Source organism: Wolbachia endosymbiont of Howardula sp. (genome assembly GCF_025021925.1).
Lineage (GTDB): Bacteria > Pseudomonadota > Alphaproteobacteria > Rickettsiales > Anaplasmataceae > Wolbachia.
In genome coordinates, this window is the sequence record NZ_CP092368.1 from 288,358 (window position 1) to 519,043 (window position 230,686).

The 230,686-nt window shown below is 29.6% G+C and carries 184 protein-coding genes, 16 tRNA genes, 1 rRNA gene and 1 pseudogene (2 of these 202 running past the window's edge); 102 read left to right on the plus strand and 100 right to left on the minus strand.

The window, feature by feature from the left end; genetic code table 11:
• On the plus strand, positions 1 to 86 hold the end of the coding sequence (gene trpS / locus MC061_RS01385; protein WP_259536248.1) for a tryptophan--tRNA ligase. 922 nt of this gene lie to the left of the window's left edge; the window shows 86 of its 1,008 coding nt (coding positions 923–1,008); its start codon lies off the left edge, out of view; it ends in the stop codon at positions 84 to 86.
• Positions 87 to 181: 95 nt separating this feature from the next.
• On the opposite strand, the gene MC061_RS01390 is transcribed toward trpS, so the two are convergent.
• From MC061_RS01390 to nusA, 4 genes are read right to left on the minus strand one after another with little or no spacing between them, the layout of a single operon-like run.
• A complete protein-coding gene (locus tag MC061_RS01390; RefSeq protein ID WP_259535410.1) occupies positions 182 to 1,054 on the minus strand; it encodes a 4-hydroxybenzoate octaprenyltransferase in 873 nt (290 codons plus the stop codon).
• A gap of 21 nt (positions 1,055 to 1,075) precedes the next feature.
• Positions 1,076 to 1,432 (minus strand): ribosome-binding factor A, encoded by a 357-nt coding sequence (locus MC061_RS01395; protein ID WP_259535412.1) that lies wholly within the window; start codon positions 1,430 to 1,432, stop codon positions 1,076 to 1,078.
• Positions 1,433 to 1,434: 2 nt separating this feature from the next.
• Positions 1,435 to 3,789 (minus strand): translation initiation factor IF-2, encoded by a 2,355-nt coding sequence (infB, locus tag MC061_RS01400; protein WP_259535414.1) that lies wholly within the window; start codon positions 3,787 to 3,789, stop codon positions 1,435 to 1,437.
• A 12-nt stretch (positions 3,790 to 3,801) separates the two neighbouring features.
• Entirely contained in the window at positions 3,802 to 5,382 is a 1,581-nt protein-coding gene (gene nusA, locus MC061_RS01405; protein WP_259535416.1) for a transcription termination factor NusA, read from the minus strand.
• Between the two features lie 722 nt (positions 5,383 to 6,104).
• Here nusA and MC061_RS01410 point away from each other — a divergent pair.
• From MC061_RS01410 to MC061_RS01420, 3 genes are all read left to right on the plus strand, one after another.
• A tRNA-Leu gene (locus MC061_RS01410) sits at positions 6,105 to 6,194 on the plus strand.
• Positions 6,195 to 6,706: 512 nt separating this feature from the next.
• Positions 6,707 to 7,507 (plus strand): TrbG/VirB9 family P-type conjugative transfer protein, encoded by an 801-nt coding sequence (locus tag MC061_RS01415; RefSeq protein ID WP_259535418.1) that lies wholly within the window; start codon positions 6,707 to 6,709, stop codon positions 7,505 to 7,507.
• Positions 7,508 to 7,695: 188 nt separating this feature from the next.
• Positions 7,696 to 8,817, plus strand: coding sequence for a TraB/TrbI/VirB10 family type IV secretion system protein (locus tag MC061_RS01420; RefSeq protein WP_259535420.1), 1,122 nt, complete (start codon positions 7,696 to 7,698; stop codon positions 8,815 to 8,817).
• Positions 8,818 to 8,843: 26 nt separating this feature from the next.
• On the opposite strand, the gene prmC is transcribed toward MC061_RS01420, so the two are convergent.
• Entirely contained in the window at positions 8,844 to 9,686 is an 843-nt protein-coding gene (gene prmC, locus MC061_RS01425; protein ID WP_259535422.1) for a peptide chain release factor N(5)-glutamine methyltransferase, read from the minus strand.
• Between the two features lie 387 nt (positions 9,687 to 10,073).
• On the opposite strand from prmC, the gene MC061_RS01430 reads away from it, so the two are divergent.
• The 6 genes from MC061_RS01430 (at position 10,074) to MC061_RS01455 (ending at position 16,423) form a co-directional block, all read left to right on the plus strand.
• Entirely contained in the window at positions 10,074 to 12,062 is a 1,989-nt protein-coding gene (locus tag MC061_RS01430; protein WP_259535424.1) for a heme lyase CcmF/NrfE family subunit, read from the plus strand.
• A 64-nt stretch (positions 12,063 to 12,126) separates the two neighbouring features.
• Positions 12,127 to 12,990, plus strand: coding sequence for a protein translocase subunit SecF (gene secF / locus MC061_RS01435; protein ID WP_259535426.1), 864 nt, complete (start codon positions 12,127 to 12,129; stop codon positions 12,988 to 12,990).
• A 158-nt stretch (positions 12,991 to 13,148) separates the two neighbouring features.
• Complete coding sequence (gene yidC, locus MC061_RS01440) at positions 13,149 to 14,882, plus strand: membrane protein insertase YidC (RefSeq protein ID WP_259535428.1); 1,734 nt, start codon at positions 13,149 to 13,151, stop codon at positions 14,880 to 14,882.
• 125 nt (positions 14,883 to 15,007) lie between these two features.
• Positions 15,008 to 15,418 (plus strand): transcription antitermination factor NusB, encoded by a 411-nt coding sequence (gene nusB, locus MC061_RS01445; RefSeq protein ID WP_259535430.1) that lies wholly within the window; start codon positions 15,008 to 15,010, stop codon positions 15,416 to 15,418.
• A 146-nt stretch (positions 15,419 to 15,564) separates the two neighbouring features.
• Positions 15,565 to 15,828, plus strand: a complete 264-nt coding sequence (gene infA, locus MC061_RS01450) for a translation initiation factor IF-1 (RefSeq protein ID WP_259536250.1) — start codon at positions 15,565 to 15,567, stop codon at positions 15,826 to 15,828.
• Positions 15,764 to 16,423 carry a Maf family protein gene (locus MC061_RS01455; protein ID WP_410543425.1) on the plus strand — a complete coding sequence of 220 codons (660 nt, stop codon included), beginning with the start codon at positions 15,764 to 15,766 and terminating at the stop codon, positions 16,421 to 16,423. Before infA ends, MC061_RS01455 begins: the two co-directional genes overlap by 65 nt.
• 110 nt (positions 16,424 to 16,533) lie before the next feature.
• Here MC061_RS01455 and MC061_RS01460 read toward each other — a convergent pair whose 3' ends face one another.
• The 3 genes from MC061_RS01460 to MC061_RS01470 form a co-directional block, all read right to left on the minus strand.
• Positions 16,534 to 17,871, minus strand: coding sequence for an alanine:cation symporter family protein (locus MC061_RS01460; RefSeq protein ID WP_259535432.1), 1,338 nt, complete (start codon positions 17,869 to 17,871; stop codon positions 16,534 to 16,536).
• A 334-nt stretch (positions 17,872 to 18,205) separates the two neighbouring features.
• On the minus strand, positions 18,206 to 19,861 hold the full coding sequence (groL, locus tag MC061_RS01465) for a chaperonin GroEL (protein WP_259535434.1): 1,656 nt from the start codon (positions 19,859 to 19,861) through the stop codon (positions 18,206 to 18,208).
• 96 nt (positions 19,862 to 19,957) lie between these two features.
• Positions 19,958 to 20,239, minus strand: coding sequence for a co-chaperone GroES (locus MC061_RS01470; RefSeq protein ID WP_259536254.1), 282 nt, complete (start codon positions 20,237 to 20,239; stop codon positions 19,958 to 19,960).
• 185 nt (positions 20,240 to 20,424) lie between these two features.
• On the opposite strand from MC061_RS01470, the gene ygfZ reads away from it, so the two are divergent.
• The 3 genes from ygfZ (at position 20,425) to MC061_RS01485 (ending at position 25,092) form a co-directional block, all read left to right on the plus strand.
• The gene (gene ygfZ / locus MC061_RS01475) at positions 20,425 to 21,255 is read left to right on the plus strand and encodes a CAF17-like 4Fe-4S cluster assembly/insertion protein YgfZ (protein ID WP_259535436.1); all 831 of its coding nucleotides are present in this window, start codon (positions 20,425 to 20,427) and stop codon (positions 21,253 to 21,255) included.
• 509 nt (positions 21,256 to 21,764) lie between these two features.
• Entirely contained in the window at positions 21,765 to 23,564 is a 1,800-nt protein-coding gene (gene sdhA, locus MC061_RS01480) for a succinate dehydrogenase flavoprotein subunit (protein WP_259535438.1), read from the plus strand.
• Positions 23,565 to 23,748: 184 nt separating this feature from the next.
• Positions 23,749 to 25,092, plus strand: a complete 1,344-nt coding sequence (locus tag MC061_RS01485; protein WP_259535440.1) for a dihydroorotase — start codon at positions 23,749 to 23,751, stop codon at positions 25,090 to 25,092.
• A 37-nt stretch (positions 25,093 to 25,129) separates the two neighbouring features.
• Here the strand turns inward: MC061_RS01485 and MC061_RS01490 are convergent, their stop codons facing one another.
• Positions 25,130 to 26,530 carry an NAD(P)H-dependent flavin oxidoreductase gene (locus tag MC061_RS01490; RefSeq protein WP_259535442.1) on the minus strand — a complete coding sequence of 467 codons (1,401 nt, stop codon included), beginning with the start codon at positions 26,528 to 26,530 and terminating at the stop codon, positions 25,130 to 25,132.
• A gap of 160 nt (positions 26,531 to 26,690) precedes the next feature.
• On the opposite strand from MC061_RS01490, the gene coaE reads away from it, so the two are divergent.
• On the plus strand, positions 26,691 to 27,308 hold the full coding sequence (gene coaE, locus MC061_RS01495) for a dephospho-CoA kinase (RefSeq protein WP_346268843.1): 618 nt from the start codon (positions 26,691 to 26,693) through the stop codon (positions 27,306 to 27,308).
• A gap of 8 nt (positions 27,309 to 27,316) precedes the next feature.
• On the opposite strand, the gene MC061_RS01500 is transcribed toward coaE, so the two are convergent.
• Complete coding sequence (locus tag MC061_RS01500) at positions 27,317 to 28,486, minus strand: ribonuclease D (protein ID WP_259535446.1); 1,170 nt, start codon at positions 28,484 to 28,486, stop codon at positions 27,317 to 27,319.
• Between the two features lie 318 nt (positions 28,487 to 28,804).
• Between MC061_RS01500 and gltX (MC061_RS01505) the strand changes: the two genes are divergently transcribed.
• From gltX (MC061_RS01505) to MC061_RS01565, 13 genes are all read left to right on the plus strand, one after another.
• Entirely contained in the window at positions 28,805 to 30,130 is a 1,326-nt protein-coding gene (gene gltX, locus MC061_RS01505) for a glutamate--tRNA ligase (RefSeq protein WP_259535448.1), read from the plus strand.
• Positions 30,131 to 30,408: 278 nt separating this feature from the next.
• Entirely contained in the window at positions 30,409 to 30,783 is a 375-nt protein-coding gene (rpsL, locus tag MC061_RS01510; RefSeq protein WP_259535450.1) for a 30S ribosomal protein S12, read from the plus strand.
• A 6-nt stretch (positions 30,784 to 30,789) separates the two neighbouring features.
• Complete coding sequence (gene rpsG, locus MC061_RS01515) at positions 30,790 to 31,272, plus strand: 30S ribosomal protein S7 (protein WP_259535452.1); 483 nt, start codon at positions 30,790 to 30,792, stop codon at positions 31,270 to 31,272.
• A 23-nt stretch (positions 31,273 to 31,295) separates the two neighbouring features.
• Complete coding sequence (fusA, locus tag MC061_RS01520) at positions 31,296 to 33,368, plus strand: elongation factor G (protein ID WP_259535454.1); 2,073 nt, start codon at positions 31,296 to 31,298, stop codon at positions 33,366 to 33,368.
• Positions 33,369 to 33,386: 18 nt separating this feature from the next.
• Positions 33,387 to 34,559, plus strand: coding sequence for an elongation factor Tu (gene tuf, locus MC061_RS01525; protein ID WP_259535456.1), 1,173 nt, complete (start codon positions 33,387 to 33,389; stop codon positions 34,557 to 34,559).
• A 21-nt stretch (positions 34,560 to 34,580) separates the two neighbouring features.
• A tRNA-Trp gene (locus MC061_RS01530) sits at positions 34,581 to 34,653 on the plus strand.
• 65 nt (positions 34,654 to 34,718) lie between these two features.
• Positions 34,719 to 34,874 (plus strand): preprotein translocase subunit SecE, encoded by a 156-nt coding sequence (gene secE, locus MC061_RS01535; RefSeq protein ID WP_259536256.1) that lies wholly within the window; start codon positions 34,719 to 34,721, stop codon positions 34,872 to 34,874.
• A complete protein-coding gene (gene nusG / locus MC061_RS01540; RefSeq protein WP_259535458.1) occupies positions 34,864 to 35,676 on the plus strand; it encodes a transcription termination/antitermination protein NusG in 813 nt (270 codons plus the stop codon). Before secE ends, nusG begins: the two co-directional genes overlap by 11 nt.
• Before the next feature lie 4 nt (positions 35,677 to 35,680).
• The gene (locus MC061_RS01545) at positions 35,681 to 36,121 is read left to right on the plus strand and encodes an uL11 family ribosomal protein (protein WP_259535461.1); all 441 of its coding nucleotides are present in this window, start codon (positions 35,681 to 35,683) and stop codon (positions 36,119 to 36,121) included.
• A gap of 4 nt (positions 36,122 to 36,125) precedes the next feature.
• A complete protein-coding gene (rplA, locus tag MC061_RS01550) occupies positions 36,126 to 36,776 on the plus strand; it encodes a 50S ribosomal protein L1 (protein WP_259535463.1) in 651 nt (216 codons plus the stop codon).
• Positions 36,777 to 36,792: 16 nt separating this feature from the next.
• Complete coding sequence (gene rplJ, locus MC061_RS01555) at positions 36,793 to 37,323, plus strand: 50S ribosomal protein L10 (protein WP_259535465.1); 531 nt, start codon at positions 36,793 to 36,795, stop codon at positions 37,321 to 37,323.
• A 30-nt stretch (positions 37,324 to 37,353) separates the two neighbouring features.
• Entirely contained in the window at positions 37,354 to 37,755 is a 402-nt protein-coding gene (gene rplL / locus MC061_RS01560) for a 50S ribosomal protein L7/L12 (protein ID WP_259535466.1), read from the plus strand.
• A gap of 69 nt (positions 37,756 to 37,824) precedes the next feature.
• Entirely contained in the window at positions 37,825 to 46,272 is an 8,448-nt protein-coding gene (locus tag MC061_RS01565; protein WP_259535468.1) for a DNA-directed RNA polymerase subunit beta/beta', read from the plus strand.
• A gap of 57 nt (positions 46,273 to 46,329) precedes the next feature.
• On the opposite strand, the gene rsmH is transcribed toward MC061_RS01565, so the two are convergent.
• Both rsmH and map read right to left on the minus strand, forming a co-directional pair.
• Positions 46,330 to 47,226, minus strand: coding sequence for a 16S rRNA (cytosine(1402)-N(4))-methyltransferase RsmH (rsmH, locus tag MC061_RS01570; RefSeq protein ID WP_259535470.1), 897 nt, complete (start codon positions 47,224 to 47,226; stop codon positions 46,330 to 46,332).
• A 95-nt stretch (positions 47,227 to 47,321) separates the two neighbouring features.
• Positions 47,322 to 48,101: a type I methionyl aminopeptidase gene (gene map, locus MC061_RS01575; protein ID WP_259535472.1), complete on the minus strand. Its 780-nt coding sequence runs from the start codon at positions 48,099 to 48,101 to the stop codon at positions 47,322 to 47,324.
• 840 nt (positions 48,102 to 48,941) lie between these two features.
• On the opposite strand from map, the gene def reads away from it, so the two are divergent.
• The 6 genes from def to MC061_RS01605 all read left to right on the plus strand — a co-directional run bounded on the left by def (position 48,942) and on the right by MC061_RS01605 (position 55,067).
• A complete protein-coding gene (def, locus tag MC061_RS01580; RefSeq protein ID WP_259535475.1) occupies positions 48,942 to 49,484 on the plus strand; it encodes a peptide deformylase in 543 nt (180 codons plus the stop codon).
• A 160-nt stretch (positions 49,485 to 49,644) separates the two neighbouring features.
• Complete coding sequence (locus MC061_RS01585) at positions 49,645 to 50,322, plus strand: uracil-DNA glycosylase (protein ID WP_259535477.1); 678 nt, start codon at positions 49,645 to 49,647, stop codon at positions 50,320 to 50,322.
• A gap of 104 nt (positions 50,323 to 50,426) precedes the next feature.
• Complete coding sequence (locus tag MC061_RS01590) at positions 50,427 to 51,893, plus strand: leucyl aminopeptidase (RefSeq protein ID WP_259535479.1); 1,467 nt, start codon at positions 50,427 to 50,429, stop codon at positions 51,891 to 51,893.
• A gap of 197 nt (positions 51,894 to 52,090) precedes the next feature.
• On the plus strand, positions 52,091 to 53,377 hold the full coding sequence (locus MC061_RS01595) for an HlyC/CorC family transporter (protein ID WP_259535481.1): 1,287 nt from the start codon (positions 52,091 to 52,093) through the stop codon (positions 53,375 to 53,377).
• A gap of 194 nt (positions 53,378 to 53,571) precedes the next feature.
• Positions 53,572 to 54,171 (plus strand): UbiX family flavin prenyltransferase, encoded by a 600-nt coding sequence (locus MC061_RS01600; protein ID WP_259535483.1) that lies wholly within the window; start codon positions 53,572 to 53,574, stop codon positions 54,169 to 54,171.
• Positions 54,172 to 54,179: 8 nt separating this feature from the next.
• Positions 54,180 to 55,067: a bifunctional 5,10-methylenetetrahydrofolate dehydrogenase/5,10-methenyltetrahydrofolate cyclohydrolase gene (locus MC061_RS01605; RefSeq protein WP_259535485.1), complete on the plus strand. Its 888-nt coding sequence runs from the start codon at positions 54,180 to 54,182 to the stop codon at positions 55,065 to 55,067.
• A 72-nt stretch (positions 55,068 to 55,139) separates the two neighbouring features.
• On the opposite strand, the gene leuS is transcribed toward MC061_RS01605, so the two are convergent.
• The 3 genes from leuS to mnmE form a co-directional block, all read right to left on the minus strand.
• Positions 55,140 to 57,725 (minus strand): leucine--tRNA ligase, encoded by a 2,586-nt coding sequence (leuS, locus tag MC061_RS01610; RefSeq protein ID WP_259535487.1) that lies wholly within the window; start codon positions 57,723 to 57,725, stop codon positions 55,140 to 55,142.
• A gap of 417 nt (positions 57,726 to 58,142) precedes the next feature.
• Positions 58,143 to 58,230, minus strand: a tRNA-Ser gene (locus MC061_RS01615).
• Positions 58,231 to 58,277: 47 nt separating this feature from the next.
• The gene (gene mnmE / locus MC061_RS01620; protein WP_259535489.1) at positions 58,278 to 59,612 is read right to left on the minus strand and encodes a tRNA uridine-5-carboxymethylaminomethyl(34) synthesis GTPase MnmE; all 1,335 of its coding nucleotides are present in this window, start codon (positions 59,610 to 59,612) and stop codon (positions 58,278 to 58,280) included.
• A gap of 257 nt (positions 59,613 to 59,869) precedes the next feature.
• Here mnmE and MC061_RS01625 point away from each other — a divergent pair, with 257 nt between their 5' ends.
• The 4 genes from MC061_RS01625 (at position 59,870) to rnc (ending at position 62,927) form a co-directional block, all read left to right on the plus strand.
• On the plus strand, positions 59,870 to 60,784 hold the full coding sequence (locus MC061_RS01625; protein ID WP_259535491.1) for a class I fructose-bisphosphate aldolase: 915 nt from the start codon (positions 59,870 to 59,872) through the stop codon (positions 60,782 to 60,784).
• Between the two features lie 25 nt (positions 60,785 to 60,809).
• Positions 60,810 to 60,881 (plus strand) — tRNA-Cys (locus MC061_RS01630).
• Positions 60,882 to 61,070: 189 nt separating this feature from the next.
• Positions 61,071 to 62,138: a quinone-dependent dihydroorotate dehydrogenase gene (locus MC061_RS01635; protein ID WP_259535493.1), complete on the plus strand. Its 1,068-nt coding sequence runs from the start codon at positions 61,071 to 61,073 to the stop codon at positions 62,136 to 62,138.
• Positions 62,139 to 62,222: 84 nt separating this feature from the next.
• The gene (gene rnc / locus MC061_RS01640; RefSeq protein WP_259535495.1) at positions 62,223 to 62,927 is read left to right on the plus strand and encodes a ribonuclease III; all 705 of its coding nucleotides are present in this window, start codon (positions 62,223 to 62,225) and stop codon (positions 62,925 to 62,927) included.
• A 55-nt stretch (positions 62,928 to 62,982) separates the two neighbouring features.
• Here the strand turns inward: rnc and rpoD are convergent, their stop codons facing one another.
• The 7 genes and pseudogenes from rpoD to rpoZ form a co-directional block, all read right to left on the minus strand.
• Positions 62,983 to 64,917, minus strand: a complete 1,935-nt coding sequence (gene rpoD, locus MC061_RS01645; protein WP_259536258.1) for an RNA polymerase sigma factor RpoD — start codon at positions 64,915 to 64,917, stop codon at positions 62,983 to 62,985.
• Between the two features lie 100 nt (positions 64,918 to 65,017).
• The gene (locus MC061_RS01650) at positions 65,018 to 65,344 is read right to left on the minus strand and encodes a cation:proton antiporter subunit C (RefSeq protein ID WP_259535497.1); all 327 of its coding nucleotides are present in this window, start codon (positions 65,342 to 65,344) and stop codon (positions 65,018 to 65,020) included.
• Positions 65,344 to 65,760, minus strand: a complete 417-nt coding sequence (locus MC061_RS01655; RefSeq protein WP_259535499.1) for a Na(+)/H(+) antiporter subunit B — start codon at positions 65,758 to 65,760, stop codon at positions 65,344 to 65,346. Before MC061_RS01655 ends, MC061_RS01650 begins: the two co-directional genes overlap by 1 nt.
• Positions 65,753 to 66,286, minus strand: coding sequence for a DUF4040 domain-containing protein (locus MC061_RS01660; protein ID WP_259535501.1), 534 nt, complete (start codon positions 66,284 to 66,286; stop codon positions 65,753 to 65,755). The genes MC061_RS01655 and MC061_RS01660 overlap by 8 nt, the downstream gene beginning before the upstream one ends.
• A complete protein-coding gene (locus tag MC061_RS01665; protein ID WP_259535503.1) occupies positions 66,271 to 66,579 on the minus strand; it encodes a monovalent cation/H(+) antiporter subunit G in 309 nt (102 codons plus the stop codon). Before MC061_RS01665 ends, MC061_RS01660 begins: the two co-directional genes overlap by 16 nt.
• Positions 66,576 to 66,830: a monovalent cation/H+ antiporter complex subunit F gene (locus tag MC061_RS01670; protein ID WP_346268834.1), complete on the minus strand. Its 255-nt coding sequence runs from the start codon at positions 66,828 to 66,830 to the stop codon at positions 66,576 to 66,578. Before MC061_RS01670 ends, MC061_RS01665 begins: the two co-directional genes overlap by 4 nt.
• Before the next feature lie 84 nt (positions 66,831 to 66,914).
• Positions 66,915 to 67,199, minus strand: a pseudogene (gene rpoZ, locus MC061_RS01675) (DNA-directed RNA polymerase subunit omega); the annotation flags it as partial.
• 456 nt (positions 67,200 to 67,655) lie between these two features.
• On the opposite strand from rpoZ, the gene purE reads away from it, so the two are divergent.
• From purE to MC061_RS01695, 4 genes are all read left to right on the plus strand, one after another.
• Positions 67,656 to 68,147: a 5-(carboxyamino)imidazole ribonucleotide mutase gene (gene purE / locus MC061_RS01680; RefSeq protein WP_259535505.1), complete on the plus strand. Its 492-nt coding sequence runs from the start codon at positions 67,656 to 67,658 to the stop codon at positions 68,145 to 68,147.
• Positions 68,148 to 68,321: 174 nt separating this feature from the next.
• Complete coding sequence (gene odhB / locus MC061_RS01685; protein WP_259535507.1) at positions 68,322 to 69,506, plus strand: 2-oxoglutarate dehydrogenase complex dihydrolipoyllysine-residue succinyltransferase; 1,185 nt, start codon at positions 68,322 to 68,324, stop codon at positions 69,504 to 69,506.
• Positions 69,507 to 69,879: 373 nt separating this feature from the next.
• Complete coding sequence (secA, locus tag MC061_RS01690) at positions 69,880 to 72,510, plus strand: preprotein translocase subunit SecA (protein WP_259535509.1); 2,631 nt, start codon at positions 69,880 to 69,882, stop codon at positions 72,508 to 72,510.
• Positions 72,511 to 72,688: 178 nt separating this feature from the next.
• Entirely contained in the window at positions 72,689 to 73,987 is a 1,299-nt protein-coding gene (locus MC061_RS01695; RefSeq protein ID WP_410543427.1) for a DNA recombination protein RmuC, read from the plus strand.
• Positions 73,988 to 74,053: 66 nt separating this feature from the next.
• On the opposite strand, the gene pyrF is transcribed toward MC061_RS01695, so the two are convergent.
• Entirely contained in the window at positions 74,054 to 74,743 is a 690-nt protein-coding gene (pyrF, locus tag MC061_RS01700; RefSeq protein ID WP_259536262.1) for an orotidine-5'-phosphate decarboxylase, read from the minus strand.
• 162 nt (positions 74,744 to 74,905) lie between these two features.
• Positions 74,906 to 77,371, minus strand: coding sequence for a valine--tRNA ligase (locus MC061_RS01705; RefSeq protein ID WP_259535513.1), 2,466 nt, complete (start codon positions 77,369 to 77,371; stop codon positions 74,906 to 74,908).
• 222 nt (positions 77,372 to 77,593) lie between these two features.
• Between MC061_RS01705 and MC061_RS01710 the strand changes: the two genes are divergently transcribed.
• Positions 77,594 to 78,733, plus strand: coding sequence for a COX15/CtaA family protein (locus MC061_RS01710; protein WP_259535515.1), 1,140 nt, complete (start codon positions 77,594 to 77,596; stop codon positions 78,731 to 78,733).
• Positions 78,734 to 78,737: 4 nt separating this feature from the next.
• Here the strand turns inward: MC061_RS01710 and MC061_RS01715 are convergent, their stop codons facing one another.
• Positions 78,738 to 80,801 (minus strand): ATP-binding protein, encoded by a 2,064-nt coding sequence (locus tag MC061_RS01715; protein ID WP_259536264.1) that lies wholly within the window; start codon positions 80,799 to 80,801, stop codon positions 78,738 to 78,740.
• Positions 80,802 to 81,085: 284 nt separating this feature from the next.
• Here MC061_RS01715 and gltX (MC061_RS01720) point away from each other — a divergent pair, with 284 nt between their 5' ends.
• Positions 81,086 to 82,462: a glutamate--tRNA ligase gene (gene gltX, locus MC061_RS01720; RefSeq protein ID WP_259535516.1), complete on the plus strand. Its 1,377-nt coding sequence runs from the start codon at positions 81,086 to 81,088 to the stop codon at positions 82,460 to 82,462.
• An 85-nt stretch (positions 82,463 to 82,547) separates the two neighbouring features.
• Here gltX (MC061_RS01720) and MC061_RS01725 read toward each other — a convergent pair whose 3' ends face one another.
• From MC061_RS01725 to rho, 3 genes are all read right to left on the minus strand, one after another.
• Positions 82,548 to 83,690: a class I SAM-dependent methyltransferase gene (locus tag MC061_RS01725; protein ID WP_259535518.1), complete on the minus strand. Its 1,143-nt coding sequence runs from the start codon at positions 83,688 to 83,690 to the stop codon at positions 82,548 to 82,550.
• A gap of 141 nt (positions 83,691 to 83,831) precedes the next feature.
• A complete protein-coding gene (alaS, locus tag MC061_RS01730) occupies positions 83,832 to 86,474 on the minus strand; it encodes an alanine--tRNA ligase (RefSeq protein WP_259535520.1) in 2,643 nt (880 codons plus the stop codon).
• 150 nt (positions 86,475 to 86,624) lie between these two features.
• Entirely contained in the window at positions 86,625 to 88,001 is a 1,377-nt protein-coding gene (rho, locus tag MC061_RS01735; protein ID WP_410543428.1) for a transcription termination factor Rho, read from the minus strand.
• A 570-nt stretch (positions 88,002 to 88,571) separates the two neighbouring features.
• Between rho and MC061_RS01740 the strand changes: the two genes are divergently transcribed.
• Complete coding sequence (locus tag MC061_RS01740) at positions 88,572 to 90,092, plus strand: proton-conducting transporter transmembrane domain-containing protein (RefSeq protein ID WP_259535522.1); 1,521 nt, start codon at positions 88,572 to 88,574, stop codon at positions 90,090 to 90,092.
• Positions 90,093 to 90,152: 60 nt separating this feature from the next.
• Here MC061_RS01740 and MC061_RS01745 read toward each other — a convergent pair whose 3' ends face one another.
• Positions 90,153 to 91,091, minus strand: coding sequence for a DNA polymerase III subunit delta' (locus tag MC061_RS01745; protein ID WP_410543441.1), 939 nt, complete (start codon positions 91,089 to 91,091; stop codon positions 90,153 to 90,155).
• The gene (locus tag MC061_RS01750; RefSeq protein ID WP_259535527.1) at positions 91,084 to 91,689 is read right to left on the minus strand and encodes an L-threonylcarbamoyladenylate synthase; all 606 of its coding nucleotides are present in this window, start codon (positions 91,687 to 91,689) and stop codon (positions 91,084 to 91,086) included. Before MC061_RS01750 ends, MC061_RS01745 begins: the two co-directional genes overlap by 8 nt.
• 130 nt (positions 91,690 to 91,819) lie before the next feature.
• On the opposite strand from MC061_RS01750, the gene miaA reads away from it, so the two are divergent.
• From miaA to lepA, 3 genes are all read left to right on the plus strand, one after another.
• Entirely contained in the window at positions 91,820 to 92,734 is a 915-nt protein-coding gene (miaA, locus tag MC061_RS01755) for a tRNA (adenosine(37)-N6)-dimethylallyltransferase MiaA (protein ID WP_259535530.1), read from the plus strand.
• A 920-nt stretch (positions 92,735 to 93,654) separates the two neighbouring features.
• Entirely contained in the window at positions 93,655 to 93,777 is a 123-nt protein-coding gene (locus MC061_RS02655; protein ID WP_410543429.1) for a hypothetical protein, read from the plus strand.
• Positions 93,778 to 94,195: 418 nt separating this feature from the next.
• Positions 94,196 to 95,992: a translation elongation factor 4 gene (gene lepA, locus MC061_RS01760; RefSeq protein ID WP_410543430.1), complete on the plus strand. Its 1,797-nt coding sequence runs from the start codon at positions 94,196 to 94,198 to the stop codon at positions 95,990 to 95,992.
• Between the two features lie 201 nt (positions 95,993 to 96,193).
• On the opposite strand, the gene MC061_RS01765 is transcribed toward lepA, so the two are convergent.
• From MC061_RS01765 to MC061_RS01775, 3 genes are all read right to left on the minus strand, one after another.
• Positions 96,194 to 97,261: a phosphohexomutase domain-containing protein gene (locus MC061_RS01765; RefSeq protein WP_259535534.1), complete on the minus strand. Its 1,068-nt coding sequence runs from the start codon at positions 97,259 to 97,261 to the stop codon at positions 96,194 to 96,196.
• 181 nt (positions 97,262 to 97,442) lie between these two features.
• Positions 97,443 to 98,216 (minus strand): cytochrome c1, encoded by a 774-nt coding sequence (locus MC061_RS01770; protein ID WP_259535536.1) that lies wholly within the window; start codon positions 98,214 to 98,216, stop codon positions 97,443 to 97,445.
• A 9-nt stretch (positions 98,217 to 98,225) separates the two neighbouring features.
• A complete protein-coding gene (locus MC061_RS01775; RefSeq protein ID WP_259535538.1) occupies positions 98,226 to 99,458 on the minus strand; it encodes a cytochrome b in 1,233 nt (410 codons plus the stop codon).
• Positions 99,459 to 99,820: 362 nt separating this feature from the next.
• Between MC061_RS01775 and MC061_RS01780 the strand changes: the two genes are divergently transcribed.
• Both MC061_RS01780 and hisS read left to right on the plus strand, forming a co-directional pair.
• A complete protein-coding gene (locus MC061_RS01780; RefSeq protein WP_259535540.1) occupies positions 99,821 to 100,393 on the plus strand; it encodes a NifU family protein in 573 nt (190 codons plus the stop codon).
• Entirely contained in the window at positions 100,390 to 101,655 is a 1,266-nt protein-coding gene (hisS, locus tag MC061_RS01785) for a histidine--tRNA ligase (protein WP_259535542.1), read from the plus strand. The genes MC061_RS01780 and hisS overlap by 4 nt, the downstream gene beginning before the upstream one ends.
• On the opposite strand, the gene MC061_RS01790 is transcribed toward hisS, so the two are convergent.
• A complete protein-coding gene (locus MC061_RS01790; protein WP_259535544.1) occupies positions 101,612 to 102,520 on the minus strand; it encodes a metal ABC transporter solute-binding protein, Zn/Mn family in 909 nt (302 codons plus the stop codon). The two genes, hisS and MC061_RS01790, sit on opposite strands and share 44 nt — an antisense overlap.
• On the opposite strand from MC061_RS01790, the gene MC061_RS01795 reads away from it, so the two are divergent.
• Positions 102,512 to 103,255 carry a metal ABC transporter ATP-binding protein gene (locus MC061_RS01795; protein WP_259535546.1) on the plus strand — a complete coding sequence of 248 codons (744 nt, stop codon included), beginning with the start codon at positions 102,512 to 102,514 and terminating at the stop codon, positions 103,253 to 103,255. The genes MC061_RS01790 and MC061_RS01795 overlap by 9 nt on opposite strands.
• Positions 103,252 to 104,688 (plus strand): 2-polyprenylphenol 6-hydroxylase, encoded by a 1,437-nt coding sequence (gene ubiB, locus MC061_RS01800; protein WP_259535548.1) that lies wholly within the window; start codon positions 103,252 to 103,254, stop codon positions 104,686 to 104,688. The genes MC061_RS01795 and ubiB overlap by 4 nt, the downstream gene beginning before the upstream one ends.
• 9 nt (positions 104,689 to 104,697) lie before the next feature.
• On the opposite strand, the gene MC061_RS01805 is transcribed toward ubiB, so the two are convergent.
• Complete coding sequence (locus tag MC061_RS01805) at positions 104,698 to 105,975, minus strand: adenylosuccinate synthase (protein ID WP_259535550.1); 1,278 nt, start codon at positions 105,973 to 105,975, stop codon at positions 104,698 to 104,700.
• Between the two features lie 196 nt (positions 105,976 to 106,171).
• Between MC061_RS01805 and atpG the strand changes: the two genes are divergently transcribed.
• From atpG to MC061_RS01825, 4 genes are all read left to right on the plus strand, one after another.
• A complete protein-coding gene (gene atpG, locus MC061_RS01810; RefSeq protein WP_259535552.1) occupies positions 106,172 to 107,047 on the plus strand; it encodes an ATP synthase F1 subunit gamma in 876 nt (291 codons plus the stop codon).
• A gap of 35 nt (positions 107,048 to 107,082) precedes the next feature.
• Positions 107,083 to 108,417, plus strand: a complete 1,335-nt coding sequence (locus MC061_RS01815; protein ID WP_259535554.1) for a TldD/PmbA family protein — start codon at positions 107,083 to 107,085, stop codon at positions 108,415 to 108,417.
• A gap of 167 nt (positions 108,418 to 108,584) precedes the next feature.
• Positions 108,585 to 108,836: a cold-shock protein gene (locus MC061_RS01820; protein WP_259535556.1), complete on the plus strand. Its 252-nt coding sequence runs from the start codon at positions 108,585 to 108,587 to the stop codon at positions 108,834 to 108,836.
• Positions 108,837 to 108,875: 39 nt separating this feature from the next.
• Positions 108,876 to 110,099 (plus strand): DEAD/DEAH box helicase, encoded by a 1,224-nt coding sequence (locus MC061_RS01825; RefSeq protein WP_259535559.1) that lies wholly within the window; start codon positions 108,876 to 108,878, stop codon positions 110,097 to 110,099.
• 38 nt (positions 110,100 to 110,137) lie between these two features.
• On the opposite strand, the gene ligA is transcribed toward MC061_RS01825, so the two are convergent.
• From ligA to der, 8 genes are all read right to left on the minus strand, one after another.
• On the minus strand, positions 110,138 to 112,198 hold the full coding sequence (ligA, locus tag MC061_RS01830) for an NAD-dependent DNA ligase LigA (protein WP_259535561.1): 2,061 nt from the start codon (positions 112,196 to 112,198) through the stop codon (positions 110,138 to 110,140).
• Positions 112,199 to 112,267: 69 nt separating this feature from the next.
• Complete coding sequence (gene sucD / locus MC061_RS01835) at positions 112,268 to 113,146, minus strand: succinate--CoA ligase subunit alpha (RefSeq protein ID WP_259535563.1); 879 nt, start codon at positions 113,144 to 113,146, stop codon at positions 112,268 to 112,270.
• Positions 113,134 to 114,309, minus strand: coding sequence for an ADP-forming succinate--CoA ligase subunit beta (gene sucC / locus MC061_RS01840; protein ID WP_259535565.1), 1,176 nt, complete (start codon positions 114,307 to 114,309; stop codon positions 113,134 to 113,136). Before sucC ends, sucD begins: the two co-directional genes overlap by 13 nt.
• Positions 114,310 to 114,338: 29 nt before the next feature.
• On the minus strand, positions 114,339 to 114,539 hold the full coding sequence (gene rpsU, locus MC061_RS01845; RefSeq protein ID WP_259535567.1) for a 30S ribosomal protein S21: 201 nt from the start codon (positions 114,537 to 114,539) through the stop codon (positions 114,339 to 114,341).
• Between the two features lie 115 nt (positions 114,540 to 114,654).
• Positions 114,655 to 114,728, minus strand: a tRNA-Pro gene (locus MC061_RS01850).
• Between the two features lie 138 nt (positions 114,729 to 114,866).
• Entirely contained in the window at positions 114,867 to 115,412 is a 546-nt protein-coding gene (locus MC061_RS01855; protein ID WP_259535569.1) for a demethoxyubiquinone hydroxylase family protein, read from the minus strand.
• On the minus strand, positions 115,390 to 115,848 hold the full coding sequence (locus tag MC061_RS01860) for a disulfide bond formation protein B (RefSeq protein WP_259535571.1): 459 nt from the start codon (positions 115,846 to 115,848) through the stop codon (positions 115,390 to 115,392). Before MC061_RS01860 ends, MC061_RS01855 begins: the two co-directional genes overlap by 23 nt.
• 64 nt (positions 115,849 to 115,912) lie before the next feature.
• Complete coding sequence (gene der / locus MC061_RS01865) at positions 115,913 to 117,247, minus strand: ribosome biogenesis GTPase Der (RefSeq protein ID WP_259535573.1); 1,335 nt, start codon at positions 117,245 to 117,247, stop codon at positions 115,913 to 115,915.
• 236 nt (positions 117,248 to 117,483) lie between these two features.
• Between der and MC061_RS01870 the strand changes: the two genes are divergently transcribed.
• A complete protein-coding gene (locus tag MC061_RS01870; RefSeq protein ID WP_259536266.1) occupies positions 117,484 to 119,013 on the plus strand; it encodes an acyl-CoA carboxylase subunit beta in 1,530 nt (509 codons plus the stop codon).
• A gap of 43 nt (positions 119,014 to 119,056) precedes the next feature.
• Here MC061_RS01870 and MC061_RS01875 read toward each other — a convergent pair.
• A tRNA-Thr gene (locus MC061_RS01875) sits at positions 119,057 to 119,129 on the minus strand.
• 23 nt (positions 119,130 to 119,152) lie between these two features.
• Between MC061_RS01875 and MC061_RS01880 the strand changes: the two genes are divergently transcribed.
• Together MC061_RS01880 and MC061_RS01885 are read left to right on the plus strand one after the other, a co-directional pair.
• Entirely contained in the window at positions 119,153 to 119,281 is a 129-nt protein-coding gene (locus MC061_RS01880; protein WP_259535575.1) for a hypothetical protein, read from the plus strand.
• 336 nt (positions 119,282 to 119,617) lie between these two features.
• Positions 119,618 to 119,706: transfer RNA gene (locus tag MC061_RS01885), tRNA-Ser, on the plus strand.
• Between the two features lie 113 nt (positions 119,707 to 119,819).
• Here MC061_RS01885 and MC061_RS01890 read toward each other — a convergent pair.
• Positions 119,820 to 121,082 carry an MFS transporter gene (locus MC061_RS01890; RefSeq protein WP_259535577.1) on the minus strand — a complete coding sequence of 421 codons (1,263 nt, stop codon included), beginning with the start codon at positions 121,080 to 121,082 and terminating at the stop codon, positions 119,820 to 119,822.
• 51 nt (positions 121,083 to 121,133) lie between these two features.
• A complete protein-coding gene (gene aspS / locus MC061_RS01895) occupies positions 121,134 to 122,927 on the minus strand; it encodes an aspartate--tRNA ligase (RefSeq protein WP_259535579.1) in 1,794 nt (597 codons plus the stop codon).
• Between the two features lie 407 nt (positions 122,928 to 123,334).
• On the opposite strand from aspS, the gene ccmA reads away from it, so the two are divergent.
• Positions 123,335 to 123,940 (plus strand): heme ABC exporter ATP-binding protein CcmA, encoded by a 606-nt coding sequence (ccmA, locus tag MC061_RS01900; RefSeq protein WP_346268835.1) that lies wholly within the window; start codon positions 123,335 to 123,337, stop codon positions 123,938 to 123,940.
• A 316-nt stretch (positions 123,941 to 124,256) separates the two neighbouring features.
• Here ccmA and MC061_RS01905 read toward each other — a convergent pair whose 3' ends face one another.
• Positions 124,257 to 125,720, minus strand: a complete 1,464-nt coding sequence (locus tag MC061_RS01905) for a proton-conducting transporter transmembrane domain-containing protein (RefSeq protein WP_259535581.1) — start codon at positions 125,718 to 125,720, stop codon at positions 124,257 to 124,259.
• Between the two features lie 70 nt (positions 125,721 to 125,790).
• Between MC061_RS01905 and MC061_RS01910 the strand changes: the two genes are divergently transcribed.
• The gene (locus tag MC061_RS01910; RefSeq protein ID WP_259535583.1) at positions 125,791 to 126,129 is read left to right on the plus strand and encodes an NADH-ubiquinone oxidoreductase subunit NDUFA12 family protein; all 339 of its coding nucleotides are present in this window, start codon (positions 125,791 to 125,793) and stop codon (positions 126,127 to 126,129) included.
• A gap of 118 nt (positions 126,130 to 126,247) precedes the next feature.
• Here MC061_RS01910 and ccmC read toward each other — a convergent pair whose 3' ends face one another.
• Positions 126,248 to 126,958 carry a heme ABC transporter permease CcmC gene (ccmC, locus tag MC061_RS01915; RefSeq protein WP_259535585.1) on the minus strand — a complete coding sequence of 237 codons (711 nt, stop codon included), beginning with the start codon at positions 126,956 to 126,958 and terminating at the stop codon, positions 126,248 to 126,250.
• Between the two features lie 136 nt (positions 126,959 to 127,094).
• Between ccmC and MC061_RS01920 the strand changes: the two genes are divergently transcribed.
• Both MC061_RS01920 and MC061_RS01925 read left to right on the plus strand, forming a co-directional pair.
• A complete protein-coding gene (locus MC061_RS01920; RefSeq protein ID WP_259535587.1) occupies positions 127,095 to 127,913 on the plus strand; it encodes a pyruvate, water dikinase regulatory protein in 819 nt (272 codons plus the stop codon).
• Between the two features lie 69 nt (positions 127,914 to 127,982).
• Positions 127,983 to 128,111, plus strand: coding sequence for a ribosomal protein bL36 (locus MC061_RS01925; protein ID WP_259535589.1), 129 nt, complete (start codon positions 127,983 to 127,985; stop codon positions 128,109 to 128,111).
• A 79-nt stretch (positions 128,112 to 128,190) separates the two neighbouring features.
• On the opposite strand, the gene MC061_RS01930 is transcribed toward MC061_RS01925, so the two are convergent.
• On the minus strand, positions 128,191 to 129,195 hold the full coding sequence (locus MC061_RS01930) for an NAD(P)/FAD-dependent oxidoreductase (protein ID WP_259535591.1): 1,005 nt from the start codon (positions 129,193 to 129,195) through the stop codon (positions 128,191 to 128,193).
• A 703-nt stretch (positions 129,196 to 129,898) separates the two neighbouring features.
• Between MC061_RS01930 and MC061_RS01935 the strand changes: the two genes are divergently transcribed.
• From MC061_RS01935 to ileS, 11 genes are all read left to right on the plus strand, one after another.
• Positions 129,899 to 131,383: a UbiD family decarboxylase gene (locus MC061_RS01935; protein ID WP_259535593.1), complete on the plus strand. Its 1,485-nt coding sequence runs from the start codon at positions 129,899 to 129,901 to the stop codon at positions 131,381 to 131,383.
• Positions 131,384 to 131,541: 158 nt separating this feature from the next.
• Positions 131,542 to 132,291, plus strand: a complete 750-nt coding sequence (locus MC061_RS01940) for a phosphatidylglycerophosphatase (protein ID WP_259535595.1) — start codon at positions 131,542 to 131,544, stop codon at positions 132,289 to 132,291.
• A 60-nt stretch (positions 132,292 to 132,351) separates the two neighbouring features.
• Positions 132,352 to 133,185, plus strand: coding sequence for a glycine--tRNA ligase subunit alpha (locus MC061_RS01945; protein ID WP_259535597.1), 834 nt, complete (start codon positions 132,352 to 132,354; stop codon positions 133,183 to 133,185).
• 3 nt (positions 133,186 to 133,188) lie between these two features.
• On the plus strand, positions 133,189 to 135,297 hold the full coding sequence (gene glyS / locus MC061_RS01950; RefSeq protein WP_259535599.1) for a glycine--tRNA ligase subunit beta: 2,109 nt from the start codon (positions 133,189 to 133,191) through the stop codon (positions 135,295 to 135,297).
• Between the two features lie 181 nt (positions 135,298 to 135,478).
• Positions 135,479 to 135,691 (plus strand): hypothetical protein, encoded by a 213-nt coding sequence (locus tag MC061_RS01955; protein WP_259535602.1) that lies wholly within the window; start codon positions 135,479 to 135,481, stop codon positions 135,689 to 135,691.
• 13 nt (positions 135,692 to 135,704) lie between these two features.
• The gene (gene nuoG, locus MC061_RS01960; protein WP_259536267.1) at positions 135,705 to 137,741 is read left to right on the plus strand and encodes an NADH-quinone oxidoreductase subunit NuoG; all 2,037 of its coding nucleotides are present in this window, start codon (positions 135,705 to 135,707) and stop codon (positions 137,739 to 137,741) included.
• On the plus strand, positions 137,738 to 138,763 hold the full coding sequence (nuoH, locus tag MC061_RS01965) for an NADH-quinone oxidoreductase subunit NuoH (protein ID WP_259535604.1): 1,026 nt from the start codon (positions 137,738 to 137,740) through the stop codon (positions 138,761 to 138,763). Before nuoG ends, nuoH begins: the two co-directional genes overlap by 4 nt.
• Positions 138,764 to 139,762, plus strand: coding sequence for a porphobilinogen synthase (hemB, locus tag MC061_RS01970; protein ID WP_259535606.1), 999 nt, complete (start codon positions 138,764 to 138,766; stop codon positions 139,760 to 139,762).
• 66 nt (positions 139,763 to 139,828) lie between these two features.
• Positions 139,829 to 140,485, plus strand: a complete 657-nt coding sequence (gene nth, locus MC061_RS01975; protein WP_259535608.1) for an endonuclease III — start codon at positions 139,829 to 139,831, stop codon at positions 140,483 to 140,485.
• Positions 140,482 to 141,828: a tRNA (N6-isopentenyl adenosine(37)-C2)-methylthiotransferase MiaB gene (gene miaB / locus MC061_RS01980; RefSeq protein ID WP_259535610.1), complete on the plus strand. Its 1,347-nt coding sequence runs from the start codon at positions 140,482 to 140,484 to the stop codon at positions 141,826 to 141,828. The genes nth and miaB overlap by 4 nt, the downstream gene beginning before the upstream one ends.
• 88 nt (positions 141,829 to 141,916) lie before the next feature.
• The gene (ileS, locus tag MC061_RS01985) at positions 141,917 to 145,150 is read left to right on the plus strand and encodes an isoleucine--tRNA ligase (RefSeq protein ID WP_259535612.1); all 3,234 of its coding nucleotides are present in this window, start codon (positions 141,917 to 141,919) and stop codon (positions 145,148 to 145,150) included.
• Between the two features lie 233 nt (positions 145,151 to 145,383).
• Here ileS and tsaB read toward each other — a convergent pair whose 3' ends face one another.
• From tsaB to rpsD, 8 genes are all read right to left on the minus strand, one after another.
• On the minus strand, positions 145,384 to 145,989 hold the full coding sequence (tsaB, locus tag MC061_RS01990; protein WP_259535614.1) for a tRNA (adenosine(37)-N6)-threonylcarbamoyltransferase complex dimerization subunit type 1 TsaB: 606 nt from the start codon (positions 145,987 to 145,989) through the stop codon (positions 145,384 to 145,386).
• 1 nt (position 145,990) lies between these two features.
• Positions 145,991 to 147,130 carry a dicarboxylate/amino acid:cation symporter gene (locus tag MC061_RS01995; RefSeq protein WP_259535616.1) on the minus strand — a complete coding sequence of 380 codons (1,140 nt, stop codon included), beginning with the start codon at positions 147,128 to 147,130 and terminating at the stop codon, positions 145,991 to 145,993.
• A 107-nt stretch (positions 147,131 to 147,237) separates the two neighbouring features.
• Complete coding sequence (gene lipA, locus MC061_RS02000) at positions 147,238 to 148,101, minus strand: lipoyl synthase (RefSeq protein ID WP_259535618.1); 864 nt, start codon at positions 148,099 to 148,101, stop codon at positions 147,238 to 147,240.
• 14 nt (positions 148,102 to 148,115) lie between these two features.
• A complete protein-coding gene (gene rpmB / locus MC061_RS02005) occupies positions 148,116 to 148,412 on the minus strand; it encodes a 50S ribosomal protein L28 (RefSeq protein ID WP_259535620.1) in 297 nt (98 codons plus the stop codon).
• A gap of 56 nt (positions 148,413 to 148,468) precedes the next feature.
• A complete protein-coding gene (locus MC061_RS02010) occupies positions 148,469 to 148,732 on the minus strand; it encodes a DUF721 domain-containing protein (RefSeq protein WP_259535622.1) in 264 nt (87 codons plus the stop codon).
• A gap of 98 nt (positions 148,733 to 148,830) precedes the next feature.
• Complete coding sequence (gene iscX / locus MC061_RS02015) at positions 148,831 to 149,046, minus strand: Fe-S cluster assembly protein IscX (protein WP_259535625.1); 216 nt, start codon at positions 149,044 to 149,046, stop codon at positions 148,831 to 148,833.
• A 32-nt stretch (positions 149,047 to 149,078) separates the two neighbouring features.
• Positions 149,079 to 149,164: transfer RNA gene (locus MC061_RS02020), tRNA-Leu, on the minus strand.
• Positions 149,165 to 149,183: 19 nt separating this feature from the next.
• Positions 149,184 to 149,798, minus strand: coding sequence for a 30S ribosomal protein S4 (gene rpsD / locus MC061_RS02025; protein WP_259535627.1), 615 nt, complete (start codon positions 149,796 to 149,798; stop codon positions 149,184 to 149,186).
• Between the two features lie 107 nt (positions 149,799 to 149,905).
• Here rpsD and tkt point away from each other — a divergent pair, with 107 nt between their 5' ends.
• Positions 149,906 to 151,897 carry a transketolase gene (tkt, locus tag MC061_RS02030; RefSeq protein WP_259535629.1) on the plus strand — a complete coding sequence of 664 codons (1,992 nt, stop codon included), beginning with the start codon at positions 149,906 to 149,908 and terminating at the stop codon, positions 151,895 to 151,897.
• A gap of 188 nt (positions 151,898 to 152,085) precedes the next feature.
• Here tkt and recO read toward each other — a convergent pair whose 3' ends face one another.
• Complete coding sequence (gene recO / locus MC061_RS02035) at positions 152,086 to 152,808, minus strand: DNA repair protein RecO (RefSeq protein ID WP_259535631.1); 723 nt, start codon at positions 152,806 to 152,808, stop codon at positions 152,086 to 152,088.
• 273 nt (positions 152,809 to 153,081) lie between these two features.
• Positions 153,082 to 153,510 carry a protoporphyrinogen oxidase HemJ gene (gene hemJ / locus MC061_RS02040; protein ID WP_259535633.1) on the minus strand — a complete coding sequence of 143 codons (429 nt, stop codon included), beginning with the start codon at positions 153,508 to 153,510 and terminating at the stop codon, positions 153,082 to 153,084.
• Positions 153,511 to 153,575: 65 nt separating this feature from the next.
• Here hemJ and pdhA point away from each other — a divergent pair, with 65 nt between their 5' ends.
• Positions 153,576 to 154,559: a pyruvate dehydrogenase (acetyl-transferring) E1 component subunit alpha gene (pdhA, locus tag MC061_RS02045; RefSeq protein WP_259535635.1), complete on the plus strand. Its 984-nt coding sequence runs from the start codon at positions 153,576 to 153,578 to the stop codon at positions 154,557 to 154,559.
• Here pdhA and MC061_RS02050 read toward each other — a convergent pair.
• The 4 genes from MC061_RS02050 to ubiE form a co-directional block, all read right to left on the minus strand.
• Complete coding sequence (locus MC061_RS02050; RefSeq protein WP_259535637.1) at positions 154,545 to 155,465, minus strand: RluA family pseudouridine synthase; 921 nt, start codon at positions 155,463 to 155,465, stop codon at positions 154,545 to 154,547. The two genes, pdhA and MC061_RS02050, sit on opposite strands and share 15 nt — an antisense overlap.
• Before the next feature lie 106 nt (positions 155,466 to 155,571).
• Complete coding sequence (gene argS, locus MC061_RS02055; RefSeq protein ID WP_259535639.1) at positions 155,572 to 157,278, minus strand: arginine--tRNA ligase; 1,707 nt, start codon at positions 157,276 to 157,278, stop codon at positions 155,572 to 155,574.
• Between the two features lie 114 nt (positions 157,279 to 157,392).
• Positions 157,393 to 159,099: an ABC transporter ATP-binding protein gene (locus MC061_RS02060; protein ID WP_259535641.1), complete on the minus strand. Its 1,707-nt coding sequence runs from the start codon at positions 159,097 to 159,099 to the stop codon at positions 157,393 to 157,395.
• A 122-nt stretch (positions 159,100 to 159,221) separates the two neighbouring features.
• The gene (ubiE, locus tag MC061_RS02065; RefSeq protein ID WP_259535643.1) at positions 159,222 to 159,920 is read right to left on the minus strand and encodes a bifunctional demethylmenaquinone methyltransferase/2-methoxy-6-polyprenyl-1,4-benzoquinol methylase UbiE; all 699 of its coding nucleotides are present in this window, start codon (positions 159,918 to 159,920) and stop codon (positions 159,222 to 159,224) included.
• Positions 159,921 to 160,146: 226 nt separating this feature from the next.
• Here ubiE and MC061_RS02070 point away from each other — a divergent pair, with 226 nt between their 5' ends.
• Complete coding sequence (locus MC061_RS02070; RefSeq protein WP_259535645.1) at positions 160,147 to 161,325, plus strand: multidrug effflux MFS transporter; 1,179 nt, start codon at positions 160,147 to 160,149, stop codon at positions 161,323 to 161,325.
• Between the two features lie 122 nt (positions 161,326 to 161,447).
• Here MC061_RS02070 and tatB read toward each other — a convergent pair whose 3' ends face one another.
• Genes tatB through MC061_RS02085 form a run of 3 tightly spaced genes read right to left on the minus strand, consistent with a single transcriptional unit; the run spans position 161,448 to position 169,040 of the window.
• Positions 161,448 to 161,759 carry a Sec-independent protein translocase subunit TatB gene (tatB, locus tag MC061_RS02075; protein ID WP_259535648.1) on the minus strand — a complete coding sequence of 104 codons (312 nt, stop codon included), beginning with the start codon at positions 161,757 to 161,759 and terminating at the stop codon, positions 161,448 to 161,450.
• A gap of 5 nt (positions 161,760 to 161,764) precedes the next feature.
• Positions 161,765 to 166,447 carry an NAD-glutamate dehydrogenase gene (locus MC061_RS02080; RefSeq protein WP_259535650.1) on the minus strand — a complete coding sequence of 1,561 codons (4,683 nt, stop codon included), beginning with the start codon at positions 166,445 to 166,447 and terminating at the stop codon, positions 161,765 to 161,767.
• 28 nt (positions 166,448 to 166,475) lie between these two features.
• The gene (locus MC061_RS02085; protein ID WP_259535652.1) at positions 166,476 to 169,040 is read right to left on the minus strand and encodes an ATP-dependent Clp protease ATP-binding subunit; all 2,565 of its coding nucleotides are present in this window, start codon (positions 169,038 to 169,040) and stop codon (positions 166,476 to 166,478) included.
• A gap of 533 nt (positions 169,041 to 169,573) precedes the next feature.
• Between MC061_RS02085 and dxr the strand changes: the two genes are divergently transcribed.
• Positions 169,574 to 170,749 carry a 1-deoxy-D-xylulose-5-phosphate reductoisomerase gene (gene dxr, locus MC061_RS02090; RefSeq protein ID WP_259535654.1) on the plus strand — a complete coding sequence of 392 codons (1,176 nt, stop codon included), beginning with the start codon at positions 169,574 to 169,576 and terminating at the stop codon, positions 170,747 to 170,749.
• A 54-nt stretch (positions 170,750 to 170,803) separates the two neighbouring features.
• Here the strand turns inward: dxr and MC061_RS02095 are convergent, their stop codons facing one another.
• The 5 genes from MC061_RS02095 to rpsB form a co-directional block, all read right to left on the minus strand.
• A complete protein-coding gene (locus MC061_RS02095; RefSeq protein WP_259535656.1) occupies positions 170,804 to 171,451 on the minus strand; it encodes a phosphatidate cytidylyltransferase in 648 nt (215 codons plus the stop codon).
• Between the two features lie 265 nt (positions 171,452 to 171,716).
• Positions 171,717 to 172,274: a ribosome recycling factor gene (gene frr / locus MC061_RS02100; RefSeq protein ID WP_259535658.1), complete on the minus strand. Its 558-nt coding sequence runs from the start codon at positions 172,272 to 172,274 to the stop codon at positions 171,717 to 171,719.
• Positions 172,275 to 172,283: 9 nt separating this feature from the next.
• A complete protein-coding gene (gene pyrH, locus MC061_RS02105) occupies positions 172,284 to 173,027 on the minus strand; it encodes a UMP kinase (protein ID WP_259535660.1) in 744 nt (247 codons plus the stop codon).
• 16 nt (positions 173,028 to 173,043) lie between these two features.
• Complete coding sequence (gene tsf, locus MC061_RS02110) at positions 173,044 to 173,904, minus strand: translation elongation factor Ts (RefSeq protein ID WP_259535663.1); 861 nt, start codon at positions 173,902 to 173,904, stop codon at positions 173,044 to 173,046.
• Entirely contained in the window at positions 173,885 to 174,760 is an 876-nt protein-coding gene (gene rpsB, locus MC061_RS02115) for a 30S ribosomal protein S2 (RefSeq protein ID WP_259535665.1), read from the minus strand. The genes tsf and rpsB overlap by 20 nt, the downstream gene beginning before the upstream one ends.
• A gap of 181 nt (positions 174,761 to 174,941) precedes the next feature.
• On the opposite strand from rpsB, the gene MC061_RS02120 reads away from it, so the two are divergent.
• Positions 174,942 to 175,018 (plus strand) — tRNA-Asp (locus MC061_RS02120).
• A gap of 147 nt (positions 175,019 to 175,165) precedes the next feature.
• Positions 175,166 to 177,703 carry a DNA polymerase I gene (gene polA / locus MC061_RS02125; RefSeq protein ID WP_259535667.1) on the plus strand — a complete coding sequence of 846 codons (2,538 nt, stop codon included), beginning with the start codon at positions 175,166 to 175,168 and terminating at the stop codon, positions 177,701 to 177,703.
• Positions 177,704 to 177,750: 47 nt separating this feature from the next.
• Here polA and MC061_RS02130 read toward each other — a convergent pair whose 3' ends face one another.
• From MC061_RS02130 to MC061_RS02140, 3 genes are read right to left on the minus strand one after another with little or no spacing between them, the layout of a single operon-like run.
• Positions 177,751 to 178,359 (minus strand): SCO family protein, encoded by a 609-nt coding sequence (locus tag MC061_RS02130; RefSeq protein WP_346268844.1) that lies wholly within the window; start codon positions 178,357 to 178,359, stop codon positions 177,751 to 177,753.
• A gap of 54 nt (positions 178,360 to 178,413) precedes the next feature.
• Positions 178,414 to 179,112: a DNA polymerase III subunit epsilon gene (gene dnaQ, locus MC061_RS02135; protein WP_259535671.1), complete on the minus strand. Its 699-nt coding sequence runs from the start codon at positions 179,110 to 179,112 to the stop codon at positions 178,414 to 178,416.
• Positions 179,113 to 179,118: 6 nt separating this feature from the next.
• Positions 179,119 to 179,784 carry a Tim44/TimA family putative adaptor protein gene (locus tag MC061_RS02140; RefSeq protein ID WP_259535674.1) on the minus strand — a complete coding sequence of 222 codons (666 nt, stop codon included), beginning with the start codon at positions 179,782 to 179,784 and terminating at the stop codon, positions 179,119 to 179,121.
• 107 nt (positions 179,785 to 179,891) lie between these two features.
• Here MC061_RS02140 and secB point away from each other — a divergent pair, with 107 nt between their 5' ends.
• Both secB and putA read left to right on the plus strand, forming a co-directional pair.
• Positions 179,892 to 180,362: a protein-export chaperone SecB gene (gene secB, locus MC061_RS02145; protein WP_259535676.1), complete on the plus strand. Its 471-nt coding sequence runs from the start codon at positions 179,892 to 179,894 to the stop codon at positions 180,360 to 180,362.
• A gap of 437 nt (positions 180,363 to 180,799) precedes the next feature.
• Positions 180,800 to 183,943, plus strand: a complete 3,144-nt coding sequence (gene putA, locus MC061_RS02150) for a bifunctional proline dehydrogenase/L-glutamate gamma-semialdehyde dehydrogenase PutA (protein ID WP_259535678.1) — start codon at positions 180,800 to 180,802, stop codon at positions 183,941 to 183,943.
• Between the two features lie 41 nt (positions 183,944 to 183,984).
• Here the strand turns inward: putA and MC061_RS02155 are convergent, their stop codons facing one another.
• From MC061_RS02155 to MC061_RS02170, 4 genes are all read right to left on the minus strand, one after another.
• Positions 183,985 to 184,374 (minus strand): holo-[acyl-carrier-protein] synthase, encoded by a 390-nt coding sequence (locus tag MC061_RS02155; RefSeq protein ID WP_259535680.1) that lies wholly within the window; start codon positions 184,372 to 184,374, stop codon positions 183,985 to 183,987.
• Entirely contained in the window at positions 184,371 to 185,654 is a 1,284-nt protein-coding gene (gene proS, locus MC061_RS02160) for a proline--tRNA ligase (protein WP_259535682.1), read from the minus strand. The genes MC061_RS02155 and proS overlap by 4 nt, the downstream gene beginning before the upstream one ends.
• 216 nt (positions 185,655 to 185,870) lie before the next feature.
• A complete protein-coding gene (gene nuoF, locus MC061_RS02165) occupies positions 185,871 to 187,121 on the minus strand; it encodes an NADH-quinone oxidoreductase subunit NuoF (RefSeq protein ID WP_259535684.1) in 1,251 nt (416 codons plus the stop codon).
• A 170-nt stretch (positions 187,122 to 187,291) separates the two neighbouring features.
• Positions 187,292 to 187,364, minus strand: a tRNA-Lys gene (locus MC061_RS02170).
• 244 nt (positions 187,365 to 187,608) lie between these two features.
• Here MC061_RS02170 and MC061_RS02175 point away from each other — a divergent pair.
• The 4 genes from MC061_RS02175 to petA all read left to right on the plus strand — a co-directional run bounded on the left by MC061_RS02175 (position 187,609) and on the right by petA (position 191,689).
• Positions 187,609 to 187,684 (plus strand) — tRNA-Ala (locus tag MC061_RS02175).
• A gap of 500 nt (positions 187,685 to 188,184) precedes the next feature.
• Positions 188,185 to 188,257: transfer RNA gene (locus tag MC061_RS02180), tRNA-Val, on the plus strand.
• Positions 188,258 to 188,297: 40 nt separating this feature from the next.
• Entirely contained in the window at positions 188,298 to 191,009 is a 2,712-nt protein-coding gene (gyrA, locus tag MC061_RS02185) for a DNA topoisomerase (ATP-hydrolyzing) subunit A (protein ID WP_259535686.1), read from the plus strand.
• An 89-nt stretch (positions 191,010 to 191,098) separates the two neighbouring features.
• On the plus strand, positions 191,099 to 191,689 hold the full coding sequence (gene petA, locus MC061_RS02190; protein WP_259535688.1) for a ubiquinol-cytochrome c reductase iron-sulfur subunit: 591 nt from the start codon (positions 191,099 to 191,101) through the stop codon (positions 191,687 to 191,689).
• Between the two features lie 157 nt (positions 191,690 to 191,846).
• Here petA and MC061_RS02195 read toward each other — a convergent pair whose 3' ends face one another.
• The 6 genes from MC061_RS02195 to MC061_RS02220 all read right to left on the minus strand — a co-directional run bounded on the left by MC061_RS02195 (position 191,847) and on the right by MC061_RS02220 (position 198,262).
• Positions 191,847 to 192,752, minus strand: a complete 906-nt coding sequence (locus MC061_RS02195; protein ID WP_259535690.1) for an aspartate carbamoyltransferase catalytic subunit — start codon at positions 192,750 to 192,752, stop codon at positions 191,847 to 191,849.
• Positions 192,753 to 192,893: 141 nt separating this feature from the next.
• Positions 192,894 to 194,066 carry a 2-octaprenyl-6-methoxyphenyl hydroxylase gene (ubiH, locus tag MC061_RS02200; RefSeq protein WP_346268845.1) on the minus strand — a complete coding sequence of 391 codons (1,173 nt, stop codon included), beginning with the start codon at positions 194,064 to 194,066 and terminating at the stop codon, positions 192,894 to 192,896.
• 32 nt (positions 194,067 to 194,098) lie between these two features.
• Entirely contained in the window at positions 194,099 to 195,109 is a 1,011-nt protein-coding gene (locus tag MC061_RS02205; protein WP_259535694.1) for an Mrp/NBP35 family ATP-binding protein, read from the minus strand.
• A gap of 88 nt (positions 195,110 to 195,197) precedes the next feature.
• Positions 195,198 to 197,033 (minus strand): translational GTPase TypA, encoded by a 1,836-nt coding sequence (gene typA / locus MC061_RS02210; RefSeq protein WP_259535696.1) that lies wholly within the window; start codon positions 197,031 to 197,033, stop codon positions 195,198 to 195,200.
• Between the two features lie 131 nt (positions 197,034 to 197,164).
• Positions 197,165 to 198,043, minus strand: coding sequence for a hypothetical protein (locus MC061_RS02215; protein WP_259535698.1), 879 nt, complete (start codon positions 198,041 to 198,043; stop codon positions 197,165 to 197,167).
• A 146-nt stretch (positions 198,044 to 198,189) separates the two neighbouring features.
• A tRNA-Phe gene (locus MC061_RS02220) sits at positions 198,190 to 198,262 on the minus strand.
• Positions 198,263 to 198,333: 71 nt separating this feature from the next.
• On the opposite strand from MC061_RS02220, the gene coaD reads away from it, so the two are divergent.
• Together coaD and MC061_RS02230 are read left to right on the plus strand one after the other, a co-directional pair.
• Entirely contained in the window at positions 198,334 to 198,834 is a 501-nt protein-coding gene (gene coaD / locus MC061_RS02225; protein ID WP_259535700.1) for a pantetheine-phosphate adenylyltransferase, read from the plus strand.
• Positions 198,835 to 198,920: 86 nt separating this feature from the next.
• The gene (locus tag MC061_RS02230) at positions 198,921 to 199,112 is read left to right on the plus strand and encodes a zinc-finger domain-containing protein (RefSeq protein WP_259535702.1); all 192 of its coding nucleotides are present in this window, start codon (positions 198,921 to 198,923) and stop codon (positions 199,110 to 199,112) included.
• 94 nt (positions 199,113 to 199,206) lie between these two features.
• Here MC061_RS02230 and pyrE read toward each other — a convergent pair whose 3' ends face one another.
• The 3 genes from pyrE to secD form a co-directional block, all read right to left on the minus strand.
• Positions 199,207 to 199,815, minus strand: a complete 609-nt coding sequence (pyrE, locus tag MC061_RS02235) for an orotate phosphoribosyltransferase (RefSeq protein ID WP_259535704.1) — start codon at positions 199,813 to 199,815, stop codon at positions 199,207 to 199,209.
• Positions 199,812 to 201,005, minus strand: coding sequence for a dicarboxylate/amino acid:cation symporter (locus tag MC061_RS02240; protein ID WP_259535706.1), 1,194 nt, complete (start codon positions 201,003 to 201,005; stop codon positions 199,812 to 199,814). Before MC061_RS02240 ends, pyrE begins: the two co-directional genes overlap by 4 nt.
• Before the next feature lie 146 nt (positions 201,006 to 201,151).
• Positions 201,152 to 202,669: a protein translocase subunit SecD gene (gene secD / locus MC061_RS02245; protein ID WP_259535708.1), complete on the minus strand. Its 1,518-nt coding sequence runs from the start codon at positions 202,667 to 202,669 to the stop codon at positions 201,152 to 201,154.
• Positions 202,670 to 202,750: 81 nt separating this feature from the next.
• Between secD and hemC the strand changes: the two genes are divergently transcribed.
• The 3 genes from hemC to ispG all read left to right on the plus strand — a co-directional run bounded on the left by hemC (position 202,751) and on the right by ispG (position 205,600).
• Positions 202,751 to 203,626, plus strand: a complete 876-nt coding sequence (hemC, locus tag MC061_RS02250; protein ID WP_259535710.1) for a hydroxymethylbilane synthase — start codon at positions 202,751 to 202,753, stop codon at positions 203,624 to 203,626.
• Between the two features lie 307 nt (positions 203,627 to 203,933).
• Positions 203,934 to 204,257, plus strand: a complete 324-nt coding sequence (locus MC061_RS02255; RefSeq protein ID WP_259535712.1) for a hypothetical protein — start codon at positions 203,934 to 203,936, stop codon at positions 204,255 to 204,257.
• Between the two features lie 71 nt (positions 204,258 to 204,328).
• Positions 204,329 to 205,600, plus strand: coding sequence for a flavodoxin-dependent (E)-4-hydroxy-3-methylbut-2-enyl-diphosphate synthase (gene ispG / locus MC061_RS02260; protein WP_259535713.1), 1,272 nt, complete (start codon positions 204,329 to 204,331; stop codon positions 205,598 to 205,600).
• A 35-nt stretch (positions 205,601 to 205,635) separates the two neighbouring features.
• On the opposite strand, the gene dnaJ is transcribed toward ispG, so the two are convergent.
• Together dnaJ and MC061_RS02270 are read right to left on the minus strand one after the other, a co-directional pair.
• Entirely contained in the window at positions 205,636 to 206,757 is a 1,122-nt protein-coding gene (gene dnaJ / locus MC061_RS02265; RefSeq protein WP_259535715.1) for a molecular chaperone DnaJ, read from the minus strand.
• Between the two features lie 114 nt (positions 206,758 to 206,871).
• A tRNA-Arg gene (locus MC061_RS02270) sits at positions 206,872 to 206,945 on the minus strand.
• A gap of 263 nt (positions 206,946 to 207,208) precedes the next feature.
• Here MC061_RS02270 and guaB point away from each other — a divergent pair.
• Positions 207,209 to 208,696 carry an IMP dehydrogenase gene (guaB, locus tag MC061_RS02275; protein ID WP_259535717.1) on the plus strand — a complete coding sequence of 496 codons (1,488 nt, stop codon included), beginning with the start codon at positions 207,209 to 207,211 and terminating at the stop codon, positions 208,694 to 208,696.
• A 51-nt stretch (positions 208,697 to 208,747) separates the two neighbouring features.
• Here guaB and ispH read toward each other — a convergent pair whose 3' ends face one another.
• The 7 genes from ispH to hflK all read right to left on the minus strand — a co-directional run bounded on the left by ispH (position 208,748) and on the right by hflK (position 215,120).
• Positions 208,748 to 209,680 carry a 4-hydroxy-3-methylbut-2-enyl diphosphate reductase gene (gene ispH / locus MC061_RS02280; protein WP_259535719.1) on the minus strand — a complete coding sequence of 311 codons (933 nt, stop codon included), beginning with the start codon at positions 209,678 to 209,680 and terminating at the stop codon, positions 208,748 to 208,750.
• Positions 209,681 to 209,729: 49 nt separating this feature from the next.
• A complete protein-coding gene (locus MC061_RS02285) occupies positions 209,730 to 210,038 on the minus strand; it encodes a hypothetical protein (protein ID WP_259535721.1) in 309 nt (102 codons plus the stop codon).
• A 140-nt stretch (positions 210,039 to 210,178) separates the two neighbouring features.
• On the minus strand, positions 210,179 to 210,871 hold the full coding sequence (gene elbB / locus MC061_RS02290) for an isoprenoid biosynthesis glyoxalase ElbB (RefSeq protein ID WP_259535723.1): 693 nt from the start codon (positions 210,869 to 210,871) through the stop codon (positions 210,179 to 210,181).
• 266 nt (positions 210,872 to 211,137) lie between these two features.
• The gene (locus MC061_RS02295; protein WP_259535725.1) at positions 211,138 to 211,668 is read right to left on the minus strand and encodes a pyrimidine dimer DNA glycosylase/endonuclease V; all 531 of its coding nucleotides are present in this window, start codon (positions 211,666 to 211,668) and stop codon (positions 211,138 to 211,140) included.
• Positions 211,669 to 211,679: 11 nt separating this feature from the next.
• On the minus strand, positions 211,680 to 213,194 hold the full coding sequence (locus MC061_RS02300; protein ID WP_259535727.1) for a Do family serine endopeptidase: 1,515 nt from the start codon (positions 213,192 to 213,194) through the stop codon (positions 211,680 to 211,682).
• Between the two features lie 2 nt (positions 213,195 to 213,196).
• Complete coding sequence (hflC, locus tag MC061_RS02305) at positions 213,197 to 214,069, minus strand: protease modulator HflC (protein ID WP_259535729.1); 873 nt, start codon at positions 214,067 to 214,069, stop codon at positions 213,197 to 213,199.
• A gap of 4 nt (positions 214,070 to 214,073) precedes the next feature.
• Entirely contained in the window at positions 214,074 to 215,120 is a 1,047-nt protein-coding gene (gene hflK, locus MC061_RS02310) for an FtsH protease activity modulator HflK (RefSeq protein WP_259535732.1), read from the minus strand.
• A gap of 455 nt (positions 215,121 to 215,575) precedes the next feature.
• Here hflK and MC061_RS02315 point away from each other — a divergent pair.
• The 7 genes from MC061_RS02315 to MC061_RS02345 all read left to right on the plus strand — a co-directional run bounded on the left by MC061_RS02315 (position 215,576) and on the right by MC061_RS02345 (position 222,477).
• Positions 215,576 to 215,647: transfer RNA gene (locus MC061_RS02315), tRNA-Gln, on the plus strand.
• Positions 215,648 to 216,076: 429 nt separating this feature from the next.
• A complete protein-coding gene (dnaE, locus tag MC061_RS02320) occupies positions 216,077 to 219,415 on the plus strand; it encodes a DNA polymerase III subunit alpha (RefSeq protein ID WP_259535734.1) in 3,339 nt (1,112 codons plus the stop codon).
• A gap of 48 nt (positions 219,416 to 219,463) precedes the next feature.
• The gene (gene rpsF, locus MC061_RS02325; protein ID WP_259535736.1) at positions 219,464 to 220,255 is read left to right on the plus strand and encodes a 30S ribosomal protein S6; all 792 of its coding nucleotides are present in this window, start codon (positions 219,464 to 219,466) and stop codon (positions 220,253 to 220,255) included.
• Between the two features lie 8 nt (positions 220,256 to 220,263).
• Complete coding sequence (gene rpsR, locus MC061_RS02330) at positions 220,264 to 220,539, plus strand: 30S ribosomal protein S18 (RefSeq protein ID WP_259535738.1); 276 nt, start codon at positions 220,264 to 220,266, stop codon at positions 220,537 to 220,539.
• A gap of 10 nt (positions 220,540 to 220,549) precedes the next feature.
• Entirely contained in the window at positions 220,550 to 221,059 is a 510-nt protein-coding gene (gene rplI / locus MC061_RS02335) for a 50S ribosomal protein L9 (RefSeq protein ID WP_259535740.1), read from the plus strand.
• A gap of 53 nt (positions 221,060 to 221,112) precedes the next feature.
• Positions 221,113 to 222,405, plus strand: coding sequence for an adenylosuccinate lyase (purB, locus tag MC061_RS02340; RefSeq protein WP_259535742.1), 1,293 nt, complete (start codon positions 221,113 to 221,115; stop codon positions 222,403 to 222,405).
• Positions 222,405 to 222,477: transfer RNA gene (locus MC061_RS02345), tRNA-Met, on the plus strand. Before purB ends, MC061_RS02345 begins: the two co-directional genes overlap by 1 nt.
• Positions 222,478 to 222,605: 128 nt before the next feature.
• Here the strand turns inward: MC061_RS02345 and rpmG are convergent.
• On the minus strand, positions 222,606 to 222,806 hold the full coding sequence (rpmG, locus tag MC061_RS02350; protein ID WP_259535744.1) for a 50S ribosomal protein L33: 201 nt from the start codon (positions 222,804 to 222,806) through the stop codon (positions 222,606 to 222,608).
• Between the two features lie 153 nt (positions 222,807 to 222,959).
• Here rpmG and MC061_RS02355 point away from each other — a divergent pair, with 153 nt between their 5' ends.
• The 3 genes from MC061_RS02355 (at position 222,960) to MC061_RS02365 (ending at position 227,181) form a co-directional block, all read left to right on the plus strand.
• The gene (locus tag MC061_RS02355; protein ID WP_259535746.1) at positions 222,960 to 224,705 is read left to right on the plus strand and encodes an Rne/Rng family ribonuclease; all 1,746 of its coding nucleotides are present in this window, start codon (positions 222,960 to 222,962) and stop codon (positions 224,703 to 224,705) included.
• Between the two features lie 103 nt (positions 224,706 to 224,808).
• Positions 224,809 to 226,740: a molecular chaperone DnaK gene (gene dnaK, locus MC061_RS02360; RefSeq protein WP_410543442.1), complete on the plus strand. Its 1,932-nt coding sequence runs from the start codon at positions 224,809 to 224,811 to the stop codon at positions 226,738 to 226,740.
• A 102-nt stretch (positions 226,741 to 226,842) separates the two neighbouring features.
• Complete coding sequence (locus tag MC061_RS02365; RefSeq protein ID WP_259535750.1) at positions 226,843 to 227,181, plus strand: BolA family protein; 339 nt, start codon at positions 226,843 to 226,845, stop codon at positions 227,179 to 227,181.
• A 102-nt stretch (positions 227,182 to 227,283) separates the two neighbouring features.
• On the opposite strand, the gene MC061_RS02370 is transcribed toward MC061_RS02365, so the two are convergent.
• The 3 genes from MC061_RS02370 to rlmB form a co-directional block, all read right to left on the minus strand.
• Positions 227,284 to 227,757, minus strand: coding sequence for a cytochrome c oxidase assembly protein (locus MC061_RS02370; protein ID WP_259536268.1), 474 nt, complete (start codon positions 227,755 to 227,757; stop codon positions 227,284 to 227,286).
• 86 nt (positions 227,758 to 227,843) lie between these two features.
• Positions 227,844 to 228,566, minus strand: coding sequence for a Bax inhibitor-1/YccA family protein (locus MC061_RS02375; protein WP_259535752.1), 723 nt, complete (start codon positions 228,564 to 228,566; stop codon positions 227,844 to 227,846).
• Between the two features lie 147 nt (positions 228,567 to 228,713).
• Positions 228,714 to 229,460, minus strand: coding sequence for a 23S rRNA (guanosine(2251)-2'-O)-methyltransferase RlmB (rlmB, locus tag MC061_RS02380; RefSeq protein WP_259535754.1), 747 nt, complete (start codon positions 229,458 to 229,460; stop codon positions 228,714 to 228,716).
• 609 nt (positions 229,461 to 230,069) lie between these two features.
• Between rlmB and MC061_RS02385 the strand changes: the two genes are divergently transcribed.
• Positions 230,070 to 230,686: ribosomal RNA gene (locus MC061_RS02385) — 16S ribosomal RNA — on the plus strand (it continues 880 nt past the right edge of the window).

A 230,686-nucleotide genomic window follows, 5' to 3' on the forward strand; every position in this document is an offset into this window, starting at 1 on the left:
AAATATTAAAAATAGGTCAGAAAAAAGCAGAAAAAATTGCACAACAAAATATGAAATTTATTAGAGAGACAATCGGATTTATTTGATAATATTGTGTCATATCATCAGGTTATTTTTTATGAAATAACTAGATTGAATTTGACTGTATGGTTTCTCATAATAAGTGAAATAGAGAAAATGATTATGATAAATCAAATAGTAGATTTCCTATTAATCTATCTAATAGCATACCACATACAAGTAATAATCCAACATAAAATTGATTTTTAAATATATTCATATATCTTGCTACATCAACGTGTAAATTAGTATTTTGGCGATATAAAATAAGTGCTATGATACATAGTACAAAATAAAAAATATTATTTAGCGATGATGCGATAGCAGAATACATCCAAAATATCAAGGACAACAAATAACAAATATTTAACCAGATATTGTTTTTTTTACCAAAGCAGAATGCAGTAGAGTATAATCCTAGTTTTTTATCTTCTTCCATATCTTGATAGGAATATATAGTATCATAACTCAGTGTCCATGTTACGCATCCAAGATAAAATAGTATAGCCTCTATAGTAATTTCGCTTTTAATTGCTGTTGCTCCCATAAGACTTCCCATATTAAAGGTAAAGCCTAAAAATAATTGTGGACACCAAATATATCGTTTACATAAAGGATAGACGATGATCATACACATTGATATTACACCAAGAATAATTGTACATCTATTTGTATACAGTAAAAGGATCAATGAGAAAGATAGTAAAAATAATAGGATAATGAAGGCATGATATATTTTGAGTGTACCAATTGCTAATGGTCTATATTTTGTACGATGCACACATCTGTCTATATCTTTATCTAATATATCGTTAATTATGCATCCTGCAGGGCGCATTAAGCATGATCCTATAGTAAATAGGATTAATAATAAACAAGTATCATAAGAAATAGTATGCGAAGCTAATAAAATACCACTTAAACTTGAAAATAATAAAAGCCATAAACCAGTTATATTATCTAATCTCATTAACGAGATATAAAGTGTGATCATAAAAAGTGTTAAGAACTTTTTTTACATAAAATGCAAAAGTGCATTGAACTGTACATCAGACTTAAAGATGAATTTAGGAATAAATCTCATTTCAACATAATCGAATATCTCCCTTCGGATTGAATATGAATAATCATTAAGATTGTTAACAACATTAGTGATATCAAGACTTTTATTTTGTATCTCATTATCTTGAGTCATAGTATTACATAATAATGCAGATAACAGTACATATATATATGCTATTTTTAAATCTTTACTTAGTTTTACATGAGAGATGACAATATTTTTATTCAATATTTTATCTTGTAGTGATATGCGTGAGAGCGCTCTATGTAATACTGATGCTATTTTTTGTTGTCTAATTTCTTTTTGCATATCTATAATTCTCTTACTTCTTCTATTAATTGAAATGCTTCTATTATATCTCCCACTCTTACATCAATATTACTATCTAACAATACTCCACATTCAAAATTTAGACCTACTTCTTTAACATCATCTTTAAATCTGCGTAGCGCTTTTAGTCTACCATTATGTAATAACTGGCTATTACGTTTCACTTTAATAATCGCATCTTTTTTTATTACTCCATCACTTACATAGCATCCTATGATATTACCAGATTTAGACATATTAAATATTTGTCTCACACATGCAGAGCCTATTCTTACTTCTCGTATAATAGGTTTGAGAATAGTAGTTAAAAAAGCTCTGATATTATCAATAAGTTTATATATGATATTATCAGTATATAGGATGATACCTTTCTGTTGTGCTAGGTGTCTAATTTTAGTCTCTACTTTGAGATTAAATGCTAAAATTATGGCATGTGAAGCTTCTGCTAATAAAATATCTGATTCTGTAACACTGCCAACCCCTTTATATAATATATTGAATTTGATAGATTTTTTACTTAATTGATCAATGACATGAGACATTGCTTCAAGAGATCCCATCACATCGCATTTTAATACTACAGATAGTTCTTCTATTTTATTATTATCACTATTAATGATATCCAAAGTATCATGAATGATATTTTCATTTGTTTGTGCATGTAATTCTAATCTATACTTTATAATTTCACGTGCTTTTTTTTCAGAAGAAACCACAACAAATGTATCTCCTGTTTTAGGTAATTCATGTAATCCAGTAATCTCAACTGGAGTAGAAGGTAATGCTTTTTTCTCTTTATTGCCCAAATGATTGAACATACTACGTACTTTACCATACGTTGTTCCTACTACTAATAAATTGCCAATTTTTAATGTACCTTCTTGCACAATTAATGTCGCTGATATACCTTGATGCTTATCAATTCTTGATTCTATTACGTATCCAAGTGCTCTACAATCCTCTATTGCTTCTAAGTTCATTAATTCAGAGATAAATAAGATTGACTCTTCTAATTTATCTAGATTGATTTTCTTTTTTGCTGATACTGGTATGACCATTATATCACCACCTAGAGATTCTGGTATAAGATTATATTTCGGCAAACCATTAATTATTTTTTCTATATTATCACGATGAACTTGATCAATTTTATTAATAGCAACTATGATAGCAACATTTGATTTTCTTGCATGATTGATTGCTTCAATTGTTTGTGGCATCACGCCATCACCAGCAGCAATAACAATAACGATAATATTAGTTATATGCGCACCACATGCACGCATTGCAGTAAATGCTTCATGTCCTGGAGTATCAATAAAAGTTATTTTTTGATTATTATGATTACTAATTTGATAGGCACTTATATGCTGCGTGATACCACCTAATTCTGTATCTGCGACATTTGCAGTCCGCAATGCATCTAATAATGATGTTTTACCATGATCAACATGACCCATAAAAGTAACAATAGGTGGTTTAGGTTTTTTAGATAAAAACTCCTTATTCTCTATCAATAAAATATCTTGTTCTTTATTTGCATGACTGATACGTTTAACAGTGTGATGAAATTTTTTTACTATTCTACATGCTATCTCTGAATCGATAATATCATTCAATGTATGAGATGATTGATTACTTTCTTCTTTAAATATTTTTAGAACACTTCGACTATCTTCTGCCATACGAATAGCTAATTCTCTCACTGTAATATAATCTGGAATTACTACTAATCTTGAGATGTTTGCACCTTTAATCGATTTTGACTTGCGATTTTTTAGAATCACTCTTGGCTGTAAGAGAGAGTGATCGGATTTTTCATCTTTTTCATCTATTGCTTGCGTAATCACTAATTTGGAATGTTTAGAATATATATCTTTACTGATTTTTGGCTTTTTATTTATAGTTTTGTTGTCACTATCATCTTCTTCTTTTAAGTTAGATAAATGAGAATCATCCAAGAATTTTTTATTTATTTTGTCAGATACTGTATTAATATGCGTTTCTTCTTTTTTATTTTGTATCTCAAAAGACGAATTACTGAATTTTGTTTGCACTAATTCATCTTCTGATGCTCTTTGTTGTTTTTCTTGCAAGCACACTGCATTTTGTACAGCAGTGATACGAAAAATTTTCTCTTGTTCTGTGAGAGACACTAAATTAGAATCATTATCACTATTTACTGTATTATCAGTATGAGTATTATTTCTTCTTCTTTTTTTGACTATTGTCGCACAGGTATTACGACTAGCTAAAGCGTTAAACTCAAGATTGAGTTTTAACTTACTGAATCCTTGTAGGGTTAATTTTTTGCTGCTAGTATCTGCATCTTCCATATATATTATATTTTATATTACTCCAAGTTTTTTACGAGCTTCTATGATGATTGATTCTGCAGTATATTTTAAATACTCTGTATTGCAATTATTATCAGATATAGAAGATAATATATTACACAGTTCATAACTTGATAAATCTGCTAAATCTTTTAATTTGCACACACCATTCTTACTAAGAACAATTTTTTCATCTATCGATAGAGATAAATTCATGATTTCATCTTCCATTCCTAAATTCTTTAATTCTGATATTTTTTTATTATTTTCTTCTTGTAGATACTTATTTGCTCTATGTAGTAATTCATGTGCAATATCCTCATTAAAGCCTTCAATTGTAGATATTTCTTTAAATGTAGCATGTGCAATATCTTCTATGCTTAAAAAGCCTTCTGTCACTAATAATTGACCCATCATCTCTTCTAAATTTAATGCTTCAGTAAATAATTTTGAACATTGTTTGAGCTCTATAACACGTCTTTCTGATTCCTGTTGAGTGCTTAAAATTTCAATTTTCCATCCTACAAGTTCTGAAGTCAATCTAACATTTTGGCCCTTTTTACCTATTGCTAAACTTAATTGATCATCACGTACTATTAACTCTATGCAGTTTGTGTTCTCATCAATAATTACTCTTGAAACTTCTGCAGGAGTAATCGCTTTAATCACAAATTGTCCTAAATCTGGAGAGAAGTGAATAATATCAATTTTTTCACCATTTAATTCATGTATAATGGCCTTTATTCTATCTCCTTTAATTCCGACACATGCCCCAACTGGATCAATATTTCTATCAGGAGAGAAAACTGCAACCTTAGATCTAGAGCCAGCATCTCTTGAGATTCCTTTGATAACGACTAATCCGTCAGATATTTCTGGTATTTCTTGCTTGAGTAATGATTCTAAAAATCCCTTATGTACTCTAGAGAGAATAATTTGTCGTCCATCATCAGATTTTTTAACAGAATGTATATAAGCTTTAATCTTATCACCTTCTCGAAATGCTTCACCAGTAATTAAATTCCGAAAAGGAAGATATGCTCTAGTGCCATTAATATTAATATCTACAATAAGATCTGAATATTCTACTTGTTTAACAATACCATACCTAATCTCTCCTAACTTATCTTTAAATTCTTCGTATTGCTTCTTTAATTCTTCATCTTTTATAATTTGACTAATCCGTTGTTGTGCAATTCTTGCAGAAGCAAGATCAGTATTCAGAGCAAGTAATTCATGTATTGAGTCTCCAATCTTTGCATCTGCTTTTATTAATTTAGCGTGTGTAAGAGAAATATATGCAAAATCAATACTTTCTACTTTATCACATTGTTTATCATCGATAACCTTAAGTTGTCTATATGCAGTGACTTTACCTGTACTTCTATCTATATTCACTAAAATTTTACTTTTACTACCATATTTTTGATGCGCTACTGCTTCTATTGCACTTTCTAGTGCTTTGATTATGACTTCAAAATCTAAACCCTTATGCAGTGATAGTTCACCTGCGGTTTTTATTATATCAATACTGCCTACTATATTGTTTTTATTACTTTTTTGTTTTACAGGACTTTTACGAGAAACGATCATATCAATGTATCCAAGTATATAGTATATTACAGTTGTAGCGAGATATAGTCACGTTAAATACTAAATAATTATTACTTTAAGTCAAGATGTTTCATGTGTACAGCATGAACTAGTATTTCTATTGAAAATAGTAGTCTCTCAATAAGATATTTGTAGTAATACAAGATATAAAATGTATAGAGGTTATGATGTTACTGAAATTATATTTTATATACTCATTTTAAAATAACATTTCATAACAATTATAGTATTATTTAAATAATCTCATATCCTTCAGAGATAAAATATTACTCAAATATTACTCAAATGAATTACAGTCATGATTTTTTGCAAATCTCTTAATGATATATGTAGATAAAGTATCAGAGAAATTTTCTACTTGACTATGAATGAGTTTACAGATAACTCTATTAAAAATATTACATCATTATTAATAATGACAATTATTGATCATTATCTTTATATAAACATCTTTCAATATTCAAAATATTTACTTTAAATAGTATAATATACTCGCTTCAAGAAATTACTAGATGAGTATAGAATTGTATCTCGTTATTTAGAAAATCATTTGATGATCCATTATAATAAAATATCATTACTTATCATTGTATATATTATAGATCTTAATGTATGCTCATAAGAGATTTCTTCTTTTTAAAGTATCAAGTTGACATATATACAGACATATTCTAAAATTATCCATAAGATTAAGAATATACGCGGCCGTGGTGGAATTTGGTAGACACGCAGCGTTGAGGTCGCTGTGGCTCTTTAATCGTGCCTTGGAAGTTCAAGTCTTCTCGGCCGCATATACCCTCCCTGCACTTCTCCAAATTTTTCTATATAATCTACATATAATTAATAGTATTGAATGTAAAGATAGTAAACATTTTGATATCTTGGATAAGTTTTTTATTAATATATGAAATATTAGAACATAATCACAACATATTATTTTTTAATTTTTACATTACAATATCATAAATCATTTAACATGAATGCATAATTCTATATTCACACAATCGAGTAAATATCGCGATCAATATTTAAAAAGGCCATTGAGATATCCAGACAATATAGTGACTATTATTAATAAATTCGCATTATTCAAATAAATCTCTACAAAATGTGTATGATCTGAATCAAAGATTTATGAATCCTATAATTAGGTATAGTCAGTACTACATGATAGTTTTATGATTATATTGTGCAATGTGTAATATTGTATAGCAATACTAATATCTAGACATTGATAAAAAAATATGCTAAGATATTTTGCTCTTTAAAAAGATACAGAAATTTTGACCTATCACATGATGCAATGAGCAAATATAGAACATTACTATTGTTTGCTTTATTAATAAGTAGTAATCTTAGTGCATGTATTGATTGCAATAATATTGCATATTATGTGGATCATAGAATAAAAACATTATTATATACTTCTGATCAAGTATTTACAGTGAATCTTAGTTACGGATTTTGTTCTTATATTGAATTTGCAGAAGGAGAAAAAATATTGACTATATCTGTAGGTGATGAATCAAGTTGGAACTTGATGCCATATGATAATAAGTTGCTCATTATACCATTTGAGTATACTGCACAGACTAATATGATGATTACTACTACAAAAAAGAGGAGTTATGTATTTGATTTAGTATCAAGACCATATTGTAAGCATAATTTTGATGAGATCAAGAATGATGCTTGTTTTGCAGAAGAGAGTATAACTTATATAATACGTTTTTGCTATCCTAAAGAGAGTGAACAAAATGCTCTAGATAGATTTGAAAGCTTAAAAGTACAAAGCTCTGTGTATCAGACAGAAGAGATAATACAAGAAAATAATACAATAAATCATTATCAATATACAGATGAAGAAAATAACAATAGACTCATACCATTCAAAATATTTGATGATGGATTATTAACATATTTGAAGTTGAGTGATCTAAATATAATACCTCAAATTTTAGTTGTAGATGAGAATAACGCTCAAATGCGATGCTACTGTAGAAGATTATTTTTTGATGGTTATATCGTAATTAAGGGAGTATATAAAAAATTATTTATATATTATCAAAATAATGAATTAAAAGTAGTAAATACTGTACTATAAATTGCACTGAAAAGATGGCTTTAATATTAGATAGTAATTTAAGAATCTCTTATTTAGTAAGTAAGATATTGACAATATTCTCACGTTACTCTTATAAGAGATTAATGATGATAATTACATCATGTGCTCTAGTTTTAAGTATCACAATTTACTATTGTTATATTAAACAGTCTTACCAAAAAGCGAGTATGCAATATACTACACGCACAAATATCTCTATATCTCCAAAAACAAGTCTTCCTATTACAAGTACGAAGAATCATGCTTCTTCCTTATTATATTCTAATAATAAGAGTATCAGTGTGTATCCTAAATCACGTCGTAATGCAAATATGCTTGTTGTATCATCTATTAATGATAAACACATACTTGATCATGTAGAATCCTATTCTTCTACTCCGATTAATGATGTAATCACAAGATCAAAAGTAAATCAGTTGCCCAAATTAAATTATATGATTATTCAGGGTAAGATTATTGATGCAGTGCTTGAAACTGCAATAGATTCTGATCTCAATGGTATGTTACGTGCTATTGTGAGTAGAGATGTATATTCGGAAACAGGCAATGAAATTTTAATACCTAAAGGATCAAAATTGATAGGTAGTTATTCATGTGTATTGAATACTGATAGACCATTAATAAATATTAATTGGAATAGAATTATTTTACCTCAAGGTATAGATATTACTATATCGTCACCTAGTACTGATTTGCTAGGAAGAGTAGGAATCAGTGGAGTAGTAGAAAATAAATTATCCAAATTATCTTCAATGATACTAGCTAGTATTGCAACTGGTTCTATTTTAGCAGAAAAGATTTTTCATTTTCAGATGATGAGCACTTCAAGTGACATAACAAAAAACAATCCTGTAATAGACACTGGTACATTAAAAACAATGATTCTTAATACTATATCATCAGACGATTCTGCGAAAAATCATTTGCAGAATCTAGAAGAAAGAAAATGGCAATTATCATGTGAGGCTATTAAAAATATTTCTCATTCTAATAATGATCAAGATCGTATCAGAATCTTTAAAAAAGAAATAGCATCATTATTAGACATTCAAGAAAATGTATTAAATAGTATCAATATAGAGCAAATTAATCAATTAATAAATCAATCTCAGAAAAATCAACAAACCCTTGACAAGGATATCATTAATACATCAATGAGTAATATTTTGAAAAATTTTCGTAATTCATTCAAAAACTCTACAGAAAAAAGATCAACCATTTATCTTAGTCATGGTACTGCACTGAAAGTATTGATTAATCAAGATATAATATTTAATACAATATATTAAGTATATAAATTTATGAAAAAAAATATTTATTCTGGATTATATATAACAATACATCTTTTTCTTCCTCCTAAATCATATACATATTCCTGAAATAATAGTTTATACAATGGAATGAGACTTTCAATATCATATTGATCTTCTCCTATCTCTAGGATAGCAAGCCCATTTTTTTTGAGACATACTTTTATTATTGGGAAAATACTGAAGTAACAACTTAATCCATCAATACCACCATCAAGCGCACTCTTAGGTTCCTTTTGTACTTCTGATTGTAGATTTTGCAATTTACTACTTTTTATGTATGGAGGATTACTAATGATCAGATCAAACAACCCGTGACATTCTGTCCAAGATATAGGTAAGACTTTGCATCTCTTGAGCAGATTATGTTGTAATATATTCTGATAGGCTATTCTATATGCATGTAAATTTGTTTCAAAACCAATACCATAAGCATTATGATACTCACTCAACAAAGAGATTAACAAACATCCAGTACCTGTACCGAAATCAGCAATTTTGAATATCTGATCTCTATATAAATAGTATCTTAATACTGTTGTGATAATAGTTTCACTATCTGGTCTTGGATCAAACACATACTCATTGACTATAAAATTTTTACTCCAGAATTCACGTTGTCCTATCAGTTGAGATATTGGATATCTCTCTGATCTTTTTTTTATTAATTTCCAAAATAGCAATTCTTGTTTTTGTGTTACTAAACTAGTATGATATAAAATAAGAAATGAGCGACTTTCTTTTAATACATGCGTCATAATGATTTCAGAGTCTAAATAAGGTGATGCGATTTGATAGGATTGTAATAATCTTGCTCCTTCTTGTACTAAATGATTAATTGTTTTCATAATGTGATGTTCTATACATTAAAATGTCACTTAATGACAATACATGTCATATAAAATCTTCTGATATATTACTTTTCTAAAAAAACACTCATGTCAGTAAAAAGTTATCAAAAAAATATTTCACATTACATCTACTACTTTATTGTAATATGTTATAGCTACAATATATTTGAATACAATCTACTACTATTAGCTATTCTATCGAATATTTGCATCAAGCATGATATACTAATATGAGAATAAAGACTAATATTTTATTCTTTAAAAAGACTAATATTTTATTCTTTAACTATAAATTGTGATGTAGAGATGAAAATAATATATTGAAAATTGCACTTTTATTTTTAGCGATATATAAGTAATATAAAGCTATACTAATATAGCATCATGTCTTATCTTGGCAATATCTTCTTATCATCAGCATGTATGTTATGTTTAACATATTCTTTTGTACAACCTATTTATTATCGAAGTATTACTAATACCATATTCGCTTGTTTATTAGGTGCAATGACAGTTTTAATGTATTGTCATATTACAAATGATTTTTTACTTGAAAATGTCTATTCTTATTCTCATACAACTAAGCCTTTAATCTATAAAATATGCGGCGTTTGGGGCAATAAAGAAGGTTCTATGTTGCTATGGGTGTTTATTCTTACTTTATATCTTCTGCTTATAGATATCGTGCTTCCTTCTTGTATAGATATATCACAAATATCTAGACAGAGTAATGGTATAATATACGAATACATACAAAATTTATCTTTTAAAACACTATCATTAATAACTCATGGCATGATTTGCTTCTATTTTTTAATATTTGTGTTATTGATTTCTAATCCATTTATGAAAACAATTCATATATACAAAGATGGATTGGGCTTGAATCCGATATTACAAGATTTCGGGCTTGCAATTCATCCTCCAATATTATATCTAGGTTATTTAGGATTTAGCGTGCCCTTTTCACTATCTATAGCGGGATTAATTAAGAATATTGAAGGAAAAATATGGGCAAAAATAGTTATGCCTTGGATGACTCTTTCTTGTGCATTACTGACATTAGGTATTGGATTGGGAAGTTGGTGGGCATATCGTGAACTTGGTTGGGGTGGATTTTGGTTTTGGGATCCAGTAGAAAATATCTCCTTGATGCCATGGCTGATTGCAGTCGCTACAACACATTTATTACTTATAGTACAAAAATTTAATCTTTTTAAGAATCTTGCCATTTTTCTTACTATTATCATTTTTCTTTTAAGTGTCATGGGAACATTTCTTGTACGCTCAGGAATATTACTCTCAGTACATACATTTGCACATGATGCAAAGTATGGATTATATATTCTACTCTTACTCATTATCATTACGATCAGTAGCATCATAATATTTTTAGTTTTTACTAGATGTTATATCACTGATTGTACAGGATATAAAACCAAAAAAATTAAAGTACTTTTTTCTAAAATGACTTTAATTATAATGAATAATCTATTATTTATTACTGTATTTTTCATTCTTTTTATTGGAACGACATATCCTATAATACTTGAATATTTCACAGGTGAGCGTATTTCAGTTGGTGCGCCCTATTATAATTCTTTATTAAGTCCAATAGCGTTGATCATTTTATTGTTCATGATCATGAGCCAATACTGTCATTGGCAAGAAAAAAGCATGATTTTTATCTTTCATGACTATAGATTCACATTCTGTATTATGTTATCTATCATACCTTTTATTTATCACATGAAAATAATCATTATATTATCAATGACTCTTTCACTAGGATTATTAGCATCTATTTTAGAATCATATAGTAAAAAGATTTCCTTATTCAAAAGATCATTTTATCAGTCAATCCTTATCTCAAAACATATCTCTTGGTCTTACTATGCAATGATGTTAGCTCATGCTGGAATTGCAATTTTAATCTTTGGTATATCTGATATGATAGGATGGCAAGAAAAAAAAGAACAGTATCTCAAAATAGGAGATAGTATTATGATAAATAAATTTAGAGTAACATTAAGGAATGTTGAGTATATACAAGAAAAACATTATCATGGTATTAGAGGGATATTTGATATTAAAGATTTATTAAATCACAAGATATTAGGTTATGTGACACCTGAATATAGAATCTATCTTGTAGAAGGTAAGAAAAATCTTGAAAGTAGCATTTATCATAATATTATGTATGATATTTATGTCGTTATTGGAGAGATTGATCATACTAGAAATAAAATAGCATCTAAAGTATATTATAAACCAGGTATGTCTATAATATGGTGTGGCACTGCTATGATTACTTGTGGGTATTTAATTGTTACTTTTTTACCATTCAAGACACACTATAGGATAAAAACTTAATGAGAGAATATATCAATAAATCTTTTTAAAAAATACAATAGATAATTGTTCTATTGAGAATAATATGTTATTGAGATTAAAACTAGACAATCTAAATATTAAATTTAGTCAATATAAAAATATAGCTGTATTATTTAGCTCTCTGATGACTATCATGACATTGATATACTTGATATTACAAGGTATAATTTTAGGTATAGAATTAACAGGTGGTATTGTAATAGAGATACAGTCATCAGATAAGAATCAAGAAATTCTTGATATATTAACGGAAAATGGATTAAAAGTACGTAGCACGCAATCAAATAATAATTTTAGTATATATTTTGCAAATACGGGACAAGAGAATAAAATTACAGAGATCAAAACTCTTTTAGAAGAATCACTAGATGATGCAATAGATTATCGTAAAATAGATTGTATTGGTCCTCAAGTAGGCAAACAGCAGTTTGCTATAGGATTAAAAGCAATCTTAGCTGCAATGATCGGAATATTTCTATATCTCTGGTTAAGATTTAATTGGAAATTTGGACTCGGAAGTATAATAGCACTTATACATGATATCTTACTATCTCTTGGTTTTATGAGTATTACTTTAATTGAATTAAACATTGCCTCGATTTCTGCATTACTGACTATTATTGGCTATTCAGTCAATAATTCAGTTGTAATATATGATAGGATACGTGAATACACTAGAATCAATCAAGATGGTAATATAGATGATCAAGTAGTAGATACAAGCATCAATACAACACTCACACGCACTATCTTTACTTCTGGTACAACTGTCATGTCTATACTTCCTTTATCATTAATGTGTACAGGTCCAGTAAGAGATTTTAGCCTAATTCTTATATTTGGTGTTTTGATTGGTGCTTATTCTTCAATTTTTATATCTACTAATGTTATCACCCATATTCTGTAATAAATGAAAATCATCATTTTAATATGAATACAATATAGTAATCAAATATATTATATCAAGTGAAATTGCTGAAGTGTTGAAGAATCACAAGTATCTTATTGTTTTAATACAATATTTAAGATATCCTTCATTCTGAGCGATATTAAGATTAATTGTATATGTCAGAAGTCAAGAACCTCATTTTGGCAGTAATCTTTTCTATTTTAATAGTTTTATGTTGGCATATCATTTACAATCACATTCTTAATAAAGACAAGAATAGTCTGTCTCTTGAGCCATATATTCAGCAAGTTGATTCTTATAATGATATTCCTAGTATAATAGAACAGAAACGTTCTGATATTATTCAATCGACTATAGAACATAGGGCAAAATTTATGAATGATGTGGTTAAAGGTTCAATTTATCTCAAAGGTGCAAAATTCGACGACTTAGTGTTATCACATTATCATGTAGATTCTAATCTATCTTCTACACAGGTAGAATTACTGTCTCCTGAAAAATCACAAGATGTATATTTCGCTGAATTTGGATGGATATCTCCAACTGGAATAATCATAGTACCAGATGCTAATTCAGAATGGCAGGTTGAACAACTTACTCTAACTGATCGTATGATACATTTATTTTGGGATAATAATAACGGCCTTATATTTAAAATGCATATTTATCTAGATGATAATTATATGTTCAAAATTGAACAGATAGTGGAAAATAATACACAGGATAAAGTGAAATTAATACCCTATGGGAGAATTTATCGTAAACGTGATGGTATTAATGATTCTTATTGGATTTCTCATGAAGGAGTATTAGGAGCATTTGAAAATAAATTAGAAGAATGGACGTATAAAGATATTACCAAAAAACATTTAATAAAAGTTAGTTCTAGTGCAAAACAGTGGTTTGGATTTGCTGATAAATATTGGCTGACAGCTATCATTCCAGAACATGCTGATTTACTCAATGTTAGCGTGAAACATACTAATATTCATAATATCAATAAATTTCAGACGGATTTTATTCGAGTAAATCCAGAAGAAGTATTGCCTGGTAAAAATATTTCTTATATAAATCATTTTTTTGCAGGTGCAAAAAAATTAAAATTGCTAGATTTATATAAAGTGAATCTTCAAATACCTTTATTTGATAAAGCTGTAGATTTTGGTGTGCTTTACTTTATCACTAAACCAGTTTTTTTATTACTTGAATATTTCAATTATCTCTTAAAAAATTTTGGTTTAGCAATATTACTTTTAACATTTGTGATTAAGATTATGATGTTGCCTCTCTCTAATAGATCATATATTTCGCTATTTAAAATGAGACTGCTACAACCTGAATTAACTAGAATAAAAGAAGGCTATAAAGGAAATAATCTCAAGCAACATAAGGAAATAATGGCTTTATATAGAAAAAATAATATCAACCCTCTCTCAAGTATTTTTCCTATGCTCATACAAATACCAGTATTCTTTTCTTTATATAAAGTCTTATTTATCACTATAGAAATGAGACATGCACCTTTCATTTTATGGATTCAGGATCTTTCTGCTCCAGATCCAACCAATATTTTTACATTTTTTGGATTACTAAATTATACTCCTCCTATTTCTATAGGTATATTACCTATAGTATTTGGCTTAACAATGATCATTCAACAAAAAATGAGTGCACAAGAAAACATTGCTATAGACGATATACAAGTAAACATTCTCAAATTCTTACCTTATATTTCTATCTTTATTTTTTCTTCCTTTCCTGCAGGTTTAGTAATATATTGGATATTTAGTAATATTATTACTTTAATTCAACAATCATTAATACAGTTTTTTTACAGAGAACAAACGACAACAAAATCTACAGAGAAAAATCACACACTGCTTTCTTAGAGACTCAGTTAAAGAAAAAAATAAAAATTATATATGCATATATATACTCTCTTATATTCTATAAATTGGTGATATAATAATTTAAGATGATAAATGACAGATATATAAAGAAACATTTTCATGTAATGAAAAGTATTGCAAGATTTATTGCGGTACAAGTGACCTATTCAAATCTTTTTATAGATCATGATAATAATACTATTAGAGAGTTATTAGAAATTTTTGAATACGAAAAATGTGATTTTAAATTCTTAGATAGTTTGATATTAAATATAACTAAAAGTGTTCAAGAATATGATAAATTAATAGAATCTTCTTTACATAATAGTTGGTCGTTATCTAGATTAAATCTTATTAGTTTATCTATTCTGCGTGTTGCAATTTGTGAGTTAATGACATGTAATACACCAATTCCAGTTGTCATTAATGAATATACTGATATAGCATCTGAAATACTTGAGAAATCAAGCGAAATCGGTTTTATTAATGGTAGCTTAGAGAATATTAAAAATAAAATAAATGAACATTACAAGTAATATATTGATAGAAATACGAAGATCATGACAAATAAAAATAAAAGTCATGTTATATTATATATAGAATATAAAAAAAGCTCTTTTATATTCTATAAGATGCATGATAGAATATAAAAAGAAAAATGGAGTGCAATTGTGCATGTAGTATGATTAAAGATGAAAAATCAAAAACAATTTTTGAACTCACAGGCATAGTAGATGCTTTATTGCCTGCAGCAGAATTTAAAGTAAAGTTAGATAATGAACATGAAATAATTTGTCATGTATCTGGTAAAGTCAGAAGGAGTAAGATACGAATTATTATAGGGGATAGAGTATTAGTAGAAATTAGTATCTATGATCGCAATGCAAAAAAAGGTCGAATTATTAGAAGACTTAAAGGTACAAGTGAAAGAACAATATCTAGATAATCTCATTCTCACTACATCATCAGGACGACAATGTATTATAGATTCATTAAAAAAAATCAATATTATCCCTGGTTTAGTATTATCAGTCGATATAGATACTATACCTGTAAAAGGAGAACTTCCACAAGAATTCTCAATGCGTATGGCATATAGTAAATCTCATAAGATACATAGAGATATGCCAGATCATTTTGTCTTTGGAGTTGAGACTATCATTGCTTGTGGAAGAAGAATATTAATCCAAGCTAAAGATATTATGCAAGCAGAACAATATCTTAGATTATTATCTGGGAGAAGACATAGAATCTATACTAGTATTTGTCTATTCACTCCTAAAAAATTAAAAAAACAGCATAATAAAACTGTGATGTCAATAGTAAAATTTAAACATCTCAGTGAACAAGAAATTCAGTTTTATTTGAATTCAGGAGAGTGGAAGAATATGATAGGTGGATACGATATCTATGGATTAGCTGGGATGTTTATATTATTTATACGTGGATCTTATTCTGCAATCTCAGGCCTACCTTTACATGAAATTTACTATTTACTTAATAACTATTTTAATATTTTGTCTGTTAAATCATTAATTTAAAGTGTGATTTTTATATCATTCTGTACAAGATATTTTTTTTATTATGTAAATTATTATAATGAAGAGCAAATCATTTTATATTGCAAGATATATAATTCAATAGATAATATTTATTTTTTCCGTAATTTTAAATATCTATTACTGATATAAAACATCTCTGGATTTTTATAAGTTAATTTTAAAACTGCTAATATATTAATTAATAATAAAGCAGAAATTAAAATATCAGCAATATCCCATAGTAATTGAATTTCACTAATTGAACCCAGAGGAATAACAATAGTAAATACTATAACCCATATTTTTATATATTTATCCTTTGTAGAAATGTAATGTATGATTTGTTTTGAGCAAGCAAACCAAGTAAAAATAGTAGTAAAAGCAAAGCAGAACATTATTAACATAATGCAATAACTAATATAAGACCAATTGATTGCTTGTTGAAAGGCAAAAATACACATATTAGTACTTTCTAAATCAGTTTGCCAAGCATCTGTAACAAGGAGGACCATTGTCGTAATAAAAGCAATAAATGCTACTATCACAGGTGATATAATAGTAATCAAACTCTGTACAATAATAAACTTATTATTTGCTTTTTTAGGAATAATTGAAGAATGAATAATGCCTTCAAGTCCTAATCCTATATCTGTTGCAAAAATTCCTCGTAAAGTACCTACTTGTATTAATGTGCACAATTCTAGTAAAGCTCCAAAAGATAATCCTAAATGTATACTCTTAGTAGTAAAAAAATGACTTATTATTAATTCTAGAGATGGTATAATATTTGCATGAAACTTAAATAATACAATTCCACATAACACTAGATAGCTTATTACCATGACAGGAATCGTAGTAGAGATCAAGGTATTAATTTTTTTAAAATCTAATACTATAATAGAAGAGAAGAGAATACTCATGGTTATCCCTCCAATAATTACTGGTATCTGTATCATTTTTAAGGGAATTGATAATGAATTGATTTGTACTAAATTACCTACAGTAAGTGCGGATAACATCATAATTATTAAAAAAATGATTATTACTTTTTGAGAATTAAAAGCATGTGCTATGTAAGATATGGGCCCATATGTTACAGAAATATTATGATTATTTTTTATATTCTTAATGCTTAAATAGCAGGTAGCATATTTAATAATAGAGGTAATAATAATTACGATGATCATCCATAAAATAAAACCAGGTCCTCCTGTTTTAAGCGCAATAGCAGTACCCGAGATATTTCCTACTCCTAAATTACCTCCTAAAATTGTCAATAAAGCAGCTATAGAAGAGAATTTATTCTCTATTCTTGTACATATTAGTAATGAAACCGCATAAGGAAATCTAAAGATTTGTAACCATTTTAGTTGAATGGATAAATAAAGACCAGTAATTAAAATAAGAAATACTGTTGGTAGTAGTAAAACAAATTTTACTATATCCATTTTTCTACTTTGAGATGAAATCTATCATTCATTATACATATAAGGCGATAAATACATAATCTTAATTATACAGATATCAAATCAAAAGATATTTTTTAGTGATATGAGTATTCTCAAATCTACATCTTAATATGTTGAATACAACTGATCATGTAGCAGATCAAGAAATGAGTAATAAATAGACACAATATATTATGCTTTAATAAAGAAAGCTTAGACATTAAGTCTTGGATATTTAATAACCCGAAAGAATATGGAGCAAGTATTTCATACTTGCTCCAAAAAAATAGATAAAGATATGGAAAAAATTAATTAGAAATTATATCATTTCCTTTTAATATCCACCCATTCCTCCCATGCCACCGCCGGCTCCCATAGGAGAAGAGACATTCTCATCTTTAGTTGGTAAATCAACAATCATTGCTTCAGTGGTGATGAGAACACTTGCAACAGATATAGCTGTTTCGAAAGCAATACGCACTACTTTTGCTGGATCTATGACGCCTGCTGTAAACGCATTAGCATACTTCATAGCTTCAACATTATAGATAAGTTCTACATCATTTTGCTTTAATAAGTGCTCAATGATAACTGCAGATTCAAGACCAGCATTTTTTACTAAACTCTTGATAGGCGCACTAAGAACCTTCTTAATGATATTAATACCTATTTGTTCTTCTTCAGTTGCACCTTTAAGCTTATCAAGAATAGAAGATGCATATAATAGTGCAACTCCTCCACCTGGAACAATTCCCTCTTCAATAGCAGCTCTTGTTGCATGTAAAGCATCTTCAACTCTGTCTCTACGTTCTTTCACTTCCATTTCAGTTGCACCGCCAACTTTTAGTACAGCAACGCCTCCAGATAATTTAGCCAAACGCTCTCTTAGTTTTTCCTTATCATAATCAGAAGTTGAAGTATCAATTTGAGACTTAATTTGCTCAATTCTTGCTCTAACGCTTTCAGAATTACTATTTTCACTAACAATTGTTGTATTATCTTTGTTGATTTTGACATTCTTAGCAGTACCAAGATCAGCAAGTGTAATATCTTCCATCTTGATGCCCAACTCATCTTTTACAACATATTTAGCACCTGTTAAAGTTGCAATATCTTCAAGCATTTCTTTTCTTCTATCACCAAAGCCAGGAGCTTTGACTGCAGCCACTTTTAAACCGCCACGTAATTTATTAATAACTAAAGTACTTAATGTTTCACCTTCAATATCTTCTGCAATAATCAATAAAGGTCTACCAGATTTCATAACAGATTCAAGAAGTGGAAGTAATGGTTGAATAATGTTAAGCTTCTTTTCAGTAATTAATAGATAAGGATCATCAAGCTCTACAAGCATCTTCTCATTATTTGTAATAAAATAAGGAGATAAATACCCTCTATCAAATTGCATTCCGGTTGTAAGCTCAACTTCAAGTTCTTTTGAGCCTTTACTTTCTTCTACAGTAATAACACCTTCCTTTCCTACTCGTTTAACAGAATCTGCTATACTATTACCTATATCTCTATCACCATTTGCAGAGATTATAGCTACTTGTGCAACTTCATCGATTTTATCAAGTGAGATAGTGCGAGAAATTGATGCAATCTCTCTTAAAATGATTTCTTTTGCTTTTTGCATACCATTTTTAATACCAATACGTTCAGTACCAGCTGCAATCGATTTTGAAGCTTCTGTTATCATATTACTAGTAAGAATTGAGCATGTCGTTGTACCATCACCCACTTTGTCATTGCATTGTGAGCAACTTTGAGCGAATATGCTTGATATTGCACTATGTAATGGTTTTTCAGGTTTGATATTCTTCATCACCTTATAACCATCTTTTGTTATCTCTGGCGTACCATATGGTTTACTAATAGCTACTGTTTTCCCTCTAGGACCTGCAGTGATTGCAACAGTTGAATCTACTAGTGCCGCAACTTCACGAAAACCTTCTTGTAACTGCTCACCTGATACTACTATATTCGTCATTTTATCACCTCTATAATTTGTTAATAATAAATCAAAACTACAATACAAACATCAACAACGCATTATGATAATGCTTTGTTATAATTACAAAACTTGCTACTTAATAATAGCAAGGATATCGGACTCTTTCATAACAATTAATTTTTCATCATTGTGTTCTATTTCAGTACCAGCCCATTGACGGTAAAATACCTTATCACCTACCTTAACAGTTAATGGTATAATTTGACCACTAGAGTTTCTAGCTCCTTGTCCAATGACCATAACCTCTCCTTTAATAGGTTTCTTTTCAGCAGTTGCTGGAAGCATAAGACCACCCTGTTTTTCCTCAGTGATAGACTTGATTAGAACACTATCATCTAGTAATCGTAAATTTATATTTGACATTTAATTACCTCGTCAATTAACTACAAAACAATATATGCATTTGAATATGATACTTCAAGGGTACATAGAGATAAAATGTTATGCAGAGATAAAATGTTATGCTATGAATTTAAGAGAAATCTCTATATAATTATGCTATAGATAATTGAAAAAAAATTTTGTACTATATTCCATGTATGAATAGGACTATAATATCGATATATGGGCCTGATGTTATACACTTTCTGCAAAATATTATTACTAATGATATAAATCAGTTAAAAAGCAATAAGGCTATCTATGCCTTATTGCTTACTCCTCAGGGTAAGTATTTATATGATTTTTTTCTTATTAAATATGATGAATTCATTTACCTGGAATGTGATAAGTTATATACCCAACAAATAATCGACAAACTCAATATACTAAAAACATATTTAAGAGTGAAGCTACAAAGCATAGATGATCTAAAAATAGGCGTGCTACTTAATACATCATCAATCACTTGTATACAACAAGATAAAAAAATCACTCAGAAAGAGACCATTAATAGCATTATTAAATCATGTAATACCTTAATTTCATTTCAAGATCCAAGACATCTATTATTAGGCACGAGAATAATACATCGAAATGATATACAAGCTCCTATTGCAGAATATTCACAATATGAACAGATAAGAATCCAATATGTCATTCCAGAAGGAATAAAGGATATGATTCAAAATGAGTCATATCCTTTGCAATATCTAATTGATAAAATACATGGTATTAGCTTTAATAAGGGATGTTACATAGGTCAAGAGGTAGTACAACGTATGAGTAGACAAGAAATATTGAGAAAAAAAATATATCCTATTCAAGCGAATAGTATCTTACCAAATTCTGGAACTAAAATATGCTCTTTTGCTAACGAAATAGTAGGAGAATTAAGATCTAGTATAGATAATATTGGACTTGCATTACTAGATACTAGCAAGTGCGATTCACATTTATATTGTGGTCCAGTACAAATATACTTACGATGAACTGTTCATTATCATAATCTTTATTCAATGCATTTTCAATGTCTCAATTTAAGGAAGCAATGTTTTGACATATAAAACTTTATCTCTTGGGAAGTAAGATCGTTTAGGATTTAGTACTATTAACATAGATTTAGTATTACTTAATAATTTATTCACTTATTTATACTCATCATATATATTCTCAGAATACTCTTTGAGATAAATATTCTTGAAACTGTTATTTTGAGCAATCTTACAGAGAATAAAAATTATTGATAGATATTCTATAGTGAAATAACATATTAATTACTTAATCTATGATTGAATTTCAACAACTTATTTACTAATCATAGTCTTCATTTCTTCATTAAATTTATTTTGATCTTTGCTAATGTATTTTGATCTTTACTATTGAATAGTACAGTAGTAATGTATCACAATTTTTATGTTTGGCTTTTTAATATTGTATAGCGTTCATTGCTATGCTATGATATGATCCATCACTATAATAATTTGTAAGATAATACATTATGAATGATTCATCATATGATATCATAAATCATGAATATGATGTAGTGGTTGTAGGAGCAGGTGGTGCGGGGCTAAGAGCAACACTTGGCATTGCAGCAACTAATTTGTCAGTTGCATGTATTTCTAAGATCTTTCCTACTAGAAGTCATACAGTAGCAGCACAAGGTGGAATTAGTGCAGCATTAGGAAATATTGATGAGGATGATTGGAGATGGCATGCATATGATACAATCAAAGGTTCAGATTGGCTTGGTGATCAAGATGCAATAGAATATATGTGTAAAAATGCTTCTAAAGCTGTGATTGAACTTGAAAATTTTGGCGTTCCTTTTTCTCGTATCGAGAATGGTAAAATATATCAGCGCACCTTTGGTGGTATGACTACTCATTTCGGATCAGGCAAATTAGCATATCGTACATGCGCAGCGGCAGATAAAACTGGACATGCTATCTTACATACACTATATCAACAGTGCCTAAAATTGAATGCTGAATTTTTTGTTGAATATTTCGTTATTGATTTAATTATGGAGAATGAAATATGTAGAGGTGTATTAGCTTGGTCTCTATGTGAAGGGACAATACATATCTTTCGAGCACATAGAGTCATTTTAGCAACAGGTGGATATGGACGAGTGTATTTGTCTTCGACAAGTGCACATACTTGCACAGGTGATGGGAATGGGATGATTACAAGAGCTGGATTACCACTACAAGATATGGAATTTGTACAATTTCATCCTACTGGAATATATGGTGCAGGATGCTTGATTACAGAGGGATGCCGTGCTGAAGGAGGGTACTTGATTAATTCTCAAGGAGTAAAGTTTATGGAAAATTATGCTCCAAAAGTTAAAGATTTAGCATCGCGTGATGTAGTAAGTCGTGCAATTACAACTGAAATTAGGGAAGGAAGAGGTGTAGGTTTACAATATGATCATATTTATTTAACTATAGCGCATCTTGATCCAGAGGTAATCAGAACAAGACTACCAGGCGTGATAGAAACTGCAAAGACCTTTGCTAATGTTGATGTCACAAAAGATCCTATACCAGTTGTGCCTACAGTGCATTATAATATGGGAGGTATCCCGACAAATTATCATGGAGAAGTTATCACCTTAAGACAGAATAAAGAAACAATAATAGAAGGATTATTTTCAATTGGAGAAGCAGCATGTGTCTCTGTTCATGGTGCAAATAGACTGGGTTCTAATTCATTGCTTGATATTATTGTTTTTGGTCGAGCATCTGCATTACGAATACAAGAAACACTAAAAACCAATACTCTTCATAAAAAATTACATTCAGATTGTACAGATTGGATTATAGATAGATTTCATAAAATGAGATTTGCTTCTGGAGATATAAAAGTATCAAAAATAAGATCTGAAATGCAAAATACAATGCAAAAATATGCATCAGTCTTTCGCGTTGATCAAGTGTTAGAACAAGGTCAAAAAGTTATCAAACATGTTGCAAAAATGATGTCTAATATTTTAATTGAAGATCGAAGTATGATATGGAATTCTGATCTCGTTGAAGCATTAGAACTATCTAATATGATACCACAAGCAGTGATTACTATGGAATGTGCTGCTAATCGTCAGGAAAGTAGAGGTGCGCATGCACGTGAAGATTTTCCTGACCGTGATGATCAGAATTGGTGTAAACATAGTCTAGCATGGATTGAAAAAATACAAGAAAATATGAGTGTAAAAATTGATTATAAAAAAGTTTCTGAGCATACACTCAGTAGTGATTTACACTTTATTGTACCAGAAAAGAGAAGATATTAATTTTCTCTCTCATCATATGGAGATGATGAAGAGAAGAAATTTGCAATATATACTGAGCGATTTTTCCTAATAAATAATAGAGGCTACTATCACAAATATATATTGCTCATTTTATATAACATTTGTATATCTCAGATTACTTAGATTAAATTTTTCATTTTTAGATATCATTTTAAGAATTCACATGCAGCACTCAATATTTCATACTTGGAATTTACTACTCTCTGGACAAAAAGCAGGTTACAGAATAGCATATATAAACGCTCGTATCATTGATCCAGACACTAAGCTTGATATTCAAGGTACACTATTAACTGAAGGAGATAAAATTATTGATTTCGGTCAGTCTTTATTTTTAGATGGGGTACCAAATAGTGTGCATGAAATCGTAGATTGTAGAGGTCTAATACTCATGCCAGGGTTGATTGATCTTCATGTACATTTTCGTGAACCAGGTCAAGAATCTAAAGAAACAATATATACAGGGAGTAAATCTGCAGCTAAGGGTGGTGTCACCACTGTTGTATGTCAGCCCAATACTATCCCTGCAATTGATAATGAAATAATAGCGCAATTTATTAAATATAAAGCATTCGAGACATCTCATGTGAATATAGAATTTTATGGTAAAATTACCAATTCAAAGGGTGCTTTAACTGATATGGCATTACTAAAGAAATCAGGAGCAGTTGGATTTACTGATGATGGTATGTCAGTAATGAACGCAATGATTATGCGACAAGCATTACTATATTCAAGTATGTTAAATCTTCCTATTGCACAACATGCAGAAGATATCAATCTATCAGCAGCAGGAGTAATAAATGAAGGTAAAATTTCTGAAGAACTAGGAGTAAAAGGCATATTAAATGCTGCAGAATCAATAATAGTCAATAGAGATATATTACTAATGAAAGATATCAAAAACGTACATTATCATTTACTACATGTATCAACACAAGATTCTCTTGATGCTATAAAACGTGCAAAAGAGGAAGGATTGAATGTCACATGTGAAGCTACACCTCATCATTTTACTTTAAATGAAGATGTCGTTAAGATATATGGATCACTTGCAAAAATGAATCCTCCATTGCGCACTGAGCAAGATCGTATATCTATTGTTGAAGGTTTAAAATCAGGTCTAATTGATTGCATTGCAACAGATCATGCACCACATGAAGATCATACTAAAGACCTACCACTTGAGCGTGCTGCTTTTGGTATCATAGGTCTTGAAACTTTATTACCATTAGCACTTGAACTATATTATAGTGGCAATATGAATTTATATGACGTACTTGCAAAATTAACGCATAAGCCTGCAGATATAATACGGGTACCTCGTGGTAGAATACAAAAAGATTATGTTGCTGATTTAATTATAGTAGATCTAGCCCATGAATGGGAAATCAATATTGAGTGCTTTGCTAGTAAATCAAAAAATTCTCCTTTTCAGAAACGAAGAGTAAAAGGACATGTAGTCAAAACTATTATATCTGGAAAAACCGTATATTCATTAGAATAAATATTCTGTGCAATCATCATTGAAGAGATATCCTCTGCTAATATCCAGTTAATGTTCTTGCTACAAATTCTTTCACCGTAGGTATATGCCCTTCATCGTAGAAAGGATCTTGTCTAAATTTATATACATTGTCTCCTGCAAACATCAATTCCTGCTCAATATTACCATTATGTATAATATTTTGTAGAGTTTTTTGTATGCAAAAACTACGTGGATCTGGCTTACATCCTGTAGTATGATTATCATGATCTTTCCAATTACTAAATAAACAATGACTTAAACATCCCATACAATTGATTTGATCCTTTCTAATTTCTGCAAATTTATTTGGTGTTAAAAAGATTACAGTGGAATCAGGAGTTCTTAATGCTTCTGAATACCCTTCTGCAATCCATTTCTTGATCATAACTTGATCTTTTGCAGTAAAATAAATCTTTCGTTTACGTGCACCAACTTGAAATTCATAGGTAAATTGTACATCTGGATTTTCTGAAAAAGATACTTGATGAGAGAGTCTCTCTTGTAATTCAATGATAAAATCATTCTTTACAGCAGATGAATAAAATCCAGTTGGACTAAATTTATTTAAAAATACATCACCTTGCTTTAAATTTAGTAACTTCTTTTTCCATTCTATAGAAATAGGACTTTCTTGTGTTAAAAGAGGACGAGTACCAAACTGAAAAGCTATTGGTCCTATTTTGATATTATTAAACCAATGCTTCCAATCTTTTAAATACCATACTCCTCCTGCCATAATAATTGGTGTATTAAAAAGACCAATCTCATTCATAAAGATTCTAAGTGCAGCAACTCGCTCAAAAGGATTCTGTGGTACTGCCGGATCTTCATTATTACTCAATCCATTGTGGCCTCCAGCTAACCATGGATCTTCATATACAACTCCCCCTAACCATTCAGAAGTCTTATAATACGCACGTTTCCATAAAGCTCTAAATGCTCGTGCAGATGAAATAATAGGATAGTAATATACTTGATAAGTCTCTGCAATTGCTCCTAATTGATATGGCATGCCAGCACCACATGTAATACCATGCACTAAGTGCTTCACTTGCTGTAACGTTCTGTGAAGCACGAATTCCGCTGATCCCATTTCCCATAGTACATTCATGTGAATTCTTCCGTGACCTTTGGATATTTCATTTGCAATTCTTGCTTGACTAATTGCAGCTTGAATACTATGCTCAATTAATTCGTTATGTTTTTCATACCTTGTTCTGCCTTTATAAATTAATGGTACAATTTCACCATTCTCATCAATCAATTTACAGTTTGCACCAGAAAATGTACCTATAGCATCTTCTGCAGCAAATGCTCCACTTGACCGACCATCACTCACTGCGATTCCTTTTCCACCTTCAATAATAGGCCATACCTCTTTGCCAGACATCCATATTTTTTTTATCTTGTCTTTCAAGCGTTCCTCATAATTTTAATATTCTATTTTACTTAGTTTACTCAAAAATCATAGATGTTTCTTTTTTTAGTACTGAGAGATTATGATCAAGTAGTATTTTTACTATTGAGTAGATATATATGCTATATATTAGATGAATAATTTACTATATATTCATAACATGATTATAGGATTAACAGGTGGCATGGGAGTAGGAAAGACTTTTATAGCTTCTTGTTTTGCGCAGCTTGGTGCATCCGTCTTTTATGCAGATGATACTGTACATTCACTCTATAAGACAGATAAAAAAATTATAGATTATGCTAGAACATATTTTGTTGATACTATCATAAATAATGAAATTAATAGAAATAAATTATCTCAGTACTTCTTATTATATGACGAAACTTGGAAAAGATTTCAATCTTTAGTACATACAACTGTACTAAATAAATTAAATGTGTTTATTGATAATATCAGTAATCAAGATAATGCTCTCATTGTATTAGATATTCCACTGTTATTAGAAACACAATTTCATTTATATTGTAATTTAATCTTATTTGTACATGTAGATTATTCCTTACAACTGCAAAGATTGCATTCACGTCATATTAATATTAATTATCTTAAGCTTGTAAATTATCTTCAACTTCCAAGTAAAGCAAAAAGAAAGATGAGTACTTATGCTATAGATGGCAGTCTAAACAAACATCATATATTTTTTCAAGTACAAAATATCGTACATGCACTTGACTATCAACACTATCATTTTAATTTATCAAACATAGTTCTTTAAGTAATGTATTAATTCTCTATACGAAAACTACGAAGTTTGATTGTCTCATTTATATCTTGCGTTGCTGAAATTTCAAATTTTGACTGTGCACTTAAAAAGGATTCAATGTCACTACCAAAAAAATTATATCTCCATCCTTTGAATACTTTATCTGTATTGCCAGAAATTGATCTACTGAGTTCATTTTTTGATACCACTAGCTTTCTTGAAATGTTATTTTCTTGACATTTACCTTCTAAAATAATTGATAAAATATCAAGTATAGATTTGTCATAACAAGTGATATGAGTCTCAGGGCTCTGAGAAGAGATTAATTCATTGTGATTAAAAATCTTCACTAATTCTAGTAAATCTTTATCTTTGATATTATGAGATGTTTTTTTGATATCATGTATAATATTATTAATATTCTCGATCTTATGTTCAATGAAACCTCTTAATATTGCATGATTAATGATCTTATTACGATTGATATTATATCTCTGTGCCAAGGTTTCTTGCCATTCGATTACAGACTTAATTAGTAATGCATATTTGGAGTTATCTACATAAAGACATTTAAGTCTCTTCCACGCGTGCTTTGGATGATACATGTACTGATTTATATCACTTAATGATTCCATTTCTTCTTGAAACCATATTATTCTATTATTTTGTACAAGTTTATTAAATAAAATTTGATATAAATGATATAGATAGATTACATCATTGAGAGCATAATCTAATTGATCTTGAGATAAAGGACGTTGTAACCAATTAGAATGTTTAGCTTTGATTTTATCTAGAGATATTCCTTGATATTCTTTAACTATTTGTGAATAACCAACAAATTCATAGTAATAATCACAAAACATAGCTGCAATTTGTGTATCAAAAATAGGGCGTGGAATACATTTAAAGATAGTGAATAAAGATTCAATATCTTGTCTACAGCTATGAAATACTTTTGTAATGTTCTGCGATAACATTAGCATCTTAATAGCAGATAAGTCAATAGTATGTGCTAATGCATCTACAATAAAACTTTTCGTTCCAAAAGAAATCTGTATTAGAGATAATATTGGATAATAAGTGATATTATTCCTAATAAATTCTGTGTCTATTGCTATGAATTTATTATTTTGAGATATCAATTCCTGACAAATGTTTTCTAATGCTGCAGTTGTGTTGATAATCATAATATTGTGAAGTATCGTAAAAAGTACTTAAATCTTGCATAATTAGACAAACTCTCTTTGAATATATAGTTACGAAATTATATCTTCAATGTCAATGCCTGATTTTTTCTCTCATATAATGCTTCGCCTTCAATCTACATCATTAATTCTATTTTTTTTATGTTATGCATATGATTTAACTTAAATCTATAGATGATGTATTCTTAATAGATTGTATTCTTGCCTTATAGATCAGATCTATTTATCATGATACTTTAAATTTAAAATTAATAATTTATAGCTTAAATAATCATAATGCTTTAATATGTATTAAAAATAATGTTTACAAGATTTGCTCCCAGTCCTACAGGTCGCCTGCATGTTGGCAACATACGTACTGCTTTAGTATGTTGGATGTATGCACGAAGTCAAAAAGGAAAATTTTTACTGAGAATTGATGATACTGATCCTCAGCGCTCACATGTACAATATATAGATCATATAATACAAGACTTAAAGTGGATTGGTATCAATTGGGATGAGAGCTTTAAACAATCAGAACGCTTTCAGAGATATAACGAGATATTTTTACATCTAATACAAAGGGGATATATTTATGCATGCTATGACACAAGAGAAGAATTAGAGAAAAAAAGAAAATTGCAATTACAAAATAACAAGCCACCTATATATGATAGACAAGGACTACTGCTCATCGAACAAGAAAAAATTGATTATGAATCTTCAGGAAGAAGGCCACATTTTAGATTTAAGTTAGATCATAATGAAATGATCACTTGGAATGATCAAATTAAAGGTAAGATCAATATTGCAGTAAAAAACATCAGTGATCCTATCATCAAAAGAGAAAATGGAATGTATACATATACTTTACCTTCTATAATAGATGATCTTGATTTCAAGATAACACATATAGTACGAGGAGAGGATCATATAACAAATACTGCGATTCAAATACAAATCATTAAGATATTAAATACTAAGATTCCTATATTTGCTCATCTGCCATTAATGCATTTTAATACAAATAAAATGTCTAAAAGATATGGTAGTATAGATTTGCAATCTATCATAGATAAAGAAATTGAACCTATGGCATTAATGAGTTATTTAATGCAGCTTGGTACATCTCACACAATATACCCTCATTTTAATATTCAATCTTTAATAGAATTATTTAATATACACAAATTTAGTGTTGCTCCTGTGCAATTTCACTTATCTGAAATATATAAAATAAATAGTAAAATACTTAAAAACACACCATTTGCAGAAATAAAAGAACGTTTAAGTTATATTGGAATTCATTCTCAACAATTTTGGGATCTTGTAAAAGATAATATCACAAAAGTGTCAGAAGCCAAGATATGGTGGAATATTTGTACATCAAAGATTACTCCTATTATACTTGATAGCAAGATTATAAATGTTGCTCTTGAGACTCTACCTCAAGATGAGTTTTCTCATAAGATTCTCTTAGAATGGGTAGATAGTATTCAGCAAATTACTCACGTAACAAGAAAAAAAATCTTTATGCATTTGCGTGTAGCCTTAACAGGTTTAAAGATAGGTCCAGAACTTGCACAGTTATTAACTTTTATAGGCAAAAAGAAAATCATCACAAGATTAAAATATCATCAATAAATACAATATCAACATTCGAAATATTTATATGTATTAAAATCACAGAAATATTTGATTGTTCACATATATTGAAATATCATACTTATTTAATAATTTTAAGATATGCATCTTATAATATAATATCAAAAAAATTTTCTTTAAGAATCTATTATTGACATCCTTGATTATATATCAAAGATATTATTGACATATCAATGTAGATTTTATATTGACTATTACAATAAATTATACTATAAAGTACTCACTTAGCTATATTTAATGAGTGTGTCTATAAAAATATGCCAACTATAAATCAGCTAGTACGTCAGGGAAGAAAGAGTGTAACTTATAACAATAAGGTACCAGCTTTAGGAAAAGGATGTCCTCAAAAAAGAGGTGTGTGCACTAAAGTGTATACCACTACCCCTAGAAAACCTAATTCAGCATTACGTAAAGTGGCAAGAGTAAGAATTACTGGATATGGCGAGGTGACGGCATATATTCCGGGAGAAGGGCATAATTTACAAGAACACTCTGTAGTCTTGATACGCGGGGGAAGAGTAAAAGATTTACCAGGTGTTCGTTATCATATAATAAGAGGTGCACTTGATCTACGTGGTGTGCAGAATAGAAAGAAAGCTCGTTCAAAATATGGTGTCAAACAATCTAATTAAAAATATATGAGTCGTAAAAATAAAGCAAAAAAAAGAGAAATTAATCCTGATGCCCGTTATGGTAGTATTTTACTCATGCGTTTTATTAATACGATTATGAAATGTGGTGAAAAATCTATTGCAGAAAGAATTACTTATCATGCATTAGCATTAGCTGAGAAAAAAATAGGTTCAGGAAGTGCAATATCTATTTTTGAAACAGCTGTTACAAATGTAACACCTGCTGTAGAAGTGCGTTCCAGGCGTATTGGAGGCACAACTTATCAAGTACCTGTTGAAGTACGCAGAGATAGAGCGATCTCTTTAGCTTTAAGATGGATTGCAAAATCAGCTACTACTATTCGTAAAAAGAATGGACAAAGTTCAGCTTATTGCTTGTACTCTGAAATTATAGATGCATATAATAAACGTGGAGGTGCATTCAAGATACGTGAAGATAAATATAAAATGGCTGAAGCTAACAAAGCTTTTTCTCACTTTCGTTTTTAATAATAAGCCAGTTGAATGATGTTATGGAACTAAAAATATCTCAATACAGAAATATAGGCATTATGGCCCATATAGATGCTGGTAAAACCACTACAACAGAACGCATCTTATTCTATACTGGTAAGCAGAATAGAATAGGCGAAGTACATGATGGCACTACTTCAATGGATTGGATGGAACAAGAAAAAGAGCGTGGAATTACCATCACATCTGCTGCAACTACATGTTTTTGGAATGATCATAGAATTAATATCATTGATACTCCAGGTCACGTAGATTTTACTATTGAAGTAGAAAGATCTTTAAGAATATTAGATGGTGCAATTGCAATCTTTGATGGAGTTGCGGGAGTGGAGCCTCAATCTGAAACGGTATGGCAGCAAGCTGATAAATATCAAGTACCTCGTATATGCTTTATCAATAAAATGGATAGAATAGGTGCAGATTTTCACAGATGTGTCAGAATGATCAAGACAAAATTAGGCGCTACACCTTTAATCCTACAGCTTCCAATAGGAAATGAGAAAGAATTCAAGGGTGTGATTGATCTTTTATCTATGCAAGCTATTCTTTGGAAAGAAGAAACTTTAGGTGCCCAATTCTTTTTTGAAAATATTCCTGCTCATCTTATTGATATAGCACAAGAATATCGGAATCTTTTATTAGATTCTGCAGCTGAATTGGATGATGAGGCAATAAAGACATATTTTCAATACAATGATCTCTCAATAGAGTTATTAAAGTCATGCATAAGACAAGGAGTGATTAAAGGAAAATTTGTTCCTGTATTGTGTGGTTCATCCTTTAAAAACAAAGGAGTACAACCTCTCTTAGATGCCGTAGTAGATTTTTTACCTTCTCCAATTGATACAAAAAGCATTATTGGTATTCATCCTAAGGAATTAAATAAAAAAATTGAAATTCAACCTTCTGAAAAAGAAAATTTTGTTGCTTTAGCTTTTAAAGTCATGACAGATAAGTTTGTCGGTAATTTAACATTTATTCGCATTTATTCTGGTTATTTAAAATCTAAGTCCATTATTTTAAATGCCACACGAAATATCACTGAAAATATTGGCAGAATGTTATTAATGCATGCCAATAATAGAGAAGATATAAGTACAGCAAAAGCTGGTGATATCATAGCATTAGTAGGACTGAAAAACACAATGACTGGTGATACTTTATGTATCTCTGATTTTCCTATATTATTAGAGAGAATAGACTGTCCCGAACCTGTCATTGAACTGGCTGTAGAACCTAAGAATAATTCAGATCAAGAAAAATTAGGTATTGCTTTACATAGATTAGTAGCAGAAGATCCATCTCTCAGATTATCAGTAAATGAAGAAAGTGGTCAGACTATATTAAAGGGAATGGGTGAATTACATCTTGAAATTATTACTGATAGAATAAAACGTGAATTTAATGTGGATGTATATACTGGTGCACCACAAGTAGCATATCGTGAGACTATTACTAAAGCCATAGAGATTGATTATACTCATAAAAAACAATCAGGTGGTGCGGGACAATTTGCTAAGATAAAAATAAAATTTGAGCCTCTTGAATCTGGAACAGGATTTCAATTTGAGAGTAAAATTGTAGGAGGAGCCATTCCAAAAGAATATATTCCTGGTGTACAAAATGGTTTAGAAATGATAAAAGAAGGTGGGATTGTTTCTGGTTTTCCACTAATTGATTTTAAAGCTACGTTAATTGATGGAGCATTTCATGAAGTGGATTCTAGTCCTTTAGCTTTTGAACTTGCTGCTAAAGGAGCTTTTAAAGAAATGGCATTTAAAGCTATTCCAAAGATCTTAGAACCAATCATGAAGCTTGAAATTATTACCCCTGAAGAATATATGGGTGATATCATAGGAGATATAAATAGTAGAAGAGGTCAGATTTCAAGCATAGAATCACGTAATAATAGTACTATTATACTTGCTTCAGCACCTCTTGCTAATATGTTTGGATATATCAATATATTACGATCTATATCTCAAGGTAGAGCTCAATATAGCATGCATTTTTCTTGTTATGAACAAGTTCCACAACATATTTTTGATGAATTAAAATTAAAGTATAATTAGAAATTATCACAGGAGATTATGACAAAAGTAGTAGAAGCATTTGGTAGACCACATATAAATGTAGGTACAATAGGACATGTCGATCATGGAAAAACAACATTAACGGCAGCGATTACAAAGCACTATGGAAAGTTTGTAGCATATGATCAAATAGATAAAGCTCCTGAAGAAAGAAAAAGAGGGATCACAATCGCAACTGCACATGTAGAATATCAAACAGATAATAGACATTACGCTCATGTTGATTGTCCTGGACATGCTGATTACGTAAAGAATATGATAGTAGGTGCTGCACAAATGGATGCTGCAATATTAGTAGTATCAGGAGTGGATGGTCCTATGCCTCAAACGAGAGAGCATATTCTACTTGCAAAACAGGTCGGAGTAGGATATGTCGTAGTATATATCAATAAAGCTGATATCGCTGATCCTGATATGATTGATTTAGTAGAGATGGAGATTAGGGAATTATTAAGTAAATATGGATTTCCTGGAGATGATGTCCCAGTAATTGTAGGCTCAGCGTTACAAGCACTAGAAGACGTAGAGAATAAATATGGCAAAGAATCAATAGATCACTTAATGACAAAATTAGATGCATATGTTCCTGTTCCACCACGCGCAGTAGAATTACCATTTTTATTACCAATTGAAGATGTGTTTTCGATTTCTGGACGTGGTACAGTAGTAACTGGTAGAATAGAAAGAGGTGAAATAAAACCTGGTGAAGAAATAGAGATTATAGGGCTCAAAAGTACACAAAAAACAATATGTACTGGTGTGGAAATGTTCAAGAAATTATTAGATAAAGGTAGCGCTGGTCTGAATGTAGGGATATTATTAAGAGGAATCAAGCGAGAAGAGGTAGAAAGAGGACAAGTATTAGCAAAACCCGGTACAATAACTCCACATAAGAAATTTAAGGCAGAAGTTTATATATTAAAAAAAGAAGAAGGGGGAAGACATACACCATTTTTTGCAAACTATCAACCTCAATTTTATTTGAGAACCACTGATGTCACTGGTAGCATAAAATTACTATCAGGTAAAGAGATGGTGATGCCAGGGGATAATTTAGGTATAGAAGTAGAATTACAGGTACCTATAGCAATGGATCAAGGATTACGCTTTGCAATAAGAGAAGGAGGAAGAACCATTGGTTCTGGTATTGTTTCTGAGATATTGGAGTAAGAGGTGAGTTATAAAAAGCATGGGAGTGTAGCTCAATTGGTAGAGTACTGGTCTCCAAAACCAGAGATTGTAGGTTCAAGTCCTATCGCTCCTGCATTATTGGTATCATACTAAATGTTAAAAAGTTTTTACGTTTTTCTATATGAAATACGACAAGAAATGAAAAAGATAGTTTGGATCAAAAAACAAGAAGTTTTCTCTTCTTTATTGATGGTAATAATGATTATATTATGTTTCTCAACTTTCTTTTATTTTATAGATTTTTTATCTCTGTATATCATTAAGGCTTTATTTGGAATTGTTTATGGAAAATGAATATAAATGGTATGTCATTAAAGTAAATTATGGATGTGAACATAAAATTCAAGAATTGATAGATAGTACGATATATTTTAAGGAAGTCTTTATTCCTTTTTCCTATCATATTACACATGCTATACAAGAACAATGTAATGCATACATACATATGAATTTATGTGATGAGAGTACAAAAATTTTAAGTCAGTATCATGTGGGTGATTTCACAGTGATATCAGAGAGTGAAATTCATCTTATACGTCAGGACTATAATAAAAATAAATGGTATATTTTAAGAGTAGCTGCTAATTATGAAGAGAAGGTACGAAGACATATTTTAGAGAATACAACAAGATTAAGAATTAATCAGTATTTTAAGGAAGTATTTATTCCATATGATGAAATAAATGATTCTCAAACTAAATATAAAAAAAACCCTACACGCAAAAAGTGTTTTCCTGGTTATGTGTTTTTATATATCAATTTATGTGATGAAGTATTAAATTTTATCAACAGCATACCAAAATCTCTTAAAGTATATGGATTTTTAAAAAATGGTCATGTGCCAAAAATCATTTCAGAAGATGAGATCTATTTAGTATGTCGTGCACTACGTAGCGCTCAAGAAGCAAAAAAATTAAGTTTTGGTTACGAAAAAGGCGAAAAGATCAAGATTAAAGAAGGTCTTTTTCAAAATTTTACTGGTAAAGTAGAGATGATAAATGAGGAAAAGAAAACTATGAATGTAGAAGTCTCAATTCTAGGCAAGCCTACATTAATAGAACTTGATTTATCTGAAGTAGACAAGATAGAGGATTAATACAATGAGTGTTATAATTGCAAAGATTAATTTATTAATAGAAGCGGGTAAAGCAATTCCAGGTCCTAAGATTGCATCAGTACTTGGTCCAAGAGGTATTCCTATCCCTAAATTCTGCGCAACCTTTAATAAGGTTACAATGTCTAATCATACTAGTTATAAAGTAGGTGATTTAGTGACAGTACATATTTTTATAAAAGATGATCGATCATATGATTTTACTATCAGCGGTCCACCTGTCTCTTATTTACTCAAGCGAGATGCTAATCTTAGTAAAAGTTCTAGCACTCCTGGTAAGGAATTAGTAGCTAAATTGCAAATGTCCACTATAATTAAGATAGCAAAATATAAAATGACTGATATGAAAGTTAATAATGAAAAATCAGCAGTAAAAATGGTAATAGGTACTGCTAAATCTATGGGTATAGAAGTTGTGGAAGACTAAATTTATGAACAAACATGGTAATCTGATTAAAGATCTAGAACAAATTTTAGAATCATCATCAGCAAAGTTTATAGAATCTATTGATGTTGCAGTGAATTTACGTGTAGATACTCGTAAAACTGAAGAGCAAATACGTGGGACAGTAATTTTACCTAAAGGTATTGGTACAGCAATTAAAATTGCTGTATTTATTGACAAAGAGCATATAATAGAAGCTCAGACATCTGGTGCTGATATTGTTGGATCAGAAGATTTAGTAGAAGAAATAAAAAGGGGGAAAAAATTGGATGTTGATTGGTGCGTGACTACTCCTGATTTTATCAGACATATTACTCCTATTGCAAAAATATTAGGTGCTAAAGGTATTATGCCTAATCCTCAATTCAATACTGTAACTTCTGATGTGATCTCTACAATTAATACTATTAAATCAGGTCAAATAAAATTTAGAACTGATAAAAATGGTATTATCCATGGCAAAATAGGTAATGCTAGTTTTGATACTAAAGATTTACTAGAGAATTTACTGGCTTTGATTAAAGCAATTAAAGAAAAAAAACCTAATACCATAAAAGGTATATTCTTTAGAAGTATTTTTTTAAATACAACTATGGGGAAATCTTTAAAACTCAGTAAAATAGAAGATCTCATTTGATGGAGGAGTAATAGATATGAAGCGTAAAAATAAAGAAACATTAATACAAGCTATAGTCGATGTACTAATAGCTAATGATTTTATTCTATTAATCAATTTTCATGGTATTAATGCTCATAATACATTACGCTTGCGAAATAGTATTAAAGATCTTGCAACTGGAGGCATGCTAGTAGTAAAAAATACTTTAGCACGATTAGCTTTAGAGAGAACTAGTAGATTTCCTTATTTATTAGATAGATTTTCTGGTCCAGTGGCTATCATTCATTCTAATAACTTAGTAGAAGTCACAAAATTAATAGTAAATTTTATTAACACTGATGTAAATCAAAAAAATCTTTCTATCATCTGCGGAGCTTATTTAAATCGCTTGCTTACAGCAGAAGACGTTGAGAAACTAGCTAAGTTACCTACTCTAAACGATTTACGTATCAAAATCATGTGTTTGCTATCCTATAGTATTGCTACTAGATTGGTAGCATGTCTTAGCTTGCCGTATATGCGTCTTATGAGGGTGTTAGATAATTATATACATTCTAAAAAGTAAATTTGTTATTAAAAATTTAAGGTAATAAATATGAGTAATATAAATAATGATATAGTAAATAAAATATTGTCTTTAAATCTATTAGAAGCTGCTGAACTTGTAAAAATATTAGAAGATAAAATAGGTTTACCTATTGGTTCTTTTATAAGCGGAGCAACAAATACAGGAGATTCACCTAATAGCAAGATTGTCACTCCTGATAAGTCAGAAAAATCTGAATATAAGGTTATAATAAAAGAAATCGATATGAGTAAAAAAATTTCAATCATTAAAGCCGTGAGAGAAGTAAATGCTACACTAGGATTAAGAGAGGCTAAAGAACTAGTAGAATCATTGCCACAAGATTTAACTTCTAATATTCCTAAAGATGAGGCAGAAAAGATCAAGCAAAAACTTATTGATGCAGGCGCAACAAAGGTAGATCTTGAATGAGGATTTTAATATCTATGACTTTATTCGTGATATGAATTTTAGTGTTTTTTTATATAGTATGGAGTATTAATGAGTAATTGTTCTAATATTTTCTCTTCTGGCGCTTCTATTCCCAGAATTTCTTACGCTAGTTCTATGGATTTAAAAGATTCTTTATTAGACTTAGTACAAGTACAAAAAGAATCATACGAATCTTTTACTCCTGAAAATAATGGTAATATAAGACTAGAATCTATCTTTCATACAATCTTTCCAGTCAATGATCCCTTACATAGAGCAACTATTGAATTTATCAATTGCAAAATTGATATGCCTAAATATGATGAGACTGAATGTGTGCAACGTGGTATCACTTATTCTGCTCAAGTCATTGCTTCGATTCGTCTTATCATTATGCAAGATGGCATTTCCCTAGATGAATATCACGCTATGCAAAAAGATCAGATTGTAAATTCAAATATTATAAAATCTATAGAAGAACAAGAAGTGCACTTTTGTGCATTGCCTATGATGACGGATAAAGGTACTTTTATTATTAATGGAGTAGAAAAAGTCATTGTTTCACAAATGCATAGATCTCCAGGTGTATTTTTTGATAGCGATAAGGGAAAAACATATCATTCTGGTAAAACCATATATTCTGCTAGAATTATTCCTTATAGAGGTTCATGGCTTGATATTGAATTTGATGTGAAAGATCATTTATATTTTCGTATCGATAGAAAAAGAAAATTACCAATTTCAGTTCTGTTAAAAGCACTAGGCTTATCAAATACTGAAATTCTTAGTAAATTTTATGAAAAAATTACATATTCAAGACATAAAAATGGTTGGATAGTGCCCTTTATATATGATAAATTTAAGGGCCTGAGACTATCATATGATTTAATAGATATTACAGGTAATATTCTCGTAAAATCTAATATTTCAATTACTGCTAGATTAGCGAAAAAACTACATGATAATGGAGTCAAAGAATACGTTATACCTCATGATGCAATATGTGGATTGTTCGTTGCAGAAGAAATAGTAGATTCTAATGCTATAAAAGTTCTATCTACTGGTGATATGATTACACTAGAAGACATTAAAAAACTAGAGATATTAGCAATAGATAATATCTCAGTATTAAATATAGATAATGTATCAGTTGGACCTTATATTTTAAATACTCTGATCTTAGATGAAAATATGTCTTATCAGGAAGCATTGTATGAAATACATAGAGTACTGCGTCCTGGAGAAGTGCCTGTTTTAGAAATAGTGGAAGGATTCTTTCATAATCTTTTTTTTAACAAAGAATATTATGATCTATCTAATATTGGAAGATTAAAGCTTAATTCATATCTTGAACTAATATACGATGAAAGTGTCACTGTATTAACGCATGAAGATATTATTGCAGTAATAAGAAAAATAGTTTTATTACGTGATGGTCAAGGTACTGTAGATGATATTGACCATTTAGGTAACAGAAGAGTAAGATCAGTTGGTGAATTTATAGAAAATCAGTTTAGAATTGGATTATTAAAATTAGAGCGCGCAATAGTTGATTGCATGTCAACTTCTAGTTTAGAAAAAGTGATGCCTTCCGATTTTATTAATCCTAAAGTATTGACTAATGTTTTAAGAGATTTCTTTAATTCTTCTCAATTATCTCAATTTATGGATCAAACAAATCCATTATCTGAAATCACGCATAAAAGGAGATTATCAGCACTCGGTCCTGGAGGATTAACTAGAGAAAGAGCAGGATTTGAAGTTCGAGATGTACATCCAACTCATTATGGTAGAATTTGTCCTATTGAAACTCCTGAAGGGCAAAATATAGGTTTAATTAATAGTTTAGCTATATATGCACGAATTAATAAGTATGGTTTTATTGAAAGCCCTTATAGGAAAGTAGTCAATAGGATCGTCACTAATGATATCGAATATCTTTCTGCTATAGATGAGGGACTATATTACATTACTGATACAAGTGCAAAGCTCGATGATGATAATCGTTTTCTTGATGATATGTTATATTGTCGACATGCAAGTAACTTTGTAATGGTTAGCAGTGATCAAGTGAGTTATATTGATGTCTCACCTAAACAAGTAATTTCAGTTGCTGCATCCTTAATTCCATTTTTAGAAAATGATGATGCTAATAGAGCATTAATGGGTTCAAATATGCAGCGTCAGGCTGTACCTTTATTAAAACCTACTAGTCCTTTAGTTGGTACTGGAATGGAAGCTTTTGTTGCATCTGGATCCGGAGCTGTGGTATTAGCAACACGAGATGGCATAGTTGATAGCGTAGATAGTAATTCTATAGTAATACGTGCATTTGATAAGGAGAGAGTTAATTATTTAGATGTTGATATTTATCATTTAAGAAAGTTTAATCGTTCTAATCATAATACTTGTATTAATCAAAGACCATTAGTACATGTGGGAGATTATGTAAAAGAAGGACATGTAATAGCTGATGGTCCTGCAATTAATAATGGTGAATTAGCGCTTGGTAAGAATTTACTAGTCGCTTTTATGTCTTGGCAAGGTTATAATTTTGAAGACTCTATCATTATCTCTAGTGATGTTGTAAAAAAAGATTTATTCACCTCTATTCATATAGAAGAGCTTGAATGTGCAGTACATGATACCCCTTTAGGATCGGAGAAAATCACTCGTGCTATTCCTGGTGTTCATGAGGAAAATCTCTCTCATCTAGATGAGAGTGGTATAGTACAAATTGGCACAAGAATTAGTCCTGGATGTATTTTAGTAGGCAAAGTAACACCAAAACCGTCTGTATTACTACCACCTGAAACAAAATTATTAATGACAATTTTTGGTGAAAAGTCATTTGATTGTTCTGATTCTTCTTTATATGCATCTCCCGATGTTGATGGAACAGTAATTGATGTACAAGTCTTTACACGTAGAGGAGTTGAAGAAAATGATAGAGCATTGATTATTAAGAATAAGGGAATAGATAATTTTACTAAAGAGAGAGATTATATCATTCATGTTAATAGTGCATATTTTTATGATGAACTAAAAAAACTAATTCTGAGTGTACAATCTCACAATCAAATATCATTAGATGATATTGAGCATGAGCAATGGTGGGATATTGGATTAAAAATACAATCTATCGTGTTAAAAGTACAAAATTTACAAGAAGAATTCAATCAAAAAATCTCAAATGCAAGAATACAATTACAAAAGAAAATAGAAAAACTGAATGAAGGTTATGATTTACCACAAGGTGTATCAATGTCAGTAAAGGTTTTTGTAGCCGTAAAGCATAGTCTGCAACCAGGAGATAAAATGGCTGGTAGACATGGCAATAAAGGAGTGATTTCTCGTGTAGTAGCAGTTGAAGATATGCCTTATCTAGAAGATGGTACTCCTATTGATATTATTCTCAATCCTCTCGGCGTACCTTCGCGTATGAATGTAGGACAAATATTAGAAACACATGTAGGATGGGCATGTAAGAAGTTAGGAGAAAAAGTAGGCAATTTACTTGATATACTGCATCAGAAAAAAAATATAATTTGTGATATTGCAAGAACTGAATCTCTCAATTCTTGCAATATCCTTTCTACAATTCTATATGAGAATAACATACAGAACGCTAATGATGATGAAATCATCTCTTTTTTCAATACATATAATAATATTGATATCAGATTAGAACAATCAATCAGGAGTCTATTAAATGATTATCAAGACAGTTATCGTCAGTTACAAGAATTTATAATTAAGATTTATCGTTGTGGTAGAAGTATTGTATCTGATACTAATCTCTGTAATATGAGTCATGCTGATATCATTCAATTTGCAGAGAAATTAAGACATGGAATTCCTGTTGCTGCGCCAGTATTTGAAGGACCAAAAGATGAACAGATCACTCAATTATTTGAAATAGCTGGTTTAGATCACACTGGGCAAGATATATTATATGATGGACGAACAGGAGAAAAATTTGACCGTAAGATCACAATTGGATACATGTATATGCTAAAATTACATCATCTAGTTGATGATAAAATTCATGCACGTTCAGTAGGACCTTATAGTTTAGTCACTCAACAACCTCTTGGAGGAAAATCTCACTTTGGAGGTCAAAGATTTGGCGAAATGGAGTGTTGGGCATTACAAGCTTATGGTGCTGCTTATACTTTACAAGAAATGTTAACTGTAAAATCTGATGATATTAATGGTAGAGTAAAAATTTATGAATCGATCATAAAAGGTGATAGTAACTTTGAATGTGGTATTCCTGAATCATTTAACGTAATGATCAAAGAATTACGTTCGTTATGTTTAAATATAGTATTAAAACAAAATAACATAGTAATTGCAGATATTTCTCATACTAATATTACACAGCCTTTTGATAAAATCAGTATTTCCGTTGCTAGTCCTGAGAATATTAAATCTATTTCTTATGGTGAGATAAAAGATGTATCAACAGCTAATTATAGGACATTTAAAGTAGAGAAAGGAGGTTTATTTTGCCCTAAAATTTTTGGTCCTGTAAATGATGATGAATGTTTATGTGGTAAGTACAAAAAAAGACGATATAGAGGTCATATATGTGAAAAATGTGGAGTAGAAGTGACATCTTCTAAGGTTCGAAGAGAAAGGATGGGACATATTGAACTTGCTTCTCCTGTAGCCCACATATGGTTCTTAAAATCTCTGCCTTCAAGAATTGGAGCATTATTAGATATTTCTCTGAGAGATATTGAAAATATTTTATATAGTGATAATTATATCGTCATTGATCCTCTTATTTCTACCTTTGAAAAAGGTGAAATTATTAGTGAAAAATCTTATCATGATACTCAGCAAAAATATGGTCGAGATAGCTTTGTAGCTATGCAAGGTGTTGAAGCCATCAGAGAATTACTTATGCGTCTCGATTTATATGATATAAGAAAGACTTTGAGGCTTGAATTAGAGTCTATAGTATCTGAAATGAAAAGAAAAAAAGTGATTAAGAGATTACGTATCATTGAAAATTTTATCAAATCAGGTAACAGGCCTGAGTGGATGATTCTCACTACCATTCCTATCTTACCACCTGATTTACGTCCATTAGTGTCACTTGAGAGTGGTCGTCCTGCTGTGTCTGATTTAAATCATCATTATAGAACTATCATTAATAGAAATAATAGATTAAGAAAACTATTGAGCTTGCATCCTCCTGAAATTATGATTCGTAATGAAAAAAGAATGTTACAAGAAGCAGTAGATTCTCTATTTGATAATAGTCGTCGTTCTACCCTAATAAATAAAGCTGGTGCTGTAGGATATAAAAAATCTATTAGTGATATGCTTAAGGGTAAGCAAGGTCGTTTTCGTCAAAACCTATTAGGCAAGAGAGTAGATTATTCTGGACGATCCGTTATAGTTGTTGGTCCAAGTCTAAAATTACATCAGTGTGGTTTGCCAAAAAGAATGGCCTTAGAATTATTTAAACCTTTTGTATATTCTAAACTTAAAATATATGGCATGGCACCAACTATTAAGTTTGCAAGTAAACTGATCAGATCAGAAAAACCAGAAGTGTGGGATATGTTAGAAGAGGTAATAAAAGAACACCCTGTGCTATTAAATAGAGCACCTACTTTACATAGATTAGGCATTCAAGCATTTGAACCTATTCTTATAGAAGGTAAAGCAATACAATTGCATCCTCTAGTATGTACAGCATTTAATGCTGATTTTGATGGTGATCAAATGGCTGTACATATACCTATTTCTTTAGAAGCACAACTTGAAGCTCGAGTATTAATGATGTCGACGAATAATGTGTTAAGTCCTTCTAATGGAAGACCTATTATAGTACCTAGTAAGGATATAGTACTTGGAATATATTATTTAACTTTACAAACACCTAATGATGAACAACAAGATATTCCACATTTTGGAGAGTTTTATGAAGTTGAATATGAATTAAATAGTCGGACACTACATATCCATTCTACTATAAAATATAGAATGCAATATGTTAATTCTCAATACGAGACTTGTTATTCAACTATTTTGACAACACCGGGACGGTTAATATTATGGCAGATTATACCTCAACATCACAATTTAAATTTTGAGTTAATTAATCAAATATTAACAGTAAAGGAAATTACTAATATAGTTGACTTAGTATATAGAAATTGCGGTCAAAGTGCGACAGTATCATTTTCTGATAAATTAATGGCTCTTGGATTTCAATACGCAACATTTTCAGGCACATCTTTTGGTCGTTGTGATATGGTTATTCCTAATACTAAAGCTACGCATGTTGAACATACAAGAAGTGAGATTAAAACACTTTCTATGCAATATCAAGATGGACTGATTACTAGAAGTGAAAGATATAATAAAGTCATAGATGCATGGTCTAAATGTACAGATTTAATCGCAAGTGATATGTTAAAAGCGATATCTATATATAATGGCAAGTATAACTCAGTATATATGATGGTAACATCTGGTGCACGAGGTTCTACATCACAAATGAAGCAGCTTGCAGGTATGAGAGGACTAATGACTAAACCTTCTGGAGAGATTATAGAAACTCCTATCACATCTAATTTTCGTGAAGGTTTAAACGTATTTGAATATTTTAATTCTACTCATGGAGCGCGTAAAGGACTAGCTGATACTGCTCTCAAAACTGCAAATTCTGGTTACTTAACTCGTCGTTTAGTTGATGTCTCTCAAAATTGTATAATCATTAAACATGATTGTAAAACCTGTGATGGACTAATAGTAAGAGCTGCAGTTGAAAGGGGAACAATTGTAATGTCCCTTGAAAGCAATATATTAGGTAGAACATCTGCAAATGAGATATATCATCCTATCACAAAGACATTATTGGTATCATCAGGTGAATTAATTGATGAAGAAAAGGTAAAACAAATTACTATTGCTGGACTTGATGCAATAAAAATTCGATCACCATTAACATGTAAAATGAGCCCAGGATTATGTGCGTTATGTTATGGTAGAGATCTTGCGACTGGTAAAGTTGTATCAATAGGTGAGGCAGTGGGTGTGATTGCTGCACAATCTGTAGGAGAACCAGGTACGCAGCTTACAATGCGTACGTTCCATATAGGCGGAGTAATGACAAGAGGAATTGAATCATCAAATATTATTGCTTCTATTATTGCTACAATTAAATTGAATAATAATAATATTATTACAGATAAAAATGGTCATAATATCGTAATCAGTCGTTCGTGTGAGATTATATTAGTAGATAGTCTTGGTAGTGAAAAATTAAGATATAGTATACCTTATGGTGCAAAATTGTACGTTAATGCAGATGATTTAGTAAAAATCGGAAATAAAATTGCCGAATGGGACCCATATACATTACCCATTATTACTGATAAGACTGGTATAGTGTTATATCAAGATTTAAAAGATGGTATCTCTATTACTGAAGTGATGGATGAATCTACTGGCATATCAAGTAAAGTAGTACAAGATGGCAAGTTACACTCTGGTAGCGCACATTTACGTCCTAGAATCATGCTCCTTGATAATAATAATCAAGTCATCACGCATGCTAATGGTGTTGACGCATGTTATTTTATACCACTTGGTGCAGTACTAAATGTTCAAAATGGAGAAAAGGTATATGCAGGAGATGTAATCGCAAGAACACCAAGAGAATCAGTAAAAACTCGTGATATTACTGGTGGTTTGCCTAGAGTAATCGAATTATTTGAAGCACGTCGTCCAAAAGAACATGCTATCGTAAGTGAAATAGATGGTTATGTAGTGTTTGCTGAAAAAGATCGTAGAGGAAAGCGTAGTATTTTAATTAAATCTATAGATGAACAGATTACTCCAATTGAATATTTAGTGTCACGAGGCAAGCATGTAATAGTCAATGAAGGAGATTTTGTACATAAAGGTGATTTACTGATGGATGGTGATCTTGATCTTCATGATATTTTACGTGTTCTTGGATTGGAAGCATTAGCTCACTATATGATAGCAGAGATACAACAAGTATATAGATTACAGGGAGTGCGTATCGATAATAAACATTTAGAAGTTATTCTAAAACAGATGTTACAGAAGGTAGAAATTACTCATCCTGGTGATACTATGTATTTAATCGGAGAAACAATTGATAGATTAGAAGTACAGAGAGAGAATGATGCTATGATCCATTCTGGTAGAGTGCCTGCTAATTATCTACCTATTTTACAGGGTATTACGAGAGCAAGCCTTGAAACCAATTCATTTATTTCTGCTGCTTCTTTCCAAGAAACAACAAAAGTACTGACAGAGGCAGCATTCTGCGGTAAAGAAGATCCTTTAGTTGGTTTAAAAGAAAATGTGATAGTAGGTAGATTAATTCCCGCAGGTACAGGATTAATGATGAATAAAATTAGAGAACTTGGTCTTTCTAATAGATCAGATGATAAGACAAAAAAATATTTTGATATTGAAAATTACGATGATAAATCAATTAGAGAGTATAATGACACCTAGAATGTCTGTTTTCTTTTAAAAAAGAGTTATTTAAGATCACTTAAACTTCTTTTTAGTTCATAACAATCTTTGTATCACTCTTAATTTTGCTGAACGCGCTCTTGGATTTTTGGTCACTTCTTCTATACTCGCTCTGATGATTTTTTTATTTACAATATGGAATTGCTTATCTTGATTCATTGCTATTTTCGTATTCTCTAAATCTTTAAATAAAGTTTTGACTATACGATCTTCTAAAGAATGAAATGTAATCACAATTAATATACCATTCTTGTTTAATATACTAGAAGCTACTGTAATACCTTTTTTTAGTTCTTTGAGCTCATCATTTACCCATATTCTAATTGCTTGAAAAGTCTTAGTTGCAGAATCTATTCTATGTTTACCTCTTGATATGACAGAGTGTATTATATTTGCAAGCTCATGTGTAGTCTTAATCATCTTTTTTTGTCTTACATTAACTATTGCTCGAGCAATTTTACGAGCATGTTTTTCTCCTCCATAGGAGAATATGATATCTGCCATTTCCTTTTCATTTAATTCATGAATAAATGTTGATGCAGTCATGTGAGAAGTATTATCCATATTCATATTCAGAGGCCCATTATGCAAGAATGAGAATCCTCTATTGCCATCAGAAAGCTGCATAGAGGACGTACCAACATCAAAAACTATTCCATCGACCCTTTCAATACTATAAGTCTCTAATATTTTTTTCATATTACTAAATTTATCAATAGAGAGTTGTATTTTATTTGAATATTTTGATCTCATTTCAATATAAAAATTTTTCACTATTGCATCTCTATCAATAGCATATATTTGACAGTTTGCTAATTGCAATATTGCTTGACTATAGCCACCTGCTCCAAATGTAGCATCTACATATAAGCCACCATCTTTGGGTGCAAGGTATAAGAGCATTTCTTGTAATAAAACAGGTATATGTTTCATTTATCGCATAAGGAGAGAATTTAATATAACATATCTCACTTGTAGTGTATAGCTAAACATTCGTGAGCAGAAGAGATAAATATAGAAAGTAATTTTTAATTATAAGGAGGATAATGTAAATTTTTAGGTGATAATGTAAATATCTCAATACCATCTTGTGTTACTCCAATTGTATGCTCAAATTGAGCAGATAGTGAAAGATCTTTTGTATACACTGTCCAATTATCCCGGCTAATGATAGTATGATGTTTTCCAGCATTAATCATTGGCTCTATTGTAAAAAACATTCCTTCTCTAATAATTATATTATTACTTGGATCATAAAAATGCATAACATTTGGAGATGTATGAAAAACCTGTCCTATGCCATGTCCGCAATATTGACGCACAATAGAATATCCAAATCGTTTAATGTATTGTTCTATTACGCGACCTATTTCATTTAACTTATTACCCGGTTTAATACATTCACATGCAGTAAGTAATGCGTTATATGTTGCATGACATAGGAGTTTTGCTTGTGACGATGGTTGACCTATCCAAAACATACGACTTGTATCACCATACCATCCATCCAAAATCACTGTGATATCAATATTCAAAATATCTCCTACTTTAAGAGGAGTATCGTCAGGAATGCCATGACACACTACCGAGTTTTTTGAAGTACAAATTGACTTTGGAAATCCATTATAATGCAATGGTGCAGGAATGCCGCCTGACTGCACTATAAAAGAATGACATAAATCATTTAAGTCATTAGTAGTCACATCCACATCTATATAAGGTATGAGAAAATCAAGTGTTTCAGCAGCAAGTCTACCAGCCCTACGCATCCATACAAATTCTTTCTGTGAATGTATAGTAATCTGCATTTCTTATTTCCTTTTTTTAAATTTCATTAAAAGCTACATTTAGATTTCCTAACAATATCATTAAGTTATGCCCTTGATCAAATTTCTTTCACTGATAATATATTAAGAATAATTTTTTATAAAAGAAGTAATATCATAATTAATTAATACATTATACAACAAAAAAATACTAGATATGTTATCTTAACAGCAATATCAATAATAATAAAATTTTAGTTCACTTGAATTCTTTATCATCTCATCTAGACTATCACTCTATATCATGCTATCTTGTATTTTATTTACTCTCATATTTCTGCATACCTGCAATGTTAATATTAAAGATGCGTAAATGAGATTTGTCATCTTGAAACTTTCTAATACATCAATTATAAATTGCTTTTGTATATTGAGACAATATATAGAAGATTAAAAAACATTTTAGAGGGCACAAGACTTCCATATATTCTTTGTATATTACGCATTTACTATTACTGGCTTAGTAACGAATGTCAAGAAGTGATAATATATAAAATATGCAAAGAGAAAAAAATCTTTAAAATTGTTTTTACCATAAATATGTTACTCAAGATTTTTTGATTAGGAATATCACATGCAAATATGATATTTTCATGGAATCTTAATAAGAAAAATTAAATTCTACTTCAAGACACTTTTTAAGTGTTTTACGGAAACATACATTTAATATAAGATATATAAAATATTTTTTTTTCCTTTACAGGGCTACAATAAAATGTACAAAACTCAATTTTTGTAAAGTTTTTTTTTAGCACTTATGTTCTTATATAGTAATATCACATTATTTTAATATACTTGTATATTTGAGCTATATAATTACTTATGTCTAAATTACCAGTTATAGTTGCTCCTGATGATAAACTCATGCTTCATTCATTAGAAGTGACAGAAATTAATCATGAGATTATAGACTTAGTCAATGATATGATTGAGACAGTATTTGATGTAGATGGCTTTGGTCTTGCGGCAGTGCAAGTTGGTATACTTAAAAGAGTATTTGTCACTCGAATACCATTAGAATATTTAGATGAATATTCTCAATATCAATCAACAGGTACTTTTACAATGATTAATCCTGAAATTATAGAATTATCTAATGAAAAGATTATTTTAAAAGAAGGCTGTCTATCTCTACCATATCAATATTATGATATTAAGAGACCAAAGTATTTAACCATACGATATATAGATTTAGAGAGTAAAGCATGCATATTACAAGCTAGTGGCTGGCTTGCTAGATGCATTCAACATGAAATTGATCACTTAAATGGTATTTCATATATTAGACATTTATCTAAATTAAAGTATGATATAGCAATGAAAAAAGCTCAAAGAGTGAAAGATCAGATTAATATATCAATATGAATAAACATATACTAGAAATACTCAAGTTTTACTCAGAGCTAGGAATTGATTATTTTTTAGAAGACAACTATGAAAAAAAAAAGTAGCAGATAAAGATCAGAGAGACAATTTGTGCACATCTAATGTAGATAGTACAAACAAAATTGTACAAGAGCAATATATGAATACTACTTGTAGTCATACTGAACGAATTCAGAATCATCAAGCTATGTTTCCTAGTGATTGGATATATCAAGCAAGAAGACTAGCAAATGTATGCAATAGTCTTGATGATCTCAAAAGATCAATATCTTCTTTTGAAGGATGTCACATAAAAACTACTGCAACTAATACTGTATTTTCTGATGGTAATCCACATGCAAAAATTATGCTCATAGGCGAAGCACCAGGAATAAATGAAGATATACAAGGTATACCATTTTGTGGTGCAAGCGGTGTCTTATTAGATAAAATGTTACATGCAATCAATCTTGATCGTAGTCAAGTATACATAAGTAATACCATTTTTTGGCGTCCTCCTGGTAATAGAAAACCAACAAATCTAGAGCTTGATATTTGTAAACCATTTGTAGAAAAACATATTGCAATAGTTGCACCAAATATCCTCATTTTAGTAGGAGGTATTGCTTGTTATAATTTGCTCAATATTACAAAAACCATATCAGTATTACGTGGTAGATTCTATCAATATAATAATCAATATCTATCTCATGCAATTACTACATCTGTTATCTTTCATCCTGCATACTTATTGCGTCAACCAACACAAAAGAGGGTCACATGGGAAGATCTAAAAAAAATCAAGGAATATATAGATACATGGAAAAACATGAATTAATTTATTCAATAATGCACTAAAAATAGTGGTCAAAATATCAATTAAGTAATATAATTCACTTGAATTGTTTAATATATCATTTTTCTTGAATAGGAGTACAAATAATGCAGATACAAGTTTCTACTATTTCTCCTAATTTTAAATTCATAGTCACGGGTCTCTTTGAAGGCAATAATTCTTTAAGAGATTATAGTATGTTCAAGAAAAATGATATATTAAAAAATATTGTGCAATTAAGAGATGATTTTAATGGTGCTTTTGGTGAGTGTTTTCTTATTACATTACCAGAGGCACAACAATTATTAATAATAGGGCTTGGTGACAAGAATGCATGGAATACAGAACAAGGATTAAAGATTGGTGGCAAAATATATTGCGAATTAAGCAAATTAAAGATTAAACGCGCAGCAATATTAATTGAAGATGAATGTATATTGAAAATTGGATATGGAGCACTACTACGTAGTTTTAAATTTGATAAATATAAAACTAGAGATTGTTCTAAAATATCATATGTAGAAGAGATAATGATTTTGGTAAGAAATGAACATTTGACTGATTCAGTCAGTTTATTTGAGTCTTTAAAACAAGAAGCAAATGGTGTCTTTCTTGCACGTTCTTTTATTACAGAACCACCTAATATTTTATATCCTCATACTTATGCTGAAAGTATAAAACATAGTCTTACTAAATTAGGAGCCGATGTAGAAATATTTGATACAAAGTATATGCAAGAACATAAAATGGGTGCGCTACTTGGAGTAGCGCAAGGCAGTAGTAAAGAACCAAAATTAGTAGTTATTAAATGGAATGGTGCAGATATACAACATAAAAGTATTGCCTTTATTGGAAAAGGAGTAACATTTGATACTGGTGGTATCTCATTAAAACCTACACGAGGTATGGAAGCAATGAAATATGATATGGCTGGATCTGCTGTAATAGTGGGTGCAATGCATATTTTAGCAGAACGAAAGGCTCGCATTAATGCTGTTGGTGTATTAGTTCTTGTAGAAAATGCAATAGATGGCAATGCACAAAGGCCTAGTGATATAGTAGTCTCAATGTCTGGCCAAACAATAGAGGTACTCAATACTGATGCAGAAGGTAGATTAATTCTTGCAGATGCTTTATGGTATACGCAAAATAGATTTGCACCGCAATGTATGATTGATCTTGCAACTTTAACTGGGGCAATTATAGTAGCGCTTGGTACTAATGAATATGCTGGACTCTTTTCAAATAATGAAGAACTCGCTGCACGTCTTATCAGTGCAGGTGATGAGGTTAATGAAAAACTTTGGCGCTTTCCTATGAATGATATATATAACAAAAAGTTAAATTCAGAAATTGCTGATATGCGTAACATTGCACCCGCAGGATATGGTGGAGATAGTATTATTGCTGCACAGTTTTTAAGTCGTTTTGTTAATAATACTTGTTGGGCGCATTTAGATATTGCAGGCACCTCATGGCAGGATTCAGAATCCGATTTGTGTCCTATAGGAGCAGTGGGATTTGGTGTGAGATTACTTAATACATTAGTACAAAAGTATTACGAGATAGTATAATCATATACAGTACAAGCGAAATTACTGATGAAACATACATTACTTTCACTCTATCTCTTCAACAATTTCATTTTGTGCAATATCCTAAAATCTTTAGAGTGATATATCATTTTGATTATATTCACTTCAAACTTGCAAATCCTCATGAGAGGGTATAGAATAATTGCTATTTCTCTACGCAATAACATTGTACTTAAATGAATTGGTTATTGGTGCTTCTCTCATTAGTAATTTTGATTTTATTAATTTTATCATTTTTATTTTCAGGAGCAGAAATAGGACTGACTACCATCAGTCGATCTCGAGTGAATAAGCTAAAACTAGATGGTAATAAACGAGCACATATAATATCTCTCTTATTGAGTAAAAAGGAATTAACAATAGGTACAATATTATTTGGTAATACAATTATTACTCTAACTTATTCTGCACTATTCACAGCAATTTTTATAAATTTTTTTGGTAATGAAAGTATTGTGCTCTCAACAATTATAATGACTTTTTGTATTTTATTGTTTTGCGAAATGTTACCTAAAACTTATGCTATGCAAAATCCTGAAAAATTCGCATCATTTTCTGCGTATTTTTTACTCTTTTTTGTAAAATTTTTTTCTCCATTAACATTAGCAATACAATGTATTGTGAATCTTATCTTGACATTATGTGGATTACATAAAGATAAAGAAGTTATTTCTGCAGCTGATGCTATGCGTAATATGCTTACCTTACATCATAGTGATGGTACTATGTTACAGAGGGATTTAGAAATGTTAAGTAGCATTCTTGATTTGGCTGAGACTAAAATATCACAAATCATGACATATAAGAAGCATTTATTCTCTCTTAATATCAATCAAAATAAAGAAGCATTGATAGAGAAAATTTTAACTAGTAGTTATAGTAGGATTCCATTATGGAATAAAGATATAGAAGATATTATAGGAGTGATTCACGTAAAAGATCTTATAAATGTTTTACGTGAAAAGAATAATAAAATAGAAGATATACAAATTACAAAAATTATTTCAAAACCTTGGTTTATATCAGAAAGTACGTTACTTAGTGTACAGCTACATAATTTTCGTCAGAATAGAAAACATTTTGCACTTGTGATAGATGAATATAAATTATTGCAAGGTATAGTCACACTTGAAGATATCTTAGAAGAAATAGTAGGAGAAATTTCAGATGAGCATGATTTAACTACAGATACTTTTATATATAATATTTCCAATGAAATTTATCATATTGCAGGAAAAGCGAAAATTAAAGATATTAATCAACAATTACATTTAGAATTACCTGAAGATTCTACAACTCTTTCAGGTATGATTATAAAAGAGAGAGGATACATTCCCGAAGAACGAGATGAATATGTTATGTATGGTTGTCTCTTAAAAATTTTAAAAAAAAATAAAAATATGATTATTCTTGTTGAAGTACAGATAAACACTGATAATGATACTATCTCTATTACTAATTAAAACATCTTGATAAAATGTCATACAGTAAAATATAAATTATATAGATATAACAAATAAAAACAGGGAGTAATATAAAGTAAAGATAGAATATTACTATATAATATATGATATATATCAATATAAGAGACAATGTAATATGAAATCATTTTTTATATTCACTCTTTCTAAGAGAAATTTTTTTTGCGATAAATACAGTGAATAATAAAATTATTATTGGAATTAGTGGCGCATCCGGTGCGATTTATGGATTACGAATCTTAGAGATATTAAAAGAGATGAATAAATCTTGTAATCATTCTGATGTAATAAAAAAATCTTATGAAATACATTTAGTAATCAGTCAGGCCGGAAAGATGACATTATCTCATGAAGTCCATATGCAATTAGAAGATATTACTTCACTTGCAGATTTTTACTACTCTGAAGATAAGATTGGTGCAAGAATAGCAAGCGGGTCATTTAAAACATTAGGAATGATTATAGCTCCGTGTTCTATAAAAACAATGTCAGAAATAGCATCTGGTGTGACTACTACGCTATTAACAAGAGCTGCAGATGTCACCCTAAAAGAACGTAGAAAGTTAATCATGATGGTCCGAGAGTCTCCTCTGCATCTTGGACATCTCAAAAATATGTTAAAACTCACAGAGATGGGTGCTATTATTGCACCTCCAGTGCCAGCTTTTTATATGCAGCCAAGATGTATAAATGATATAATTAATCATTCTGTAAATAAAGTGCTAGATATGTTTGATATTACATTGTCTAATCTACATATTTGGCAAGGAATATAAGAAACGAAATGTCTGCAGTAATTATTGATGGTAATAAAATATCAAAAATTCTCTATGAGAGTTTATCACAAAGAATTTCTCAGTTATATAGAGAATATCATATTATTCCTTGTCTCAGAGTAATTCTTGTAGGTAATCATCCAGCAAGTCAATTATATGTACGTAATAAACAAAAATGTGCAGAGTCAATAGGTATTCAATCTGAAGTTATTCTTTTATCTTCTAAGACATCAGAAGATCAACTAATAGACAAGATTAATGAATTCAATCAAGATCATTCTGTACATGGTATTTTAGTGCAATTACCCTTACATAAGAATATTAATTTATCCAAAATAATGAATATGATTAACATAGAAAAGGATGTAGATGGATTTCATAATGAAAATATTGGTAAATTAGTAAAAGGAGATAAAACATCTCTTATATCTTGTACTCCCAAAGGAGTTTTATATCTTCTAAAATCAATTGAACATACTCTATCAGGTAAACATGCAGTAATACTTGGTAGATCTAATATAGTAGGTAAGCCAATGTTTCATCTTCTATTACAAGAAAACTGCACTGTTACGATGTTACATTCAAAGAGTAACAATTTATCTCAATATTGTGCTCAAGCTGATATACTAGTTGTAGCAGTTGGTATTCCTTCTTTTGTACAGTCTCATTGGATAAAGCAAGGAGCTATAGTCATAGATGTTGGGATCAACTATGTAATCAATGCACAAGGACAAAGAAAGATTATAGGTGATGTAGACTTTGAGCCCATAAAGGGAAAAGCGCTAGCTATTACACCCGTACCAGGTGGAGTAGGACCAATGACTATTGCCTCTCTTATGGTCAATGTTTTTATTGCTGCATGTATCCAAAATAGAATTGATATATGCATGATATAAAAAATAATATTCCTATAATTATTAGAGATTGTATTTTTCATATCGTATTCATCAGTGAAATAAGACGTACTATTACATTACAATATTGACTATCTTATTTTGTACTATATATACAGAGCGTACTTGATTGACATTAATTTTATTAGATACGACTTGCATAGCGATTGTTTGTAACTCCCCTTCAGATAGATCAATGGTGACTCTCATTGTAGTGAATAATTTACCATTGATTTGTATGGCAACAGTGATCATATTGTCAATTAGTAAAGTTGTATTAGCGTTTGGCCAAGGCTGTAGATATAGCATATCTTGTCCACCTATTTCCTGCCATAAGTGTTCAGCTAAATGTGGTATAAAAGGTTCTATGACTCTTATAAGAATTAATATACCCTCATTAATCACTGCTTTTCCAATTTTAACATCTATTGCAGCTATTAAGTGTGTCATTTGTCGAAATTTTGCTATCACACAATTCAATTTACAGCTCTCTAAATCATTAGTCAAATCTTGTAATAGTTGATGAATCTTTTTTCTATATTCTAGAAGTTGATTGTGATTAATAAATTTTGTCGTCTCATATATTTGCTTAATAGAAGTATATTCTATCAGAGAAAGCGATTTTAATTCTCTAATCATACGCCATAACTTATTTATATAACGAGAGCAACCTACTATACCATAGTCAGACCATTCTATATCTTTTTCTGGAGGAGTATCTGAAAGCATAAATAATCTAGCAGTATCAGCGCCATACTTTTCAATGATTCTCTCTAAATCTACAATATTCTTTTTAGATTTACTCATTTTTTCAACTTTACCGATCTGAATATTAATACCTTGTGCATTGCATTTTTTATATTCTTCAGGGGAGAGCCACTGATCATGTTCATCTCTATAAGTAGCATGACATACCATACCTTGAGTAATTAAAGTAGAAAAAGGCTCTTCGATATTAAAATATCCACATTTAGTTAAAGCGCGACAAAAAAATCTTGAATAAAGAAGATGTAAAATAGCATGCTCTATACCACCTATATAATAATCTACAGGTAAAAAATGATGACATGATTCTTTATTAATAGCATGATTCTCATCACAAAAAGCAGCAAAATACCAAGAAGACTCAAAGAATGTATCAAATGTATCAGTTTCACGTTCTGCGTCTTTACCACATTTTGGACAATTGACCAATTTCCATGATAGAAGTCTATCAAGTGGGTTACCACCACTAATAAAATCTATGTTATTATATGGCAGAACGACAGGAAGATCTTGTTCTGGTACTGGTACAGTACCACAATCTTTACAGTATATAATAGGAATAGGACATCCCCAATATCTCTGTCTTGAAATACCCCAATCATGTAAATTATATTTAATTGTTCTGATACCTTGTCCCTGTTTTTCTAGTTCTATAATTGCTATTTCTTTTATTTCATTTAATGTCAAGCCGTGTAAGCATTGATCATGAAATGCTGCATTATGATAAGGAACATTAGTGGAATTTAAAGTGTCTATAGTACATATATAATCAAAAAAAGCTTCCGGAAGAATATCTGAATTATATTTTTCTTTAAATGTACAACTATATGTATCTTGTTTAGGAAGTCCTAAAATCACTTTTTCTGGAAATTCTGTGTATGCAATATTTGTAATATAAAGAGGTACTTCCTGTTGTATATAAGGATGAGTAACATGCAATCCGGTAAAAATTCCCACTTTCTTTTCTTTACTATCAGTATGTAATTTTAGAATAATATTTGTCATATTAAAGCATGATTCTATCGTCCATTGACCTTGTGAATTCATATGAATGAATTTTACTGATAATCTCCTAGAGGAATCTAATAGGATGAAAGAGATAATTTTTTGTATCATAGGATGATCTGCTGACAACACACAAAAAGAGATATCTAATAAAGCATGAGGATAACTTGTAAAGGTTTGTATCCTCTGAGAGAAACCAATTATTTCAAGATTTATAGTGACACCTTCAGATTTTCCTATCCAATGCTCTTGCATGGTTTTAACTTTTTCTGGCCAATTTTTTAAAGTTTTTAGAGAGTCTAGTAAATCTTCAGTGAAATCAGTAATTTTTAAAAACCATTGAGGTAATTTGCGTTTTTCAACAGTGGCACCTGATCTCCACCCCCTACCATTAATAACCTGTTCATTTGCAAGTACTGTGTTATCTTTCGTATCCCAATTTACCCATGCATCTTTTCGATAAGCAAGTCCATTTTTCATAAAATCTAAGAAAAATTTTTGTTCGTGTTGATAATAATCAGGTTGACATGTAGTAAATTCCCGATTCCAATTATAAGATAAGCCAATAGATTTTAACTGTATCTTCATATTATAGATATTCTCTTGCGTCCATTGTACAGGATGTACATTATAATTTCTTGCAGCATTTTCAGCTGGTAAGCCAAATGCATCCCAACCAATAGGATGTAGTACCGCATATCCCATTGCTCTTTTATAACGCGCTATTACATCTCCTATAGCATAGTTTCGTAGGTGCCCCATATGAATTTTGCCAGATGGATATGGAAACATTGCTAGAACATAGCATTTTTCTTGTTTGCTATCTCTATCAATAGTAAAATTCCACTTTTCTTGATATAGTTTTTCAACTGTGTGAAAATCGTATTTCATATTATATTAAATTTCATTACAAATTATATTGACCGTTTTGCAATTCACAGAATAATCTATTGAATAAAAAAGATTAAATATTAATATATTTTATCCTATTACTATAAATGAAACTATAATACTCGTTGTAATCTAGAATCAAGAGAAATATCTGCATTTCTAAAATATGAATTTATATTATTAATTGTCTTGAATAAAATTACCACTGATAATAACATTATCTCCTCTTCATATATCTTAAGTAAGTATTATTGCGTTTTAAAGAAGGGAGAGAAGGAGATATATATTAATATCTCCTTCTCTTTTTCCCGAGCAATACAATCTGCTCTCACATACAAGCTTTATGAAGCACTCTTATAACATATGAATATAGATAATATTGAATACTATCTCATAATCGCTAAACGGTAAATTCTCCGGACGGAATGGGATTCGAACCCATGGTACGATTATTACGTACGTCAGTTTTCAAGACTGATACCTTAAACCACTCGGTCATCCGTCCGTCCCTTTTATACAAAAAGATGATACGATATGCAATATATAAAAACTTTACTTTCCGATACAAAAATTACTAAATATATTATCTAATATCTCTTCATTACTGATGATACCAGTCATGATATCTAATTCACGTGCTGCAAGTCTGATATTTTCTAACATTAGCTCAATTGGATTGTTTAGGTTAAAATTTTGTAAGTAATCTAATGCATGTTGCATACAGTTTCTATGTCTTTGTCTAGTAATGAGAGGATGATCTTTTATATTACATGCAAATTTTTGTTCTATTTTGTGTTGAATGACAGCAAGTAATTTTCTTATTCCTATGCCTGATAATATAGAAATAGGAATCCACTCTATTCCATTAATGAATATACTCTCATCATTATTAATAGTATCAGCTTTACTGAATACATAAATAGTATTATTATCCTGATGAACTTGAGCCATAAGAGTTACATTTTGTGTAAAGGGAAGTAATAATATTCTTAAATCAGCGTCAAGAGCAATCTTTTGTGCTCTTCTAATACCTTCTAGTTCTATTGGATCGATACTCTCTCGAATTCCAGCAGTATCGGAAAGTATAATTGGAAATCCTCCAATTTCAAGATGCGATTCTAGTATATCTCTTGTTGTACCAGGAAATTTTGATACAATTGCAGCGTCACGTTTTACTAAGACATTAAATAATGTTGATTTTCCTACATTTGGTTCACCAGTGAGCACAATATGTAATCCACCTTCTCGTATTCTTTCTCCTCTTTTATCATTGATGTGATCTTGTATAGAAAGTATTAAGGATTGTACTATATTATTAATTTCTTTTAACTCATTGATATCTATTGGTATTTCTTCTGGAAAATCCATATAAACTAAAATTTTGGATTGTATATTTATTAGTGTTGTTCTCCAAATATTATATACATTCTCTAATGCTCCTGACATTTGTCTAATTGCTTGTCTTGCTTGTATTGCTGTTTGAGCATCTATTAAATCTGCAATTCCTTCTATTTTGGTTAAATCATATTTACCATTTAAAAAAGCTCTTAGTGAAAATTCTCCAGGTTGTGCTATTACAAAGATTTTTGATAATTCCTCCATTATCATCTTTATGACTGCAATACTACCATGTACTTGTAGTTCTATTACATCTTCACCAGTAAAACTATTTGGAGCAGGAAAGTAAAGAAGCATTCCATGGTCTATTAATTGATGAGTTCTATCATATATGTCAACTAAAGTGGCATATCTTGGTTGCAACTTGACATTCACATGTAAATGACTTAAAGTATTGAGCGCGTTTCTACCTGAAATTCTAATGATTGCAATTCCAGATTTACCATAGGGAGTAGACAATGCAAAGATAGTGTTATCTATATATTCCATAATTTAATATTATCAGAGTACTGAGTCTGATAATATCAGATATATATAGTATTCTTAACACAATTATTACAAGTATAGTATACAATATGTCATTCAGCATTAACAATGTATTGTACATAGGAAACATTGTAAAGAGATTATCAGTAAATCAAAGAATATCAATGTTTCAAATCCATAAGATAATTTATATAAGTTAAATATATTGTCTGATCTCATATCTTGTGATAATCTTTATACTCTATATTTCACTTGTAATTATGACATTAATAATCGGCGCTAAAGTAAAAAACATTCTCAATTATTATGAAAGTGAAAATCCTGGAGTAAAATCAAATATTGTACGTCTATTAACACACGGAAGACTTGGTAATACTGGTAAATTAGTTATACTACCTGTAGATCAGGGTTTTGAACATGGGCCTATTAAAAGCTTTGAAAGCAATCCTGAGGCATATGATCCATGTTATCATTTTCAACTTGCAATAGAATCTCAGGTAAGCGCGTTTGCTGCACCAATTGGTATCATTGAATCTAGTGCTTCTACTTATGCAGGTATGTTACCATTGATTTTAAAGCTTAATAGTTCTTATTCTTTATTGCATTCCAATACTATATCTTATGATCAAGCAATTACTGCTTCTGTGCGAGATGCATTACGCCTAGGATGTACAGCTGTTGGATTCACGATATATCCTGGTGCAGATAAATGCTATGATATGATAGAGGAAGCACGTGCGATCATCGCTGAAGCTAAATCTTACGGTCTTCCAACGATATTATGGTCTTATCCACGTGGCATAAATCTTTCTAAATCAGGAGAAACGGCAATTGACATCATTGCATATGCTGTACATATAGCTGCTTTACTAGGTGCTCATATAATCAAAGTAAAACTTCCAACTCAGCACTTAGAAAATGAACAAATAGAGGCACACAGCATTGAATTATTATCTCAAAGAATAGAATTTGTCAAGAAATCGTGTTTTGTAGGAAAAAGAATATTGCTTTTTTCTGGCGGATGCTCAAAACATATAGATGATATTTTATATGAAGTCACAGAAATCTCTCGAGGTGGTGGTCATGGCTCAATGATTGGACGAAACGTTTTTCAAAGAAAAAGAGAGGACGCCTTATCTATGTTGAGGGAAATCATGAAAATCTATGCTACATGATCAAAAATAACATTCAATTTTCTTTGGCTGGGTGGCAGAATGGCTTATGCAGAGGATTGCAAATCCTTTTATATCGGTTCGATTCCGATCCCGGCCTCTAATTTTTATATTGATAACATTATAATATACTATTAATGATGATGATTCTCTGCGATAGATTAAGTAATAAAATAAATGAATTATAAATGTGCATTTAATAGTGGATTGATTGTAAATGCAATATATAATAAGAGTGGATTGCATACTGAATATATAATTCATCATTACATTAACACATATACAAGACATGAATTATATAAATACTTGTGATAAGATATTCAGACAACTACTATTCTTGTTACCTCCTGAAACTGCACATAATGTAACAATTTTGCTTTTAAAGAAAATACCTAGTAGAACACTAGAAGAACTACCGAATTCTTTAAATATAAATTTTTTTGGTCAGAAGATAAGCAATCCAGTAGGATTAGCTGCTGGATTTGATAAAAATGCAGAAGTGATGCGCTCTATGAGATCATTTGGATTTGGATTTTTGGAAGTAGGTACCGTCACAAAATATCCACAATATGGTAATAAAAAACCAAGAATTATTCGATTGATTAAAGAACGCGGGTTAATTAATAAATTAGGATTTAATAATAAAGGTATAGAGTATCTTCTGACGCAAATCAATAACTTCAAACTTAATAACTGTGTTTTTGGTGTTAACATAGGAAAAAATAACACATCAGGAAATATAATAGATGATTATGTTGATTTAGTAAAAAAGTTATATGGCAAAAGCAGTTATATTGCTATCAATATTTCTTCTCCAAATACTCCTCATCTACGTAATTTACATAATAAAGAAGCATTATCAGAACTATTACAAGCAATTACAATTACCTGTAATGCAATAAAGAGTGATAATGTCATAACTCGTATTATGCTAAAAATATCACCAGATATAGATGATCAAACTAAAGAAAATATTGCTGAACTTGTATTAACTTATAAAATTGATGGTTTAATAGTAAGTAATACTACTATCAGTCGTGATCATTTATATGATTATAAACACACTATAGGTGGTGTAAGCGGTACTCCACTTTTTAAACTTTCAACTGAATTATTGCAAGATATGTATACTCTTACTAAAGGCAAGATATTTATAATAGGATGTGGAGGTATTTCAAATGGTAGTGAGGCATATATGAAAATAAAATCAGGAGCTTCTGCAGTACAATTATATACTGCATTCATATATCAAGGTCCTCAAGTAATCAATACTATTAACCTAGAACTTGCAGCTCTCTTAAGAAGAGATGGATTTGTTAATATCACTGATGCAGTAGGATGTAATTGTAAATTTTAAAGAGTATTAAATATCCTGTTAAAAAAATATATGTTTTTTACTCTAAATATATAGTAGAATATTCTGCTTATTACAATCATAAACATGACAACCTTACATAATTCAATATATAAAGTGATTAATTATAAGTTCATCAAAGATTCTCTATTAGAGGAAGCATTGACACATCCCAGTGCAAATAAAAGGAATAGTAAAAAACAGATAATTAACTATGAAAGATTAGAATTTTTAGGTGATAGTATTTTAAATATGGTAATATCTCAGATATTATTTAAACTTTTTCCAGAAGAAAAAGAAGGAGCCTTAGCTAAGAGAAAAACTCATTTAGTCTGTGGTACAACTATTACTAATGTTGCGCAAGAAATAGGATTAAGTGATTTTATAATCATGAATAATAATATGTCTTGTAATATCAGAAAGTTTAGCTCAAGAAATTTAGAAAATGCACTTGAAGCATTAATAGGTGCAATTTATATTGATGGAGGATTTCAACATGTTGAACAATTCATTGCTCAGTACTGGGAAAAGTTAGCTAAAAATACGCTCCTTCCTCCTCAAGACTCTAAAACCTCGCTACAAGAATGGACTCAAAAACATATATTACCTTTACCAAAGTATACTGTAATAAAACAAACTGGACCAGCGCATAATCCTGAATTTACTATATCTGTATATATTAAAGGTTATGATAATATACATGCATGTGATTATAGTAAAAAATCTGCTGAGCAAAAGGCAGCTAAACGTATGCTAGACCAGGTGTCATTATTAACACACTTCACTAATTAATTTAATTAGTTACTTAATAAATGATTACTATCAGAAAGAGATCGTTTGCCAATAATTAAAAGAAACCTCTTAGTTTTCTAGAACGACTTGGGTGTTTTAATTTTCTTAACGCTTTTGCTTCTATCTGTCTAATTCGCTCGCGTGTCACATTAAAAATTCTCCCTACTTCTTCTAATGTATGTTCCTTACCATCTTTACCAAGACCAAAACGCATTCTTAAAATTCTCTCTTCTTTTGGTGTTAAAGTAGCAAGCACATTAGTTGTAATACCACGTAAATCTGCAAGTACAGCAGCATCTTCTGGTTTAGAGACTCTTTTATCTTCTATACAATCACCAAATGTACTACTATCATCTTTACCAGTAGGAGATTCCAGACTAACTGGATCTCTTGCTATTTTCATAACTTTACGTATTCTATCTATTGGCATAATTAATTCGATACTGAGTTCTTCTAATGTAGGTTCTCTACCCATTTCATGAGACATTTTTCTAACAGCTCTGTTGATCTTACTGATTATTTCTACCATATGTACTGGAATTCTCACTACTTTAGACTGTTCAGGTATTGCACGAGTAATAGATTGTCTGACCCACCATGTACCATATGTTGAAAATTTATATCCACGTTTATAATCAAATTTATCTACAGCTTTCATCAGACCGATGTTGCCTTCTTGTATTAAATCAAGTAGTGCAAGACCTCTATTTGAATATTTTTTAGCAATTGATACAACTAGTCTCAAATTTGCTTTTATCATCTCTTGCTTTGCTTCATATACTTCTCGTTCATGTTTTTGAATAATTTGCACTAATTGTTTAAATTCTGTTGAAGTCTCTGATGGTAAATATTGCTTGATATTATTTAATGTAGATACAATCTCATTTGCATGATCTGCGATAAATCTGCGACATTTGTGTTTTAAATCTTCTGATATCAAGCTCATATTAGTATGATTTGAGATTAAAAAAATTAAATCTTGTAGCTCATAATCTTTTATAAATATTTCATTATATACTATGTAGAATTCATCTCTCTCAATATTATATTTTTTAGCCTCTAAAATAAGATTTGCTTCTTCAAGAATAATAGATCTATTGATATGATAAAGTTCTTGTACAATATTATTAACGGCAGTATCACTTAATTTCATTTGCAATGCTATTGACCATATTTGATCATATAAATCTTTATATACTAGTTGATTAGCATCAGTCTGAATAAGCTGTCTTGATATTCTCACTTGAGAAGTTAAAGCGATGATTTCATCTAACGCTACTATCACTTTTGGAAGTAAATCGTTTTCCATATCGATAATAGATACATTTAAATTTGTCACATTTATATCTTCATCATCGTGTTTGATATTCATTTTTTTATCATTTTCATAATCATTATACTTCTGAGTATGACGTTCTAAAATATTCTTTTCTTCTTTTACATATTCATTTTCTGATTTTACTGTAATATTAAACTCAGAATGATACATTGCATCTAAATCAATAATTTCTCTCAATAGGAGAGTACCATTACTTAAGTTGTCACGCCAAGTTTGGATTATTTGCAATGTCAATGATGCTTCAATAAGTGCACGTAACATATCTCTCTTTTCAGATTCAATTTTTTTTGCTATTTTTATTTCATCTGTTCTTGATAAAAGCTTAACAGAGCTCATATCTTGTAAGTACATTCTAACAGGATCATCATTCTGCACTGATATGCTAGTAATATTTGGAGAGATCTCTTCATCTATTTTACTATCTTCATGAGTAATATGAGAATCTTCTTCATCTTCTTGTACTTCAAGCGTATTAATACCTGCATCTTGTAATAAAGAAATCGTATCGTCTACAAATTCAGATGAAAAGTGTTCATCTGGCACTTTACTTTGTATATCATCAAAAGTGATAAATCCTCCTCTTTTGATGCTTTTAGTCACTAATTCTCTAATAATTTTTTTTTTCTCTTGTATACTATTAATCACTGACATCATTACCTTTATAGAATCTAAATATTTATTAGCAAGTTTTACTTATTATTAATGTATATTATATTTTAATATTATTTCTTACATGAGATAGAGAATTTATTTACGTATAATAATTATCATTAATTGTACCAAACTGTTCTTCTATCTTGACTATTATAGATAATCCAACTGAAAATGTTGCAATTCCCACTACAATTGCAGTTAGCATTAATACATGTGGTACAGGATGACTGTATATATCACAATCTGTCATGAATATTGGAGGTAAGGAACTTTTAATATATCCTAAGGAAATATAGAATAATAAAACAGATGCTTGCAAAATACTTATTCCTGTCATTTTTTTGATTAAATTGTCATCATTTATGACAATAAATAAACCCAATATCATGAGAACGATCACAATGATATAATTAAATAAAACCATTACTCTCTCTTGAGAGAAAACTCTCTATATATTATTAACATGGATGTGCATACAGTAAATTGTACACCTAATTCTACTAAAAGTATACCAAGTTTTTGTCCAGTGATTATTCTATATGATAATGCATTATAAGATAAAAAATTTTTTCCAAATAACATAGGTATCATACCTGTACCTAAATAAATAAATATACCAAGCACACTAACAAATTTCATTATAGAATAAGAGAATGTTTTGAGTGTAATCGAGATACCAAATATCATAGAATATAAGATTATTCCGGAGGAAGTAATAATACCTGCTTGAAAACCTCCACCTGGAGTGGAATCACTATGAAATAGTACATATAAACCGAATAAAATAATATATGGAATTATTAAAAATGCAACCATATTGAGTATATAATCTTTATGCATCGTATTGCTCTTTATCTTTTTTTAATATTAATGTTATACATAGTGCAGAAGTAAAGACTACTAAAATCTCTCCGAGAGTATCATAACTACGAAAACTTGCTAAAATAGCTGTCACAATATTAGGAATACCAATTTCTTCTTGTGTTTTCTCTATGTAATTAGGTTTCATATTCATATGAATCGGAGTATCAGACATACCAAAAACTGGCATATAACTCATAAAATGAGTAATCAATATCATTAAAAATATCATTAAAATAATCCTGATAGGAGAATATCGAATATTGAGCTTATGTTTCTTAATCAAGCCGAGTCCAGTACATGTCAATACTGTACTCAATCCAGCCCCTACAGAAGCTTCAGTAAGCGCGACATCAGGTGCATTAAGAGTGACATATGCAAGTGTATTGAGAACACTAAATACACACATTAGAATATTGGTGATCAATAAATGTTTAGAAAGTATTATATATACTGTTATTATAATTAATATTAAGAGTAATATTGTATTTAAGACTTCAAACACTTGTCAGTTTCTTTAGAACAATTCTTGTGATCTTGATAATATATATGAGCTAAAATATAACTATTGGTTGCACTAGAAATCCAAATCATTATTACTAATAATAATATCTTAAAAGTATTAAATGCTAATTTATCTTGCATAATGAAGCCAATTAACATCAATGTTGCTCCACTCGCATCTGTGATACAAGAGATATGTAATTTAGAATATAAATGATCAGAACATCGTATGATTCCTATATTTGCAATTCCTATGAAACAAATTCCTAATATAATACAAATCTTGCCTATCATCTAATATTTAATAATTTAAATTTCATAAGAGATATACTTGATAGTATACCTATACTGCTGTATACAAGTGCAATATCAATTAAAAATTGAATATTATAAAGCACTGAAATTGACGTTATAAGCAAAATCACTTGTGTGATAAAATGATTAAAAACCAATACCTTAATATATATATTATGCGACTGAATCAACATTACAAGCAACATTACTAATAAAAAGAATAGTAATATGTAAATTATACATTTAATCATTTATAGTGCATGAACTCTCTGTATGAACTTATAAAATATCATTATTTACTAATGATCAGAAAAACTTTCTGTAAAATGCATTTTATCAATTTTATTTATTAAACTATAAGTTTTTGTATTATATACATTACTAGTCATATTCTCTTTACATCTCTCTACTAATAAATCAAATAATTCATATATATCTACTTCTTTATTTGCTATTTCATGCAATGAAATGACTGTATTTTTATGCATCTTATACTTACTTGCTGGAATAGCATTTAGCACACCTGTATTGAGATCATAGGTTCTTTGGCTCGCTAATAAGAGTAATTTGAAACGATTATCAATATTTTCTATACACTTTTCTACGATAACGTCATTCATAAATGATATATTTAAGACTAAATTTAGGTTAAACCTTAGTAGCAAAATAAGAAAAATTTGTCAAGTATTTTTCCAGTAAAAATATGTATTGCGTAATAAATTGTATATTTCGTGAATATTGTTTCATGTATTCAGAAATTTTAATATGTATATAATATATGCATATTACACACTAAATCTAGTGTCTATGAATTTGCAATATAGTTGGTATATATTATAGTGATAAACTATGAAAATTTAATACTTATAAAATATGATTGTGTCAAATGATGCGTATAATGACATAAACAATATTTGACTCTCTAAACTTGAATTGCTAGTTAATAATTTTATATTATTGTATAATATTAAAGTTAAGTTACTATGATATCAGTGATTGTAATCAATATTATATCAAGAATTTATTGGAATATTGTGATTTTAATCTACACTGTGATATATTAATAATATCATATTATGTGTAATATTACAATATACAAAGATGTCGCTGTTGTTATGGGTAGTGAATCTGATAAAGTGACTATGAATCACTCTATCGAGATGTTACAAGTACTGAGAATTCCATATGAAGTATATATAATCTCTGCACATAGAACACCAGAAAGATTATTTAAATTTGCTAAATCTGCACAACAAGTAGGATTTAAAGTAATAATAGCAGGTGCAGGTGGTGCCGCTCACTTACCTGGAATGATTGCATCACTCACTTTTTTACCTGTTATTGGTGTACCTATTTGTAGTAAATATCTAAATGGATTAGATAGCCTATTATCTATAGTACAAATGCCCAAAGGGGTGTCTGTATCTACTATGTCTATAGGAACAAGTGGCGCATATAATGCTGCTATCACTGCAGCATCGATATTAGCGTTATCTGATGATCAGATAGCATGTAGATTACATATATGGAGACAACAACAGACAAATGAAATTAAAGATAAGCCATAAGTATGACTCTTTCGCAAGAAGTATTGATTTATATAGTATATGTCATATCATTATGTATGACATATACATAAATTTTTTAACAAAATTACTACTTATGCTATTTATTCACTTAGTGAAATAGTAGTTTGTATGTATAAATATTATTAGATAAGTATTAAGCAAAAAGTTTAAGATATGAATATAAATAAGACTATAGAAATATGTGCACCAAACACCCTAGGAGGTGAATCTATTACGGAAGGAATAATAAAAATTAAAACGAACATTGGAGCGATTGTCAAGCTTGATGAACTGATCTTTGAAATTGAAACTGATAAAACAGCACTAGAATTAACTGCAGAAGTCTCTGGGAAAATTACTAAAATATTTGTCGAAGAAGAGGAAATCATTAGTCCTGGTCAGATATTAGCAATTCTATCCGTAGAGGAACATATTGCAGAAAATACAAATGAACAAGAAAAATGCGTTATTCAATCTATACGATCATCTCCTGCAGCAAGTAAAATCATACAAGACACTGGTATTAATGCAGAAAGTATTAAAGGAACTGGAATTGATAAGAGAATAACAAAAGCAAATATTATAGATTATATTAATACAAATCAAAGTTCTCTAATCACACAGAATCTTCAGTCAGTCAAAGAAATGAAAAATAATCATCGAACAGAAACACGAGTAAAAATGAGTCCTATTAGAAAAATAATTGCTTCTCGATTAAAGGACTCACAAAATACTGCTGCTATCTTAACTACATTTAATGAAATTAACATGACCAATGTGATTGATTTAAGAGCAAAATATAATGAAGTTTTTGAAAAGAAATACGGAGTTAAGCTTGGTTTTATGTCCTTTTTTATAAAAGCAGTAATACAATCTCTAAAAGAAATTCCTGAGATTAATGCTGAAATTATAGGTGATGATATTATATATAAACATTATTATGATATAGGATGTGCAGTGAGCACAGATAAAGGACTAGTTGTACCAGTGATTAGGAATGCTCATCAGATGTCCTTTTCTGAAATTGAATTAACTATAGCCAATTTAAGTAAAAAAGCTCGCATAGGTAAGTTGCAAGTATTAGAAATGAAAGGAGCCACTTTCACTATTTCAAATGGTGGGATATATGGCTCTTTACTGTCTACTCCTATCATTAATCCTCCGCAATCTGGAATCCTAGGTATGCATGCAATACAAAAAAGACCAGTTGCTGTAAATAACGATATATTGATTAAATCTATGATGTACGTAGCACTATCATACGATCATAGAATAGTTGATGGTCAAAATGCAGTCACTTTTCTTGTTAAGATTAAAAATTATATTGAAGATCCAAATAGATTACTTTTAGAAGTATAATATAATACAGAAGAGAGAGATCACAAGGTTTATCTCTCAGATTGCAAAACTTCAGATATTGATTAAGAAGTTATTACCATATTAAGAAATTTTAAACCAAAAGATGATCTTAGTATGATATAACAATCTTATTATTAAAGAATCACATAACATTTGAATTGTATGAATATTCAATTAAAGAAATAAAATATATTATATATCGAGAAATGACCAAATATATAAAATTATATTGTTATATTATATACATTCATGAACAATCCGCTTAACATCCCTATATCATTGACGCATAATCATGCATAATATCATGATATAAAAAAATCTATTATTATTTAGTTTTATGCTAGATTCGTTTTTGATTTTTACGATTATAACTATGTTCTGCATTTTTATATTATCGCTGTTTTTTATAAGAAAGATATTCAGTAATACAAATCACATGATTTTAAAATCTTTCATGGAAATTGTACAGCATATTAATGCATTAGAACAAGAGATGAGAAATTTATCGAATCAAGAGCTTGCTAATAAAACTCAAGAATTTAAACAAAAATTAGCAACAGGGAACACACTTGACAATATTCTTGTACCAGCATTTGCTGTTGTACGGGAAGCAGCTCGTAGATTTCTTAATATGAGACACTTTGATGTTCAATTACTTGGTGGTATTACATTACATAATGGTATGATTTCTGAAATGAAAACAGGTGAGGGAAAAACATTAGTTGCAACTTTAGCAGCATATCTCAATGCCTTATCAGGCAAAGGAGTACATATTGTGACTGTAAATGATTATCTCGCAAAACGTGATATGGAATGGATGAGCAAATTATATCACGCACTTGATATATCTGTATCCTACATTGTCAACGATTTAAAAGATAATGAAAGAAAAGAAGCATATAATGCAGATATCATTTACTCTACAAATAATGAGCTTGCATTTGATTATTTACGAGATAATATGAAATTCTCGAAGGAGGATATGGTACAAAGAGGCTTTCATTATGCAATAGTGGATGAAGTAGATGCAATATTAATCGATGAAGCACGTACTCCACTGATTATTTCTGGACCAAGTGATCAGAATAACCAAATATATATTAATATAGATAGTATAATTACTCAATTAGTGACATCTGAGTATGAAATAGATGAAAAAAATAGAACTGTTTTTCTGACTGATAATGGTATTTCGAAAATTGAAGAATTATTAATTGAAGCTCATTTGATCAAGAAAAATTCCTCTCTATATGATACTAATAATATGAGAGTGATTCACTATATAGATCAAGCATTACGCGCTCATAAACTTTTCACAATTAATAAAGATTATATAGTCAAAGACAACAAGATAGTGATTATAGATGAATTTACTGGACGTATGGTAGAATCCAGAAGATATTCTGACGGTCTGCATCAGGCGCTTGAAGCAAAAGAGAAACTAAAGATTCAGCATGAAAATCAAACTTTAGCATCTGTAACATTTCAAAATTATTTTCGTATGTATAATAAACTCTCTGGTATGACTGGTACTGCTTCTACAGAAGCAGATGAATTATTAGATATATATAGACTCAATGTAGTACAAATTCCTACTAATGTGCCTGTACAAAGGATAGATCTTGATGATGAAATTTACGGTACATCGCAAGAAAAATATAATGCTGTACTAACATTTATCACAAAGTGTCAAAAACGCTTACAACCTATACTTGTTGGGACAGCAAGTATAGAACATTCTGAAAAACTATCTACTCTTTTACACAATCATTCCCTTAGGCATTCAGTGTTGAATGCCCGTTATCATGAGCAAGAAGCATATATAATAGCGCAAGCAGGAATACCAGGGAATATTACTCTAGCAACTAATATGGCAGGACGAGGCACTGATATTCAGCTTGGTGGAAATGTAGAGATGATTGCAAAACTAGAATTACAGAATATAAAAAATCATGATGAAAGAAAGAAAAAATTTCAAGAAATATTTGATAGAGTACAAGCAAATAAAATGCTAGCTATAGCAGCTGGAGGATTATGTGTCATTGGTACAGAAAGACATGAAAGCAGAAGAATAGATGATCAATTACGTGGACGTTCTGGACGCCAAGGTGATCCTGGTTTATCTAAGTTCTTTTTATCACTAGAAGATGATCTGATGAGAATATTTGGATCAGATAAAATGAGAAATTTTTTAAGGAAAGTAGGATTAAAGAATAATGAAGCAATTCATCATCCATGGATTAATAAAGCTCTTGAAAAAGCACAAAAAAAAGTTGAAGCAAGACATTATGAAATTAGAAAATCTCTGTTAAAGTTTGACTATGTTATTAACAGTCAACGTAAAGTAATTTTTGAACAAAGAAATCATATTATAGGTAATAGAGTTACTGATCTATATGAACTCTCTCAAGAAGTCAATAAAGCTACTATAGAAAATATAATAAAAAAAGGATATTACGAAGATTATATTGATAAAATAGCACAAGAATATGAGATAAGATATGGGATACAACTTGAAAAAACAGAATTATCACAGTGTTGTAATACAGAAGAGGCATTAGAGTATATTAATAAAAAGATACGTAATATTTTTACTTGTAAAGAAGAATATTGTAACAATCAAGAAAGTACAGATATGTGGCATACTATAGTTAAACAAGTAATGATTACTACACTAGATCACTTATGGAGAATACATCTTTCAACTTTAGAAAGTTTAAGACAGAGTATGAATTTGCGTGCAATGGGTCAAAAAGATCCAATAAATGAATTTAAACGTGAGTCTTTTTTAATATTTGAATCTATGCTTGAAAAATGGAAAATATTGACAATTTCACATCTAGTGCACTGTACATTTACACATTATAAACAAGGAAGCATTGCGCAAGAAAATTCTACAATTGAGATTATTATGCCAAAAGTATCTAGAAATGCTAAATGTCCATGTCATTCAGGTAAAAAGTTCAAACACTGTCATGGTAAGTTTAGTATCTCATACTCATAATAATATTAGTAATATGACATAAGGCAGATGAAGTCAACCCGATTCAGACTTCGAATATATTTTCGTTAATACTTTGATCATTATACATATGAGTATTAATTGATGCGATATACACTATATTATAATATGTGTATATATAATACTATTGATTATGATATTTGTATATTCGGCATCTTGCATGCTCTCGTTCTTGTTATTTGTTTATATAATAGTACAAAAATTAAGAGACAAAGATGCAGAATCGAAGACATATTTGTATCAGTTAGAGCAACAATTAGCAATTATACAACATAGTATAACAATTAAAAATAAAGAAATTACTGATTTAACAATACAAAAAGTACAACTTGATATTACATTACACACAGAACGTGAAGCACATAAAAAAGAAATCGAATTTCTCATTCAATCAGAAGAAAGAATTATTAATACCTTTAAACACCTCTCTATAGATGCATTACAGAAGAATAGTAATCATTTTATGAATTTAGCAAAAGATGTACTTGATAGTAAGATAAAAGAAACACACAGTGATTTTACAATCCGAGAAGAAAAAATGCATGAAGTTGTCAGACCAATACAAGAAAGATTAGAAAAATTTGATAATGAAATACGTAGTCTTGAAAAAGAAAGGGCAGGAGCATATGCTGGAATGAGAGAACAGATTCTCTTACTCATTAATCAAACTACAAACCTTGCACATGCCTTAAGCAAACCGCATATTAGAGGAAAATGGGGTGAAATGCAATTAAAAAGAGTAGTAGAAATGGCTGGAATGATAGAACATTGTGATTTTTTAACTCAACCAACAATACGAGATAAACATGAAGACACTATATTACGACCTGATGTAGTCATTAAAATGCCATCTGGTAAGCAGATCATCATAGATGCGAAAGTGCCACTTGATTCTTATCTTGATGCTCTTGCTCAAAAGGATGTACAACTGCAAAAGATAAAACTCAAGCATCATGCACTTACTATCAAAAAACATATACAATCTCTTGCAAAAAAAGAGTATTGGAATCAATTTGATAATACACCAGAGCTTGTCATTCTCTTTCTTACAGGAGAAGGAGTATTTAGTGCAGCGCTAGAATATGAGCCATCTTTAATAGAGATTGGCATCGAAAACAAAGTTATGATTGCCACGCCTATTACTTTAATTGCGTTGCTAAGAGCAGTAGCTTATGGATGGAAACAAGAAATGATCTCTGAAAATGCAAAACAAATCAGTGAATTAGGGCATATTATATATGAAAGAATGTGCACAATGAGCACACATTTTGATAATTTACGTAAAAGTTTAAAAAATGCTGTTGAACATTATAATCACACTGCTCATTCACTTGAGTCAAGAATCTTTCCATCTGTACGTACATTTACTAAACTGGGTATACATACACATAGTAAACATGTAATTCCTGCTAAGATAGTAGAATCTTCTCCATATGTTTTACATGTAAAAGAGCTATAATAGATTAAGTAATATAAATATATACTGTAATAGTATTTAGTCATCTAGTTGTATATCTTGAATATATTATTGGTTCGTTACAAGAAGTGATTGTCGTATGAATTCCAGTTTCCTAATAGGATCAGCACTTTGCGTAATAAGTCTCCCAATCACAATATAATCTGCACCTAAATTTATTGCACATTCTGGCGTTGAGATTCTTTTTTGATCATCTGCAAGAGTCTCTATACGTATTCCTGGCACAATCACTATAAAATCCCTGCCACATACTTTGTGTACTGCTTGTGCTTCGCATGCTGAACATACTATACCATACAAACCAATCTTTTTTGCAAATTTTGCAAGTAAGACTACTTGTGATTGTACTTCTCTTAATACTCCACATTCATTTAAATCATTATTATCGATACTAGTCAGAACGGTCACTCCTATCAATTTGATATTTGTACCATCAGCTGCATGTAATGCCTCTTGAAGCATTTTCGCTCCTCCCATAACATGTAATGTGACCATTGCAATATTAAGATGTGATATTACTTCGATAACACGTGATACAGTACTGGGAATATCATGAAGCTTTAAGTCTAAAAAAATAGGTATATTACATTTTGCAATTTCTCTCACTCCAGATAGACCATGAGCAGTAAAGAATTCCAATCCCAATTTAATCATACTAACTCTATTATATAGAGAGTGAGCAAATGCTATAGTCTTCTTTAAATTATGTGTATCTAATGCGCATATGATAGGTATCATAATATTAATTCTCTTAATCATGATTTCTATAATAAAGTGAATGACAATGTTGTGCAAATTTTTTGATGAGTTTACATGTGTCTAGAGAACACAATTAGCTCTTTTTTTTGTATCTTAATTCTTAAATTGCTTGATCTAGTGAGAATTGATATTAAATTAGCATTATTCTTCTATACTAATCATAAATTTACCATTTTCAGTAGTATATCCTTTTTGCATCACATTACTCCATACTACTCTCTTGATATGACATACATTACATAAATCTCTCTGAATAGAGTAATCGAATTTCTCTTCTTGTGTGTTTACTTTGATGATTACAGTATTAATCATATGTTGCATTGAGAAATTATGAGATGTCTTAATCTTTCTAATAATATTGAGTATGCTTATAACATTTTCTCCCATGTTATAAGCATATTTATAACATTTTCTATCTTCTTGTCTTGGCCAATTATTATGTATATGGATAGATTCATTGCTATATAATCGGTGATAGATTTCATCTGTAATATATGGTATAAAAGGCGCAAATAATCTCAAAAGAATATTGAGTACATATATTAAACTATATCTTGCACTTATTCTACCGTGATATATCACGATCTCAGAATATGCACGCTTTTTTACTAATTCGAGATAATTATTACAGAAATCCTTCCAAAAAAATGTTTCTATTGCAGTAAGAGCATCAGCATATTCAAATGATTCTAGCGATATTGTAGCTCTATCTCTCACTTGAGATAATTTATATAATATCCAATGATCTAGTGTTTCAGTGATATCATGATTAGTATATATATTATTATTTTTTTCTATGAATTGAGCGATAAACTTACTAGCATTCCAAAGTTTTGTAATCAGACGCTTCCCTATCTTTAATACATTTTCAGAATATACTGAATCTGTTCCAAGTTTTGAGTTGGCAGCCCAATATCGTATTACATCTGCGCCATAATTATTAAGTATCATGTGAGGTGTAATAATATTACCTTTTGATTTACTCATCTTTTTTTTATCATAAGATAAACACCATCCACTAATCATAATGTTTTTCCATGGTAATACATTTGCATGATAATGTGATTTCAAAATGGTATAAAAGGCCCAGGTTCTGATGATTTCATGACTCTGACTACGTAGATCCGTAGGAAAGATAATATCATATCGATGATTAGGTAAGCTCAACTCATTATTTAGTGCCATGGCATTTAACTGAGGTGTAATAGCACTTGTAGCCCAAGTATCCATTATATCTTGTTCTGGTATTACCTCTTCTCTACTGTAACCTTCTGGTAGATCTATTAACGGATTCACAGGTAATCGATTTAATGTAGATAAGATAATCTTACCTTGTTCTCCTTGTCTTTTCGAATACCATACTGGAAATGGTACACCAAAATATCGTTGTCTTGAGATACACCAATCCCAATTTAGACCCTCTATCCATCTCTCCATATGCTTACGCATATTATTAGGATACCAATTACATGATTGTACTTTATCTAAGATTTGTGTTTTTTGATTTAATGTTTTTATAAACCATTGCTTAGTAGGTAATATCTCCAATGGAGCACCAGATCTGTCGGAACATTTAACAGAATGATGAACATGAGTGCTTGAAATTAACAAGCCTTTCTCAGTAAGTATTTCTACTATTTTATTTCTTGCATCTATAATGTTTAGACCTTCTATTTGATATAATTGATCGTCATATAATGACGACGCGATAAGTCTAATGATCCCATTCTGATCTATAATAATTTTTATAGGCAAATTATACTTATGATACCAATATATATCTAGTTCATCACCAAATGTAGAACACATGACTAAACCTGTACCTTTTGTTATTTTGACTTTATCATCGGCAATAACTTGTACTCTTGCAGACTTTATCATAGGAACAAGCACTTCTTTGCCTATTAGATGTGTATATCGTTGATCATTTGGATGACAAAGCACTGCAACGCATGATGGTAATAGTTCAGGTCTAGTAGTTGCAATATGAATTTGCTCATTTTCCTCAGTGAAAAAACTGATTGTATATAAATATGCATCAAAAGGTTTTTCTTCTATTTCTGCTTGCGCAATTGCTGTTTTATCAACTATATCCCATAAGACAGGTTGTAACTTTTTATATGCATATCCTTTGTTATATAAATCAATAAATGACATTTGAGATAATATAATAGATTCTTGACTGCTTGTATGATATTCGAGATCCCAATCATAACTAATACCTACAGCTTTAAATAATTGCTTAAATTCTAATATTGATTTTTCAATCACTTGATGACACATTTTTATAAACTCACTTCTAATGACGTCTTTAGCTTTTATTTTATATGTCTGTTCAACTAATCTTTCAGTAGGAAGACCATTATCGTCAAATCCTATTGGATAAAAAACATCTTTTCCAAGCATACGTTGAAATCTTGCAATAAAATCTGTATGACAATAACTAAATATATGTCCTATATGTAATTGTCCTGATATTGTTGGAGGAGGGGTGTCAATAATAAAAGAATTATTCTTCTGACCAAGCCATTTATAGATATTTTCTTGTGCCCATAATGTGTTATAATGATGTTCAATGTTTTGAAATCTATATTCTTCTTCTAACATGCATATTTGATATAATGATCATCTGTGAGATATTATATATGATATTATATCAATAAATGAATTAATACATTTTTTATTCTTTTTTTTCTACAATTCAGTGTACATGACAGAATTCAACATTTTTATATATTATACTCTCTCATTGACAATGTTGTGTGTCTTGCCTTATCATACTTGATACTTTATAATTATTTTTGATATATAACACACACACTATAAGTCATGGAATCAAAAGTGTTAATGATATGGCTCTTTCTCTCTTCAGTGATGATACTACTGGTAGTTGGGATTGGAGGATATACCAGATTAACAAGAGCAGGATTATCAATCACAGAGTGGAAGCCAATTACTGGAATAATTCCACCACTCAATCAGAGTGATTGGGTACAAGAAAGAACAAAATATGAAGCAACACCAGAGTATCAAAGATTTAATTATGATATTAGTATGTCAGAGTTTCGTACACTCTATCTCATAGAATATTTACATAGACTAATTGCTAGGATAGCAGGTTTATTCTTTATAGTACCATTTATCTATTTTTTACTTACAAGACGAATAATCAGACAGCAAGCAATAATATTATTAATAGTGTTATTGCTGGGAATATTACAAGCATTTGCAGGTTGGTATATGGTAAAAAGTGGATTAGATAGTATTCCATATGTGAGCCAGAATAGGCTTGCAGTACATTTATTATTAGCATTAAGTATTTTTACCTTATTATTATATCAATGCTTTAATTTACATATTAATATTATACAACAGAATACTAAAATGATTTCTCAAGATATACAACAGGTTTACTATACCCATTATAGTAAACCTGTTTGCAAGGTATCTAATACTATTAAATGTTATTTGTATATGTTATTAAAACCTCTACTAATAGTATTCAATCATTCTCAAGTAATACAATCTAGATATCGTAATATCTGTCGTATAACATTCATTATGATGATTATTTTGATACAGATACTATTTGGATCTCTTGTATCAGGATTACATGCTGGTTTTTTGTATAATACTTTTCCATTGATGGATGGTTATATTATTCCAGAAGATATTTTAGTATTACATCCTATATGGAAAAATTTTTTTGAAAATAAGATTACAGTACAATTTATTCATCGGATACTAGCGTTATTTATCATTTTTCTGATCATAGAATTGACTATAAAAAATATGCATAATAAAGCAGTATATATGATACTGTTTTTTGCAATTATTCAGATTATTTTAGGAATATCTACTTTACTATTACAGATACCAATAACACTTGCTGTAGCACATCAGATATTTTCTTTTCTTTTATTTGCCTCATGTATATATTTTTTATGCTTATTAATTAAGCAAAAATAAAGAATCATTGATATTTAGCAAGCGATAATACAATATCTCCCACTCTTAGCGTTTCTCCTACTTGTATAGAAATGTTTTGTACAATCAATGCTGATTCAGCACATACGATATTTTCCATTTTCATAGCTTCTACTACAAATAAAGGTTGACCGATTTCTACATGATCTCCTATATTTACATATAATTTAACTAACAATCCAGATATTGGAGATATGACAATATCATTTGATGTCTCTTCAACTGTTTTTTTTAACATTATATTATTTAATATCGCTATATGAGGTTTTAAGACATCACATTCAGCATGCATTCCTGCATATCTTATGAAGAATTTACAATCTTGCCTGTCCACTTTTAATGATAGATGCAGCTCTTCATTAATCGTCATATGTATGAGTCTATAATTTGTAGTCCATGTTCCACTGATATAATATATATTATGATTATACATTACTATCAGTATCTGATCTTGATATATTGCATTTATATTATATGAATTATCATTGATTTTTACTATAAAAGTATTTGATATTAACATCTCTTTTAGAGTCTCAGTTGCAGAAATAATTTTTTTACATTCTATTTTTGAATCTTGTACCTCTCCTGAAGAGTTATAATAATAATGTTGTACTTCATTTTTTATGTGCACATACAATGCAGTAAAAATAAATATTTTGATATATTCTTCTGTTAAATAATCTCCATGAAATCCACTAGGATAATAATCTACAATGAATCTAGTATTAATATTTGATGCAATAAAATGTGGATGACGAAAAATTGATTCAAGAAATTCTATATTACTCATAATACCCTCTATATAGAATTCGGATAATGCTTTTTGCATTTTACTAATTGCATCTATTCTATTGATTCCATATGTTATCACTTTTGCAATCATTGAATCATAAAATGTACCAATTTCTGAACCTGCAAGTATTCCATCATCTATTCTTACATTATTAAGGTGATTAGGTGTCTGATAATATTGTATTCTTCCACTAGAAGGCAAAAAATTCTTAGAAGGATTTTCAGCACAAATTCTACTTTCAATTGCATGACCAGTTGTCTTAATATCTTTTTGATTAAATCCTAAATGTGAGCCACGAGAAATTTTAATCATTTCTTCTACTATATCTATACCAGTAACAAATTCTGTGACTGGATGCTCAACTTGCAATCTTGTATTTATCTCAAGAAAATAAAAGTTTTGTTGTGAATCTACAATAAATTCAATAGTACCTACAGAAAAATAACCAACATGTTTTGCTAATGCAATACATTGCATATACATTTCTTGTCTGACATGTTCACTCAGAAATGAACTTGGAGCTTCTTCTATGATTTTTTGATTCTTTCTTTGTACTGAACACTCTCTATCTCCAAGACAGACTATATTACCATATTTATCTGCTATAATTTGAATTTCGATATGTCTTGATAATGTAATATATTGTTCTATAAAGATATTACCATCTTTAAAACCTTTTTTTGCTTCATTTATTGTTAATTCCAATGATGATTCAATATCTTTTTTAGAATTAACTATTCGCATGCCTTTGCCTCCTCCACCTGACATGGCTTTTAATATAACAGGAAAGCCAATTTCTTCCGCCACTTGTATTGCATGTTGCGTATCTTGAATGGTACCAATATATCCAGGTACTATATTTAATCCAGCAGCTTTTGCGGATTCTTTTGCTGTAATTTTATTAGCTGTTACTTCTATTATTTCTGCACTTGGACCTATAAAATCTATATTATTCTTTTGAAGAATACGTGGTAAATTAGGGTTTTCTGATAAAAAACCATAACCTGGATGCACTGCTTGTACACCAGTTTCAAGTGCTATCTCAAATATTTTATCAATATTTAAATAACTTAAATAGGCAGGTGAAGATCCAATATATCTCGCTTCATCTGCTCGTCTAACATGCAAAGAATGAATATCTGCATCTGAATAAACACATACACAAGAAATTCCCATTTTATGAGCAGTTTTAATGATTCTACAGGCCACTTCTCCTCGATTGGCTATTAAAATCTTATCATATTTTTTTTCTTGTATATTCATTATGTTCTTGAAAAGATATTATCTTATATCTTGCTCTACAAGATACTTCTAGTATTAAAAGAGAATATTCATTCTCCATATTTTAGCACGATATATTATACATCATCTATACTTAATAACGAAGTTTTTTATTACTCTGTATTATCATACTGATTTCATCTTAGACTTGTACATTAAGATTATGATATGTCTAGCAATAAATAATTTTTTAGTGATTCTACTTTATTATCAAGTAGCATTTCAGCTATGATTATAATAGTTTATATTAAAATATTGAAATGCTAGATATCATTACTAGATTTGCTCCATCGCCAACAGGCAGTTTACATATTGGTGGTGCTCGTACTGCATTATTTAATTGGCTATATGCACGACATCATGGAGGGAAATTTTTTTTACGCATTGAAGATACTGATAAGGTACGTTCAACAAAAAGTGCCCTTGAGAATATTATACATGGATTATCATGGTTAGGATTGAATCATGATGGAGATATAATATATCAATCACAAAGAATAGCTAGACATATACAAGTAGCAAACCTTTTGTTAAAAATGAATAAAGCTTATTACTGTTATTGTCATGATCATGATATTATACAACAAAAAATACGAGCTAGAGCAGAACATAGAATATATAAGCATATATGTTCTTCTAATCCTACATCATCAATAAAGCCTGTTATAAGATTTAGAGCGTCACAATCAAATGAAATCTTGTTCAATGATCAAATATATGGCCAAATGAAAATAGATAATTCACAAAGTGATGATATTGTAATTCTTCGTTCCGATAATACTCCTACATACATTTTTGCTGTAGTAATTGATGATTATGACTATGGAATAACAGATATAATACGTGGTTCTGATCATTTATCTAACACCTTTAAGCAAATATTAATATATCAAGCATTAGATTTTAAGATTCCACGTTTTGCACATATACCACTTATTCATGGAGAAGAAGGTAATAAGCTCTCTAAAAGAGCTGGCTCTACTAGCATATGTGAATATAAAAAAATGGGAATCTTGCCACATGCTATGTTTAATTATTTACTGAGATTGAGTTGGAGTCATGGTAATGATGAAATCATTTCCTCTCAACAAGCAATAACATGGTTTAATTTAGAATCTATTGGTCGTTCACCTGCAAGATTTAATTCTAAAAAGCTAGCATATCTTAATCATTATTATATTAATAATATGTGCAATGAAGATATTCTAGCTTGGATTCTTAGTCAATATATTCTCAATGATCAAAAAAAAAAATATCTTCTACAAGGACTCACAGAACTCAAAAAAAGAGTCAATTATCTCACTGAATTACTCGAGATAGGGAAGTTTTATATTCAAGATACACCTCTGATTCTCAGTGAAGCTGCACAGCAGATCATACATTCTCATTTTGAGATTATAGAATTAATCAGTCAATTACTATTGGCAGTCAATTCTGAGAACTGGAATAAAAGTTTTTTATCTGTACAGATTCAAGTGCTAGCAGAGAATCATAAGATCACAATACGTGATATATATCAAATATGTCGTGCTTCTCTTACAGGTATCATAAATGCACCAGGTATTCTTGAAATCATGGTCATTCTTGGTAAAGATGAGTGTTTAAGAAGGTTATGCGCAATAGAAAATAAATTCTAAAAAGCCCCCCTAATATTTATACTAACATATATTGAGTCCTCTCATCTTTCTTCTTGAATTGTAATGATATCATATTTAGTATGATTTATAACTTTTCAATGATCATAACTTTAAAAATAGTACCCATATTTTCAGTCAATCTTAAAAACGCACTCAATAATTTTTGTTTTTGTTGATGATGTGATTTATTGTTCATTAAGATGTGTAATCTTTCCTTAATACCAAATAAATATAAAAATTCTCTTTGAGTGAAAAAATGACATTCTAAGAATTCTAAAGAATCTTTGAGTGCTTGAAAATTGACAAATGATGTAATATCACTGGAGCCAACATTTTCAAGAAAATTATTATACTGATGTTGTTTTATTGATTGTATGGTATTCTTATAAGATGAATAGATATAACCATAATCTATAATAATCGCAGCTCCCTTATAATCATATATTTTTTTTTCAAGTGCTCTGAGCATTTTAAATGCTAACCAGCATATTTCTAATACTGCGCCGGTATACCAATTTGTAATATTACTCTCTACCTGTAGATTATGTACTTTATCATACCATTGATTTTCATTCATGAAATTCCAAGAATATGATTGCATAGCATCATCTAAAAAATCAAACTGGCTATTTAAATATGCATCGATACAAGTATATTTTTTAGGATGTATATGTTGACGTGATAGTGCCAAACTCTGATCTTTTTTTATTACTCTATTTTCATACCAATCTTCATTATAATATATAAATTGATCAATCGGTAGAGAATCAAAAAACTCATTTGCTAAGAAAATGGTAGGTTGTATGGGTAATTGATCTAAATTTTTATGCCAATGAATATTTAAATTTTGTAATGTTATTTGTTGTTTCTTCTGTAAGGTAGGACTGATTTCTACTAAGTGAATTGACATTGCATGAAAGAATCTGATATATTTTGTAGTGACTCTGACTATATCATAGATCAGGGTTCCATTACCTGGTCCTAGCTCTACTAGAGAAAATTGAGATGGTTTACCTAATTTTTCCCATGTTAGTACGATCCACACTGCAATTATTTCACCAAATAATTGACTGATATCAGGTGATGTAATAAAGTCTCCACTCTTTCCAATTGACAATTTATTCATATAATAACCATATTCTGTATGATATAAAGCATTATCCATAAAATTACTAATAGAGATAGAACCACAATTGTTATCAATTAATTGATGTATATAAGAGATCATATATATTTGTTGTATGCTTAATTATTCAACTTTAAAGATAGAAATCTGAATCTATATATTAATAATATTAGTACATATGCCTAATAAAACATCAATATTGCTAGTGCATATCTCTATGAAAGGGCTTTTTTTAATCATTCATTACTCTGCTGGAGTTATTAGATGTAAAGTACAAATGCTATTATAAATAGCAGTAACAATACTACTAGTAACATCACTATGACAGCTTGTTTGAGCAAATGCAGCATTCCCATTGCATTTCTTACCGGTTGCTACTGACATTATTTTTTGTGCATTAGCATATGTGGTAAGATCTTGACTTATCTTGACAAAAAGATTAGTTTTATGATTTTCTTGTGCTGTAAAAATCATGACTGTATTATGCTTGTATTGTTGTATAGTGAATTCTCTAATAATAGAACATGGAATATCGATAAAATCATGTCTCATGAGATATATTCCATTTATTTGGATGTTGCTGATATTTTCTAAAGTAATAAGCTTTTTATATAATAAATCTCTCTGAGAGATGGAGGTTTTTATTTCTCTATGTAAAACACTAATTCTACTTATGATCTCACTTACTGGCACTCTTAAAGCCTCTGCAACTTTTTTTAATTGATTTTCATTATTACGTATATAAGTCATTGATGCTTGGCCAGTTATGGCTTCAATTCTTCTCACTCCAAATCCTACAGAACTTTCTTTTATGATTTTAAATAAACCAATTTCACCAGTATATTTTACATGAGTACCTGCGCATAATTCTCTTGAATCTCCTATATGTACTACTCTTACATTATCAGAATATTTTTCACCAAAGAGAGCTATAACATCTTCGTTTAATGCTTGCTGTATATGTTGTACTTTTGTGCTCACAGCAAGATTTGTACTTATTAAAGCATTCACCATATCTTCTATTACAAATAATTGTTTCTGTGTCATTTGATCATGACATAAAAAGTCAAATCGTAACTTCTCTGGTATAATTAAAGAGCCTTTTTGTGTTACATGACAACCTAAAGTTTTTCTTAGTGCAAAATGTAATAGATGAGTAGCTGAATGATTTCTACTGAGATTGTTTCTTCTCTCTAAATCAATCTCAGCTTGTACTATATCATATTGATGAATGCTTCCTAATTTTACTATGCATTTATGCAAGTAAAGAGAACCTATACTATTAGTATCTTCAACAAAAATAATATTTTTTTTCATCCTCTCTTGAGAGATCTCTGTATCCATATAGGGAAGTCGAGAGCTCATCATCATCCAACCTGAATCTCCTATTTGTCCTCCTGAAGCACAGTAAAATGGTGTTTTATTAAGAATGATTGTAATTCTTTCTCCCTCTTGTGCAGAGAGAACAATTTTATTGTGAGAAGAAATAATAGCTAGTACTTGTGCATCTTGTATTGCATATAATTGATAACCTACGAACTGTGTAGATTGCAGTGTTTCTATTAAATTAAGCCATAATTGATCAATAATGCACTCACCTGATCCTAACCATGAATTCCTAGCTCTCTCTTTTTGTTTTGTCATTGCATAATCAAAACCTTTTTGATCAAAGTGAATTTTTTTTTCTTTTAAAATGTCAAGTGTAATATCTAAAGGAAAACCATAAGTATCGTATAGTTTAAATGCTAATTCTCCTTGTAAAGTGTCATATGTATTGAGATTTTTAGTATACGAATCTAAGAGATTGATTCCTTGCATTAGAGTTTCTTTAAAATGCTCTTCCTCTAATTTTAGAGTTGTCTCTATGATACTTTTTGCTCTTATTAAATTAGGATATACATTTCCCATATAAGAAGAACTATGTTGATCTATTAATGATGGAAAAATACGATAAAGTAATGGATCATTATATCCAAGTTGATGAATATAACGTGCTGCTCTTCTAATTAATCTACGTAATACATATTTTCTTCCTTCATTGCCAGGAGTGATACCATCCATAATAAGAAATGCAGATGCACGTACATGATCTGCGATAATTTTATGTGCTATTGTGTTATGTAGATTACCGCAATATTCTTGTGATTTATATATTAAATCTGAAAATATATCAGTATGATAGTTATCATATACATTTTGCATAACAGCAGATATTCTTTCAAGCCCCATTCCTGTATCAATGCATTTTTTTGGTAATGGATATAAAGTACCTTTTAAATCTTTATAAAATTCCATAAATACTAGATTCCATATCTCTACGATATTGTGATTGCCTTGTATATCATGCTGTGGATAATGATAAAAAATTTCAGAAGATGGACCACATGGTCCAGTTTTACCCATGCTCCAAAAATTATCATCTGTTACAATTCTAATAATTTTATTATGTGATAAACCACTAACTTTATGCCAAATATTATATGTTTCATCATCAGTATGATAGACTGTGATAGATAAGCTATTTTTATCAATGGCAAGTTCCTTAGTAAGAAATGTCCATGCTAATTCTATTGCAGTTTCTTTGAAATAATTACCAAAGCTAAAATTGCCTAACATTTCAAAAAATGTATGATGTCTAGATGTATATCCAACATTTTCAAGATCATTATGTTTACCTCCTACTCTAAGACATCTTTGATGTGAAACAGCGCGTTGTATTGTAGAATTTTGACGACCAGTAAAAATATTTTTAAATTGTACCATACCAGAATTTGTAAACATGAGCGTAGGATCATGTTCTGGAACTAAAGAAGAATCAGGAATATGTTCATGATTGTAATTGATAAAAAACTTGATGAATTTATCTCTAATGTCATTAGCTTTCATTATTATATTATTTTTAAAGTGTTTTGTATAATATAATATATCTGCATTCTCGTATACGTAATTCTTCAATATCAATATTGATATAAATCATTTATTACATATGATATAATCATCATGATAAATATATTTCAATTGTATCTTTGTATTTGTTTAATTATTCATAGAATGAAAGAAATCAGCATTATTCTTTGTTAAAAGTAACTTATCCCGTAAGAACTCCATAGCATCAATAGACCCCATGGGGTGTAATATCCTACGCAATACCCATATTTTATTTAGGATAGCCTTATCAATGAGTAGCTCTTCTTTTCTAGTACCAGATTTTGTAATATCAATAGCTGGGAATATTCTTTTATCTGATAACTTTCTATCAAGAATAATCTCAGAATTACCAGTCCCTTTAAATTCTTCAAAAATCACTTCATCCATTTTTGAACCAGTATCTACAAGAGCAGTAGCAATGATAGTCAAAGAGCCTCCATTTTCTATATTACGAGCAGCTCCAAAAAAACGTTTTGGTCTTTGTAATGCATTTGAATCTACTCCACCAGTCAGCACTTTACCAGATGAAGGAATCACTGTATTATATGCTCTAGCAAGACGCGTAATAGAATCAAGTAAAATGACCACATCTTTTTTGTGTTCAACCATTCTCTTAGCTTTTTCTATTACAATTTCTGCGAGTTGTATATGGCGATATGCAGGTTCATCAAACGTAGAACTAACAACCTCTCCTCTGACAGAACGCATCATATCTGTCATTTCCTCAGGTCTTTCATCTATTAATAATACTATCAGTATTATTTCAGGATGATTGACAGCTATAGAATGCGCCATCTGCTGTAACAATATTGTTTTACCTGTACGTGGTGGCGCTACTATTAATGCTCTTTGTCCTTTTCCAAGTGGTGCTACTATATCAATAGCACGCATATTTATATCTTTTTTACTGTCTAATGTGCTATTATTTTCAAGCGTCAAGCTCCCTTCTGGGTATAAAGGAAGTAAATTATCAAAATGAATATACTTTCTTAAATCATGTACTTCGGTAGCATTTATATTCTGTACTTTAATCAAAGTAAAATATCTTTCTTTATCTCCAGGTGGTCTTATTTCTCCACATACTATATCTCCTGTACGTAAATTAAACTTTTTGATTTGTCCATTGGATACATATACATCATCGGTACTGGGAGCATAATTTGCATTTGATGAACGTAAAAAGCCAAATCCATCAGGTAATATTTCTAATACTCCACTACCTGTAGTGAGACCTCCCTCTTCGCTGATTTTTTTCATTAAGTGAAATATCATATCTTGCTTCAGCATTCTAATATTATGTTTACCATGAGTAGAGATCTGTTTTTCTTCAGCAAGTATTAGCAATTCTTCTGCTGTTTTGCCCTTTAAATAACTTAGATCTAATGTTCTTATATTTTCTACAGGGTCTTCATTCGAAATATGTTGTTGATTATGTTCAGACATTCTTCCTTTTTCTAAAATATCATCATGATGTATTATTGTCATAGTGCTCCGAAAATTTTAATTGAAGTATACCATTAAGTATCTTTAGAGAAGAGTTTAAGATGTTACTATCATAAGCTTCCCTACTATTCCATGTTATGCAATAATACAGACTAGTAAGTCAAGTGATTTAATTATTACAAAAACATAAAAAGTCATTATTCTTATTAAGAATGATAGCTATAGAGATTCATAAGATTTATATTGATATGATTAAGATATAAATATTATGAATATAAATGCATGGTATTTTGATAACTTGTATTGACTATATTTTATTAAGTGAGTAATAATATTTTAGATATACAATCTTCATGAAATGAAATATTAGTATTATCACTGATCTCTATAATGATAGTACATACTACCCCTATATTTTTATGACCATTTTAGTAATTTATTAATATAGTGATAACATTCAATACAAAGTAATATAATTAATTTTTAGATCTAAAAATTTAATAGCAATATTAATTATACATATATGTTATGATAGTAAGATAAATTTATACAAAATATGGCAGTTTTATATGATATAAATATAATTGAGAATATATTGATATAGAAAGATAGATGACATCATGGCATTCTTTTGTAGTCTTAACTCTCTCATCTCTTTTTTCTGTTGGAGATTACTTACTGATTACCCCTATTATTCCTATTGTAAGTGCATTACTTATCTTAGGAACTAGTAAATGCTCTTCTATGGGCAATAGAATCACTATATTATCATCTATACTAATGTTTATATATATATGTATTACTACGCTATTCTGGTTGAATAGTAATCATTCTCAATTTATATTGATGGATTTTGGTAGCAATCTGCATATAAGCTTTAAGTTAGAATTCATAGGAATCACATTTAGTTTATTAGTATCATTCTTATGGATATTAACCAGTATATATACTGTATCTTACATGCAATATAATTATCAGTATAATGCGAATTTTCTATGTCTTTTTTTAATAGCAATCAGCTGTACAATATTAATTGCCTTTTCAGGTGATTTACTTACTACATTTATTTTTTATGAAATACTGACTATTAGTACATATCCTTTAGTGACATATCACTTAACAAATGAATCAATTATTGCAGGGCGTTATTACTTAAGAATACTGTTTTTTGGATCTCTAGTATTCTTTTTACCTGCAATAGGATTAATTTATAATAAATATCATACCTTAGATTTTACAAGCAATAGCATTATAACATATGATCCTACAATCATAACTTTTGTATCAGTATTATTTTTAATGTTAATATATGGAATAGGTAAAACTACAATAATGCCTATGCATCTTTGGTTATTAAAAGCAATGGTCGCTCCTATGCCTGTAAGTGCATTATTACATGCTGTGGCTGTTGTTAAATCTGGAATTATTATCATCATCAAGATTATTGTTTATATATTTGGTGTATATAATATGAAATGCTTTATGCAGCACAATTGGTTTATTGGAGGATGGCTTTCATATTTTTCAGGTATTACTGTTATTATTGCCTCATTGATTGCACTCAAGCAAAGAGAACTAAAAAAAATGCTCGCTTACTCTACTATCTCTCAATTATCATATATAATATTATTTGCATCAATTTTTGATGACAAGAATATAAAAATAGCAGTTTTTCAGTTAGTATCTCACGCTTTTGCAAAGATAACTTTGTTTTTTGTAACAGGAAATATTTTTATCAATACGGGAGAAAAATATATAGATAAGATGCATGGGATAGGGCGCGCTATGCCAGTCAATATGATAGCATTTACTATAGGTGCATTATCTATGATAGGCATTCCTCCTGCACCAACTTTTTGGAGTAAATTTTTCATGCTACAATCTGTTTTTGACTCCAATAATATTATTCTATGTATATTTTTTGCTCTAGTAATGATCATAAGCACTATACTGAATAGTATGTATTTTTTGCCAATAATTTATAATATGTTTTTCTGTAGTATATCTACACCATATGTACAACATAACAAGTTATCTATTTTTCTTGTAATACCTCCAGTTATTACTGCAATATGCACTTTAGTAATTTTTGTTAATTATCAATTAGTGTTTAATTCTATGTACATTATGTAATATACATAGATACTAAGTATACAATCTATTTGTAGAGAATATTTATTAAGTAAAGAATTATTATGATGTCATAATATTTACTACATTTGCTAATACATGTTTTTTATCTAGATGATATCTTTGTGCTATGGTAAAGAGTCTCTCTATTTTCTTCCAGTGATGTAATAGTAGAACAGAATTTTGTGTACTGCTTTTAATATTGGATAAAATGTGTCGCTGTATTATATATGATGCTAATTCTAACTCAATATCACTATTGATGATTTGTGTCATAATATCTGCATTATTAATATTGTGTAATAAGTGATAAAAATCTTTATATATTTCATAAGTATTATTATTAAGAATTTTTATGATAACACCTGGCATACCAGGAAAAATTGTGATCATTTGATTAAATATTTTATCATCAAAATTACAGTAAGATGATACAATGATTCTCGTTTCATTATCAGTTAATGGCAATAAATTTAAATGAAAACATCTACAATGTATCGCAGTATATATATCACATATTTTATGACTAATAATAAAGATTTTAGAATATTGTGGAGGTTCTTCTAGTATTTTTAATATTGCATTTTTGGCATTCTCAGTCATTGCCTCTAGGCTATCTATAATTGCTATTTTATATTCTGATTGTATTGATCGAAAATATAAAAATTTTCTCATATTTCTGATTTTATCTACACCTATCGTAGTACCTTGAATGACGTGTAAATCTATTGCTATTTCAGCAGATATATGATTTAATAAACTTTCTTCTTTTTTATTATATTTTTGCATTATATTAATATCTGTGACTTCTTGATGCATAAAAAGTGCATTTTCAGATAATTGTGAAATAAATCTAGAATGTTTGATAAGAAACCAAGTAGAAAAAGCTTCCACAAGAGTTGCCTTTCCTATCCCTTTTTTACCACGTATTAACCACGACTGTAAAGATAGATGATTAATTAATTTTTTTTTTGCGTGATGATGGCCTACAATTTTATGCATCTTTATACCTTGAGTATAAGTGCGCATCTCTTATATCTTGTAAGGAAATAGCACCTTGCCTGACAATCTTAATTTCTGATCCTGTTAAATCAATAATAGTAGAATCTATACCAGAGACTAATCTATCATCTTCAATCACTATAGAAAGATATTGTTTAATACATTTGGGAATAGTATTGGCTGTATATACACTTGCTGTGCCTGACATATTGATACTAGTTGCTACTATTGGAGAGTTAATATGTTGCAATATGAGACGTGCCACAGGATGATTAGGAATTCTGATGCCTATATTGTCTTGAAAAAACTCTTTTGAGAATAATTGATTGTTTTTTAGAGGTACGATATAAGTGACTGGACCTGGAGAAAAATAATTTATATAATGCATATATTCTTCTTTTATATTTGCTATTTTTTGTAAATGATGAATGTCGTGCACAAATATGGATAATTTTTTGTCGCGAACCCGATTTTTAATTTGATATATTTTTGCTATAGCTGTGTTGCTATATGCATGACATGAGAGTGCATATACTGTCTCTGTTGGGAAACAGACTAATAAATCATTATGTAATGACTGTACTATTTGAGATATCATATATTGAAATATTCCATATCATACTAAATAATAATTGACGTTATATTATAAAAATTTTGAAATTTCTATATAAATTAAGATTATTTAATTTTATTTTTATGCAATTGATCACTGTTCATGTCCTGAATATATGCAAGATAATATAATAGTGATTACAGGTATCACAGCCTCCGGTAAATCAGAATTATGTAATCAATTAATACATAGATACAATAATCTTATGATAATAAATTGTGATTCAAAACAGATATATAAAGATATTCCTATAATTACTGATCAACCCCATGTCCAAGAAAAATCCTATAAACTATATGGATATGTTAACTCACAAGAACAATATTCTGTAGGATTATGGCTAGAAGATGCAAAAAAAGAAATTCTAAATGCATTACATCAATCTTATATTCCTATCATCACTGGAGGAAGTGGATTATATGTTAAAAGTTTAATTCAAGGAATTTCATTAATACCTCAAATCAATTTGAGTACGAGACAAGAGGTTCAGAAATTACTCAAAGATTTAAGTGCTGAATCATTTTATCAGTTAGTACTAAATCAGGATCCTAGGATTCAAGATAAAATATTCATGAATGATGTTGTGCGTCTTGCAAGAGCACTTGAAGTGATGCTTGATACTGGAAAATCCATTTTTGAATGGCACAATCATATCTTTCCTCCCTTATCTTATAATTTTAAAGTATATACTATACTCCCTAAACGCAAATATATATATGAAAAAATCAATATGCGTGTTCTGACTATGATTGAGAATGGTGCAATTGATGAAGTAAAAAATCTTCTTGATATGAATTTAGATCCATATATGCCAGTGATGAGAGCGCATGGAGTTCCGGAAATTATACAATTCTTAAATAAGAATATGTCTTTAGAACAAGCAATAGAAGTGATGCAACGGAATATCAGACAGTATGCAAAGAGACAATATACATGGTGTATTAATCAGTTTCCAAATGCTCAAATAATTGAATGTGTAGATCATCTAATAGAGAAAATATTTTCTCACACTATTAAATTCTTCAAGTAAGAGTACCAAGTAATGATAACAGCATGAGCTTAAATTGAATGTGACTATTTGTCTTATTGATTTTCTAATATTTCCTCCATTACTATTACTCTACTGCTACTTCTAGTCAGAATAATAATGTTATTATCCACATTAATAATATGCATCATATATATATGATAAATAAAAATGATATAGTGATAACGCAACTTAAGGAGTGGTGAAGTTTTTTGTAAAATGATGGATGATATAGCGAATAATATTAGATTATGGATTGAGAATATCATTCTATACTTAAGTAATAGTCGAGATATTGAAACTGTAATTATAAAAATGCATGAATGTATCAATTTCAATGAAGTATAAATTACTACAATATTGTTTCTTATAGTAATTTATACTTAAATATATCAGAATGAGGAAAAAGAACAAGACCTGTATATCTTATAGAACAATTTAATATCGATCAACAACAAAGACATAAAAAAATACAAGAATGTTAAGATGAATAAAAATTCCTATCTTCATTTTCCATTTACATAAATTTAGTAAAAGTACTTGAAGCAACTCGTACTAAAATATTTAAATAATGTATATCTTACCATAATGACTAAAATGCATGATTAATATGCGTTATGGTATATATTCAGGATAAAAACATATTGTATTTGTTAAGTCTTGCTGGAAAGTGCATTGAATAATATATCATGAGCTAGATTTAGATTTACTGATCTACATGAGATTACTTGGAGTTCATCTTCGTTATTATTAGAAAAACTGATAAAAATATGAAGTAATACATCAAATGACTGCGTGTAGTGATTTAAAACAATAGATCAGATTCTGATCGAATATATTGCACATTTTTTTCATTATCAAACAAATAATGAGATTCTTATCTCTTTGTAGAGATTGCACTAGTAGATAAAATTGCAGATAGGATGCAGACTTTTTTAAATGAATCATTATTATCAAATTATCCTAGCAGTGTAAATACTGCCATATTGGCTTCAATATCAAATATGCAAATAGATTATCTGGAGAGAGTCTTGGAAATTTTTTAATTCATCAAGTTGTTGAAAAATTCTCATAAGAATAGAAATGTATTACATCTGATGCAACCTTCTCTAGAGTACCTGGATTTGTAAATATGTTATAATATATTGTATCATTACAAATTATTGATATCAAACAATCTCATAAAGAAATTTTAGAGAGCATAGATTACATGAAACTAATTTCATGTAATCAAATATAATACAAGATACTTGATTTCAGTAATATACATACTCTTTCTTGATAAAAATATAGTAATGGTCATGCAAATGATTTGATAGATAAAATCCTTTATTATTCTATAGAAGTAACTTCTACATTAACATAATCATAACAATTATCTTTTTTATAGGTAATATAATTACTCTATCAATACTACAATGTATACAATATATTAAATAGAGCAATGAAAATCAGTAATTGATAATGAATAACATAAGAAATTTTGCAATAATAGCCCATATAGATCATGGTAAATCAACTCTTGCAGATCGTTTAATTCAGGAATGTAATGACCTAAGAGAAGAAGAAATGATCAATCAAATGCTTGATACTATGGACATAGAACGTGAAAGAGGTATCACAATTAAAGCACAAACAGTGAAGTTAAATTACACGTGTGATAGTGGTAAACAATATTGCTTAAATCTGATAGATACTCCAGGTCATGCTGACTTTTCATATGAAGTAAGTCGTAGCTTAGCAGCATGTGAAGGGTCTCTTTTAGTAATAGATAGTAGTCAAGGTATAGAAGCGCAAACTCTTGCAAATGTATATAAAGCACTTGATCATAATCATGAAATAATAATCATTCTTAATAAAATAGATTTACCTTCTGCAGAGCCCAATAAAGTAAAACAACAGATTAAGGAACTCATTGGACTTGATACTAGTGCAGCACTTTTAATATCAGCTAAAACTGGATTAGGAATCAAAAATGTACTTGAAGCAATCATAAGAAGAGTACATCCACCACAAGGTGATGCTCATGCTCCATTACAAGCACTTGTCATTGATAGTTGGTACGACTCTTATATAGGAGTAGTAATTTTGGTGAGGATTAAGAATGGAATACTCAAAAAAGGTATGACAATTGTTATGATGTCTAATCATGCTACATATCAAGTAGATAATATAGGCATCTTCACACCTAAAAAAGTAATACAAAATTCACTGACAGTAGGTGAAGTAGGATTTATTATTGCTGCAATTAAGGAAGTAAAAGACTGTAGAATAGGAGAAACTATTACTGAAGCACAAAGACCTTGTAGTAATAGATTACCAGGATTTCAAGAAATACGACCTGTAGTATTTTGTAGTATTTTTTCTAATACACATGATAAAATTAAATATCTAAGAGAGGCACTAGAAAAATTACATTTAAATGATGCAAGTTTTACTTTTGACTCTGAAACTTCAAATGCATTGGGTTATGGATTTCGTTGTGGTTTTTGTGGTATGCTACATCTAGAGGTAATTCAAGAAAGATTAGAACGAGAATTTGATTTAGATATTATAGCAACAGCACCTAGTGTAATATACAAAATCATATTACAAGATGATACAGTATTAAATATTCATAATCCACATGATATGCCAGATGTAGCAAAGATTAAAATAGTAGAAGAACCATGGATTCTTGCTACTATCATAGTACCTGAACAATATTTAGGAGCAATTTTATCTTTATGTGAAGAAAGAAGAGGTAGGCAACAGGACTTATCTTATGAATCTCATACAACAGTGATATTATGTAAATATCATTTACCATTGTCTGAAGTTATTTTTGATTTCTATGATCGATTAAAATCACTTTCTCAGGGATATGCAAGCTTTGATTGGGAAATATTAGGTTATCAAGCAAGTGAAATAGTCAAATTAAGCTTTTTAATTAATGGTCAATCTTTAGATCCACTAGTCTGTCTTATACACAAAAGTAGAGCCTATAAAAGAGCACGTGAAATCTGTATACGTTTAACAGTCTTAATACCTCGTCAACAATATAAAATTGCAATTCAAGCATCATTAGGTAGTAAAGTGATTGCACGAGAAACGATTAATCCATATAGAAAAGATGTGACATCTAAACTATATGGTGGAGATGTAACACGAAGAATGAAACTACTGGACAAGCAAAAAAAAGGTAAAAAAAAGTTACATTCTATAGGAAATATTAAGATACCAAAACAAGCTTTTATTTCCTCTTTAAAAATAAATGATTAATGTAATATATAGCAAAATCTATTCAGTCTTATATATATACAGAATCATATAAGGAATGAATTTTAATAGTGCCTAGAATTATCTAGTATTAGATATCACATGACGCATAATTGTATTATTAATTATAGATTTTCAAGATTAAGATTACTAAAGACATTTTTTAATAAGATTATTTTTCCGACTATCAAGAACATTAGTATATCATTTTTGCAACAATGCAATTAAGTGAGAAAGACTCATTTGCTTTTTTATAAGAATATTAATAACTTTTATAGCAGCATATAATCCATCATCATAATTTAGTTCAGAAAAAAAAAAGTGTCCTTTTAATGTACCTGCAAACTTAGCTTCTTTATTAATCATTTTTTGACGTATTATTGTATGATTATTAGTACATGTAATCACTTTTCCTTGTAATGAGGAGATAAAATCGTGTATCTTCATACTCATTTTTGTATTTGCTATTACTGTACTGCCTGGATGTAATTCAAGTATTTCACATGCGAATAATAGAAATAAATGATTGTTAGAAACGATATTAGCCTTATTATCAATAATACATAGTCGATCACTATCACCATCTAATGCTATTCCTAAATCGCATTTATGTGTCTTGACTATCTTAAGTAATTGAGAAAGATTGTTTTTTATTGGATTTGGTGCATGTAATGGAAATGTACCATCAATATCATTGTTAGTGATAATATTAGTATTATCAGGTAAGATATAGTGTAGATTACTTATTATAGCACTGATTGGACTATTTCCACAATCCCATGCTATTTTAAGCTTTTGTGTCGTATTATGTGTTAATGCACGATTTAATATACGAATATACTCACTATATATATTCATATTAATTATACTACCTAGTGTGATGCATTTTTTTATTGGTCTGTTTAGAATCTTATATATCTCTTGCATTGAGAATGCATGGTTATTACTAAAGAATTTAAATCCATTATATCCTCTTGTATTATGTGATCCAGTAATCATAATGCCTATACATGCCTTTGTAATATAAGTTGCAGAATATAACATAGGTGAAGAACACAAACCAATTCTGATAATATTGGCGCCTGAAAAGGAAAGACCTCTAATTAATTCCTTTTCCATAGCTGGAGATTCTATTCTGCTATCATATCCAACACAAACAGTAGATATATTTTGACCAAACTTATTGCCTAATTTATATGCATCAGCAATATGTAAATCTATACCTAATATACCTCTAATATTGGATTTTTTTATAAAAAAATTATCCATCATCTAGAAGAAAATATAGATACTATAATTTGAAATAAAATTGCTTGTATATATTCGTTACTGATTAACATCAAGATACCTACTACTTCAATCATTGAACTTTTTATTTTATGTTATACTCTCATATGCATAATAATGTATATTGATCAGTAATAAGAGTATTTTTGTAATTTATTGCTTTTCTTTATTTTTGATATAATTTATTCCATATCTTATAATTTGTGATAAAAAACAATAGGGTTAAAATGATACAATAACTTAATACTTTAAACCCAAGTTTATGTCTAAGCTCCAATTCTGGTTCTGCTGCCCATTGTAAAAAATTTACTACATCATATGCCATATTTTCTACTGTAGGCTTTTTTTTACCAGGATGATATTCTATTATTCCATCATATAATGGAGGAGCCATAGCCAATCTAGCTGTTGGAAAATAAGCATTGAAATATAAGCCATTTTCATCTTGTTCATCATTGATATATCCAGTAAGCAATGAAAATATATAATTTGCACCATCATGTCTGGCCTTAATAATTAATGAAAGATCAGGTGGAATCACACCATTATTATTGAATGCTGCAGATTCTTGTGATTCAAAAGGTGGCAGAAAATAATCCGTAGGCATTCCAGGTCTTTCAAACATCTCTCCAATATCATTTGGTCCATCTTTGACTTGATAGGTGTATGCAAGCTTTTTGATCTCTTCTGCAGAAAATCCAATGTCTTCTAAATTGCGAAATGCAATCTTATTCATTGAATGACATGTAGCACATACTTCCTGATATACCTGAAATCCACGACGAATCGATTTTCTATTAAAAAACCCAGTCATACCATTAAATGACCAATCTATTTGTTTATTATGTAACAGTTGATATTCTTCTGAATGAACATCAGAGCTGATATAGCATAACGAAATACTTAAGCATAAAATAATCAAGAAGTTTTTCATAGGCATATTTTTTTCTTAATTTTCTTCACCTATGACTATATTACTAATAGTCCCTGAGAGTTTTTGCGGATGTTCATATTTGCCTAGAAGAGGTAATATTACTATAAAATATATAAAGTAATAAAATGTAGAGAACCTACTCATAGAGATATAAGGTTCTGTTACTTCCTGACCTCCTAGCCACATGAGAAATAAAAAATTGGTTATAAACAGCCAAAAAAAAATTTTAAATATCTTACGGTAAGTACCACTTTTTACTTGTGACGTATCAAGCCAAGGCAAGAAAAACCAGATAAAAATCGATGCAAACATAGCAATTACACCAAAAAGTTTATATGGAATGGATCGTAAAATAGCATAAAAAGGTAAAAAATACCATTCTGGAACTATATGTATAGGTGTAATCATTGAATCAGCTGCTATATAATTATCTGGATGACCAAGATAATTAGGAGCATAGAAAACAAATGTAAATAATACTATCAAAAATAATCCAAAGGTCACACAATCTTTTGTTAGATAGTAAGGATAGAATGGCACAGTATCGCGTTCTGATTGTACTTCAATACCAGTAGGATTACTAGAACCAAATCTATGAAGAGCAATCATGTGTAATATTGCTAAGAATATCATCAAGAAAGGTAAAAGATAATGAAGGGCAAAAAAACGATTTAATGTTGCATTACCAACAGAAAAACCGCCTAATAACCATATGACAATTTTATCTCCAATGAAAGGTATTGCTGAAAATAGATTTGTGATCACTGTTGCCCCCCAAAAACTCATTTGTCCCCAAGGTAGAACATAACCCATAAATGCAGTTGCCATCATTGCAAAAAATATCATGATACCAATAAACCATACTAGTTCTCGAGGTTTTTTATAGGAACCGTAATACAGACCTCTCATAATATGAAAATATACTACCATAAAAAAAAGTGATGCTCCAACAGAGTGTAAATAGCGTATTAACCATCCATAATAAACATCACGCATTATATGTTCTACACTATTGAACGCATGATCAATATGAGGAGTATAATGCATAGCAAGAAAGATACCTGTTGTGAGTTGTAAAATTAGAGAAATTCCTGCTAAGGAACCAAAGTTCCACGCATAGTTTAAGTTCTTTGGTACTTGATATTGAGCAATATGTTGACAAAAAGATATAATAGGTAATCGATAGTCTATCCATCCTAATATACCCTGTGATCCTTTTGTAGTATTTTTACTGTGATCTGTATTCATAAGTATGTACTCTATATCAAGATGTATACAATTATCATCAATCCTACTGCAATTATAGTGTAACAATGATTTCTTAAGAATTCAAATGAAAAAAACACCTTAATTATGACAACAGGTATTTTATTAAAAAATAATAAGTCTTGATATCTTGTAACTGCTAATAATTTATTAGACTGTATTGATATCCCTAATTTGAATATCTTAATCTTCGTTTTCATGAGATAGAGATAATTTATATGGATATTTTTAATTCTTTTACTATTAAAAGTGTTACTTAATAACATTGAAAAGACATGCAAAAAGATTCATGATATGTATATTATATTATTTTATAATGAATAATAATTATTTATGGTAACGATATGTTTATCCGCATTGAAGACACTCCAAATCCAAATACACTAAAATTTCTCCCTGGTTTTAACATTCTTGATGAAGGCATCACTGTATATTTTCTCAATATAGAACAAGTACAACACTCTAAGTTAGCTTATAAGCTTTTTAAAATAAAATATGTGGCACGAGTGCTTTTTAATCATGATTTTATTGCAATAACAAAAGAAGACAACAATGATTGGGATATAATAAAAGTAGATATTTTAACTACAATTGTAGATCATTTTACTGCTGGTGGTACAGTATTAGATAGTAAAACGATAAATGTTTATCAAGAATTAGATGAAAAATTTTTTGATAAACAAGATATAGAAATAGTCAATAAAATACAAGACTTAATGGATAATTATATTAAACCATCAGTTACCCAAGATGGAGGTGATATTAAATTCAGAGGATATAAAAGTGGAATAGTATATGTTGAATTACAAGGTGCTTGTTCTGGATGTCCTCAGTCTTCTATTACTCTTAAACAAGGAATACAGAATATGTTACAATATCATATACCAGAAATTGTAGGTATCGAATCTATAGCATGAGTGATTACAGAAAAGTCAGAGGTACAAAAGACATATTATTTGATCAGTACTATCAGTTTAAATACATTGAAAAAATAGCAAGTCAACTATCTCAATTATATGGCTTTTTACCTGTACAAACTCCAGTATTTGAGTATACAGAAATCTTTACAAAAACTCTTGGTAAAACTTCTGATATTATATCTAAGGAAATGTATATCTTATATGATAAAAAAGGTAAGAGTTTGACCTTACGTCCTGAGTTCACTGCAGCAGTGGTCAGGTTATTAATTGAAAATAATCTCAAAAAACCTATTAAATTATTTTCTACAGGACCAATCTTTCGATATGAAAGGCCACAATACGGAAGACAAAGGCAATTTCATCAAATAAATTTTGAAGTATTTGGTATAGCAGAGCCACAAGCTGATGTTGAATTGATTTCATGTGCTCATCATTTATTAACGCAATATGGTATTAGTTCTCATGTACAACTAGAGATTAATTCTCTAGGTGATATTACAACAATGATTAATTATAGACAGGCATTAATATTATATCTTACAAAATATCAACATGATTTCTCAGAAGAGAGTTATAAAAGATTCAGAGTAAATCCTTTGAGAATATTAGATTCTAAACATGAAAAAGATCAATTGATTGTCTCAGAAGCACCTAAGATTAGTGAGTACTACACAACACAATCCTCTTATTTTTTTGAGCAAGTATTAGATGGATTACACAAGCTTAATATACCTTATATTATAAATAACAAGCTAGTACGCGGTCTGGATTATTATTGTCACACAGTATTCGAATTTGTAACTCAATCTCTAGGCGCACAAGGCACTGTACTTGCAGGTGGAAGATATGATGATTTAGTTACTACTATGGGAGGTAAATATACTCCTGCACTTGGATATGCAGGAGGAATAGAGAGGATTATGGAATTAGTAAAAAACGAACATCTCAATACAGAACAAATACAATCTATAATTTATTTAGTACCAATTGGTCTAGAAGCTGAGAAATATGCTATGATCCTTGCGGATATTCTACGTAGACATGGTCTATATATCATATATGAATATAGATTATCTCTGAAAAGGAGAATGCAAAATGCACATCAAAGACATGCGAATATTGCATTAATTTTTGGAGATGAAGAACTTAAGAATAAAACTATAAAGATCAAATATATGAATATAGGAATAGAAAAAACAATTCTGCAAGATAATATTATTCACGACATTGAGTTAGAGAATCAACAAAACAAGATCTAAACTCTCGTGCTATTCCATTCATGATTGCAAGATATGCATCTTTTCCAGGAGCTACATTGAATCCCATAGAGTCAAGAATGACTATTTTGGCATCTTGAGATAAAATTTTAGGTTTAATATTATTGCTCATATCCCATGAATTAGAAAAAATACATTTTATATTTTCTTGTGTCATTAACCTTTTGATTTTGATAATGCTCTTGACACCTAAATAAGCATCTTCATCTATATCAAGGATAGCACTTGGGCTATTTAATCTAAAATACTGTTCAAAATACTGATAAGTATCATTAGTCACTATATATTTTTGATGCATCACACTCTCTAGTTCAGACATAATCTTTTGTGCTTCTTGATCTATTTTTTTGATCATCTTTAATGCATTAGCATGATATTTATAGGCATTCTCACTATCTAACTCAGATAGTGTTGCACTGATACAGTATATCATGTTTTTTGCATTTTCTGGATTCAACCAAAAATTTAAATCTTTTTCTGAATCCATAGTAGAGATTAATTGAGATAAAAAATATTTACGATTAGGTAGAAGATTTACAGTATGTGATAATTCTACTATTTTTTTATTTGTCTTAGCAAAAGTACTAACAAATGTTTCTAAGTGATCATCAATATAAAATATTACATCGCTTGCTGCTAAATACCTTGCATCAGATGGTTTTAATATATAGTTCTGTAGAGAAGAATGATAAAAAAGTAAGTCTGGTGTTAAAATACCATCTGTTACAGATGATACAAGAGAATGAATTGGTTTAATTGTAGTGACAACTTTTAAAGTTGATCCAAAAAGAATATTGCAGTATAGTATTGGTAAAATAAATAGAACAGTAGATAGTATATGTCTCATGACAACAATACTGAAGAAAAATTAAATTATGTTCAAAACTCTTCTTTTGTCAATCAATGTATTCTAAAAGTAGAACATCTAAGTCTTACATATAATAATATAGCAGTTCTCAGTGATATTAATATCTCTTTATATAAGGGTAATATAGTTACAATTCTCGGGCCAAATGGAGGAGGAAAAACCTCTTTAGTAAAAGCAGTGGCAGGCCTTAATACAAGTTATACTGGTAAAGTGTTCTTTGCTAAGAATATCAAATTTGGTTATATGCCTCAAAATTTTAAGATTAATAATCTCATGCCAATTACAGTTGAATATTTCCTTTTAAACAGTTTTTCTAAAAAGTTAAAACAACATGAATATGTGATTTCAGATATCATATCATTAGTTGGTTTGAATCATATTTTACATCACCAAGTTTCAGAAATTTCTGCTGGACAGACACAGTTAATGATGCTGGCACGATGTTTAATTGCAGAGCCTGATTTAATTATTCTAGATGAACCTGTCAGTGCAATGGATATTAACGCACGCGCTAAATTTTATGACATTATTAGTAAAATCACAAAAAAGAAATTTGTATCAATTCTAATGACTTCTCATGATTTAAATGCAGTTCTTCCATATACTAATTATCTTCTATGTATCAATAAAACAATCTACTATGAAGGTAAACCTGATGTATTGATGCATAAGAATACTCTCAATGAGATCTTTAGCAGTTATATCACAGCATGATTCGTAATATTCTACGCATTCTACATATTATTGTAGTACTGATTCGATATAATGTCTTTTTTTATCTGTTATTCTATTCTACACAAGTATCATTTAGTATACTGAAAGGTGATCAATTAAAGTGTGCTCTTGAAAAATTAGGTCCAGTATTTATTAAATTTGGACAAGCGTTATCATCTCGTACTGATATTCTAAGTGAGGATGTTACGAATCATTTACTTCTGATATGCGATAGATTACCATCATTTTCAAGTAAGATAGCAATTAATACTATAGAAAGTGAATTTCGCTGCAAATTAAATAATATATTTATCAGTTTTTCAGAACATCCAATTGCAGCAGCATCAATCTCTCAAGTACATAGAGCAATTACTCTAGAAGGTAAAGATGTTGCTGTAAAAATTTTAAGACCAAATATTGAAAAAGTATTTTTAAGAGATATAAAAATGCTTTTTTGGATTGCATCATTTATAGAAAAATTTATCAATCATTCTAATAGATTCAAACCAGTAGAATTAGTAAAAATGTTTGCTAATATTTGTCATCTAGAGTTAGATCTCCGTTTTGAAGCAGCGCATTCTTCTGAACTAAAGGAAAATACAAAAAATGACAGAGCATTTTATTTACCTGCAGTAGATTGGACTAGAACGTCCAAAAAAGTCCTAACCTCAGAATGGATAGATGCAATACCAATATATGAAGTAAAAAAGCTAAATAATCATAAACGTATAGCTATTAATTTGATTGAAGCATTTTGTAATCAAGTGTATAGAGATTGTTTTTTTCATGCTGATCTGCATCCAGGAAATTTAATGATTGATAATCAGAATAATATTATTGCATTAGATTGTGGCATTATGGGAAGAATAGATCGTGCAACATGTTACTATGTGATAGAAATCCTAAAAGGATTTTTGAATCGAGATTATAATTATATTGCAAAAGTACACTTTAAAGCTGGTTATGTATCATCACAATACAAACATTTTGTCACAGCTTGTAGAGCAATAGGTGAACCAATTGTAGGACAACCAATAAAAAATATTTCTTTTGCTACATTATTAACTCAATTGCTACAAATCACTGAGCACTTTGATATGCAAGTACAAATTCAATTATTATTACTACAAAAAACTATGATTCTATTAGAAGGGACATGTAGAAAAATATATCCAGAAATCAATATGTGGCAAGTATTTGAATCATGGATTAAACGTCAAAAGAAAAATAAAATAGAATATAAGGACAAAATTCAAAACTTTTATCCTATTAAAACAATACACTCATTTTTTCAATTGATAGAAAAATTAAATTTAATAGCTAATAACACACTTAATATGCCTAAAAAGAATAATCAACCTATAGTGAGTATATATGATACTGTCCTTTGGACAATACTCATCATCTTATCTATTAAATTGTTTTCTTCCTAAGTAATAATACTAAAAATTTTTAAGAATAATAATATCTTCTCTCTTTGGACTCGTTGACAGTAAATTTACTGGTACATTTATTAATTCTTCTATTCTGCTTATATATTTAATCAAATTAATAGGTAAGCGATCTATTGATCTAGTACCTCGAGTATTTTCTTGCCAACCAGGTACTTCTTCATATATTGGTTCTAATGAGTTTTGTACTACACTTGAAATTGGTAAATAATCATATGTATGATCTCTATATCTATAACTGGTACATATTTTAATGTTCTCAAAAGAATCTAGAATATCTAATTTAGTGAGCGCGACACTTGATACACCAGATAGTTGTACCGCTTGACGTACTAAGACGGCATCATACCATCCACATCTTCTCCTTCTATTACTTATAGTGCCAAATTCCTTACCTACAGTGAATAAACTATCTCCTACTTCATTCGTTTGTTCAGTAGGAAATGGTCCATTTCCTACTCTTGTTGTATATCCTTTTGCTACTCCAATAATATGAGCATTATCAGATAATCCAGAACCTATTATTGCTTGCGCTGCAACCGTATTACTTGAAGTCACAAATGGATATGTGCCATGATCAATATCTAAAAATGTTCCTTGCGCACCCTCAAATATGATTTTTTTATCTTGTTTAGCAAGTTCATGTAATACTCTCCAAATAGGTTTTTTAAATGGTAGTATTTGTTTTGCACTATCTTGAATTTCTCTTAATATTGTGTCTTTTGTGATTATCTTAGCATTTAAACCTATTCTAATAGCATTATGGTAATTTAATAGATTATCAATTTTTGCATTTAATTCACTGATATTCTCTAAATCACACAAACGAATAGCGCGTCTTCCAATTTTATCTTCATAACATGGTCCTATGCCTTTATTTGTTGTACCAATTGTGCCACTTTCATTTAAATATTCGAATAATTGTTCTTTATCTCTATGTATACTTAAAATTAATGGACAATTTTCTGATATCATTAAATTATTAGGATTAATATCTATGCCTCTCATCTTTAAAGCATTTATTTCTAATATTAAAGCAGATACATCAAGTACAATGCCATTACCTATTATAGATAATTTATTAGCTCTTAAAATAGCAGATGGTAATAAATTGAGTTTATAAACTTGATTATCTTTTACGATAGTATGTCCTGCATTATTACCTCCTTGAAATCTGACAACTACATCTGCATTTTCAGCAAGATAATCTACTATTTTTCCCTTTCCTTCATCACCCCATTGCAAACCAATTACAACAATACTATTCATTATCTCACTTCTCTATGAATTAATACACAAATATTAATTCAGTAGTATATATATGACAAGAAATATTAGTTTTTATATGTATCACTATACAGTATTTAATCACTTGCGTGTCTAGATATTATGCTAGAAAAACAACTTGCGTTTATAAATTAAAGTTGCTATAACATTTTGCAATGTATGAAGTGCATATATTTAAATGAAGAGCTTAAAAGAGCTATCCTTAAGAATTAAAAACATCAAATCTGTACAAAAAAGTACAAAAATGATGCATATGGTTTCTGCATCAAAATTACTGCAAAGTCAAAAGCAACTCATAACATCAAGATTATTTCTCTCACATTTACATCTTACAATTACTTTATTAATGTCACGTATTAAGGAAACATCCTTAGAAGGATTGATGATACAAGAGACAAAAAGTGATTGTAATTTAATATTTATTATTGCATCTGATCGTGGATTATGTGGTAATTTTAACTCATCTATTATCAAATATAGTATAGACGCAATGAATTTTTCAAGTGAGCATGATATCAAAACAGAGATTGTATTTATTGGTAAAAAAGCTTTTGATATTGGCAAGAATCTATTTTACAATAATAGCATATTGCAAGTTGAAAATTCTCAGGGAATAACTCTCAAGAGAATATATGCTATAGTTAACTCTCTCACTATCAGTAGATATAATGAAATCAAAATTTACTATAATAAGTATTATAATATTTTTAAACATCATGCAAATACTGAGATAATCAAGCCATGGAGTACATCTTCTTCATTAACGCATGATGTTCTACTAGATACATTATCAGATGCGAGATATATATATGAACCAAATAATATAGAATATATACTACAATCTATTATGCAAGAATATATTCCTTTAGCTTTATATTCTGCTATACTTGAAAGTATTACTAGTGAGCACAGTGCTAGAATGATTGCAATGGAATCTGCAAATAAAAATACTAAAGATATGCTCAATAGGCTTGCACTACTTTATAATCGTTCTCGTCAAGCAAAAATTACAAATGATTTAATTGAAGTATTAGGTGGTACCACTACTTTATGATATATGACAATAGTAATAAGTAATAGGAAAGGCAAGTGGATATACTGAATATTGCGTCAGATATTGTAAAATTAATAAAAAGTCAAAATCAAGATGCAGAAGTAATAATATATGATTCTCATACAACTGTAGTATCTCAACGTCTCTTAAAAAGGGAGAGGATATCACAATCTAAAAACTGTACTATAGGTATAAGAGCTATAGCAGAAAAAAATAAGGCAGCGTACATTTGTACTAATAACTTAGACAGTATGAAGGATACTGTGCATCAAGTGATTACAATGGCAAAACATGCATCAGTGAATTCACATATTAGTATTGCATCATTTTATGATCAGCATTATCTCTCTTCTAAAGACTTAGATATTATAGATGACACTCTCATTACTATTGAGCATCTTACACAAAGCGCTTCCTCTGCTGAGGATGCGGCACTTTCAGAGCATAGCATTACTAATTCTGAAGGAGCATCTGCATCATATTCTCAAGTAAACACTGTACTAGCTACTTCTGCTGGTTTTATTGGATCATTTTGTAAGTCAACTTTTACGAATCATGTCTCTGTGATCGCGAGCACAGAACATGATATGAGAATTGGATATGATTATGACATATCATGTCATTTTAAAAATTTAAAGTTACCATCACTGATAGGCAAACAAGCTGCACATAGGGCAATCTCTCAATTGAATGCGCGTACAGTAAAAACTGGTAAGTTTCCAGTTGTATTTGATAAAAGAATTACAGGAGAATTAGTAAGAAATTTTGCTGATGCTATAAATGGTAATAGTATCATAGGTGGAAGCTCTTGTTTACAAGATAGTCTATATACTCAAATTTTTAATCATGATATCAATATTATTGATAATCCGTTATTAAAATCTGGTATAGCATCAAGACCATTTGATGGAGAAGGAATAATCAGTCAGAAAAATATATTTGTAAAAAAAGGAATATTAAAAAATTGGATTTTAGATCTGTATACAGCTAAAAAACTAAAATTAGATACTACAGGAAATGCTAAACGTGCAAGTAATAGTATCATTACTCCAGCAGCAAGTAATTTTTATATTGAAAATGGCACTATATCCTTCGAAGAATTATTATATGATATAAAGCAAGGAATATACATTACTGATCTATTTGGATTTGGTGTCAATTTAGTAAATGGTGACTATAGCCAAGGTGCATCTGGATTCTTTATAGAACATGGACATATCACATATCCAATACACGAAATTGTAATTGCTAGCAATTTAAAAACCATGTTTCATCAGTTATTAATCGCAAATGATCTTACTTTTTGCGGACAATTTAATGCTCCAACAATAAAAGTATCAGAGATGACAGTCGCAGGATCATCTAAGTAAAATTTTAGTTGCATATAATATAATTATTCCTTACTATCTTCAAAACGACGTGATATTAAATATACAAATGTGAGGTTAGATCATAAGGTTTAGTGGCCTTATATAAGTTAAAATTTTAATTTTCGTTGGATAAGTTATATTAATTAATAGTTTTAGGAGTTACATAAATGGAATTTGGTCATGTAAAATGGTTTAATGCTGAAAAAGGTTACGGTTTCATTAAACCAGAAGGTAAGGGTCCTGATGTTTTTGTACATATTAGTACATTAGAGCGATCAGGAATTAGCCCTGAATCTCTTAAAGGAGAAAATAAAGAGAAAGGCATTAAAGGAGAAAGAGTCAGTTATCAACTTAAAGAAGAACGTGGTAGAAATGGAGAAGATAAGAAATCTGCAATCAACTTAAGATTAGAAGATTAATTTTCAAATGAATATTGATAGTCATTCTACTCATGAAATATGAATAGTTTTCTTGACATGAATTTACATGTGAGCCTTATGCAAGCTCTAGATAGGAATAAACTCTCTATTCCTACTCCAATTCAAGCAAGGGTAATTCCATTAGCAATACAAGGAAGAGATATTCTAGGATCTGCACAGACTGGTACAGGCAAAACTTTGGCTTTTGCTCTTCCTATTATTACTAAATTGTTAGAACAGCCCAATGCTTTTACAGCAATGATAATTGTACCTACTAGAGAGCTTGCTCATCAAGTTACCAATGAGATTCAGAAACTATTATCTCAAGATTCTATCTTAAAGATCGCTTTGCTTATTGGAGGTGATCCTATTTTTAAACAATTAAATCAGCTAAGAAAAAAACCACAAATTATAATAGGAACACCAGGTCGCATCATAGATCATCTATATCGTAATACTTTAAGTACTAGGAATATAGGCATTTTAGTACTAGATGAAACAGATCGAATGTTTGATATGGGTTTTGGAGTGCAAATTGAAAAAATAGTACAATATGTTCCCAAGCTCAGGCAAACTCTTATGTTTTCTGCTACACTACCTACTAATATAGTACAACTTGCTGAAAAATTTCTTAATCAACCAGAACGTATTTCCATAGATTCTCAATCACAAGTATCTACAAGAATTAAAGAAGAAGTGATCTATGCATTAGAATCTGAAAAATATAAAAAACTGATTATTGAATTATTACATAGAGAAGGTTCAATAATTATTTTTGTAAGAACAAAGCAAGGCGCTCACGATTTAGCATATAAATTGAATAAAGATTCATATAGGGTATCAGAATTACATGGAGATTTAAGGCAGCACAAGAGAGAATCAGCCATTAATGCATTTCGTCGTGGAAGTATTCAAATTATGGTTGCAACAGATATTGCTGCTCGTGGATTAGATATTCCACATATTCAGCATGTTATGAATTATGATATCCCTCAATCACAAATTGATTATATTCATCGTATAGGTAGAACTGCACGAGCAGGTTCTGAAGGTCATGCTGTATCTTTTGTCACACCTCAAGATAAGATTAGATGTCCTGAATTTTTAGATAAAACAACAGGGAAGCTAAATTTTCAATGTCATTTACGTGGTAATAAGAAGTTTAATTACAATAAAAAAGTCTTTCGAGACAAAAAACAATATATTACAAAAAATAAGTTTCATGCTAAAAAATTAAACCTCAAAAAAACACATCTATTGTAATATTCTTTGCATTTAAATTTTTTATTCTTTTTTTTGTCTTATAAAATATCATGTTTGACTTGATCATGATCTGCATGGATTATACTATACCACTCTTTTTCATTGAGGATATTGATCTTTAATGATAACCCTTGTCTATACTTCATGCCTGGTGCGTCTCCTACAATTAAATAATCAGTTTTAGTAGAAAGATGTGAAGTCACCTGTGCTCCTAGGGTTTTAGCTCTCACTTTTGCCTCTGCTCGAGTCATAGTCAGCAATTTCCCAGTAAAAGCTATAATTTTATCATTTAAAAGAGAATTATTCGTAACATGATGCTTAATGGGAAGTATCTGGATATACTGAGTCACTTCATTTAATATTTTAATATTCATTGGCATAGAAAAGTAATATTTTAAAGAGTTCATAATCTCTTGTCCTATACCATCTATACCTAATAACTCTTTAAAGCTTTCTTCTTGTTTGATAATATTCTGTTTTGTGAGATTATTACTTATCATAGTATCTATTGGTAACAGATTCATCATTGCACAATACCAATGATTATATGTCAGATAATAATGTGCTAATAATGATGATATAGTTTTACCAATAAATTTAATACCTAAAGAGAATATAAATCTGTCCAGAGTAATGATTCTTTTACTATTGATAGCATTAAGTAAATTCGTGACTGATTTTTTGCCCCAATTTGGATATAAAGAGATATTGAAAATATTGAATCTTTCCTGTAAAGTAAAAATATCAACAATATTGTTTATAAGATTGATTTTATAAAAAAACTGAATATGTTTCTTATTAAAGCCAAGAATATTAAATGCATCTTTTGATACAAAATGTGTTAGTTTTGCTATTATTTGAGCTTGACAAGTAAATTCTTGAGAACATCTTGTGATAGCACCTAAAATGTGTGTTTTTCCTCCACATATAGGACATATAACTGGAAAAAAAAATCTAGAAGAGCTTTTCTTACGAAATCTTAAATCTACACCTGTAATTTGCGGAATAACATCCCCTGCTCTCTTAATGGTTACAATATCTCCTTCTCGTATATCTTGACGTGCAATTTCAGAATAATTATGTAAATTTGCTTTTCTTACTAATACACCTCCAATATTAATTGGCATTAATTCCGCAACTGGAGTAAGAACACCTGTTCTGCCTACTTGTATTGCAATTTTCTTTAATTGCGTTTTTGCATATATTGGAGAGAATTTATATGCAATTGCTGATCTAGGAGCTCTTTTAGTATTGCCTAAACGAACTTGTAATGCTAGATCATTTACTTTGAATACTACTCCATCAATATCATAATTTATATTATATCTACAATCATATAAAAAATGATAAAATAATAGCATATCATGTATAGTACTAGTTAATTTTCGATATTGATTGACAGTAAAACCAAGTGTCTCAAGTTTTTGCAGTATATCACTTTGAGATTGTTCTGCACTTCCAATTAAAGAATATGCAAAATATTTTAATGGTCTCATTGCTGTCACATGAGCATCTAATTGCTTTAAAGACCCAGAAGCTGCGTTTCTAGGATTTGAAAATTTATTATTTTGTATATTTAATTTTCTAAAATCTTGATAAGTAATATATATTTCACCTCTGATCTCTAATCTCTCTGTTACATCTTTTAGTACTTTAGGAAATCCCTTAATAGTGAGAATATTATTAGTAATATCTTCACCTATTTCTCCATTGCCACGAGTAGCAGCCTTAATTAGGATACCAAATTCATAAATTGCAGAAAATGATACTCCATCAATTTTTGGCTCACATAATATTTCAATCTTCTCTACCATTAAAAATTTTTTTATTTTAGATAAAAAGTTTTCTATACCTTGTTCATTATATGTTTTGTCAAGCGATAACATAGGAACGATGTGTTTTATTTTTGAAAATCTCTCATCAGGTGGAGCTCCACAACCATATTCTATATTCTCATTGATTAAGAGTTGTTTTTTGAGAATCTCCAATTCTTGCTTAAGTAAATCATATGCAGCATCAGAAATTTCTGGTTGACTTCTTTGATAATATAAAAGATCATGATAGTGAATTGTTGCTTGTAACTGAGAAAGCTGATGCATCGTATATAATATATAGCTCAATATGTCTAAAGACTAGGTACTGTTCTAGAACAAGAGAATTGAAAAATTTTAAACTCTCATCATCACTTCTAATACTTTCTGGCCAATCAATGCAGGAGTATCCGCAATATTGATATCAGCACTTTTCATCGCTTCTATTTTTGTTTCTGCACTTCCAATTCCAGAAGAAATAATAGCTCCAGCATGTCCCATACGTTTTCCTATAGGTGCTGTTTTACCTGCAATAAATCCTACAATAGGTTTTTTTACTTTTGTTGTTTTGATAAAATCTGCTAACTCTTCTTCTTCATTGCCACCTATTTCACCAATGACTACTATACCATGTGTTTCTTCATCTCTTAAGAAGAGTTCCATACAATCAATAAATGTCATTCCATGAATTGGATCTCCACCAATCCCAATACATGTAGACTGACCAAGTCCAACATGAGTTGTTTGCAATACTGCTTCATACGTTAAAGTACCAGAACGAGACATGATGCCAATATTACCAGGTCTGTGAATATACCATGGCATGATTCCTATTTTACATTGTCCAGGTGTGATGATTCCTGGACAATTAGGTCCTATTAATCTTAATGATGTATTTGCGATAGCATGATGTACATCTATCATATCTAATATAGGAATACCTTCAGTAATACATACTATTAATTCCATTTTTGCATCTATTGCTTCAAGTAATGCATCTTTAGCAAATTGAGCAGGGACATATATTACAGAGACATTCGCATTAGTTTTTTCTTTTGCTTCTAATACAGTATTAAATACAGGTAAATTGAGATGAAAATGCCCACCTTTACCAGGTGTCACTCCTCCAACTATTTTAGTTCCATATAATATTGCTTGTTGTGCATGAAATGTACCTTGTATACCAGTAAAACCCTGACAGATTACTCTTGTTTCTTTATTTATTAAGATAGACATGAATGATATACCTCACTTACTATCTTCTGTGCTGCGTGCGCCAACTCATCTATAATGAATATTTTTAATGATGATTCTAATAATATTTTTCTTCCTTTATCATAATGAGTGCCTGACAGCCTTACAACTATAGGAATATCTAGACATATTTCTTGTACAGCTATCACAAGTCCACTTGCGATTACATCGCAATGCATAATACCACCAAATATATTGACTAGGATGCCTTTAACATTTCTATCAGATAATATTATTTTAAATGCTTGTATTACTTTATTTTGATCTGCACTTCCTCCGACATCTAAAAAATTAGCAGGTGCACCCCCATAATATTGAATTATATCCATTGTTGCCATAGCAAGACCTGCCCCGTTTACCATGCATCCTATATTACCATTCATTTTGATATAACTGAGTCCATATTGTATAGCTTCTCTTTCTTCCTGTAATTCTTCTTCACTATCACGTAGACTATTTAGTTCTGGATGACGATATAATGCATTATCATCGAATGTCATTTTTGCATCTAATGCAATGAAGTCTCCTGAGTGCGTTTCAACAAGTGGATTGATTTCAATTTGACTAGCATCATTTGCAATAAAAGCTTTATAGATATTTTTAGCAACACTTGTTAATTTTTCAATTTGAAATTTATTCAGGTCAAAATCTTGCATTAATTGATTATTATTAAAATTTTTAAATCCTATAGCTGGGTCAATAGAAAATTTCATAATTTTATTAGGGCAATGAATAGCTGTTTGCTCAATATCCATACCACCTTCTGATGAAAATACAAATAGTAATCTACTTAATGTGACATCAACTAATAAACTAATATAAAACTCTCTAGTAATATTTATTGCTTCTTCAATATATACGAGCCTTACCTTTTTACCATGTAAACCTGTTTGATTAGTAAATAAAGTCATACCTAGCATTGCTTGCACACACTTTTGAATTTCCTTTCTTGAATTCGCTAGTATAATTCCTCCTCCTTTGCCTCGACCTCCCGTATATACTTGTGCTTTTATTACAACTTGTTCAGTATTTAGCTGATTAATTATTTTATCTATGTTAGATAAAGAAGATGTAATAAACCCCTTGGGTATAGGTATATTAAATTGACGAAGAATTTCTTTTGCTTGATATTCATGAATATTCATAATAACCTAGATAATAATCTATTAAATATTTAATATCCATAACGTTGTCTTCTAGACTCCTGATGATGTCTTTTTTTTCTAGCTTCAGCTTTTTTTTTCGCTCTTTTTTCTGATTTTTTTTCATGGAATTTTTTTTTCATTTTTAATGCTCTTCCTTCTTTTTGGATTGTCTTTTTTAGTACTGGAAAAGCTCTATCTATATCACCATAATGAACTGATACTTCAATCAAAGCGAAAATGCCTCCTAACAGCAATTAATCTATAAAAATTAAATTTTAAATCAGAATAGTGGTATTGTCAATTATTTTAATATATTTGATAGCAAATATATTAAAATATGGTAAATCGGGGCGGAGAGATTTGAACTCCCGACCCTTTGGTCCCAAACCAAATGCGCTACCAAGCTGCGCTACGCCCCGTCCTTAATTTATTCAAAATAACATAATTTAACTTGAATGCAAGAAACGTATATTAAATTTAGTGCAGTAATATCATATATAGAGATTTGTATAAAACATTATAATCAAGAAGCATGTACGACACAATGAAATGACTCATTATATAATTTTAGATAAACAAATTGCCACTTTACAGCTTGTTTTAATAAATGTAGATAATATCTTATTACTAGATATAGAATCTTTAGAATTGTATATGTATGCAATATCTCTATGTGAGAGTTCTTCAGCACGAAATTTACTAATAGTATCTTTTAGATCTCCACTATTTAATTTTGAAATTTGCTCTGCATAATGTTTCTCTATTACTTCTTCAACTGCAATAGTACATGTCATAGTAGAGCTTCTCCCCATTAATCCAGTAATTATTCCAAGAGAGACTCCTAAAGTACGCCATATTGGTAATAAAAAAGAAGGACGTACTTCATATTCTTGAAGCATTTTATTAAAATACCAAAAATGTTTTTTCTCTTGTTCTTCCATTTCTTTTATTTCTTGTACTAAAACAGTATTTTTTAAAGCAATTTTCTGTCCATAATAAATACACATTGCACCATACTCTCCAGCATGATTCACTCTGATAATCTGATGTAAGTATTGTATATTATTATACCTTAAGTTATTAAGTCTTATTTTTGTTTGCATATATTATACCAGATCCTAATAGAATGATTAATAAATAGATAAAATTCCATGTGGCTAAGGAAATATTGAAAATATAATTTGCACTATTACAAGATATAGAATATGTATTTTGAAAAAAATTCTCTCTTATCTGTTCAATACTTAGATTGTCAGCTAATTGATCTGTACATCCTACAATATTATGAAACCAATATGATTCAATACCAATATGATAGAAAGATATTAATACACCTATAAAATAGACACAATATATTATATAAATAAATACTTGATAATTTTTAATTATATAGAGAATCGAAAGAGAGAGTACAATATAGTAAATCATTCTTTGATATATACAGAGTGTACAAGGTAATATATTAAAAATATATTCAATAATATATGCAGTTATTAAGGATATAATACTAGAGAATAAGAATAAGATATTAGTATGCATGTTATTATTATAACTTTAACAAAAAGATTATTATAAAGATATTATACTGTAAATTAAAAATCTTTTATTCTATATAGGGATTTTTACTTTTCTTAAAAAGAATCCTAATTGGTATACCACATATAAAAAAAAAATTTCTCATATCATTCACTAAATAGCGTTTATAACTCTCTTGGATCTTATCAGGAAAGTTGCATATTATCGCAAAAGCTGGTGGAGAGGTACCAATTTGTACGATATATTTCATATTTACTTCTCTTCCATTGATCATAGGATGAGTATGTTTTTTTACAGAAGAGATAAGCCATTTATTGAGTTTTGAAGTGTTAATCTTATTATTTAAAGCATGATAGATCTTTATGCATTGATCGATTACATTAGTACATCTCATGCCTGTTAATGCAGAAATAGTAATAGTAGATACTGTTAAGTATAATCTATTAATTTCTTGATGCATAACAAGTTTTATTAATCTACTTCTATCATTTTTTTTAATTAAATCCCACTTATTTAATACAAGCATGATACCCTTACCTAATTTTATTACAGTGTCAATAATTGCTAAATCCTGATGTTCAATACCAATCATAGAATCTATCATGAAAATGATGACGTGGGATCTTTTTATTGCATCTATACTCTTATTAACAAATCTTAATTCTAATGTATCAATAATATTGCTCTTCTTTCTTATACCTGCAGTATCAATAAGAGTGATCAATAATCCTTTATAAGGAAAGAGTATATCGATAGAGTCGCGTGTTGTGCCTGGTTCTTCGCTCACTATAATTCTATTTTCTAGCAGTAAGCGATTAATAAAAGTGGATTTACCAACATTAGGACGACCTATAATTGCAATTCTTAATTTATTAGATTTATGATCCTGATCATTATCTAGTTTATGAATTTGATTGACTATATATATGGCTTGACTCAAACTTTCATACAGATCAGCCATACCAAGATTATGCTCAGCAGAAATATATACTGGTCCGATAAAATTAAAGTACTGCAAATAATTAATGTTATATGATTTGTTACTCTCACATTTATTTCCTATTAGGATGATAAATTTATTATTTGTTGTTTTGAGCCATTTTGCAAATTCTATGTTCTGATCATTATATACTAGTGTATCAACAAGAAATAAGATTATATGTGCCTGTAATAAAGAATACTCTATCTGTTTAATCACTTGTTGCGAAAATCTATTTTGATGATTCCACCCTCCTGTATCTATAATTAAAAACTCCAAATCACTAATTCTACCTATTCCTTCTCTTCTATCTCTAGTAATTCCAGGTATACTACTCACTATAGATGATGCATGACCAACTAACCTGTTAAAGAGTGTTGATTTACCAGCATTAGGTAACCCTACTATAGTAATTTTGAGCATAATTTTAAATATATATTAAGTCTGTGTATCAAAATCATAATACACACTTTTCACTTTAACTATTATCTTGAAATTTTTAACACAATTGCTTTATATGGCAGATTCATAACTTATTTCTTCTAAGAAATTGATTAGAATCAGTCAACAAGAGAATTATTCAATATATATATACTATTGCTTCATAGCAATAGTATATATATATTGAATCTATTCACATGAATGAGCATATGCAATTTATGCAATACTATAAGATATTACAGGAATTACAAGAGAAAACACTACAAGCTGAAAGAGGAGGTGGTGCTAATAAGATAGAGACACAGCATAAAAAAGGAAAATTAACTGCTAGAGAAAGGCTTCATGTATTATTAGATTTAGGCTCTTTTGAGGAATATGATCAATTTGTCACACATGTCTCAAATAGTATAGATAAACATAATACTCATTTTTTAAGTGATGGCGTGATCATTGGCCATGGTACTATTTATGGTAAGAGAGTTTTTGTATATTCCCAGGATTTTACTGTCTATGGTGGCTCATTGGGTATATTACATGCAAAAAAAATATGTAAGATTATAGATATGGCAATGACATGTAAAGCACCTATTATTGGATTAAATGATTCTGGTGGAGCAAGAATCCAAGAAGGAGTTAACGCTCTTGCTGGTTATGGGGAAATTTTTCAAAAAAACGTACATGCATCAGGTGTAATACCACAAATTTCTTTAATTATGGGACCTTGTGCTGGTGGTGCAGTATATTCTCCCGCGTTAACTGATTTTACTTTTATGGTCAAAAATAGTTCATATATGTTTATCACAGGACCAGATATAGTAAAAAAAGTCACATATGAAGATATTAATCATGAAGAACTTGGTGGAGCAACAGTACATACTAGTATAACAGGAGTATCGGATTTCGCATTCAATAATGACATTGAGATGTTACTCAAAATACGCGAATTTCTTACTTTTTTACCGTCACATAGTACAGACATATCTAGAAAGAGACCAATATCTTATAATATATCTGATAATGATATTTCCTTAGATACTTTGATCCCCGTGAATCTTAATACTTATTATGATATGCATGAACTTATTGAGAAAGTATGTGACGCACGTATTTTTTTCGAGTTAAAACCCAATTTTGCACGCAATATCATAATTGGCTTTGGAAGAATAGGGGGACAGTCTGTTGGATTTGTGGCTAATCAACCTATGTATCTTGCAGGTTGTTTAGATATTGATGCTTCAAGAAAAGCTGCAAGATTTATCAGATTCTGTGATGCATTTAATATTCCTATTATCACATTTATTGATGTTCCTGGATTTTTACCTGGAAAACATCAAGAATATAATAATATCATACAACATGGAGCAAAATTGCTTTATGCTTACGCTGAAGCGACTGTCCCAAAAATTGGTCTGATCACTAGAAAAGCATATGGTGGTGCGTATATTGTAATGAATTCCAAACATTTACAAGGTGATCTTAATTATGCTTGGCCAACTGCTGAAATAGCTGTGATGGGTTCTGAAAGTGCAGTAGAGATTATTGCTAGAAATTCAAAAAATAAACATGAATTAATCAGAGAATATAAAGCAAAATTTGAGAATCCATTTTTTGCTGCGTCAAATGGATATATTGATAGTATCATTATACCTAGCAAAACAAGATTTTATCTTAAAATGGCATTAGAAGTGTTACAAAATAAAAAGACAGATATACAATGGAAAAAAAAACATGATAATTTACCATTATAATTTCATTTATAATGATCATTGTAAAGTATTTTATATCAGGAAGTGCCGTTACCAAGACTCGAACTTGGGACCTCGTCATTACCAATGACGTACTCTACCATCTAAGCTATAACGGCATACTTAATGTATCTTGAAAACAATGCATAATATTAATAATAATAAAAAAAAAGAGTTACAGAAAAAAAAATTAGCGCAAGCTCTTAAAAAGAATATTTTAAAGAGAAAAAAACAACTCTTGACTAGGCAAAAAATCAGAGATATCACATAATTTTATATAAGCACTCTAATTTTTAATATGTAACTTCTTTAAAAAAGACATTTATTTAATAAAATTAATATAGAGTAATATAGATCTGAGTATTAAATGATCATAAAAACCCAGAGAGTGAGTAGCTTCACTACAAGTATTACTAATAAAATATATACTATATGATATTTAATATACACGTCATGTACAATACATCTATTAGATATTGATAATATAAATTTACTCATTGATATTTATAGATAGTCAGTATATTATCATTCTTCAGTCTTTTAGAAAATTATAATATAACACACTGCACTCTATAGTAATATTACTAGACTGATATTTTCTGAATATGGAGAAGTGGCTGAGAGGTCGAAAGCGCATGCCTGGAAAGCATGTATACATGAACAAATGTATCGAGGGTTCGAATCCCTCCTTGTCCGAGATTCTGCATATATGATCAGATATCTCTCTTTAATCTTCAAGTTTTTGTTATGTAATTGTGATAGATCTACTAGATTGAATATTTGTGATTTATAATATTGATAATTATATATTACCAATCAACTTTCTTATCTTGTACTGTCATGTAATATAAAGAGGTCAGGCTCACTAATGTGCAAATTGCAAGATATATCCCTGCTGCAAATGTTGTTTTAGTTTTTTCAATCAAAAACATGCATATTGTAGGAGAGATCCCACCAACTATTCCTGCAGATATATTATGTGCTAAACTAAATCCAGTACATCTAACTTTTGTAGGGAATAATTCACATATAAGAGAATTATATATGCCAAAAGATGCTGCTATTGGTATACTCATTAATAGATAAGAACATGTTACTATATAATAGTTATTATATGATAACAAGAAAAATATTGGTAAGCTATAACAAGCTAATACTACTAATATAGGTATCATAACCTGTTTTCTTCCTATTCTATCAGATAGAATTCCAAAGAATACTGCCAGACATCCAAATATAATTTCACTTATGATTCTTACTATGTTCTTAAAATTAATACCTGCAAGTACTACTTCTTCAACAGAAATATTGTAAAACATAATCACCGAATATACAATAGCATTTTGTGCAATTCCAATACCTATTGCTATCATAAACCCCTTTTTGTATCTTTTCATTAACTCTACAAATGGAGTATGAACTAACTTGTCAATATTCTTGTATTTCTTATATGCAATACTCTCTCCCATAATATATCTTATGAAGAATCCTGTAATACCCATCACAGAGCAAAAATAAAATGGTATTCTCCATCCCCATATTTCATAATTCATACCTGTATATTTTTTACAAATAGCAATCATCATAAAGCATGTAATTGCACCAAGAGCACCACTGAAAGGTTTAATACTTCCTAAAAAACCTAAATTCTTTTTATGATGTGAATGTTCTATTAAAAATGCCGCATTAATGCTAGTTTCTCCACCTGTTGATATTCCTTGTATAATTCTACAGATCAAAAATATCGTAGGGGATAAAATACCAATTTCTTTATAGCTAGGTATTATTCCAACTGTACTAGATGATATAGAGACAAGTAATACTGAGATTAGTAATACTTGTCTTCTCCCATATTTATCTCCCATATATCCAAAGATGAGTGCACCAAGTGGTCTAAAGCCAAATCCAATTGAAAAAGTACCAAGAAATTTTATTATATTTAAATATTCACTAGGAGAGGAAAAAAAAATATTACTTATTATATGCATCAAAACTATAAAAAGCGTTAATTCATATGATGTCATCATATTACAGATAATACTGGATAATATTGCTTTCTGCATATCACTCATGATTGAGTTATATCGTATAATATTTTAAGCTATATCTAAGCATTGAATTTATTATGTTATCACCTGTATTGATAATTCATTTAAGTATTTTTTCTCTATTTGAGATGGTGCTCCCATTAAAATATCTTCACCTTGCTGATTCATAGGAAAACATATTACTTCACGAATATTCTCTTCGTTAGCTAGCAACATCACTATTCTATCAATTCCTGGTGCTATACCTCCATGAGGAGGTACTCCAAATCTAAATGCACGTACTAAAACTTCAAATTTTTTATTTACTTCTTGATATGTATATCCTGCAATTGCAAATACTTTATATAGAATGTCTAATTTATTATTACGAATAGCACCACTCGATAGTTCTATTCCATTACATACAAGATCATACTGATATGCAAGAATATTAATGGGATTACTTACTTCTAGACCTGATAGACCACCTTGTGGCATAGAAAATGGATTATGAAAAAAATCAATCTTATGATCTTTATACGTAAAATAAGGAAAATCAATAATCCAACAGAACTTAAAAACCTCATCACTTATAAGTCCTAATTCTCTTCCTAATATAGTTCTCAATTGCCCAGCAATGTGTGACACTTGATATTCATAATCAGAGATAAAAAATACACTATCTCCTAGTTGAATATTTGTGGCTTTTTTTATAAGATTTAATCTCTGTGTATCAAGATATTTAGCGATTGTACCTTTCGATCTTCCATGATGATCAAAAATGATGTATCCTAGACCTTTGGCACCAAATTCTTTAGCATTTTTTATTTGCCTATCAAAGAAGCTACGAGGTGCTGTAGATGTATTTGGAGCAGGAATTGCTCTCACTAACATACCATGCTCAATATTTTTTCTAAAAATAGTGAATTCTGAATCACGAAAAATATCCGTGACGTCGCTAATTAACAGTGGATTTCGTAAATCTGGTTTATCGGAACCATATTTTAGGATGGAGTCTTTATATGTAATACGTGTAAAATTTTTCTCAATAGACTTACAAGAAAATTTAGTAAAAATTCGATATAATACATATTCAATAATATGAAAAATTTCTTCTTGTGTAACAAAAGACATTTCAATATCTAGTTGATAGAATTCACCAGGAGAACGATCTGCTCTTGCATCTTCATCACGAAAGCAAGGAGCAATTTGAAAATACTTATCAAATCCTGATACCATAAGTAGTTGCTTAAAAATTTGTGGAGCTTGAGGTAAAGCATAGAATTTGCCAGGATTGAGTCTACTTGGTACTAAATAATCACGCGCACCTTCTGGTGATGAAGCAGTAAGTATTGGGGTTTGAATTTCTAAAAAATCCTGTTCTATCAGACACTTTCTCAATTCTGTAATAATCTGTGAACGTAAGACAATATTTTTACGGGTTTTTTCTCTTCTTAAATCAAGAAATCTATATTTTAGTCTAATATTTTCACTATATTCTTGGTTATGAGCAATAGTTGATAATATACTGTTTTCCATCTTTGCTATTTTCTGATCATCATGTAAGAGAATTTCTGATTCAATATGTAAGTTACTTACTATTACTTCAATTTCTCCTGTTACAAACTCTTTATTGATTGCATCTGTATGTCTAGCTTCAACTATGCCTGTCACAGTAATAACACTTTCTAACTTGAGATGTATAATCTTATCAAAACACAACATGTCTTTATGAAAAACAAGCTGAGTAATTCCATAGTAATCTCTCAAATCAATAAAAATAAGATTTCCATGATTGCGTTTACGATATAGCCATCCTGATAACATCACTTCTTTTTTTAGATCGCTTATACGCAACTCATGACATCTATGCGTTCTATAACAGTTCATAGTGATATATTTCTTAGGTGTCTAGCAGTATAGAAATAAATATTATATGTAACAAGATTTATTTCGATAGTCATAATATCTAATCACATTACATCAAAAATATTGAATAGATTAATTGATTGAGATTATTTTAATTGAACATCAAGTATATTGAATCACATTCTTCACTGAAGACTATTAAAATCTTTTGCGAGACAAGATGCGATAGAAAAATGTAAAAAATATGAAATATGTTAATGGATATCTTCTTATATTGAGCATATGATGCAAGACAGATTATTATTTTAATAATGTACTCAATCAAATTTAAATTTTTAAAAAAATTTCTTAATATTGATTAAATCAACAATTAATATAATATATATATAAACTAATTTATTTATTACTCCTTAGTTAGATCATGTTAAATGCTTGAATGTGATAATTTATCCTGTGTGCGGAACAATAAAGTGTTATTCAAAGATCTGAGTTTTCATGCTACACTCAGTTCTAAGATTCTCATTACTGGTCCTAATGGCAGTGGCAAAACAAGCTTAATGAGAAGTTTATCTGGATTATTACAGCCTGCATCAGGGAAGATAACATATATGGGATATGATATATATGAAGATCAATTACTATATAAGTCTTCAATGATATATGTAGGACACAAAAATGGATGTGATCTCAGCTTAACTGTTGCGCAAAATATAGAATATTGGGCATACATACGAAATACTAGAAAATTTATTATGAGAGCTATTTCTTATTTACAGTTACAGCCAATCCTTAATATCAGATATGATAATTTATCTGTAGGTTGGCAAAGGAGAGTAGCAATTGCAAGGTTATTGATTTCTAATGCAAAGATTTGGTTAATAGATGAACCATTTTGTAATCTTGATAGCATCACATATGCATTAGTTTTTAATTTAATTTTAATGCATGCCAAGAAGCATGGCATTGTTATTATTACAGGACATCAGATTACAAATTTCTCTGACTTTCACATCATCATGCTCTCTGAATTATAAAAGATTTGTTTATAGTAAATTAAATATTAATAATATCTCTTCAAATAAATATATTACATTCAGTAAATAAAAAAATACTAAAAAAGTATTAGTCGGTTAAGATGAAAAAGATAAGATAAATATTATTAACCAATGTATCAACCAATTATTCTTTTTTAAGATCACATACTATCATTTTTCACTGTACAATGATTCTTTCTGAATCTATTAGACATTATATTATAACATATACTCTTAAGCAGATTATCAAGTAAATACAGAATAACCAATAATATTAAGTATGTTATATATCTGTATTAAAATCTCAATATTATCATTATAATACTAGTTTTTGTACTACTAAAAGTATGGCATTGCTATAAATTCCAGTGATCACAGTCAGTATTGTCATAAATGATACACATATCACCATAGGTAATGGTAAACTGTCACATTCTCCATATTTTTCTATATTTGATTGCAATTTGATATTTTGTTCAAAGTATATTTTTTCTATCATGTTCCAGACATATATCACTGTCAGAAAAGATACAAGAGAAAACATGATTAATACAATCCATGCACGATATTCTATCATGACTTGCATTATATACCATTTACTGACAAAACCATTAGTAAATGGTATACCTGTTAATGATAAACTGAGTATAGTCAATAAAATTGTTGTATAAGGCATAGAGCGCTTTAGATTTGATAGGCTATATAGATTTGTAGTGTTAAATTTATATGCAATACATCCAGCAAACATAAATAAAGAGATTTTGCTGATACTATGATTGATTATATGAAGTATAGCAATATGTAGAGCTAATTGTGAGTTAAAACTCAGTAATAAAATTATACAATTAATATGAGTGACACTAGAATAAGCAAGAAGTCTTTTAATATCTTGTGATCTGATTGCTGACATAGAATTAAAAATCATCCCAAACACTGTAAGGAGCATAATCATTGTATTAAATGATGATGAAAAGAAGTTCTGATTGGAAATAGTATAAAACATTCTAATAAAAATATAAATCATCACTTTAGTGACTGTTCCTGAGAAGAATATACTAATAAAACTTGGTGATAAAGAATATGCATTCACAAGCCATCTACTTAATGGAAATAGCCCCATCTTAATTGAAAGACCAATAAAAATAAATACTTTCCCAAGTACTATAATATGATGATCATACAGTGATACTAACATTTTAGACATATCAGATATATTAAGCGTACCTGTAATTGCGTATAAAAGTCCTATACCAAATAGATAAAATGTCGCACCTATAGTACCACTTATTAAGTATTCAAATGATGCAATAAGGGCATTCTTATCTCTACTCATCGATACTAATACATATGAAGAGATAGAAACGATTTCTAAGAAGACGTATAAATTAAATATATCATTTGTTACTAAAATTCCTATTAATCCACTCACACATAGCAAGCACAAAGAATAAAAACCAGTAATTTTATTACTACTAATTTCTTGTTCATTTATATAGTATCCATATAGTAAGCTCATTAATACTGTAAAATTGACTACAATTAACATTAATGCATTCAGCATATCTATTCTTAACTCTATACCATAAGGAGGCAACCAATTACCAATATGATAAGTAATAATTTGTCCTGTATATATTTTCGCAAGTAATATGCAAGAAATACTGAAAGTTGCTATTGTAGATATCAGAGCAATACACCAAGACGTTTGGTGTTTCTTGGTTAGAAAACAACACATAGATGCAATGATTGGTATAATCACTTGTAATATTGTTAAATGCATTAAATTGAATTTTTAGATTGTATATTAAAGTATGATATATAATACTTTAATATATTAGTAATTAAAATTTATGATATCTAAGATATTTAACTCAATAAAATTGATGTTTTATACAGTAGATAAACTAGTAGGGACAGATAAAAATCATAATTCCTACTATGAATCTCGTACAGGAAAAAGGCGAGTAGTATATCATGCCAAAGTTGATCCTACAACAATTGCTCCGGAATGGCATACATGGATTCATTATACTGATAATTTTATTCCTTCTCAGAATAGTGGTATTGTCATGAAAGCGGATCATAATACACATATCAATCATACATTAGCACACCTCTCTCAGATCAATCAGACAGTACACTCTTACTATCAAAGTTGGATACCAAATCACCTAAAGAAAGATGAATAGTGAGCTTGAGATAATGTTAGCTCTATGTATTTATATCAAGTAACCTGCTATTGCAATATTCAAGCTCTCAAAAAGTTATATATAATCTCCTTTATAGATATTAAAATCATTATATTATTCAATATCGCATATTAATTTCTCTTTTGATTTTATACATATTGATTAAATAAAGAGAATATAATATCCAGACTACTAAGAAAAATGTTATATAAAACATAAACATGATAATCAATGGAATTAATAAAGACCCCTGTATTGCTATACCATCCTGCCTAATGATACTACTAGATTGATGAAGAGTAGACCATAAATTGACAGAAAATTTTGTTATAGGGATATTAATTGCACTAAAAATATTAAATACTGCAGCAGATTTTTCTGCTCTTAAATCGTTATTAAATGCATTCCATAATGCTAGATATCCAATATACATAAAAAATAAAATCAGCATAGAGGTAAGTCTTGCATCCCATACCCACCAAGTACCCCAAGTACCTTTTCCCCATATGCTACCTGTAATTAAACATATTGCAGAGAAAAATGTTCCTGCGGGAGCAGCTGCATGTGCTAAAATACTTGCAATACTATTATGCCATACTAATGTCATCAAACTGAATATTGCCATCAGTCCGTATATTATAAGAGCAAGCCATGCAGAAGGAACATGTAGATACATAATTTTGACAATATCCCCTTGTTTGTAATCTTCCGGAGAAAAAAATAAAGATGATATCATTCCTATGATAAATAGAAGAATACAAATAGTACTACACCATGGTAGAATATTGCGAAATAATAACGATATATATATAGGCTTGAATAAATTCATATTTCTAAAAAAAGCAAATGTTAGTGTATCAATGAGTTGACATTTGATCAATAGAATACTTATATGTTATAGTATTGTAAAAGAATAAGCAGTGTATAAACTGTTTTACATAACATCACACTATGTACTATAGTATATGATATCCAAAAAGCTTAATTTACATTTAGTATCAGATTCAAGTGGAGAAACTGTTATTTCAGTTGCAAAATCTGCTTTAAAGCATTTTAGCTCTGTAGAGACTACAGATTATCTTTGGTCTTTTATCAACAGCAAAGAACAGATTAAGAAAATTTTGCAAGTAATGAATCAAAAAAATCACGAGCATAATTTTGTTATATGTACTATTACTGATGATGCATTAAGACAATATCTTAAAGAACATTGTATAGAATTAAAAATTCCCTATAGAGCAATATTATCACATATTATTAAAGAAATTTCAACCTATCTTGAAATAGAGAAAGATCATAAGTTGGATTTATATACTGAAATAAATAATGGATATTTTCAACGTATTGATGCAATTAATTTTTCTATCAATCATGATGATGGTCAAAATATTCAAGATATTAATACAGCAGATATAATATTAGTTGGAGTCTCTAGGACTTCTAAATCTCCAACTAGTACTTACTTAGCTTATCGAGGATATAAAGTTGCTAATATTCCTATTATCATAGAATCTCCTGTATATGTTGATTTCTCAAAACTATCTTCTCAATTAGTTATAGGGTTAACAATAGATGTACATAGACTAATAGAAATTCGTAAACATAGATTAATATCTATGAAGAATGAAAATAACAATTCATATGCAAATTACTATAAAGTAAAAATGGAAGTAATAAAAGCAGAAGAGATATTTAAAATATATAATTGGCACGTAATTGATGTGACACAAAAATCAATAGAAGAAGTTTCATCAAACATTATACAGTATTTTAATACAAAATGATCATTTTATTTCTTGACTCATGCTTGATAGATAATAATAATCTATATTATTATCACTTCCATCATCAATATGAAGGTTAAAAGTTCGTTAAAATCACATCGCATGAGAGATAAAAACTGTAAAGTTGTAAATAGGGAAGGTAGAATATATATTATAAATAAAGTAAAGCCTAGATGTAAAGTACGTCAAGGACGTTAGAATTTTTTATCATATGATACTTAAGCATGCTGAATTTTTCACTGACATTTTGGTAAAATATAGCCTTGTATTAACATTACTAAGTATTATATATTCCTTTTGAAGTTGAATACTGAAAAGAGAATGGAGGTTTGTGAATTACTTGATGTATATTATAACAAGTAATAGCACTTTCTGCAAAGCCACTTAAAATCAATTTCAGTTTTCCTGAATAGGTTGCTATATCCCCTATTGCATATATTCTTTCTTTACTAGTTTGCATTGTAGTAGAGTTAACAACTATACGACTATTTTCTAATAAAATACCCCAATTATGTATTGGTCCTAGATTATTCGATAATCCAAAAAATGGCAATAATAAATCAGCTGATATCTTGATTTCTTCTTGAGTCAAAATATTCTTGACTATGACTAAGTGTAGTATTCCATTATTTCCAACTAACTTAGATAATTGATAGGGAATCATGAGTTCTATTTTACCATTGCTGTTGAGCATTTCTATTTTTTTTCTAGTCTCTGGAGTACAACTGAATTTGTGTCTTCTATGTATCATGTAAATCTTTTTTGCAACTTGAGATAGTTCTACTGTCCAATCAGCAGCAGAATCACCTCCTCCTGATACTACTATAGTTTTATCTTGAAAATCAGAAATATTATTCACACTATAAAAAATAGATTTATTTTCATATTCTGATATTCCTGCTAATGGTGGACGATTAGGTTCAAAAATGCCCTTACCTGCAGCAATGACAATGGCTTTACATGTTATATGTATATTCTTGCTAGTGATAATAGTAAAACTATCATGATTATTAGATGAAATCTGTTCTACTTTTTGATTTAAATGATATGTAGGATGAAATGGAGAGGCTTGTTCTATTAATCTCTTAATAAGATTTTGAGCTGTAATTACAGGATAACCTGGTATATCATATATTGGCTTTTCTGGATAAAGAGCGGTACATTGTCCTCCGACCTGCTTTAAAATATCTATGATATGACATTTCATATTCAGCATTCCAGCTTGAAAAGCTGTAAATATTCCAACAGGTCCTGCACCTATTATTGCGATATCTGTATTCATATATAATAGATGTTATGATGTGTATAATATTAATTGACTTTATTGATAACGTCAATGAGATTACATTTTGTAAAATATTTCTTGCTATATGCAGTAATGAATATTACAGTATATCATACTGCGTGTGTGATGATTTAAAAAAAATATTTTACTATAAATAAATGATTAAATCATGCATTACATTGTGAAATTAACTTCTTTGATATGACGAATATTTTTTGATTGACATTTATAGATGATATAGATTTCCTAAATGATATTCATAATAAACTAAAAAAGATTGTAAAGCACGCACAATCTATGGAGCAGTTTACCAACAAGATATAAATATTTAAGATGCAAATACATTGTCAGTATGATGATATTAATATAATATGCATGAGACTATTTTGACAGAAATTCTAAATAGAGAGTACTAAATATAAGTATTCGCGTCGCTATTATTACAAGAGCTATAATTATACACAATACTCTCTATTGCATGCACAACATAATATGATTATTTACTGAATGCTTTCTATGGATATATTGATGAGATGTACTTTTATATAAAGTCACTGACAATAGGCCTAGTGCAATACATTTATTCTCTAATTATCATATAATATGAACATAGCAATTACTCAAAGTGTTGTTATACTATAAATTAGTATAATGAAATGTCATTGAACACCAATTTAACTCATAATTATCTTTTAAATACATGTATAAGAACTTAAGAGATTTTATTATTGCTTTAGAAAAGAGAAAAGATCTTATCAGAATTCAAGAAGAAGTATCAACATATCTCGAGATGACAGAAATCCATAGACGTGTTCTGCTACAAAAGGGACCTGCGATTATTTTTGAGAATGTTATCACTAAAAATGGTAGAAGTACAATGCCAGTTTTAGTAAATTTATTTGGTACAACTGACAGAATTGCACTTGGTCTCAATATTCATACTAATGAATTAAGAGAATTAGGTAAATTTTTAGCTTTTTTACAATCTCCAGATCCACCTCGCAATTTTCGAGATATTATCAATATGTTTCCGCTACTAAAAATAGCACTCTCAATGAGAAATAAACTAGTCAAAACAGCACCGTGCCAAGAGATAGTACTTAACATGGAAGAAGTAGATCTCAATTTATTACCAATCCAAGAATGTTGGCCCAATGAACCTGCACCATTAATAACATGGCCTATTCTCGTAACACAAGGTCCTACAAGTGCAAAACAGGATAATTTTAATCTTGGAATATATCGTATGCAAATCATAGATAAAAACACTACTCTCATACGTTGGCTTGCACATCGTGGTGGCGCACTACACTATAGTAGATGGAAAGATAAGAAAAAAAATATGATATTTCCTGCTGCAGCTGTAATTGGCAGTGATCCTGCAACAATGATTGCCGCAGTCACTCCATTACCAGAAACATTATCAGAATATCAATTTGCAGGCTTACTGCGCAAAAAAGCTCTTGAGCTTGTAAAATGTAAAACAATTCCATTATTAGTACCAGCGCAAGCTGAGATTATCCTAGAAGGATATGTCAGTCTAGATAAATATCAAGATGAAGGATCATATGGAGATCACACTGGATATTATAATGCTATTGAAAAATTTCCAGAGTTTAATATTACTGCGATCACTATGCGTCGAAATCCAATTTATTTGAGTACTTTTAGTGGTAAACCACCAGATGAGCCTGCAATTCTTGGGGCAGCACTAAATGAAATTTTTATTCCTATTCTTAGTAATCATTTTCCAGAGATAGTAGATTTTTACTTACCTCCGGAAGGATGTTCTTATAGAATAGCAATAGTATCAATCAAAAAATCTTATCCAGGACAAGGACAGAGAATCATTATGGGAGTACTGTCATTTCTTAAGCAGTTTTTATATACTAAATTTGTAATAGTTGTGGATGATGATATCAATATTCGTAACTGGCAAGATGTTATGTGGGCGGTATCAACAAGAATGGATCCTGTACGCGATACTACTATGATAAAAAATGCACCAATAGATTATTTAGATTTTAGTTCACCTGTCAGTGGCCTTGGGGGTAAGATGGGATTTGATGCAACTAATAAAATACCTCCTGAAGTGACAAGGGAATGGGGAATCAAAATTGAAATGAGTGAAGAAATAATTAAAAAAGTCACTGAAAAATGGAATAAATATGGATGGTCTGGTTAAGAACCATTTTACAAGTATAATAACAATATTATCTATTTTTTTTAAATAAAGCTTCATAGTATGTTAAGTAAAAATTTTGAGTGTTGCTTTAACAGAATCAATAGTCTCAATGAGATATCAATATATAATATAATGTTGTTAACTTTTACTATGCTTTTATGAAAGTATTACGTGTATTCTTAGGAAAGATACTAAGTAATCTTTTTCCTGCCAAAACAGTTAGTTACTGTTTTGGAGTAGGCAATTTATTATATGGAGGGAGATTTTGGTGTTCTATTTTTATATTACTCATTGTAGATAGTGAATTACTTATTAGATATGGTATTACAAATTTGTTATATAGTATACCAGATATAAGCATTGTAATAGCAACTCACTATGCAGTAGTAACATGTATGATATTAATATTTCAATTAGTTGGAATATGTATTTTACATACTCAATTACCTCATGCAAACCCTGAGGGGGGTATTGTAATTCACATTGCATCATCTCAAGCTCTCACTATAGCATGTGCAACACCAGCCATCGTATCAATTTGTAGTACTATTAATCAATTATATCAGATAATATATCAACAAATATTTCATTTCCAGAGCTGGTGGTTATTTAATAATAATTACATATCTTTACTCATGTTCTCGACAATACCTTGTATATTTTTTAATATTATCTTAATATATAAGCCATGGCCAATCAATATAATACAAAGGTATAATAATGCAATTTCAATAACATGTGAGGGAATTTGTTATGCAATATATGCAATCATTCTACTTTATTTAGCGGCATTTATATGTTGTGATTTAACTTTTTTGAACGTAATCTCACTTAATACACGTATCATTTATTCTCTGAATGAAATATTCAGATACATCTATCATATAATATATATATACTATCAATAATAAATGTTGAATATCACTGATTTAGTTAGTATATTCATATAAGCTTCAGTATAAGTTCCTGTGAATCTACAACAAATAGTCAGAAAGTTAGAGGATTTTTGGTATTGTTTAGGATATACAATACTTCATCCATATACTTCTGAGATTGGCGCAGCTACATTGCATCCAGCAACAATTATGTCAACAGTTAGTAATATACCAACAAAAATTGCTTATTTACAACCTGTGATCAGACCATCGGATGGACGATTTGGAGAACATCCGAATCGGTTATATCAACACCATCAATATCAAGTAATAGTTAAGCCATCTGGTAATAATTTACAAGATATATACTTGAATAGTTTACAGGCAATTGGTATTTCATCAGAAAGCTATGATCTAAAATTCCTTGAAGATGATTGGGAACATCCAAGTATAGGTGCATCAGGATTGGGATGGGAAGTAATATGTAATGGCATGGAGATCACGCAATTAACTTATATACAACAAATAGGAAGTATTGAATGTAACATGATTGCAGGAGAGATAGCATATGGAATAGAGCGCTTAGCAATGTGTATACAATGTGTAGATAATATCCAAAATATCATATGGAATAATAATATATGTTATGGAGATCTTTACAAACAACAAGAATATGAATTCTCATCTACATCACAATATTATGATATTGAAATGATACAATTGCAACTTGAAGAAACAGAAAAATTTTGTAAGTTGCTCGTTCAAAAAGGTTTACCACTTGCAGCTTATGATCAATGTATAAAAACTAGTCATCTTCTTAATCTGCTTGATGCTAGAGGTGCTCTTAGTATTAATGAACGCATAACATATCTTGCAAGGGTCAGAAATCTCACAAAACAATGCTGCGAATTATATATCAGGACATAGAATATGTCTTCACAATTATTATTTGAATGTCTTTCAGAAGATATTCCGTCCAGAATGCATCAAACATCTATCTCATATATTAAGCAATATCTTGCTAATGCTTTTCAGCATAATAATTTAGAGTATTCTTCTATAGAAGTATTTATTACTGCAAGACGTATGACGCTTTTTATTAGCAATATTAGATATGTACGGTTAGATCAATTACAATATGAGATTAGAGGTCCAAAGGTTCATTCTCCGAAAAAATCTATTGAAGGTTTTTTACAAAAACATCGTAAACATGAAAATTGTTTATTCATTAAAAGAAGAAATAATGAAGATTTTTATTTTATAAAAATAGAAAAATCTTCGTTAAATATCAAACAATTTCTTAAAACTCAGCTAGAATCCATGTTAAAAGATTTTTCATGGAGTAAAAGTATGAGATGGGATGTACATAAAGAACGATGGATCAGACCAATTCAAAATATTGTATGCATTTTTAATAATGAAATCATACCTCTATCATTTGCAGGTATACATGCATCTAATACAACATATGGACACAGATTTTTAGCACAAAATAATATTTTTACTGTAAATTCTCCAGAAGAATACTTTAAATTGTTACAAAAATTTAATGTCATATTACAGCAAGATGTAAGAAAAAAAATGATATTGGATCAGATTGAAATATTTTCACAAAAAAACAATGTACAACTTGAGAAAAATGATAAATTATTGAATGAATTAGTTGGTCTTGTAGAGTGGCCCATTGTACTTTTTGGTACAGTAAATCATAAACAGCTACTAGGATTACCCAGAGAAGTAATATTAAGTATCATTAACACACAACAAAGATACTTAGTGTTAAGTGATAAACAAAAAATTTCTTTCTTTGTAACTGTTGTCAGCATTAAAAATAAAAAAGTGATTCAAGGATTTGAAAGAGCATTACAGTCTCGATTATCTGATGCGCAGTTTTTAATTTCTCAAGATCAACAGCATCCTCTTACTTATTATGTAAAAAAATCAGGATCGATATTATTTCATGCCTCTCTTGGTACTATTGCAGACAAAGTAGAGCGCATTATATCTCTCTCAAGATATGTAGCAATCTGTTTATCTAATGTATCTTTAATAAAGATCAATCGTGCTGCATATTTATCAAAAGCAGATTTATCTACATTAATGGTGCGGCAATTTTCAGAACTTCAAGGAGTGATGGGAGGATATTATGCTGAATATTTTCAAGAAGATAAAGAGGTGATAGATGCTATTTCTGAACATTATTATCCAATGGGATTAGAGCAAGATACTCCTAAATCTCCTTGTGGGATTGCATTGTCTATTGCTGATAAAATGGACAGTTTGGTTGGTTTAATATTAGCAGGTGAGAAAATTTCTGGTTCATATGATCGATTTGGTCTAAGAAGAATGACTATAGGCATCATTAGAATAATTCTCGAAAATAATTTGCATATTCCTATGAAAAATCTCATAGATCAATCTCTCTCTTTATATTCACATATACCATTAGTAAAGGAGCAGATTCAATCTAATAATACAATTGACATAAAAAGCCAAAAAAACATTGCAGAACAAGTGTTTCAATATTGCTTAATAAGATTCAGAGTCATGCTTCAAAACAAAGGTATTAAGAAAGGTGTAATATATGCAATAATACATCATATTGAGGTCAATGATTTATTAATCGCAGAACAGCAAATTACAATATTACATAATTTTCTTGCTAGATCAGATGGTATAGAATTGTTAAAGGTTTATAAAAGAATATATAATATTATACAACAATCAAAGCAGCATGATAACATACATGTGATCATACCTAATGATAAAAAATCATGTATTGAATATCAGACATCAGAATTGGAAAATTATTCCATGGATATTTATACAAATATTACAAATGCAATTCAAAATAATCAATTTCATATTGCAATAAGTTGTCTAATGAGTTTCGCAACATTTATGAATCAGTTTATGAATAGTATAGCAGTCAACTGCATATCTCAAGAATTGAGAAACAATAGATTTACTTTTCTTAAAAATGCCCTCTCCATCTTTCATTTAATAGCAAATTTTCATCTGATGATTATTCATAATTAATACATTTTAGAAATTGCAAAACACAGTTAGTATATGATTGCAATATATATTGCATGTATGACTCATCATAATCACAATATTCGTTGATGTAGTAATTAGAGATGATGAAGAGATTTTATCTATTGACGCTACATCATTCAATGCTAAAATATATTCAGAGCAATCTTTATATATTGAAAATATGTCTCCTATAGGAAAAGCAAAAACAGCAAGTAAAAATAATCCTACTCATCGTAAAAAAGCTCAGCAAAAATTGCATAACAATCAACCAGTGAGACCCATTAGATATATAGATCGTGATTGTAGGCTAAACTATATTTCTGCACAATATGATGATGGTTCCTTAGTTAAAGATCAGAGAAGCGGTGATCCCATAAAATGGAACTCTTTATAGTATACTGGCATAAATTATGAAGGTCACTATTAATTCTAGGAAATATGAAGTTAATGCTCACCTTACTATCATGCAAGCATGTGAAACTATTGGAATTGAAATTCCTCGCTTCTGTTATCATGAACGCTTAGCAATTTCTGGAAATTGTAGAATGTGTCTAGTAGAAGTAAGCGGACCAACTACAAAGCTTCTTCCTTCTTGTACTATTCAATTAATTGAAAATATGATTATTAATACTAATACTCCTAAAGTGGTACATGCAAGACATGCAATTCTTGAATTCCTTCTTATCAATCATCCACTTGATTGTCCAATTTGCGATCAAGGAGGTGAGTGCGATTTACAAGATATTACAATGATATATGGTAAAGGCAATAGTAGATTTTACGAATATAAAAGATCAGTACCTAATAAATCTTTTGGACCTTTAATTAACACTGCAATGAATCGCTGTATTCATTGCACAAGGTGTATTAGATTTTTATCAGATATTGCAGGTGTCAATGAACTAGGTATGATTGGTAGAGGAGAACATTTAGAGGTAAGTACTTATATTAATAGTTATATCAAATCTGAATTGTCTGGAAATATTATAGATTTATGTCCTGTTGGTGCTTTAACTTCTAAACCTTACTCTTCTAGAGCCCGGCCATGGGAGCTTTCTCATTGTGAAACAATAGATATTATGGATGCTGTAGGTAGTAGTATCAGAGTGGATTATCGTGGCCCTGAAGTGATGAGAATATTACCAAGAGTAAATGAAGAGATAAATGAAGAATGGATTTCAGATAAAACTCGCTTTTCTTATGATGGGTTAAGCATTCAAAGACTTGATCGCACTTATATCAAAAAAAATGGTAAGTTAATGCCAGTCACTTGGCATGAAGCATTCACTTATATTGCAAAAAGATTATATAATATACCATCAAGCAAAATCGCTGCAATTGCAGGTGATTTGGCAGATTGTGAGTCTATGTTATTACTAAAAGAGATAATGCAAAGACTTGGATCGGATAATATAGATTGTCGACAAGATGGCGCATATATTATTCCAAATAATCGTGGCTTATATATCTTTAATACCACTATTCTCGGTATAGAAAGTGCAGACTTATGTCTCCTTATTAATACAAATCCCAGATTTGAAGCTCCCATGATAAATGCAAGAATAAGAAAAAGATACTTAATGGGTAACTTTACTATTGCAAGTATAGGTCCAGATATCGAATATCTATATCATATTGAAAAACTTGGCGATACACCTGATATTTTACATAAAATATCAGAAGGTAATCACAGATTTTGCGAGGTACTAAGTAGTGCTCATAAGCCTATGCTCATTATAGGACAAGATGCTCTCACAAGAGATGATAGTCATTCTATTCTAGTGTTAGCTTGTAAGATTGCAGAAAAATTTAATATGATTCGAGATAACTGGAATGGTTTTAATATGTTGCATAAAACTGCATCTAGAGTAGGTGGATTAGATGTGGGATTTATTCCTAGTACAAGTGAGAAAAATATTAGAACAATACTGAAGCAAGTAGAAGATGGAGAGATAGAAGTACTATATTTACTTGGAGCTGATGAAATTAATACATCAAAATTAAAAAATGCATTTATCATTTATCAAGGTCATCATGGTGATAGAAGTGCACATATAGCAGATGTTATTTTACCTGGTGCTGCGTATACAGAAAAAAATTCAACTTATGTGAATACTGAAGGTAGAGTACAGAACACAAATATTGTAACATTACCTCCAGGTGATGCACAAGAAGACTGGCGTATCATAAAAACACTCTCTCAATATTTAAATATTCTATTACCTTATGATAGTTTACTAGATATCAGAAAAAAATTGAATAATATAGGGTTACAATTTCAACAATCTAATCAAATAGTAAAAAATCCATGGAACTCAATTAGTCATCAAAATATCACTCTAAGTAGTGAGCCTTTTATATTACAAAAATATAACTTTTATATGACAGATTCAATAAGCCGAGCTTCAAAGATAATGTCAGATTGTACAGGAGCTTTTTTATGAATACAATAGTTGAAATATTGTTCATTATAGTGCTTTTACTTCTTGCAGTAGCATATTTAATCTACTGTGAGCGTAAAATAATAGGTGCAATCCAACTAAGACATGGTCCCTCTGTAGTAGGAAAGTATGGATTGTTACAGCCATTTGCAGATGCCATTAAGTTACTTTTTAAAGAGATAATAATACCATTTCACGCAGATCGCATATTATTTATTTTAGCTCCAATACTCACCCTTATGTTATCATTAATTGCTTGGGCAGTGATACCATTTGGTGCTGATATCATCACAGATATACACTCTGAGCAGCATATATTAGCACCTAAAGTCATCGCTAATATTAATGTTGGAGTACTATATTTATTTGCAGTATCCTCTTTAGGAGTATATGGTATAGTGATTGCAGGATGGTCAAGTCATTCTAATTATGCATTACTTGGAGCACTTAGATCCACTGCTCAAATGATTTCATATGAAGTATCGATAGGACTCATAATTGCTACAATTGTTATTATCACTGGTACACTTAATATATCGGAAATGGTAATTGCAAAACATAATATGCCATTCTGGATTGATATACTTCTTATTCCTATAGGAATAATATTCTTTATTTCTCTTCTTGCAGAAACTAATCGTCATCCATTCGATTTACCAGAAGCAGAATCAGAGCTGGTTTCTGGGTACAATGTTGAATATTCTTCTATGCCTTTTAGTCTTTTTTTTTTAGCAGAGTATGCTAATATGATTCTAGCGAGTACTATGATGACATTATTCTTTCTAGGCGCATGGTATCCTCCAATAGAGCTAAAGATTTTTTATAAAATATCGTCTATCATCTGGTTTTTATTAAAAATACTTTTATTATTATTTATATTTATTTGGATCCGTGCAACAATACCTCGATATCGCTATGATCAATTAATGAACCTTGGATGGAAAGTATTTTTACCTTTCTCTCTTTTATGGGTAATATTAATATCTGGACTATTACTTTTTACTGGCAATTTAATGAGAATATAAATGTTTCGTTTTCCTAATACAAGATTAAGACGTAAACGTTCAAGTAAATGGATACGTAATTTAATCAGTGAAGTTAGTTTATCAGTGAGTGATTTAGTATTACCTCTATTTGTACATGATCAAGAGGATATTATCACTCCAATTGTAGAATTACCTGATATAAAACGTTACTCAATAAATACATTAATCTCAATAGTACAAAAAGCGAGGGATCATGGCATTAATGCTATTGCTCTTTTTCCTGTAATTACAAATTCACTAAAATCTAATGATGCTCAAGAAGCATATAATCCAGATAATCTAATTTGTAGAGCAATTCGAAAAATTAAATTACAAATTTCTGATATTGGTATTATTGCAGATGTTGCGCTTGATCCATACACTACTCATGGTCATGATGGCATTTTACAATTAAATACCATGAAGATACAGAATGATCACACTGTCTCAGTATTATGTAAGCAAGCAATAGTATTGGCACAAGCAGGATGTAATATAGTAGCGCCATCTGATATGATGGATGGTAGAGTTCAGAAGATAAGAGAAGCATTAGATGAAAATGGTTTTCAAGATATTTCAATATTGTCCTATGCAGTAAAATATTGTTCTCATTTTTATGCTCCATTTAGACAGGTAGTAGGGTCATATGATGCATCTCAGATCATGGATAAAAGTACTTATCAAATGGATTTTCATAATGCACGTGAGGCAATATATGAGAGTGAAATGGATATTAATGAAGGTGCAGATTTTATTATGATTAAACCAGGACTGCCATATTTAGATATTATAAAAACAGCAAGCGATAGATTCTCTCTGCCTATTTTTGCATATCAAGTAAGTGGTGAATATGCAATGATAAAATCTGCTGCAAATAATGGATGGTTAGATTATCATAAGGTTATGTATGAATCTTTAATTAGTTTTAAGCGAGCAGGTGTAAGTGGTATCTTCACTTATGCTGCTCTTGATATGATAGATTATATTCTCTCTCAATAAGAAGTTGAGATAGAAGTGCATATTTCTGAGCATAATATTCACAAAAAAACTTAATAATTTAAGATTATGATAAATAAAACAATCTTAAGAAGAGTACAAACTATATTTGAGCGATTTCAATATATAAATCCTCTGCCTAAGATAGAGCTCCATTATACTAATCATTTTACTCTATTAATTGCTATAGTATTATCATCTCGTACTACTGATAGAAGTGTCAATAAAATCACAAAAGACTTATTCAATATTGTTGATTCGCCAAAGAATATGATAAATCTTGGACAAGATATGTTAAAGAAATACATAAATAGTATTGGTTTATATAATTCTAAAGCACAAAATATCATGGGACTCAGTATAGAGCTAGTAGAACAATATAACAGTATCATTCCTAATGATTTTGATCAATTAATCTCTTTACCTGGAGTAGGAAGAAAGAGTGCTAATGTCTTTTTAAACTCTGCATTTAATATGTTAACAATAGCTGTTGATACTCATGTATTGAGAGTAAGTCATAGATTAGGTTTAGTAAGAGAAACAAGAAATAAATTGTACATAGAACAGTATCTGTTAAAAGTTATACCCGTACAATATCTTCTAAATGCTCATAATTGGCTTGTACTACATGGGAGATATATTTGCAAGGCACGTCATCCTTTATGTACTCAATGTATTATTAGAGATGTATGTATATTTCAGTATAAGAAGGATCATCCTATATGAGAAACTTATATATTAAAACTTATGGATGTCAGATGAATGTATATGACTCTGAATTCATGACAAATTTAATTAAGCCTATGGGATTTAAAATGGTCACAGAACTTGAACAAGCTGATGTATTAATATTAAACACTTGTCATATTAGAGAGAAAGCAGTAGAAAGACTTTATTCTGAGCTTGGTCATATTCACTTAGTAAGTAAAAAAAAGCAAAACACAATGAACAAGAAAATGATCATTATTATTGCTGGATGTGTAGCACAAGCAGAAGGAGAAGAGATATTTAATAGAGCTCCATTTGTAGATATTATTGTAGGGCCTCAAAGTATTGCAGATTTACCAAATTTGATACTTGCAATAGAGAGCGATAAGAAACAGATCGTGCATACAGAATTTCCAGAAATTGCAAAGTTTGATAATATCTCTGAGTCATATTCAGATCATCATACAGGTGTGTCTGCATGTATTACTATACAAGAAGGTTGTAATAAATTTTGTACATTTTGTGTTGTACCATACACTAGAGGCAATGAATATTCTAGACCAGTAAATTCAATATTGCGTGAAGTATTACAACTAGTACATCGCGGAGCACAAGAAATTACTTTACTTGGTCAAAATATTAATGCTTATCATGGAATAAATGAAGGAATAGTATGTGATCTAGGTACCTTAATTACTCATATAGCAAAAATTGAACAAATCAGGAGAATTCGTTATATTACATCTCATCCAAAAGATATGCATGAAACACTATATTATGCTCATGCTCATGAAACAAAACTCATGCCATTTCTTCATCTACCAGTACAGTCAGGTTCAAATAAAATATTACGTAGAATGAATAGACAATATACTGTGCAAGATTATTTAACAATAATCCATAGATTGCGTACATTAAGATATGACATGGCATTTTCTTCTGATTTTATTGTAGGATATCCTGGAGAAACGGAACAAGATTTTCAAGATACTATACAATTAGTACAAACAGTACAATATACTCAGGGATATAGTTTTATATATAGTCCAAGACCAGGCACACCAGCAGCAGAACAAAAGGATCAAGTATCCATACAAGTACAAAAAGCACGTCTATTGCGTTTACAAAAATTACTGAATGAACAACAAATGCTTTTTAATCGTAGTATGATCGGCAAGATAGTCCCTGTATTATTTACAGATAAAAGAGGTAAATATCAGAATCAAATTATTGGTAAAAGCGTTCATATGCAATCAGTCTGTATATATGATGAGGCAGGAAGATATAATAATACAATTGTCAATGTAAAAATATTACAAGCATTCCAAAATAGTTTATTAGGAGAGATACTAGAGCAATAAATTCATGTCTTATACTATATACGTTTTATTTTTTTTCAATTTGTACTTTTTAAGAAAATAATATATGCTCTAGCTTTATTCAATTGATATGGACGCCAAGTTGCCACATTACCCTAAGACAACGAGTAATCCTAATTTTACTCTTTTAGAACAGAAAATAATAATATTTTGGCAGAGTAATAAAATCTTTGAGCATTCAGTAGAACAATATTCTAAGAATCATAGTTTTGTCTGTTATGATGGACCTCCATTTGCAAATGGATTACCGCACTATGGACACTTACTTACTGGTTTCATTAAGGATACTATTGCTAGATATCATACTATGATGCAAAAAAGAGTTGAAAGAAAGTTTGGTTGGGATTGTCATGGTTTACCAGCTGAAATAAGCGCTGAGAAAGAACTAGGGATCTCTGGTAGAATTAATATAGAAGCATTTGGTATTGCACAATTTAATAGTTATTGCCGTAATTCTGTGATGAAGTTTACCTCAAAATGGAAAGAATATATTGTAAGACAAGCAAGATGGGTAGATTTTGAAAATGATTATAAGACGATGGATAGATCGTTTATGGAATCAGTGATGTGGGCATTTAAAACACTTTATGAGAAAGGTTTAGTATATCAATCTGTACGGGTTGTACCTTATAGTTGGTCATGTGAAACTATACTATCTAATTTTGAGACTAGAATTGATAATGCGTATAGAGAAAAGACTAGTCAAGCAGTTACTGTTGCATTTGAACTTTTAGAGTCACCAAAAGAATTAAGGAATACTCATAAAAAATGTAAATTACTTGCTTGGACTACAACACCATGGACTTTACCTAGTAATCTCGCGCTTGCGATAGGACAAGATATTGAATATTCTGCAGTATCAATACATAACGAAATATATATTTTTTCTAAAAATTTCTTAAAGAAATGTCTCAATCATTGTGAAGAGCATAATCTGCCATATCAAGAATATAATATTGAGATTCACTATAAATCTCTTATAGGTCTTGCTTATAAACCAATATTTGAGTATTTTAAAGATACAAAAAATGCGTTCCGTACTATTATTGCGGAATATGTAACAGAAACAGATGGTACTGGAATTGTACATCTTGCTCCTGGATTTGGAGAAGAAGATTTTTCTTTATGTCAACATTATAATATTCAGCCCATTTGTCCAATTGATCAAAGTGGAAAATTTACTCATGAAGTATCAGATTTATCTGGAGTACATGTCTTTGATGCAAATAACACTATTATTAGTATATTACACACAAAAGGTCACTTATTTAGTACTGAATCATATATTCATAATTATCCACACTGTTGGAGAACTGATACACCTTTGATATATCGCACTATGAATTCTTGGTATATTGCAGTAACAAAACTAAAAAAGAGAATGATAGAGCTAAATAAAACAGTAAATTGGATTCCCGATCATATTAGAGAAGGTCAATTTGAAAAATGGCTTGAGGGTGCACATGATTGGTCGATATCTCGTAATAGATTTTGGGGTACTCCTATCCCTGTATGGCAATCAGATGATGATCAATATCCACGGATAGATGTATATGGTTCAATAGCAGAACTTGAAAAAGATTTCAATACAAAAATAGAAGATTTACATAGGCCATTTATAGATTTATTAACAAGGCCTAATCCTAACGATCCAACTGGTCAATCAAGCATGAGGCGTGTTCCTGATATATTCGATTGTTGGTTCGAATCTGGCGCTATGCCTTTTGCACATGTTCATTATCCTTTTAATAATAAAGAGTGGTTTGAAAATAATTTTCCCGCTGACAGCGTGACTGAATATACATCACAAACTAGAGGGTGGTTTTATACATTATTTGTTCTAGCAACTGCTCTCTTTGATACTGTACCATTTAAAAATTGTTTGTGTCATGGTGTTGTATTAGATATTAAAGGACAGAAATTGTCGAAACGACTAAATAATTATGAAGATCCAATAGAGATTTTTAATACATATGGATCTGATGCCTTACGATTTCTCATGCTATCATCATCGATTGTTTCTGGTGGTAATTTAATGCTTGATAAAGCAGAGATTTCAATACGTAATATTATCAAAAATGTGATTCAACCTATATGGAATAGCTATCATTTTTTCACTATATATGCAAATATAGATGGAATTCAAGCTCAAATATGTACAAAAGATTTCTCTCATCTTATGGATCGTTATATTCTTTTTAAATGTTTTGAAACTATTAAATCTATTCAAATTGCTATGAATCATTATCACTTACAAGAAGCTTGCTTGCATCTCATAAATTTTTTTGAAGTATTAAATAATTGGTATATTCGTCGTACGCGTAGAAGATTTTGGAATAGTGAATTAAATCAAGATAAAATTGATGCTTATAACGTTTTATATACACTATTTTACTATATATTAAAAGCATCTGCTCCCTTATTACCACTAACAACAGAAGTGATTTGGCAAGGTCTTCAGTATCAGGAATTATCAGTACATTTAGCCACGTTTCCAAATGTCGAGCAATATAATAATATAATTATTACTAAAATGGATTTAGTACGAGAGATTTGCAATGCTATATTATCTATTAGAAATATTTTTAATATACGTATTAGACAACCATTAAAAAATGTGAATTTATATCATCAATCTCTCTTTAATAATCTTGAAAATGAATTCTTAGAGATCATCAAAGATGAAGTAAATATACAAGCAGTAAATATTGTATCTGAATTACAAGAAATTGCATCAGAAGAATTGCACTTGAACTTTTCTGTACTAGGTAAAAGAATTCCAAATCAGATCAAACAATTAATTCAGTATGTGAAACATGGTAAATGGAAACGCATGACAAATATAGATCCTCAATTTACATCATCTATAATAAATAATATGACAAAATCTGCTTTGCAACATGCAATTTTTTTAGGTGATGAAATGAATTATTGCATCCTTCAAGAAGGAGAATATGAGATAGTATTAAAAGCGAATAGTAACTTTTCATCTGTCTTTGATCGAAATAAAGGAGTTGTCGTTCTAGATACTACTTTAAATGATGAATTAATTTTAGAAGGAATTGCGCGAGATGTTATTAGATGTATTCAAGATTCTAGAAAACAAGCACATTTATGTATTTCTGATAGAATTCATATAATTATACATACAAATAACGAGAAAATTCAGGAATCTGTATGTAAATGGCTTGAATATATACAAAGTCAAACTCTAGCATTATCTCTCAAAATAAATTCACATGTTGCATCTCACTGGTATTCTTATAAATACAGAGATATGATTGTCAATATCTATACCGTCTAACACATATTTTTTTCTTTATGATCTGTTCATTGAAGAATATATGCAGAGAAAAAAGAATTTTTATTCAAAAATGTCTAAATAATATGATCAGTGATTCACACAGTCAATAAAAATTAATTAAGTAAATGATTATGAGAGATTGCAAATTTTTAATTCTCCAAATCTTATATAGAATCATTCAATTAGAAAGATTAAAAATAATATATGATATATACCAATGATAATACGTACTCTTATGAGATATTATAATTAGGTTCATGTAAATACATCGCTTTAGCTGCATGTAATTGTTGCTGATGACTCAGTCTATAAAGAACTAATTTTCCTGCATCACAGGCATGAAAATTTTTCACGATATTATTATTACTATCTACAGATATAGAATTCTCATCACTCACTTGTTGTGCATCATTCACTACTATTGTAGGCTGTGATATTGGTAACAAATTACAATTAAACAACTGTGTATAGCGAATTTTTGTATTACTAATGACTCTGATATTCTTTAGGTTATTTGGATATAGCAAAGATGTATTATATGCTTGTACTTCAAATGCACTCACACCATATAATGGCTTATTTGTAGCAATATTCATTCCTATTGCAGCTGACATTCCTACTCTAATTCCAGTAAAACTGCCTGGTCCTACTACTACTACTAAATGTTCTATCTGATCGTAGTGACAATGCAATTTACAAAACAGATCAGTTAAAATTTGAAAAAATGACTCTGTATGATACTGCTTATCGGTACTCTCTTCTTGAAATATGGAACCATCATAATTCACAATTGCAATTGAAATATTATCATATATGCTATTAATAGCTAAGATTGTCATTCTATTGAACCTTATTATAGAATTTTGTAAATATTATTGCAAATGCTCCATTACCTAGAACATTAGCTGCGGTAATAATTGGATCAAAAATTATATATAAACTTGTGATCAATGACAATGCTTCTGAAGAAAAATTAAGATACTTTTCAAGTATAGGCAACATTATTATAATACCGCCTGATGGAACAGCAGCAACAGCAAATTTAAATAATAAAAAAAAGCTCAAAAAATACATATAATGTATCATTGATAATGAATAACAGGATGAAATGATTGTAGAGAGAATTATAATAAAAAAACAGTCTCCAATGAGATGAAAGCTGCTAGTAATTGAAATAATAGGTGTGATTATACTATGAGATGATAGTGAAATATTTTTTTTACTTCCTTCTAGAGTGAATGGTATAGTCGCATTACTAGAGAGAGTCCCTAGTGCAGTACACCATGCAGGCATCATATTACCTATGCTGATCAACCAGTTCTTAACATTAAATGAATTAGCAAATCCATATAGAAATATAATATAGAAATACGTGCAAGAAGAAATGATTATCAGTGATAATGAATAATTCTTAAAGAGTACAAGGAGTACTTGATCATGCTGCATTTTGAGAGAATAACCTAGTATAAATAGTAGAATACTTGGTGTAAGAAATATTTTCATAATCCATAAAATATAATGAGAGATTATATTAGAAATTATAGTACTCTGATGAGGTAATATCACGGTTATTACTATACTCAGTATAGATCCACTAAAGAATACAAACAAATGAGAGACAATTGGCTTAAGATTTAAGGACCATAAAGGAATAATGATTTCATCATATGTTGTTACATATGATATCGAGTAAGAATTCTGTATCATAACATTCCCGATGGAATAAGCAATGATAGTAGAAATAAAATTAGAGAGAAAAATTGATAAAAAAAGTAATATTATAAGCTTGATAGCTGAATTATATAAACGATTCATACTACTAAAAATTAAGCAAAATACAATAAAAGGCATGATAAAGAGAATCAATTCCTTTATACTGAGACTAATTGAATATAATAGAATTTTTACTTCTACTGGTACAAGATGGCCAAAACAGGCTACTATACTGATAATAATAATCAAAGAGATTAATTGGAACATACTATTAATCCTTCATCTCTAATGTCCTAATACAAAGGTGGTAATATTGTCTATAAAGTGTGAGAAAACAAAATTTCAATTTATTGATACTAGTAAAACTTTGCATATTATCGATACTGTCTAAGAATTTTGAAATCTTTTCCAGCATGATATGATGAGCGAGTCATAGGACTTGAAGATACCATTAAAAAACCCTTAGAATAAGCAATATATTTATAATGTTCAAACTCTTCTAGAGTAATATATCGATCAATTTTAGCATGCTTTGGAGTAGGTTGAAGATATTGTCCAATAGTAATAAAATCAGTATCAGCACTACGCAAATCATCCATAATTTGATATATTTCTTCTTTTGTTTCTCCTAGACCAAGCATTACACCTGATTTTGTAAAAATCTTTGAATTCGTTTTTTTGACCATCTTAAGTAAATATAGTGAATGAAAATAACGAGCACGAGGTCTTATTTTTGCATATAATCTAGGTACTGTCTCAATATTATGATTATATACATCAGGTGCAGCAACAGCAATAGATTCAAATGCATCTTTTTTATTTAAAAAATCAGGAGTCAGCACCTCTACTGTAATATCTTGAGATAATTGTCTAATCTCTTCTATACATTTTATAAATTGCTTTGCTCCCCCATCTGATAAATCATCACGATCTACAGAAGTAATAACAACATGTTGTAAATTTAACATCTTTATTGCTTGTGCTACATTTTTTGGCTCACCAGGATCTAATATATTAGGTATACCAGTTGTAACATTACAAAATGCACAAGCACGTGTACAAATTTCACCAAGAATCATGAAAGTAGCATGACCCTTATTCCAACATTCACCAATATTAGGACATGCAGCCTGCTCACAAACTGTATTTAATTTATGTGATCTTACAATATTCATTGTTTGAGAAAAGCCCACTCCTGTTGGAGCTTGTACTCTTAGCCAGTTTGGTTTATTACGCATCTAAAGCTTATCTCTTAATACAATGTATGTCTTGCTAAAGCTTTTTTTAATCTTATTTTAATTTTTTGAGCTTCTTTACTTAATTTGATTGTTCTTGTTTGCAATAAAAAATCATCTAAACTACCTTTGTAATCTATCGATCTTAAAGTTTTGATCGCAATACGAAAGCTGAATTGCTGATTTAAAATCTCGCTTTTCAATGTTACTTTATGTAAATTTAAGAAAAAGGCACGTTTTGTTTTACGATTTGAATGCGATACTTTATTACCAAAAGATTTTTTGCTTCCTGTTAACCAACAAACTCTACTCATTGCAATATATGGAACGATTTTCTATATATTGTAGATTATCTAATATAATCAGATAGTCAAGTCTCTTGCTGTACTTTTATATTATTAATAATCTTATATCCGAAAAATATTGATATTTTTGCCACTATCACATGAATCATACTATGAATTTTTAATTCTGTGCCTCCATTAATAGCGATGAGATACAATGTACCAGATCTCGTATTCTGTGTATATGAGATCTTTTTTGGTCGTGTATATTCTCCTATTTTTGTTCCTACAATATCTTGCCATTTTAAAATAAGACACATTTCATGTGTACTCATATTATTATTTTGCATACATTTCCAAGTATAGGATTCTATTATAGACTGTAATCTCTTAGGACCATAATTGTCACATGTTATTTTACTAGAAATTTCTTCTTCCTCCTCTCTAATTATTTATTGATTGATATGTTTTCAGATCTTCGTTCTATCCAAGCTTCTTGAATTGCTTCAAGTATTTTTTCATTACAATATTTTGTATTATCAGTAAATTTTTCTAACTCAAGAATTTTTTTTTTGAGTTTAGTAAATGGCATATATATAATATTTTCACATGGAAAAAGCATTTCTAATTCATCTACTATTTCCTCTATATCAAGCCACTGCATATATCTCACTTCTTATTTTACTATTAAATCTCTGGTGCCCACGGGGAGACTTGAACTCCCAAGGTCACAAACCCACGGATTTTAAGTCCGCTGCGTCTACCAATTCCGCCACGAGGGCTTTTTTCTATATTATATTATTATCTAGAATAAAATTCTACTACCAAATTCACTTCCATATCTGATGAATATGGAACTTCAGAATATTGCGGTTCTCTTAAATATTTTACTGAAAATGCTTTTATATCTCGCTCTAAATAATCTGGAATTTTACGTTCTTGTTGTAATATACTATTACGTATTAAAGGAATTGTTAAGATTCTATCTCTTATCTGTACGATATCACCTGGTTGGAGTGCATAACTTGCAATATTGACTAAATGATTGTTTACTGTGACATGCTTGTGTGCTATAATCTGCTTAGCAGAATAAATTGTTGGTACAAAACCAGAGTGGTATAGTACAGAACTTAATCTTGATTCTAACATTCCAATAAAATTATCAGCTGTGTAACCTCTTCTATTGTAAGCATTTAAAAAAATACGCCTAAGTTGCTGACTAGAAATGGCATAATAGCACTTGAATTTCTTGTGAGCAGCAAATTGCTTACCAAAATCAGATAGCTTTTTAAACCCTAGAATTCCATGTTGTCCAGGAGGATATTTTTTTTTATTTACTGGGTCTTTAGCTCTTCCCCATAAATTTATACCAAGTCTTCGACTCATTCTATACTTTCTAGTAATAATAGTTGTCATATAACTCTCAAGGTTGACTGTAAATTATTAATTACTTTCATAATAAGTGTCAACTTGTTTTTATTCACATAATTTCTTATACTTCAATTTTTGCTATTTTTTAATATATGAGTGATTCTCTTTTAGAAGAAATGTCTAATGCAGTACGTTGTTTATCAATTGATGCAATTCATAATGCTAATTCTGGTCATCCAGGCATGCCTCTAGGTATGGCAGACGTTATAACTGTATTATTTGCTAAATATCTGAATCATAATCCTGATGATGTACAATGGTTCGATAGAGATCGTTTTATTCTCTCAAATGGACATGGAGTAATGTTACTATATTCAATATTATATCTAACAGGATATATTAGCATAGATAACTTAAAAAACTTCAGGCAACTTGGTTCGAATACCCCAGGTCATCCAGAATTTGGTGTTACTCAAGGCGTGGATGCAACGACAGGTCCATTAGGACAAGGTCTTGCATATGCTGTAGGAATGGCACTCGCTGAATCAATTATGAAAGAAGAATTTGGTGAACAGTTAATTAATCATTTTACTTATGTAATAGTAGGTGATGGATGTCTTATGGAAGGAATTAGTCATGAAGCAGCATCTTTAGCTGGTCATCTTAAATTAAATAAATTAATCGTCTTATTTGATGATAATAATGTATCAATCGATGGACCTATTCAACTATCCTGCTCTGATAATATAGAACAACGTTTTGAATCATATGGTTGGGCAATTAATAAAATCGATGGACATAATTTTAACGATATCTCTCTTGCAATAGAACAAGCACAACACTCTGAACTTCCATCTCTAATATGCTGTCAAACTATTATTGGGAAATTTTCAAGTCATGCTGGTTTAGCATCTGCACATAGTAGAATGTTTACACAGAAAGAAATACAACAAATTAGAAAAAGATTAAATTGGCATAAACCATTTTATGTGCAAAAACATGTACAAGTTGAATGGAATAAAACGATCAATCGTATAAAGAAAAAATATAATTCATATACTAACATTAGTATCTATTCGCATGAAATCAAAAAGAAAATGTTAGAATTACAAAGAAGGATTGATAAACAATTACCATATAACATAGAAAATATTTTTAATACATTCAAACAGCACAATAAAAAATATATTACTGAATCTACTAGATCTGCGTTTGGTAGAATAATGAATGATCTCACTCAAAATATGCCTGAATTAATAGGAGGATCCGCTGATCTCACTGATTCAAATCATACTAAATATTATCATATGCATACCATAAATCGTAATAATTATCGTGGTAATTATATCCATTATGGCGTGAGAGAACACGCTATGGCGTCATGTATGAATGGTATGGCTTTACATGGCGGCATATTACCTTATGGTGGTACATTTTTAGTTTTTTCTGATTATTGTCGTCCCGCGATCAGGCTTTCAGCTCTCATGAAGCAACAGGTCATCTATGTGATGACTCATGATTCAATTGGAGTAGGAGAAGATGGACCTACTCATCAACCGATAGAACATTTATCTGCATTACGATCAATAATCAATTTATATGTATTTAGGCCATCAGATACTCTCGAAACATTAGCATGTCTATATATTGCTTTAAATAAGAAAGATGCACCATCGTTGTTTGCTCTTTCAAGACAACAAGTACATTCAATATATAAATGCAATAGTAATATAGAAAAACATGATGCTTATGAACTTGTTAAATTTGGTGCTTATATTTTATATGAGTCCTTAGGTACACTAGAAGTTACGATATTTGCTACAGGATCTGAAGTGGAAATTGCTATAGATGCAAGGAGCAAATTGCATATAAAAGGTATTGGAACAAGAGTAGTATCTATGCCATGCTGTAGAATATTTGACGAACAAGATGATCAATACAGAGAGTTAATATTAAATAATCATAGTATTAAAGTTGCAATTGAAGCAGGAAGCGAGATGGGTTGGCATAAATATATAGATATCAATGGTATCTTTATTGGTATGTCTCAGTTTGGAGCATCAGCACCATATAAAGAACTATATGAGCATTTTAATATTAATGCTGATTATGTAGTACAGCGTGTCTCTGAGAAGTTAATTTAAATCTTCTCATCTAGCACATTTAAAATAAATTATCATTTTCTCTATTTTTTTTCATTATATATCATCATATTTATTCATTCCTTAGATTAGGATGTATTCAATATACAGCAATATCAACAATATGTAGATTTACTATTATTATCAACATCAGTATATACAATACATATTAAACATTTTTATTGTATATTTCATTCTGGTAGAATCATATTTCTTATCTCTGGAAATTTTATATTGAGAGGTATAAATAAATATTTATTTAAAAAATATCCTGTTACTTTTAGTCCTAACCAAAATTCGTAATATGAGTAATAACATTTAATATTATTATTATATATATCATATAAAATTTTTGGAAAAGGAAGTAATTTATCAGAATAGAATTCTCCTGCTTTTTGTGATATCGCTCTTCCAGTTTTTGGAGAAATAAATGATAAATTTTCTGTTATTCCTGTTACAGCACATCTAGAGAGATCTAACTGAAATCCCAATTCTTTTAGAAGAATCAATTCTAAATTAAGATAATGACTATGCCAATTCTTATCATTTTGCTTAATGATCTCAATAAAAAATAAGAAAGATTCATAAATAGATAAATAAGGTTCATTTTCAGGTAATACTTTTGTTAAAATATAACAGTAAGAAATCATCGTGATACTTTTTAATCTATCTTGTAATACATGATGAAAAGAAGATTCAATTAATTTACAATTAAAAAATCCTAAGTTGCTATACAGTTTACTACTCCATTCTATATTTAAGAGATTACTAATTTGAAATGTAGATCGCATCATATTTTTGATATGAGTGAATCCTGTATATTTTCCATGATATTGTGTTAATATAGATACAATTAAATCTTTATCTCCATATTTTTGAGTGGCGATAATGATCCCTTCATCTTTCCATCGCATTTATAATATATTATGCATGATATTAATTAAGATTCATAATACTACAATAATACATATATTCCTATATCATCTTAATGAATAAGTTAATTTACTGGAATATGAAAATTTTGTTTTACAGTAATCACTCTCATCTATAGAGATAAAGTGATAGCTTCACAATATCTACATTACTTAGATAATCACTAATTTATATATAGATAGATATGTAATATATAATATCCTATAGAGGAATTAGATAAGGAAGAAGTGATATAAATAAAACAATTATTTCTGCTAAAAAGGTTTTACAACAGCCATGATCACTATAATCAGTATTAATACTGTGACACACTCATTTAAAATACGAAAATATATCTGTTTTTTCCTATTTAATGCTTTGATAAAGTGTTTTCTATATTTTGCAAGCATCATATGAATGATCAACATCACAATGATAGCAGTGCATTTTATATGAAACCACAATTCAAAATAGGGCTCTTTTATGAAAATTAACATAACTCCAAACATAAGTGAAAAGATCATAGCTGGATTCATAATATATTTGAGCAATCTTCTTTCCATTATTTGGAGTAAAGCATCATTTTCAGAACCTGAAGAAATATTTGCATGATAGACATATAATCTTGGTAAATATAACATACCAGCCATCCACATCATTACGGAAATAATATGTAAAGCTTCTAGCCAACGATAGTAATACATGAGTATTTAATTATTCAATATTATCAATATATGATATTATGCCATTTTAATAATAAGTAAGCAATATGGAATGCAAATCTTTTACTAAAGAACAAATTATATCTTTTTATAGGAAGATGCTTCTTATACGAAGATTTGAAGAAAAAGCAGGACAATTATATTCTATGGGATTAATAGGTGGTTTTTGTCATCTGTCAATAGGGCAAGAAGCAGTAGCAGTGGGTACACAGGCTGCATCAAAATTAGGAGATGCTTTCATTACAAGCTATAGAGATCATGGATTGATTCTTGCATGTAATGCTGATCAGAATGCTCTTATGTCAGAACTGATAGGAAAAGCAAATGGATGTTCAAAAGGTAAAGGCGGATCTATGCATGTCTTTGACATTGAAAAAAATTTTTTTGGAGGACATGGTATTGTAGGAGCACAAGTACCAATTGGAACAGGCATAGCTTTTGCTAATAGATATCAAAAAAAAAATAATGTAGTGTTTACATTCTTTGGTGATGGCGCTACAAATCAAGGACAAGTATATGAAGCTTTTAACATGGCATCTTTATGGAATCTACCTGTGGTATATATTATTGAAAATAATGAATATGCAATGGGTACTTCAACACATAAATCAACTTTATTGACAGATTTATATAAAAGAGGAGAATGCTTTGGTATTCCTGGTAAACAAGTATATGGTATGGATTTTTTTTCTGTATATTCTGCAACAAATCAAGCAGCTGAACATGTACGTACAGGTAAGGGGCCTATGTTACTTGAAATGAAAACATATAGATATCGAGGCCATTCAATGTCCGATCCTGCCACTTATCGCTCACAAGAGGAAGTACAAGATATGAAAAAAAATCATGATCCTATCAGTTCTTTAAAAAGCTATATCTTAGATCAAAATATTGCTTCAGAACAAATATGTAAAGCAATTGATCAAGAAGTACGGAATTCAGTAACACATGCGGAAGAATTTGCAAAAAGAAGTCCAGCGCCAAATGAAGATGAATTATATACAGACCTTTACAAGTCATGCATTCAATAGTTCAAGAGATTGTCTCATATGAATAGGAAGAGGCGCGGTAATATTTATTGTTTTGTTATTTGGTAATGTGACAGATATAGAAGATGCATGAAGATGCATTTTATTAATCATACCTTGCACAAAAGCTTTTTTTCCTCCATATTTACCATCACCAAGAATAGGACAATTTATATAAGCTAAATGTGCTCTTAATTGATGTGTTCTTCCAGTAATTGGATTTAATTGTAAATGAGCAATATTATATTGCAATCTTTTGAGAATGCAAAATCTTGTTATTGCATTCTGATTTGATTGCGGATCAACAACCATTTTTTCTTTTCCATAAATATTTCTTTTTGTAATTGGTAGATCTATTAATCCTTGATTCCTACTTGGAATACCTACAGTGAGTGCTAAATATGTTTTATGTATTCTACGTGCTTTAAATTCTTCCATAAGATGTCTTGCAACTTGTGTATTAGATGCAAATATTATGACTCCGCTAGTATCTTTATCTAATCTATGCACAATTTTAAAAGTTTTAGTCTCCCGTATTTGATGCAGTAAGTCGCTTATATTCATTTTTACTTTAATACCACCTTGTACGATTAATCCTATTGGCTTATTAATAGCTAATATGTAATCATCTTCATATAAGATATTTGATCTTATTAGTTCTAGTAATTGTGTATTATATTTTATGTTAGAATTTATTTGCTCAATATAGACTAGATTTTTAATAGTGAGAATTTGTCTAGAGTGTATTCTATAATTGGATTTTATCTTGTGATCATCAATTTTAATCAAGCCTTCTCTTAAAGATCTTTCAATAGAAGATTGCTTAAGATGAGGAAAGAGTGTTCTCATATATCTATCTAACCTTACTCCATCTTCTTCAATTAGTATTGTTGTGATCTTAGGAGACATTGTATATATATTATAGTATATTTTATATTCTTACTCAGAAGCTAGTATTGTAGTCATGTATATAACTCACAAGTACTTCTCAATGCACGGTTTTTTTTGTAAACTATTATTTCATTTCTTCTAAAGGAGTAATATTCATGATATCAAGTCCATCAGCAAGGATATATAAAAATGCTTGTACAAGAAATATTCTTGCAGCAGTGAGTAATAAGTTATCATATAATATCATACGCATGTGTATATTGTTTTGACCGCAGCCCCATAAAGAGTGAAAAATTTCTGCAATCTCAATAAGATAAAAGGTAACTTTATGTGGCTCACACTGTATTGCTGAATTTTCTAATATTAAAGGCCATTTTGCTAAGCTCTGTATAAGAAGTAATTCTAACTCATTGATTAATAATGAAAGATCAGGAGAAGGAAGATTTTTGGGACTCTTATTAATTAATGAGAATGCACGTGCATACGCATATTGCACATAAAAAATAGGGTTATCTTTCGATTGCTCTTTTACTTTATCAAAATCAAAATCTAATACCATATCATGGCTTCTTGTGAGCATGATAAAACGTGTTGCATCTTTACCAACCTCTTCTACGACATCTTGTACTGTAAGAAAGTGACCAGATCGCTTAGACATCTTAATCGGTTTACCATGCTCAAAGAATTGAACAACATTATGAATTTTGATATCTATTTTTACTGTATTATTACTTAGTGCAGAGACAACTCCTTGTAATCTTTTAGCATATCCAGTATGATCGCTACCAAGAGCTACTACTATTTTCTTAAATCCACGTGATATCTTATCAAAATGATAAGCAATATCAGAAGCAAAATAAGTCCAATGACCATCTTGTTTTTTGAGCGCTCGATCAATATCATCACCAAATTTGCTTGCGCGAAACATCAGTTCTCGCCTTGGTATCCAAGTATTAGTTAATTTACCTTTTGGTTGTTTTAAATTGCCTTTATATATTAGCCCTTTGTCAGATAATATTCTAAGACTCTCTTCAATTTTACCGCTTTTTTGTATCTCATCTTCTGAAGTAAAGACATCATGGCTGATACCAAGTAAGTGCATTTCTTCTTTAATTGATTCTAAGATCTTATTTAAAGTATATGTTCGAAAAATTTGATGATGTGGAGTATTGATCAGTGTATTACCATATTTTCTAGCTAGTGATTCTCCTATTGATTTTAAATATTCACCAGTATATACACTATTATCGAGAATAATTTTCTCCCCTAATGCTTCTTGATATCTTAAATATACTGTCTGTAACAATAAATTTATTTGTGCACCTGCATCATTAATAAAATATTCTTTGATAACTTTGTAACCAACTTTTTTCATTAAATTTGCTAATACATCTCCAAAGACCGCACCTCTTGCATGACCAATATGAAGGGGTCCTGTAGGATTTGCAGACAAGAATTCAAGATTTACAGTCTCATTTTTACCTATATTAAGAGATCCAAATTCTTTTTTTAGCGTATTAATTGAATTTAGAAGATCATACCACACTGTTCTTTTTAATTGAATATTAATAAAACCAGGATAAGCGATGTCTACTTTTGATATTTTCTGACAACATTGAATTTTGTTTACTAATATCTTAGCAATCTCAACTGCACTTTTTTTTTCATGCTTTGCTAATATGAAAGCAACATTTGTATATATTTCTCCATATAATCTATTGTTTGGAGGTGCAACAATAAAATCTGTAATAATATTATTTAGTAGCTTTTGTTCTTTTAGTTCTATTAATATATTCAAAATTAAAATATATATTTGTTTAAAAATATTCATATTCAAAAGATCACAAAACTACAGTATACAATATATTATAATAAAGAATATGATTTATATATCAGATGTTTTAACATGGCTCTGTGAGTTTTTATTACTTAAAATGTTTCAAAATCATTTATTTATCTGAGATAATTTTGCATATAGACCATCGTGACGTATTAGAGCATCATGCGTTCCTATTTCCTCTACTTTTTTATTATTCATGACTATGATATTATCAGTTTTAATAGCAGTAGAAAGTCTGTGTGTAATCATGATAGTGGTTCTGTTTTTCATAAGATGTCCTAATGCTTTTTGTACGAGACGTTCACTCTCATAATCAAGAGCTGATGTAGCTTCATCAAGTATCAAAATCTGAGGATTTTTTAAAATAGCACGTGCTATTATAATACGTTGTTTTTGTCCTTCAGATAATTTGAGACCTCTTTTACCAACATATGTATTGAATTGATCAGGTAATTTATCAATAAATTCCATTGCATATGCGCTGATGGCTGCTCGATGTACTTCTTCATATTGAGCATTTGGTTTGCCAAATAATATATTTTCCATAATTGTACAAGAAAAGATCATGTGATCTTGTGGTACTAAACCAAATAATGCTCTTAGATTATTCAGTGCTATTGAGTTAATATTATGTTCATCAATAGTAATGCTACCATTATCTGGATCATGAAATCTGAGAAGAAGTTTTAAAATTGTACTCTTACCGCTACCAGAAGGTCCAACAATTGAAACTGATTGACCTGCCTCTATAAAGAAAGATACATTGTCTAATGCTAATTTATTACCAGAATAAGAAAATGTTACATTATTAAATGCAATGCCTGTTTTTACATGATTTATTTTTATAGGATACTCTTGATTGACAATAGAGCTCCTCATATTTTTTAGTTCAAATAAACGATCTAATATCGCACGACCTTTCTGTAAATCACTAATATTATCGCTAAGATTATTGACAGCTCCTGCTGCAAGAGCTGAATAAAATACAAATGAAGATAAAGATCCAACACTGATATTATGATTTAATACTTCTTTAATGCCAAAAAAGAGTAAAATTACTAATGAACCTATCACACAAGCAATAATCAATGTAATAAAAATAGCACGTAAGAATACTAATTTTATATATGCTTGTGATACTGAATTGAGATATCCCTGAAACTTTATTTTTTCATTTTCTTCTAAGACAAAAGATTTTATAGTGACTATGGATCGAAAATTTTCTTCACTGAGTGATGCAAGTTCACTCAATTTATCCTGTACAGCACGTGCATAGTTACGAACTCTTTTACCCAATACAGTAATAATGATTAAAATCATTGGCACGACTGCAGCTGTATATGTAGTAAGATGTATATTAATATATAATAACATTATTATACTACCAATTAATGTAATGATATTGCGTAATATCGTAAGCACACTACTACTTATGATTGATTGTAATATAGAGGTATCAGTGATTAGCACGGAAATCACATCTTGTACACCTGTATCTTCGAAGAAGCTTGGTTGTAAATCAGTAATACTACTATATAGATCATATCTCACTCTTGCGATAAATTTTTCACTGCCCACTCCAATACAATATATTCTAATAAATGAAGTCATAGAAATCCCTAATACTATAAATATTGCAAACAACAATTGAATAGTAAAATTATGCTCTGAGCTAGAATCAATTATACTACTGAGTCCTTGACCAAATAGTAGAATTGTTAAAGCTGAGCATAACACTGAAATAAAAGCTATTATAAAATACCATAGATCAGGTTTGAGATAATGAACAAGTTGTTTAATATTGCTTTGCATAGAGATATTTTAGACTATATAACACTTATTATATAAACTTTTTCCTTATAGGAAAAGAAGAAAGGTATTACTCAATTTAGTTGAACACAAATAGATTTAGAATTAATATATGGGTAAAAATATTACTTAATTGCAATATATAATGCTACAAGTCCATAGCTGATATCATTATACTGTACATTTTTAAAGCCTATTTCTTCAATTTCTCTTGCAATATGAGATTGGCTTGGAAATTCTTTAATGCTTTTTACTAAATATTCATAGGCATATGTATAATTAGTAATGAATCGAGCAATTTGAGGAATAATTTTAAATGAATATATTTCGTAAAATTTGCTAAATATCTTATTTTGATAATGCATAGGTGCAAATTCTAAACAGATAAATATGCTATCATATTTTAGTACCCTATAAATTTCGCTAAGTGCTTTCTTACGATCAGACATATTTCTAATACCAAAAGCTAATGTACAGTAATCAAATGTATAATTCATAAAGGGTAAATTTTCTGCATTAGCGCACACATAATCACAATTTAGATAATTTAAATTGATAATTTTATTATATGCCTGATCTAGCATGTTTTGATTACTATCGCATAATGTCACTTGAGCAGTACTATCTTTTTTCATGATTTGTATTGCTATATCTCCAGTACCAGCTGCAAGATCTAAAATTTTAGCATTATGTATATATTCTATCAGATTGATCATCTTATATTTCCATACTCTATGCATTCCAAAACTCATGATATCGTTCATAAGATCATAGTCATTTGCTACGGAATCAAATATTGATTGCACTAATTGTGTTTTATTCATTTTATCTATAAAATATGCATGTATGATGCTTGTACTATTTTCTATTTATACATAGAGATTCATGACTATAAAGAAAAAAATCACTCTTCATTTTTAAAGAGTGATAATATCAAAATAAAGTGATTAGATATATACTAACAGATAAAATCTATTATAATTAGAATCACTGAAACCTATTTTTCATTACATGATTACAACTAATTCGCGAAACATTATATCTCTTATCATGATACTATCTGTAGCAGTTGTAGATATGGCTACTGATTTGTATTCAGTAGCATTACCTAATATTGCAAGTTATTTTAAAGTAGAAAGCGATACAGTACAATTGACTATCAGTTTAAATTTAATGGGATTTGCAATATCTGGATTAATCTATGGGCCATTATCTGATCGTTACGGTAGAAGACCAATCATGTTAGTCGGTATGACAATCTTTACTTGCGCAAGTATTATATGTTGTATATCTAATGATATATCATTTCTTATATTGATACGTTTTATACAAGGTATTGGTGCTGGTGTGACAGGAGTTGTTGGATATGCAGCAATTAGAGATATGTATTCTGGCACTGAGTACTCAAAAGTGATTTCAAAACTCAATATGGTAGTAGCATTATCTCCTGGTATAGCTCCAGTAGTAGGTAGTTATATTATTGCAAATGGTTACAATTGGCAATTTTTATTTTATATCATCTCATTAGCAGCAGTGATTATGCTGATTTTTATTTATTATAAATTACAAGAAACACTTGATATATATGCACATAAAAATACTAATTTTCATGGTATTGAAAATAATATTTTTCAGCAATATATCATCATATTCCAGAATTACCGATTTCTTGGATTTTCTACTATTCATGGACTGACTTTTATGTGGCTATGGGGATACATTGCTAATTATCCATTCATATTTGAATCTATGGGTATTGCAGTTCAATATTTTGGATATTTGATATCATTTATAGTAATATTTTATATTATTGGTACATTAATTAATAGTAAATATGTTCCTAAAGTAGGAATTAGTAATATGTTAATGATAGGTTTAATTTTACCGGTGATTTCTGAGAGTATCCTAGTATATTGTTATTACTTTAATATATTTAATATATTTATTTTACAAACTGCTTGGATTCCAAGTAATATAGGCCTTGCATTAATTATTAGTAATAATGTCACCTCTGCTTTGGATACAATTCAAAACATAGGTCTTGGAAGTGCTATTATATCATTTTGCAATATGATGTTTGGAGCGCTTGGGATATATATAATAGGTAAATTTTGCTCATATGGTATTTTATCAAATTTACTGCTCACAATAACATGTTCTACACTTGCAGTGATTATATATTTTATTCTCAGGTATTCTACGCAAGATAAAAAATTAACATTAGTTTAAAATTTGAAATGTTGATACAAATCATCCTATAGTTGTTAATATGCTGACAGGGATATTTTAGCAAAATATTTCAGTGTATATAATAATATTTCATTATTTTATGCATTCAACGTTTTACTCTATTATTTATGAGTGGATTGTGTAATCACCTGATTATTTCTATTATGATGAGGTAGAGGATACTTTTTAGTATCAGGATATAGATGATTATTATTGCTTCTGATAATTCCATTACCTTGTTCAGAATCGCAATCTTTATAAAAATCCTCAAGACCTGCATCTTTAATAAATTCATTTGCTTTCAATTTTATTATCATTAAGTATCTAGATATTACTCTAATAAGATCAAGTACAATTGGCAGCTTCTTTTTATCTAAAAATATAATACTTACCAAAGCGATAACTAAAATTTCAGAGAAACCAATATTAAACATTCTGGCTATGATATAAGTGATTTAACTTTTCTAATTATAAATATTAATTTACTTAAATCAAGATTAGATACAATAATTTTATCTAAGATACTGTTGTAGCGTATTACAATTTCCTGATTATTATCAAGCCATTTTTGTACTACATCATCTAATTGATCATGATCTTGTTTGATCACAATAATAGTAAGTTTTTCATGATAATTACTTAAATCATCTAATAAATCATTAATTAAATTTTTATCCCAATCAGAAGCATTGCATTTTATTTTGATTGCCATAGTATTAATTAGTTCGAATCTTAACATAGATTTTAATTCAAAATATATTTTACTAGCACCAACAATTGGTATATCTGTTTCCTTAGAAATTGCAATGATATCTAATGAATATGCAAGTAGAGACAAATCAAAAATTTTTTTTGTTAGTATGTGATTTATATTGAGATCCATTAGTGATGAGAGTCTATAATTGTAGATTTTTAATAGATGTTCATCTAAAATATGAATCAAATTTTTTTCTAAAGTATTAATTAATTCCTTAAATTCATTTATATTATTAAATTCGATTAAATTATATCTTGTAAGATTTTTGACTATCCAAAATGTTACTCTTGCAATAAATTTCTGGACATATCGCACTACTTGTAAATATGCATTCACATCAATCTGTTCGTCTAAATCATCAATTAAATTCCATATAACATGTAGATCATATAAACGATTAATCATAATATATATATTAACTGCTTCATGTATCTGGATGCTAGTATTTTCGATTAAATTATTAATAAATACGCATCCCATTCTATTTACTATTTCATTTGCAATACAAGTACAGATAATTTCTCTACGAAGTTGATGTTTTAATAAAGAAGCTTTAAACTGTTGTACCATGTGATGAGGAAAATAATCTAGTAAATAATCATTAGCAATAATTTCCTGATCAGGTAAATCAGAATGTAAAATAGCATTCTTAATTGCTATTCTAGCATATGACATTAGTATAGCAATCTGAGGGGAAAAAAAGCCTGAGTGCGTATTGATTAAGAACTTGATTATTTCTTCATCACATGGTAAGCACTCTATATGGCGATTTAAGAGTCCAGATTTCTCTAAACTGATGATAAGTTTATGATGTTGCTCTACTCTTTTTTTAGTTTGTAAACATTCAAGTAATAAAGCTTTAGTTTCAATAATATTATGCTCTTTAAGCACTTTAGATGCTACTTCATCTATCATGCTCACAAGTATTTTATTTCTTTGTTCTAGAGAGAGATTACCTAATTTTATAGCTTCTACAAAGACAATTTTGATGTTAACTTCAAGATCTGAACATATTACTCCAGCTGAATTATCAACAAAATCTGCGTTAATGTATCCTCCTTTTTTAGCATATTCTATTCTTCCAAGTTGGGTGCATCCTAGATTACCACCTTCTATAAACATGTCCGATCTAATATCTTGTCCATTCACTCTAAACTCATCATTTGCTTTATCACCTACAAGAAGATGACTCTCGCTCTTAGCCTTTACAAAAGTACCGATACCACCATTCCATATGACATCTACTTGTGCTTGTAAAAGATATTTTATTAGTTCTTTTGGAGTTAAAAAATCTTGATGAATATCAAATCTATCTTTGATCTCACAAGAGATATTGATGACCTTACTATTACGTCTAAAGATTCCTCCTCCAGCAGAAAGACAATCTTTGTTATAATCTTCCCAAGTTGAAAATGGCAACTCAAAAAGACGCTTACGTTCTATAAAACTATTATGTGCATCAGGCTCTGGATCAATAAAAATATGAGAATGATTAAATGCACCAATTAAGTGTATTTGTTCTGAAAGAAGCATTCCATTACCAAAAAGATCACCACTCATATCTCCAATGCCAATCATAGTAATTTTCTGGTAAATATTTTTATTTTTAGCCCAAAAATGCCTCCTTGCTGCAATCCATGCGCCTCTAGCTGTAATAGCCATTTTTTTATGATCATATCCTGATGATCCACCAGATGCAAATGCATCACCAAGCCAAAAATTGTACTCACATGCTATTTGATTTGCATAATCAGAAAATGATGCTGTACCTTTATCTGCTGCGACCACTAAATATGGATCATCTTCATCGTATCTTATTACTTGTTCCGGAGGAATTATTTTACCATCAATAACATTATCAGTAATATCAAGCATACCTCTAATAAAATTTTTATAACATGCAATGCCTTGAGTTCTAAAATCATAATTCTCTTGATCAATTGTCTTCTTTACAATAAAACCACCTTTTGCACCTACTGGTACAATAACAGTGTTTTTTGTCATTTGAGCTTTCATTAAACCTAAAATTTCAGTACGAAAATCCTCTGTTCTATCAGACCATCTTAAACCACCACGTGATAATTTTCCTCCTCTTAAATGTATACCTTCAAATAAATGAGAATAAATGTACAATTCCCGATAAGGATATGGTTCAGGTAAATTATTTATTTTACTTGAATCAAATTTTATAGATAAGTAAGACTTAGTATCTTGATAATAATTAGTTCTTAAAATCGCCATGATCAAGTTAAATATTGCTCGTAACACGTAATCATATGATATATTGCTAATCTTTTTGATTAGAGAATCAATTTTTTCCATAAAAATCTCAATAGTTTGTTCTCTATCAATATCTATTTTTGGATCAAATCTAACATGAAATAATTGTATTAAATATTTTACTATTTTGGGATGGCATGATACTACTTTTTGAATAAACTCTGAATTATAATGAAATGAAGTTTGTTTAAGATATGCGCTCAATGCTCTTATTAGGAGTACTTCTTTCCATTCTAGTCCAGCAATCATTACTAAACTATTAAAAAAATCATTATTTACTTCTTGTCTAAAGACTTTTGCAAGTGTAATTTCAAATTGCTCTTTAAGGGCAATATTATTGAATAGTTCATCTACTTTTGATAATACAAAATGATGTATCCATATACCACTATCAATATCTATATAATAACCATTATGTGACAGAATCTCAGCACCTAAATTCTTGGTGATTTTTAGTATTTTAGATAATTCAAGTCCTCCATTTACTGCAGTATAGACTTTTAATTGATAATTCAAATTATCATGTGTCAGCCTTAAATCTGCTTCATTCACTCTCTTCTTTCTGACTTGCTCTAACTTTTTCATATCATAATATGCTTCTTGAGGTGCAAAATTCTCTTGATAGCTTACTGAAAATGCATTGCAATATTGAATGAATATGTCTTCAACAGTACTAAAAGTGTGATATAGATTTTCTATAAATCTATCTTCCCATTTTTCTGTGATATTCTTTAATTTATTTTCTATATGTAAAATATTATTCTCTACAATAGTATGATTCTTGATCTTAAGAAATACATGTAATTTCATCAAATGAAACTCACTTATCATGTGATAATTATAAATTTCTGCACTCTCTGCATCTAATTCTGATTTTAAAATATCACATATCTTATACATTAATTTAGAGCTAGTATCACGCATTGGAATTAATACGATACAACTTATCAAAGTATTAACATGTTTTAAAAATAAACGTATTCTTGGTCTAATTGCAAGAGACATAATAGAAGTACAAATATGTAATAATGTATCTTCATTAGATTGCAGTAATTCATTACATGAAAATGATTGAAGAATCGAAATTAGAGCCTTATGATTATGACCTCCTAGTACAAATCCTGATTTTTTTTCTATGATTCTTATTTTATCCTTTATGATAGGAATAGATTTAATATCTTGTATCTCTGCCATAGATGTAAATAAGCCAAAAAACCGCTTTGATATTATGATTTTACCTGTACTATCTAATGTATTAACTCCTATACAACTCATATATGTATGACGATGTACTATTGAAATTAACTCTGATTGTAAGAAATATATCAGATCAAGAGAGAGATCATTCATTATAAAATGCTGCAGTTCTTTACTTACTTTCATGCATCCAAGATTTTCTGTACTTACAGGTAGAAATTGATTTTCATATACTTGTCTATATTCTTGATATCCTAGAAAAATAAAGTTATTATTTTTAAGCCAATGTAAGAAGTCTTGCTGATGTATTTTGATTGTATCAAGTTGATTCATCATTAAGTGCCAATCCTGTACAACACAGTTGACGGCTTTCATAGTGTACTGTAACGCTCTATATAATGTACTAACGAAACTTTCACTTATTCCTTTAATAATGACATATATCACCGATTCTTTTATACCATATGGTTCTATTAGAGGATGAATTTTTTCAATAACACCTAACTTATTTCTTTGTATATTAATAATACTATTACTATAGTAACATACTGTTAAATGATGTGATTTTATGGTGGAAATGATGGAATCAACTAAAAATGGCATATCAGGATTTGCTATTTTAATAATAGTAAAATTGCCTTTTATGTCAGGTATATTATTAATATTGCTTATTTCTAATTTACTTTCTGTATTTTGATTAATATACATAAAGTGAAATGCATCTTCTACAAGATATAACAGAAATTTATCATTAACCTTTAAATCACTGTTATATATACAGTTATAAAAGTATTTAATAAATTCTTTTAACTGTACTTTATCTGCATATTGCATGCAATTAATTAACTTAAATATAGAATCAATATCAATACTGTGATGTATACACATTACTTATAATAAAAATAAATAGTGAGTTTTAAATCTTTTTTACCATAATTTTGTTATTACAAACATAAACTAATATATTATCATCTTCTACTATTTGTTCTGATAATACTAGTTTAGCAAGTTCATTTTGAATATTATCTTGTATTACTCTTTTTATTGGTCTTGCACCATATTCAGGATCATATCCTAGATGGGCGATTAGCTCTTTAGCATCTTGAGATAAACTGATATCTAATTTTAAATGTTTCAATCTACGTTGCAAATAAGAAAATTGAATATCTATAATCTGATGAATATGAGAGATAGTTAAAGTGTGAAAAATAATAATTTCATCAAGTCTATTGAGAAATTCTGGACGAAATGTATGTTTAACAATGTGCATTACTTCATCATTTCTTTCAAGATGACTAGCTTTTGTAAGCATAATTTGAGCACCAAGATTAGAAGTTAATATCAATATAGTATTACGGAAATCTATCAATTTACCACAACTATCAGTCAATCTTCCTTCATCTAAAACTTGTAGCAATAAATTAAATATATCGGGATGAGCTTTTTCTATCTCATCAAATAGAATGACTTGATATGGTTTTCGTTTGATTGCTTCAGTTAATCTACCTCCTTGTTCGTATCCAACATATCCAGGAGGAGCACCAATCAGTTTTGATACAGAGTGTTTTTCCATATATTCTGACATATCAAAACGTAAAAGAGCTAACTGACTATCAAATAAAAATTCAGCAAGAGCTTTTGCAAGTTCAGTTTTTCCTACTCCAGTTGGACCTAAAAATAAAAATGAGCCAAATGGTCTATTACTATCTTGTACGCCAGAACGAGAACGTCTGACTGCATGACTGATTGATTCTATTGCCTCTTGTTGTCCTATTACTCTTTTTGATATTTCAGATTCCATATTGATTAATTTTTCTTTTTCACTATGCCTCATATTTTCTACTGGAATACCAGTCCATTTTGATACAATACTTGCAATATCATCTTCAGTGACCTCTTTCTTTAAAAAGTGACTAGCAACTTTTTCCTGATTTCTTAATTCAGTTTCAAGATTAGGGATTATTCCATACAGTAATTCACCTGCTAATTCTAAATTACCATTACGCTGAGATGATTCTAATGTTTTTCTTGCATTATCTAAGTTTTGAGCAATTCTCTGTATATTAGATATTTTCTCCTTTTCAATTGTCCATTTACTATTTAAATCAAGACATTTATCATCAATCATCATGATCTCTTCATTTATTTTATTGAGACGTTGTCGAGAATAATCATCACTTTCTTTTTTTAAAGCTTCTGACTCAATTTTTAATTGAATAATTTTTCTTTCACATTCATCAATTACTTCAGGCTTACTATCCATTTCAATTCTTACTTTACTTGCAGCTTCATCAATTAAATCAATTGCTTTATCAGGTAAGAATCTATCAGAGATATATCTATTAGATAATGATACTGCAGCAATAATTGCATTGTCAGTGATTCTTATCCCATGATGTACTTCATATTTTGCCTTTAAACCTCTAAGTATAGCAATACTATCATTTTCAGTAGGTTGAGAGATCAAAATAGGTTGAAAGCGCCTTGCAAGTGCTGGATCTTTTTCTATATGTTGGCGATATTCATCTAAGGTAGTTGCGCCAATGCATCTCAACTCTCCACGTGCAAGAGCTGGTTTGAGTAAGTTTGATGCATCCATAGCTCCACCTGTTGCTCCTGCACCAATTAAAGTATGTAATTCATCTATAAAGATAATAATTTTTTCTTCTGTATGAGTTAATTCATAAATAACTGCTTTTAATCTTTCTTCAAATTCTCCTCTAAATTTAGTACCAGAGATGAGTGCTCCAAGATCTAAGCATAATACTTTTGCATTTATTAAACCAATCGGTACATCATTGACAACTATTCTATTAGCAAGTCCTTCAACTATTGCAGTTTTTCCAACACCAGGTTCCCCTATCAGAACTGGATTGTTCTTTGTTCTTCTTAATGATACTTGAATAGTCCTTCTAATCTCTTCGTCGCGACCAATCACAGGATCTAACTTACCTTGTATTGCAAGTGCTGTAATATCTTTAGTATATTTTTTAACTGCATTGAATATATTTTCACTATTTGATGAATCCGCATATCTGCCATTTCTGAGTTTTGTAATCACTAAATTTAATTTGTATTGTGTAATACCACTTTTTGATAAAATCTTGCTTACAATATTATCTGTGTGCGCAATTAATCCTTGTAATAATCTTTCAATAGTAATAAAGGAGTCTTTATATTTTTTAGCAATTTCAATTGCATTTTCAAGTACTTTTGCCACTTCTCTTGAAAGTTGTATAGGAGTAGTACCTGATCCTTCTACTATAGGTAGCCTTTTAATGGCACTATGTGTTTCCTCTAAAATTTCATTTATCTTTCCTCCACATTCATTGATTATGGTATGAATAATGCTTGATTCGTCTTCTAGCATTACCATTAGTAGATGTTCTGGCATCAGAGTTTGATTTCCTTGTCCTAATGCTTTTATCTGAGCACTATTAATTGTATTTTTTGCCTTTTCAGTAAATTTATTTAAATCCATTAGATTAAATCTTGAATCATATTCTAATAATATAGTTATATATCAAATGATTGAATAAATTAACACTTAAACTTACTAATTAACAGATAAAATATCTGATCTTTTACAAATTTATATCTTTAGTTGAATATAATCAAATTACTCGTATTTATAATCACATTGATCATCAAATGATATTATCTATCATAATGCATGTCGTCTATAAAATACACTTATAGTGTATGTTATTAATATAGATTTAATTGCTACATCATAGTGAATATGAATCAGTCTAGACTTCATGCATATGAAATGTTTTATTCCATGTAGATATATTATCATAATATGTCATGTATCGAAAAAATGAAAGAGAATCATTGATCTTGAATCATTTTATTCTTTAATTCTAATTCACTATAATATTTTTTATATGTATTATGAATTTTCTTAAATAAAATAATATTGTTGTTATGTTACATTAATATTATTTATTTTAAGAATAAAATTTTAAAAAAGTCATCCATGAATTTTAACAGTGCAATTGTATTAATTATATGAAGAAAAAAATTTCGATATTAGGATCAACTGGAAATGTAGGAAAAAAGACTGTAGAATTGGTATTACAAAGAAAAATGGCATATCAAGTCGAAGCATTAAGTGCATACTCGAATTTTACTCTATTAGCATCTCAAGCAAAATTACTAAATGCAAAATATGTTTCGCTCTATGATTCCACACATTTTCAAAATTTAAAAGATAGTTTATTAGATACAGATATAAAAATAGTAATGGGAGCTCAAGGTCTACAAGAGATTGCTGGAATACCTGTTGATCTCTCAGTAATTGCAATATTAGGAATTGCTGGTCTTGCGCCAGTACTTCAAGTAATCAATAGCGGTACTAAAATAATTGCAATTGCAAATAAAGAAAGTATAATCTGTGGAGGCAAATTATTATTGCAGCAAGCGAGAAATCAAAATGTTCAGATTATTCCTATAGATTCTGAGCATAATGCAATTTTTCAAATTTTACAATATGATAATCAATGCATAGAAAAGATTATACTTACTGCTTCTGGTGGACCATTTTTAAATTATAGACTAGAGAAACTACAAACAGTAACAGTAGATTCTACTTTAAAACATCCCACTTGGAATATGGGAAAAAAAATTTCAGTTGATAGTGCAACAATGATGAATAAAGCATTAGAAATGATAGAGGCTCATCATTTATTCAATATAATAGCAAATAAAATTGAAGTTGTGATTCATCCTGAATCTATTGTACATGGCATGGTTGTGTATAATGATGGTTTTTACTTTGCTGTACTTGCAGAACCTGATATGGCTATTCATATTCTATATGCTCTATCTTGGCCACAAAGAAGAACAAATATAAATTATAGATTGGATTTCACTAAGCATAAGAAATTGACTTTTCAAAAACCTAATTATGATCGTTTTCATGCACTTAAGCTTAGTTTTGAAATTCTCAACTCTACTAATATACACTGTAATAGTATTATTCTAAATGCTGCAAATGAAATAGCTGTACATGCATTTCTAAATGCTAGCATTAGATTTTTAGATATAGTGAAGATAGTAGAATCAACAATAGAACATTTTCATGGCAATACTAATATCAAGACATTATCTGATATTATGCAAATTGATTGTACAAGTCGTATTATTGCTCTGAATATTATTCAAAAACAATATTATTGTGCATAAATGATAAAGAGATTGAAAAAGCATTCAATAGAGCATTTCGTAGTAAATATCTTTTTATATATTAATTATAAGATACTTGTATCTGACATACATCGCAATAAGAGGAGCTGTAAATATCAAACTATCAACACGATCTAAAATACCTCCATGACCAGGAATTAGTTTGCCACTATCTTTTACGCCATAATATCTTTTAATCAAAGATTCGGTGAAATCTCCTAGTTGTGCTATAATAGCAAAAATTATACCAATAATAGGAGATAATGTTAATGAACAGAGATCAAAAAAAATTGATCCACACATTGCACATCCTATTCCAGCTAATATTGCACCTAGGCAACCGGAACAAGTTTTACCAGGACTAATAGTAGGAAAAATTCTTATTCCTCCGAAACATTTACCAATAAAATAAGCACTAATATCAATACTCCATATAGTGAAAATAAACCATAATAATATCTGCTTGCCATTTTGAGAGTGATATAGCGAGATTAATGATGCATTTGGTACTGCTATACAGAATAGTGCAATCACTTGCAATATACTGCTACCTTTAGTAATTTGATACCATTCAAAAGAAGATAACACTGCTATTGAACAAATAAAGATATAAAATGATTCATCGCTCCAATATGTTGCAAGAATCAACAAGAAGAACATTACTATTGAAGAGAATATTCTGACTATTAAATTAGAATGCATTATATTCTTTCTCGCTTATGATTTAATTTTTAATTACTATACTCAAAATTTTGACAAGAAAAAATTGGACTCTTGTTCTCAAGAGACCTATCATATTGATATATTGTATAATAAAACAGTTTATTAATGTAAATGCTTTACACACATTAATAAATCTAATTATTAAGTTAGTGAATATCTTCATATGCACTCTTATTATCTGAGTGCTATTACTTATATATTATCATTATTACTCTGTAATTGTTTTACTATATCTCATTATAATTTAGTTATTTAATATCTCCTGTTCTTTAATAGATAGTGTATTATTAATCTGCTGAATATGATGATCAGTAATACCTTGTATCTCTTTTTTAGTACAATGCAATTCATCTTCTGAGATCTTTTTATTATGTTCTATTTTTTCTATTTCTTCCATAATATCTCTACGTATATTTCTAATAGAAATACGAGCATTTTCGGCATACTTATATATTAATTTTACTAATTTATGACGATGCTCTTGTGTTAATTCTGGAAGAGAGATACGTATCATATTACCTTCTACAACAGGATTAACATTTAAATGAGCGTTGAGGATAGCAGTTTTTACTTCACTTACTGCATTGATATCCCATATGTTAATTAAAAGAGTTTTATGATCTATAGCTGATACAGATGCAATCTGATTTAATTTTTGAGAACCTCCATAAAGGTTGACAGATATACCATTAAATAGTGAAGAAGAAGCTCGACCAGTACGTACTCCTCTGAGATCATCACAAAAATACTGAACAGTTTTTAGCATTTTAGCTTCTATTTGATTCTTTACATGATTTAACATATATTTTATCTAGTGTGTATAATCTGAAATTATAGTAAAAATACCTTGACCTTGAACAATATTCAAGATTTTTTCTCTCTTTAAAGAAAAAACTACTATTGGAATAGAATTATCACGTGCTAGAGATATCGCAGATGCATCCATCACTTTTAAATCTCGAGTTAATAAATCAGTATAATGTAGTTTATCATACATAATCGCATGCTGGTTTTTTTCTGGATCAGAAGAATATACACCATTCACTTGTGTACCTTTGAGTATAACATCACAGTTCATTTCAACAGCACGTAACGCTGCAGCTGTATCAGTCGTAAAAAATGGATTTCCTGTACCTGCTGCAAAGATCACTATCCTATCTTTTTCTAAGTGACGTATAGCTTTTTTTCTGATATAAGATTCACAGATTGTATTCATTGGGATAGCAGATAATACTCTTGCAGAAACTAATTTAACATCTAAGATGTTTTGTAGCATTAATGAATTTATGATAGTGCCAAGCATACCAATGTAGTGGCTACTTGCTTTTTCACATCCACTTAAAGATGCGGATTCACCACGAAAGATATTTCCACCTCCTACTACAATGCATATTTGCACTCCTTCTCTATATACATCCACTATATCTTGACATAACTGATTTATGAGTTCCATATCATAACCAAAAGGCTGCGACCCCATCAAAGCTTCACCAGATATCTTATACAATATCCTGGGATATTTTATCTTACTGCTCGTAGTGATTGAAGTATACATTTTACTTGTATTTAATTCACAATCCTAATATCATTAATTTATAATCGTGTAATATAATAGGTCCTAACTCACTATTTGCTATCAAATCAGCAATCTTAACATTCTCATCTTTTATAAATTTCTGCTCTAGTAATACGACTTCTTCAAAATACTTTGCTATCCGTCCATTGACTATTTTTTTGATTACATCTTTAGGTTTATTTAAATGTTTTACTTGTGAAGTAATGATAGAACGTTCTTTTTCTAGTGTTATGAGATCTATATCATTTATGCATAACACTTCAGGTTTCATAGCAACAATATGCATTGCTATTTCTTTTCCAATCTGTTTCAATTTATCAAGCTGTTGAGATGTGGTTTGCAATGCAACTAAAGATCCAGTTTTACCCAAATTATATGTATCACCGTGTACGTATCCAGAGATAATACCAGTATTGTGGATAGATAAATACTGCAACTTACTCAATTCTAGTTTTTCACCAAGTACTAATGCCATATTCATTACAGCTTCTTGTACCATATTGATACTATCATATCTCATAGTGTTTAATTCATCAAGACTTGTACATTTTGTGTGACATGCTATTGATGCTATATTTGCAATTAAGTCTATAAATTTTTCATTTCTTGCAACGAAATCAGTTTCGCAATTTAATTCAACTAATACTCCGTATCCTTCATTTATATGTATTGCAATTAATCCATCTGAAGTAATTCTATTGGATATTTTATTAGCTTTAGTAAGTCCTATGATACGTAATTTATTATAAGCTTCCTCTAGATTGCCACCACATTCTTTGAGCATCTGAGAACATGTACTTAATCCAAGACCTGTTCTTTCACGTAATACTCTAATATTATTTAGATTCAAAGTCACTTTTTACTACCTCTTCTTTTGAATTATATTCGTGTGTATAAATTCTAGTACGCTTTCTTTTAGTTTGTATTATAGCATCTTCTTTATCATTAGAATATTCTTCATCTATATCTACTTTTTTATCAGTAAGATTATTACTTCCAGATGATGATTTTATCAAACTAGATTCAATGCCCGCTAATATAAAATCAGCAGCTAACTTACAATATAGTTCTATTGATTTTCTTGCATCATCATTACCTGGAATCGGGTACAAAATATCATCTGGATCAGAATTAGAATCCAATATTGCAGCAATTGGTAATCCTAATTTTTTAGCTTCTTTTACTGCAATATGTTCTTTATTAGTATCAATAATAAATAAAATATCTGGAATAGCGCCCATTTCTCTAATGCCACCCAATGATTTCTCAAGTTTTTGTGTTTTTTTTTCAAGATTGCCTAATTCTTTCTTGGTTAAAAAACTATTTTCATCATTCAGTATTTTTTCATATTGTATTAAGGTCTTAATAGAAGATGAAACAGTGCCCCAATTAGTCAGCATACCTCCTAACCATCTATAATTCACATAATATTGACCGCAACGTATGGCTTCACTTGCAATAATATCTAAAGCTTGAAACTTTGTACCTACAAATAAAATACGTCCTCCTTGTAATGCAACTTCATACAATGCATTCATAGCAATATGTAATAATGATAATGTTTTATTCAAATCAATGATATGTATACGATTTTCTTGATGTATTCCATATATGTATGGAGCCATTTTTGCATTCCAACGACTAGTCTTATGACCAAAATGTACACCAGATCCAGCCAAATCACGCACAGTAATTTCAGGTATAGTTACCATATTTTTTCTCCAAATAGTTTGTATTTTTGAGCATCCACTCTATAGATTATTTACATACGCCATATATTTATAATGTAGTCACTATGTATAGTAATAAAAAAGATCATTAAGTACAAATAAAAATTTATTGACATAGTATAACATATTTACTAGTGTGAAAGTGAGGAAGATTTTACAATTTGGGGGTGTAGCTCAGATGGTTAGAGCGCATGCCTGTCACGCATGAGGTCGTGAGTTCAATTCTCATCACTCCCGCCAGCATACAATATATGATATTTTTTTCTGATATCACTAATTATTAAATGTAAAAACTCATTTTAACAAGTCTATAGATACATAAAACATCTATAACTATGATAGATAGAGTAGACTCAATATAACTTATGGTCCTTATAGATATTTATCATGCAGGATAAAACCTTTACAATTATTGATGGATATGGTTTCCTCTTTAGAGCATATTATGCACTACCTCGCTTCGTTAATCAACATGACATACCAATAGGTGGTGTATATGGTTTTCTTAATATGCTATTAAAATATATTAATGAATCAGATTATCTAGTGATAGCGCTTGATTCTGGAAAAAAAAATTTCAGACATAATTTGTTTCCTGCTTACAAAGCTAATAGATCTACTATACCGGACGCACTGATTCCACAATTTACTCTGCTAAGAGAAGCAGTGCATGCTTTTGATATAAAATATGAAGAAATGGAAGGATATGAAGCAGATGATATCATTGCTACACTAGCGCTTCATTTCTCTAAACAAGATTATTTGAAAGTAATAGTAGTATCATCAGATAAAGATTTATTTCAGCTTTTAAAGGATAATATTTTAATTTTTGATCCGATCAAAAATATGTTTATAGACGAAAATATATTGATGAATAAATTTGGTGTGATGTCAAATAAGCTACTTGATTTATTTGCTATGGCTGGAGATGCAGCAGATAATATCTTAGGTATACCTGGTATAGGCATTAAAACTGCTAATAAATTATTAAATGAATTTGGTTCATTAAACGAGATTATCAATAATATTCATAATATTAAGCAGACTAGAATACGTGATATTTTCAAGCAACATAAAGAACAGGCAATTATTGCAAGAGCATTATTATCACTGAATGATCAAGTGAAATTTCAACATGATATTCAAAATTATAGAATTAATATTACAAATATAGAAAAAATAGTATCTTTTTTAAAGAAGCATTCACTTCACTCTTTAATAAAAAAAGTACAGAAACTATTACCTAAAACTCAGCTCATTGAACACAAGATATCATATTATGATTCCCAAGAATTAGAAAAGTTTCTAGCACATTGTAGATATGAAGGTAAAATTGCAATCTACTATAATGATCAATATAAAATCTTCAATCTTTCTTATAATGAAGAGAATATTTTACATATAGAGCAAAATCAGATCTATCAGACATTGGATGCTATTAATACAATATTACTATCAAGTGAAGTAATGAAAATTATATATAATATTAAGGAATTAAGTATTATCATTCCTACAATAGAACAAACTATGTGTTCCTCGATCGAGGATATCATGATCATGTCATACAGTCTTGATACAGGTTTACATGATCATAGTATATCAAATATAATAGCACATAATTTTGATACAAAAATCTCATTATATTCTTCAAAGACTTTAATAACAATTTATAAAAAACTCATTCAAAGATTATTTCAGGAAAAATTGTTCTCAATTTATGAGTGTTGTGATAAGCCTCTCATTAGAGTAATACTCAGTATGGAACGAATTGGAATTTGTCTAGATGCAAAAAAAATAAGCAAATTATCTGAGAAATTATCAAACACTCTAGTTGTATTACAAAATGAAATATATGCCTTAGCAGGTCAGGAGTTTAATATTGCTTCTCCAAAACAGTTAAGTGATATCTTATTGAACAAGATGCAGATTTACAAAAGACGTCATCTCAAGATATCCAATTTTTATAGTACAAACTCTCACATTCTACAACAATTGGTCATAGATGGAGAAGAAATCGCTAGTAAAATTCTTAATTGGCGTCATTACAACAAGATACGGAGTACATATACTGATTCATTGATTAATTTGATTAATCCGACTGATGGTAGAATACATACAACCTTTTCAACAACTATAACAGGAAGAATTAGTTCTCTAAATCCTAACTTACAGAATATTCCTATAAGAAGTCAAGAAGGCATGCTGATTAGGGAATCATTTATTGCTAACACAGGATATCAAATCATTTCTGCAGACTATTCTCAAATAGAATTAAGAATATTGGCACATATTGCAGATATTAAATTATTTAAAGATGCTTTTACACATGAGCAAGATATTCACAATATTACTGCAAGGCAAGTGTTCGCTATACCACAAGATATAAAAGTCGATAATATCACAAGAAATAAAGCAAAATCTATTAATTTTGGTATTATCTATGGTATCAACTCTTTTGGTTTATCGCAGAAATTACAGATTACTGTTCAAGAAGCTTCTAAATATATTAATGACTTTTTTGAATGTTATCCAGAAATTAAGTTATATGTAGAACAAGTTATTTCTTTTGCAAGAAGACATGGTTATGTAGAAACATTATTTGGAAGAAAATGTTTTATCAAAGAAATCAATAATACTAGACTTGATCGTAGAAAATATGCAGAAAGATTAGCAATAAATGCATCAATACAAGGTACAGCTTCTGATATCATAAAACGTGCAATGATTCAACTCTTTGATCTTTTACAAGAAGGGAGTGATATCATCTTACAAATTCATGATGAACTATTGTTTGAAGTAGAGAATGAGAGAGTGAGGGAAACAGTACAGTTGATAAAAGCAGTTATGGAGAATACAACCGAAATATCTGTACCACTAAAAGTGAAAGTGCAAGTTGGTAGCACTTGGAATTTTCAGTCCAATTAAAAATACTATATTTCCTCATTTTTATGATATAACATTTTATTCAACATTTAATGTATATATTTTTTTATTTCATCTACAATTCTATCAGATAGTACATCATCTGATGAAGAATCAATTGTAAAATGAGTAATATATTGTCCCTTAGGACCCATTAAGTATATTATTGAAGAGTGATTGATTTCTTGTTGTATTTCAATTGGATTACTCACAAACACTTTATAATTTGTAATAATTGTATCTATTTCGTCTCTTGTACCAGTTAACATTTGTATTCTATGATCAAACTGCTGTTGAAACTCTGTTAATTTTGCAATAGTATCTCGTTCAGGATCTACAGTGATAAAAAAAGTTTGTAACTGATTGTTGATATTGCTTTCTAGTTTTGATAATACCTCTGAAATTATTCCTAAATTCATAGGACAAATTTTTGAACATGATGAAAATCCAAAATATAACATAATATATTTATCTATAAAATCTCTACTGCGAATAATTTGTCCATCTTGATTAATTAAGGAAAACTCTCCTCCTATCTTTACTTCTGAAGTTTTTTCTTCTATAAAAAATATACCTTGTTTAGTAAGATAACAATATCCTAGAAAAGTAATAGCTAGTGTAATTAAAATACCCGATAATAATCTTATAATTCTCATTATTCTATTTAGTCCTCTCTCATTAAATAATATTTTTATTAATCAATCCGTGCAATATTAATACTGCCATATTGGATTCTTTATTTCATCCAGCAATTTTTTATGTGCAATTATTTCATCATGACTTGGAGTATATGATCTATAAGTAATATTATGATGTACTTTATATTCTGATGATACTGTATCATCAGAATATTCATCATTATTATTGGTATTATCAAACAATAGAGTTTGCAGGCCTCCAGTAAGTTCCACATATACTCTTGCAAGTAACTGCGCATCAATGAGAGCTCCATGTAATTCTCTATTTGCTAATGATATATTAAAACGTTTACATAGCGCATCTAACGATGCAGATGCACCTATCACTTTTTGTCTTGCAAGTAATAATGTATCTAATATTCTTTCTGAGGAAATCAGTGTAGCACGAATCTTTCCTAATTCCATGTTCAGAAACTTAAGATCGAACTCAGCATTATGTATTATTAAAATATCATCAGATATAAAATCCAAAAATTCATTTTTAATTTCTAGAAATAAAGGCTTATCTTGCAAAAATTTTTCACTAATTCCATGAATCTTAAATGAATGGTAAGGGACATCTCTTTGCGGATTAAGGTATTTATGAAATATTTTACCTGTTGGTATGCGATTTATTAATTCTATGCATCCTATTTCAATCACCCTATGACCAGAATCAGGATTTAATCCTGTTGTTTCAGTATCAAGTACTACTTCACGTCTTTTATCTCTCATAGCTAATTATTTTATGATAGCAAGTTTATGAGCCTGCGATTCATTATCATCATGAAATTTTTGATAATTAATAGATACTAATAACCAATTTGATTCCAGTAAACTAATATTTTTTTTAAATTGCCATTTATCTTCAATTCTATTTATCACAGATGTACTGCCAGAGACAATATCACCTTTGTGATTTTTTGCAAAATTAATTTGTTCCGAAATAAAATTTACCGTAATAAATAAAACATTTTGTATTAATTGCATCTCAATAATTTTTTGTGAAATAATTGCAACAATTGTTGTATTATATACATATGTACGACATTTTATCATCTCTGTAAAATTATTATATAAATCTTGATCTACTAGCGACTGAAGTTGTTGTACATTACCTTGAGTAAAATACTTGATAATTAATTCAAAAGCTATAGCTGCACCTTCTATAAAATTTTTGATAGAGAAATCTTTCTGATGTTGTAATATCTCTTTATAGATTAATTTCATTGAGTTGATATTATGACTATCGATATAATCATCAATATTTTCTACATTTCTTTCCATATTGTCATCATGTGCAATAGTGAGTGCATGTAAGTGGAAATAAGTAGATTGACCTAAAGAGTGAAATAAACGTGAAAAAATAAAAGCTGCTACTAAAGCATATATTATAAGTTCTATCATAAGTCACTAACTCCACTGAGTCATTTGGATTTGCTATCCAAATTTAATATAGATATATTATATAATAATCTATTCGATATTTCAACTTAATTGCAGGAAAAGTAAATATGTTCAAAAGAAAAATGAGAATTCATGCTCAATATATTAAAGATTTATCATTTGAAAATCTTAGTTTATTCGCTCTACCTTCAAGTAGAGCACCAGATGTGAATATTACGGTTAATATTAATTCAATGAAATTAGCACGTACTACAGGTCAGAAAATCACAAATGCAGATACAGACTCTTTACACGAAATTACTTTACATGTAGACATCAAGGGCACACTTCAGGAAGAAAAGATTAAACAAGATGATCTTGTCTTCATTTGTGAAATAAAGTACTGTGGAATTATTTCAATCGAAAATTTTTCAGAATTAAATGAACAGGAAGCAAAAAAGGTATTATTGATCAGCGGACCCACTCTTCTTTTTCCCTTTATGCGCGAAATCATTGCAAGAATAACAAGTAGTGGTGGTTTTCCTGCACTCATGTTAGATCCTATAGACTTTGCAACTTTATATGAACAACATAGTTAAAGATTTAAAGAATTTTTAGAATAAATTTAACGTATTCTTCGTATATTGAATCTTGATGATTGCACATATATATAAAAAAGTTTTTAGTCAAATCTAGTATCTGAATATTAATATATTTTAATCAATGCTCTAGTATTTATGTATCTGAAGCTCATTATCTGACAATATTTTTGACCTTATGCAATATAAGGATTGATAGCATAATATGCAATAAATTAGCACTTGCGATCTAAATGAATAATGAATAATTTACATTAGAAAGATTATTCAAAAAGAAATACAGTAATCACATTACTTGCATATAAGTTATACGAAGTAAGTAATGTTTATTTGCTGTAATGATTGTATACTATATTGTACATAAATAATAATTGCTCTACTGATAGTTATGATATAATTTTATAACATTAATTTCAGGTGTGTTGTAGATACTATATATGATCAATTCTATACAAAAACCTAACGAATTAAGAAAACATTTACAAGGATACTATCGTATCGATGAAAAGAGTTATATAAGATATCTTGTAGAAAAAGCGGATATCTCATCTGATTCGAAAAATAGAATTTATAATATTGCAAAACAAGTGACCGAAAAAATTCAAGGTCATAAGTTAAAGATAGTAGATTCTTTTATGCATCAGTACTCTCTCTCTAATGACGAGGGTATTGCTCTAATGTGCCTTGCTGAATCATTGTTAAGAATACCAGATGATTATACAATAGATGAATTAATAAGAGACAAAATTGCTCATCAAGAATGGAGCAAATATTTAGGACATTCATCTTCAATGTTTGTGAATGCTTCTACATGGAGTTTAGTGATAGGAAGTAGTATCTTGAGACGTAATACAGGAGGAGATACAAAATTTTATTACTTAATTTCTAGATTACTCAAAAATTTAGGAGAGCCAATTATTCGAAAAGCAGTGAAACAGGCGGTTTTTATGCTTAGTAAGCATTTTATTCTTGGAGAAACCATAGAAGAAGCATTAGAAAATATTCACTCAGATCAGCACAATAAATTTTTATCTTCTTTTGGTATGATAGGCGAAACTGTACATACTGCTGAAGATGCTAGGGAATATTTTAATTTATATATGCATGCAATAGAAGTTATAGGTAAATCAACCAATACCAACGATTGTTTTAAATCACATGGTCTTTCCATTAAACTTTCTCTCCTGCATCCTAATTATCAATTTAACAAATTTGATTGTATCTCTAATGAGATGTTAGGGAATATGTTAGAGATTTGTCATGAAGCAAAAAAATATAATATTTCATTATGTATAGATGCAGAAGAATCAGAAAAACTTGAGATGTCATTAATATTATTTGAGCAATTACGTCTGAATACATCTCTATCAAAATGGGAAGGACTTGGATTTACAGTACAAGCATATCAAAAAAGAGCTTTATCAATGATTAATTTTATTGAAGATATAGCTATTCGTATACAGCATAAGATTATGGTGAGATTAGTCAAAGGAGCATATTGGGATTCAGAAATTAAGCATACACAAGCATTAGGATTATATGGTTATCCAGTATTTACTAGAAAAAGCTATACAGATGTCTCTTATCTTGCCTGCGCACAAAAACTTTTAAGTAAAACACAGCATTTTTACCCATGTTTTGGTACTCACAATGCTTATACTTTTGCTACCATCATTGAGCTTGCTGATAAACATCATCCTGGTTTTGAATTTCAGCGCTTATATGGTATGGCAAAGGGGTTATATGATTATGCAATGTCGGAACTTGCAACGAATATAAATTATCGTATATATTCACCAGTAGGAAAACACAGTGATCTATTATCTTATCTTATTAGACGTATTCTATCTAATGGAATTAATAATTCATTTGTACATCCAGTGAATGACTCACATATTAGCATTGATGAGCTAATAGATCCACTAGAAAAATCTAGAAGTTTTGAATTCGAACCTCATACTAGTATTCCGTTGCCACAGAAGATTTATGGAGATAACAGAAAAAATTCTCTAGGTATGGATATTCATGATTCAGTCACAGTATCACATTTTACAAATGAAATACAAATACTCAATAATCAAAAATGGCAAATAGGACCTATCATAAATGGGCAGTTATTCTTTGATAATACTTACTATACTGAAATAATAAATCCTGCAGATTTGGATCATGTACTTGGAGAGATATCATATACTACACAAGAGCAAGCTATTCAAACTCTTGAAATAGCATATAATGCCTTCACACAATGGAATCATATTTCACCAGAAGATCGCGCACAGTATCTTGAGGAAGCTGCAGATTTATTGGAAGAAAGGAAAAATATACTAATTTATATATTAATAGTAGAAGTGGGAAAAGTACTGTCTGACGCAATCTCAGAAGTAAGAGCGGCAGTTGATTTTTTGCGTCAGTATGCTATGATAGCAAAGAATCAACTAAAAGATTGGAAGAAACTACCTAGTATTACTGGTGAAGAACATTTTACCTGTTTCGAAGGTAGAGGAGTCTTTTTATGTATATCGCCTTGGAATTGCCCTCTTGCTATATTTGTTAGTCAGATTTCTGCTGCACTTGCAGCAGGAAATACAGTACTTGCAAAGCCTGCAAAACAAACATCTTTGATCGCATTTGAGATTATTAAGATTCTACACGAATCTGGTATACCAAACAATGTACTTCACTTTATTCCTGGAGATGGCTCTGTACTAGGTACAGTATTGTTAATAGATCAGAGAATTGCAGGGGTAGCTTTTACTGGATCATTATGTACTGCACAAATCATTAATCGCATACTTGCTAGTAGAGAGGGTGCTATCATCCCTCTTATCGCATCAACAAGAGGGATGAATGCCATGATAGTAGATAGTTCTGCTCTGTTAGAACAAGTGACGGAAGATGTGATAATATCATCATTTTGTAGTGCTGGTCAGAGATATGCAGCATTGAAAGTGCTATTTATTCAGGAAGATATTGCAGACAAGCAAATTAAAATGATTTGTGGAGCTATTCAAGAACTCAAGATTGGCAATCCAATAGAATTCAGCACCGACATTGGTCCAATGATTGATAGAGAATCTCTTGAGCAGTTAATACAATATACTAATAGCATGTCAAAAGACACTAATGCGTATTTAATATCAGAGGCACATATGAAGTGCCATATTCCTAATAATGGCTATTTTTTTTCTCCATATATTTATGTAATACAAAATCTTTCACAAATTAAACAAGAAATCGTTGGACCTATATTGCATATTATACGTTTTCATAAGTCTCAATTATATGAAATAATCAGTGATATTAATAACATTAGATATGGTCTTACCTTCTCTTTGCAAAGTCGTATACAAAATCAAATAGATATAATAAGTAAAAACGTCTCAGTAGGAAATGTATATATTAATTGTAATCAGATAGGAGTGGGAATGAGCATGCATCCATTTGGCGGGAGAGGATTATCTGGTACTGGACCACATGTTGGAGGCTCTCATTATATACATCGTTTTTCTTCAGAAAAAGTGGTCAGTTTGAATACTACAGTATTTGGTAGTAATACAACACTCACGTCCTTGAATTAGAGAGAAAAGAGAGAGATTAGTTGGGGGGGCCCAAATCTTACTTAAAGTGTCGCGGGATTCTCATGACTTGCTATAACAAATGCAGTGGCATACTCTCCGTCATCACTAAGAGAAAGATGTATTATATAATTCCTAGAAAGCAAATCTTGCTTAATAGAAATATATGGTCGTCCTGTGAGATCGTTATATACTTCTATATATTTCATTCTCATATTTTTGCTGCAAGCATTACCTAATGCTTTTACACACGCTTCTTTTGCTGCAAAACGCTTAGCAAAATGCTTTGCTAACATTGTATTATTATGATATTTTGTACTTGCTTTGATTTCTTGTGCAGTACATATCTTTGTAAGAAATTTTTCTCCATATATATGCAAGATTCTCACTATTCTTGGTATATATACTATATCTATTCCAATACTATATATCATAGTGAGTTAAAAAAATGTATTGTTTTATCAACATGCATCTGTTGTATTTCTCCAGTGATTCTATTTTTTACTTCAACTATATTATTCTCTGATAATGTTTTTCCAATAATTATTTGCCAAGGTAACCCTATAAGATCCATTTTAGCAAATTTGATACCAATACTCTCATTTGTATCATCATAAAGTATATTGCTAGTGTTACACGCTTTATATATCATATTTGCAATATCTACACATTTTGCTATGTCTGTGTATAAGTTAATTAAACCTATTTTAAAAGGAGAGATTTCGTCTGGCCATATCATACCTTTTTTTGCACTGTAACAAGTGGCTATAATCGCACCTATGAGTCTTGAAATGCCAATTCCATAACATCCCATATGAATGTTCGTCTTTATACCATTGCGTAATGTACATTGAGCATTCATCGAACTTGAATATTTATCTCCTAAATAAAAGATATGTCCTATCTCAATACTATGCTTTATACTTAATTGCTCGTGAGGTATAGAGCAAGTATTTGCATCATATATATCCTTTGAAACTGCATAAATATGCTGTATATTAAGCATTTCTTCACTATGCAATAATTCAAAAAATTTACTTTCATAGTATATAGTACTTTCACCATCTTTTGTGAGAATATGAAATTCATGACTTAGATTTCCTCCTATTGCTCCATTGTGTGCTCTTACTCCAATCGGAGTTAATCCCATACGTTTAAAGATATTAATATATGTCTTATACATTACACAATATGCATTTATGGCACTGTGATAATCCGAATCAAAACTATATGCATCTTTCATGAGGAATTCTCTACTTCTTATAATACCACATCTAGGTCTGAGCTCATCGCGAAATTTCCACTGAATTTGATATAAACAAATAGGCATATTCTTATAACTTGTCATTGTTCCTTTTATCATATCAGTCACTATCTCTTCATGAGTAGGACCAAATAACATATTGTTTTGGTGTCTATCCTTGAGACGCAACATTTCTTTACCATACTCATGATAACGTCCTGATTTCTGCCACAAGCTAGCGGGTTGTATACAAGGCATAAGTATTTCAATTGCACCAGATTTATTCATTTCATCTCTAATAATCTTCTCAATATTTTTAAGAATAATAAGACCAAGTGGTAACCAAGCATAAATTCCAGATGCTATCTGCTTAATTAAGCCTGCACGAAGAGAATAATGATGAATAAGGATTTGAGAGTTTTTTTCTTCAGTTTCTTTTAAAGTTGGTAAGTAATATTGTGATAAACGCATGATAAGTTAAGAATTCTACTATATTCATCCTAATACAAACAGATTTTTTTGGCAATCTTATTGAAATAAGATGACTTGAAGTATCAAAAGACAAAATAAAAATTATCAAAAAAAAATATTGTGACTTAGTATTGCTAATCACATGAGAGAAGTACCCAGCATCAATGATATAGCTAGATATAGGGAAATCATATTAATAGATATGTACAGAATATTCTATTTTCTCAATATATGACTAAAATGTTTAATGAGGCCTTGAATAGGCCAAACCGCAGCATCTCCAAATGCGCAAATCGTATTGCCTTCTATCTGAGTCGTAATATTGAGTAATTTGTCTATTTCATCATGTTGTACCTTTCCTGAAACCATTTTTTTTATTATTCTCCACATCCATCCAGTACCTTCGCGACAAGGTGCGCATTGTCCACATGACTCATGCATAAAAAAATATGATAATCTCTCAATTGCAGCAACTATGTTAGTGGATGTATCCATAACTATAATAGCAGCAGTACCAAGGCCAGTACCTACATGTTTTAATGCATCAAAATCCATTGTAATAGAATCACATATTGATTTTGGAATTAATGGCACTGAGCCGCCACCAGGTATTACAGCTAGTAAATTATTCCACCCTCCTTTAATACCACCTGCATATTTGTCTAATAATTCTCGTAACGGAATTCCTAACTCTTCTTCTACATTACAAGGATGATTCACATGGCCTGAAATACTAAAAATTTTAGTACCAGTATTATTTGGTTTACCAAGAGACGAAAACCACGCACTACCACGTATTAGAATATCTGGTATCATAGCTATAGTTTCTACATTATTCACTATTGTAGGACAACCAAATAATCCTACATGTGCAGGAAAAGGAGGTTTCATACGAGGAAAACATTTTTTTCCTTCTATAGATTCAAGTTGAGCTGTCTCTTCTCCACATATATAAGATCCTGCACCTCTATGAATAAATATATCAAGATTATAACCCGAATTACAAGCGTTGATACCAATCAAACATTCTTTATAAGCTTCTGCAATTGCTTTTTTTAGAATTAAGAATTCATGATAGAACTCTCCTCTGATATAAATATAAGAAGTAGATGCATTAATTGCACGTCCAGCTAATAGAATCCCTTCAATTAATTTATGCGTTTCATACCTAATGATATATCTATCTTTACAGGTACCAGGTTCTGATTCATCTGCATTAATTACTAAATATATTGGCTGATTTTTTGAAGTGTTTTTAGGTATAAAATTCCACTTCAGACCAGTATAGAATCCAGCGCCTCCCCTTCCTCTTAATCCAGATTTTATCACTTCATGAATAATTTTCTCTGAGCCTAGTGCTAATAGTTTTTGTGTATGTTGCCAAGTACCACGCTTCCTTGCTCCCTTAAGACAAGCAGTATATTTGCCATCTAAATTAGTAAAGATTTTATCTTGTGAGCTGAGCATATAATATCATATCATATCTTCAAGTATAATATCAACAATCATTTTTATCAAGTTTAGTGTAAGAAAATCTCACAAAATCTTTAATCTTAATTCTCAAAATTTAAAAATTTAAAAAAATTTTTTTAATAGATATGAATAGATTAATCATGATAATTAATATTTATAAATTGTGATCCCGGCGCGATTCGAACGCGCGACCCACTGATTAAAAGTCAGTTGCTCTACCGTCTGAGCTACGGGATCATAAAAGCTGATCGTGTTACTATCGTTTATGCGTATAAATACAACTTTTATGCATTTTAATCAAATGAATATTTGCATATTAACATAGAATGCATGTTCAGGGTATGAGCATATATCTCATTTGTGTATCTCAATCATATGTTAAGTATTGTGCTCTCTAAAACACTATTAAGTATCTTAGTACTAAATATTTCTTGCATTTTTACCATAGTACTTCACAATTAGAGTGAATATCCATTATCATGGGGGTATAGTTCAGTTGGTAGAGCGTCTGTTTTGCACGCAGAAGGTCAGCGGTTCGACTCCGCTTACCTCCACCAAATCTATATATAAATATATTTAGGTTAATACATTGTTAATCAGTTCAAATGCTTTTATAGTGATGATGATGTAATGATTCAGTATACTATTTTAGTATTGATTATCTACTACAATATTACATTTATAAATATGTAATACTATCAAATGATAATTTAGATACAAATCTAGATAAAGATAATAAAATATGCATGCATCGCTCTTTAAGGATTGATAGTATTAATTTTTTAATACTGCACTTTCTAGGTTTTAGAAAGCAGTTTTATAGAATAAATTTTCATTTGAATGATGCAGTATTATTAGTTTCTAAAATACATATCGTCATAGTATTATTTAAGATTGTAATAAACATAACGAATATGATTGATAGATCAGTAATACTTCAAGAGTATTTGTATGATATACATCTTATAGTGCTCATCAATTTAACAAGTAATTAACTGATACAGACATATACTTTTTGTTTACAATAAGTATATTGATAGCTAAAATGAGAATAAATGGGCGATTAGCTCAGATGGTAGAGCATCTCGTTTACACCGAGGAGGTCGGCAGTTCAAATCTGTCATCGCCCATTTCTTAAATAGATATTATCTCTTAATCATAATTATAAATATGCAAGATCATCTAGTACCAATATCAATCGTTAAGGACCTGAAAGAATCTTATCTTTCATATGCAATGAGTGTGATTGTCAGTCGAGCTATACCTGATGTCCGAGATGGCCTGAAACCTGTACATAGAAGAATTTTATATGCAATGTCACGAGCAGGTTATGATCATGATAAACCATATAAAAAATCAGCTCGTATTGTTGGAGATGTAATGGGTAAATTTCACCCACATGGTGATGCAGCAATTTATGATTCTTTAGTACGTATGGCGCAAACTTTTTCTCTACTAGTACCACTGATTGATGGCCAAGGAAATTTCGGGTCAATAGATGGAGATCCTCCAGCATCAATGCGATATACAGAAGTTAGACTTGAAAGAGTATCACATTTCTTATTAAAAAATATCGATGAAAATCTTGTTGATTTTAGATTAAATTATGATGGACATGAAACTGAACCAGTTGTATTACCTGCACAATTTCCAAATGTGTTAGTAAATGGTGCAAGCGGTGTTGCGGTTGGTATGGCAACCAATATCCCTTCTCACAATCTAGGAGAAGTTATTGATGCTTGCATTACATATATAGACAATCCTGAAGTTACTTTAGATCAATTACTGAATATCATACCAGGACCTGATTTTCCAACAGGAGGTGTGATACTTGGAAGATCAGGTATCAAATCAGCATTTGCAACAGGGCGAGGGACAATTACTATACAAGGTAAGACACATTTAGAAGATGTTTCACAAGAGAGAAAGGCAATAGTCATTGATGAAATTCCATATCAAGTCAATAAAGTGATGTTAATAGAAAAAATCAGTGATTTAGTAAAAGACAAAAGAATTGAAGGTATAACAAGCATAAGAGATGAATCTGACAGACATGGAATTCGTATAGTCATTGATATAAAAAAGGATGCTGCATCAGATTTTATTTTAAATCAAATTCTATGCCTTTCTCCACTGAGAAGTAATTTTAGTATTAATACTTTAGTCTTGAAGAACAGTAAACCTACTATAATGACATTAAAAGAGATTTTATGCACCTTTGTTGCGTTTAGAAAAGAAATTCTGGTACGTAAAACAGAATTTCGTCTCAGAAAAACAAGAGAAAAAGCTCATTTATATATAGGGCTATATATTGCAATCTTAAGCATAGATGAAGTAATTCACATCTTCTCCACTTCTAAAGATCCTTTAGCAGCAAGTATTGAGCTCTTAAATAAAGAATGGCAAACTTCAGATGAAATCAAAAAGATAATTGAATTAATTTCAGATAGTACGAATTTATTAAAAGATGGGATATATAGATTAACTGAATTACAAATTAAAGCTATTCTTGATATTAAATTACAACGTTTAACAGGCTTAGAAAAAGGTAAATTAGAAAGTGATCTATATGCAATGGTAAACTTAATAAAAGAATATATCACTTTTTTAAATTCAGAGACTCAATTAATGAATGCAATTAAAGTCAATCTACAGGACATCAAAAGTAAATTTGCTATATCACGAAAAACTGCTATTTCTGATTTAGATATAGATATTGATGCTGAAGATTTGATTCCACAAGAAGAGATGGTAATTACTGTAACAATGAATGGTTATATTAAACGTGTAAAACTCTCGCATTATAGAACACAGCGTCGTGGAGGTAAAGGAAAATTGGGACAAGGATTAAAAAAAGAAGATGTCATTATCAAACTATTTGTTGGCAATACTCATACTTCTTTTTTATTCTTTTCAAATATTGGCAAAGTATATCGATTAAAAGTATATAAATTACCTCTTGCAGAGCCTACTGCAAGAGGAAGAGCTCTTGTAAATATCTTTCCTCTTTGTGAAGGTGAAGCAATCACTAATATTATGCCATTACCATATTTAAATGATAAAAAACAAAATATTATGTTTGCAACTGCACATGGGAATGTGAGACGTAATGCTTTAGAAGATTTTCAATATATTCCAATTAATGGAAAAATTGCAATTAAACTAGCTAGTCATGATCAGTTAATTTCAGTGAAAGTGTGTGATGCAGAAAATCACATTATCCTGTCAACTAGATATGGAAAAAGTATAAGATTTATTGCTAGAGATGTACGTAAATTTAAAAGTCGCAGTTCAGATGGTGTGAGAGGAATAAAACTTGCAGAAAATGATAGTGTGATTTCTATGAGTGTGCTAAATGACGGCATTAATGTTTCTACTGAAATAAAGCATAGGTATTTAGAAGTAAAACTGTTAAAAAGACTTGAAGTAGCAAGTTCTAAATTAATAGATCTAAAATTAGAAAAAGTGTTAGAAAATCTCACAATAGATAAAGAATTATTTATACAGTTGGTGCTCAATGAAGAATTCCTATTGACTATTACTGAAAATGGTTTTGGTAAGAGAACTTCTTCATATGAGTATAGGATTACTAATAGAGGAGGAGTAGGTATTACAAATATTCTCACTACAAAGAGAAATGGAGGTGTAATTGCTAGTTTTCCTGTAGCACAAAATGATAATGTGATTCTTATTACAGATAAAGGAAAATTGATTCGTATTTCAGTATATGATATAAGAATTGCGGGACGTAGTACGCAAGGAGTGACTTTATTTAAGACAGAGAATAAAGAAAAAGTTGTATCAGTAGCAAAAGTAGAAGATTCTGATTGTAATGATCATGATATAAAAATTGTAGATATCATGCATATCAATCAGGAGTGAATACTCTAGAAAATAGATGAAGAAGTTTTTATTGATTAATCTATAATAGTATTTACATTAAAATATATTATTACAGATGAGGTATTGCAATGGACAAAAAATTAACTGATAATAATAGATCATGTATAAATGACTCGCAAAGAGAAAATATACTACCTAAAGATAATAGTAAACGAGATTTTATCAAATTAACTACTTGCGCTATGGCAAGTATAGGAGCTATAAGCAGCCTTTGGCCATTAGTTAAATCTATGAATCCTTCTGCTGAAATTTTAGCAGCATCTATAATAGAAGTAAATATTTCTGATATACAACAAGGACATGAGATAAAAGTAAAATGGCAAGGCAAACCAGTATTCATTCGTAGACGTACAAAGCAAGAAATCGATACAGCACAAACTGTAAATCTCGATCTTTTAAGAGATCCACAACGAGATGAACATAGAGTATACAAGGGACGAGAGGAATGGTTAGTAATACTAGGAATATGTACACATCTTGGATGTATACCTATTTCACATACTACAAAAGTCGGTAATGGTTGGTTCTGTCCTTGTCATGGCTCCTATTATGATACTTCAGGTAGAGTCATTGGAGGACCTGCACCAAAAAATATGATAGTACCTGATTATTTTTTTTCAAGTGAAAGTACCGTGATCATTGGTAAAAATACTTATTAAAGATTCAATGACTGCTAATGACTACTAATGTTTTTCAATAAAATCCCTGAAAAAGGAATCTATGATTATATCTCTATATATTCCTTTTTTCTTGATACGTGTATTTAATTTTTACCTTATAAACAACAATTTTGAGAAGAATGTTTATTACTACCTCCTATAACGATATGATATAATAATAATGTAATATTGCTTTACGTACTGCTATTCCGAATTGTACTTGCTGTAAAATAATACTATCATGTATCTCATGACTTATTTCAATTCCTCTATTTACTGGTCCTGGATGCATAATCAGTACATCTGATTTTGCATATGATAACTTATATGAATCAAGTCCATATAAATAAAAATACTCTTTCTCAGATGGGAGATAATAAGAACTGTGTATACGTTCTTTCTGTAACCTTAATAACATTATCACATCCACATCCTGAATACCTTCAATCAAGGAATAATATGTTGAATATTCCGTATAAGAATATCTATACATTAAAGTAGGAGGAGCAATTAATCGAATATCGACTCCAAACATTTTTAGCAGATTGATATTTGATCTGGCTACTCTACTATGTAAAATATCTCCACATATCACAACTTTGAGCTTTTCGAGTTGTTTTTTATATTTAGTAATTACACAGTAATCAATAAGTGCTTGAGTTGGATGCTCACTTCTTCCATCACCTGCATTAATCACTGAACATGATGTCACGTATTGAGATAATATACGCAACATACCACTATCTTGATGTCTAATGATCATATAGAGAGGATGCATTGCATCTAATGATGCAATCATATCTTTTAAATCTTCTCCTTTATTTAAAGAAGAAAATCTAATGGGAATATTGATAACAATTGCTCCAAGACTTTGTGCTGCTATTTCAAAAGAAGTAAGTGTGCGAGTAGAATCCTCAAAAAATAAATTTATTATTATCTGATTTTTCAGTATATCAGAAATAGTGAATTTATCAACTATATATTGATTAGCTAACTTAGTAATATGTTGTATATCATCGATTGTAAGATCCGAAATGCTTAATAAATGTCTTCTATTATGCATAATGATATATTTTATTATTAGATTAATATCATATAGTATAGTGGGAATAATTTCTTCTATTTTTATCTGTAGAATGCATAATGAATATATATTCTATTAAAATCATAAATTCAAATAAAGTACTTTACTTGAGTCATATCTTCAAGTAGGTATTGATCTAATGCCCATACCATACTGTATAAATATTTTTTTTAAAAACTCTGAATTTTCTACAGCAATTAATCCAAATGTTCTGAGTACTCTAGCACACAGTGTGCTATTTGAAAACACTCGATTGATTCCATCTGTAAATAATGCCATAATCATATTATCACATAATCTATCGCGTGAGATTTGATCTAATAAGTATTCACTTCCTATATCAATACCATAAACTTTTGCATCAGAAATGCGATATAGTAAACTTTCTATATCTCTTATTCCTAAATTAAGCCCCTGTCCTGCAAGAGGATGAATAGAATGCGCAGCATCACCTATCAACAATATTCTACCATGATATAATTTTTTTGCAAAAGAAAAACTTAAAGGATATAATTGTCTCTCTCCATCTAGAGAAAGAGTTCCTACACAGGGATCAAATCTTTTTTTTAGTTCTAAAATAAATAATTCTTCAGAGAGCTCCATTAACATATCTGCAATTTCAGATTTTTCTGTCCATACTATAGAAGAAGAGTAGCCTCCTTTCATTGGTAACATTGCAAATGGTCCGCCAGATAAAAAGTGTTCTATAGCAATATTTTCATGATGTAGTATGTGATTCACAGTAAATACTATACTACTTTGTTTATAAATAAATTGCATACTTGGTATATCATATAATGTCTGTAGTTTGGAATTCTTACCTTCAGCACAAATCATTAATGAAGAAATTAACTTAGAATGATTATCAAGTATCACTTCTACATATCCATCAGCATACTGAATACTTTTATAAGAATTAGGAGAGTACAATTGAATTGTATTTAATAGACAATGATTGATTGCATTCCATATGGCAAGATTATTGATGACATAACCCATTGGTTCTTCGCTCACTATTTTGTGATGATAATGCAGAGTAAAGGGATTATTTTCATCTGATATAGATATATCGAGTATTGGTTCAGCTGCATGCGCTAAGAAATGCCATATACCTAATTGGTCTAATATCTTTTTTGAACCCTGAGAAATAGCAAGTGCTCGATTATCATCGGAAAGAATGCGAGGTACAATATTTTTTTCGATGACAGCTACAGATATATTATTCTTATTTAGACCAATAGCAGTGATCATACCTAGTAATCCACCTCCTGAAATGATCACATCATACTTCATATTCATTTAAGTTCAATAAACTGACATAATCTTTAAAATAGACACGTAATACTGTACGCAATATTATCATAAATCTTTATAAAATCTTTACCTAGTATTATAGGATCATTGTAATTATAGATTTGAGAAATTAATGGATCTATTGGAATACACGCTAAGAGCGCAATCCCTAGTTTTTCAGAGAGAGTTTTTGTACTATCTTTTCCAAAGATATATATCTTAGAATTATTGTATATAAAATAGCTCATATTTTCTATAATGCCAAGAATAGGTATATTAAATCTTATCAACATATCAGACATACGAGCTACATCAATGAGAGAAAGTTCTTGTGGTGTTGATACTATAATCGATCCAGTTAAATTAAAAGATTCCATGAGGCTAAGATGTATATCTCCAGTACCAGGTGGAGTATCAATGATTAAATAATCTATATTAGACCACTGAGTTTCTAGTAATAATTTATATAATGCTTTTGTCAACATAGGGCCACGCCATATCACTGCTTGATCTTTATTAAGAAAGAAGCCTATTGACATACTATGTAATCCATATTTCTTGATAGGAAGAATTTTATTTTCCTTGAAAGTTGGTTTCAATGTTTCAGCATCAAGCATTTTAGGAATTGAGGGACCATATATATCAGCATCAACTATCGCAACATTATAATGTTGACGTACTAATGATAGAGCTATATTTAGCGCAACAGTAGATTTTCCTACTCCACCTTTACCAGAAGCGATAATAATAGTATTTTTGACTCCTGAAATATTCATCTTCTCTTTTTGTGTTTTAATATGTTTATGATGTATAATAGTGACAGTTGCTTTTGATACTCCAGGTATCGATTGTATAGTGTGTTGACAGCGGTGTCTTAATTCTTCAGTGATTAATTCCGTATTATACATCTCAATGACACACGCAACAACTCCTCCCTCTTGGATGATAATTGATGTAACAGTACCTAGAGGGATAATATCTTGACCACTTTTTCGTTCTATAATTTGTTTTAAAGATTCTATTATAATTGCTTTATTGATCATTGATAAGAATTTCCAAATTATTTGCTTAATGATTTATTAATATCACAATATCATCGTGCACTATATAAATTTCGTTCTTACTAAATTATTAATAATCTTTATTATGTATTTTACCTGCACGTTTCCGAGCATTTGCATTTAGAAGCTTCTTGCGTAGTCGTATAGATTTTGGTGTAACTTCTACTAGCTCATCATCAGATATATATGCTATCATTTCTTCCAAAGTCATGATTTTAGGTGGTATCAGTTTAATAGCTTCATCACTACCTGCTGCTCTTATATTTGTTAATTGTTTACCTTTTAAGATATTGACTTCCAAATCATTCTCACGATTATGCTGACCGATAATCATACCACAATATACCTTATCTTGAGGTTTCACAAACATTATTCCTCTATCTTGCAAATTAAAAATAGCATATGATATTGCTTCACCAATATCAGTGGAAATCAGTGAACCATTACGTCTTCTAGAGAAGATGCCTTTATATGGTGCATAACTATGAAATACTCGATTTAATATGCCAGTTCCTCTTGAATCAGTTAATAGCTCTCCCTGATAACCAATTAATCCTCTTGAGGGTACTAAAAAAGACAATCTTGTTCTACCTTTACCATCAGGTTTAATGTCAAGAATTTCACTTTTACGCAAGATTAATTTTTCCATCACAATACCACTATACTCATTATCTATATCAATTATCACTTCTTCTATAGGCTCAAGCTTTGTGCCATCTTCTTGTTCTTTAAATAAAATTCTAGGACGAGAAACTGAAAGTTCAAAGCCTTCTCTTCTCATATTTTCAATTAATACTCCTAGTTGTAATTCACCACGTCCACCTACTTCACATGCTTCGGTTTCTGATGATACATTAAGAGTAATAGCGATATTTATTTCTGATTCCTCATATAAGCGTTCTCTTATAACAGTAGAGGTAAGCTTTGTGCCTTCTTGTCCAGCAAAAGGAGAGTCGTTCACATTTAGAGTAATGGCCATTGTAGGTGGATCAATAGGAGTGGAAGGTATTGCCTGTTGTACTTCTAATGCAGAAATGGTATGTGCAACTGAAGCTTTATGCAATCCAGCAACTGTAATTATATCTCCAGCTATAGCTTGTTCTACTGAAATACGCCTCAAGTGAGAAAATGATAGGATTTTCGTTAATCTTCCTCTTTCAATCACTTTTCCATTGAGATCAATTACTTTAATATCCGAGTTCACTTTTGCAATACCTTGATAAATCTTACCTGTCAGTAGTCTCCCAAGAAACTTATCAGATTCTAGTAAAGTCACTAACATAGTAAAAGGTGCATTTTGATCATAGAGAGCAGGTTTTATATAATCTTTAATTGTAGTAAATAATTGATCAAGATTTTGTGTTTTATGAGACAGACAGGTAGTACACCAACCATTTCTACCAGATGCATATAGCACTGGAAAATCTAACTGTTCATTTGAAGCATCTAAACTAAAAAATAATTCATATACTTCATTCAAAACTTCTTCAATTCTACTATCTGGGCGATCGACTTTATTAATTATGACAATTGGCTTTAAACCTGATTTTAATGCTTTTGATAACACAAATTTAGTTTGCGGCATTGGACCTTCTGAAGCATCTACAAGTAGTAGTACTCCATCTGCCATAGATAACACCCTCTCTACTTCTCCACCAAAGTCTGCATGCCCTGGAGTATCAATAATATTGATCTTATCATTGTTCCATATGATTGATGTATATTTTGCTAATATAGTAATACCACGCTCACGCTCTTGTGCATTGCTATCCATCACTCTCTCTTGTACTTCTTGATTATTCCTAAATGTTCCACTTTGTTTTAACATATTATCAAGTAAAGTGGTTTTACCATGATCAACATGTGCAATAATTGCAATATTGCGAATTAATGTAAATTCTTTCATTTTTGTGTATTTAAAAACTGAATTAATATTGAGTATACATATAAAATATATTGAGAATAGAAAATTGATATAATGAAATATTTTTAATACATTTTATATATCTCTTCATCACACTGCTAATAGCATAGTTATTATGTATGATAAAGAAAATTATACATAATAGCTATAGAACACAATATTGAGCTTTGAAATCCTTTATAAGATTCCAAAGAAAAAGTTCTCTCTATATTCTTCATAAAGAATATCAGATGATTTTGCAAGTATATATTGCCGTATTGATCTTCAATTGCTTCTATTGATCCATCTCTTGCAAATGCTGCAACTGTAAATCCTAGTAAATCTAATCTTTCTCTATTACTCGGAGTATTATTAACTGAACCTAAACGTGCATCTAGTACTTGCATTGTAAACCATCCATTGATATCTGGTATTAAAAATTTATTAACAATATTCGCTAAATGACTATGAGGAATGATCTTAATTTCTTTAAATTGATGATTTTGATCATCTAAGATGCTAGGTTCTATATGAGAAGTGATATCATTTAAAATGCTTTGTATTGCTCCAGACATACCAAATACATATATTGATGGATTATGAGAAATCATTGCCATAATGGCATTAAGAATGATTCTTCTAGTAGGAGTCAGTGATAAATCATCAATAGTAATAAAGATCCTATTTATTTTTTTTTCTTTTATACAGTCAATAATATTACTATTTATATATTCTACTAGTGGGATTTGTGACTGAATTATTTCTTGATTAGATAATATATCATATTTTTCATTAAAATGAATGATGTTTTTATCATCAATTAAGATACTTTGTACACCAAAATTGTTAAACAACGAATCATCTTTTTTAAATGACGTCAAATCATACTGATCTGACAATTTGAATATACCAACAAGTATATTACTATTGTGCTCTTTGAGCACTTGCACACTAGTATTCTGTATAAATGACTTCTGATTATACCATTTGTCAATTGATGTATCTGTATTCATATTAGAATTAGCAAAGCTACTAAATAATAGTAACAACATGAATAAAAAAAATAGCTTTTTATAGTATTGATATTGCATAATATAATATACTATGCGTTTTGCTAGAATATTTCACTTGATCAACATGATAATAATAAAATTATAAATGGCCTGAGCTGGAATTGAACCAGCGACACAAGGATTTTCAGTCCTTTGCTCTACCAACTGAGCTATCAGGCCAAGTATATTCTTTTGTTTTTAGAGAAAAAATATTATTATGTCCATTAAAAGTTTCTATATATTATAGTAAAATGCATTCTAATGTTAGAATAGGAATATATCCAGGTACATTTGATCCTATTACCTTTGGTCATATTGATATCATCAAAAGGGCATATAAGTTAGTTGATTTACTCATAATTGCTATTGCAGAAAATGTTAATAAACATGTGACATTTGATATACAACTCAGGACAAGTATGGCTAAACAAGAAATCACCGGATTAGGTATTATTGCTGATGTTGTGTCTTTTAATGGATTACTCATGAGATTTGCTAAGAAAAAAAAGGCTTCTGTAATTATTAGAGGCTTAAGAGCAGTATCAGATTTTGAGTATGAATTTCAAATGAGTTGGATCAATTACAAACTTCTTCCTGAGATTGACACTATCTTTTTACTTGCTTCTGAAGATACTCAATTCATATCATCTAGTTTTGTCAAAGAAATCTCTCAATTAGGAGAAGATGTAAGTCAGTTTGTATCACGGAATGTACAACATGAATTAATGAAGCTCCAATGTTATAACAAATAGAGAGTAATATATCTTATTTTTTATAGTATTTTTAAATCAAAATATTTCATATAATAGCATATCATAAAGATATTAAAATAATTAAGATGTTAAAAATAAGAGATAGTAAGAGAAAACTTTTTTGTTATGGTAATATAAATAATGATTATCTTGATCATCCATTAATATTCTTAGATATAGATGAAAAAAAAACACTTGCTTGTCCTTATTGTCAAAAAATTTTTATTAATCAAGATTTCAAAGAAAATTCCAGAAATGGAAATCTAATAAATGATTGATTAATATAAATACAAGAATAATTAATATTATTGATATCAATCTATTAAGTATATCTTCCATGAATTTCTGCATGAAAAATATCGAGTAGAAATATTAAATAGAATTTTGTGTTAGATATTTTCTACTTCCAGGTGTATTAATAGGTAATTGTTTTAATTCTTCAGTAAGATTTTCTTCACTATAATTCTTAATATTTATTTCAATTAATGATATAATAGGAAAAGGTAACTGGATATTATCATTTCTTTTGATTAAAGATGCTACAGTAATAATTTTTCCTCCCATGCCTTCTATACATTGAACGGCCTCAAGTGAGGATTTACCTGTAGTAATCACATCTTCAATGAGTAATATGTTATCACACTGCAATATTTGAAAATCACGTCGTAATTTAAATACTCCATTAACTCGTTCACAGAATATAGTCCTAATACCAAGCTGTCTACCAATTTCATAACCTAATACTATTCCACCAATTGCGGGAGTAAGAATGACATTGATTGAATCATTCACTTTTTGTTTGATTTTTTTAACCAATAAAGAGCATATTTTTATGCCTATCTTTGGACTCTCAAAAAGCTTTGCACATTGTATATATATATTGCTATGTAAGCCTGACGATAATACAAAATGGCCATAGCGGATTGCATTTGCTTCTTGAAATATTCTTAGAATTGCATTATTATCATTTAATATCGTCATACTATTATTTTTTGATTTAACTCTTTATTAATAATCTGAGTAATACAAATATCAGACCATACATTAATTGCAGTTTCACACATATCAATAATTGTATAAATAGGCATAATTAGTCCCATAATAGATATAGGAATATTTATTGATATAAGGTAACTTGTTGTCATAAAATAACACCCCATTGGGATGCCCGCATTACCAACTGCTGCACAAGTGGCTAATAATATCCATATAATCATATCATATAATGAAAATATCTTACCATGCAATTCTGATACAAATATTACGGTAATAAAAATAAATGCAGCACATGCATTCATATTAATTGTTGTACATATTGGTAAAATACATGAAGACAATTTTTTTGAAATATTTAGTTTATTATGTAAGCATGCTATTGTTGTAGGTAATGTTGCGCTAGATGATTTAGAAAAAAATGCAAGTGTAAGTGCTGGTATTACTCCTTTTAATGTTTGAATGGGAGAGATTCCTTTATACCATATTAATAGAGGTAAAATAACAAATGCATGTACAAAATTTGCACATATAATGCAAATGACATAATACAATATATTATGTAGTTCATGACTACTTTTAATTTCATATAAAAAGCATGTGATAAAAGCCCAAGTTGCAAAAGGCATATATTTTAGTATACCTTGTACGATATTTAATAAAGTATCAAATAATGCAGAGGATAATGTATATAAAATATCTTGCTTATCTTGTGTCAGATGTATAATAGATCCTCCTATTGTAAAAGCAATTATGATGCCACCAATCATATTATTTTCAAGAAACACTTGTATGATATTAGAAGGAATGAGTGATTTTAAATATAATAAGTAATTGCACTTACTATTTACCATGTTCACATCTTCTATATTTAAAATTATATGATGTCGTGCCGGATCTAAAAGAAGATAAAATATCAATGCAATGAAAGTAGCTATAACAGTAGTAACAATAGTATAAAAAATTGTTTTCTTAATTATCAAGATAAAATCAAGCGAGTGTTTGAGACTAGACATTGTAGAAATAATAGATAAGAATACCATTGGTAAACTAATCAATTTTAATAAATTAATAAATAAATCACTACATAGCTTAGCGCATTCATATATTAGTATACTTTTTGTAAAATATCCTATAATTGCTAGTAATATAGCACATAATAAAGTTTCTATACGCATTGATAATATCTCTTTCAAGTAAATTATAAAATATTTTCTTTAATTTTAAAATCAGATTATATAGATATAATGATTTTATCAAAAAATCTTCCATCTCTATAGCAATAGATAGATTTATACAATAAATCATCAATTTGCAATTTCAGTTAAAGTCTCAATGTGTTTGGTTTTACATATAATTCTATTAACAATTTTGTTAGTATAAGAGCAGAAAACATTGAACATGTAATTCCTATTGAAAGCGTAATAGCAAAGCTTTTCATTGCATTAATACCAATACAAAACATTATGCCTGATGCAATTAAGGTAGTGAGATTTGCATCTAAAATTGTTGTGAGCGTATTTTTAAATCCTTCTTCAATAGCACGTGCTTTTCTCTTGCCCAATTTTATTTCTTCACGAATGCGTTCAAATATCAGAATATTTGAATCTACTGACATACCAATTGTAAGTACAATACCTGCAATTCCAGGAAGAGTTAAAGTGACTTCCAATATGGTTAAAAATGAGAGAATGAGTATAATGTTAAAGAACATTGAACATGTAGCAAGTACTCCTAATTTACCGTAAGTCATTATAATAAAGCAAATAATTGTGAATACAGAGATAATCACAGAAATTTTGGCTGAATGTATTGATTCTCTACCAAGATTTGGACCAATATTTTTTTCTTCTACTATTGACAGTGATGCTGGCATTGCTCCAGCTCTTAAGAGCTGGGCAAGTTCTATTGCATCTTTCTCGCTAAAATTTCCATTAATTTCTCCTTCTCCATTTAGAATAGGTTCTCTGATGATTGGAATAGTGATAATTATATTATCAAGTATAATTGCAAGAGGTTTTCCTAGATTCTCTGTAGATACTCTTGCAAATCTTTTACTTGCAAGATCGTCAAATTTAAAATGTATTGTGGGATAACCTAAAGTATTATATATGACTGACACATTTATCAAGGACTCTCCTTTCATTACAGTCTTGCGCAATATAGGGTATACTTGTCCGAAAGAATCTCTTAATAGAATAGTAGTTGTATCATCAATATCCTCTATTTTCATGACATTCTCATTTATAAAATGAAAAGATAATTTAGCCATTTTGCCAAGAAGAGACTTTACATGCTTGATATTATGTATTCCTGGTATCTGAACTAATATTTTATCTGTGCCTTGTGTTTGTACACTAATTTCTTTAGTACCTAGTATATCTAAGCGTCGTTGAATATTAGTTATTAATTCTAAGACTAATTCATGAATCAAAAAAGTTTTGTATTGCTGTTGATATGAAATCTTCATTGAAGAATCTTTTTTATTAATTTCTAAATTAGAATTCATAGCTTTCACTAATGTGCAATATTTTTTACTATTATTAATATTACTATCTAGAATTAATATCATATCTTCCTGGATTTGAATCGTAGGGATCAGACCTACAGTCAAAAGCATTGCTTGTATTTCATCAGCTAATATGTATAATTTTTCTTTAAAATAAGATTCTATGTCTATACGTAATAACAAAGAACTACCTCCCCGTAAATCTAAACCTAAACTCATTTTTTTTTGTGAAATAAAAAATTTATTATCAAAAAAATTTGGTAATACTATATATAATAATACGAGACATATAATTAATATTGAGAAAGTTTTGATCTTAAATCCTATTTGCATAAATTTTAGGTTTAAAATTATGATAATATACTATAAACTAATTTATTAGACTTGTGTAATGTAAAATTGAGAGATTTCTTTATGAAGATAGGTACTAGAGGTAGTAGTCTTGCACTTGTGCAAGCAACGCAAGTAAAACAAAAATTACTAGAAAATGTTAATAATTTATCTATTGAGATTATTAAGATTAAAACTTCTGGAGATAAATATATAAATAAAAACCTTGCTGAAATAGGCGGTAAAGGATTATTCATTAAGGAACTTGAAATTGCATTACTAGAGAAGAAAATAGATATCGCAGTGCATTCGTTAAAAGATGTACCTGCATTCTTCTCAGAAGATTTAACAATTCCCTGTATCTTAGAAAGAATCAGTCCATATGATGCATTTATTTCTCATAAATACATGAATATGACCTCTTTACCAATGCATGCTACACTTGCGACTTCTGCAATAAGAAGAAAAGTACAATTACTACATTTAAGACCTGATTTAAAGATAGTACCATTGCGTGGTAACGTTACTACTAGATTAATAAATCATCAAAGCTTTGATGGAATCATTCTCGCAGAAGCTGGCTTAATAAGATTAAGTAAAAGTCATTTCATTAAAGAAATATTATCACCGCAAGTAATGTTAAGTGCCGTTGGACAGGGCGCAATATGTATTCAATGTCGGAAGAATGATTTTGCAATCATTAGTATTTTAGAACGAATCAATGATCTTACATCCTTTATTAGGACAAGTGCAGAACGAAGCTTTATGAAAACTGTTAATGGTTCATGTTTTACACCTCTTGCAGCTTTAGCAGAATTGATCAATCATTCAACGCTATATCTGCGCTGTATGTTAGCTTCTGAAAAAAATATATTTTTTACTGAAAGGACTTCATGCATAGAAGATGCAGAGGCAATAGGAGTGGATGCTGGATTAGAGTTAAAAGAAAAATGCTCATGATAAAAGATTGACTCTCTTTACGAAATGTGATCACATCTATATGCATTGATCTTCTTGAATGCTGTGATATTGAATAGATGTAGAAAAAAAGAGAAATAAAAGTTTTTATTATATATCTATACTTAAAGACACATTGATATAAACACTAAAATATACTGAGAATATATGAATTAATATACCTAAGATTAAAAAATTTTTACATACTGATATGCTATTCTGTTCATTCAAATTCCTATTTACATCCCTATTCTTCACATCTATGCTAATCATGCCATATTATTCTGAAGCGAGATCTAAGAGTAAAAAGATGAGTACTAAGTATATACCTTGTGAAAATCCTGGTGGTATCAATTTTCATGTAGATAAGAATTTTGCTGAAGCATATCAATGCTATCAAATCCGTATACAAAATCTTAAGAACATAGATAGACAAAATCATCTTGATAAAAGCATTGTGTATCATGATGAGAAAATGCATCAGGAATCACTAATATATGATGATATTATGATGAATAAAGACGGAATTAATATTGCAAAACTAAAAGGAGCAATATTTCTCGATCAAGAAACACATTCTAAGTGTATGATAATACATGAAGAGATATATGATCAGAAAACAGATGAGCCATGATTTATCATCATCAGAAATAAAGAAATAATTTTCGCGATCACTTAATTAGAAAGTATATAGCGCAGTCAAACATGTTTAATAAAATATCATATGAATGCTCTCCTATTTTTAGACATAAAACGCATGTTGTAGAAGTTGGTAAAGTGAAGATAGGAGGAGATCATCCTATAGTAATTCAATCTATGGCGCTTGGCGTACATATAGATTCTGATAATATAAAAGAAGGTGCGAGACATTATGCAAAAGAAATAATAGATCTAGCACGTGCAGGTTCCGAGCTAGTACGTATAGCATTACATTCAGAAACAATAGTACAAGCAATTCCCTACATAGTAGAAGAATTGAATCAGGAAGGGTATGATGGCTCAATATTAATTGGATGTGGACAGTATGAAATCAGTAGATTAGTCAAGAAGTATCCAGAGTATATTAAATTACTAGGTAAAATTAGAATTAATCCAGGTAATATAGGTTTCAATGATAAACGTGATCATCAATTTACAAAAGTCATAGAATATGTCATCAAACACAATCTATGTATTAGAATTGGAGTAAATTGGGGGAGTATTGATAAATATTTATTACAAAAATTGATGGATAGTAATTCTTGCTCTAGTGATCCTTTATCTTCAGATGCTCTGCTACGTAAAGCGCTTGTAGTATCAGCATTAGAGAGCGCAAAGAAAGCAGAAGAGATTGGACTGAGTCCAAATAAAATAGTAATTTCCTGTAAAGTTAGTACAGTACAAGATTTAATTATAGTATATCGTGCAATTGCACAATCTTGTAATTATGCTCTACATTTGGGTTTAACAGAAGCTGGTATGGGATATAAAGGTATCATAGGAACCACAGCAGGACTAACTTACTTATTACAACATGGTATTGGAGATACTATTAGAGCATCGCTGACTCAGCGTATTGATGAATCCAGGATTAATGAAGTTATTGTATGTAAAGAAATATTACAGTCAATAGGTATCAAGTATTTTATGCCTCAAGTAAATTCATGTCCTGGTTGTGGACGTACAAGTAGTACTCGTTTCCGTATATTATCTGAAGCAGTGAATCAGTATATCACAGCCTGTATGCCGATATGGAAGATACATAATCCAGGTGTAGAGCAGATGAAGATTGCTGTAATGGGATGTATAGTGAATGGACCAGGAGAAAGTAAGCATGCTAACTTAGGGATTAGTCTACCTGGAGATGGTGAAAAGTCTGTATCAGCAGTTTATAAAAATGGTAAATATCTCAAAACCTTACAAGGTGATAATCTATTTGAAGATTTTAAAGTGCTCATTCATGAATATATATCTGAGCACTACCAAATGAATCAATAATCATTATATGCAGTGCATATCATATATAAGCTTTTTTATTTTTTTTTTACTGTACTAAAAAATCCTTCAGTAGAACATTGCATACCGATATTTTTTTCTTCTTCTGAAAAAGCTTGCAAAAGCTCAAGTTGTTTTTTATTTAAATTCTTTGGATGTACAGTCATCACTATGACTTGTACGTATAAATCACCTCTAGTATATGAGTTTATATAATACATGCCCTTCTCTTTACATCTTAATTTAGTATTTGTTTGAATACCTTCTGGTACCTTTACTTTTATGTGTATTCCATCTATTGAATACACATCTATTTCTCCACCTAAAATAGCTAACGTCATATTTATAGGTACCTTACAATATAAATCTGCTTTATTACGAGTAAATATCTTATGTGGCGCGATTTTAACATATACATATAAATCTCCACTCTTTGCATTTCGTATTCCAGCCTCTCCCTTACCACTGACTCGTACTTTAGAGCCTTCTTCTACACCATGAGGTATACTAACTGATATATTGACTTCAGCTCTTTTACGTCCATTACCGTCACACTTCTTACATTTATTCTTTATGATTTCACCTTCTCCGTAACATACGTTACAAGTTCTTTCAATTGTAAAAAATCCTTGTTGTGCTCTTGTCATTCCACTTCCCTTACAAGCATGGCATTTCACTGGCGTGATGGCACCTTCGCTCCCAATACCTTGACATACATCACATTTTATATTTGTTACATAATGTATAGGAGCTTGTATGCCTTTAAATGAATCTTCTAAAGTAATTTCAAGATCATAACGAAGATCAGATCCAGGTACACCTGCACTTGTATTTTTATTAGCTTTTGCTCTACTTGTGCTATTAAAACCCCCACTAAAAAAGTCATTAAAGATATCACTAAAATCTCCTGAAGAATGAAAACTTTGAGAAGATCCAAAAGGACTTTCCTGACCATATTGATCATAGGTTGCCCGTTTTTGCGAATCTGATAGTACTTCATATGCAGAGGCAATTTCTTTAAATTTTTCTTCTGCTTCTTTATTGTTAGGATTCCTATCAGGATGATACTTAAATGCTAATCTTTTATATGATTTTTTTATCTCTTCAACACTTGCATTTCTACCTATCTCTAGTAGTTCATAATAATCTTTCTTGCTCATATAGAAATATTTTCTCTTAAGGTCTGAAGATAGGTCTTTAACATGTAAATTTCAAGTACAATATATGTTTTTTATATTTTAGATGTCGATTTATATTGAAAGATAGTATAATAATGCACCCTGAGCGATTCGAACGCCCGACCTTTTGATTCGTAGTCAAATACTCTATCCAACTGAGCTAAGGGTGCAATCAAATAATAACTCTATCAGATTTTATTATGTATTCAACGAGTTTTATGATATTATTCATAATATCATAAATCAGTTATGAAAGATATGTGTGATATAAGTACAGTGTGTTTCTATAAATATAGAGTACTATATTATGATACAGTCAATTATTTAAAATATGTTGCGTTTTATCTAAAATACTTCTATATATTACATATGGGTTCTAGCTAATTTATTAAACCTGATTATACTGCATACTATAATCAAGCATATTATAATCATGAAAACCTATTATTCATTTGATGATATACTTCTTGTACCATCATATTCTGATGTACCTCCTAGAGATACAGATATTAAAACTTTCTTAACAAATGATATTCCATTAAATATTCCTATAATATCATCCGCTATGGATACTGTCACTGAATCAGAATTTGCAATAGCAATTGCTCAACATGGTGGTATTGGATGTATACATAAAAACTTATCAATTGATAAGCAAGTTGCAGAAGTTAAAAGAGTCAAAAAATATGAAAGTTGGATTGTATATAATCCAATGATCATTTCACCAGATAAAACAGTTGCAGAAGCAATTTTATTAATGAGAAGATATAATTATTCAGGCATACCTGTAGTAGAAAAACAAAAGTTAGTAGGTATCCTGACTAATAGAGATGTCAGATTTATTGAAGATTATAATATGCATATTAAGGTATCAGAAGTGATGACGCAACAAGAGAAATTAGTGACAGTCAAAGAGAATAGAGTTAATAGCGCTTCTGCAATGAAATTGTTACATGAAAATAGAATAGAAAAGCTATTAGTAGTTGATGATAATTCTTGTTGTATTGGACTTATTACTGTGAAAGATATCGAAAAGTATAATAAATATCCCAATTCATGTAAAGACAGTAAAATGCGTTTGAGAGTCGCAGCAGCTATTGGTACTGGTCCAAAAGATGGAATTGAAAGATCTGAAGCTCTTATTGATGGAGAAGTTGATGCTGTGATTATTGATACAGCTCATGGTCATTCTTATGGAGTAATTAATACCGTTAAAGAAATAAAAAAAATGTATCCTAATATGCAGGTCATTGCGGGTAATGTTGTCACACAAGAAGGTGCTGAAGCCCTGATTAGGGCAGGAGTAGATGCAGTGAAAGTGGGTATAGGACCTGGTTCTATATGCACCACGCGCATAGTGACGGGTGTAGGAATGCCACAATTCTCTGCTATTCAGTTGATTGCAGAGGTATGTAATTTGCATAATGTTAGACTGATTGCTGATGGAGGAATAAAGAATTCTGGTGACATTGCAAAAGCTATTGCAGCTGGCGCTGACTCTGTAATGATTGGATCAATTTTTGCTGGTACTCATGAAAGTCCAGGTGAGATTTTTATGTATCAAGGTAGATCATACAAAGAGTATCGAGGTATGGGATCTGTTAGTGCAATGAGATTAGGTTCAGCAAGTAGATATTGTCAAGATAATAATTCAACACTTAAACTTGTACCAGAAGGAGTGGAAGGGAGAGTACCATTTAAAGGTCCAGTGTCAGGTATCATTCACCAGTTACTTGGAGGTTTACAAGCTTCAATGTGGTATACTGGTAATAGTAATATAGCGCAAATGAAGCAAAATTGTGAATTCATCACTATTACTCCATCAGGATTAAGAGAAAGTCATACACATGATGTAATAATTACACAAGAATCTCCAAATTACTCTTATCAAGACACTAGCAATTTCAATCATTCATACTAAGTACTTTGATTAATATATAGAGAATAAGATCTGACAGTAAGATATTACATCTCATAATTTAATATGGTCTTTAAAATTAATATTTTCAAAAATACCATATGGCATCACTGAGACTTGTGCATCCATAGTGAACTCAAAATATTCTATTAATTCATTAATTAATATATTAGGTACAGATGCTCCTGCAGTAATTCCTATTTTATTTATATTCTTAAACCAGTGCTTTTTTATATAACTATGATTTTCGATTAAAAAAGCTTTTTTTTGTCCTTGAAGCATGCATATTTCTAATAAGCGACGTGCATTTGAACTATTAGCACTACCTATAATTAATACCATATCTACTCTTTTAGAGAGCATTTTAATAGCATTTTGTCTATTATGCGTTGCATAACATATATTACTTAAAGATCTACCCTTAATATCAGGATATTTTAATTTTATTGCATCAATAATATTACTGGTTTCATCAATACTTAGTGTCGTTTGAGTAATATAAGAGACATGATGTGGATTTCTAATATGAACACTTTTTACATCTTCTAAAGATTGTACTAAAATGATAGGATTTTTTACTCTTCCTATAATTCCATTTACTTCTGGATGATTAGCATGCCCTATAAGAATCAATTCCTGACCATTTTTTTCATATTCTTGTGCGATATGATGCACCTTGCGTACTAAAGGACATGTTGTATCAATCACAGTTAACCCCTGTCTCTTAGCTTGCTCTTCTATATTTTTTGATACTCCATGTGCACTGAAAACTAATACTCCACTATTATCTTGAATTTCTTCAAGATGCTCAATAAATATTGCTCCTTGTTTTATAAATTGCTCTATAATGTATGTATTATGTACAATTTCATGTAAAACATATACTTGACATTTATTTTTATATATTGCTAAGGTATGTGTTAAGATCTCTATAGCTCTTTTTACTCCAGCACAAAAACCTCGTGGTTCTGCTAAAATAACTTCCATATTAATTCAGTATATTCATATTATTTAATATATACTTTATCTTGTGTTATTATGATGGTCTAATGATAATTGCGAATTTATCACTACCAAAATCTTTATTGATAGACCAAGATCCATCATCTTGAGATTTATATTCAATTCCTTCAATTTCTCTATTGATAGTTTCTCCATTATGATTATCAATAGCAATTTTGATATTAAATGTGATAATATCTAGATTGACTTCTACTTCTTTGCCATTTACAGCATTTAAAACAAACTTACCTGATATTAGATCATTAAATCCTACTTCTCCTGTATAAGTATCACACTGATCGTGTACACAATATATACCTTCAATATAGAAAAGATCTGTCATATAAAACACCATATATTAAATAATGAAAGATATTTTTATATAGAATATATTAATATATTACATTGAGAAACAGAAAACTCAATAGTTTTTATGCTGTTAATGAATAAGTTATTCTAATGACTATGATAATATTTATATATTTAGCTCTTTTTTATTATTTTTTTTACTATACTATCAATCATATGTTTTATGCCCTGATATACAGAGTAAATACTCTCGTCGCTTCGCATATACGCAGAACAAGAAAAGATATTATATCTTTCATCTTCTATTGATAATTGTGTATCACATTTTATATGTTTTCCTCCAAGTTTATTGACTAAATGTTCTGTGTCGTCTCCTATTGTAACTTTAATCTGATTTTCTTGATTGACTTTAGAATTTAAAATAGCAACAATAACTGTTGGAGAAATACATATTGTACCTATTGGTTTTTTAGCGGCAAAAAATTCTAGTACTAATCTTGCAAATTCAGGTATTACTGTCACTTTTTCTCTTATCTCAGATAAGTTAGAGAGATTACTGATTACTCCATGGCCACCAGGTAATATTAATATATCAAAATCTTCTGCTTTAGCTTCTTGTAAGTTATATATCTCACCTCTTGCAATTCTCGCTGACTCTACAAGTACATTTCTTGTCTCTTCTATGACTGGTAATTTTGTTTTATGATTTATTACTTGTGTAATATTAATATCTGGTGCGAAACATTTGATGGATACTTCATGTTGATCTAGAACAAGAAGAGCAAATGCAGATTCTCTTATTTCTGAACCGTCAAGATAACCACACCCTGATAATACCACAGCTGCTTTTAGTTTCTTATCACTCATACTAAGGTACCTTTATTGTATATAATCTAGATATTTTAGTATAAATTCTATATTTGAAAAGCAGTATTGTAGTAAAAACATCACTTAATGATATAATACTATATCCAGTAAGGGATATTAATGACTTTCTTGATATAGAATGATAGTGATGATGTAAGAATAAAAATATCATTAACTACAAATGATATTTTGTCTTTTAAATAGATGTTAATAAAGAAAATTCATCTTAAAAACAAGAAAGCATGATCACTGGATCTTCAATTTTATTACTTGTTACTTGCACATATTATCCACTCTGGTACTTTGCGACTATGTTCCCATTTAGCAAATCTCATTTTCTCTTTCAAGTAATATTTTCTATATCCATCTACAGGATTAAGGCATTTATATTGCTCAGGAATTGCCTGAATAAATTCTTGCATATCAAGCATTTGAAATCTTATCATGCTCTTATGATTAACACACCAATCAATCACCTTTTGTGATTTATGAATTTTTTTATATCTTAAAAAATATTCTTTATATAGAGCTATACCATGATGTAGCAACCACTCAAAGTTTTTTTGTGAATGTTGCGTCCATATAGAACATGGGTGATGTGCATGAGTCAATTTATATAGTGGTACAATTTGTATATCATATTCCATCATACTCACAAAAGGATTTGTACCTTTTAATGCTATGTGATAAACATTACTTAATAATTGAGCAGTCTCTAATGTCATTTTTACTATATGTTTATCACATAGCATTTCTGCTGCAAACACTGGATGTGTATCTAATATAAAGATATTCATTGAATTTTTTATTATTTCTTAAACTGTATTGAAGAAAAAAACTGATCACCATTACGATATATCAGTAACATAATGACTTTTTTGTTATCTTTATTGATTAATGTATTAATGTTATTTTGAAAACTTTTAACATCATATATATCAATACCATCTACTTGTATAATGACATCGCCTTTTTTAATACTGCGTAAAGTAGTATTATTACTATCTACATGCGTTACGATTACTCCATGTAAGGGCGCAGAATCATTATTATCTGTATATTTTTTAGGTAGATTTGTTACAGTTAACCCCATTAAATCCTGTGATGTTGATTTATTGTCTACCTGATTAGAGGTTTGTTCATCAAGAGGACATTCTCCAATATGTGTTTTAACGATTATTACTTTACCTTTTCTTAATAGTACTATTTGTACCTTTTTTCCAGGTCTTACTCTTGAGACTATTTGAGGTAATTGTGTCATTCTATCAATTTTTTTACCATCAAATTCTAATAATATATCTCCTACTTTAATGCCACTTTTTTCTGCTGGACTATCTCGAACTATACTTGCAACTAATGCACCTTTTATATCTTGTACACCTAAAGATTCAGCAAATTCTTTTGTAATAGGTTGTACATGCACACCAAGCCAACCATGCTTGATAATTTGACCATATTTTAATTTATCAATTATCGATATCGCTAAATTAGATGGTATCGCAAATCCTATTCCTACATTTCCTCCAGACTCAGATGGAGAATATATTGCAGTATTGATACCTATAATTTTACCATTTAGATCAAATAATGGACCTCCCGAGTTACCTCTATTAATTGCAGCATCAGTTTGAATAAACTCATTCATAGCACCAATACTAATATCTCTGGATATTGCAGAGATAATACCTGTACTGACTGAACTACCCAAACCAAATGGATTGCCTATTGCAATTACAGGATCACCCACTCTTGCTTTATCAGAATTTCCAAATGTTACAAATGATAAATCTCTATCAGCTTGTATTTTGAGTACTGCGAGATCAGTTTTAACATCAAATCCTAAAACTTCTGCTTTAAAATATGAATTATCATTTATAGTAACTGTGATATCTTGAGCATTTTGAATCACATGATAATTTGTGACTATGGTACCGCTTTTATCTATAATAAAGCCAGAACCTAGCATAATAATTTCTTTACTAATATTAGAATTTCTATCAAAAAAAAATGGATCAAGATTTTCGAAGAATTCTCTAAAATCATCAAAAAAATTATTCCTTGGAATAAAGGGTACTCTAGATTTAGAGCTACTGTCCTGCTTGATAATGTGCTCACATGAAATATTCACTACTCCAGGCATAAGCTCTTCTACTAGATCAGCAAATCCTTGATTACAATAATTACAATTAGCAGATTTTCTGATATTCTCATCTTGTAATATTGCTTGTTCTTGTAACATAACTTGCACAATACTGCAATCTGATGTAGAAGATATAAAATAAGATACAAATACTGATAAAAATATTAATATCTTACTGTACATAATTATTTCCAACCCTTATTGAAAATATCTAAGAAACAATTATTGCGTGAAAGTAGTAATTTTGTGTTATTTTCAACAAATGACTTAGTATAAGCATTCATAGAACGATAAAAGTTAAAAAATTCTTGATCTAGTTTAAATGCTTCACTGCAAATAAAAGTTGCTTGTGCATAACCAAGGCCTCTGATTTCATGTGATTCTTTAACCGCATTAGAAATAATATCTCTCTTTAATTTATCTGCTTTAGATCTAATTTCTTGTCCTGCTTGTTCTCCTTCTGCTCTAATTTCTTTTGCTTCTTTTTCTCGTTCGGTTTGCATTCGTAAAAATATTGCAGAACTATTTTCTTCTGGTAAATCAGCTCTTTTAATTCTTACGTCTATGATTTCTATTCCAAATTTTTCAGCTTCATAGTATACTCCACGTTGGATTAAGTGCATAACTTCTGATCTTTTTTCATTTAATAAACTTATCAAAGAAAATCTACCTATATTTTCTCTAATATGAGCCTCAATGATTGGATATAATCTTCTTACTAATCCTGATTCATGTCTTACAGATTGATAAAAAGTGACAGAGTTGACTATTCTGTATTTTACATATGCATCTACGATAATCCGTTTTTGATCTGCAGTAATGACCTCTCTGGGAGTTTTATCAGGACTTAAATCTAGAATTCTCTTATCAAGAAATTCTACAGTATTGATAAATGGAAATTTAAAATATAATCCACTCTTCTTAACATCTCTTACAACCTTACCTAGTTGAATCACTATTGCTTGTTGTGTTTCTTCTAGAATAAAGATTGAGTTATATAATATGATTGAGAGAATAAGTAGCATAGGAATGCAAAAAATTTTTATACCTATTTTCATGTGATTAATTCCCTAAATTGGTTATGGGTAAATAAGAAAAGAAGCCTTTTAGATCATCAGTAATTACCATTTTATCTAACTTACTAAAAATACTTTCCATTGTTTCAAGATAAATTAGATTTTTCACTAAAGCAGGATTTTGTTTATATTGTTCATATAGAGATAGAAAATGACTTGTGGTACCTTTTGCTTCATTAATAATTTCATTATAGTATGCTTCTGCATCTAATTTAACTTTTATTGCCTCACCTTTTGCTCTAGGAATGATATCATTGCTATAAGAATATGCTTCATTTATAGTACGTTCTTTATCTGCACGAGCACTTTGTACATCTCTAAAAGAACTAATGACTTTTTCTGGTGGATCTATTTTTTTCATTTGCACAGATAAGACCTCTATTCCCATTTGATATCCATCAAGAATTTGTTGTAATAATAGTCTAGTATCTCTAGAGATTTCAGCTCTTCCTTGACCTTCTAATGCAAAAGAGATCATATTTTTCCCTATTATTTCTCTCATAGCACTTTCAGCAGCATTTTTCACACTAGCACCAGGTATATAGTCCCGGACTTTAAATAAATAATTATGAGAATCTTGTACTCTCCATTGGACTTCAAAATTTACATTTACTATATTTTCATCTCCTGTAAGCATTACTCCTTCTCCACGATCTGTATCCTTACCGTATAGATTACTCATGCCAATTTCTTCTCTATTGATCTCCTTAACATTTACTTTAAAAATCTTACCTATGGGATATGGAAAGTGATAGCGTAAACCTGATGCTTTAGTATCAAAGTATTTTCCAAAAGTTAATTCTATGCTCTCTTCGCTTGGATGAACAATATAAAAACCTGTACATACATAAATCAAAAACACAATAATAAAGATAATTGAATAAGATTTTTTACTATTGTTATCTTGATTATAGCGATAAAAAAAATCTTTTATTTGAGAGTAAGTTTTACTAATCAGATCATCCTCTTGATGTCTTGTATTACCTGAAGATTTATTACTGCCAAGATTCCAAGGATTATTGTTATCAAACATCACTATAATTTATAGTATAATATTTATTAAATATACTACTCTTTAACTATATAAATGCAAGTACAAATTTTAAATTTTTTAATCATAAATGCTATTTCTTTATAAAGACTGTTCATATCAAATGAAAATATTAAGTATTTGTAAAAAAATATATGTCACTGATTACATGACTGTATCATCATCAAATAATTAATAAGAGAAACTATATATTTGAATATACTATACATTACAAAAATAAATTGCTCACTTTAAATATCAAGATATCAGATATAGTAATTGTCAAATATTAAGAAAATATGTATTAATTTAGTGAGTATTAAGATATTCAGTAAATGTTCTATTAACGATATCATGATAACATACTTAAAACTTTAAAGAAACATGAGATTATTGAATGCAGAATTACTTACATGCAAAAATACTTGATGAATAATGTTACTATTGATTTTTTCTATTGGGGTGTAGCCAAGTGGTAAGGCAGCGGTTTTTGATACCGCCATACGAAGGTTCGAATCCTTCCACCCCAGCCCCCCTATAATCAATAAATATACTCAATAATCAACGCAGAAATGATCATTTATTAATTTGTGAGGTGATTCTAGATCTCTTCTTAAATCTCAAGAGCATTCTCCAATATCTGTTATAAATACTCGTAATTTAGATCTGATTTTTGATTAAAAAGTTGTATCATGAATGCATATTCACAATGTTTTCAGATAAAGATTATATAAAAGATGATCTTTAAACTTTAATTTTTTTAATAACATATTAGATATTAATTATCTATGTATAGATTTTAAGAGTTTATTGAATTATCAGAGATATTTATCGTAATACATATATTTAGTCTTAAAATATAATACATTAAGATTTGTCATTTTGATGTATTATGCAATATCGATATTTTAATAGATATTGTCTATACAAACTTATTATTTTAAAAAATCTTTCCTTTTATGTTTATACACTTACGTGTTCATAGCGTTTACTCTCTTCTTGAGAGTTCAGTTAAAATTGAAAATCTTATAGATTCATGTGTACAGAATCAAATGCCAGCAGTGGGAATCACAGATTCAGGCAATCTATTTGGTGCATTAGAATTTGCAGAATATGCAGCTAGTCAAGGAGTACAGCTTATCATAGGATGCGATATGATAATAAAATATTTCACGCATACTTTTTCTATAGTACTAATTGCAAAAAATGAACAAGGATATACTAATTTAGTACACTTAGTGAGTGCATCTTTCAAAAAACGTAGAAATAATAATGAGACTCCATATATCTATTTTAATGAATTATTAAATTTTAAAATTGGAATTATCATCTTAACGGCTGGACATGACGGGATATTAGGCAGTGTACTACAACGTGAGCGAGATATGCTCAATACTATCATCTCAGAATTCAATGATAACATATATGTTGAATTGCAGCGTCATGGCTTGATTAAAGAACTAGAATTAGAAGCATCTATCATAGATTTTGCATATGATCATAATATACCTTTAGTTGCAACAAATAATGTATATTTTATTAGTAGATCTGATCATGAAGCACATGAAATCTTAACATCTATATCAAATAGTAGCTATGAAACTAAGAATAAGATCAAAAGACTCACTACTGAACACTATTTCAAATCTGTAGTAGAAATGGAACAATTATTTAGTGATATACCTGAGGCACTTGATAATTCTCTAGTAATCGCTCAAAGGTGTTCTTATATGCCTAGAAGTAGGAAACCTATTCTTCCTAGATTTCCTTGTAGAGATAATAAAACTGAGAATGAAGAATTACAAGAGCAAGCAATTGTAGGATTAAAAGCACGAATTGCCACAGTACAAAATATTAATCTACAACAATATTATGATAGATTAAATTATGAATTAAGTATCGTCACTAAAATGCACTACTCTGGATATTTTTTAATAGTGTCGGATTTTATTAGATGGAGTAAATCACATGATATTCCAGTAGGACCAGGAAGAGGATCAGGAGCAGGCTCAATTATTGCTTGGGTATTACAGATTACAGATCTTGATCCTATTAAATTTGGTTTAATCTTTGAAAGATTTTTAAATCCTGATCGTATATCAATGCCTGATTTTGATATTGATTTTTGTCAAGAAAAAAGAGATCTAGTGATTGATTATGTACAAAAAAAATATGGTTATGTAGCGCAAATAATTACTTTTGGAAAACTACAAGCTCGCGCAGTACTACGTGATGTTGGTAGAGTATTACAAATACCTTATGCTCAAGTAGACAAAATTTCGAAGATGATACCATTTAATCCGATCACTCCTGTCACTTTATCACAAGCAATAGAGTTTGATAAGAATCTACAAAAAGTACGCGATAGCGATGAGACAATCGCAAAACTTCTTGCTATTGCACTTAAACTTGAGGGAATTTGTCGTCATATCTCCACTCATGCTGCTGGTATTGTAATATGCGATCAAAAATTAGAAAATTTTGTTCCTATATACTATGATCAAAATTCTACTTTACCAATTACGCAATATAGTATGAAATATGTTGAGAAAGCTGGTCTAATTAAATTTGATTTTCTGGGACTAGGTACTCTTACGCTTATAGCACATATATGTCAATTAATTATGATAAATCATAAAAAAATTGATCTTTCTACAATTCATTTAAATGATCAAAAATCATATCAAATGCTCTCAAAAGGTGATTCAATAGGAGTGTTCCAGCTTGAAAGCTCAGGAATGAGAGAAGTACTATTAAAATTACAACCAGATTGTATTGAAGATATCATAGCTTTAATTTCTCTATATCGTCCAGGACCTATGGATCATATTGCTACGTATATTGCAAGAAAACATGGATATGAAGCACCAGATTATATTCATCCATTACTTGAGAGTGTATTAAAAGAGACATTCGGAGTAATAATTTATCAGGAACAAGTCATGGAAATTGCGAGAATTCTTTCTGGATATACTCTAGGACAAGCAGATTTATTAAGACGTGCTATGGGTAAAAAAATAAAAGAAGATATGAATCAACAACGTACATTATTTATTGAAGGAGCACAAAAAAATTCTGTTAGCTATAAAAGGGCAAATTATATTTTTGATCTTGTTGCAAAATTTGCTGGTTATGGATTTAATAAATCTCATGCTGCAGCATATGCAATTATTTCCTATCAAACTGCTTATTTAAAAGCTAATTATCCATTAGAATTCTTTACTGCACTTATGAATCTCAATATTCATGATAGAGAAAAATTAAATCTCTTTTATTATAATGCTAAACTGAGTGGTGTAACTCTTTTATTGCCTGATATTAACAAGTCTCAGGAAGTATTTTCAATAGAAGGGCAATGTATTCGTTATGGTATTTCTGCATTACGAAATGTTGGTTCTACTATTGCAGCAGAAATAGTAAAAAATCGTACTACTGATTATCAGAATATATGGCATTTTCTTCAAAGTACAAGTCATATTATCAATAAAAAAGCATTGGATAGCCTAATTAAATCAGGAATATATGATAGTATTCATAATAATAGAAAGCAGTTATATCAATCAATGGATGTATTAGTTCATTTTTTTAATAAAGCTAAAAGTGATACAGAATCAAAACAATCAACTTTGTTTAATAATTTTGATCTTCTTAAACCGCAATTGGAATGCATTGAAGATTTCAATGAAGAAGAAAAATTAGAATATGAATTATTTACATTAGGATTCTATTTAACAAATCATCCGCTTACAAAATTTAAAGATATTTTAGATCAGTTGAATATCGGATTTATTGCGCAAAACAAGATATCTCAAATTGCAGGTGTAATATTAAATATACGCATTAAAACTTCAGAACGTGGAAGATTTGTTATTTTATTGTTATCTAACCCTAATAATGTTTATGAAATTACATTTTATAATAATGATATTATAGAAGAAAAAAGAGATTTATTTACAATAGGAACATGTGTAATCATTGTACTGGATGAATATTCTGAAAGCAGAACAAGGATTATAGGCCGTAATATATATCAATTTCAAACAAGAATTACTCATTTGATAAAAGAATTAGTATTAATTACTAAAAATATAGATGTAAAATCAGCATCTAAATCACTAAATGTACTACTCAAAGAGAAAGGGCAGACTAAAGTGATACTGAAACTCATGTTTAAAAAAAATAACATTAGTATATTATTAATAGATTCTTACTTGGTGACACCTCAAGTGATATATCAAATATCTAATTTAAATTGGATTCATAGTATAGAAATCAATACAAATTACTTGCTTATATAAAAAATCTGTGTATCATTAAGGGTTTCGTTCAGCTCAAAGGAATATATAGTGAATCTTTATGAATTTACCTTTATATCGCATCAAGCTTTATTACAGCAAGAAGTAGAAGAGATGATACAGGATCTATCTTTAGTATTAAAAAATATTAAGACAGATACGATATTACAGATCATTCTTCGTATCGTAATGAATAGTACAAATACTTGCACAAAACAAGAATCAGAAAGATATGCTCAAGATATCCAAGATTGTTTATCCTTATATTCTAATTTTTTAGAGCATTTCTCAAAAATCTTGTGGAATGACTTAGAAGATGATCTGACAAATTTAGAAACAGTCAAACTCAAGATAAATCAGGCAATAACAAATGATGCAAATAATAGTGCTCTCAAGAGTCTCATTACATGGATACATGCTATTAAAGAACCAAAAAATTGTCTTAATATTACTAAGGAGCAATTTATTAAGAATATATTAAATAATATGAAGGAAAATCTTCTAGAGAATATAATAAAGATTTTTCAAGAGATTTTAGAGAATGATAATCACACATCATTGTCATCAAAAAACCCAATCTTTACATCTCTCTTAGAGAGTTTATTAATGTCAGGGGTTATTAAACACGAATATTGGGGGCTATTAGATTTTGCATATCCAATTCATAAAATGAGAAGTGGTCACTATTGCATGATGCATATTAGCGCTACTGCTAATATTATGGATGAGTTTATTAGGAAATTAAAATTAAATGAACATGTGATACGATACTTATCTCTACAAATAGATAAATTGTGTACAGGCTCATCTTGGATGATTGTAAAAAAACAAATGGAGGAATAGACTATTTCATGAAAAGAAGAAAATACAATTCAAATCATTCTTATTTATCTATAAATAATAGAAATGGATTAAAACGTTCTAAGGAATGTCCTCTTGATCAATATCAAGATAGAGATATAGATTATAAGAATATTGAGTTATTATCTAGATTTATTTCTGACTATGGTAGAATATTACCTAGAAGGTTGACAGGGATATATGCAAAGAAACAAAGAAAGTTACGTATAGCTATTATAAGAGCAAGATTTTTGGCTCTTCTTCCATATTGCACTAAAAAGATTTAGAGAACATTTTATGTTAATTATTTTAAAAGAAAATATAACTAAACTTGGTATAATTGGTCAAATTATCAAAGTGAAACCTGGATATGCAAGAAATTATCTCTTTCCAAAAAAAAAAGCTGTTAGGGCATCTCATGATAATATAACGAAATTAGAAAGACAAATTACCTTATTAGAAACAGAAAATATACAAAAAATAAATTTGGCAAAAGAATTGGCTAATTCTTTTATTAATCAATCTATAATATTAGTAAGGCATGCATCAGAAGATGGTAAGATTTTTGGTACTATTACAAAACGAGATATTGTGAAATCACTATCTCATATTTGTCAATTAGATTCACAAAATATTTTATTGAATAAAATCAAGATAAAATCTATAGGTCAATATACAGTGAATATAACATTACATAGTGAAGTAATAGTACCAATGACTGTACATATAGTGAGATCAGAGAAAGAGAAAGAAAATATAATACAAAATGAATTATCTAATCAGTTAGATTCAAAAATAAAAAAATAAATGATAGTATTAAAAATTTACAGCACATTTTATTATGATTCCTCATTATCACAATGATTCCTCGTTATAGTCGTGATGATATGACTTCTATTTGGGAAGAAAAAAATAAATTCAGAATTTGGATGACAATAGAACAGATCGCTTGTGAAGCTCAAGCAAAACTGGGATTAATACCAAATAATATTGTTGACGCCCTTACTGCAAATATTGAATTTGATATTGAGCGTATTAAAGATATTGAATCTATTGTAAAACATGATGTAATAGCATTTTTGACATACGTTTCTGAAAAAGCTGGCGTTGATATGCGTTATCTTCACTATGGTATGACAAGTTCTGATGTATTAGATACATGTCTAGCAATCCAGTTAAAATTATCATGTGATATCTTACTGACTAACATAAAAAATTTACTAAAAATTCTTAGAAAGAAATCTGAAGACTATAAATATATAATATGTATTGCACGCACTCATGGGATTCATGCCGAACCTATAACTTTAGGTATCAAATTTGCTAGATTTTATGCAGAATTTAAAAGACATTACTATAGAATAGTAAATGTTCAAAAAGAAATCTCGACATGTAAAATTTCAGGTGCAACAGGTAATTTTACTCATATTCACCCATTTATTGAACAATATGTAGCAAAAAAAATGGGTTTAGTACCTGAAACTATTTCATCACAAGTAATCCCACGTGATAGACATGCGATATTTTTTTCTGTATTAGCTGTACTTGCAAGTTCAATAGAAAATATTGCAATTGAAATACGTCATTTACAAAAAACTGAAATTGGGGAACTATCTGAGTATTTTGCAATTGGACAAAAAGGCAGTTCTGCAATGCCACATAAATGCAATCCTATTCTCAGCGAGAATCTCACAGGACTATCACGTTTAATAAGAAGCTATGTATTTCCTGCATTAGAAAATGTTGCATTATGGCATGAACGAGATATATCTCATTCTTCTGTAGAGAGAGTTATTGCTCCTGATGCTTGTATTACAATGGATTTTGCTTTAGTGAGATTAATAGATTTATTAGAGAAGATAGTCATTCATGAAGTCATGATTACAAAAAATGTAAATAAATCACAAGGGTTAATTTTTTCTCAGCGTATATTACTTGAGTTAATAAATAGAAATGTAACAAGAGAAGATGCGTATCATATTGTTCAGAGAAATGTCATGAGAATGAAACAAAATGACATCGATTTTCTTACTGCGCTCAAACAAGATGAATTACTACTGAAAATTATTAATTTAGAAACACTTGAATCTTTATTTGACTTAAAATATTATTCTCAACATATAGACTATATCTACGATCAAGTGTTTAATTAGGCTGAGTAGCTCAGTTGGTAGAGCAGGAGAATCATAATCTCTTAGTCGGGGGTTCAAGTCCCTCCTCAGCCTCTTCTCTGTAAAGAAACACTCAAAATGAAATGTCTTGCATTCACTCTATTGCAATGAAAATCTATATTTCTCAAATATATTATGTTAATTCAAGATTCATACATATATATTCTTTATTAAAATGTATTCTACTTAAGTTTTTCTTCCTTGAATAATATATGATATCTAACGATAGGATCGTATTTTATCATTTCTAATTTATTAGTCACTCTTTTTGGATTGCGTCTTTTTATATAAAAATAACCTGTAGGTTTTTTATGACCATCATTTGTAATTTTAGTTGCAGTACTAACCAATTTTACAAGTAAAGAAGTACTTTTTTTGGCCATAACTTTTTATTAAAAAACTCTTATAGAGTAATCTAACATATTAAAAGCATATAAGTCAAGTGCTATAAGAGAATCTTATGAATTGTAAAAATCTTGACATATGACTATAAATTAGAGTATGAGAAATAAAAAGTAAACGGTTAAAATTTAAGAGTGGCAAGTAATAATAAAGGGTTGCTTCTAATAGAAAATTCTATTTGTTCTGATGAAATTAGAATAGCCCTGTCGGTGAATAATCATATTATAGCATTTGAACAAGAATTTAAGCATAAAAAACAATTAAGAGGGAATATATATATTGCTTATGTTAAGCGTATTGAACCTTCTTTACAAGCTGTATTTATTGAATATGGTAATAATAGACAAGGATTTTTATCATTCTCAGAAATTTCTCCAGAATATTTTAACATTCCAGAACAAGAGAAACAAGCTCTTTTTGAGAGTGATACAAACAATCAATCTATAGAGGAAAATCTAGTACGCAGCACGCCTGATTTATTAGATGATCAGAATCATTGTAATAGCACGAATGAATTACCACTATATAAAAAATATAAATTACAGGATGTGATTTTAGTAAATCAAAAATTATTAGTACAATTAACTAAAGAAGAGCGAAGCAATAAAGGTGCATCATTTACAACATATATTACTCTTGTTGGTAGATACTGTGTGTTTATGCCAAATACAATGAGTAAAGGTGGTATATCTCGTAAAATTGAAGATATTAATATAAGAAAACAGTTAAAAGAGATTTTGAATTCAATACAGCTACCTCAGAGGTCATGTTTGATAATTCGCACTATTGGCTCTGGGCAAGATCAAAAAGAGATTGAGAAAGATTTTAATTACTTATCTGTCTTATGGGAAAATATTCAAAAAAATGCTTCTAGAATGGAGATATCATCACTTATTTATAATGAAGCAGATATTGTAATGAAATCTGTACGAGATTTTTGTAGTAAAGATATAGAAGTGATTGTTTCTGGAAAAGAAGCTTTCGAATCAATACAACACTATGTCAAAAATATACTACAAGATCATCAGTTACGTTGTAGATTATATAGAGGTCTCATTCCAATCTTTACTTATTATGGCATTGAAAATCAAATTTCTGAATTATATGACAATAAAGTGAAACTTCCATCTGGAGGTTCTGTGATTATTTCATTAACTGAAGCATTAGTCGCAATAGACGTGAATTCAGGGAAAATGACAGGAGAAGAAAGTATAGAAGAAACAGCTTATAAAACAAATATGGAAGCAGTGCTTGAAATCTCTAGACAAGTAAATCTGAGAGGCTTATCAGGATTAATAGTGATCGATTTTATTGACATGGTCAGACATCAATATTGTAGAGCCGTTGAATCTTCTATGAAACAAGCATTTAAGAATGATAAAGCTAAGATACAATTTAGTTTTATCAATGATTTTGGTTTAATGGTTATATCTAGACAAAGAATAAAACCAAATATACAAGAAATTAATACTATAGAATGTATACATTGTAAAGGTCTTGGAAGAGTAAAATCACATGAGGTGATTGTGGCATCAATATTAAGAAATCTACAGTATGTAGCTCAAAAACATCATAATAAATGGTTTGAATTAATTGCATGTGGTATTTTAATATCATATATTTTTAATAATAATCGTGATGCAATTACATCAATTGAAAAAGAATATAATGTCATGCTACATATTACTGTTGACAATACTTTAGATATTAATACCTTCTTTTTAAGACAAGGAGATAACATTCATTTAGATAATTGTACACCATTGCAAAATTCCAAATATCAAGTTGATTCTTTCAACCAGCATACAGAAAAGACTAGATGTAATATAAAAAGCAGCTTCTGGTTAACTAAATGGCTTGGACGTTTTTTTGAACTTTAACGATATATTATAATCCTATAATTACACTCTTGTAATTCATATATGATATGCTTATATATCGGTATATCGAATGATACTTAAAAACAAAAGGGGGATACTGATTATGGGAAGAGCAATAGGAATAGATTTAGGCACAACAAATTCTTGTGTAGCAATCATGCAAGGTAAAGATACAAAAGTGATTGAGAACAAGGAAGGAGCACGAACTACTCCATCTATAGTTGCGATAACTGCATCAGGTGAAAGATTAGTGGGTGCACCAGCAAAGAGACAGGCAACAACTAATGCAAGCAATACCTTTTTTGCAACTAAAAGATTAATAGGTCGCCAATACGGTGATGAAGAGATGAAAGATTTAAATGTTCCGTATAAAATCTTTGCAGCGAAAAATAGTGATATATGGGTGAAGACGACTGATGGTAAAGAATATTCACCTAGTCAGATTGGTGCTTTTATATTACAAAATATGAAAGAGGCAGCTGAATCTTATATAGGAGAAGAAATAAAAGACGCTGTGATAACAGTTCCAGCCTATTTTAATGATTCTCAACGTCAAGCTACAAAAGATGCAGGAAAAATAGCAGGGTTAAACGTACTCAGAATCATTAATGAACCTACTGCTGCAGCACTTGCTTATGGGCTTGATAAGAAACATGGTCATACAATAGTAGTATATGATCTTGGTGGTGGTACATTTGATGTTTCAATACTAGAAATAGGAGAAGGAGTATTTGAAGTAAAAGCGACAAATGGTGATACCCATCTTGGAGGTGAAGATTTTGATAATGCACTTATGAAATATCTTTTGAATGAATTTCAAAAAACCAGTGGTATTAATTTAGGTAAAGATCCAATGGCTATGCAAAGAATCAAGGAAGCCGCTGAAAAAGCAAAGATTGAGCTATCCAGTGCATTAGAAACAGAAGTAAACCTACCGTTTATAACAGCTGATGCAAGCGGACCAAAACATTTAAATATAAAATTAACGCGCGCTAAACTTGAAAGTTTAGTAAACGATTTAATCGAAAGAACAATAGCGCCATGTAAGAAAGCTCTTGAAGATGCTGGATTATCTAATAATCAAATTGGAGAAGTTGTGCTTGTAGGCGGTATGACACGTATGCCTAAAGTTATAGATCAAGTACGACAATTTTTTGGTAAAGATCCACATAGAGGAGTAAATCCGGATGAAGTTGTGGCAATTGGAGCTGCAATACAAGCAGGAATTATTCAAGGAGATGTTAGAGATGTTTTGCTATTAGATGTCACGCCTCTTTCTCTCGGTATTGAAACTTTAGGTGGAGTCTTCACATCATTAATTGAACGAAATACTACTATTCCTACTAAAAAATCTCAGATTTTTTCAACTGCTGAAGATAAGCAAACAGCTGTGACAATAAAAGTATATCAAGGTGAGAGAAAATTTGCTAATGATAATATGTTACTTGGTCAATTTACTCTAGAAGGAATCCCTTCTGCTCCTCGAGGTATACCACAGATTGAAGTAACTTTTGATATCGATGCTAATGGTATTGCGCATGTCTCTGCACAAGATAAAACAACTGGTAAAGAACAGAAGATACGTATTCAATCTTCAGGTGGATTATCTGATGATGAGATAAAGCGTATGATACGAGAAGCTGAAGAAAAAGCACATGAAGATGAAAAGCGTAAAAAATTTATTGAAATAAAGAATCAGGCAGATAATTTAATCCATTCTACAGAAACATCTTTACAGGAATATGGCGATAAAATCACTCCTCATGATAAATCTGAGATCGAACATGGCTTAAATGCATTAAAAGAGGCAAGTAAATCTGAGAATATTGATCATACTGATATGATTCAACAAAAACTTACCACGCTGTCTCAATTATCTATGAAACTTGGAGAAGCTATGTATCAGGCATCTCAACAGAAAGATGAAACAACGAAGAATAATCATTCTGATGATCATTCTTCAGATAATAAAGAAGGAATCGTAGATTCTGATTATCAAGATATAGATAATACAAAGGATAAAGATAAAAAATAGATGATAAAATAAAGGAGATAGCAAAAAAAACAAGGGGAATATAGATGAAGAGAGAAAAAGCAGTCTAATATATCACTCTTTACTTGTTTGTTGTACTGAGATATGGATCTTTTTAAGATTATAGAAAAAAAAATTCATGATGCATTACATTGTGTTGATGTTCAGATCAGAAATGATTCTTATAAACATATAGATCATTACAACTCTCCTCTTATTTCCACTATTCCACTATCTTCACATATAAATATAATGTTAATTTGCGATTTTTTTATCAATATGACACTTATTAAGAGACATCGCATGATATATGACTTGTTAAGTGAAGAGCTTAATTTAATACATGCATTATCTCTTCAGATATATACAATAAGTGAATTTGAATTAAAGAAATCTCAAAAAAATAAACACAAATCTACTCATATCCATTATACTTCAAACTGATACGAAAAAAATACTTCTTTTTGGGGCCTGTATTAAAAATACATATAAGAGGATTATACAATGCACAACAGAGATATTTATCAATCAATATATTGTCTTATCTTAATATTTAAAAAATGTATATGAAAGAGTCATCTCGCTTAAATATTTCGTGCTTTCATCTTTCAAAATATCTGGATGTATATAGAAAGACACTGGCATAATAGCTTTTTGTTGTGGTAGTAATTCTTGTTGATTAAAACAGAAACATGCAATTTTTTTGAAATATTTACCTGCTTTAAAAGGAGTCACATTATACACTGCTATACCAATCAAAGGAATATCAGAGAGATTTTGTGCATAATAAAAAGCTAAACTTTGCTTTCCTATATTCACATCAATATAATTGATCTCTGAATGAAATGTCCAAGGTAGATCAGGCATGATATCAGCATTCAATCGTACTCTAATCTTTCGATTTTGAGTTAGAGTTTCTAAAATATTAGTATTATAATCTTTTGAAACTGTACCTCCATAACCAGTAGTTTTGCATAAAAGACTATATAAGGGTACAGATGCATAACTAATACATAACATTAAAATCACGATAGAAATTAAAAAGAATGCTATAGAGCTTTTCTTACTAGTGCTATGGGCAATGGATACTAAAGACACATTTTTGATTAATCTTTATTATTAGAAAAATGGAAGACTCTTAGTAAATTAAGAAATATATTAATAAAGTTAAAATATAGACTAGTTGCAGCAAGAATTGCTAGTTTAATAGTTATTATTTCATCTGTGCCGTAATTATATTTATAATAAATATCCTTAATCCTTTGAGCATCATATGCAGTAAGTAAAGTAAAAATTATGACTGAAATTAAAGAAATTGCAAAGTAGATTGGAGTACTACCAAGAAACATATTCACTATCGTTGCAATGATTAATCCCCAAATACCCATCAATAAAAAAGAGCCGATACTTGTCAGATCTCTTTTTGTAATATTACCATATAAAGACATCGAGCTAAACATAATAGATGTAATTAAAAATGCTCTTGTAATATTTTCTGTGGTATAAATAATAAATACATATGATAAAGAGAAACCCATTAATACAGAAAATAGAAAAAACATAACTACTGTAGACTGATAACTGAGATCTTGTAGCTTATAAGACATGTAAAATACTAATACTACTGGAGAGAATGTTACTATCAGTGATAAGAGAGGGGTATAATAAATGATTTGAAAAAGGCCACAAAAAACTGTTAGAAAGGCAACAATTGCGGTAATGCCTAATGCAATAGCCATATAGTTATATACTTTCGTAAGATAATTCTTTAATCCTACATTATAGTAAATTCTTTGAGAGTAGGTATCTTGCTCATTTATATAAGACATAGATTATAGCTCCTTCACTTATGATGATAATATTAAAATTATAATGTGAAAAAATTATTCTATCAAGTAGAAAAATCTTTATTTTATAATCATGTCTTCACATAAAGAGATTTTATAATCATGTCTTCACATAAAGAGATTTTATAATCATGTCTTCACATAAAGAGAGTATAAAACTATTGCTGCAGCATTTGATACATTTAAACTATTCACAACTTTTGTAGTTGGAATCTTTAAGAGATAATCACAGTGACTTTTTACTAGTGTTCTGATGCCTCGATCTTCAGAACCAAAAATAATTACCCTTTTATCTGCAAAACAGACTATATGTTCTAGATTTTCTCCTACATTACAATCAAAGCCATAACACCAATAATGCATTTCTTTTAAAGAATCTATAGTTTGCACTATATTTGTCACATATAATAATGGAACATTTTCTAGTGCACCACTTGCTGCTTTTGCAAGTAATGAGAATTCATTAGGTGAATAATGACGAGGTAAAATTAATACATCTACATTAAAACAAGCTGCAGTTCTTAAAATAGAACCAATGTTACGCATATCTGTTACTTGATCTAAAATGACTATAGTAGAATGCGATCTATTAGCTATTTCTGCAAGATTCAAATTATTCATAATAAGACTATCCACTTTTAAAGCAATACCTTGATGATAAGTACCATGAAAAAGTTTATTAAGAAATATATTTTGTACTAATTCTAGTGTAATACATTTATTTTCTATGAATTGCTTGATCTTTTGATAATATCCATGATAAGTAGCGTCTGTCATTAATATCTTAATGCATCTTCTCTTTTTATTTTGTAGTGCTGAGATACATGTATGCTTACCATATAACCATATCTTTCTATGTATTTGCTGTGCAGTCATTGTAATAATAATTTATAATATCATTATCTTTATAGTAATCATTCTATGGAGAATGCTATTTATATTGCTAATATTTTAAGGTATTTTTATCAGAATCATGACATATTGTGTTTTGTGATCATGCATATTAAAAAATTACACATGATAAATTCTTTTTAATTACTCAATTATAGATTATGAGACGATAACATAAAATATCAAATTCTAATTTGAAGAGTTTATTACAAGAAAAACAGTACAATAATATACATAAAACAATGATATATCATTACATTAGGTCATTACATTAGGTCATTATTAATCAGAATTTAATTCTGTACAATAAACGTTTATCGAGTAAATTATCCTAAATACAGGCTAAGATAAATAAATATTTTTTTAAAATTATTATCATATTAAAACTACAATTCTGTATTTTAATAAAGTGCATATAAAAATCTATTGACATAAGAATTATTATGTTATAACAATTAAAACCTAATTGAGATGTTTGAATAGTTATAAAAATCATATTTCTAAAGTAGAAATAAAGACAGCAGTATTAAGCTAAATTATTTATTCGGATATTTATCCGAAGTTACTTCAATTTAAATTATAGAGTTGAAGTCAAAATTTGAGAGTTTGATCCTGGCTCAGAATGAACGCTGGCGGCAAGCCTAACACATGCAAGTCGAACGAAGTGATGCTGTAAAGTATCACTTAGTGGCAGACGGGTGAGTAATATATAGGAATCTACCTAGTAGTAAGGAATAATTCTTGGAAACAAGAACTAATACCTTATACGCCCTATGGGGGAAAGATTTATCGCTACTAGATGAGCCTATACTAGATTAGCTAGTTGGTAGGGTAATGGCTTACCAAGGCGACGATCTATAGCTGATCTGAGAGGATGATCAGCCACACTGGAACTGAGATACGGTCCAGACTCCTACGGGAGGCAGCAGTGGGGAATATTGGACAATGGGCGAAAGCCTGATCCAGCTATGTCGCATGAGTGAAGAAGGCCTTCGGGTTGTAAAGCTCTTTCAGTGAGGAAGATAATGACGGTACTCACAGAAGAAGTCCTGGCTAACTCCGTGCCAGCAGCCGCGGTAATACGGAGAGGGCTAGCGTTATTCGGAATCATTGGGCGTAAAGGGCGCGTAGGCGGATTAGTAAGTTAAAAGTGAAATCCCAGGGCTTAACCTTGGAACTGCTTTTAAAACTGCTTATCTAGAGATTGAAAG

Excerpts from the sequence above, each read along its gene's own strand:
- MC061_RS01955 (WP_259535602.1), top strand. The coding sequence starts at position 135,479 with ATGTCTCCTATAGGAAAAGCAAAAACAGCAAGTAAAAATAATCCTACT.
- MC061_RS02080 (WP_259535650.1), bottom strand. The coding sequence starts at position 166,447 with ATGTGTATACATCACAGTATTGATATTGATTCTATATTTAAGTTAATT.
- MC061_RS01905 (WP_259535581.1), bottom strand. The coding sequence starts at position 125,720 with ATGCATTTAACAATATTACAAGTGATTATACCAATCATTGCATCTATG.
- MC061_RS01880 (WP_259535575.1), top strand. The coding sequence starts at position 119,153 with ATGCATAATATTAATAATAATAAAAAAAAAGAGTTACAGAAAAAAAAA.
- MC061_RS01820 (WP_259535556.1), top strand. The coding sequence starts at position 108,585 with ATGGAATTTGGTCATGTAAAATGGTTTAATGCTGAAAAAGGTTACGGT.
- MC061_RS02215 (WP_259535698.1), bottom strand. The coding sequence starts at position 198,043 with ATGAATACAGATACATCAATTGACAAATGGTATAATCAGAAGTCATTT.
- ccmC (WP_259535585.1), bottom strand. The coding sequence starts at position 126,958 with ATGAATTTATTCAAGCCTATATATATATCGTTATTATTTCGCAATATT.
- MC061_RS01765 (WP_259535534.1), bottom strand. The coding sequence starts at position 97,261 with ATGATGGATAATTTTTTTATAAAAAAATCCAATATTAGAGGTATATTA.
- rho (WP_410543428.1), bottom strand. The coding sequence starts at position 88,001 with ATGACAATAATACATCATGATGATATTTTAGAAAAAGGAAGAATGTCT.
- nth (WP_259535608.1), top strand. The coding sequence starts at position 139,829 with ATGATAAATAAAACAATCTTAAGAAGAGTACAAACTATATTTGAGCGA.
- nuoF (WP_259535684.1), bottom strand. The coding sequence starts at position 187,121 with ATGCTCAGCTCACAAGATAAAATCTTTACTAATTTAGATGGCAAATAT.
- rnc (WP_259535495.1), top strand. The coding sequence starts at position 62,223 with ATGACAACCTTACATAATTCAATATATAAAGTGATTAATTATAAGTTC.
- secE (WP_259536256.1), top strand. The coding sequence starts at position 34,719 with ATGAAAAAGATAGTTTGGATCAAAAAACAAGAAGTTTTCTCTTCTTTA.
- MC061_RS02365 (WP_259535750.1), top strand. The coding sequence starts at position 226,843 with ATGGATCTTTTTAAGATTATAGAAAAAAAAATTCATGATGCATTACAT.
- rplJ (WP_259535465.1), top strand. The coding sequence starts at position 36,793 with ATGAAGCGTAAAAATAAAGAAACATTAATACAAGCTATAGTCGATGTA.
- MC061_RS01415 (WP_259535418.1), top strand. The coding sequence starts at position 6,707 with ATGAGCAAATATAGAACATTACTATTGTTTGCTTTATTAATAAGTAGT.
- hemJ (WP_259535633.1), bottom strand. The coding sequence starts at position 153,510 with ATGTATTACTATCGTTGGCTAGAAGCTTTACATATTATTTCCGTAATG.
- gltX (WP_259535448.1), top strand. The coding sequence starts at position 28,805 with ATGTTTACAAGATTTGCTCCCAGTCCTACAGGTCGCCTGCATGTTGGC.
- pyrE (WP_259535704.1), bottom strand. The coding sequence starts at position 199,815 with ATGACGATATTAAATGATAATAATGCAATTCTAAGAATATTTCAAGAA.
- MC061_RS02140 (WP_259535674.1), bottom strand. The coding sequence starts at position 179,784 with ATGATAGAACTTATAATATATGCTTTAGTAGCAGCTTTTATTTTTTCA.
- secD (WP_259535708.1), bottom strand. The coding sequence starts at position 202,669 with ATGCAAATAGGATTTAAGATCAAAACTTTCTCAATATTAATTATATGT.
- aspS (WP_259535579.1), bottom strand. The coding sequence starts at position 122,927 with ATGAACTGTTATAGAACGCATAGATGTCATGAGTTGCGTATAAGCGAT.
- hisS (WP_259535542.1), top strand. The coding sequence starts at position 100,390 with ATGAGTGATTACAGAAAAGTCAGAGGTACAAAAGACATATTATTTGAT.
- secA (WP_259535509.1), top strand. The coding sequence starts at position 69,880 with ATGTTCTGCATTTTTATATTATCGCTGTTTTTTATAAGAAAGATATTC.
- recO (WP_259535631.1), bottom strand. The coding sequence starts at position 152,808 with ATGCGATGGAAAGATGAAGGGATCATTATCGCCACTCAAAAATATGGA.
- ubiB (WP_259535548.1), top strand. The coding sequence starts at position 103,252 with ATGATTCGTAATATTCTACGCATTCTACATATTATTGTAGTACTGATT.
- secB (WP_259535676.1), top strand. The coding sequence starts at position 179,892 with ATGTTCAAAAGAAAAATGAGAATTCATGCTCAATATATTAAAGATTTA.
- MC061_RS02070 (WP_259535645.1), top strand. The coding sequence starts at position 160,147 with ATGATACTATCTGTAGCAGTTGTAGATATGGCTACTGATTTGTATTCA.
- iscX (WP_259535625.1), bottom strand. The coding sequence starts at position 149,046 with ATGCAGTGGCTTGATATAGAGGAAATAGTAGATGAATTAGAAATGCTT.
- pyrH (WP_259535660.1), bottom strand. The coding sequence starts at position 173,027 with ATGTATACTTCAATCACTACGAGCAGTAAGATAAAATATCCCAGGATA.
- guaB (WP_259535717.1), top strand. The coding sequence starts at position 207,209 with ATGAAAACCTATTATTCATTTGATGATATACTTCTTGTACCATCATAT.
- MC061_RS01795 (WP_259535546.1), top strand. The coding sequence starts at position 102,512 with ATGTCTCATGACAACAATACTGAAGAAAAATTAAATTATGTTCAAAAC.
- MC061_RS02010 (WP_259535622.1), bottom strand. The coding sequence starts at position 148,732 with ATGCAAAATAATAATATGAGTACACATGAAATGTGTCTTATTTTAAAA.
- MC061_RS01790 (WP_259535544.1), bottom strand. The coding sequence starts at position 102,520 with ATGAGACATATACTATCTACTGTTCTATTTATTTTACCAATACTATAC.
- MC061_RS02375 (WP_259535752.1), bottom strand. The coding sequence starts at position 228,566 with ATGTCTTATATAAATGAGCAAGATACCTACTCTCAAAGAATTTACTAT.
- MC061_RS01420 (WP_259535420.1), top strand. The coding sequence starts at position 7,696 with ATGCAATATACTACACGCACAAATATCTCTATATCTCCAAAAACAAGT.
- dnaJ (WP_259535715.1), bottom strand. The coding sequence starts at position 206,757 with ATGAGCAAGAAAGATTATTATGAACTACTAGAGATAGGTAGAAATGCA.
- MC061_RS02295 (WP_259535725.1), bottom strand. The coding sequence starts at position 211,668 with ATGAATATCTTTATATTAGATACACATCCAGTGTTTGCAGCAGAAATG.
- MC061_RS01860 (WP_259535571.1), bottom strand. The coding sequence starts at position 115,848 with ATGCATACTAATATCTTATTCTTATTCTCTAGTATTATATCCTTAATA.
- typA (WP_259535696.1), bottom strand. The coding sequence starts at position 197,033 with ATGAAAGAATTTACATTAATTCGCAATATTGCAATTATTGCACATGTT.
- atpG (WP_259535552.1), top strand. The coding sequence starts at position 106,172 with ATGAAGAGCTTAAAAGAGCTATCCTTAAGAATTAAAAACATCAAATCT.
- hflK (WP_259535732.1), bottom strand. The coding sequence starts at position 215,120 with ATGTTTGATAACAATAATCCTTGGAATCTTGGCAGTAATAAATCTTCA.
- MC061_RS01590 (WP_259535479.1), top strand. The coding sequence starts at position 50,427 with ATGCAGATACAAGTTTCTACTATTTCTCCTAATTTTAAATTCATAGTC.
- sucD (WP_259535563.1), bottom strand. The coding sequence starts at position 113,146 with ATGTCTATCTTAATAAATAAAGAAACAAGAGTAATCTGTCAGGGTTTT.
- MC061_RS01995 (WP_259535616.1), bottom strand. The coding sequence starts at position 147,130 with ATGTTCCAATTAATCTCTTTGATTATTATTATCAGTATAGTAGCCTGT.
- ispH (WP_259535719.1), bottom strand. The coding sequence starts at position 209,680 with ATGGAAGTTATTTTAGCAGAACCACGAGGTTTTTGTGCTGGAGTAAAA.
- odhB (WP_259535507.1), top strand. The coding sequence starts at position 68,322 with ATGAATATAAATAAGACTATAGAAATATGTGCACCAAACACCCTAGGA.
- fusA (WP_259535454.1), top strand. The coding sequence starts at position 31,296 with ATGGAACTAAAAATATCTCAATACAGAAATATAGGCATTATGGCCCAT.
- dnaQ (WP_259535671.1), bottom strand. The coding sequence starts at position 179,112 with ATGAGAGATAAAAGACGTGAAGTAGTACTTGATACTGAAACAACAGGA.
- nusG (WP_259535458.1), top strand. The coding sequence starts at position 34,864 with ATGGAAAATGAATATAAATGGTATGTCATTAAAGTAAATTATGGATGT.
- hemC (WP_259535710.1), top strand. The coding sequence starts at position 202,751 with ATGAAGATAGGTACTAGAGGTAGTAGTCTTGCACTTGTGCAAGCAACG.
- MC061_RS01930 (WP_259535591.1), bottom strand. The coding sequence starts at position 129,195 with ATGAATACAGATATCGCAATAATAGGTGCAGGACCTGTTGGAATATTT.
- MC061_RS01705 (WP_259535513.1), bottom strand. The coding sequence starts at position 77,371 with ATGTTAGAAGAAGAATATAGATTTCAAAACATTGAACATCATTATAAC.
- rpsG (WP_259535452.1), top strand. The coding sequence starts at position 30,790 with ATGAGTCGTAAAAATAAAGCAAAAAAAAGAGAAATTAATCCTGATGCC.
- rsmH (WP_259535470.1), bottom strand. The coding sequence starts at position 47,226 with ATGAAACATATACCTGTTTTATTACAAGAAATGCTCTTATACCTTGCA.
- MC061_RS01770 (WP_259535536.1), bottom strand. The coding sequence starts at position 98,216 with ATGCCTATGAAAAACTTCTTGATTATTTTATGCTTAAGTATTTCGTTA.
- MC061_RS01670 (WP_346268834.1), bottom strand. The coding sequence starts at position 66,830 with ATGATTAAATGTATAATTTACATATTACTATTCTTTTTATTAGTAATG.
- MC061_RS01485 (WP_259535440.1), top strand. The coding sequence starts at position 23,749 with ATGCAGCACTCAATATTTCATACTTGGAATTTACTACTCTCTGGACAA.
- sdhA (WP_259535438.1), top strand. The coding sequence starts at position 21,765 with ATGAATGATTCATCATATGATATCATAAATCATGAATATGATGTAGTG.
- MC061_RS01740 (WP_259535522.1), top strand. The coding sequence starts at position 88,572 with ATGACATCATGGCATTCTTTTGTAGTCTTAACTCTCTCATCTCTTTTT.
- MC061_RS01595 (WP_259535481.1), top strand. The coding sequence starts at position 52,091 with ATGAATTGGTTATTGGTGCTTCTCTCATTAGTAATTTTGATTTTATTA.
- purE (WP_259535505.1), top strand. The coding sequence starts at position 67,656 with ATGTGTAATATTACAATATACAAAGATGTCGCTGTTGTTATGGGTAGT.
- def (WP_259535475.1), top strand. The coding sequence starts at position 48,942 with ATGTCTAAATTACCAGTTATAGTTGCTCCTGATGATAAACTCATGCTT.
- rlmB (WP_259535754.1), bottom strand. The coding sequence starts at position 229,460 with ATGACTGCACAGCAAATACATAGAAAGATATGGTTATATGGTAAGCAT.
- MC061_RS01775 (WP_259535538.1), bottom strand. The coding sequence starts at position 99,458 with ATGAATACAGATCACAGTAAAAATACTACAAAAGGATCACAGGGTATA.
- gyrA (WP_259535686.1), top strand. The coding sequence starts at position 188,298 with ATGCAAGATCATCTAGTACCAATATCAATCGTTAAGGACCTGAAAGAA.
- MC061_RS01745 (WP_410543441.1), bottom strand. The coding sequence starts at position 91,091 with ATGCATAAAATTGTAGGCCATCATCACGCAAAAAAAAAATTAATTAAT.
- nusA (WP_259535416.1), bottom strand. The coding sequence starts at position 5,382 with ATGATCGTTTCTCGTAAAAGTCCTGTAAAACAAAAAAGTAATAAAAAC.
- ispG (WP_259535713.1), top strand. The coding sequence starts at position 204,329 with ATGTTTAATAAAATATCATATGAATGCTCTCCTATTTTTAGACATAAA.
- hemB (WP_259535606.1), top strand. The coding sequence starts at position 138,764 with ATGTTTCGTTTTCCTAATACAAGATTAAGACGTAAACGTTCAAGTAAA.
- hflC (WP_259535729.1), bottom strand. The coding sequence starts at position 214,069 with ATGAAAATAGGTATAAAAATTTTTTGCATTCCTATGCTACTTATTCTC.
- MC061_RS01780 (WP_259535540.1), top strand. The coding sequence starts at position 99,821 with ATGTTTATCCGCATTGAAGACACTCCAAATCCAAATACACTAAAATTT.
- MC061_RS01430 (WP_259535424.1), top strand. The coding sequence starts at position 10,074 with ATGTCTTATCTTGGCAATATCTTCTTATCATCAGCATGTATGTTATGT.
- prmC (WP_259535422.1), bottom strand. The coding sequence starts at position 9,686 with ATGAAAACAATTAATCATTTAGTACAAGAAGGAGCAAGATTATTACAA.
- miaB (WP_259535610.1), top strand. The coding sequence starts at position 140,482 with ATGAGAAACTTATATATTAAAACTTATGGATGTCAGATGAATGTATAT.
- MC061_RS02085 (WP_259535652.1), bottom strand. The coding sequence starts at position 169,040 with ATGGATTTAAATAAATTTACTGAAAAGGCAAAAAATACAATTAATAGT.
- groL (WP_259535434.1), bottom strand. The coding sequence starts at position 19,861 with ATGACGAATATAGTAGTATCAGGTGAGCAGTTACAAGAAGGTTTTCGT.
- MC061_RS01925 (WP_259535589.1), top strand. The coding sequence starts at position 127,983 with ATGAAGGTTAAAAGTTCGTTAAAATCACATCGCATGAGAGATAAAAAC.
- MC061_RS01695 (WP_410543427.1), top strand. The coding sequence starts at position 72,689 with ATGCTCTCGTTCTTGTTATTTGTTTATATAATAGTACAAAAATTAAGA.
- der (WP_259535573.1), bottom strand. The coding sequence starts at position 117,247 with ATGCTCAAAATTACTATAGTAGGGTTACCTAATGCTGGTAAATCAACA.
- MC061_RS02205 (WP_259535694.1), bottom strand. The coding sequence starts at position 195,109 with ATGATCAATAAAGCAATTATAATAGAATCTTTAAAACAAATTATAGAA.
- MC061_RS01940 (WP_259535595.1), top strand. The coding sequence starts at position 131,542 with ATGAAAGTATTACGTGTATTCTTAGGAAAGATACTAAGTAATCTTTTT.
- rpsL (WP_259535450.1), top strand. The coding sequence starts at position 30,409 with ATGCCAACTATAAATCAGCTAGTACGTCAGGGAAGAAAGAGTGTAACT.
- MC061_RS01920 (WP_259535587.1), top strand. The coding sequence starts at position 127,095 with ATGATATCCAAAAAGCTTAATTTACATTTAGTATCAGATTCAAGTGGA.
- sucC (WP_259535565.1), bottom strand. The coding sequence starts at position 114,309 with ATGAATATTCATGAATATCAAGCAAAAGAAATTCTTCGTCAATTTAAT.
- MC061_RS02255 (WP_259535712.1), top strand. The coding sequence starts at position 203,934 with ATGAGTACTAAGTATATACCTTGTGAAAATCCTGGTGGTATCAATTTT.
- ileS (WP_259535612.1), top strand. The coding sequence starts at position 141,917 with ATGGACGCCAAGTTGCCACATTACCCTAAGACAACGAGTAATCCTAAT.
- dnaK (WP_410543442.1), top strand. The coding sequence starts at position 224,809 with ATGGGAAGAGCAATAGGAATAGATTTAGGCACAACAAATTCTTGTGTA.
- rpmG (WP_259535744.1), bottom strand. The coding sequence starts at position 222,806 with ATGGCCAAAAAAAGTACTTCTTTACTTGTAAAATTGGTTAGTACTGCA.
- nusB (WP_259535430.1), top strand. The coding sequence starts at position 15,008 with ATGAAAAGTATTGCAAGATTTATTGCGGTACAAGTGACCTATTCAAAT.
- dnaE (WP_259535734.1), top strand. The coding sequence starts at position 216,077 with ATGTTTATACACTTACGTGTTCATAGCGTTTACTCTCTTCTTGAGAGT.
- MC061_RS01665 (WP_259535503.1), bottom strand. The coding sequence starts at position 66,579 with ATGATAGGCAAGATTTGTATTATATTAGGAATTTGTTTCATAGGAATT.
- MC061_RS01910 (WP_259535583.1), top strand. The coding sequence starts at position 125,791 with ATGATATCTAAGATATTTAACTCAATAAAATTGATGTTTTATACAGTA.
- MC061_RS01585 (WP_259535477.1), top strand. The coding sequence starts at position 49,645 with ATGAATACTACTTGTAGTCATACTGAACGAATTCAGAATCATCAAGCT.
- MC061_RS01750 (WP_259535527.1), bottom strand. The coding sequence starts at position 91,689 with ATGATATCTCAAATAGTACAGTCATTACATAATGATTTATTAGTCTGT.
- MC061_RS01725 (WP_259535518.1), bottom strand. The coding sequence starts at position 83,690 with ATGATCTCTTATATACATCAATTAATTGATAACAATTGTGGTTCTATC.
- ygfZ (WP_259535436.1), top strand. The coding sequence starts at position 20,425 with ATGAATAGGACTATAATATCGATATATGGGCCTGATGTTATACACTTT.
- tkt (WP_259535629.1), top strand. The coding sequence starts at position 149,906 with ATGAGTGATTCTCTTTTAGAAGAAATGTCTAATGCAGTACGTTGTTTA.
- yidC (WP_259535428.1), top strand. The coding sequence starts at position 13,149 with ATGTCAGAAGTCAAGAACCTCATTTTGGCAGTAATCTTTTCTATTTTA.
- MC061_RS02095 (WP_259535656.1), bottom strand. The coding sequence starts at position 171,451 with ATGCATTCTAATTTAATAGTCAGAATATTCTCTTCAATAGTAATGTTC.
- infA (WP_259536250.1), top strand. The coding sequence starts at position 15,565 with ATGATTAAAGATGAAAAATCAAAAACAATTTTTGAACTCACAGGCATA.
- MC061_RS01805 (WP_259535550.1), bottom strand. The coding sequence starts at position 105,975 with ATGAATAGTATTGTTGTAATTGGTTTGCAATGGGGTGATGAAGGAAAG.
- MC061_RS01890 (WP_259535577.1), bottom strand. The coding sequence starts at position 121,082 with ATGAGTGATATGCAGAAAGCAATATTATCCAGTATTATCTGTAATATG.
- MC061_RS01460 (WP_259535432.1), bottom strand. The coding sequence starts at position 17,871 with ATGGATATAGTAAAATTTGTTTTACTACTACCAACAGTATTTCTTATT.
- tatB (WP_259535648.1), bottom strand. The coding sequence starts at position 161,759 with ATGTTTAATATTGGTTTCTCTGAAATTTTAGTTATCGCTTTGGTAAGT.
- leuS (WP_259535487.1), bottom strand. The coding sequence starts at position 57,725 with ATGAAATACGATTTTCACACAGTTGAAAAACTATATCAAGAAAAGTGG.
- rplA (WP_259535463.1), top strand. The coding sequence starts at position 36,126 with ATGAACAAACATGGTAATCTGATTAAAGATCTAGAACAAATTTTAGAA.
- map (WP_259535472.1), bottom strand. The coding sequence starts at position 48,101 with ATGCAGATTACTATACATTCACAGAAAGAATTTGTATGGATGCGTAGG.
- dxr (WP_259535654.1), top strand. The coding sequence starts at position 169,574 with ATGAAGAAAAAAATTTCGATATTAGGATCAACTGGAAATGTAGGAAAA.
- argS (WP_259535639.1), bottom strand. The coding sequence starts at position 157,278 with ATGAATATTTTTAAACAAATATATATTTTAATTTTGAATATATTAATA.
- MC061_RS01825 (WP_259535559.1), top strand. The coding sequence starts at position 108,876 with ATGAATAGTTTTCTTGACATGAATTTACATGTGAGCCTTATGCAAGCT.
- MC061_RS02050 (WP_259535637.1), bottom strand. The coding sequence starts at position 155,465 with ATGTCTCCTAAGATCACAACAATACTAATTGAAGAAGATGGAGTAAGG.
- ubiH (WP_346268845.1), bottom strand. The coding sequence starts at position 194,066 with ATGAAGTATGATGTGATCATTTCAGGAGGTGGATTACTAGGTATGATC.
- proS (WP_259535682.1), bottom strand. The coding sequence starts at position 185,654 with ATGCGTTTATCACAATATTACTTACCAACTTTAAAAGAAACTGAAGAA.
- MC061_RS01565 (WP_259535468.1), top strand. The coding sequence starts at position 37,825 with ATGAGTAATTGTTCTAATATTTTCTCTTCTGGCGCTTCTATTCCCAGA.
- MC061_RS02060 (WP_259535641.1), bottom strand. The coding sequence starts at position 159,099 with ATGCAAAGCAATATTAAACAACTTGTTCATTATCTCAAACCTGATCTA.
- pyrF (WP_259536262.1), bottom strand. The coding sequence starts at position 74,743 with ATGATACCTATCATATGCGCATTAGATACACATAATTTAAAGAAGACT.
- rpmB (WP_259535620.1), bottom strand. The coding sequence starts at position 148,412 with ATGAGTAGAGTTTGTTGGTTAACAGGAAGCAAAAAATCTTTTGGTAAT.
- nuoH (WP_259535604.1), top strand. The coding sequence starts at position 137,738 with ATGAATACAATAGTTGAAATATTGTTCATTATAGTGCTTTTACTTCTT.
- ligA (WP_259535561.1), bottom strand. The coding sequence starts at position 112,198 with ATGCATCAGCTTTCTCAGTTACAAGCAACAATTCACTATCATGATCTT.
- MC061_RS01605 (WP_259535485.1), top strand. The coding sequence starts at position 54,180 with ATGTCTGCAGTAATTATTGATGGTAATAAAATATCAAAAATTCTCTAT.
- MC061_RS02240 (WP_259535706.1), bottom strand. The coding sequence starts at position 201,005 with ATGCGTATAGAAACTTTATTATGTGCTATATTACTAGCAATTATAGGA.
- MC061_RS02230 (WP_259535702.1), top strand. The coding sequence starts at position 198,921 with ATGTTAAAAATAAGAGATAGTAAGAGAAAACTTTTTTGTTATGGTAAT.
- gltX (WP_259535516.1), top strand. The coding sequence starts at position 81,086 with ATGCTAGATATCATTACTAGATTTGCTCCATCGCCAACAGGCAGTTTA.
- secF (WP_259535426.1), top strand. The coding sequence starts at position 12,127 with ATGTTATTGAGATTAAAACTAGACAATCTAAATATTAAATTTAGTCAA.
- MC061_RS01390 (WP_259535410.1), bottom strand. The coding sequence starts at position 1,054 with ATGATCACACTTTATATCTCGTTAATGAGATTAGATAATATAACTGGT.
- lepA (WP_410543430.1), top strand. The coding sequence starts at position 94,196 with ATGAATAACATAAGAAATTTTGCAATAATAGCCCATATAGATCATGGT.
- MC061_RS01935 (WP_259535593.1), top strand. The coding sequence starts at position 129,899 with ATGTATAAGAACTTAAGAGATTTTATTATTGCTTTAGAAAAGAGAAAA.
- polA (WP_259535667.1), top strand. The coding sequence starts at position 175,166 with ATGCAGGATAAAACCTTTACAATTATTGATGGATATGGTTTCCTCTTT.
- MC061_RS01455 (WP_410543425.1), top strand. The coding sequence starts at position 15,764 with ATGCAAAAAAAGGTCGAATTATTAGAAGACTTAAAGGTACAAGTGAAA.
- tuf (WP_259535456.1), top strand. The coding sequence starts at position 33,387 with ATGACAAAAGTAGTAGAAGCATTTGGTAGACCACATATAAATGTAGGT.
- rpsB (WP_259535665.1), bottom strand. The coding sequence starts at position 174,760 with ATGGTAACTATACCTGAAATTACTGTGCGTGATTTGGCTGGATCTGGT.
- ubiE (WP_259535643.1), bottom strand. The coding sequence starts at position 159,920 with ATGAATAAAACACAATTAGTGCAATCAATATTTGATTCCGTAGCAAAT.
- lipA (WP_259535618.1), bottom strand. The coding sequence starts at position 148,101 with ATGCGTAATAAACCAAACTGGCTAAGAGTACAAGCTCCAACAGGAGTG.
- glyS (WP_259535599.1), top strand. The coding sequence starts at position 133,189 with ATGTCTTCACAATTATTATTTGAATGTCTTTCAGAAGATATTCCGTCC.
- rpsD (WP_259535627.1), bottom strand. The coding sequence starts at position 149,798 with ATGACAACTATTATTACTAGAAAGTATAGAATGAGTCGAAGACTTGGT.
- alaS (WP_259535520.1), bottom strand. The coding sequence starts at position 86,474 with ATGAAAGCTAATGACATTAGAGATAAATTCATCAAGTTTTTTATCAAT.
- MC061_RS01855 (WP_259535569.1), bottom strand. The coding sequence starts at position 115,412 with ATGCAAACAAAAATAAGACTTAATAACTTAAGGTATAATAATATACAA.
- MC061_RS01635 (WP_259535493.1), top strand. The coding sequence starts at position 61,071 with ATGAATTATATAAATACTTGTGATAAGATATTCAGACAACTACTATTC.
- MC061_RS02285 (WP_259535721.1), bottom strand. The coding sequence starts at position 210,038 with ATGACAGATCTTTTCTATATTGAAGGTATATATTGTGTACACGATCAG.
- rplL (WP_259535466.1), top strand. The coding sequence starts at position 37,354 with ATGAGTAATATAAATAATGATATAGTAAATAAAATATTGTCTTTAAAT.
- mnmE (WP_259535489.1), bottom strand. The coding sequence starts at position 59,612 with ATGGAATATATAGATAACACTATCTTTGCATTGTCTACTCCCTATGGT.
- purB (WP_259535742.1), top strand. The coding sequence starts at position 221,113 with ATGATTCCTCGTTATAGTCGTGATGATATGACTTCTATTTGGGAAGAA.
- MC061_RS01395 (WP_259535412.1), bottom strand. The coding sequence starts at position 1,432 with ATGCAAAAAGAAATTAGACAACAAAAAATAGCATCAGTATTACATAGA.
- MC061_RS02155 (WP_259535680.1), bottom strand. The coding sequence starts at position 184,374 with ATGATATATAGTATTGGAATAGATATAGTATATATACCAAGAATAGTG.
- MC061_RS01655 (WP_259535499.1), bottom strand. The coding sequence starts at position 65,760 with ATGCATAAAGATTATATACTCAATATGGTTGCATTTTTAATAATTCCA.
- MC061_RS02370 (WP_259536268.1), bottom strand. The coding sequence starts at position 227,757 with ATGTTATGTATTAGTTATGCATCTGTACCCTTATATAGTCTTTTATGC.
- miaA (WP_259535530.1), top strand. The coding sequence starts at position 91,820 with ATGCAAGATAATATAATAGTGATTACAGGTATCACAGCCTCCGGTAAA.
- elbB (WP_259535723.1), bottom strand. The coding sequence starts at position 210,871 with ATGAGTGATAAGAAACTAAAAGCAGCTGTGGTATTATCAGGGTGTGGT.
- MC061_RS01710 (WP_259535515.1), top strand. The coding sequence starts at position 77,594 with ATGGAATCAAAAGTGTTAATGATATGGCTCTTTCTCTCTTCAGTGATG.
- MC061_RS01870 (WP_259536266.1), top strand. The coding sequence starts at position 117,484 with ATGCAATACTATAAGATATTACAGGAATTACAAGAGAAAACACTACAA.
- putA (WP_259535678.1), top strand. The coding sequence starts at position 180,800 with ATGATCAATTCTATACAAAAACCTAACGAATTAAGAAAACATTTACAA.
- ccmA (WP_346268835.1), top strand. The coding sequence starts at position 123,335 with ATGCTTGAATGTGATAATTTATCCTGTGTGCGGAACAATAAAGTGTTA.
- rpsR (WP_259535738.1), top strand. The coding sequence starts at position 220,264 with ATGAAAAGAAGAAAATACAATTCAAATCATTCTTATTTATCTATAAAT.
- infB (WP_259535414.1), bottom strand. The coding sequence starts at position 3,789 with ATGGAAGATGCAGATACTAGCAGCAAAAAATTAACCCTACAAGGATTC.
- pdhA (WP_259535635.1), top strand. The coding sequence starts at position 153,576 with ATGGAATGCAAATCTTTTACTAAAGAACAAATTATATCTTTTTATAGG.
- coaD (WP_259535700.1), top strand. The coding sequence starts at position 198,334 with ATGCATTCTAATGTTAGAATAGGAATATATCCAGGTACATTTGATCCT.
- MC061_RS01625 (WP_259535491.1), top strand. The coding sequence starts at position 59,870 with ATGACATTAATAATCGGCGCTAAAGTAAAAAACATTCTCAATTATTAT.
- rplI (WP_259535740.1), top strand. The coding sequence starts at position 220,550 with ATGTTAATTATTTTAAAAGAAAATATAACTAAACTTGGTATAATTGGT.
- MC061_RS02195 (WP_259535690.1), bottom strand. The coding sequence starts at position 192,752 with ATGCATAATAGAAGACATTTATTAAGCATTTCGGATCTTACAATCGAT.
- tsaB (WP_259535614.1), bottom strand. The coding sequence starts at position 145,989 with ATGACAATCTTAGCTATTAATAGCATATATGATAATATTTCAATTGCA.
- MC061_RS02655 (WP_410543429.1), top strand. The coding sequence starts at position 93,655 with ATGCAGACTTTTTTAAATGAATCATTATTATCAAATTATCCTAGCAGT.
- MC061_RS01545 (WP_259535461.1), top strand. The coding sequence starts at position 35,681 with ATGAGTGTTATAATTGCAAAGATTAATTTATTAATAGAAGCGGGTAAA.
- rpoD (WP_259536258.1), bottom strand. The coding sequence starts at position 64,917 with ATGTCAGTGATTAATAGTATACAAGAGAAAAAAAAAATTATTAGAGAA.
- coaE (WP_346268843.1), top strand. The coding sequence starts at position 26,691 with ATGATTATAGGATTAACAGGTGGCATGGGAGTAGGAAAGACTTTTATA.
- MC061_RS01650 (WP_259535497.1), bottom strand. The coding sequence starts at position 65,344 with ATGGTTTTATTTAATTATATCATTGTGATCGTTCTCATGATATTGGGT.
- petA (WP_259535688.1), top strand. The coding sequence starts at position 191,099 with ATGGACAAAAAATTAACTGATAATAATAGATCATGTATAAATGACTCG.
- frr (WP_259535658.1), bottom strand. The coding sequence starts at position 172,274 with ATGTTAAATCATGTAAAGAATCAAATAGAAGCTAAAATGCTAAAAACT.
- MC061_RS01500 (WP_259535446.1), bottom strand. The coding sequence starts at position 28,486 with ATGATTATCAACACAACTGCAGCATTAGAAAACATTTGTCAGGAATTG.
- MC061_RS02300 (WP_259535727.1), bottom strand. The coding sequence starts at position 213,194 with ATGTACAGTAAGATATTAATATTTTTATCAGTATTTGTATCTTATTTT.